The organism is Shewanella pealeana ATCC 700345 (genome assembly GCF_000018285.1).
Taxonomy (GTDB): Bacteria; Pseudomonadota; Gammaproteobacteria; order Enterobacterales; family Shewanellaceae; genus Shewanella; species Shewanella pealeana.
Map to the genome: position 1 here is coordinate 1,050,073 of NC_009901.1, position 230,686 is coordinate 1,280,758.

The window sequence follows — 230,686 nt, forward strand, 5'->3', positions numbered from 1 at the left end:
GCTTTATGATATCGCTCCAGTGACACCTGGTGTAGCGGTTGATCTAAGCCACATCCCTACAGCGGTTGAAGTTAAAGGTTTCGCAGGTGAAGATCCGACTGCAGCGCTAGAAGGTGCTGATGTTGTTCTTATCTCTGCTGGCGTTGCACGTAAACCTGGAATGGATCGCTCAGATCTATTTAACATCAATGCTGGTATCGTTCGTAACTTAGTTGAAAAGTGCGCCGCGACTTGCCCTAAAGCATTAATCGGTATTATCACTAACCCTGTCAATACAACTGTAGCGATTGCAGCCGAAGTATTGAAGAATGCAGGTGTTTACGACAAGAACCGCTTATTTGGGGTGACAACCCTTGATGTTATCCGCTCTGAAACTTTTGTTGCTGAAGCAAAAGGCTTGAATGTTGCTGATGTTAAGGTGCCAGTTATTGGCGGCCATAGTGGTGTGACTATTCTGCCGCTGCTTTCACAAGTTGAAGGCGTAAGCTTTACTGATGCCGAAGTTGCAGCACTTACTACCCGTATTCAGAACGCGGGTACTGAGGTTGTTGAGGCTAAAGCCGGTGGGGGTAGTGCGACACTTTCTATGGGGCAAGCGGCATGCCGTTTCGGTCTGTCATTAGTTCGCGGCCTTCAAGGTGAAGCTAATGTTGTTGAGTGCGCTTACGTCGACGGTGGCAGTGAACATGCTGAATTCTTCGCACAACCTGTTGTATTAGGTAAAAATGGCGTCGAAGAAGTGTTAGCTTACGGTGAAGTCAGTGCATTTGAAGCAAATGCACGTGATGCGATGCTAGATACACTTCAGGCTGATATCCAACTAGGTATTGATTTCGTCAAGTAATCAATTAGCTGCAATTAAAAAGGGAGCCACTAGGCTCCCTTTTTTGGTTTCTGATTTAGCCTTGTTGACTAATTGCTACGTTGAGTCGCAATTTTAGCTAAAGAGATGAGCGCTTTTTTATAATCAGAGTCAGGAATAATTGATAAGGCCGCAATTGCTTTTTCTGATTCTTCAATTGCACGCTGCTCTGTATACTCTAACGCGCCACAGTTTTTAAGTGCGGCGAGAATGACGTCGATATGTTCTGTACCGTCACCTTTCTCGATAGCATCACGGATAAGGGCTTTTTCAGTGTCATTACCGTTTGCCATTGCAAAAATAAGCGGCAATGTTGGCTTACCTTCGGCTAAGTCATCACCGATGTTTTTGCCAAGCTCTTCTGTGTCTGCGGTGTAATCGAGTAGGTCATCGGTTAACTGGAATGCAGTGCCCAAATACTTACCGTAGTCAGCTAGCGCCGTTTGCACTTCTATTGGGCTGTCAGCGAGTAATCCTGCAAGGCGAGTAGCCGCCTCAAACAGTTTTGCTGTCTTGCAATAGATAACACGCATATAGCTATCTTCAGTGGTGTCAGGGTCGTTACAGTTCATTAACTGTAGGACTTCACCCTCTGCTAGTACGTTGGTTGCGTCTGCAAGGATCTCTAGCACGTCTAAGCTACGAAGCTCTGTCATCATCTGGAATGAGCGTGTGTATAGGAAGTCACCGACTAATACACTTGCGCTATTTCCGAATAAGGCATTGGCGGTTTTTCTACCACGGCGCAACATCGACTCATCAACGACATCATCGTGTAACAGTGACGCAGTGTGAATGAATTCGATAATGGCGGCCAATTTAAGGTGAGAATCACCTTTATAGTCAATGGCACGAGCTGCTAGAATAGACAGCAGAGGTCGCAAGCGTTTACCGCCACCGTTAATAATGTAGAACCCAAGTTGATTAATTAGGGCAACATCTGACTCTAGTTGTTTATAGATCAGTTGATTGACAGCTTGCATATCGCTATCAGTCAATTGACGAATGGCGTTTAAATCCATAAGTAGGCTCTAGTTCTTGTTGGCTGCTGAGTAACATTGCAGCTCAATTAAGGCTTAAATGTTATAATAATTGGATTCTACCTAAATTTACGGTACAAGACAGTAGTTGTAGATGAATGTGAGAGTTATTTGGGTCTTTTTTTATTCTAAGTTAATTAAGGCTTGTCAGCAGCCTGTTCTTAGCGTAAACTCCGCGACCATTGTCATTAAAGCTTTTATAGCACCCCTGCATCAAACATATATGTTTTGAGCGGCGTGTTAGAATATCGGAGTAAAATAGCTATGTACGCTGTTTTTCAAAGTGGCGGCAAGCAACATCGCGTTGAAGCCGGCCATACAGTTCGTTTAGAGAAATTAGAAGTCGCTACAGGCGAAACTATCGAGTTTGACCAAGTTCTTTTGGTTGCTGATGGTGAAACTGTACACGTAGGTGCACCTTTAGTTGAAGGTGGTAAGGTTGTTGCTGAAGTAATCAGCCACGGCCGTGCAGACAAGGTAACTATTGTTAAGTTCCGTCGTCGTAAGCACCACGATAAGAAGATGGGCCATCGTCAATGGTTCACCGAAGTTAAAATTACAGCTATCAACGCTTAATTAGGAGAATAACTCATGGCACATAAAAAAGCTGGCGGTTCTACTCGTAACGGCCGCGATTCAGAAAGTAAACGTCTTGGTGTAAAGCGCTTCGGCGGTGAATCAGTTCTAGCTGGTAACATCATCGTTCGTCAACGTGGTACTAAATTCCACGCTGGTGTTAATGTTGGTATCGGTCGTGACCACACTTTATTCGCACTTACCGATGGTAAAGTGAAGTTTGAAGTTAAAGGTCCTCAGAACCGTAAGTTCATCAGCATCGAAGATTAATTTTTAGCTTAAGCTAATAATTAATATAAGCCCCGCCATTGGTGGGGCTTTGTTTTTTCAAAATTAAGTAAATTGTGTTTTGGCGACTAGAATCGTTAAGAGTATAATTCTTTCATTCTGTGGTGCCAGGAGTTGGTATGAAGTTTGTCGATGAAGCTATTATCCGTGTAGAAGCCGGAAATGGTGGCAGTGGTTGCGTTAGCTTTAGACGCGAAAAATATGTTCCTGATGGTGGTCCTGACGGTGGTGATGGTGGTGACGGCGGTAGTGTATATCTACAAGCCGATGAAAACTTGAACACATTGATCACTTATCAGTTTGAACGCTTCCATATTGCCGAGCGCGGTAAGAATGGTCGTGGGCGTGATTGTACTGGTCACGGCGGTGAAGACTTGATCCTTAAAGTGCCGGTTGGTACTCGCGCTATCGATAACGATACTGAAGAGTCACTTGGTGACTTAACCACTCACGGGCAAAAATTGCTTGTGGCTAAAGGTGGTTTCCATGGTCTAGGTAATACTCGTTTCAAGAGTAGTACTAACCGTGCGCCAAGACAGAAAACCTTAGGTACTGACGGTGAAGTGCGTAGCTTAAAGCTAGAGCTATTACTGTTAGCCGATGTAGGCCTACTTGGTATGCCGAATGCGGGTAAGTCAACCTTCATTCGCTCTGTATCGAAGGCTAAGCCAAAGGTTGCCGATTATCCATTTACCACTTTGGTCCCTAACCTAGGTGTTGTTAATCCTAGACCAGGTCAGAGCTTTGTAATTGCGGATATTCCAGGGCTTATCGAAGGCGCTGCTGATGGTGCAGGTCTTGGTGTACAGTTCCTAAAGCATTTAGAACGTTGCCGTGTGTTGTTACACATTTTGGACGTTGAGCCTATCGATGGTAGCGATCCAGTTGAAGCTGCTCGTGCAATCGTTGCTGAGCTTGAAAAGCACTCTCCTAAGCTTGCGGGTAAGCCACGTTGGTTAGTAATCAACAAAGCTGACTTGATGTTGCCAGAAGAGCTACAAGAACGTATTGACCGTATCGTTAAAGAGTTAGAGTGGGAAGGTGATATTTACACTATTTCTGCTTATAACCGTGAAGGTACTGCTGAGTTAGCCCTTAAGTTATTAGACTTTATCGATTCACTTCCTCCTGAAGAAGAAGTTGATGCTGATGCTGAAGTCGAATTTAAGTGGGATAACTATCATCAGAATGCAAATGATTCTATTAACGAAGATTTTAACGACGATTTCGATGATGATTTCGACGAAGATGATTACGATGTAGAGATTATCTACCAAAGATAATTATTTGCAGAAAGGGAAGTTGAGAAAAGGTGTACGCTACAACGCAAAATGACATTACTCGTCAAGTCGTTAGGGTTGCTCAACTTCTTTTAGCTTATGGCGCTGAATCTGATCTCGTTGAAGAGATCACTCAGCGCTTAGGCCACGCCTTAGGTTTAGAAAGTGTCGAGATATCCATCTCTTCAAACTCCCTAGTATTAACCAGTCTTTCAGTCGGTCGCTGTATCACAACGACACGACGTATTCGCGAGCACGGTATCAATATGACCGTGATTTGTGAATTACAACGCATCTGCTTACTGACCGAAAAAGGCATTTACGGCCTATCGGAAGTACGTAAACGTGTTGGTCGCATTCAACCAAGAACTTACCCTGCTAAATTTGTCGTGCCTATGATAGGCCTTTCTTGTGCGAGCTTTTGCCACCTATTTGGTGGTGACTTAGCTGCTTGCTTGATCACCTTTTTAGCTTCTGCGGTTGGTATGTTTGTGCGTTTATCTATTGCTAAGCGTCATTTTAACTTGTTGCTTAACTTCAGTATCACTGCCTTTGTGACGACCCTAGTCGCGCAAACGGGTTACCAGTTTGATTTAACTGATACGCCTAAACTGCCTATGGCTGCGAGTGTGTTGATGTTAGTACCCGGTTTTCCAATGATTAATGCCATCTCAGATATGGTAAAAGGCCATCTAAACGTGGGGATCTCTCGCTGGGGGCATGCCACTTTATTAACCGTAGCCTCAGTGATCGGTATAACCATTGCTATGCAGGTAGGTGGATTGTTCTAATGATGACGCTTATCTTAACCATGCTCAATGATGCGATTTTCTCTGCCATTCCGGCCATAGGCTTTGCCATGGTGTTTAATGTTCCACGCCGATTCTTGCCTTATTGTGCTATGGCAGCGGCAATGGGGCATGGTAGCCGTACCATGTGGTTAAGTTTTGGCTTGCCTATTGAGTGGGCAACTTTCTTAGCCGCGGCCCTAGTGGGTATCGTCACGATAGCCTTTGCCAAAAAACATTTAGCTCCGCCTTTGATGTATGCCGTTGCGGCGATCATTCCTATGATCCCAGGCACTTATGCTTTTAATACTGTTATAGGCTTAGTGCAATTGACTGCACAGGCAGATATGAGTCCTGAGCTGATTTATCAGGTGGTCAGTAATGGCCTTAAAACTGTATTTATTCTTGGTGCACTTTCGGTAGGACTAGCCATGCCGAGTCTACTCTATTTCCGCTCACGCCCAGTCATCAAATAATTTAACTTTATCAAGCCTACAGGGCAGTTGTGTTAAATTTGGCTTCACATTAGACCTATATAAAAGGGAAGTATCATGAAAATAGCTATGATTGCCGCGATGGCAAATAACCGCGTTATTGGTAAAGATAATCAAATGCCATGGCATCTCCCAGAAGATCTACGACACTTCAAAGCTATGACCTTAGGTAAGCCTGTAGTTATGGGAAGAAAGACCTATGAGTCGATTGGTCGTCCTTTACCTGGTCGTCATAATATCGTCATCAGTCGTCAAGATAGTTTGGTTATTGATGGGGTAACAAGGGTTAGCAGCTTTGAGGAGGCTAAGATAGCCGCTGGCGATTGTGATGAGTTAGTGGTGATGGGCGGTGGTCAGCTGTATGAGATGTTACTTTCTCAGGCTGATATCTTATATCTCACTGAAATTAATTTAACTGTCGAGGGTGATACCTATTTTCCTGAGTGGGATAATGGTAGCTGGCAAGAAGTCTCTCGGGATGTTGCTAAAAATGACAAAGATGTTGAATACAGCTTTATCAAGTTGGTAAAAAAGTGTTAAATTCATAGGGTTGTTTAGTACCCTACATAAAGATAAAGACAGCGACTAAACAGCGCTACTTTTCTATAAATAAAAACTAAAAATAAGGAGTGACCGATGCGCTTGTTGCCTTTGAGCATCGCTACACTAATTGTGGCATCTTCAATTTCTGTTTCATCGACTGCGCTAGCTAATCAAGACCAATTGGCTGCTAACATCTGTAACTATGTTCAGACCGATGATAAAAACCGTCTGCGTAAAAAGCTTAAAGAGAGCCGTGTAAAGCTTAGAAATATCTACAAAGGTGTTTCCTGTAGTGGCGATAGCCTGTTAAGAACGGCTTTAAAGAGTGGTTCTAATAAAGTGGGAACCTTTGTGGCTAAGCGTCTTCCGGCCTCGGAGCTAGGCAATGCAGAAGCTGATGGGCAAACTATTGTTTCATGGGCAGAGAGTAATGGTCACGGTGGCAGTGATATTACAGCGACCATTAAAGAGCGTCTGGCTGGCGGCTAAGCGCTTTAGTGAATATAGAAATACTGGGCTTGCCCCAGTATTTTTTTGTCTCTTGTATGGCCAGTGCTTTAAATATATAAAAAGGCGCTAGATATAGCGCCTTTTTTATTTGTTTTCTCTGCTCACTAAATGGCTAAACCTTAAACTCTTTGACCGAGGCTTGTAATTCTTCGGCTAGCTGGGCCACCTGATGGCTAGATTGCGCCGTTTGGTCTGCCCCTGCTGAGGTTTCTTCTGAGATAGCCGCGATATGCTCAAGCTTCTCTGACACCTGTTGGCTTACTTGGTTCTGTTCTTGGGCGGCGTGGACAATATGTGTTCCTGAGTCATGAGCACGATGTACAGCGTCGCTAATACTTTCCAGTGCGTTATTTGCTTGTTCAGTTTTTTCAACGCAAGAGCTAGCCTGAGAGCGTCCTAAGTCCATTGCCGATACCGCTTCTTGTGTACCTTGTTGCAGAACTTCGATCATCTGCTGGATCTCTTGGGTAGAGTCTTGGGTTCTAGAAGCAAGGCTACGTACTTCATCGGCGACTACTGCAAAGCCTCGCCCTTGCTCTCCAGCTCGCGCAGCTTCGATAGCAGCATTTAGAGCAAGCAGATTGGTCTGCTCAGCAATACCACGAATGACATCGAGTATGGAGCCAATGGAGGCGCTGTCGGCATGTACCTTGTTGATGACTACACTGGCTTTAGCGACTTCATCGGCTAGGGCAAGAATAGTACGCTTATTTTCGTTTGCAATTAGGCGCATATGCTGGCTTTCATCATCGGCCGCTTTTATTTGGCTAAGGGCTTCATCGGCACTCGCATTAACCTGCTGCGCGCTAGAGCTTAGTTGAGTCGTCGCGGTAGCAACTTGATCAACTTGGCTCTTCTGCTCTTGAATACCGACTGTGGTCTGCGCCGTAATTGCCGAGGTTTCCTCGGCTGCTGCTGCGAGTTGATCTGAGCGATCCAAAATCCCTTGAATAAGACTGCGTAAGCTATCTACCAGTTTATTGCAGTTTGCCGACAACTTAGCGAACTCATCATGGCCGGAGTCATCTAACTTGTGAGTTAAATCTCCTGATGCCAGCACATTTAAGGCGTGGTTAATTCTATCGAGTGAGCGAGTGAGTGGGCGCACTACCGCAATACTGACGACAATCGCAACAAGAATGGCCAGCAGCATCAACACGAGTGTGCGCATGCTGGCGCTATCTATGTTATTAATGGCCTCGCTACTGATTTCACGAGAGATAGTTTCTATGCTAGTGGTCAACGCCTTCATCTGTTCGTTGACATTACCAGCAGTTCGCTCGACGTCTGTAAGTAAAACAGCTGCGCGACTATGAAGTTCAAGCTCTTGGCGTTTTAATGCAATTAATGAGTTCTTGCTTTGAACCATGCTAAAGACATTCGTAGCTTCGGTATTGATCTCTGTAATGAGCTCCGCATCGACCACACCATCCCAGTGGCTGCTGACATAATTAAGCTTACTCTTTGTGTCACTAACGATATAGTCCAGTTCTTTTGAGATGGTGTCGAATTTAGCAAGATCTGTGCTGCCGATAAGGTCGAAACTAGTGCTGGCTATATTACTAAAGCTGAGTTCTAAGTTACTTGCGTTGGCAGCGACTTCTTGATCAACTACATCTTCACTCATCTCAAGATCAATCAAATCAAGCAGCAGAGAGGCGCTGTCATCGGCTGCAATTTCGATATCGTCATATTGACTCGCTATCTTCTTACTTATCACGAGCTCGGCTTCGCGGGTGACAATCATCTCATTGCTGGTTGCATTGAATTGAGTGTATTGCGTTTTGAGAGTCTGAATAATGTTATTTAGTTCAGAGTTGTTACTCACTAAATCGGTAAGTTTCGTCAGCTCTCTATTAAACGTCTGATTAGTAGTCGAATATTGCGAGTCTATCTCGGAGATCTCGCTGTTAGCTTGGCTGTGATAGGCCACTAAGATCAGTTTTTCCTGTTCGGAGAGTGTCTGGGAAAGTAAGTTACTTGATTCTAGCGCTGGTAGGCTTAAGTCTTGCAGAACTTGAGTACTTATCTTTAGTTGGCTATTAGTTAACCAAGAAACTGCACCTAGAACTAGCAGTAGTATGGTGACGACCGTAAATCCAGCTATTACCCTGGTGGCTACATTTAACTTCATAGGAGCTCCATTTTATTATTATTTTTATCTAAATCTCAGTACCGACCTGACAAGGGCCTCGAATAGTCTATCGGCCTAATGTTGCAATAGCTTAACTCTTTTTTAACTTCTTTTAACGTGTTTTAATTTCTCTTGAGTGATTTTCTGGTTCGACTCCAAATGCCACAGGGTCATGTGTTCTCCCCAACAGCAGCCCGTATCTAAAGCTAAGCGGTTAGGGTGATTGGTCTGTCCCATAATGGCGGCCCAATGACCAAAGACTAAGGTATAGTCGCTAGGTAATTTGGACTCAAGCTCAAACCAAGGTGTCAGTTCAGCATGGTTACAGTTTTGAATTGGAGACTTACAGTCGAAATCTAAGCGGCCATCTTGTTTAAGGTAACGCATGCGGGTAAGTGCATTAATGCAATAGATCTGCTTTTCTAACGGCGATAGAGACGAGCGATATTCGTCGACAGAGTTGGTGTACATTTCGCTGACTAAGTCGTGCAGATAGTTCTTAGACTTAAGGATTTCGCTGACTCGATTTGCTTCTGTGTGCAGGGTTGCCAGATCCCAATTTGGTGGTACGCCAGCATGGGTCATAATAAGCTGTTGTTCAGGGCACTCCTGATACAGAGGCTGCATTCTTAGCCAGTCGATAATATTGTTAATGTCTTCTGCTGCGAGCAATGCGGCTAAATGATCTTTAGGGTTGGCTCGCTTTAACTTGCCATGAATGGCGAGCAAGTGGAGATCGTGATTGCCTAATACGACTTTTGCAGAGTTAGCTAGCGACTTAAAGAAGCGCAGGGTTTCCAGAGAGCCAGGCCCCCTTGCAACGAGATCTCCTACTGCCCATAAGCAGTCTTTGGATGGATTAAAATCGACTTTATCGAGAAGTAGCATTAACTCATCGAAACAGCCTTGTATATCACCTACAAAATAATTTGCCATTTTTACCTAGATATTATTTTTCTATGTTAGTGGATCAAACTGGGAACAGGTAAACGGAAAGCCGTTATGTTAATGAAGCAAGCCTGGGATAGATAAGCGAAAGGCGGAGATAGGTGCTTCAAATTCGTTACCGTCACTATCTACCATGGTGTAACTGCCTTCCATCACACCAAGTGGTGTCTCAAGCACTGTGCCACTGGTATATTCGTAACTGCTATTTGGTTTAATCGTTGGAGTTTCACCCACGACCCCTGTGCCATGGACTTCGCTTTTTCGGCCATCAGCGTCAGTGATACACCAGTGACGACTCTTTAGGGTGATCGCTTCATTACTGAGGTTAGAGATAGTTATGGTGTAACTAAACAGGTACTTATCTTCGTCTGGCGAGGATTGGGTTTCAATATAGGCTGTTTGTACATCGACGCTGACAGACGCGGCTAATTGATTCATATAATCCCCTAAAAGGCGAAGTTGCCTTAATTACGACTAGAGGTTTCATATTAAATGGAGAACATCTGAATTAATAGGCAAAAAGCCATAAAAAAGGTATAAAAAAAGGGCAGTTAATGCCCTTTATTCATCAGTAGCTTATTTGATTAATAAGATTACTTTCTGTCGAATACGTGGTTAGCCATAGCCACATATTGCTCAACACTGATCTGCTCCGGTCTCAGTGTCGCGTCGATACCCAGCACTGCAAAGTCTTCGTCAGACAGTAACTGTTTAAGGTTGTTTCTCAGCGTTTTACGGCGCATGTTGAAAGCCGTCGTGGTTAAGTTTCTTAGTAAGTCCACATCTTTACATGGCCAAGGCTTAACTTTGTATGGCACTAAACGTACAACCGCCGAATCCACTTTTGGAGGTGGAGTGAAACATCCTGGTGGCACTTCTAGCACTGGCATCACTTGGCAATGGTACTGAGCCATGACCGTTAGACGACCATAAGCTTTAGTGCCAGGTGAAGCAGAGAGGCGTAGAACGACCTCTTTTTGCAGCATAAAGTGCATGTTTTCAATATGCTGAGCAAACTCAAATAGGTGGAACATTAGCGGTGTAGAGATGTTATATGGCAGGTTACCAAACACCTTCATCTGCTTGTCTTCACGCACTAACTGATTGAAGTCAAACTTAAGCGCATCACCTTGATGGATCTCAAGCTTGTCTTTAAGCACTGGGTGCTCTTTTAGACGCTCAACCAGATCTTTATCGAGCTCGACAACAATTAGCTTGTCGATCCCGCTGGCTACTGGCTCAGTTAGCGCGGCTAGACCCGGACCAATTTCGACCATTACATGATCGTTATCCGGTGAAATAGCTCCAACGATGCGGTTAATCACATTTTCGTCGGTTAAGAAGTTTTGTCCAAAACGTTTTCTGGCCGTGTGGCCTAAATGTACTTTATTGCTCATGAGGTAACTTTTATCACTAATTCTTTGCAGCCAAATCAATGGCTTTATTTAATGCGCAGACAAAGCTGCCGATATCTGCAGTGCCAGTGCCTGCAAGCTCTAAGGCCGTACCATGGTCGACCGAGGTTCTTATATAGGGTAATCCTAGAGTGATGTTGACTGAACTGCCAAATCCTCTAGATTTTAGTACTGGAAGCCCCTGATCGTGGTACATAGCGAGTACGACGTCAGCATCTTCTAAGTATTTAGGTTGGAACAGGGTATCAGCTGGCAGTGGGCCTACGATATCCATATTGAGTTCCCTAAGCTCATTTAGTGCAGGGATGATGATATCTATCTCTTCTCTGCCTAAATGACCGTCCTCGCCAGCATGAGGGTTTAAACCACACACATAGATGCGAGGTGACTCAATCGCGAATTTCTCGACTAAGTCTTTGTGTAAAATCTTGACGATTTGATGCAAACGGTCGCGAGTAATGGCTTTTGACACATACGCTAATGGTATGTGAGTTGTCACAAGCGCAACCTGCAAGCCTGGCGCCGCTAGCATCATTACCACATCTTGGCAGTTTGCCTGATTGGCAAAATATTCGGTGTGGCCGCTAAACGGAATACCAGCTTGGTTGATAATCCCCTTATGAACGGGTCCTGTTACTACTGCATCGAATTCGCCAACCATGTTTTTTTCGCCAGCGAATCTTAATGTATCGACGACATAGGCGCTATTAATTTCATTTAGCTGGCCACATACAGAATCAGTCTCTAGGGTAAAAGGCACGATTGTCAGTGTGCCAGCCTCTTGCGCCTTAGGGGGTTGATTCGGTTGATATGGACGCAACTGAATAGAAAGCCCAAGCTTCTTGGCGCGAGACAGTAATAATTCTGGATCAGCACAAACGACTAGCTCAGCAGGCCAAGCCTGCTGAGCTAGTTGTATCACTAAATCTGGGCCAACACCCGCCGGTTCACCCGGCGTGATGGCTATGCGTTTAGTCGACAATAGTATTAACCTCGATTCGTTTCTGGCTCAAATATATCGATAAATGCTTCAGCGCGCATTTCATCTAGCCAGTTTTGTAACTCTTCATTAAATTTACGACGATAGATCAGCTGATGAGCTCGATTCGTATTAAATTTATCGGTCGCGTCGGTTGTACGTTTTTCTTCTAATTGAACAATATGCCAGCCATGAGTCGAACGGAATGGCTCGCTGTACGCGCCAACTTCTAGGCTATTCAGCTCTTGCGAAAAAGCGGGTACATAGATGTTCGGGTCTGCCCAGCCTAATTCTCCGCCTTTAGCCGCAGAACCAGGATCTTCAGAGTATTGACGGGCTAAGTCTTCAAACTTGGCTTCGCCAGATTTAACTTGAGCGAGGAATCTATCCATCATGCTCTTAGCACGTTCTTCTGAAAGAATCGGCGATGGCTTAAGTAAAATATGGCGAGATTTAACCTCTTGTACTTCTTTAGTCTGTAGGCCGCGAGCGTCCATAACTTTGATGATATGGAAACCAGATGCACTCTTAATTGGTCCTATGATATCACCGGTTTTAGCATCTCCGACAACTTCAGCAAATAAAGTCGGCATTTCGTTGATATTCATGTAGTCCCAGATCCCGCCTTCAAGCGCCTTAGGACCTGAAGATGCTGCAATTGCGATACTTCTAAAGTCATCGCCATCTTTGAGGCGTTTCATGACTGTCGCGGATCTTTTGCTCGCGGCTTCAAGCTGTTGGCTATTGGCGTCGCTTGGTACGTCAATCAGGATATGACCAATCTGGAACTCAACCTCCTTCAGTCCTTGCTCGTTGATGAGCTTAACTAGGTTATTGATCTCTTGTGGTGATACTTGAATACGACGTTGAACCTGGATGCGCTGGATCTCACCAAGGGTGATCTCTTCACGTAGTTGTTCACGGTATTGAGCGAATGTTGTACCTTCACTCTCAATTTGCGCTTTCATTTGCGCGACCGTAATTTTTTGCTCTTTAGCAATATTTTCGATGGTTTGATCTAACTGTAAGTCACCAATGTGCAAACCAATTCTATCTGCCATCTGTAACTGCAAACGGGTCAAAATAAGACGCTCAATAACCTGAGTGCGCAGTGCGGTATCAGATGGTAACTTCTGACCAGCATTGGCAGCATTAGCCTTAATGGTCTTAACCATGCCAGCAACTTCACTCTCTAGAATGATCCCTTCATTTATCTGCACTGTGACTCGGTCAAGTGGTTCTGGCGCAGCTTGAATCGTCTGGCTCATCGCCAATGTTAAAAGTGCAAAAATCAATTGGTTACAGCGTTTCATCCACTAAAATCCTTGGCATTTATTGAGTGTCATTTACGGTATTTACATACCGGGTTAATGATTCTTTAGTCCTGCTTTGACTGCATGTCGTTAGCTAGGTTCAGCATTTTTTTAAGTTATTTATTTGCTAATTCTTCAAATAAAGTGGCTTACGGTAGTTAAATAGACCGTCATCCAACATATCTGACACACCTAATGGGCCAGAACCACCGAGTCCTTTTAAGACAAAGTTTAGGTAGATCCCGCTCTCAAATAGCTCACGAGTATCCTGTACCGGGTTATCTTCGTCAATATAATTGGTCTTAATGCGGTAATGATAACTCAAACGTACAGCCCAGCAACATGATTCATACTGAAAACCTGTGTAGGTTTCTACCGCTCGGCTTTCATTTAGATCGTAGTACCAGTTACCCACCAAATATAAACTGTCATTAATTGGCCAAGCTCCACGGAAGCCAATCTGCTTAATATCTACCGATTCGTTGGTGTTGGTATTTAGCAGATCCGGAACGTAACGATAGCTAGCTTGCAAAAGCTTATTGGTGCCTGGACGATAGTCTACCGTAACTTCACTCTTCTTGTTTTCGCTCTCTTTAGCATCATATTGAATCGATCCACTTAAGAACCAGTCAGAATAGAGTTGGGTCGTCAATTCCGCGGCAATCGCGGAGTTAGATGTGTTCTCTTGCACAAAGGTATCGTTGCTGCCTGTGATATCATTGATGCCAACACGGCTGTCTTCTAAATAGATAATCTGGCCCAAGCTGAACTTAAACACTTCACGGTTTTGTTCGTTAAACAGCTTAGTGGTTAAACCTAATGTAAATTGATTAGCATCGGCTATTCGGTCAAGGCCAGAGAAACGACGATCCCTAAATAGGCCGTTGTAATCTTCTTGCAGCAGGGCTGTATCGTAAATACCTATGTCCGATTGATCTTCGTAACCTACGTAAAGGTATTGAAACTGCGGTTCAAGAGTTTGACGATAGTTGGTGTCAAAATAGTCGGTAAAGCGTTCAAAATTGACCTGACCATGAATACGCACCTGTGGCAGAGTACGGTTCACATGTTCTGAAAGCTCAGAATTGGAAAGATTTGATTTATCATCTTGCCAGTAGTTGGTCTGTAGTAGTTTTACTTCACTGGTCAATGACCCTGCTGGTCCGTGGATCGGATAGGAGATGCTTGGCTCTAAGTGAACACGAGTCGCAGTCGAGTATTCGCTATCTTGATGCTCGAAGTTTGTGGCTTCACTATAAAGGTTAAAATCTAGGCCGTGCCAGTAGCTTGGGGCGCGGTAGTTAAAGGTAAACTGCGGCATCACCTGATAGGGTTTCTCCTCCTCGCCAAGCACTTTAATGTCTTGTACGCGGGCACTGAAATCCCAGTTTTGTTCAAAATAACTGATTTCACCGATGCGGGTGAGTTGGTTATCAGTCGCACGCTGAACGTCAGAACTTAGGTCATTAAAGTAGTTGTTATCCGAGACATCGGTATAGTTTGCCAAGACGCGCCAGTTCTTATTTATCGCGCCGCTGTGCTCCCAGTGATATAGGTATCTATCTGGGCTATTGACAAGCTTGTCGTCATCGGCAAGGTATTCAATGTTTAATTGACCTTGCTGTTTCTCTCCGGCTAAATATCTAAACTCGGTCTTAGTGAATAGACCTCGTGCTGACATATAGTTGGGGGTGAACGTTAAGTCATATTCTGGTGCGATATTCCAATAATAAGGTGTGGCTACCTCAACACCATTAGTGGTGCTGGTGCTAAATGATGGAAATAAGAAGCCAGATTTGCGTTTGTCCGATACCGGAATAGTCATGTAAGGAATATACATAACCGGCACGCCAGCAATTTTAATCTTAGCGTCCCAAATTTCTCCCCACTCCTCGGTACTGTCTATCTTGATGCGGTCGGCTTCAAGCAGCCAGTCAGGATCTTGGCCCGGGCAGGTAGTGAAGTTAGTGCCAGATAGCAGCAGGTTATTTTCTTTGGTGATCTCTAGCCTGTCAGCATCACCGTGGATCTGTTGTCCGGTGAGCCAATATTGCGCCCCACTTAGGACTGCACTGTTGCTACGCATCTTAGCTACTAAAGAGTCGGCGGTGACTGTAAATATCTCATCTTGGAAGACTAGGTTGCCATTGGCATGCAGCTCTTCAGACTCTTGGTCTAGAATCGCTTCATCCGCAGCGATATTTCGACCACCTTGACTGAAGTTTACATCACCATTGAAGGTCGCTTGTTTGCCCATCTGCGCCGCAGAGCGGTCGGAACTGATATAGATCCGCTCCAGATCAGCAGGAGTATTCATCTCGTAAAGTGGAACGTAAGGCTTTACTGGTGGTACAACGACGCACTGTGAGCTCGACGCTGCTACAGTTTCGGTTTCGTCTGCTAAGACTAATTGGGGAAGCAGGCTCAAGGCCAGAAAATAACGGATCTGCATCTTAGGTCAATTAATTATGATTTCTTAGTCGGACAGTGAAGAGGAGTAGGTTGCCGATAAGGGCAACACAGCCAAATAAATTTTTTCAATTGCTTAGCTGATTCCATTTTGTCGTTATAATAAAGCAATTTCTTCTTAAGAGCCATGAGGTGCCCTTGTCAGATCCTAGATTTCTTCAGTTAAATGCATGGCTAAACCAGTATTTTAATGCAAATGTATCGCCGCAGTTAATATCTGGCGACGCAAGTTTTAGACGCTACTTCAGAATCGTGGTGAATAATCTGTCTTATATTGTAGTCGACTCACCGCCTAACCTTATCGACATTAGCCCATTTATTCAATTAGCTGACAGTTATTCTAAGCAGGGAATAGCTGTACCTGAAGTGATTGCTAGTGATAATGAACAAGGCTTGATGCTATTGAGCGACCTTGGTGATGTGCAGCTGTTGTCTGTGCTCAATAACGATACTTTGCAGGACTATTACTCTCAGGCCTTAGTACTACTCAAAGACATCGCCAGAGTCACCCATACCCAAGTGGGCGCCTTAGCGCAATATGATGCTGAGTTTGTTATACGCGAATTAACCATTTTCAGCGAGTGGTTAGCCCTGCATCATCTGGGTTTAGATCCACAGCAAGTAAAAACTCATACAGAGGCTGCGTTTAAGTTATTGGTTGATAACGCTCTAGAACAGCCGCAGGTAGGTATGCATCGTGACTACCACAGCCGCAATATCATGCTGCAAAATGAGCAGCTTAAAGTTATCGATTTTCAAGATGCGGTTATTGGGCCTGTGACCTATGATGCGGTTTCTCTGTTGAGGGACTGCTACATTCGCTGGCCGGATAATGCTGTCGACGCCTTAATGCGCCAGCACTATGAGCAATGTATTGAAACACAGCAGATCGATTCTGAAGTAAGTTTTGCCCAATATCGACGCTGGTTTGATTTAATGGGAATACAGAGACACATTAAGGCGGCAGGTATTTTTGCAAGGCTAAATTACCGTGATAATAAACCCGCCTATATGGCAGATATTCCACTGACGCTCGAGTATATCCGTGATATTGCTGGGCGTTATGCCGAGCTGCAAGTATTGAGCAACTGGATAGCAGAGGTGATTATTCCAGCGGTGAATGCCAAGAGTGATGTTGAGAGTGGCATTAGCATTGGTGTAAAGAGTGAAGGGCAATAAATGAAAGCGATGATTTTAGCGGCGGGGCGAGGAGAACGTCTACGGCCATTAACTGACTCTCTACCTAAACCTTTGGTCGAGGTAGCAGGAAAACCTTTGATTGTTTATCACATCGAAAAACTTGCTGCTGCAGGTTTTACCGAAATAGTGATTAATCACGCTTGGCTTGGTCACAAGCTGGTCGAGCTATTAGGTGACGGGCGTAAATGGCAAGTCAGCATTCAATATAGTGAAGAAACATCGGCGCTAGAAACAGGCGGCGGTATTAAGCAAGCACTGACTCTATTGGGCGATGAAGCATTTCTGGTTATTAACGGAGATATCTTCATCGATGAACTGCCTGAGATTAAACCACTTGAGGCGGGCACTCTTGCACACCTATGGCTTGTCGATAATCCGCTGCAGCATCCCCATGGTGACTTTGCTTTGCAAGAGGGCAGGGTTTGTGAACAGGGGCTCGAGAAGCTAACATTTTCAGGTATAGGGGTTTATCACCCTCAATTATTCAGAGACACACCTGAAGGGGCCTTTGCATTAGCGCTCTTGTTACGCCAAGCCATGGCAAAGAGTCTGATTGGTGGTGCTCATTTTAAACAGTATTGGTGCGATGTGGGAACAGTGGAACGACTCGCACAAATAGAAGCTCGTGAAACAAGTAAGGTTAGATAATGCGTATTTGGGGTAAAGTTTTCGGCTTCATTATTGGATTTATGTTTGGCCGTATTGGTGGCGCTATTTTTGGGCTTTGGTTAGGGCATATGTATGATCGCAGGCAAAGCCAAAAAGCGGGGCTAGGGGGTGGCGGTAAGCGACAGGCTCTGTTTTTTAATACCACCTTTTCGGTCATGGGGCATGTTGCCAAGGCATCGGGGCAGGTGACTCAAAATGATATTCGTATGGCGACTTCGCTAATGGATCAGCTTAATTTAAGCGGACAAGCAAGAGCCGATGCTCAGGCCGCTTTTCGCGAGGGTAAAGAAGCTGATTTTGATATCTACGCCTGCCTAAAAACCTTCAGGTTGATTTCAATGGGGCGTAAAGAGCTGTTGCAGATGTTTTTGGAGATCCAAATTCAGACGGCGCTTGTCGATGCTCAGTTGGATCAAAAAGAGCTATCAATATTGTCTATCATTGCCAAGGAGCTAGGTTTTAGTCAGAAGCAACTCGATGACTTGCTTGCACGTTGGCAGGCTGAGTTTAACTTCCATCGAAGTGGTGGTGCTGGCAATCAAACCTCGATCAAAGATGCCTATAAGCTACTGGGTGTTTCTGAGTCGATGTCAGATCAGGACATTAAGCGAGCATATAGAAAGTTAATGAATGAACATCATCCGGATAAATTGGTTGCCAAGGGCTTACCCGCTGAAATGATGGAAATAGCCAAATCAAAAGCGCAAGATATTCAAGCCGCTTATGATAGAGTTAAGAGTGATAGAGGCATGCGCTAGTGATTTATAACTAGTTATAACTAGGTCAAAATAATAGCAATATAGGGATATATTATGAAAACCAGCTTAGCGATTTTATTAGGTTCGTTTTGTGCATTACCTGCGATGGCGGAAGTTTATGTCGCGCCGTTCGGCGGCTATAGCTTCGGTGCTAGCGAGTTCGATATATCGAGTACCGAGTCGGAAGATAAAGGCAAGGTTAAGGTCGCCGAATCACAAAACTATGGCGTGATGCTGGGTTTCACCACCAAGGATCCAGGCAATGTTTACCTGCTCTATAGCCATCAATCAACGGACTTAAAAACGGGCGATAACTTTAGTCCAAGCGTGATTACCTCGATGGATGTGGATTATTTCCATGTAGGCGGTAGTCTCTACTTTCCGATGCAGAGTGTGAAACCTTATATTACGACCAGCCTAGGTTTAACCAATATGCGACCCGGTGGCGATTATTCTAACGAGACACGCTTTTCTGTGGCGATTGGTGGTGGCGTCGAGTATCAAGCAACTGAAGCGTTTTCGCTATTTGCTGAGGTCAAAGGCTATGCGACCTTTATTAATGCCGATAATGCGCTATTTTGTGGTAATAACGGTTGTCTGTGGAACATTCAATCGGACATCATGTGGCAAGGACAGGCTAATATTGGCGCCAGTTTTAAGTTCTAAGCGCTAATTTTTAGGGACAAGGTTTAGAGCCAACTTTTAGAGCTAAGTTTACGTTTTGGAGTTAGTGATTTTTTAGCTAAGGTTATTTTGATGAAACTTGTTGTGCTCGACGGATATACGTTAAATCCAGGTGATCTCGATTGGCAAGCATTAGCAGCGTTTGGAGAGCTAAGCGTCTTCGAACGTAGCGCGCCTGAAAAGGTACTCATCCGTAGTCAGGATGCAGAGATTATCTTTACCAATAAGACAGTGCTCGATGCCGCAACATTAAGGCAACTGCCTAAGCTTAAGTATATCGGCGTCCTTGCTACAGGCACCAATGTGGTCGATCTCGAGACTGCAAAAGAGCTGGGAATAGTGGTCACCAATGTGCCCGGTTACGGTCCCGATGCGGTCGCACAGATGGTGTTTGCTCATATACTCCATGCCACGCAGCAGGTTGCTTTGCACTCTGACGCTGTAAAGCGCGGGATCTGGAGTGAGTCGAAAGATTTTTGCTTTACACTTACGCCGCTGCAATCGTTAAAGGGCAAACGTTTAGGTTTAATCGGTTTTGGTGATATAGGTAAAGTGGTTGCTCAAATTGGGCTGGCCTTTGGTATGGCGGTATTGGTCAATACCCGTAATCCTAAAATCAAATTGCCAGAGGGTTGCCGTTGGGCCGAGCGAGAGGTGTTATTTAGTCAGTCAGATATTATTTCTCTGCACTGTCCGTTCACCCCTGATACCGATAAATTGATCGATGCTAGCGTGCTTGAGAAGATGAAGTCTTCAGCAATCTTGATTAACACCGCTCGTGGTGGTCTTATCGATGAAGCTGCATTGTCGGCTGCATTAGAGCTAGGAGCGATAGCTTTTGCGGGTGTTGATGTATTGTCTACCGAGCCACCATGCCAAGATAACCCATTGCTGAGAGCCAAGAATATCAGTATCTCGCCCCATAACGCCTGGGCAACCATAGAAGCTAGGCAGAACTTGCTCAATATAGCAGTCGATAATCTTTCGAGTTTTAGTCAAGGCCAAGTGAAAAACCGAGTTAATTGATTTCCTGATATTCTGGTGAAATTTAGCTAGAAGGTATAAAACAAATAAGCCTCAAATTTAACGCTAAACCTTTAGCGAAAATTTGAGGCTTTTTAATTAGCAGGTGTTTATTTACAGGATGACATTAATCTTGCTGGCAGCGCTTAGGGCTTTGTCGACGGCCTTATCGATATTTATGTCTCTAGCAAGTGTCACACCTAAGCGGCGTTTGCCATCTATCTCAGGCTTGGCAAATAAACGTACTTGGGTATTTGGTTCGACTAATGCTTCGGCCACACCTGAGAATTGAATATTACTCGATGTGCCTTCGCTCAAGATCACCGCCGATGCACTCGGGCCATGCTGGGCAATATTGCTAATTGGCAGCCCCAAGATTGCACGAACATGTAGGGCAAACTCAGATAGATCTTGGCTAATTAGCGTCACCATACCGGTATCATGGGGGCGCGGCGAAACCTCAGAAAAGTAAACATCATCGCCTTTGATAAACAGCTCAACCCCAAACAGACCATAACCACCAAGCGCCTCAACGACTTTTTTACCGATAGCTTGTGACTTGGCAAGTACAACTTCAGACATCGCCTGTGGCTGCCAAGATTCACGGTAATCTCCGTCTTCCTGACGATGGCCAATAGCATCGCAGAAGTGAATACCATTTACCGCACTAATTGTGAGTAGGGTGATCTCGTAATCAAAGGGGATAAAGCCTTCTACAATCACTCGTCCCTTACCCGCACGGCCGCCTTCTTGAGCATATTGCCAGGCTGATTCAATTTGCTCTTGAGTGCGGATAACGCTCTGGCCTTTACCCGATGAGCTCATCACTGGTTTTACCACACAAGGCAAACCGATAGTGGCTACGGCATCGTTAAACTCGGCTTCAGTATCGCAGAAGAAGTATGGCGAGGTTGGTATGTCTAAAGTCTCAGCTGCAAGGCGGCGTATGCCCTCTCTGTCCATAGTGAGTTGGGTCGCTTTCGCTGTCGGCACGATATTGACGCCTTTAGCCTCCATTTCAACCAGAGTTTGCGTCGCAATCGCTTCAAGTTCTGGAATGACTAAGTCAGGTTTTTCGAGGTCAATGATCGCTTTTAACGACAGAGCATCGAGCATATTGATCACATGTGAGCGGTGAGAGACTTGCATTGCGGGGGCGTTAGGGTAGCGATCAACTCCTATGACTTCTATACCGTAGCGTTGAAGCTCGATCGCCACTTCTTTACCCAGTTCTCCACAGCCAAGCAACATGGCGCGCTTAGCATTTGCAGATAAAGCTGTACCTATCATTTTGATTACCTTTTTAGATTGTAGGGGTTGTTATCGATTGCTAAACCGATAAGGCGGTCAAGTTAGCAATGCAGTGAGGGGCACTTTTTGTACCCTCATTTTTATTTTTTCTAGTGTAACGTGCAGTCTATTTATCAAGGTCAATATTAGCGGCAAGTGTGGGCGAGATCACTCTTGCCGGCTAAATAGGTTGTTCCTAATATGCGGTTTTAAGTGAAAAAAAATAGAATTGTGTGCTCAATATTGCCAAGATGTTGTTAGAATGTGTTCAGGCTCGATCGCCGTAAATGACGGTTTAAAAAGGAGTGCACCGTGTTTTTAGATTACTTTGCGTTAGGAATTATATTTTTTGTTGCGATTTTCCTCTTCTATGGGGTGATAGCTATTCATGACATCCCTTACGAGATCGCTAAGAAGCGTAACCACCCACAGCAAGACGCCTTGCATATTGCAGGTTGGGTAAGCTTGTTTACTTTGCATGCCATTTGGCCATTTTTGTGGATCTGGGCAACCCTTTATCGTGAGGATCGCGGCTGGGGATTTCAAGAGGTGGTCGAAAAAGAGCAAATATTGGAAAGTGAGGTAAAAGGATTGACGGAAAGCGTGAGAAAGTTAGAGCAAAGATTAGCAGAAATGGAGGCGTCTCAGTGTGGAGCCAAGCCCGTAACCTCGTCAGCCAAGACACAAGCTCCTAATATGACTGATTCTCAATCTGACGGCGCAGAGGTGTAACATGGATTTACTACTCGTATTGACCTATACCGCTATCTGCATTGCGATTTTCAAGATATTTAAGATCCCACTGACCAAGTGGACGGTACCGACCGCCATACTCGGCGGCATATTTATCGTCGGTGCCTTGATCTTACTGATGAACTATAACCACCCTTATACGCCATTTGCGAAAGAGTATTTCGTTACCACCCCAATTAATCCCGCGGTTCGGGGCGTAGTTGTATCGGTAGAGGTTGAGCCTAATACTCCGATTAAGAAGGGAGACGTGTTATTTAGGATCGACCCAACCCCCTTTCAAGCGATTGTGAAGCAAAAGCGTGCAGCGTTAGTTGCGGCCGAGCTTGAAGTACCACAGCTAGAGGCCGCGTGGGAAACCGCAAGAGCATCGGTCACAAGGGCGACCGCTGATAGAGATAGAACTAAATCGGCATTCGATCGTTATGAAAAAGGACGTAAGCGCGGTGGGGTTAACTCACCCTTTACAGAGCTTGAGCTCGATAACAAACGTCAGCTTTATTTTGCATCTGAAGCACAATTAACCGCTGCTAACGCAGAGGAGTTAAGGGTTCGTTTAGCTTATGAGTCAAACGTCGATGGCGTTAATACCAAGGTCGCAGGCATTCAAGGTGAGCTTGAAAAAGCGCAGTTCGAACTTGAGCAGACTGTGGTCAAGGCTCCTGCCGATGGCATGGTGACCCAGATGGCACTCCGCCCGGGTATTGTGGCTGTGCCTATGCCATTAAGACCCTTACTAAGCTTTATTCCTGATGAAGAGCGGGCTTTTGTGGGGGCATTTTGGCAGAACTCATTACTCAGATTAAAAGAAGGGGATGAAGCTGAGGTAATTTTAGATGGTGCGCCGGGGCAAGTATTTAAAGGTAGAGTGGCTAAAGTCTTACCAGCCATGGCCGAAGGTGAGATCCAGTCATCAGGTTCTTTGATTTCATCGAATCGTTTAATGACACGAGGCAGAGCCTTAGTACTGATTAAACTTGAAGATCATGAAGTTCGAACGCGCTTCCCAGCGGGTGTTTCGGGTCATGCGGCTATCTACACCGAGCACTTTGCTCATGTATCAGTGATGCGACGAGTCTTATTAAGAATGCAGGGCTGGCTAAACTACCTATTCCACTAATAGATGCAATAAAACTGTGGTTGATACTGCTACAATGTTGAACTGCACTTGATATAAAGGGACCTTAGCGTCCCTTTTCTTTTGGGTAATATGCTAAAGCCATTAGCATCCGATATCTGTTCAAGGATTAACATGCAAGATATTCAAGACCTTAGTGCTGTACTGCGCTCCAACACGCCTATTATCGTCATAGAGACCTATGAGGAGTATCGGGTGATCGAATTACTTAGAAAAGTCTCTAATATCCTATATCAACCGCTGTTTAGTTGGAGTGTGACTCAGGGGTTGATGCGAGTCGATAGTGGCTTGGGGCGACAGAAGTTTAACTGTGAACCTGGTGATATTCTTGGGCAGATAAAATCGACCAAGGAGCAAGGCATTTATGTTTTATGCGATTTCCACCCATTTGTTGAGGACGCACCTAAAAATGTACGCTTACTGAAAGAGATAGCTCTTGAATACGAAGCGTTAAAACATACCATAGTGCTAGTGAGTCATGAGTTTACTATCCCTCCTGAAATCAAACATTATTGTGCACACTTTAGACTGTCACTCCCCAATACCGCTCAACTTTTAAACCTCATCTACGAACAAATCGACAAAGTCCGCAGCGAGGGCATGATGCTGAATGTCGATGATGAAGCCGTGGCAAAACTGGCTGAAAACTTAAGAGGGGTGACCTTTGACGATGCGAGGCGCTTAGCCCATAAGGCGATAGTCGATGATGGGGCGATTACTCACTCCGATATCGACAGTATTAACCGTGGTAAGTTTGAGCTGCTAGATATGCAGGGGGTATTGCAGTTTGAGTATGATACCAGTGACTTTTCTCAGGTGGCGGGTTTACATAATCTTAAGCAATGGCTGAGCCATAGAACGCCATCAGCGCATACACAAATACTCGAAGATAAACCTAAAGGGATCTTATTACTTGGCGTGCAAGGTAGCGGTAAGAGTCTAGCAGCAAAGGCGGTAGCTGGCATGTGGCAAAGACCACTGCTGAAGATGGATATGTCTGCGCTTTATAATAAATACATAGGTGAAACAGAAAAGAACCTGCGTAAGGCATTGGAACTTGCAGATTTGATGGCGCCATGTGTGCTCTGGATAGATGAAATAGAAAAAGGTCTGAGTAGTGGTAGTGGTAGTGGTGACGATGGCACCTCACAGCGAATTTTAGGTACCATTTTAACTTGGATGTCGGAGCGAAAATCAGATGTATTTCTGGTCGCTACTGCCAATGATATCAGTGCATTACCACCAGAACTGATGCGTAAGGGGCGTATGGATGAAATCTTCTTTGTCGACCTGCCCGATGCCAATATCCGCCAAGCTATTTTTCTTATTCATATTCAGCGACGTCAGCTTGAACCAACGCAGTTTGAGTTAGCTCAACTTGCTAAACTGAGTCAGGGTTTCTCTGGTGCCGAAATCGAGCAGGCGGTGATCTCTGCCATATATACGGCAAAGGCGTTAGAGCGAGAGGTGGATCAGAGCGCGCTGCTTGAGGAGCTGATGAAGACGCGGCCACTGTCAGTGGTCATGCGAGAGAAGTTGCAAGCCTTAAGGCAATGGGCTGAGGGGCGTACGGTTAATGCTCATCAATAGCATTTTATCAATGGGTTAAGCCTAGGAAAGTCGCTCGAGTTTCCATAATTCTCTGAGGTAATAGTGTGATGAACCGAACGAGCGAGGTTCGGTTTATCGTGATTGTTTACCTTTCTCGTTTAGGCGGGAATTGTGCCAAGATCTTAGCGACTGTCGCCTTGGTTTCTTCTGCCTTAGCTTCGCCACCATCGTCGAAATTGAACTTATCTGTACCGCGCCAGATCAGCTGATTAGTTTTTGGATCGATAATATCTATCTGTATGGTTTGGATTTTGGCAGTATCACTGCCAACAGGCACATCGACACTGGTGCCGATACTTGCTCCGCCAGAGCTGCCCCAAGAGCCTGTGCCTAAGCCAATAGTGAAACCTGAATCTTTGGGTTTATTTTCAACCTTAAAACCGTAGGCTACAGTAAAATCGCCATTCTCAGCTTGAGCTGCAAAGCCTTGGCGAGTGAGTGAATTGGCTATTGCCTGCTGAATTCTATTGGCGCTCAATGGGTCGCTGTTCTTGCTTGGTTCGAGCTGTGAAAAACTCTTTAAACTGGAAAAGTCATAATTGAGGTCGTAATCATTTTTAGGACTAGAGCTACAAGCGACAAGTAATACTAGCGGTATCAAAACTAGGCTGAATAAAAGGCCTCTTGGCTGTATCTTCATATTGTTGTTATCTCTATGTCTGAAGTGCGATGAAAGGGCTGTGTTTCGCTGCACTGAGTGAATATTAATAGTTATCACTGTATTTATTTTAGCCATTCATTGTCAAATTAGTATATGTTTAAGTAATGGAGCAGTTAGAGTTTTTTGAAATCCCCAGCCCCTGTATCGGCGTTTGCCAGAGTGATGCAAGAGGCTACTGTAAAGGGTGTTTGCGTAATCGAAACGAGCGCTTTAATTGGCTCGAGTTTTCCGATGCGCAAAAATATGATGTGATTCGCTTATGCAAGCAGCGTAAGCGAAGGCGTCAGCTTGCAATATTAAAAGCTAAGAAGGCGCAATTATTAGATGCAAGGGCGCAAGCCAATACCAGTCTTGAATTTGGCGATGAATTAACGGCAGAGACACATGACAATCTAGAGGAGTTTAAGCTAGATTAATCTTCCTTTGTCTTAGGCCAGAATAAGGTAAATTGAGTAAAGCCAGGCCGGCTTTGTAAACTGACCTCGGCATGGTGTCTGTCCATGATCCGCTTGATTATTGCTAAGCCTAAGCCGTGACCCTTATTACCATTTTTACTGCTGCTACTGCGATAAAATGGCTCAAATATCTTGCTCTGATCTTCCTCTAAAATCCCCTCACCGTGATCGGTAACTGACAGCCTTATCCCGTCTGTATCTTGAGATATTTTGACTTTAATATCGTCAGTCGAGAACCTTTGAGCGTTAGTGATGAGATTCTGTAGTGCACGCTCGACCAGCGATGGCTCGGCGATTAGGTAGATCGTTTCCTCTGGTTTATCGAGCACGATAGGAGTCGGATTGTGGCTTTGGAGTCGTCTTATCGTTTGTGCGACTAGGCTGTTTAAATCACAGCGCTCAAAGTTGAGTGACTCCCTCTGAGTCTCGAGACTGGCATATGTGAGTAACTCTTGTAGCAGGTTTTCCATCTCTTTGATATCGAGCTTCATCTCATCTAAAAAGCGCTGACGATTTGCCTCATCAGAATTTGGCTGACAGTACTGAGGTAATAGGGCTAAGGCGAATTTAAGCCGCGCTAATGGGGTGCGGATTTCGTGTGAAACGGCATTAGAGAGATGCTTCTGATTTTCGATAAGCGCACTGATATGAGCAGCCATATCGTTAAAGGTATTTGCTAACGGCAATACTTGCGAGCGTTTGGGTAACTTTATTCGAGTGTTCCAATTGGCTTGGCCAAACTCCTTGGTGGCCTTACGTAAGGTTTTAAGATCTTTAGATAATGGCCAGACCCAAATGAGTGCAATAAACGCTAGCAACAGATAGAAAAAGATATTGTAGATATTTCTTAAACTGGCTGCAGGGTCAATCGCTATAGGGCCAGCCATTAAAACTTGCTCACCCACAGCCACAAATTGCAGCTCGTGGTTGATATCATAGGGGGTCGCAATCACTTTATTGGCTTGAACGAGTTGTTCGCTTGAAAATGCCACCTGATCAGAATCGAGTAGGGTAAGAGCAAAGTCCGGGTCGGCTTCGATGGAATCTAGCATCGCCTGACGTTCGGCTGGAGGGAGGGCCGCTAATACTTGCGCTAAAGCGACTAAAGGTGCATCGAGTGCACCTTTTTCGTCAACATTGTTTTGCCACAAATTATCCAGAGTCCAGCCGATGCCTAAAAAGCCAAGGCTGAGCAGAAGATAGAGGCTAATAAAAAGACGTTTCATCTCTATGAATGCGCTGGTTTAGTTATTCCATGCTTCTGGTGCGAATAGGTAACCTTGGCCCCATACCGTCTTAATTCTAAATGGCGTTTCAATATTATCGCCAAGTTTCTTTCTTAGACGAGAGATACGCACATCAATCTTTCTATCCTTACCATCAAAATCGATATTGAGCAGGTATTGATAGATATACTGACGACTCATTACTTGTCCTGCCTGTGATGCAAGCAGCCATAGTAGTTCAAATTCGTGACTAGTTAGATCGACCTCTGTTTCACCCAAACGAATGGCTTGAGTGTGCGGATCTATGCTCAATTTACCAAAGCTGAGGCAGTGGGACTCTACTTGTGCGGGCTTTGCTTGTCGGCGTAATAAATTATTGATACGCGCAACTAATAAAGCGGGATCGACAGGCTTAACGACATAATCATCTGCGCCTAACTCTAAGCCCTTAATCTGGTCTTCATTTGAACCTAGGGCGCTCATTAACAGGATAGGGCCGGCAAAGTAGTCTGGTAGCTTTTCACATAGGGTTAAACCGTCCATGCCTGGCAACATGATATCAAGCAAAATAATGTCAGGCTTATAGTTTATTAGGCGGGTTAAAACTGTGTCGCCTCTACGCTCTACTTCGACGTGCATGCCATGTGATTTTAGGAAATCGACAATCAAATTGGCCAAACGAATATCATCTTCAACTAACAAAACTCTATGCGTAGATTGAGAGTTGGTCATTAGAATAAGCTCCATGGGTTGCGATATCGTCGCCTAACTTGAGGCGAAGAAGCGGGTGTAACTTTTAATTTTACACCTGCAAGTGTCTCGTGGGTATCTTTGTCTATCATCACAAACTGAATATCACGATCTGCTCTGATATTAATGGTTAAAGAGTGAATATCTGGTGAGGGACTACACCATTTTTTTAATTCATTGTAATCGGAAATGATGCAAACTGTTTGATTTGTTAACAATTGCCATTCTAAAGTGACTTCAATATCACAGGACTGGCCATCTTCCGATGTGATACAGATCTCAGGGGACAGTTTGAGGCTCGGCTCTAAAGCCTCTGCGTTATCTATTGCAGCAGCAGATGCACTCACAATTGAGCCTAGAAGCATCCAACAAAGTATCAGTTTTAATTTTGAAAACACTCGCTTAGAACCTATACGCTGCGCCAACAAAATAGGTGCTTGTGTAATCTTTATCTACAAGTGGGCTATCGACTATTGCGTCAGCGATATCTGTGTAACGCGCAACTAAGAGCAAATTCCAGTTTTCGGTTAATACATACTGGCCCGTAAATTCGATGCTCTTATTCAATGCCGACTCCGCTTGATATGCTTGGTTCCAGTAGAGGCTTTCACTTGGTCTTACGCCGTAGTAGTAATCAACAACCTCATCACTCTTCCAGTCTAACACTGCAGCAAATTCGAAATTCCATTTATCTAAAGGAATGTTATAGAACCACTTCAATTTAGACTCTAGGCCACCATGAACATCTAAAATATCATGAGCGACGCTTGCGTGCACTATACCAAATCGGGTGTAAATAAAAGCCTCGTCTCCGCCAAGATATGTAAAGTTTCGATTTTCCAGTTCGCCAATAACGGGCTCGACTATCGATTTGGTTGACATGGTGGCTCCAATCGAGGATGTCGCACTTTGGTTGCCGCTACCACTGAGCAGGAAAATATTTGAAGGGTCCCAACGGTGGAAGAAGGCGCTGTCATGGCTAAAAGTCGTCACCATATTGACCGTGTAATTCTCACCTTCGGCCAAGGTGTAACCGATATTACCATTATCAAAAAACCAGCTATTGCCATAATAGGCAAGGGTTGGCACTACATAAATAGGGATATCTTTATAGTCTTTAAGCGGGTTAGATTTATTGCCATAGCCTAAGCTAAAGCCCAGATCCCAACGACCGACTTCGATGCAGTCTGTATTGTTATCACAGCTTGCTGGAGCATTTGCGAACACGGCTGTGGAATATAAGCTGATAGTAAGCAGAAGCGCTAAAAAGTATGGCATCTAAAACATTGACTCTTGATTACAAAATTAACAAATGAAGCTATAGAGTATCATCTATTCCAATATGCAGCATGTTTGATAGGAAAGTTGTTGCAAACTGATACAGTTCGAAAAATAGTCTATTTTGATGTTTGTTGATGAGGCAGGAAAGTTATAATTAATTGTTAAAGTGCGCTTATTTATTGACATATAAGCTATTTTAGCGAAAGTTGACACTATAGTAACGCCATGCTGAAAAAGGAGAGTGTAATGACTGGAGAGCGGATCCCTCTAGAGATGGGCAAAACAATTTTGGTAGATATAGATATTCGTCACAGCTTAGATGGCGATATTGATGGTATTTGCCAACTGTATAGTCAGCCGAGTTGCTATAGCGCAACCTTGCAGCACCCTTTTCCGTCTTTACAGCTTTGGCAGAAACGTTTGATGAACCTGCCTGAGAACTTCTACAGCTTAGTTGCCGTCAGGGAGGGTGAGGTTGTCGGCCAGATTGGGATGGAAGTATTTACTAACCCAAGGCGTAAGCATGTTGCTAATATCGGTATGGCCGTGCATGAGTCATACAGAGGCATAGGCATCGCTTCGGCTCTGCTCGAAGCCATGGTGTCATTGGCACAAAACTGGCTTGCGGTGCGGCGGATAGAACTCGAAGTGTATACCGACAATCACTTAGCCGTTAGCCTGTATAAAAAGCATGGTTTTGTGATTGAGGGAGAAATGCGTGAATATGCTTTTCGTGATGGCGAATATATTGACGCATTTCTGATGGCTAATGTTAGAGATTAGTCATTTGTCTCTGACATCTTGCTTGAAACAAACTCAGTGGCTTGCTTATCCAGGCTGCGCTTAGACAGATAACTGGTTCCCTTGGCGTGCTTGATTAAGAAACCTTGCTCTGTGGAGGTGATGCTGTTGATGTCTTGCCACAATATAGTACCTTGAACATAGAATGAGTCATTAGTTATGCCTGACTCATCTATGGTTAAGGTCACTTCGTTATTTGCGGCTTTGCTCATCATCTGGCGCATCAGCCACCATGGTTTTCTAAAGTAGACACTTAGGGCTTCGAGAGCACCTAGGGCTATGATGAACCACGAGGCATAGCCATTGATATTGGTTAGCAGTAAGGCGATACCTACGATGCTAAAGATAATGGCCTTGCGGTAAGCGCGTATGGTTTTGTCGACCACAACAGATTCATCGTAGCACTCGCTAAAATGGCTCTTGTCTAATGTGTATTGTGTGGTGTAGCTGTATTGTTGGTTCATTGTTTCTCATTATTACTCGCAAGGGCTTGCGAGTGAATATTGGTGTTAGTGCGGCTGATTATAGTGTTTAGTTTGCTGATAGTCGCTTAACTTGAGCTTAAATCGGATTAATTACTCTTTAATAAACGAGGCTAAACTATGGCTAAGATCCCGACAGATTACGTTAATTATAAATCCACACCGGTATTTGAGGAACATACAGTACCCAAGATGTTTCTTCATCTGCATAACACTAAAGCGGGCGTGTACGGCCAAATTCATGTATTAAATGGCGAACTTAAGTTTTATGGATTTAAAGATAGGCGTGGAGATGTGGAACAAGAAGTGGTCATTAAAACCGGTGAAACTGGCATCTCACCACCTCAATATTGGCATAAAGTAGAGCTTCTCACCCATGATACTCAGTTTAGGGTCGATTTTTGGGCACAAAAGGACTCAGAAATAGTCGCTAAAAACCTATCAGAACGAGATTGAGGTCTTCCCTATTGCGGCTTGGTTGGCGGCATTAGTGGGGCATTCCTAGGACATTAGTGTAGCTGTGGCTTGATGGCTAAAATATCACATTTGAGCTCATCGACTATCGCACAAGAGGTGTGGCCTTTTAAGTCGCTGATTACCCCATGATGCTCACCGGCACCAATGATTAAGAGATTTGCGTCACATTGGTTTGCAACTGAAGGGATGACATGATCCGGTAACCCTTGTTCAAGATGCAGATGGTCATCGGCTAAATGATAGCTTTTTGCACTATTGAGTAATCGTGCCCAGTGTTGCTTTTTTTGCTCTTCATCTGTGATTAAATCTTTCCTCCTTTCTACTGACATACTCCAGTTTTCGGTTTGGTAACAGTTAACTAAGTGAATATCGTTATCTAACAAAGAAGCCAGCTGCTGGCTATCATCGAGTAAACACTGATTTAATTTACTGTGTTCAATCTGGGAGTTAGAGGTTTCTAGTGCGGTGAGGATATGTCCGTGTCTTTGCCAACTTTTGTTGCCCACTATCATGATGGGAAGCTCACAATCTCGCAGTAAGTGCGCTTCACAACTAGGAATAAATTCGTTCAGGATTGCACTGCGATGTTGATTGTTAATCATGATTAAATCGTAATTACCTGCCTTTGTTTCCTTGATAAGCGCAACATGGTCTTTGGTTTTCTCAATATTTTTGATCTCAACCTCAACACCTTGACGTTGGTATTTTGCTAAAAGCTTTTTTACAAACAGCATAGGGTCAAGGGCATTATTTGGGATGAGCCCAAGCCTAGTTAATAAGTTACCGTTGGGATGATCGATTTTTAAGGCGGTGACTTTAGAATGAGTCTTCTTAGCGAGTTGTAATGCCTTATGCAGTGCAAATTGTGCCGGTGAATCATTATCGATAACCGTCAGTGTGTGATGGTACGCAATCATGGGGAGTGCTCCGTTAGCCTTGCACTCCCTTGCCATTAACGCTTGTCCCTAATCCTGTAAACTTAGCCTATAACCCGATAAACACACAGGTTTGCTAATACTAATTCACGCTTAAAGCAAGGTTTGTAAGTGCATTCAGATCTACAGAATTATAAGTTATTGATTCAGCGCTGCCCCTCGAAGATCTCATCCAAATTATTTCAACGAAATTTATTAATCGAAAATTCCTCTCATTGTTATTAACAATCATTAACCTGACATTAACTTCGGTCATGGGTATGGTTTTACGCTATAGGGAAAGGGCGCTATAGGGAGGTGCAAGATGCAAGCATGCAAGAATAAGCCACAAAGTAAGACTGTGAACTCAAGTCTCCAGTGTGAGCATGACGAGAATAGCAGTTGGGAGCTATTCGATCTAATCGAGATGCAAACTGAGTTTGCCTTATGCCAATCCATGGCAGGTTCAAAGACATTGGCCATCATGTTCTGTCTCAGAGTGATGGGATATGGCGGGTTTATTCTATTTCTACTAAAAATGGCGTCGTGAGTAAGGGTTAACTGCTAAGGAGAGCGTGATGTTTGCATTGGCTGCTGAATTACTTTTTTGGATTATCTGGGACTTTGTGCTCTCTTTTATATTCTATTTCACCGGAGCGCTACTGCTGTATTTATTTAGCTTTGGAAGAATTAACTATTCCCTGTCTCCAACAAGGTTTCTATCAAGGCCAAGAGTGCGAGGCCGATCAGAAACGGACAAGCCTTTTCTGCTTGGGTTTGTTTTCTATATTGGTTTATTCGTACTCGCTATCTACTTGAGCTGACTCGTTTCAAAAGTGACTTTTCAACAATGGTATTCACAAGTCATATTTGAAGAGTCACCTCAGTATTGTCTAAGCCCTCTAGGTTTACATTCTCACCTCTGAGCAGTAGGTTAGATATTGGCTAGGGATGGTAACAGTGTTAAGGGGAGATGATGACAAACCGTCAAAGGATATTAATCACTGGCGCAAGTTCAGGCCTAGGTAAAGGCATGGCCATCGAGTTTGCCAAGAAGGGGCGAGACCTAGCGCTATGTGCACGGCGAGTCGAACGTTTAGAAGTTCTCAAGCAAGAGTTACTGCAGTTAAATCCCAATATTAAGGTTTCGGTCAAAGCACTCGATGTGAATCAGCATCAAGCTGTTTTTGCGGTGTTTAATGAGTTTAAGTCTGAGTTTGGACAGCTAGATAGAATTATTCTCAATGCGGGAATGGGGAAGGGCGCATCTATTGGCACTGGACATTTTGAGGCTAACAAGCAAACTGCTGAAACCAATTTTGTCGCTCTATTGGCACAAGCTGAAGCGGCAATGGCCATTTTTCGTGAACAGAATTCTGGTCACTTAGTCACAATATCTTCAGTGAGTGCGGTGAGGGGCTTTAGACGAGCGATGACGGTTTATGCGGCCTCGAAGGCGGCGGTAACCTCGTTAACGGAAGGCATTCGTATCGATGTGATGCATACGCCGATTAAGGTCAGTTGTATTCATCCTGGGTTTATTCGTAGTGAAATTAATGAGCATGTGGCAAAGGTTCCCTTTATCGTCGATACGCAAACGGGTTGTAGGGCCATGATAGCCGCTATAGAAGCCGAAAGGGCAAGCAGTTTCGTGCCACGTTGGCCTTGGTCACTATTGCGCTGGTTAATACCGCTTGTGCCGAACCGCTGGATAAGACGAATGAGTTGATCAGGCTCATGTTCAGCGATATATCTTTGTTTTTAAACTAAGTCAGCATACTTTTAATCGTAGCGATTACGAAGTGTTGGGATATCAGTCAGGTATTCGACAAACTCGACCTCATAACCATCGGGGTCAATAAAGTACACGTTGCGTCTAAAAGGATCTTCGGCGCCAGGTTTATCTATGTCTCGACCGATTTGTGCCAAACGAGCGATGACACCATCTAGGTCATCGGTGACAAAAGCAAAATGTGCCATGCCGACTTGATGGCCAGTCAAGTCGCGATTGTCAGCATCGCCATCATCGTTGAATGTTAGGTACTGGTAGTCATCACCAAAGTGGACCCAGTTACGCTCCACACCATGCCAAGTCGATTTTCCGCCACCTCTAACCTGCCAATGGGGAAAGATAGCTCGATAAAACTCGAGTGCTTTAGGGATATCTCTGACAACCAAATTTAAGTGTTCTAAACGCATCATGACAAACTCCTTGTAATTGAAATAACGATTGGATTGATTGGTATTACATGCCGTAGCTATATTCTTGCTGTTTTGGAAAAGGTTGGTTTTGGTGCCGATAACGGATCGCTTTTAAGGCTTCACTATATTGCTCTAGCATATGCAAACTGTAGTCTATACGCTGGCGTAAATGTAATTCTCGCTCATCATCGGGATCGTTATGGTTAAGCACCTCTTCCACATTGCGAATGATCAAGTGATCGGGTGTTGCCACAAGCTTATTGTTCTTCAAGGCATTCATTCTCAATTCGGCGATAGGGTAGGCGCCACTGATCCCGCTAACAACCGCCACCAGAAGTGCTGGCTTATGGGCGGTATCTTGGTTGTCACACATCAATAAAAAGTTCTTCATTAATGGCGAAGCCATGCCTCCCCATTCAGGAGTAATTAATACCAGTGCGTCGGCGTTTCTAAGCTGCTGAGCAATCAAGGGCCAGCGGCTGTCATCTGCCGACTTAGAATCGGCAGACCCGTCCCAAAAAGGTAAGTTGTACTGGCAGAGCTCGATGTGATTGACCTTGCTAAAACCCTCAACTCGTTCACTAAGATAACGCGCAACCTTTGCACTTTGTGACGGGCTTCTCTGGCTAGCACTTACGATGATTAATTCCATTTAAGTAAACCTTTTTGTTTATTTAAGTCTTAAGTAAAGTAATCGCTTTACCAAACAAAGTAAAGCTAAAGTAAAGAAAAAAGTTTACTTAAGTTTTGATTTAGCAATAATGGTTCGGTGACCAATAGGTATCAGCTGTAGGAAATTAGATGAAAACCAGCGATAAGATTTTGCAGATGTTAAAAACTCAAGGGGGGTTGACCGCTAAGTCGATTGCCACAGAGCTGGGGCTTACCACTATGGGGGTGCGCCAGCATTTACAAGGCCTAGAAGAGTGCCGTGATGTGGTTTTTGAGGATAGAAAGGCGACTCGTGGTAGACCCACACGTTACTGGGCACTCACTGCGCAAAGTAATAGTCATTTCTCTGATCGACATGAAGAACTAACGGTGCAGTTAATCGACTCTGTTAAGACGGTCTTTGGTGATGGTGGCTTAGAGCAGCTTATTGCTCATCGTGAACAGGCGTCGTTAACACTTTATCGTGATGCGTTAATCGGCGCTGATACCTTGGTGGCTAAATTACAGATCTTGGCTCAGTTACGTACAGAGGAGGGTTATATGGCGACGGTAGAGCAAACTGATAGATACTATTGGCTACTAGAGAATCATTGCCCAATCTGCGCCGCGGCATCGGCATGCCTTAACTTTTGCCGCTCTGAATTGCAGCTATTTCAAAACCTGCTGCAAGAGGACGCCACGGTAAGTCGTGAAGAGCATATTATCGAAGGTGCGCGGCGTTGCGCCTATAAAGTGCTGCCTAGCAATAAAGCGAGCGGTCAATAAGTCATGGAATCAAAACGTGCGCGCTTAGATAGGTTTATCAGTGCAAAAACCGGCATCAATAAAAAACATGTCAGATTGCTACTCGCCAAAGGCCAAGTGTTGGTGGATGGTGAAGTGGCCCGAGATATAGACCAGATCATCGATGAGTTCTCCCATGTTTGCTTAGACGGCAAGGTCTTACAAGCCAATGCGCCAAGTTATGTAATGCTCTATAAACCAGTCGGTGTGGTCAGTGCCACAGTGGACGACAAGCATAGGACGGTTATCGACCTACTTGAGCGGGACGATAAACACAGTCTGCATATAGTCGGACGATTAGATTTGAATACCTCGGGATTACTGTTACTCACCAACGATGGTCGCTGGTCGAAGAAGTTGATGTCGCCGGATCATAAGGTGGGCAAGGTGTATAGGGTGACATTGAAAAACCCTATCGATGAATCCTATATTGCTGCATTTGCTGGTGGAATGTACTTTGCGTTCGAGGATATCACCACTCAACCGGCCAAACTTGAAATTGTCGATGAACATACGGCCTTGGTGACCTTAGTCGAAGGGCGCTATCACCAAATTAAGCGGATGTTTGGTCGTTTTCGAAACCCGGTTATAGGCCTACACAGACTATCGGTTGGTGCTATCGAGCTGGATCCACAATTGGCTGTGGGGCAGAGCCGAGACTTATCGATGACAGAGATCCAAATAGCCTAACGAGTGGCGCTAGCCTTAGCTGAACGCAGTGACTGAATAGCGAGTTGTAACTGAGCTATGTATGAGGAATTTCGTTTCTCAAAACGACGTTTTACAGTGTTTTGTGTTATTAAACTTTCAGTTCTCATGGTTGAAAACGGAAAGATTGGCTCGATTGAGACGAAATTTGATAAAAAAGAACCAATTTATTAGTTTGTGAGCTGGTGCAATTTTTCGACACTTTTACAGAGCCAATTTCATCAGCTGCTAATGTGCCAAATCTAACGAAGCGTGTTGCATGTATCAAATCTGTCAATTGGCGTGACGTGTGTCACTCTTTGTTTGGTTGTGAGTCATAATAAGGTTTACCCGTAGATAACATATTGATTATTTTCGAATATGTTGTTTTTTCTCCCCGTCTAAAAATTTTTCCTGTGTCAGTTACCTGATTTGCTCGGCTGCAATGCTTCCACTAGAATGCGCGCGCTCAAATTAACTTAATTTAATAATGCGCTTTGTAATAGGGTGCATTTGTTAGTGAATACTTCCTGTAGGGGAACTCAATGTCTACACAACTAGCTAATCCTGCTCCATTAGGTCTAATGGGATTCGGTATGACAACTGTCTTACTAAACATCCATAACGCAGGTTTTTTCCCAATTGACTCTATGATTTTGGCAATGGGAATTTTCTACGGCGGTATCGCTCAGGTTATCGTTGGTATCATGTGCTTTAAGCGTGGTGATACTTTCGGTACAACTGCATTTACTTCTTACGGTTTATTCTGGCTAACCCTAGTAGGCCTGTTGGTTATGCCTAAGATGGGCTTTGCTGCAAGCCCAGCCACTTTCATGGGTTGGTACTTGCTACTATGGGGCATGTTTACTGCTGCTCTTTTTGTTGGTTCACTACGTTACCCACGTGCTAAGCAAGTTGTGTTTGCATCGTTAACGATTCTATTCTTCCTACTTGCTGCGCGTGATTTCACAGGTAGTGAGTTGATCGGCACTATCGCTGGCTACGAAGGTATTTTCTGTGGTTTAAGCGCGATTTACTTTGCTATGGCACAAGTATTGAACGCTGAGTTTGGTCGCGTTATTTTACCAGTTGGTCCTGTTGCAGTTGCAGCATACGAGCCAGCAGCAGAAAAACAAGCCGCTTAAGTTACCCACCAATTATCACTATTTATCTCCGATAATGTGTAAATGAAGCGAAAAAAAAGCTGACCTACTAAGGTCAGCTTTTTTGTATCTGTAATTGTGAGCGTCTAATTAATTTAGCGCTGTTGTAGCTTAAATAACCACTTGCCGTATAGATAAATACCTACGGCCGATATGGTGCCGATAGCCGCAATGATGTACCAAGCCATGCCGATGTTATGGCTATTGTACAGTAAGGTCGTTAGCTCTTGAGCTGGTTCACCGGTATAAGCGACTAGGGTGGTAAAAGCTTCGCCTTGTGGAATGGCACTGATCTCAGTTGAGCTCATGCCTCGCTGGGCTAATAGCTCAAGAGAAAAAATCTCTTTAGAGGCGTACATCTCATACAATTTAGGGCCGAAGTAACCTTCGAGTGTCCAGCCTATCCCCTGTGGCAACATCACGAAGCCTAAGTACATTGCCTTCTTACCTTCTGGAGCAATGTTACCCATAAACTCGTTTTTCTTTGGGCTGATCATCATCTCGCCGAAAGAGAACATGGCAATCGCTAACACCATCATCCATGCGGTATTTGTTGCGCCAATTAATACGAAAGCGAAAATACTAAGTAAGCAACCACCTAGCATAGCCGTAGTAATACGGTACTTTGCAGTTAATGCGGCCACCAAGAAGCAGCTCGTCATGATCATACCAGCGTTAAGGTTAAGCATGCCTTCAGGCATGACCTTGGTTCCGGTATTATCGAGGCCTAGCCAGAACTGGAACATACCATTTGAGGTACCCTCAGGACCAAATAACGAGGTAACAATCACGCTGGTATCGACCCACTCGGCAATATGAATAGGTAATACGTCAAATAACGAGTTAAACAGGAACCAGAATCCGGCAAAAACTAGCATGTAGTAGATAACAACTGGCTTTTTCAGCTCGTTTAACGCATCACGCCACAATGCTTCTTGGTGGATCTCTCCAGCCTTAATCTTACGGTTGCGCTCCATACGCTCTTCTTTACCAGGCTCTTTATAGGCAAGCAAAAATAGGAAGTTAAGCGAAATAATCGCCGCACAAGCATAGAAGACATTATCCCAAGAAAGCTGACGCATATGCACGGCCACGAGCGGACCTAGGAAACCACCAATATTGACCACTTGGTAGAATATGCCCCATGCCATCGAGGTGTTTTGTCTGCCTGTGGAGAGGACTAAGGTGCCTTGGATCCCCGGTTTAAATACCCCGGTACCACCTGCAAGCAGTATGGCGCCGAACAGGAAGCCGTAAAAGCTAGGGAAGAAAGCCATCACTAGATAGCCGGCAATCTTGATTATGGTGGAGACGAAGATGGTTTCTTTATACCCAACACGGTCGGAGATCCCGCCGGTAAAGACAGGGATAAAGGTCTGCATGAATGCCCAGAGAGCGATGATGATACCGTAATCGCTAAGGCTAATTCCTAAACCACCTTCAGATGTTGGGGCTTTTGCATAGAGGCCGGCACTGGCTTTCACACCGTAGTAGGCAATGCGCTCAACCAGCTCCATGCCACCGACAATCCAGAATATATAACTTAAGCTGGCGATAGAGGCCCACATCCCCAGCTGTTTAACTTCCCTTAGGTCGTTATCTGCGTAAGCATCGTTCGAATCGCTCATAACTTTCCTTCAAATGTTCTAATTATTTATAGTTATTTTGTATGTTTTAATCTTGTGTTGGTTTTAGGTGTATTGACAGTGTCATTGTTTGCTAAAACGCTGCAAGCTTGTGACTGCAGCAGATACTTTACCTAATTTGGCTGTAAACACCAAAGCGTTAATTAGATCTATTGCGGCAGCATGTTTTAAACAGAGATGAAAATGAGGTGAGGCGAGTTAAAAATCAACGAAGATGAAGCATAGAGTTAAGGCTTACTCGCATCAGTGGCCAAAGGTTTACCGATAATTTGCAGTAACACTCATTAATCTGTTTTGCTCCTGAGTGTACGACTATTAGTGGAGCAATATAGTGATATGAAAAATGTTTAAGTTGCTTAGGGTTAGGTTAAGGGTTTGCCTTTGGCTTGTTCATTTCGCTTATAGCTGCCAGTCATTGTTAATCTGGCAGCTAGATAAATCGGACTATTTGATTAGTGCTGCGAGATTTGATTAGTGCAGCGAGATAAATAGAGCTATTTGATTAGTGGTGCGAGATTTGACTAGTGCAGCGAGATAAGTAGGGCTATCTGATTAGTGCTGCGAACAGTGGCGCAGTTAACACCATAGCGATACCGGTAAATATCATGGTCAGACTGGCGATAACCCCTTCTTGTCTGCCTATTTCACTGGCCTTAGCCGCGCCAGCGCCATGAGCCGATGCTCCTAATGCCACGCCTTTGGCCACAGAGCTGCGAATATTAGCCACTTTAAATAGTGGTTCACAAATTACCATCCCCATAATGCCTGTGAGCAGCACTAGCATGGCGGTAAGTTCAGGGACGCCACCAAAGGCACCTGTGGCTTCGATGGCAAAGGGGGTCGAGACCGAGCGCACCATCAAGCTGTGGGAGATCTGTGACGGCATATTAGTACACAGGGTTAATAACCAAGATGAGCCGATACCTAATAACAAGCCGGTGATCACCCCAAAGCTTAGGGTGATAGGGTACTGCTTTATCAATTGTCTTTCACGATAAATAGGCACAGCAAAGGCGATGGTTGCCGGGGCTAACATAGCGGCTAACCAGTGGGTGTAGCTGAAGTAATCGCTTACCGTAATATTTAGGCTGACGACCACGCTTAGTATTATCACTGGGGCAATAATAATTGGCGCAAACCAGACTTTTCGTTGACGACGATATAGAGCCTTGCTGGCGTAATAGCCGACCAAGGTTAAGGCTAAACAGAATAGCCCTATCACTGAGTGGCTCATGCTGCCTTCCTCTGTTCACTCGCTAAATCGGCGCGCTGTAGCGGAATAACTTGCGCCTGAGAAGAGGCTAAGCGCTTTCTCAAATTCTTTTTACGTTCAAACTTAAACAGTCTATCAACGGTAAAGGCAGTGCCTAATAGTACACAGCTGCTGGCGGCCAGCATGGAGCCAATAAGCACGGCGCCATAGTGTTCAAGCAAGTCTTGGTATTTAATCACGGCAACCACTGGTGGAATGAAAAAAAGCAATAGATCGCCAATCAGCCAACTGGAGCCTAAGTTAACACTGGTCTCGGGGAGCAATTTGCAGGCCAATAGCAGAAGCAAGATGCCAAGGCCGATAACGCTGCCCGGAATGGGGGAGTTGAGCTGCTTGGCTAAGAGCTGGCAACCCCAAGCCAATAGGCATAGCAGAGTTATCTGTCCGGCAGTCAGAGCCGTTTGCTTGAGATTAATTCGAGATGGGGTGGCAAGGCTTGCCATGATGAGTTCCAATCTAGCGTCATTGCTGAATGACAGTCATTTTACGCTTGCCTAATTGATAAAAAAAATGAATATTAAGAATGGAATCTATAAGTAATGGTTATCTAAATGGATCTGAAGACGCTGCACTATTTTACTCAAGTGGTCGATGCCGGCGGTTTTGCTAAGGCCAGTCGCAATGTATTTCTAACTCAGCCAGCGCTTTCTAAGGCGATTAAAGCCTTAGAGGAAGAGCTAGGTATGGTGCTGCTGGAGCGGGGAAAGCGAGGCACTCAAATTAGGCTTACTGCAGCAGGGGAGCTGGTGTATCGCCATGCACAGCAGTTGATGACTCAGCGACAATCCATGCTATCTGAACTTGAGGCGCTAAAAAACCTCACTGGCGGCACATTAAAGCTGGGTTTGGCGCCATTAGGCAGCGCCGAGTTATTTGCCCCTGTTATCGCTAAATTTAGGCAGCAATATCCTAAAGTGGATATGCAGCTGTTAGTGCGGGGCGGGGTTGAGCAGACCCTAGCGCTACAGAAAAATGAGATTGAATTAGCGACAGGGATCATCGCATTTGACGGCGAGTTCGATGGGCTTAGGATCCGCAATGATCCTATGGTTGTGGTCGTACCTAAAACTCATAGGCTAGCTGAACATAAGGAGTTGCAGCTTAAGGACTTACAATCTCTGGCGCAGGTGATGTTCGAGCCTGAATATGCCCTCTATGAGCTGATTTTAACTGCTTGTGATAAAGCTGGTTTTGTTCCCGCAGAAATTACCCGAGTAAGCCATGCTGATTTTGGTATCGCGCTGGTTGCTGCAGGCACAGGGATCATGGTGTTGCCGCAGATTATCGCCGAACGTTATCGCGTCGATGCGGTGGTGAACGTGCCCCTTGCGGCGAGTGATTTAAGATGGGAGTTGTCGCTATTTTGGCGTAAGCAGCAAAGCCTCTCTTTTGCGGCCAAGGCGATGATAGAGTTAGTTAAACAGCAACTAGAGCAGGCGAGGCACTAAAATAATTTGCACCCGACTCTGAATGAGTCTTTGCTCAGGTAAAATGCTATGTGTAGCCAGATCCTAGGCAAGGCAGATAAAAATACAAAAGCCTAGTTCTTCTGAGGCTAGGCTTTTCTTTAGCTAGGTCCTATTTCGTCACGACCCATAACGCGTGTAATAAACCTGGGATGAAGAAGAGCAGACAGAGAATAACATTGATCAATAAGTCTTTGCCGACACCGCTTTTTAAAAACACAGCCACGGGGGGTAATAGAATCGCGATAATAATCAGTAATAGCTTGTTGGTATCCATGACGTCATTCCCTTAATTAGATTATCTATTCTTTACTTTCGGTATCATTACAGAGTGGTTTTCAGAGTCTCACTGGTAATGATGTTGAGTTAAATTTAATATAATTTTAAGTTTATGTAAACTTAAGGCCTTGGTGCTACAGCTTTTCTTCACTAAATTGAGTCACGCTAAAAACCTCGACTTGCATATTAGGAGGCCATTCGTTTCTCCCCCAACCTCCTTTAGCTTTGAGCGCCTCGATAAAGTCTTTTGCTTCAGGTAGTTGTTGCCAAACTTGAGGTAAAAAAACAGCCTTTCTATCTCCCTCCTTCAACACTAGGCCGAGGGATGAGCCTTGCAGATAGGTTTGTAATTGCATTTGATCTTTTACTTCTATGGGACTCATTTGTGAAAGCAGTGAGATCTCGATGCAAAGGGGTTTAAGTTGTGATTCAACTAGGGGGAGAAAACGTCTATCGCTAAATGCACTACTGCTCGCCAATGCGGGGATCAATTCTGTGAGAGTGCGCTCTCCCTCTATACAGCCCATGCAGCCTTTTAGCTCCCCTTCTAGGGTAAGAGTTACGAAACAACCCAATTTAAGTCGATTAAGTGTGTCATCGAGCGGGGCTTGGCTTACTTCCAAGTTCTGCTGGGGCACAAGTGCCTTAGTTAGTGTAATGCGGGCCAAACTCAGCAGTTGGCGCTTTTCGGCAATAGTCAGTTTAACGGCTGGCAAAGCTGGCAAAGCTGGCATAGCCCACCACTCGATTTTTGTCTCCAGCAGTATCGCCTGAGTTCTGGTAGCTCAACTGAGTGAGGCGTAGTTGATGGCGCTTAAGAAGTGGAAGTAGCGCGTTGAGGCTTGAACAGCCACAGGCTTGCTCGGAGAGAATAGTACCTTGCCCAGCTAAAATTTTTTGACAGGTGACTCTATCGAGTCGAAGTGCTTCATCATATTGATGAAAATGGCTTAAGTCTGTACTCACCACAATTAAGGTCTCATTACCTCCCCATACCTGCTCTAACAGTAGAGCCATCTCTTTCGGCTCACTCTCGCCGATTAGCAATGGGAGCAACTCAAACTCCTTGAGAAAATGTTGCAGAAAGGGCAGTTGTACTTCGAGGCTGTGTTCTTGCTGGTGGGCTAGTTCTGAGATGCAAATGCATTGCTGACAGCCTAATATCTCAACGCTGTCGGGAGCAATAGGTATCTGACCTAGAGGCGTTTCAAAATATCGGCTTAGAGGCAGTGCGCCTCCCTGCAGGTAAACCCGATGGGCGGGGCCAATTAGTAGCACCTTCTTGATTGTATCGGCCAGCGGCTGAATTAGGGCGTAAGCATAAGCGGCGACTTGGCCTGAATAGAGATAGCCCGCGTGGGGCACGATAAGCACCTTAGGTGAGGGGTAGCTTTCATCTTGGCTATTTTGGCAGTCTGTTTTTCTAGCTAGGATAGAGCTGGCCTGCGTCAGATAGCCATCAAGTGCCGCCTTTAACTCATCGGCTGAGGCGGGATAGAAGAGGCCGGCAACGGCTGCAGGCCGAACTGAAGCAAACATAGACTGATTAGCCCAAGATTTTAAACTAGGCTTTAAGTATAGAACACTGAGGTAATGTCCATAAGGCCTAGTCATGACAGCAGCTCACGGAGTCGAATCAAGCAGTCAAGCCGATACATTTACGGTACAAACGCAGTATTGGCATAGACTCGATGATGGTCGAGTACAGTGCGACCTTTGCCCTAGGCATTGCCAGCTCAGAGAAGGAAAGCGTGGAGTCTGTTTTATCCGGCAAAATATCGATAATCAGATAAAGCTTACCAGTTATGGGCGCTCCAGCGGCTTCTGTATTGATCCTATAGAGAAAAAGCCCCTAAACCACTTTTATCCCGGCAGCTCGGTGCTCTCATTTGGCACCGCTGGTTGCAACCTTAGCTGTAAGTTTTGCCAAAATTGGGATATCAGTAAGTCCAGAGAATTCGATATCTTAGGCGCACAAGCAATGCCCGAAGATTTGGCATCTGCCGCTAAACGCATGGGTTGCAAGAGCGTTGCCTTTACCTATAACGACCCGGTTATCTTTCATGAATATGCCATCGATGTCGCAAAGGCCTGCCATAAACTCGGGATCAAGGCGGTCGCAGTAACTGCAGGTTATATCTGCCCAAAGCCGAGAGTCGAGTTCTTTAAGTTTATGGACGCAGCCAATGTCGATCTTAAAGGCTTCACTGAGGGGTTTTATCATAAGATCTGCGGTGGCCACTTAAGTGATGTACTCGATACCTTGCTCTATCTGCGCCATGAAACTCAGGTCTGGTTTGAGCTAACGACCTTACTGATCCCCGGAGAAAATGATTCCAGCAAAGAGCTAGAGCGCCAGTGTCGCTGGATAAGTGATAACTTAGGCTCAGATGTACCTCTGCATTTCAGCGCTTTTCACCCAGATTTTCATATGATGGATAAACCTGTCACCCCGTCCTCAACCTTGATACGGGCAAGAGAGATAGCCATCAATCAAGGATTAAATTTTGTCTATACCGGCAATATTCATGATCCCAGTGGCGGCAGCAGTTACTGCGCTAACTGTAAAAAATTGCTGGTAGGTAGGGATTGGTATGAATTGGGTGAGTATCACTTAGATAATCGTGGTCGATGTGACTATTGTGGCAGTCAAGTGCCCGGCCGCTTCGATGGTCCGCCGCAGCATTTTGGTCGACGCCGGATCCCTATTTCAATTACGTGAATAGATGACTTAAATAGAATGCTTTTAATCGTTCAGGGCTGAAAACTGCTACCAGTAAAAGGCGATAAATTAATAAGCCACCTAATATCATGGATTGGTATTAGGTGGCTTTTCTTGTCGTGATTATTGCGACTTATCCAATAGCTGGTGGATTAGCGATGTTTATAGCGGCCATGCTTGCTGACCGTCTACGGCAACTGCCTGCAGATCTAAGCTTAAGCAATAATCCCCCGGATTGTAGACGTAGACTTTTCTGTCGATAACTGTGAAGTTAAAGCTAGCAAGCTGCTCTTTTGCCAATGGCGTCGTAGTTAAGCCCCACATTTGATACAGCTCGCGATAATCCAGTTTAGTGGCGTAGCTCATAGCTACCATCAAGAAGTCATTATTGGAGATGTTCTTGGCGGCATCGAGAGAGAATAGACTGAAACCTAGCTGCTCACGTTTCTGAAGCCAGAGTTCTTCCGAGCCTTTAGCGCGCTCAAACTCGCGTAGTAATATGTGCAGCCTAGCGAGAAGATGCCAACCGTTTTCGAGCGCGCTATGTTTCTGCGCGGCAACCATCATCTGTAGCATGGTGGCCATACCGTTCGACCAGCTGGTTAGTTTCGCGGCTTGCATGTAAGCGAACGGATCGGCTTGATTCATACTTGCTTGCAGTACGGCGAACTCATCGTTGATATCTAACCCTTGGCAAGAGGGTAACTTGCCAAGCTCTGTATAGGCACGCGACTTGGTGTAGTAAGAATATGGGTTAGTTGAAGAGTGACCGTCATGGCCATCGAAGCGCAAACGTCCTTTTTCAAGGCCATGGCCGAGCTCATGAATGTCACCATGGCTTGTTGGGCTAAATGACCAGTATGCATCGTAAGGGTTGCCTGAGCAGCCATAACCACAGGTGGCTTGGTCGGCATTCATATGCTTAACAGTATCTATGCTATCGACTTGCCAGCCTTGACTGGCTGCAAACTCGGTGATCTCTGCAACCTCATCGATAAACGGCCCCTTAAATCCTGCTAACAGATGTGGGTAGTTATGTACCTGAGTCATGATCGCGGCTGCCATTTTCTCGGGGGTATTCCAAAGTGGCTCATGCTCCATGGTGGCCTGCATCTTATCGATCTTAGAGTGCACCTCAAAATGTTCGCTTGCAAGTTCAGCCCAGTCATACTGATTGGCCGCTAAGTCTTGCATAAACTGATTGCCGTCCATGCCTTTACGCCAGTACGGATGCTGCCCAACCTGCTGAAAGCTAAATTGTGTCGCCAGATCAGTTTGGTCAAAGCGGACTTGCATCGGGCCGCCATAGGGACTGGTAAACTTAATGGTTTCACCAGCTTTGACTTCGATATGAGTCGATTGCAAAAGTTTAGGGCGGTTATAGCCTCCGCTTGCAAACTCATGGGTTGAGCCAGAGCGTAGCGTGTTGATAAACACCCAAGTGCGTAACTCGCTATTGTCCTTTCTCGTCACACTCACGGTTTGGCCTGGGAGGGCGTACACGCCTGCTGAGCGAAAGCCTTTTTTACTCACCAAACTCACATCTTGGTCGACGGCGGTAATATGGCTAAAGTCAGTGCGACTAAAGTTGCCTAAGTCTTTTGGTACGGCGTTAATATCACGGAAGTTATACACGCTATGGTCGGCGAAATAGGCTTTGAGGTAGCTTAAGCTGTCGGTTGTCGCCACATCCATAGGGTACTGGATCTGCTGGCGGTAGTTATCACCGAGAATAATTAGCAACTTATACAAAGAGTAATCGGCTTGATTAAAGATATCGAGCTTATTGGTTTCTAGAGCTTGAATGTTACTACGGATAGTCGCAAGAGCTGGACGATAGACATCGTTAAATTTGGCATCACAACTGCTGGCGCAGTTAGCAAGGTTAAAGTCGACTCGCTCGCTATCAAAAAGTGTTAACCATAGCTGTTCTTTATCTAGCGCACTGTAGCTATCAAGCATCGCCGTCACAGAGGACCAGTCGGCCTTGTCTTGAGCGAAGTAGTTCCCAGGACCGCCAGGACCTTGCATGCTAAAGCCCATAGGGTTAAGCACGGTTTGCGTTAATGGTACGCTATTCCAGCTGTGGAGATGCAGATATAAAATAGGCTGTTTGTCAGCTTGTATTTGGGCGATAAGTGGTGCAACAGTCTCGATTGTAAATAGCTCTGATGATCCGGTGAGCACTAATTGCGCCTCGGCCAAACAGCTTGAGAGTGTTGCTTCATCGCTGCAGGTTTCGACCTGCCAATTGGGATAATGCAGCTCAATCCAGCTATTGATGCGATTAACGGTATTACCACTCATCAAAAACAGTCTTATCTGCTTAGGCTCTGCAAGGGCTGTTTGATCTTGCGCTAACATCCAGCCGAGTAGTCGCTTGAAACTAGGCTCGAAACTGGCATTATGACCCTGTTGCATACTAGAGATAATATCGGTACCAAAGGCGGCATTACGTTGGCCTGCTTTATCGTTGGTGGCAGCAAAAGTTAGGCCTTTATTACCTGTGACTATAGCGTAGGCTTTATTCTGCGGGTAAGCGTGTTCGGCCCCAGCAAGTTGGATCATCTGTGAATGACGCCCTTGATCATATTCAACGGTATCGTTTTTGTAGATACTTTCTAGCAGTGTCTTGCCATCTAGGCGGTATTGCTCGATATGATTTAGGGCTCGCTTGGCAATTTGTGGCGAGAGGTCGGTTGCAATACTGGCGTCGCCGTTTGCCATTGCCGTGCTAATTCTGTCATTGAGCTGGATGCTTATTTGATCGCTAGCAGTTTGATTGCTGCTATCTTTGACCATTAGACTGAGGGTAATGCTAGCGTCATGTTCGAGTGCGCTAGCATCGATAGTCACGCCGTCAAGGCTGACGTTTGATAATGATACCTCTGGTCCCGACACTTGGTGCCATTCAAATGTTGAGTTGCCGGATGCGTACACCTTAACCTCGGCAGTTAAAGTTATTAGCTTATCGTTCCATGTCGTAATCCCATCGCCAAGTTCTACACTTGGTGCTTGAACCGTGGGTGGGGTGACGCCACCATTATCGTCGGCTCCTGAATCCCCAGACCCTCCGCAGGCCGATAAACCCAGTAACACGCAACTTGACAGTAACCAACTCTTCATTTTGTTAACACTCCATGCAGTTTGGACACATCTTGAGTGCTTTTGATATCAAAATCAACAAGCCAAGAAAATAAACCTTAAAAAACAATGGTTAAGGCGGTTTGTTGACGTTGTCACTAAATTGACATTTGCTAAGTCTGCCCATGCTAGATAGACGCTGCTTTTGCTCGGGCTAGTTTCTTAAGGGATTGAATATTAAAGCGACTCTAGATGAACACTGGCGTGAGAACCTTGCTCGCCTGTGACCGATATCAATAATTTAAATACAGGTTTTATATTTGTGTATCAAATTTGAGCCATTTCTCTATGCTGCTCAAGCAGCGGTTTGGCTGTGGTAAGACGAGTGCACTAGATTTCGTTTTATTTTCATGATTCCATCAGTATTGGTGGGGAACAGGAATTAGTATGTCTGTATTAACTGAACAGTTAGGACGTGATGAGGTTCGACAACCTCACCAATCACAGTCTGGCTTTACCTCGCTTTTCAAATCGGTACGATTTCAACTTAAACTTATTGTATTTCTGACCGTTATCTCATTCTTATTCTTAGGCTATAAAGGCATATCCGGTATGCAAGATGCCGGAGAGTCGATAGGCAAGCTGCATGCCCAGGGCATGCAGCATAGTATTCGTGCGGGTAAGGTGCTTAACGAATTAGCGAGCGCACGCAGTGAATTGTTACTCGCGTTTCAACACGACCCAAGCAGTCAATTTGCTGAAATGCATAATCACCCGCTGACACAGCACATTACTCAAGCTCAAGCGGCAATCGCTCAGCTACATAATATTATTGATAATCAGATCTTAGGGGCAAAACTAGATAACGAAGAGCGCCTGCAAGTTAACCGCTTAAAGGCCCAGCTCGATAATGTGGTGGCTCAAGGGTTTAACCCAACTATAGATGCGCTTCAACGAGGCGAGTATGAGGCGGCAAATAGGGTGTTACTGACTCAGATCAACCCGCTTTTTAAGAATATTAGCGCCGAGGCACAATCATTCTTAGAGATGCAGGTTGTTGAAGGTGAGCAGAGCTTTAGCCAATTTAATCAAGATATGCAGGTTTACATAGGGCTAGTTGCGGTCTTCTCTATCGTCAGTATGCTGGTTATTACAGTTAGCTCGACACTGATTGTTCGCCGTATGGGTAAGGCGATGACGGAGCTAGAGGAAACGGCAAATGATATTGCCAATGGTGATCTGACTAAACGTATCGTGATCGGCGGTGATGATGAGTTTACCCATATTGCCGACTATGTTAACCGGATAGCTGCGAGATTCCAGCATGCGGTGCAAAATACCCACGAGTCGACTTCGCGTTTAGCCAGTGCGGCGGAAGAGAACTCGGTGGTATCGACGCAGACTCAACGCAATGTGGTTGAGCAGCAGCAACAGACGCAGCAAATTGCTGCTGCGATTCATCAATTTACCGCGACAGTGAGAGAAGTGGCGCAAAGCGCAGAAGCCGCTGCCAGTTCGTCGTTAGAGGCTAACAGCGCGGCTCATCATGGTCAGGCTGTTGTCGATGAGAGTATCGCGGTAATTGAGACCTTATCATCTGAGATGGACGGCGCGACTGAAGCGATGAAGTTACTGTCAAAGTCGTCTGATGAGATTGGTTCGGTCGTCGATGTCATTCAAGGGATCTCAGAGCAGACTAATTTGCTCGCACTAAACGCGGCTATTGAGGCTGCCCGTGCGGGTGAGCAGGGCCGAGGCTTTGCCGTTGTAGCCGATGAGGTGCGCTCGCTTGCTAAGCGAACCCAGGACTCGACTGAAGAAATTCAGCAGATGATCCAGCGTTTGCAGCAAGGTGCTCGTGACTCGATGCTGATGATGGATCGCGGTACCGAGCAGGCAAAACTGAGTGTTGACAAGTCACAGCAAGCTGGCGCTGCTTTACTGCAAATTATGGCCAGCATTGAGCAGATCAATGCCTTGAATACACAGATTGCCACCGCGTCAGAAGAGCAGAGCCTAGTTACTGAAGAGATTAATCGTAATATTATCAATATCAGCGATATCTCGGACCAAACTGCAGCAGGCGCTGAGCAAACTCAGGCTGCTACCCATGAGCTCGCTCAGCTTGCGGAATCTATGCAGCAAGAAATCGCCTATTATCGAGTGTGACTCTAGTTTTTGTGTAGATTTCAGATAACAAAAAGGGCTGTCAGTGACAGCCCTTTATTATGAGCTAACTCCCGAGGAGGAAGTTAGCTTTTCGACTAAGGTTTTGTAATTAGCCTTCTAACTTAGCAAGCTCAGCTTTCTGCTCAGTCAGCTTGTCCATATCGCGCTGGTATTCAGCTTGCTTAGCACGCTCTTTTTCAATCACGGCAGCAGGGGCTTTAGCAACGAAGCCTTGGTTAGATAGCTTGCCTTCGATACGCTTGTACTCGCCAGCAGCTTTCTCAAGTAACTTGTCGATACGCGCGACTTCTTTAGCCACATCGATTAGACCCGCCATTGGGATCAATAGCTCCATGTTGCCTACAAGCTGTGTAGTCGACATAGGGGCTGTTTCACCGTCCGCTAGAATCGTCATAGATTCAAGCTTAGCTAGGGTCTTGAAGAAAGTTTGGTTAGCTTCAAGGCGTGCCTTGTCTTGCTCGCTCACACCACGTAGTAGGGCATTTAGCGGCTTAGAAGGCGCGATGTTTAGTTCTGCACGGATGTTACGTACCGCAACAATCACTTGCTTAACCCACTCAAGATCTTCCATCGCTTCGCTATCAACTTTGTCAGCTTGATACTCAGGGAATGGAGCTAGCATCAGGCTATCGCCTTCAACTGCAGCAAGCGGCTTAATGCGTTGCCAGATAGTCTCAGTTAGGTATGGCATGATTGGGTGCATTAGACGTTGCATCTGCTCAAGTACAGTAACCAAAGTATGGCGAGTACCACGAAGCTGGGCATCAGTGCCACTTTGCATTACAGGCTTAGTCAGCTCTAAGTACCAGTCACAGAACTGGTTCCAAGTGAACTCGTAAATCGTGTTAGCCGCTAGGTCGAAACGGTAGTTCGCCATGTGCTCGTCAAAAGATTTAACGGTTTCATTGAACAGACCGATAATCCAGCGATCGGCAATCGATAACTCCATTGCGCCCGGCTTGCCATCAACAAGTAGTTGACCACAATCTAGTGCTTCACCGATCGCATCGTCGCTAGCACCTTCTGCTTGCACTTCAGTGTTCATTAACACGTAACGAGATGCGTTCCAGATCTTGTTACAGAAGCTGCGGTAACCGTCTAGACGCTTCATATCCCAGTTGATGTCACGGCCAGTTGATGCCATAGACGCTAGGGTAAAGCGCAGCGCGTCAGTACCGTGCGGCTCAATGCCATCGGCAAATTCTTTACGGGTGCTCTTTTCAATCTTAGCCGCAAGCTGTGGCTGCATCATGTTGCCAGTACGCTTTTCTACAAGCGACTCAAGATCGATACCGTCAATCATGTCTAGTGGGTCAAGTACGTTACCCTTAGACTTAGACATCTTGTTACCAGCTTCATCACGGATAAGACCCGTTACATAAACCGTCTTAAACGGAACTTGTGGCTTGCCGTTTTCATCTTTGATGAAGTGCATGGTCATCATGATCATACGGGCAACCCAGAAGAAGATGATGTCAAAACCGGTTACCAACACATCTGTTGGGTGGAAGGCTTTAAGCTCGGCAGTATCTTCTGGCCAGCCTAGTGTAGAGAATGTCCAAAGAGCAGAACTGAACCAAGTATCGAGTACGTCGGCGTCTTGGCGAAGTACTACTGAGTCATCAAGCTTGTGCTTAGCACGTACTTCAGCTTCATCGCGGCCAACATAGACTTTACCGGCTTCGTCGTACCAAGCTGGGATACGGTGACCCCACCAAAGCTGACGTGAAATACACCAGTCTTGAATGTCGCGCATCCAAGAGTTGTACATGTTTTCATACTGTTGTGGTACAAACTTGATGTCACCGTTTTCAACGGCTTCCATCGCAGTCTTAGCCATAGGCGCAACGGCAACATACCACTGGTCTGTTAGTAGTGGCTCAATCACAACGCCAGAGCGGTCACCGTAAGGTACCTTCAATGCGTGTGGCGCGATTTTGCCTAGTAGACCTAGTGTTTCGAACTCTTCAACGATAGCTGTACGTGCTTTGAAGCGATCAAGGCCGGCATAACGCTCAGGTAGGCTGTTATCTAGGTCGTTGTTTGCAGTACCATCGGTATTAACCACTTCGGCGCTTGAACGAATCGATGCGTCGATAGTTAAGATGTTGTACATAGGCAGTGCGTGACGCTTACCGACTTCATAGTCGTTAAAGTCGTGAGCTGGAGTGATCTTCACACAACCTGTACCGAACTCGATATCCACATAATCGTCAGCAACAATTGGGATAAGACGGTTTACGATTGGCAGCAGAATAAACTTACCAATTAGTGATTGATAACGCTCATCGTCTGGGTGAACGGCTACGGCGCTGTCACCAAGCATAGTTTCAGGACGTGTGGTCGCCACTTCTAGGTAGTCTTTACCGTCAGCAGTCAAAGCGCCATCGGCTAGCGGGTAGCGGAAGTGCCACATGCTGCCTTGCTTTTCTTTGTTCTCAACTTCTAAGTCAGAGATAGCCGTGTGCAGGGTTGGATCCCAATTCACAAGGCGCTTACCACGGTAGATCAGGTCATCTTCGTAAAGGCGTACAAATACTTCTTGTACGGCATCAGACATGCCTTCGTCCATGGTGAAACGTTCACGATCCCAATCTACAGAGGCGCCAAGGCGACGTAGCTGCTTAGTGATAGTGCCGCCAGATTGCTCTTTCCAGTCCCAGATACGGTCGATGAAGTTTTCACGGCCAAGATCGTGGCGGCTTAAACCTTCTTCTGCAGCGACTTTACGCTCAACCAACATCTGTGTTGCGATACCTGCGTGGTCAGTACCGACCTGCCAAAGGGTGTTCTTGCCCTTCATACGCTGGTAACGGGTTAAGGTATCCATGATGGTATCTTGGAAGGCGTGGCCCATGTGTAAGCTACCCGTCACGTTTGGTGGCGGGATCATGATGCAATAGTTGCCTTGAGACTCATCGCCGTGTGGCTTGAAGTAACCTTTCTCTTCCCAGTTTTGGTAGAGAGACTGTTCTATAGACTGCGGGTTATATGTTTTTTCCATGGGGCGTGTTTATCTCAAACTAAAAATTAATAGGTTGTGTTGCTATATCTTGGGTCGTTAGAGCTATCCCAAGTGCGCGATACTGTCTGTAGCGATCGCGAGCAATCGCTTTATGGCTATCGTCGTTAGCAACGAAATCGATAATCTGTCCAAAGTTTACCGCAAATTGCGGCACTTGGTCTGCAAGATTAATCAGAAGATGACGTTTTTTGTTGGCTCCAAGTCTGTCAAAGCCAATTTCTACCGGCGCGCCGCCTAATGTACCTTCACCTTTAAGGTTGTGGGGCACAAAAGATTGTGGCTCAAATTGCCATAAGAGTTCATCAATCGCATAAGCTTGCTGTTGATCTTGGCAATGAACGTAGACCAGTTGCTGAGTGGCAAAGGCTCGCTGCGCCAATTGGCAGGCAAGCAAATACACTTGCTCAAGTGCCGATTTGGGCGCGTTAGATGCTTGCAGTGCATCCTTTGGCATCAGATAAAACTGAGCTTGAGACTGACTTGGCGACATGCTTAAAAACCTGCTTGAAGACCAGCTCGAAGAGATAGTTTGCTATTGCTTCGGCTTTTGGCTGACGAAAGAGAGGATTTTACACTAAAAGTCGCTCAGAGATCAGCCTCTAATCTGGATTTCTTTATCGACAAATTAAGCCTTCGTGTATCACTTATTATGATGCTGACTTTGAGTATCCTCTAGCCCCAACGTAAACAGTTCATTTTACTAATAGCGCCGCTATCGCTACACTCCATGCAATTGCCGTTATTAGCCCACATTATGAAATTTTCCGACCTTAATCTTTGTGCCGAAATCCTATCTAAACTACCCAGTAAGCTGATTGTCGCCACCGACATCCAACGACTTGCTATCCCTCAAATTTTAGCGGGCAAAGATCTGCTAGCGCTAGCACAAACCGGCAGTGGTAAAACTTATGCCTTTGGTTTGCCACTGCTACAAAGCAATATCAATGGTAATAGTGACTCGGGAGAGGTTAAGGCGCTGGTGTTAGTGCCCACTCGCGAACTGGCACTGCAAGTCGGTGAGGCGCTAGAGTCTGTGTCTGATAGCACTGGGATAATCGTATTGTGCGGTGGTGTAGATAAGGAAGAGCAGGTTAAAACGCTGCAGCAGGCAAGATTACAGTTAAAGCCACAACTTGTGGTGGCAACGCCTGGCAGGTTATTAGATCTGTTACGTGAGCAACAACTCTCACTTGAGTCGGTAAAACAGCTAGTACTCGATGAAGCGGATAGGTTGATGGAGATGGGCTTTTGGCCTGATCTTGAGCGCATACTCGAGTTTATCCCAAGCAAACGACAGACCATGTTATTTTCGGCGACGCTGGCACCAGAGCTAAACGAAAAGGCGCTTGGCTTGTTACGCGCGCCAGTTAAGGTTGAGGCGCACGCGGCTAATAGCGTGGTGACTGATATTAGCGAATCGCTTTACTTGGTCAATAAAGGCGATAAAGCCCGGGCGTTAATCGCACTTATTCAAAAGAATCAATGGTCACAGGTACTGGTGTTTATCAATGCAAAAGATGACGCCGATAAACTTGCTAAGCGGTTAGTAAAGGCGGGCATCAATGCCGCCGCTTTGCACGGCGATAAAGAGCAACTTGATAGGCAGCAAACATTAGCCGACTTTAAAGCGCTTAAATTACCGGTTTTGGTCACCACAGATCTATTGTCTCGCGGTATTCATGTCGACGCCCTGCCAGTTGTAATCAATCTGGATTTACCTAATAGCGCCCCGGTATATGTACACCGTATTGGCCGTACAGCTCGAGCCGGTGATAAGGGGTTAGCGATCTCACTGGTGTGTCATGGCGAAGCCGATAGCTTAAAGGCGATTCAACAGCTAACCGAGCGAGAGCTAAAGCTTGAGGCTCTCGAGGGGTTCGAAGTAACCGATAAGCCGTCATCGGGCGACAGTAAACGTGCTCCCCGTGATAAGAAAGCCAATCGACGCAGCCAGAGTAAGCGCAGCGCTAAAGATTTTGCCCCTAAACAGGCTGCTAAAAAGCCAAGACGAACATAATAATTGTGATCAACGAGTGTGATGGTGTTCTGGGCCTAATTGCGTTAACTGGCATGGATAACGGAGAGATTAGATGGATCAGATAGGTGCGATGAAAGCGTTTGTGCGCGTGGTGCAAACTGGCAGCTTTTCTGCAGCGGCTCGTGAGCAAAGTAGTACTCAGGCGACAATAAGCAAGAAAGTCGCTGCGCTTGAGAGTCTATTAGGTGCCAAGCTACTGACTCGTAGTAGTCGTGAGCTATCGCTGACCGAAGTTGGCGCTGTTTATTTTGAAAATTGCGTGGCGATTATCGCCGAGCTCGATGAAGCGCAGGCTCAGGTGCGCTCGCAGCAAGCATCGCCAAAAGGAATTCTACGCGTTGCTGCTCCTGTGGTTTTTGGTTGCCAGTTTATCGCGCCGATTTTGGGTGAGTTCTTGATCCGCTACCCTGAGATTAAAGTGGATTTGATGCTAAGCGATAAGCATGTAGATCTGGTGGCTGAAGGGGTGGATCTTGCTATTCGTGCTAAGCAACTTGAGGATTCCTCCTTGGTTGCGAGGCATCTATTTGATAATCCACTGATCACGGTCGCATCACCTGAATACCTAAAACGTTTTACTCAACCCAAAGAACCTCAGGAACTGAGAGCCCATAACTGTATCGTCTATTCGATGTTAAAGTCAGTCAATATTTGGCACTTTGAACAGGCTAAGGGAGGCGGGGATAAAATTTCAGTGCCTGTGGGCGGAAATTGCCGTTGTGATAACGGCGAGGCGATATTGCAGCTAGCCCTCGATGGTGTCGGCATCGCCCAGTTGCCCACTTGGATGGTGGATAAGCATATTAACCAAGGTAAGCTGCAAAGGATGATGCCGAACTATCTATCTCACCCTTTGCCCTTCAATGCTATCTATCCCCAAAGCCGCTATGTGCCGTTAAAGGTACGTTGTTTTATTGACTACCTAAAGCAATGTTTAGCGGAAGAGCCCTGCTACTATTAAGAGTAGGTACCACGGATCGGGTAGTTATTTTCTGGATCACGGATAAAAGATAAGCCCGATAGCAAAGTCGACAGTTCTGGGCGCGCGAAGGGGCCATTAGAGATATCTACAAGTTGAACCCTTCCTTTATCATTGATGACGAACAGCCCCGGCTCGGCAAAGGGGTGATCGGTTTCTTTTGCAGAGCGCGGATTTGAGATATAAAGCCCAAGCTGCTGCATGTTCTCGATAGTGAGGCGGTAAGCAATTGGGAAGCTGGCAGTTAAGTTGCTCTTATGCTCCTGCGCCTGCTCAAGAGAGTCTGCCGAGGCTGCGACTACGTCTATGCCTAATTTAAGAAAATCAGCCACTAGTTTTTCCACTTCGTTGAGATAGCGCGTGCACAGTGGGCAGTGCTTACCTCGATAAATAATCACTAATCGCCAATCACTTCCCTCAGCCGGAGTTCCTAAGGAGATCGGCTCTCCATCTAGGCCGGGCAGTTGAATATTGGGAAAGGGCGCGCCTGCAGTAAACTTCATTGATGACATATCATTATCCTTCTTAGGCTAGATAGCCGTTAATCTGTCGCTTATTGAGATGGAGGCCAAGGCCTCCATAAGCTGTAATCGCAAATAATAGTTAGATTGAAATGTAATTGTAGCTGTCGTCTTGGCGATTGCGTTTACCGCGGTATTTATCGCTGAAGTTATCGGCCCAAATCGCAGTGGCATCTTGGTTTTGATTCCAGTCAAACACGGTGGAGCGGTGTTTAATTTTCCAAATGCCGTCTCGACGCTCGAAGCGGAAATGATGTCGTCCGCCTAAAATGCCCTCTTTATCGACACAGTCTTCCTCGTGTACATGATAGGCCCAGACATAAGCCTCTGCGGTAGCGGTATCGCCGTCGATCTCGATAAGTGGATTGCTAATTCTGTGCTGAGTGGCTTTTAAGGCTCTAAAGCCTTCCATAGCGGGTTCAACAAATTGGTGTGCATTGTCATTGTAAAAGAATAGCTCTGGGAAGATAGGATCTTGATGTTCTTCTATGGCATCTTCCCAGTAGGTTGATTTCATCAGTTCACCATCGACTCTGTCTAATGCACGAGCGAACTTATACATAAGCTCTGTCATCTCTTGTTTATCTAATAACTGTTGAAGTTTTTGTTGCATATCCATGATGTTAATCCTCTCGTCATTTTTTATTTGGTTAAATCAGCCGCTACTCCCTTATTGGTTGGGCGGTTGAATTAGCTGTAAAGCGATGAGGGGATATTAGTCATTCGATTTTAGTTTGATAAGAGACATAAAATGCATAACAAGTATTCCACTATGGAATAGGCTGTGTTGCTTTAAAAATAGAAGTGGATTTATATAGTGAGAGTAGAGTTTTGGCTATTTTCTATACAAACAAGAGCTTGGGTTTAGCGCATAATTTCCGTCAGAGCGATAAAGAAATAACCGCTCACATTGTCTAATTTATTCTCTGGTGACTTGTCAGTATTGCGGATATACTCCGCGATCGCGCCAATAGGGGTTGGTCATTATACAGGGTTCTGCTTGGGGGAAATGAGTACCAATAAGTAGAAATAATGATATGCAGTAAAGGGATAAGTGTGTTTTTAGTTTTGAGAAAGGTGCTAAATGAGCTTCTTTGATAATGCTGTGATTATATTACTCCTGATTGGAGTGAGTTGTTTCTTTTCAATGTCAGAAATTGCCCTTGCGGCTGGGCGTAAAATTCGCTTGCGTCAGCTAGCGGCTGAAGGCGATGTTCGAGCCGACAAAGTGCTGCTACTGCAAGCGCAGCCAGGTAACTTTTTTACTGTGGTACAGATAGGTTTAAATGCCGTGGCTATCATGGGCGGTATCGTCGGTGAGTCAGCTTTTACTCCTCATATTCACGCATTTTTGTCGTCTTGGTTGACCGGACCCTGGCTAGACAAAATGAGCTTCCTGTTGTCATTTGTGATTGTGACCAGCTTATTCATCTTGATTGCCGACCTAATTCCAAAGCGTTTAGCGATGGCCTTTCCTGAAAAGGTGGCGATGACCTTTGTTGGTCCTATGATGGTCTGCATCGTGCTGCTCAAGCCTCTAGTGTGGTTCTTTAACGGTGCTGCGAATCTTGTTTTTCGTGTGTTTCAAGTTCAGACCGCACGTAATGATGCAGTGACCTCGGATGACATCTATGCCGTGATGGATGCGGGCGCCGAAGCTGGTGTGCTTGATAAAGGCGATCAGTTGATGATGGAAAAAGTGTTTGAGATGCAAACAATTCCTGTCACCGCAGCGATGACGGCGCGTGAAAGCCTGGTCTACTTTTTACTGCAAGACAGTGAAGAAGAGATAATGAGCAAGATTTCCCAGCAGCCCCATTCTAACTTCTTAGTTTGTGATGAGCAGTTAGATACAGTCGTTGGCTTCGTCAATGCCAAGAAGTTACTTATTTGTCTGATTAATGGCGAGAAAATTAGCCTTAAAGACAAGAGCCTAGTTAGCACTTGCTTTATTGTGCCAGACACTTTGAGCCTATCTGAGTCGATGGATTATTTCAAAAATAGCCGTGCCGATTTTGCTGTGGTGATGAATGAGTATTCTTTGGTGGTGGGTATTGTGACGGCTAAAGATTTGCAAGATGCGGTGATGGGAGCCTGGTCTTTGCCTGAGTGTGAAGAGCAGATTATAGCCCGCGATGAACGCTCTTGGTTGATGGATGGCGTAACGCCGATCACAGATGTGATGCGCGCGCTCGATATCGAGGAGTTTCCACAGAATCATAACTACGAAACTATCGCAGGTTTTATGATGTTTATGCTGCGTAAGATCCCGAAGTGCACCGATTCTGTCAATCATGCCGGCTTTAAGTTTGAAGTGGTGGATGTAGATAGCTACAAAGTGGATCAGCTGTTGGTTACCCGTATCGATGATTCCAGCAAGGTTGAAGATTTAGAGCTTAAGCTATAACGACAAGCTGTGTTTTGCGAAGGTGGGTCAAGCTTGACTCACCTTTATGTTTTTCACTTGTTACTAGCAATCACTCCCAATCACTCCCTTGTGGCTCAGTCTAAAGCTGGAGTGGAACGCTTGAGTGCTTTCTAGTTAGTGAACCTGAGATTTAATGTAATTGTTATCCCTTCCACTAGCATATTTCTGTCGCTAGCTGATGTTTGCTAACCTTTACTTGCCAGCTTTCGTGCCAATCCTTTAGACGTTCAACTGGCATAGGCGCAGCAATGTAATAGCCTTGTGCTAAGGTGCAGCCTAATGACTGCAGTTGCTGCCACAGTACTTGGGTTTCTACGCCTTCGGCTACCGACTTAAGCTCGAGTCGACTACTCAACAATAGGCAAGCTTCAACAATCGCGGCTGCCGTTTTGCTGCTTTCCATGGCTCTAATAAAGCTCATGTCTACCTTAAGTGAATCGAAAGGTAAGGTGTCTAACAGGGTTAGAGATGAGTAGCCTGTCCCGAAATCATCAATGGATAGGTTAAAGCCGTGCAACGCTAAGCGTGAAGCCGACTCCAGTGCTCTGCCGGTATTTATCAAAGCATCTGATTCGGTGATCTCGAAATAGACTTGCTTGCATAGGCTTGGTTGCTGTTTAGCAATATCGAGCAATCTATCGACGAAGTGATTATGCATTAAAGTCGTGGGGTTGATGTTGACGGCCACGGGGCGGCCTGCAAGTTCCGCTTGGTGCTGCAGGATGTAATTGATACTCAATAGTGCTAATTCGGCATCTTTATGCATCTTGCTCAACTGAGGCAGAAAACTGGTTGGCGGCAACACTCCCAAGATTGGGTGAACAAAGCGAATTAGTGCTTCACAAGATTTCCACTCACCGCCATCGAATGCCACTAAAGGTTGGAAGTAGGGTTTTATCCAGCCTTGTACAAGGGCGTGTTCTAGCTCTTTCTCGGTGAAGGTTTTACTCTTGACTGAGCTTGGGGGGACGAACGTTGAGTTCATCAAGCTCTCGACATAGGCCAAGTGTAATAGCTCTTTTAGGGTATTAATCTTTACTGGTTTGCTAATCGCACCAATCACTTTTAAGTGATAGCTCATACACATTTTTTGTACAGTATCGAGTACGATTTGGTTGCTGGCACTGGTGATAATGATAGAGCCGGTAAACATCAATTCACTGATGTGACTCAAGAAGGTGATGCCATCCATCTCTGGCATTTTTAGATCGCACAGCAGTATGTCAGGTTTGAAGTCAGCCATTATCTGTAGCGCCTCAACACCAGAGGCTGCGGTTCTAATCAGCGAAATCTTAGGTGAGGTGATCAGCTCAAGTTGCATTTGCATCGCTTCTCGCTGAAATAAGTGATCTTCAATCAGTAAAATTTTCATGTTAACTGGTTTACCTGATTAGAGATCTGCTCTATTAATTGTTCTATCTGTACAAGATATTCCTTTAATACTTTAATATCTTGAGTCGAAGCCGCCGTTTCTATGTTGGAGCAAGTCGCAACGAGCCGTTCACACTCAATTACCCCAGCGGCGCCTTTGAACTTATGAGCAATATGGGCTGTCATTTCAAAGTTTTGTTCGGTAATTGCTTGGCTTAGTAGCTGAATGTCATCCTTGCTGGTGATGATAAATTTACTCAGTAAATTGATGCAAAGCTGTCGGTCGCCGAAATTGGCTTCTAGTGCATCGATATCGATAACATTGGACATGCTCGCATCTATTCGATCTATTGCTAAGTTAGTCAGAGTGGCTGGTAAAGGCGGCTCACGCAGCATCCCATCAGTGCGCATCTCATTACTGTTTGAGGAAGACTGAGTCATCACTAAGTGTTCACTAAGCACTCGTTGCAGTTGCTCTAGGGTTACCGGTTTTATTAAGTAGTCATCGAAGCCAAATTGATGGCAACGGGCTTTCTCACTCGAAATCGCATTGGCCGTGAGGGCGATAACTGCGAGGCGGGTTAGTTTTTCTTGTTGTTCATGCTCTCTAATGGCACTCACTAGACCATAGCCATCGAGTTCAGGCATGTGGCAGTCGGTCAAAACGAGGTTGTATTTATTCTGTTTATAGGCCGTCAACGCTTGCTGGCCGTCGTCAAAAATATCGCTAAAGTAGCCTAATTTATTCAGCTGCATCTGAATAACATCCTGATTAATAGGGTGATCTTCCGCAACGAGAATAAGCTTATTTTGGCTGATAGCCTGCTCGCGAGTGAGTTGCTGTTCGACTTTAGGCTCTGTCACTGCATACTTGGTCTCAAAAACCTCTGGATTAGTGATGAGATGCAGCAAGTGCTCAGGGATGATTGGGTTGACCGATAGTACCCAGCCAAGTTCTGTTGGAGTTGCTGAGAGCATACTCTGGCTTCTAAATTGAATAATCTGCACATTAGCAAGGTTGCGTTTAGCCCAACTTGGCGTTAGTGCTTGTTGTTCACACCAACTTTCTGGCAACAGTATGACCTGCAATTGCGCCTTGGCAGCGTATGCTGCGAGGGCGGCTTTATTGTCGATACAATGCAAGTTATAAGGAGTCGATTGCCAGGCTCTAAGGTATTCACAGACCACATCATAGTCGCTGTCATCAAGCATCATTACGCCACAGCGCTTATTGACAATAGCGGGCACTTCAACTGCTGCAATAGGGAAGCTCAGGCTAAAGCGAAAAGTACTGCCTTGGCCTTGGGTACTGGTGACAGAGATCTCTCCTCCCATCAATTTGACTAACTGCTCACAGATAGATAGGCCTAGACCTGTACCGCTGAAACGGCGCTCGCTACTGAGATCGACTTGTTCAAAGGGAATAAAGAGTTTAGTGATATCTTTTTCACTAATTCCTATGCCTGTATCGGTAACGGCAAAACCAATAGTTTGCTCTGTGTCTGTTGAAGATATGAGATCGACCGATAACCAGATCTCTCCCTCGGTTGTAAACTTCGAAGCGTTATTGAGTAGGTTGTTTAGCACCTGTTTTAGGCGCAAATGATCTAGGGTTAGTGAATACGCTAGCTTAGGGTCGAGCCAGAGCTTAAATTTAATACCTTTACGCTCGACATGGACAATGTGAGGCTGGGCTAATTCACAAATAAAACTGCTAAGTTGGCATACAGCGGGGCTTAATCCGAGCTTGCCCGCTTCGATTTTTGAGAAATCGAGAACATCATTAACGATGTTGAGCAAGTTATTACCAGAATGAGTCAGATTTTTATGTATGCCACTGATCTCATGTGTGTTGATGTGTGGAACCATTAATTCCAGTAGGCTCAGGATCCCGCTAATAGGCGTACGGATCTCATGGCTCATCATGGCAAGAAAGCGAGACTTGGCCTCGGTTGCTGATTCTGCTATTAATCTCGCCTCATCTAGCTCAGCTTGCTTTTGCTTAAGCAAAGTAATATCGACTAGGGTGAAGGTCCAATGCCGATTCTTATCGATTTTTGTGCAGACTCCCGTGAGTTGGAACCAAGAGAGCTTACCGTCAATGTTAAGCTTGAGGGTTGTGTAGAGAGAATCAGAAAGGTGAGACTGCTGTATATCATTTAAAAACTCATGATCATCAGCGTGTGTCTGTAAAAACTCTAAAAGCAGTTGTGGTGTTTGATAGAGTTGTTCCGGTGTCAAACCCAAGTATTTCTCAATATTGCCGCTAACATAGCTCCAAGAAATGTCATTAACATCATCGCCATAGCGTACTAACTGTGCAACTATGCCACCAAAGTTGCTATTAACCAACCTTAGCTCTTTTTCGATGCTGTGCCGCTGCGCTATTTCATTTTTTAGTTTTCTATTGGAGTAAGCTATGGCCAAAAAAGTACTGAAAACTCCCCCTAGCACTAACAGCAGCCAGTTTGGTACTTTAGCAAAGGTAAAGTCACTGTTGATATTGATATCATGCCATTTATTGATGATGGTACGTAACTCATCTTCTTGAATGGAGTTTTTTGCTTTATTCAAGATTGACAGCAGAATAGGGTTATTCTTATTAACACCAAAACTCACCGGGTGAGTTTGTTTACCCAAAGGGTTTGGGATAATATTTATTCGACCTAAATACTTTGAACTGACTAAAGAATTAGCCTTTGATAAAGGGATGATGCCAACTTGTATCTGACCTTTAATGACAGCGTTTATCAGCAGTTTTGTTGAAGCAAAATAAGTGATATCTGCATCAGGAAAATCCTTAGACGTATTCATTTGTTGTTTGTGACGTCTTAGTAAGCCTAATTTGGTACTGTTCTCCAGTTGTGCGCTGGTTAAGTTACTTGCTGCAACCCCAATCAAGCGATCTTGTATGTAAGGCGAAGTGCAGTGTATAAGCTGTAAAATGTTATGGTCGCAAGTATAGGATGGGATGATCTCGAAGCTATTCGAGGCAAGATGTCCCTCAATATCATTTCCATTAAACGGCGTGGCTTCAATCGTTATATTTAACTTTTGGGCTGCTATTTTTAAGAGCTCTGGACCCATACCATCCATTGCACCTTTACCATTGATAAAGGAATAAGGATAATTATCTGTAGAGTAAAGTACCTTAATGATTTTCTTCTCACTAATGGTTACGATTTCCTCTTCAGTTAAGTTCAGACTATGTTGCTGGTAAATATATTTAACTTGAGAGGTTGTCAGCCAGGCGTCATAGAGTTTCTTAAAAGTCTCACTTGGGATCTGTTTTAGCCCCTCATTTAGCTGATTAACGAGCTCGGTGTCTTTTAGTTGGCTCGCAAGGTGCAATCTCTCAAAGGGCACATCAGCCAGCAGGCGTATAGACAGTTCATTAGGTGCATCCTGGTGGGTATGCAGGTAATCAAGGGTAATCGCATTACCTATGTATGCATCTGAGCTTCCTGTTAAAACAGATTTATAAGCTGCGAGGCTGTCGGGAGCGCTGTGAACTTCGACTTGGCTGGCTGAACTTCTAAGCTGTTCATTTATCGCGAAACCTTTTTCTGCAGCGATGCGCTGACCTTTTAGCTCTAATAGATTGTTAATATTTTTCTGATTAGTGATACCTGCAATAGGTACCAGCATGAGTGGTGAGCTAAAGCTTAGCCAAGTCAAGCGGCTGGGAGTTTTTGATACTCCCATGATGATGTCAATTTCACCTTGGCGTAGAGCCTGAGTAACTTCTTCATAGTTCGGATAGATTACATTCTCTGTGCGGTAGCCGGTATTTATGGTGATCTCTTGCAGAATGGATGGTAGTAAGCCGATGACTTTTCCATCTTTACTGACATAAGTAAAAGGCTGCCAATCCGCGGCTGGGTAGCCGACCCTAACCACTCGACCTTCAGTGGCCGCGGCGGTGTCATTTTTTGCTTGACCTGCTATCGCAGAAAAAGACAGAGAAAATAGAATTAGTATCAGTAGCGCTTGACGCATTTTGCAGCCTATATCGAGTTTCGACAGTAATTAATTAGCATGAGATGCTTTTTGCACAGGCTGCAGGCACTCGCGGTTATTGCAGTAAAGAATGCTTTAATCGTGTGCGGTGATGCGCCGCAGGGTCAGTATTTGGCTCTAGAAAAGGGGGCTTAAAACTGAAGCTGTGAAATTTTCGCGTATTGTAAACGTAAATTATTTTCTGTCGATATTTTTGCCAGCGATATAATGTCAGTTAGATCTCATTTTTGAAGTTATTTTTAGCAAGGGTTTTTGGCATGCTCAAGGATGGAAAACGGTGCTTTTTTCTAGAAGATGGGCATCTTTGATTCGCAGGAAATAAAAAAGGCTAAACCACGCTATATAATCAGTGGTTTAGCCTTTATGCGCCAGCTAGCTAATATTAACTCTCTAATATTAGCTTTCTAGCATTAACTTTAGCAAGGGTATCTAGCAGGGCTATTCGCCTTGTTCGACGCCAGCTTTGTTAATTAGGAACTGAGTTAACAAAGGTACTGGACGACCCGTCGAGCCTTTGTTTGCACCGCTATTCCAAGCCGTACCAGCTACATCAAGATGCGCCCAGTTATACTTCTTAGTAAAGCGAGATAGGAAGCAAGCTGCGGTAATCGACCCTGCTGCACGACCGCCTAGGTTGGTCATATCGGCAAATGGGCTTTCTAAGTGCTCTTGATACTCATCCCATAGCGGCATGCGCCATGCGCGGTCACCACTTTGTTCACCGGCATTTAATAGCTCGTGTGCAAGTGGGTTATGGCCTGAGAACAAGCCCGATGCATGCTTACCTAATGCGATAACACAAGCACCAGTTAGGGTTGCTGTATCGACAACCAGTTCAGGATCGAAGCGTTCTACATAAGTTAGAACGTCACACAACACCAGGCGACCTTCAGCATCTGTGTTTAACACTTCTACAGTTTGGCCTGACATGGTCGTTAGAATATCACCTGGGCGATACGCATTGCTTGATGGCATGTTTTCACAGCCAGCCAAGATACCGATAACATTGAGCGGCAGTTGCATCTGACATAAGGCTTTCATGGTGCCAATAACGCCAGCTGCGCCGCCCATGTCGTACTTCATCTCATCCATGGCTTCGCCAGGCTTGAGTGAAATACCACCCGAGTCGAATGTAAGGCCTTTACCCACTAGAACAATAGGCTTTTCAGTATTATCGACTGCGCCCTTGTATTCCATGATGGTCATGACTGACTCATTATGGCTACCACGACCTACAGCTAGGTATGAGTTCATGCCTAAGGCTTCCATCTGCTCTTCACCGAGAGTGGTCACCGTTAGGTTTTCTGTGTTTTCGGCTATTTGGCGCGCTTGGGACGCCAGGTAAGCAGGATTACAGATATTTGGTGGCATGTTTGCCACGTCGCGGCAAAGGTGCATACCAGCAGAAACCGCCATACCGTGCTCGATGGCGCGCTCGCCAACCGTGAGCTCACGGCGAGTCGGTACATTAAATACTAATTTGCGTAGTGGGCGACGAGTTTCACCTTTACGTGTTTTCAGTGCGTCGAAGCAGTAAAGGCTATTCTGTGTGGTTTCTACGGCTTCACGTACTTTCCAGTAGGTGTCGCGCCCTTTGACATGCAGCTCAGTAAGGAAACAAACCGCTTCCATTGAACCTGTTTCATTCAAGGTGTTGATGGTTTTAGTGATGATCTGCTTATATTGGCGTTCATCAAGCTCGCGCTCTTTACCACAGCCAACGAGTAAAACACGCTCGCTAAGCACGTTGGGTACATGATGAAGCAACAACATCTGTCCAGGCTTACCTTCCAAGTCGCCACGACGAAGTAAGTTGCTAATATAGCCTTCACTGATTTTATCTAACTGTTCGGCAATACCGGACAAGCGTCTAGGTTCGTATACACCTACGACGATACAAGCTGAGCGTTGTTTCTCTGGACTACCGCTCTTTACGCTAAACTCCATGAGCTCTCCTAGATTCTTAAAGACAAATTTTATTATTTATTAGATAATGTCTGCTTGTGCCCAAAAAGGGCAAAGATATGGCTCACTCAAGAACTTTCTTTTCGAGTGTTTTCCCTGGCCATGTTATGTAATTGTTGGTGACAAAACTACTAAAAGTAGACAGTCTACATGAAAGTTGTATTGATACCAGTATAAATGAAACTTTGGAGACCGGATCCTCACTGTGATTGTATTTAGATACCTGATTCGAGAAGTTTTTAAAGCACAAATAGCGGTACTTTTAGTGCTGTTAGCTATTTTTATTAGCCAACATTTTGTGCGTGTGCTTGCTGATGCCTCCGATGGCGACTTTCCTGCATCTCTTGTTATGACTCTACTCGGTCTTAACATGCCATTTCTCACCGTTTTAGTCTTACCGCTAAGTCTATTTTTGGGCATTTTATTAGCCCATGGGCGTATGTACGCCGAAAATGAGATGGTTATTTTTCATGGCGTCGGCATCAGCGAGTGGTATATCACTCGGATCACTCTGTTGCTTGCCGTGATTAACATGGTGTTTACTGCGTTCCTGTCTATTTATGTCGCGCCATGGGCGGAAGAGAGGCAGAATCAAGTACTGGAGCATGCTCAGTCCGAAGCTGGACTTGCTGCCTTAACACAGGGCCGCTTCCAGACTAGCCCTAACGGCCGTGCCGTGCTGTTTGTCGAGCGTATTGGTCGCGATAATCAATTAGATAAGGTGTTTGTTGCCCAATTGCCAGATCCCGATGACGAAACCGGTGTGGCAAACGTAGTGGTGGCACGTACCGGTAAAGTGGTCGAAGATGAAATTGGCGGCCAGCGTCTACAGTTAGAAGATGGGGTGCAGTATCAGGGCAACCCTAAGCGTGTCGACTATCAAGTTGTTGAATTTGGTGGTTATCAGATGCAGATTAAAGAGCAAGCAGTAGATGAGCGTCGCCGTAAACTGTCTGCCATGCCTATTGGTCAGCTAATGGATATCGATAGCCCTGAAGCCACGGCTGAGTTCCATTGGCGATTGGCGATACCACTGGCAATTCCACTGATGACCTTGATTGCTGTGCCTATGGCGCGAGTGAATAACCGCCAGGGTAAGTTTGCTAAGATGTTCCCGGCTATTTTGCTGTACTTGGGTTATTTTGGCTTGATGGTAGCGGGGCGTAAATCACTAGAAGATGGAGTTATTCCTCAGTACTTAGGTATGTGGTGGATCCATGCTTCCGCACTTGCCATAGGTATATTGCTTTTAGGTAAAGAGCGTCCTTTAGGAGCTAAAGTTTCAGGCCTATTTAAGCGCAATAAGGCGAGCAAAGCATGAAAATATTAGATCTCTATATCGCCAGAATACTGATTAGTACTTCATCTTTAGCTCTACTAGTCCTAACAGGGCTGTCAGGCATAATTAAGTGGGTCGATCAATTACGTGTCGTTGGACGCGGCAGTTACACCATGATGGATGCCGGTGTATATGTATTGTTTTTGATCCCAAGGGATATTGAGCTATTTTTCCCTATGGCGGTGTTGCTAGGCGCCTTAATCGGTATGGGAATGCTGGCGTCAAATTCTGAGTTGGTGGTGATGCAGTCATCGGGGCTTTCTCGTTTGCAGATCACCATGTCGGCGATGAAAACGGCTATTCCGCTGATGATCCTTGTGATGATGCTCACCGAGTGGGTTGCGCCAGTTGCAGAACTGCGCGCGAAAGAGATTAAGCGAACTAAAGTTTCAGGCGGCAGTTTAATTGAGTCTAATCGCGGGATCTGGGCTAAAGACGGGCCGCTATTTGTCAGTATTGGTGGTGTCGTCGATAGCAATCATCTACGAGATATTACCCTCTACGAGTTTAGTGATACTACGGACTTAACCAGTACGGTTCATGCAGACTCTGCTGAATATAGAGATAAATATTGGCAGCTATTTGATGTGAGAAGAACCACACTTAAAGATGAACAGGTAGTGTTAGTTAATCTTGAACAAGATAAGTGGATCTCCTCCTTGACTCCAGAGAAACTCAGTGTGGTATCGGTTAAGCCAGAGGCGTTATCGATAGAAGGGTTGCTCGATTACCTCGATTATTTAGAGAGTAATAATCAGGCGTCGGAGCGATACGAATTAGCACTGTGGCGCAAATTAATGCAGCCCGTAACCGTTGCGGTAATGATGCTGGTGGCGCTCTCTTTCGTGTTCGGACCGCTGAGAACCGTCACTATGGGCGCGCGAGTGTTACTCGGTGTCGTGGCTGGTTTTAGCTTCTATATTTGCAGTGAGATCTTCGGGCCGCTAAGTATTGTCTATGGTTTGCCCGCCTTTATTAGTGCCGGTATGCCCGCGCTGATCTTCAGTGTTGGAGCACTCTACTATATTAGGAAGTAGCGTTGTTTTAAGCGCTATACCGCAGCCATAAAAAAGCCAATCAACAGAGGAATCTGTGATTGGCTTTTTTGTTGCGCTTATACTAAGTGTATTAAATCGCTTCGCGATTAAACACCGTGCCAGTTACGCATCTGGTTAGCATCTTTTGATAGCACAACCACTTCTGAGCGAGTCATCATATCCTGCAAAGCCAGCTTATCGCCGTTAATCAAGATCCATAAATTACCTATCCCAAGCAGAGACCAAATAAGCCTAGCTGCAGCTGTCACCATACTCAGGTTTTGTCCATTTGGGTGTTGGATCTTAAGGCGCCAAGCACGCATACCTAATGTTTGACCGCCCTTGCTCCAGAAACTGATGTAGAACAAGCCAACACAGGCCAAAATCCAAGACTGGTAGATCCCTTTATACAGTGGCGTGCCATTGAGCAGGTCAGACACATGCTCAAACCCCGCCATATCGATTAAGCCGCTGCTGGTAAAGCCGATAAAAATACCAAAACCTATGGCACCGGCCACCATATAAACGGCTACGGCGAGCAATAGGTCGTAAACGATGGCACCGCAGCGCTTTAAAAAGCCAGCACGTGGAAAATTAGCGTGTTCGTTATTGGGCATGTAAGTAGTCGTCATTGATATCACTTATTATTAGGTTTATTGGATGCTGATGGCGATTATAGGCTCAAATATTATGACTTTTTTGGTTCATCTTTATGATAGTAGATGTCGCTAAAGCCAAATCGAGCAAACTCTTTAGCACGAAAATCCCTTACCGCTGATGACCCCTTTGAGGTCATGGCGACCTGCTGCTCCATCATCAGGTATTGGGTTAAGTCTATGCCTTCTGCTGCGGCAACTGCCTCATACATGTCATGAAACTTGTCGTAAGCAAAGTTAATCTCTTTCGCTTGGTTCTTAAACTTATAGGTAATTCTGGTTGCCATGGTTAGCTTCTCTAATGAAATTGCCCCTATGATAGCAAATCTCGGCTATAAGGTATAAACCATATAGCAGGCATCGTCGGTATAGCCGCTGAGATCTTTGTCTATCTTTTTTATTTCAAAGCCTTGCTTGGCCCAGTAATGATGAGCACCTTGTACGGCTACTAAGGAGATACTTGGGTAACCCTTTGAAAGAGCTAAATTCATCAGCGCGGTTAATACTTGGCGGCCAGCTCCTTTACCCTGAGATAAAGAGGAGAGCGCGATATCGTGTAGGTAAAGGGTGTCAGGACTGTCGATGTTAGCTAATACCTGTTCGAGTGATGGCGGGCTATCTTTGAGCCAAGGGTGAGCGAGGCAATAACCTATCACCACAGATTGTGATTCGATGACAAAGCAAGTATCGGGCGAGGCTTGCCACTTACTCTGTAGCACACTGAGTGATTCAGGTTCTATTTGTGGATAGCACTCAAGTTGGATCTCGAGTATATGGGGCCAGTCAGAGGCTTGAATAGGGCGGATCTTCATATAGTGTCCTACTTAGGTGGTAATATTTTTTACGAGTACTTAAATCTAGTGCTTAAATCTAGTGCTTAAATCTAGTGCTTAAAGATAGCGCCCGATAAGATGCTTTTTAAAGTGTTCAGGGTTGAGCGTCTCACCGGTTGATTGACGCATCAACTCATCGATGCTCAGTAGGCTACCTTGAGACCAAATTTTATCGTTTAACCAGCCCATGACACTGGAAAGCTTCCCAGAGTTTATGAGGCTTTCCATGCAGCCGAGTTCGCATTCCATCGCATTTCTAAATTGCGCTGCATACATGGCCCCTAAGGTATAACTTGGGAAGTAACCCAACTCACCCACCGCCCAATGGATATCTTGCATGCAGCCATTCTTATAATCGCCATCGGTATTAATGCCTAACAGTGACTGCATCTGCGATGACCAGAATTCGGGAAGATCGGCCACGGCAAGCTCGCCGCTAACTAAGGCTTTCTCTGCCTCGAAGCGCAGTAGAATATGGCAAGGGTAGGTGACCTCGTCGGCATCGACACGGATCAAGCCAGGAGTGACTCGGGTGTAGATATTGGTTAATTGATCGTGAGTTAACTGGCTACCCAGTAGAGAGCTTAGGTAGGGCTCTATTAGCTTGAGAAAAGCGGGACCACGGCCAACTTGCATCTCACAGAACAGACTTTGACTCTCGTGCAGAGCCATGGAACGTGCAAGGCCCGCTGGTTGACCGCGCCAAGCTAAGGGTAAGCCTTGCTCATATTTAGCGTGGCCAGTTTCATGGACAATCCCCATTAAGCCACTGGTAAAATCGCCTTCATCGTAACGGGTCGTCAAACGTACGTCACTGGCAACACCACCACAAAACGGGTGGCTACTGATATCGAGTCGGCCGTGGTTAAAATCGAAGTCCAAGATATTCATGATCTCACGACCCAGCCTAGCCTGGCTTTCTGCGCTGGCCGTTGGAATGGTGAAACTTGCTTCTGACTTTTGCTTATCTTGTACCTGCTGGATTAACTGGGGTAACCAACTCTTTAAGTTGCCAAAAATCTGCTCCAGACTCGCCGTAGTCATGCCTGGTTCGAACTTATCTAGCAGGGCATCATAAGGGCTAACGTTTTGCGCCTCGGCGCGAATATTGGCTTCCTCTTTGGCTAGGCTCATCAGGTTTTCAAGATTGGGCTTAAAGCCTTGCCAGTCGTTATTGCTACGTTGCTCACGCCATGCATGTTCGCAGTGATAGGCTGCCTTCGTTTTGGCTACAACCAATTCACTAGGGACCACGTTTGCTTGCAAGTACTGATAGCGCATCTCTGTAAGATTGGCTTTTTGTTGCTCTGTCAGCGGTAACTCATCAGCTTCACTAATTGTCTGCGCCAACATTGGAGCTGTCTTCAATGAGTGGATGTGTTTTGCAAGTTCTGCCATTGCGGCGCCACGCGCTTCACCGCCTCCCATTGGCATCATAGTCGCCTGATCCCAATCACCCAATGCGCTCAGGTGTTCGAAGTGACTAATACTTTGAAAGTGATTAACTAAAGTTTGATAGTGCGGGTTGCTTTTGGCGTTCATGTTGTCTGATTTTAATCCGGTTATTTGCCGTTATGCTAGCACATAAACCGGCTTAAAATGCTAATTTGCCCGAGGTTATAAGCGGTGACTCAAACACAGTATGAAGTGTTTTTCTGTGAAAGTAGTGCTCGCATCCATCGAGTCGCGGTTGACGAATATGAGCATGGCAAAAATATTTTACTTAGCATTAGTATTCATTTTTTTTGCGTTTAAATTCGAGCAAGGCAAGACCTTCCAGTTTCATTAACGCTGTTAAATAGATGAATTTGTTTTATCTCGCTCCCGCTGAACTAGGGACTAATACCTTTGAACTAATATTCAGTTGTAAGCGTAGTTACATCTAATTACGATTGTTAATGATTTGTTATCATCAAGGTGCTGTGCTAGTTTGATTTTGTATTCCGGTTTTTTTGACCAATAAACCACTAAAAAAAAGTTTAAAAAGCTAATAATAACTAGGCTTAGATTTACGGCCTAATACCATGATTTTGGAGCGAATAAATATGAGATTAACAAAAGTAGCTACGGCCCTTGTCGCCTTGTCTTTGGGGGTTTCTGCAGGTGCAACTGCAAGCGAAAGATATGTTATTCAAGTAGATAATGATAAAAAAGGGATTATAAAAGCCCTAGCTAAAAAAGTGGGCGGTGAGCTCAACCTAGACGGTAATGGATTTATTGCGGCTACTTTTTCTGGCAAAGACCTATCTCAAGTTAAAGGTTTACTCAACAATCCGCATGTTAAGTTAGTTGAGGTGGATCAGCCACGTTTTCTTATGTCGTTTAGTGATGATGCGGGTAACCCAATGACCCAGCAAGTCACGCCTTATGCTGTTTATCAATCAAAGGTCAATGATATTGGTTTCAATGCTAGTGCAGGCATGAAGGTCTGCGTTATCGATTCAGGTTTAGATAGAAGTAATCAAGATTTCGTTTGGAATAATATCAGTGGTGATAACGATAGCGGTACCGGCGACTGGGATCAAAATGGTGGCCCACACGGTACACACGTTGCGGGTACGATTGGCGCGGCAGATAATAATGTCGGCGTTGTAGGTATGGCGCCTGGCGTCGATATGCATATCATCAAAGTATTTAATGCCGATGGCTGGGGTTACTCATCGGATCTAGCCCATGCGGCAGACCTATGTAGCAACGCAGGGGCTAACATCATTAGCATGAGTTTGGGGGGCGGAGGTTCAAACTCTACCGAGTCTAATGCCTTTCAGTCTTTCAGTGATGCTGGCGGACTAGTGCTTGCAGCTGCGGGTAACGATGGCAATAGTGTACGTTCATACCCTGCTGGTTACCCTTCGGTTATGATGATCGGAGCGAATGATGCGACCGATGCGATTGCTGACTTTTCTCAATTCCCAAGCTGTACAACTGGCCGAGGCAAGAAGCAGCGCACGGATCTCAGTATCTGTGTTGAGATTGCAGCCGGCGGTGTGGATACGTTATCGACATATCCAGCAGGTATGGCAACAGCATCTAATATGAGTGTTGATGGAAATCCTCTAGCGAGCTCGTCGATGGAAAATGCGGGCTCTGTATCGGGTAGCACATACTTTATGGGCACGGCTGAAGCGACGGATTTTGGTGCAAATGGTAAGGTTTGTGTTATCGACCGCGGCGCAATCTCATTCCATGACAAGGTACTTAACTGTGAAAACTCTGGTGGCGTCGGTGCCGTTATCATTAACAATGAGTCGGGTATGTTGTATGGCACTCTAGGTGATGCAAATGCGACAACGATTCCAGCTGTCGGGGCTAGGCTTGAAGATAGAGCCGCTATCGTCGCTGCAAGCAATGCTGATATCTCAATCGGTACATCTGATTACGGTTTTATGAGCGGTACTTCTATGGCAACTCCAGCGGTATCGGGTATTGCAGCACGTGTTTGGTCTAACCATAACCAATGTACCGGTGAGGAGATCCGCGCGGCATTAAATGCCAGTGCAAGAGACTCTGGTGCAAGTGGTCACGATGTTTACTTCGGACACGGTATTGTTGATGCGGCAGCTGCGGATGCATACCTAACGGCCAATGGTTGCTCTGGTGGTGACGGTGGAGGAGAGACTGGCGCGGGTGATGGCCTGACGGTAACTGCGGACAGCTATAAGCAGCGTGGAGTTAAGAAAGTGGATCTTAACTTTAGTGGCGCAGCGGGTAGCAGTGTTGATGTTTACCGCAACGGTTCTGAAATCGGGACCGTCTCTAGTTCAGCAACGTATACCGACAGCATTAGCACTAATGGTGGCGGAACCTATACCTATAAGGCGTGTGATGCTGGAACATCTACTTGTAGCGAAGAGATCAGCGTAACGTTTTAATTTTTAAGCTCAGTTAAACTAGAGCAAAAAGGCCTGCATCAGCAGGCCTTTTTATGTTTGATTGACACTTAAATCCTGTTCTGCTTAGAGTGCTTGCAGTATCGTTAGTGCAGGTTGTAGGTTCTTGGGCCAGACTTGATAGGCTTTGTGATGTTTAATCAAAGAACTCTTCTTATTACCAGGGCTTAGCAGCAAATCGTGGCGATAAGCAATTTGAGCGAACTCAGTTTCATCGGCACGAACATAAAGGGTGATAGGTTTAATAATCTCATCCCCTTCAATGCGCTGACTGTATTGCTCATCAGAAATAACTAGGCTATTACAGCCATCGCTATCGAGTTTTAGCTTTTTAGTCACCTCTTGGTCGGTGATAACTATCCACTCTTGGCCTTCAAGCTCAGTTAGCATGGCGTTAAGGGATTGACCTAAGCCTGCTTGCTTGTCGCTAATGTAGCTATATTGCGCCTTAATCTTCTCTAAAAGCATTTTTAGTTCGGCGCCGGCACCCATGCTACGCCCCTGACGGATCCACAGGGTCAAGTCATCGGCAACTAACTTTGAAAAGGTGCGTTGCTTTAATGCGGTGACCATCCAGCTGCAAAGAAAATGACTCTCAGCTGCCGGTGTTCTTACGCTACTACTCTTAGCGCTAGCTTCTGAAAGTGCTTCGAGTCCCGCAATGGCGAACTCTAAAACAGCTTGGTTATAGGTGATATCTGACATGAATTCTCCGCCGTGTGAAGTGATAAAAGAGACGGCAAGGGATTATACCTAATGGGGGGATAAGTATAAAACTAACTTGTGTTTCCAATATCAAACGCTATCCGCTCGATCTATGAAGAACGAAGTATTTGTATAAAGGTTTATCATTGTGATTAAAAAAGGCACCAAATGGTGCCTTTTTTGTTTATAAAATAATTCGGTGTCCGTACAGCGATTATTTTATCTTCTTAATTTTTGCCTGTGATGAGTTTTTCACTTTGACGCGGCGGCCTTGCATGTTTTTCTCTGCAATCATCTGAGCGCCAGCATTATCGACACGCTGTTGTTTCTTGGCAAAGCTACGACGACTCTGTAGTTGCTTGATAAGCAGATCGCGGCTACCCACTTCATAACCAGGAATGCTGATACGGCGAAGCTGCTGACCGATTAACTTCTCGATGTCAGCTAAGGTACGCTCTTCTTCTCGGCTAACAAAAGAGATGGCTACGCCAGACTTACCTGCACGACCAGTACGGCCAATGCGGTGCACATAGTCTTCAGCTAGGAAAGGTAAGTCGTAGTTCACTACGTACTCTAAGCCTTGAATATCTAGACCACGCGCAGCAACTTCGGTTGCCACTAATACGCGCATCTTACCTTCTTTAAACTCACGTAGTGCACGGCGACGGCTACCTTGTGCCTTCTCACCATGAACAACGGCAGTTGGAATACCATCTAGATTTAGCTCTTTTTCAAGCTTGTCTGCAGCATCACGGGTGGCAGTAAATACTAGCACTTGTTGCCAGTTCTTCTTGCCGATTAGTTCAGATAATAGTTCGCGCTTACGGCGCTGTTCTACAGGGTAAACAACTTGGCTTACTGTAATCGCAGTGGTGTTTTGCTTGTCAGCAGCAATCACGTTTGGTTTAACCATCATCTCGTTAGCAAGCTGTTTAACCGCTGTAGAGAAGGTTGCCGAGAATAATAGATTCTGACGTTTCTTATTAACGGCTTGCAGAATTTTTTGGATATCGGCGCTAAAACCCATATCTAGCATACGGTCGGCTTCGTCTAGGACTAAGAAGTCAACGTTAGACAGGCTTAAGTTACAGGCAATAATATGCTCAAGCAGGCGGCCAGGTGTCGCGATAATGATATCGGCGCCGCGTTTTAATTTAGTCGCCTGACTATCCATCTTCACGCCGCCATATACAGTGACGACCTTCAAGTCTAGGTACTTAGCATAATCATTGATGTTATCGGCAATTTGAGCTGCCAGTTCGCGAGTCGGGGTTAAGATCAAAGCGCGTGCATTTGAACGGCCCGTCGTGCTTGGGTTATCTAACATCTTTTGTAAGATAGGCAATGCAAAAGCGGCCGTTTTACCCGTGCCTGTTTGAGCACTAGCAAGTACATCTTGACCGCGACGAACGGCAGGGATCGCTTGCTGCTGAATTGGCGTCATTTTTTCATAACCACATTCAGAGATTGCGCGCAAAATCTCAGGAGCAAAACTAAAAGATTCAAATCTCATGATTGAGGAGTCCTATGTTCAACAATTCAATTACTAACAGGTAAAGCTAGCATCTATCTATACCATTAAAATGGCGGTGGCGGAGTATAGCAAACTTTTATACTGACTGGTATTAGATTAAAACCTGCACTTTTGCAATTTAGGGACTGCTTACGGCAATAAAAACAGCGCCGAAGCGCTAATACCATTCACTTAAGGACGTTACTTAGAGAAAACTGATGACTTTTAAAGATATGAATGGACCACAGAGGACACGAAGTGAGCGCTTCGTGGTTTATCGCTTTTAAAGCAAAGAACCCAGTTGGTGCTGGGTTCTTATTTTTTTTGTTGATTAACCAGATTAACCAGATTAACCAGATTAACCAGATTAACCAGATTAACAGTTAGGCTAAATTGCTGCGGTGACCTTGTTTAACCAATCTAAATCATCACCTTGCATAAAGGGCGTTAGCTTGTCTTTAACCTGCTGATGATATTGATTAAACCAGGTAAGTTCAGCATCCGTTAAGTAGCTCTTGTCGATTAAGCGAAAGTCCATCGGGATAAAAGTCAACGCTTCAAACTCCAGCATTTCACGCTCGATATTGGCAAGAGCTTCACAAGGTCGAACTACGATTAAGTTTTCTAAACGAATACCAAACTCGTCTGCGCGGTAGTACCCCGGCTCATTAGATAACACCATGCCTTCGAGCAGCGCCACGTTGGAGCGAGCTTTAGCTATGCCTTGTGGGCCTTCATGCACACTCAGGTAGTGGCCAACACCGTGACCGGTTCCGTGGTCAAAATCAAAGCCGTGTTGCCATAGGTATTGGCGAGCAAACGAGTCAAGCTGCATGCCGCTAGTGCCCTTAGGGAACTTAGCTTGATCAATTGCGATATGCCCCTTGAGCACTAGAGTCACCATCTTTCTTTGCTCGTCGGTGACATCACCAATAGCAATGGTACGAGTGACATCTGTGGTGCCATCTAAATACTGAGCACCAGAGTCAACAAGGTAGATGCTGTTCATCTGCATCTGTGCTGGTGTGCCGTTGTTATGATTGTAATGGCACATGGCGGCATTGGCGCCTGTAGCAGAAATGGTATCGAAGCTTGGCTCTTGGTACTGAGGGTCGCTTAAGCGGAAGCTTTCTAGTTTATCGGCCAGTAGCGCTTCATCATAAAGTCGATTGGCAGCAACTTCACGGTCTAACCAAGCAAGGAAGCGGCTCACTGATACACCATCGCGAATGTGACAGGCCTTCATGCCTGCAAGTTCAGCGGCATTTTTTTGCGCTTTAGGCAGGGCGACGGGATCGTTGCCCGCAATTAATTGCGCCCCAGCCGCTTGTGCTGTCAGTTGCAGCCAGGCGTTGCAGCTCTCAGGGCTTGCCAATACCTTAGTGCCAGCGAGTGTTGCCAACTCTGCCGCTAATTCAGCTTCATGCTTAAAGCTTACGCCTTCACCAACGTGAGCATGGATGTTATCCGGCAGCTTGTTGATATCGGTAAATAGCAGCATATCGCCATTGGCACGTAACAGCGCCGTGCCTAAAACTACAGGTAAGCATGGAATATCTTTACCGCGAATATTGAGCAGCCAGCAAAAAGAATCGAGTGCCGAGATGATAGCGACATCGGCGCCCTGTTTCTTGATCTCTAAGCCAATGCTTGTACGCTTATCAAGGCTGCTTCGCCCCGCGCTTTGTTCGCTAAATAGCATAACTGGCTCAGACGCAGGAGATGGTCGGTCGCTCCAATTTAGGTCAATGGGGTTTTGCTCAACTTGCGTTAGCTGGATTTGCGCCTTAGCGAGTTCGCTATGGGTTTGGTTAAACCAAGCCAATGTATGCAAACGGGCGTCAAAGCCCACTTGCGCATTTTCGCCAAGTTGTTCTATTAACCACTGGGCCTGGGGGGTGTCGTGTAAGCTTAGGAACTCAAATAAGTTTGCATCTAGCTGCTGGCGAACCTGCACGGTATAACGGCCATCGATAAAGATAGCGGCGCGAGTCTTAAGGACGATAATCACCCCGGCAGAACCGGTAAATCCACTGGCCCATAACATACGTTCATTATGCTGGGGTACGTATTCGCCCAAGTACTCATCGGCACGGGGAATGATAAAGGCATCGAGGTTGGATTTGGCCATTTCTGTGCGGATGGCATCAAGGCGTGCTGCAATTGTATTTGACATTCAAACTCCATTATCAGCGCTAAAGCGAGTCTTTTACTGGGCTAGAGGCTGTTTATTTTTGTACGAATTTAGCGCGGAGAGTACCACAAAGGACCATTGCTTGGGAGGGGAAGGGCTGGATATTTGTAGCTGCAAAGGTGTGAAGCAAATTGGACGAATGATTTATAAAGCGCCCCGAACCTGCCACACTGGCTCTAGATAATATAGGGTTAACTAAGATAAAAACTGCAATAAGGAAGCGCGAATCGTATGCCATTTAATGTTTGGCTATTAACACTAGCACAGGCGTTTGCCATGAGTGCCACTCCTATGATGATGTTACTCGGAGGATTGATTGGCGCCCAAATTGCGCCGTCGCCTGAGTTAGCGACTCTGCCGATAGCCTCTATGGTGGTAGGACTTGCCTTGTCGGTGCTGCCTGTATCTAGGTTGATGCAGCGCTTTGGTCGCAAGCCTGTGTTTGTTGGCGGGGCGTTGCTGGCAGCCAGTTCTGGGCTTGTTGCAGCGCTGGCGACGTCGGAGCAAAACTTTATCTTATTTTGTTTGAGTGGCGTGATGCTAGGTTCGGCGGGGGCTGTAGTGCAACAATATCGTTTTGCGGCAATGGAGTCGGTAAGTGAGGAACTGGTGGCAAAGGCCGCCTCTAGAGTCTTGCTTGGGGGGCTTGCTGCTGCCGTTATCGGGCCTGAATTAGCCGTTTGGGGTAGCCTGCTTTGGCAACAAACATATGTGGGAGCATTTTTGTTGCTGACGTTAGTGAGCCTAGTTGCGGCGGTGATTTTGAGCTTCTATCGTGAGCCGAAATGCGAAACAAGCAGTGACTCTCAGCGAGTGGAAAATAATGCCCGTTCGCTAACGGAGATTTTAGCGCAGCCACAACTTTGGGTGGCAATTGCGGGAGCGACTCTAGGTTATGCCATGATGAGCTTTGTGATGACGGCGACACCACTGCATATGCATCATGTCGAGCAGCACTCGCTTGCGGATACCAAGTGGGTGATCCAAAGCCATATTATTGCCATGTACTTGCCTTCATTATTTAGCGGAGCCTTGGTGGCTCGCTTGGGTGTCTCCAAGATGATGCTACTGGGGTTGCTTGCTTACCTTGTTACCATTATCACGGCGGTCATTGGTCGAGATCTACTTAACTATTGGGCCGCCTTGGTATTACTTGGGATCGGTTGGAACTTCCTCTTTGTGGCGGGGACAGCCTTGCTACCTCGTTGTTATGCGAAGACTGAACGTTACAAGGTGCAGTCTTTTAATGACACCTTTATATTCGGCGCTCAAGCTATGGCATCGCTGAGTGCGGGCTGGGTGATCCACCTGTTAGGTTGGAATGTTTTGTTGCTAAGCTGCTTACCTCTAATTGTGGCTCAGGTACTGCTTATTACATGGTGGAAATGGAGTAGAACCAAAGCGCTATCAAATCATTAAGCGCTAATTGTTAGCCACTTTTGTCGTATTTTTATCAGTAGTTATTTGCATTTTTACTGATTGTTACTGACGCTTTGTATATTTTATGCTAGAAAGTGAGGCATATTTAAGAGTGCCATTGTTTTTAGAACAATAGATAGAGCCTTGTTTGATACTCGCAAGTATCAGGCTTTGCTAGGTTCAAAATTATTAAAAGTGAAGGGTAAGCATATGACCATAGGTGTTGGCGGTTCTACCGCAGAGCAGGAATTAGCAAAGTTAACCGATATGACTCAAGGCGTTGAGGCCATTAGTCGTGAAGAGTATCAAGCTCGTATCGCTAAGGCGCAAGCCATCATGAGCGAGCAGGGAATTGCCGCTATTTACCTGAATGCAGGCACTAACCTTTACTATTACACCGGCACGCGTTGGTATGCTAGCGAGCGCATGGTGGGGGCAATTCTTCCTGCAAAGGGCGATGTTGAATATATCGCTCCGGCATTTGAGGTTGATACGTTAAATGGCTACATGGTCATTGGCGGCAAAGTTAACACTTGGCAAGAAGATGAAAGCCCATTTGCACTGTTTGGCAATGTATTAGCTAAGATGGGAATTGCATCGGGTGATATCGGTATCGATGAATCTGCGGCTTTCTTTATCTTCGACGGTGTACGTCAAGAGCACCCACAGTATAACTATGTCAACGCTAAGCCTGTTACAGCGGGTTGTCGTATGATCAAGTCGGCTGTAGAGCTAAGTCTTCTGCAACGTGCTAAAGATATGACAATGGAAGTGCATAAAGCGGTAGCACGTATTTTACATGAAGGCATTACCACTAGCGAAGTGGAAGCCTTTATCAATGCGGCGCACATTAAGGTTGGTATTCCTGCTGGTTCATACTTCTGTATCGTTCTTTTTGGTGAAGACAGTGCCTACCCGCACGGCGTTAAGTCACCTAAAGCATTGGATCTTAATGATACCGTATTGATCGATACTGGTTGTCAGCTTCATGGCTATAACTCTGATATTACTCGTACTTACGTTTTTGGTGAGCCTAGCCCACGTCAACGTGAGTTGTGGCAGTTTGAGCAAGACTCACAAATTGCTGGCTTTGAAGCGGCTCAGATTGGCGCAACTTGTGCCAGTGTTGATCGCGCTGCCCGTGATGTGCTTGAAGCGGCTGGTTTTGGCCCAGGTTACGATGTGCCAGGTCTGCCACACCGTACAGGTCACGGCGTGGGTCTAGATATCCATGAATGGCCATATTTAGTACTAAACGATCATACTCCGCTAGAAGCGGGCATGTGTTTTAGTAATGAGCCAATGTTGTGTGTACCGGGTGAATTCGGCGTGCGCCATGAAGATCACTTCTATATGACAGAGCAAGGCCCAGTGTGGTTCACTAAACCTGCACACTCAATCGATGATCCATTTGGTTACGAAGCGTAATACTCCAGTAACTATAGTGAGACGCCTTGTTATAAGTAACGAGGCATCAATTGTTGTGTGTACCGGGTGAATTCGGCGTACGTCATGAAGACCGTTCTCTAAACAAGAGTATATGACAGAGCAAGGACTTGTGTGGTTTACAAAACCTGCACACTCAATCGATGAGCCATTTGGTTACGAAGCGTAATACTTTAAATTAATGCCAAACAAAAAGCCCGAATGCTTAACCATTCGGGCTTTCTTTTTAATCAGGTAAAGTAAGTTATTAATCGATACTGATTAGCTCAACATCAAAAATCAGGGTTGATCCGCCGGAAATTTTGCCTGCACTGCGATTACCATAAGCCAGCTCACTTGGAATGAAGAAGCGCGCTTTCTCACCCACAACCATCAACTGTACACCTTCGGTCCACCCTTTAATTACACGATTAAGTGGGAATGCAATTGGCTCACCACGTTCAACAGAGCTATCGAAAACAGTGCCATCGATTAAGGTGCCGTGATAGTGCACGGTAACTGTGTCGCTCGCCTTTGGATGTACAGTGCCAGTACCGGGTTCAAGAACTTGATACTGCAGTCCTGAAGCTGTGGTTGTTACGCCATCTTTTAGCTTATTCTCGGCAAGGAATGCATTGCCTAAGGCGATATTTTCTTTGGCCGCTTTCTGGTTGTTCATTGACGAAAAAAAGTAAAACACAACACAAGCAATTACCACAACAGCTAAAACCATCTTCATTTTTCGAGTCACCTTGTTTTAATTTGACCGCTTATGATAGCGAATCCCCCCCTAGAGGTAAATCTCGGTACTTCTCTTTGAAGATTGCCGTTTTATAGACCTTAGAATCTTGATAGCAAGAGCCTTGGTTTGTGAGGAAATAAGTTATTAATCAAGTTATTGAATAAATGATTGATAAGTAGTGCTAATACGGATTATTGTTGCGACTAATAGGGTGTTGTGGCGTGCTTGGGTTATTGTGTTTGGTTATGCACCCAGTTTGTAAAGCGTTGTTATCAAGGAGTAGGGCATGTTTAAACTGAGTTTGAAGGCTAATGTCTCCATTGTTTTTTTTACTCTGCTATATCAGTCTCTAGGCTCAGTTTATGCGGCAGAAGCTGATAGTTCTGAACCTGCAAATGAATTCGCCCCTTATTTTTACCTCGGGGCAAAGGCCGGTCAGATGCATTATCAAAATGCTTGTGAAAGTTGGAGCGTAAGTTGTGACGGTAATTATGTTGGTTTTGGTGGTTTTGCTGGTTACCAAGCGTGGCAGTATCTGGGTTTTGAGACAGCTTACCTCGATTTAGGCGAAGCAGTCTCTGGCTACTCAGAAAGTGCCGTCAACAATACTTATGTTGGCAGCATGAAAGGTTGGGAGCTATCGGCGGTAACTCGGTTTGGTTTAAGTGAAGATTTTGAGCTATTTGCAAAGGCGGGAAGTTTTTATTGGGATGGTGATAATCAAGGTCCTTATAGCCGTAATTCAGACTCAGGTTGGGCCCCAATGCTAGGAGCTGGATTAGCGTATCAGATATCGCCTTCATGGGTAGCACGACTCGAATATCAGTATATCGATAAGCTAGGTAGTGACCTAATAGGTGGTAGCAATGGTCACTTAACGACGTTAGGTATTAGCTATCGCTTCGGTCAAAAAAAGCCTGCAAGTGTATCGCAGGTAAAGGAAAAGCCGATTACATTGCCTGAGAAAGTTATTCCTGTAACAGCTAAGCCGGTTGTGTTCCCAGCATTAACGGTAACCAGCTTATTTGATTTTGATAGCAGCGAGTTAACCAATTCAGACTCTTTAACAGCGGTGATTGAACGACTAAATCAAGTACCAACAGCTATAGCGAACATTAAAGGGTATACCGACTCCACAGGTGCCGCAGCTTATAATCAAGCCCTATCGGAGCGTAGGGCTCAAGCTGTCGCCGACGATTTAATTGCGGCGGGCATAAAACCCGAGCAGATAGAGGTGCATGGGTTTGGTGAGCAATTCCCGGTAATGAAAAACGATACTTCTGAGCATCGCCATGAAAACCGCCGAGTGTTAATACACATCCAATCAACGACATCAGAAATGAAGCCGGAGATCTAAATATGTTGATATTTAAACAGCTACAACGTCTGTTGATGTTATTCACATTGCTCGTTATCGCTGGTTGTGGCGGCGATGACGATGGTTTTCCTACGGGAGCCTGTGGTGGCCCCGATAATCCATGCCCTGCCTATGCAATGGCTCTAGATATAACACCTGAGCTAAATACGCTGGCACTCAATACAAGCGATAATTATTCGGCAATAGTGACCTACAGTGACGGAACGAGCAAGGATGTGACGCAAGCAGTTACCTGGTCGACGGCTGAACAACAGATAGCCACAGTATCGCAAGGTGGTATCGCATCCGCCTTGGGCGGCGGGCAGACTCAAGTTATGGCCACCTTTGCATCAGAGCTGCAAGGTGGAGAGCCCCTAACCGATATCGCGACTCTAATTGTAACTGATGCGCCATTAACGCATTTGAGTGTTCGGCCCGGGCAAGCTGAAATATTGGTTGGATTGACGCAAGCATATAGTGCATTAGCATCGTTTTCTGATGGACATCAGCAAGATGTCACTAATGATGTTAAATGGGGGGTGATGCATAGTGCCATAGCAGGTATATCCAATGAAGTTAACTCGAAAGGGGTTGCGACAGGGCTCAACCAAGGTGTAACACAAGTGAGCGCGAGTTTTAAACAACAGAGCGCACTGGCAAGCTTGGTTGTTTTAGATGCACAGCCTGCAGCATTAATTATCTTTCCGCTAGATCAAGCTTTACCTCGAGGAACGAGTCTGCAGTATCAAGCCTATCTGCAACTTGATGACGGTAATAGTATCGATGTCACAGCTCAGTCGACTTGGCAGACAGCCACACCTGAAATAGCTTCTATCGACAGTAAGGCGTTTCTTACAGGCAATGAACTTGGCATCACAAATGTTAACGCAACGCTTAATTACGCAGATGTGAGCCTTAATGACAGCACAAGCGTTAATGTTATTGCTGCACAACTTGAAGACTTAGTCGTGACGCCTACAGAAGGTGTGTATCCCAAAGGCACTATGGGAACATATCAAGCCAGCGCATACTTTTCCGATGGTCAAGTTATCGATGTAACTCGCAATGCAACTTGGTCAACATCAAATCAAGCTGTGATCATAATAACGCAAACGGGGGCGAGTGCGGGTAATGCTTTAGCCGCCGAAGTTGGCGAAGCCCGTGTTACTGCTAGCTACGACTCATTAACTGCATCTGCGGACGCAAAAGTGACCGATGCTGTTGTTATCGAACTTAATATTTCCCCCATGATAAAACTATTCCAGCGGGTCTCAAGCAACCCTATCAAGCCTTCGCAAGCTTCTCTGATCATACAAGTAAAAATGTCACCCTTGAAGCTCGTTGGACAAGCTCAAAGCTTGATATTGCCGCTGTTGATGAGCAGGGAATTGCTTATACGATAAAACCGGGGCAGACCCAAATTCAAGCAGCGTTTTTAGGTGAAATAGCTGCGACATCTCTGTTTGTGAAGCAGGTTGAGCTGTTAGAGATACAGGTGACTCCGGCGGACGCTAGGGTCAATATTAATGAAAAGCAGCAATATAAAGCCCAAGCATTCTATAGTGATGGACACAGCGAAGATGTAACAAAAATTGCGACCTGGAACATAGATAACGACTCTGTTGCCAATGTGGTGCTCAGTGGCGAAAAGGCTGGCTTAGTAAGTGGCATTAGTCATGGCGAAGGGAATGTTATGGCAACCTTTGAATCCCATACCGGGAAAGCCAAGGTTAACGTTACAGATGTTGAATATTTAGGGATTAACATCGAGCCTGCTAACTCTTTAGTCGAGGTCGGGGCTTTTCAGCCGTTAACAGCGCTAGCAGTTTACCGTGATGCGGTTGGTGGTGTGAGATATAAAGATGTCACTTTACTGAGTGCCTGGCGTACTGAAAATCCCGAGATTGCGACAGTATCAGCAATAGGGGTCATTAAAGGTGAAGCGCAAGGCATGACGAATGTAGAAGCCTATTATCACGATCTCTACGGTGAAGCCCTGGTGAGTGTCGTTAACTCTCTGGTGACCAAACTCACGGTCACGCCCGATAACTTATCGGCCCCTGTTGGCACTAAAGGGCGTTATCAGGCGATTGCTGCCTATATCGATAGGCCCGATGAAGATGTAACTGAACTTGCAACTTGGTCTTCTAGTGATATTGATGTGGTGCATATCGTCACCTCGGGTATTGATGGTGGAACAGCGAGTGCGAACAAAGTGGGCAGCAGTGAGATCAGTGCGCAATTTGAGGATATTGTTGATAGCGTAAATGTTCAGGTTACTGCGGCTGTGATAGAGCGAATAGAGATAACTCCACGAGTCGATACTGTTTACTTGGAGAATATAACCCAGTTTTATGCCCACGCTTACTTCTCTGATGGAACCGTGCTAGATGTCACCTTAGACGCTAACTGGAAGAGTGATAGTCCCCAGATCGTCACGATCCAAACGGGGAGTTCGAGAGCAGGGCAGGCCATGGGAGTGAGCCAAGATGGAGCGGCCAGCATTTCGGCAGATTACGCTGGATTTAGTGATAGTTTATCGCTTAAAGCTGTACCGAACATGCCTGAAAGTATCGAAATTATTCCAAATGAATTGACACTTAAAAACGGTGGCTATGCAGAGGTACAGGTGATGGTGACCTATAGTAATGGTGATGTGTATGACTACGCTAAATATGTCGATTGGAGCTCAAGTGATGATAGCATCGCCTATGGCCATCAAGATGTGATTCGCGCCGAAGGTGTGGGTCACGCCACGGTGACAGCTACTATGGAAACGGTATCTGGTTCGGCAGAGGTAACCGTGACACCTTAAGCTTTTTTAAGCACAATTGACTCAGTTTAAACGAAAAAAGCAGCCGCTAATTTGGGCTGCTTTTTTTATTTGCTTTAGCTTAACACTGTGTTCAACTCTGGCCGATGGATAAGATAAATAAGTGCTAGATTTATGCTTATCGTTAACCACAGGATAAACTTAAATCTGCTCTTAGCCGACTTGTGTCTGAGCCACTGTTGGGCAAGCAGTGCACCGGGCCAGCCACCAGCCACACTTAATAGGTGCAGCTTTAATTCACTGACACGCCAACCTTGCTTCTTGGCTGCTCGTTTATCCCAACCATAGGCGATAAAGGTCACTAGGCTCGCCGAGATAAAGTAGAGCAGAAGCCAAAGAGGGGTGTGTTGTAGTGAGTAGCTAATGCTCAAGGTGGCAAAAAAGCCGAGAGCCACAGTTATGCTTAATCGATTTGGTTTGCTGCTAATTTTTCGGCTCGACTTTACGCTGCCGCCACTGAGCAGTTGCGCTTTTTCAGCGCGCCACTTACCTTGCTTGTCTTTAGCTAAGGTAAATTGGACTTGCTTACCGCTTTGCGGCCTAGGACTCTGACTAGCAAAGGCTGAAATATGAAGAAAAACCTGCTGTTTTTGCTCTGGGATTTGAATAAAACCAAATCCCTTATCGTCATTCCAACTGTCTATCACACCCGTTGATACTTGAGCTTTTGTCATCGAGATCTATCTACTTCTATTCACTAGGATCTAACCACGCGTTGTTAACAAGACTCTCCAGTGCAGCACTCATCTTGCAAGAACTGAATAAGACCTTCCAGACAATCAAATTGCGGGATGCAGTGTAGTACTCGGCCTTCTCTGTGCTGCTTCACCAGTCCGGCAGACATTAAACTCGATAGATGATGGGATAAGGTCGAATTTGGGATCTGCAGGATCTCCTGTAAATGGCCTACAGGTAGACCCTTTCGTCCCGCTTTAACTAGCGCCCTAAATAGGGTTAATCGAGTAGGGTGACCTAACTCTTTCAGCGCTTTTGCTGCAATTTCTGTGTCCATATACATAACTCGCAAAGAAAAATATGTTTCGGTAGTTTTGGAAATAATAGCAGGAAAACACTGACCGACAAACGATAATTTTGTCGGCCATTATTGTGCTCGTTTCTAAGATGGTTTCTTGGCGGGTTTTTCTGAAATCCACAGTTTAATCGTGCCTCGTACAACCACTACTCCATCGGTGTCATAGGCGGTAACGGGCACTAGCATGTCACCGGGCACCCACTGTTCAGGCTCAACTTCGGCAATACAGGTTATATCACTGCCAGCTTTGGCGGTGTAGTCTACGCTCATCCCTTTAGGGATCCACCTTAAGTGATGAGGAATAGATGCTTCAGCCATTACGCCCATCGCCATCTCTAGTCCGTTACAGATAGCAATCACATGTACCGTCTGAATATGATTGTGCACCGCCTTGCGTTTCTTTATCTGGCAGACACAGCGATTCACATTTAATTCACTTATGATGGGTTTTACTGTACCGAAGTAAGGCGCCATGCGGCTCACCATAAGTGAGAAAATCTTGTGACCAAATGGCAATCGAGTGACACGGTTATAGAGTGACATGACTTTGGTGGGCTTATTATTAGTATTTAGATCGCTCATCATTGCTTGTCCATTTTAATATGCTTTACTGGTCGGATGAGATTAACATCGAATTAACATAAAATGCTAGCCGAAGGTTAATTTAGCTTTATAAAAGTAAACTTCATTTCCTTTTTGATTGTAATGGAACGTATAATTTTGGCCGACGAACAGTCTTGACCGAATTAAGGATTAAAGTGAATTATTTACAGACCTACCTTAAAGGTATGGCAATGGGCGCAGCGGATGTGGTGCCTGGTGTTTCCGGTGGTACTATCGCCTTTATTACGGGTATCTTGGACCCACTACTGGAAAGCATTAAAAAAATTAGACCCTCTTTACTGGGCGTGATTAAAGAGAACGGAGTTAAAGCGGCCTTTATGCATATTAATGGTCCGTTTTTAGTCTGTGTGTTTGGTGGTATTTTGACCAGTATTTTAACTTTGGCTAAGTTGATTACTTATCTGTTGGAGAATCACCCTATTCCAGTATGGTCGTTCTTTTTTGGTCTTATCTTGATCTCGGTCATTCATATGCTCAAGCAAGTTAAGGGCTTTACACTTGGGCGTATAGCCTTATTTGCCTTGGGAGTCGTGTTTGCTTGGGGCATTACCATGTTAAACCCGATTGCGGTTGAGATGACCTATCTGAATGTGTTCTTGGGCGGCTGTATTGCCATTACCGCGATGATCTTACCTGGCATTTCGGGTAGCTTTATCTTGCTGTTACTTGGCTTATATACCCCAGTGATTGGCGCGGTTAAGAATTTTGACCTCGCAATTATGGCTACCTTTGCCGCTGGTGCCGCTATCGGCATACTCTGCTTTAGCCACGTATTGTCAGCACTGCTAAGAAAGTATCACGATGCGACATTGATGTTTTTAATTGGCTTGATGCTTGGAACATTAGGCAAGATCTGGCCTTGGAAAGAGGTGCTAACTTTTCGTGAAAACTCAAAAGGCGAAATGGTACCACTCGATGAGCGCGTGTTATCGCCCCTGCAGTATGAGCATATAACCGGTCAGCCTTCATTGCTAATGTATGCGGTTACCGCCATGTTTGCCGGTATTTTATTAGTATGGGGCTTAGAGCGATTTGCTAATAAAACACGTTAATTGATACCTTAAAAACAGATCTATCGAAAGCCAGCTTATTAGCTGGCTTTTTTTGGGTTGTAGCGGGAAGTAAGCAGGGCTATTGAGCATAGACCTGCAAAGCGTTGCTAGTGGTGGAGCGACTACGATGTCTTGCGGCTGTTATCGACCTGCTTCTTGTCGTAATACTCAAACGGAAACAGGTTTCTAATGCGCTGGGTGATGGTATCACTGACGTTAGCAGATACATGCAGGCGAACATCCCCTTGTTTCTCTGCTCTTACGGTGCAGGTGAGCTTGTTTGATTTAGCAATGGCGCGGCACTCTTTGGCAAACTTATCCGGTATTTTCCCCTTATGCGAGGTCATTCTCCCGTCCTTAAAGTGCATCTCGAACAGCGTTAAGCCTCTCTTACCACTGAAAATTAGCTTATAGATAATAAACACGGCGATGGCGATAAAAATAATTTTAAGCAGGGTTGGGGTCATGCGCTTTCCTTTTCTTTCGATTTTAGCCCTTAAGTTAAGATACTCTTGCTCAAGCTAATTTAAAAGTGCGCCACAGCACACAATCGCGAGATTTATAATTTGTGCTAAAGTGAATATGGAGTGGCTGCTAGCCAAGGGATTTATTGGCTTCTAAAACAAGTTAAGGACGACACCATGCAAATATCAAATTCTGAACGCTGGCTTGAGCTTTGTCAGAAGCAGGCGCAACTTATCGAAGAACTATCGGAAATTTTCCCAGAACGTCGCGAGCAGCATAAACAATTAAGTGACCGCTGGCGTCAGGTGGCAGATCACCTGAGCCATGAAGAGTTTGAGCATATGGCTAAATTAAAGTAGATATCGAGAGTTAGTTGAGAGCAAAACCTAAAAGAAAAACCGCCTTTCGGCGGTTTTTTATTGGGGGAAACTGTTTAGACTCGCTTTAACTTCTTAGCATTAATTGCATAGCTGCAAATTTGTAGCTTAAAAAGCATAACTTACGGTCGCAAGCACAGTGCCATCATTTCTCCATGGCTCTTTGGAATCGATGATGTTGTCATCACTTAAGTTAGTATCTAACCAAGCAAGAGATAGGCCTACACCACCAAGCTCAGTTGAGACTCCAATAGAGTAGTCGACATAGTCTTCACCCCAGTCACCCATATCAGGGTCATTCACACCTTCACCATAGCTGTAACCTACATGGGCATCGATGCTCCAGTTCTCGAAGATCTCATAGGAGTAGTTTAGCTCGGTGTAGTTTAGTGATAGATCTGCATTAGCGTAGTCATTGGTGTACCACTGCGCCAGATGGAAGCCGCCATAGTAGATGCCAGCATTAAGTTCTAGATATTGGCTACTATCATCCTGACCTGGGTATGTGTAATAGGTGAGTGTAACGTCATATTCCCACTCTTCATCGGCACCAAAGGCTCCCCAATAACCGGCATAAATATCTATCTCTACATCGGCATCATAGCTATCTTTATCAACATTACTCGCCCAAGCACCAAAGAAGAGACCATTTTCTAGGCTGTAGTCTAAGCTGCCTTGAACAGCAAAGTCGCCGGCAGTTTGAGATACACCGCGGAAGCGGTAATCGTTAGTGGCACTGATCTCGCCAGAGAACTCCGCTTGAGCTAGAGGGGCAAATAGCGCGGTAGAAAGTGATAGACCGACAATCTGGGCAATCCGTTTTTTATTGAGTTTCTTATACACGGTAATTTCTCCATTTTACTATGTTGACTGAGATGCTTTATTTTTAAGTGTTATACCAATCCCTTGTAGGAAGTTGGCGTTAAGCATCCTTTGGTTTTGCCAAACAGCAGCACAATGCTACGACCTCATGGCTCTAGGTGATTTCCTAAACGTCTACTGTTGGGCGTTAGCTTCGAAAATCACATATACCTTACGGCAGTTATCTAGCACCTCCCAGGTGCCTTCAAACCCTGCTGGAATGACAAACCTGTCACCCGTTTTCACCGTTATGCTGTGACCATTGTTATCGGTGACCTTGCTGGAACCCGATAAAATCTCACAATATTCATGTTCGCTATAGCTAACTTTCCAGCTGCCTACATCGCCTTGCCAAACGCCTGCGTGGAACTGTTCGCAATCGCTGGAGTAGTGGTTTTGTAACTCTTGCCCTGGATTACCTGCCAGCACTTTTTCGGCATCGAGTTTATAGCGCTCGATAGCGGTATTGAGCTTGGCAAAGTTAAGGATTGAATCTATGTTTTGCATCATGAGTGCTTCCATTTCACTGCTTAGTTAGCGCGGGTAAAGCTAAACCAAAAAAGCGCGGCCTAAGCCACGCCTCGTTATTGTTACTTCATTGTCGGCATCACAAACTCGGCCTTGGTGCCAGCGGCACTCTTGTTAGTCGATTGCGGCCAACGAGCGGTAATGGCTTTGCGCTTGGTATAGAAACGCACACCATCTGGGCCATGCATATGCAGAGGACCAAACAGAGAACGCTTCCAGCCACCAAAGCTATGGAATGCCATCGGCACAGGAATTGGCACGTTTACGCCTACCATGCCCACTTGTACGTTGTGGCAGAAGTGGCGCGCAGCCTCACCACTTTGAGTGAAGATGGCGGTGCCATTACCAAATTCATGATCGTTTATTAGTTGCAGCGCTTCGCTGTAATCTTTTACGCGCACGATGGCGAGAACAGGACCGAAGATCTCTTCCTTATAAATGGTCATCTCTGGGGTCACATGGTCAAACAAGCAGCCACCTAAGAAGTAGCCTTGCTGGTGATCGGTAACAGATAGCTCTCGCCCATCGGCAAGTAGCTGAGCACCCTCATTGACGCCAGTTTCGACATAATTGCTGACCTTTTCCAGATGCTGAGCCGAGATAAGTGGGCCCATGTCCATCTCTGGGGTGACGCCATTGCCGACTTTAAGCGCCTTGATCTGTGGCAGCAGTTTTTCGACTAATGCATCGCCCGATTCACCTACAGCCAATACCACAGAAATCGCCATGCATCGCTCGCCTGCACTACCATACGCCGCGCCCATCAAGGCGCCAACCGCTTGGTCAAGATCGGCATCGGGCATCAATAGCATATGATTCTTCGCGCCGCCTAGGGCTTGGACGCGCTTGCCGTGAGCCGATGCTGTTGAGTAGATATACTCGGCAATTGGGGTTGAACCGACAAAGCTAACCGCTTGCACATCTTTGTGTGTCAGTAGGGTATCAACGGCTTCTTTGTCGCCGTTAACCACGTTAAATACGCCATTTGGCAAGCCTGCTTCGGTGAGGAGTTCGGCCATGCGCATTACAGAGCTTGGGTCTTTTTCCGATGGCTTCATGATGAAGCTGTTACCGCAAGCAATTGCGATAGGGAACATCCACATAGGCACCATTACTGGAAAGTTAAACGGGGCAATACCCGCAACGACGCCGAGTGACTGGTTAAGGGTCCAAGCATCGACGCCACCACCGACCTGCTCGGTATGCTCGCCTTTCAACAGGTGTGGAATGCCACAGGCAAACTCGACGACTTCAAGGCCACGAATGATTTCACCTTTTGCATCGTCAAGTACCTTGCCGTGTTCACGGGTGATAAGCTCTGCAAGCTCATCCATATTGGCTTCGACTAAGGCTTTAAACTTAAACAGTACGCGAGAGCGATTAAGCGGCGTGACTTTAGACCATGACTCATGGGCTTTTTTTGCAATTTCGATGACGCCAGCGACTTCAACGGCGCTAGCAAGAGAGACTGTGCCACGTTGCTCACCTGTTGCAGGCTCGAAGAAAGCTTGAGTACGTTGGCTTGGCGCAGAGTGACCGCCGTTAATGTAATGGTTAATGGTGTGCATAACGCAAAATCCTAATGATCACTCCCCAAAGGGAGCAAATTGTGTTTATAAGTAATGGTTTTGCCCATTGCATTAACGCTGCTATCTCGGGTGGAAATGCAATGGGTACAGAGATTAACCGACAGCTTTAATCGCATCGCTAAGGGTATTAACGATCTGATCTATTTGCTGTTTGTCGACAATTAACGGTGGTGAAATCGCGATAATGTCACCGGTAGCACGCACTAAGGTGCCAGCTTCGAAACAGTGCTCGAATATCCCGAAGCCGCGCTTACCCACGCCCTTTTCGCTAGGAGCAAATTGAATGCCGCCAACAAGGCCTGTGTTGCGAATATCAATCACGTTCGGTAAGCCTTTTAGGCTGTGTACTGCATCTTCGAAGTAGCCTTCAAGCTCTTTAGTACGATCGAACAGCTTTTCATTTTCATAGATATTGAGAGTGGCAAGTGCTGCCGCTGCGGCTACTGGGTGGCCGGAATAGGTGTAGCCATGAAACAGCTCGATAGCGTTTTCAGGCCCCTGCATACAGGTATCATAGATATTATCGTCAACCAGTACTGCGCCCATTGGGATTGCGCCATTATTGAGTGCTTTTGCCGTGGTGATCATATCGGGTACTACGCCCCAACGCTGACTGGCAAAGGCGTCGCCAACACGACCAAATGCTGTAATCACTTCATCAAAAATAAGTAGGATGCCGTGCTTTTTGGTGATCTCGCGAAGCTTTTGCAGGTAGCCTTCTGGCGGCAAGATAACCCCTGCCGAGCCAGACATCGGCTCGACTATTACGGCGGCGATGTTTTCTGCGCCGTGCAGGGCAACCAGTTGCTCGAGTACTTCGGCTTTCTCGGCGCCTGTTTTTGGCATGCCGCGACAAAAGGCATTGCCTTTCATGTCTAATGTATGGGGGAGGTGGTCAACACCTTGTAGCAACTGCTGGTTAAAGGTCTTACGGTTATTACCGATACCACCAACAGAAATGCCGCCAAAGCCAACACCGTGATAACCCAGTTCGCGACCAATAAAACGGGTGCGAGTCGCTTCACCATTAGCGCGGTGATAGGTAAGGGCGATTTTTAGTGCGCTGTCGACAGATTCTGAACCTGAATTAGTGAAGAAGGCTTTATTTAGCCCTTTAGGACTGATTTGGGCTAAACGCTCGGCTAGCTCAAAGGCTAAAGGATGACCCATCTGAAAAGAGGGCGCGTAGTCCATTTCGTGGATCTGTTTGCTGACCGCTTCAGAGATCTCTTTACGTCCGTGTCCGGCGTTACAGCACCACAAACCTGCTGTACCGTCTAATATGGGGCGACCTGCGACATCTTTATAGTACATACCTTCGGCATGGGCGAGCATTCTCGGGCTCGACTTAAACTGCCTATTTGCCGTAAACGGCATCCAGTAATGTTCTAATGATTGCGCATCGCTTTGATTGTGCATCTGTGGATCTGCCATATCATCTACCTTGATTCAGTTTAATTATTGTTTTTATCTGTTGCTTTTTTAGGCAAGCGGTCGATATATTCCATGCTATGTCAGAAATAATGAACATGAAAGCTTTTTGTGCATTTATTTGTAGCAAAAATGAAGTTTTTGTAAAATATATTGAAATTAAGATGCTAATAAGCGTAATCTTTAGCCACACCTTTTTGTGGTAATCCGCCTGTAGATGGCGCTTTAACCGCATTAACCCTTATTCTAATTATTATATTCAGCGTTAAGAGGTCATCATGAGCACACCAGAAAGCCGCACTCAGTGGCAAGCATTAGCAGATTCTATGTCGATAAATGGCTCCGCCTTTATTGCCGGCGAGTATATTGACGCACAATCAAAGCAAACCTTTGACTGTATTAGCCCGATTGATGGCAAGGTCTTAGCTAAGGTGGCCAGTTGTGATGAAGCTGACGCCAATATTGCGGTACAAAATGCCAGAGAGACATTTGAAAGCGGTGTGTGGGCGAACCTTGCGCCAGTTAAGCGCAAGCAAGTGATGATACGTTTCGCAGACTTGCTAGAGCAAAATGCGGACGAATTAGCGCTATTAGAAACCTTAGATATGGGTAAGCCTATTCAATACTCTAAGGCGGTGGATGTGGCGGGGGCTGCCCGTGCAATTCGCTGGTCTGGTGAGGCGATTGATAAAATTTACGATGAGATCGCGCCGACGGCCCATAATGAAATTGGCATGATCACTCGGGAAGCCGTAGGCGTGGTTGCAGCAATTGTGCCGTGGAACTTCCCTATGCTAATGGCGTGCTGGAAACTCGGTCCAGCGCTTGCAACGGGTAACAGCGTGGTGTTAAAACCCTCTGAGAAGTCGCCGTTAACCGCGATTCGTATGGCGCAAATTGCCGTTGAAGCGGGCATTCCAAGCGGCGTATTAAACGTGCTGCCAGGTTTTGGACATACGGTAGGTAAGGCGTTGGCGCTGCATATGGATGTCGATACCTTGGTATTTACCGGCTCAACTAAGATTGCTAAGCAGTTGATGATTTACGCGGGTGAGTCAAACATGAAGCGCGTCTGGTTAGAAGCGGGCGGCAAGAGCCCGAATATTATCTTCAATGATGCGCCAGATCTGAAAAAAGCAGCCGAGGCAGCAGCCTGTGCGATTGCCTTTAACCAAGGTGAGGTCTGCACCGCAGGTTCACGCTTGCTGGTGGAGTCAGGTGTCAAAGATGAACTTATCGCCTTGATAGCGCAGGAGCTTAAGGGCTGGACGCCGGGACATCCGCTCGATCCAAATACCACCTCTGGCGCTGTTGTCGATAAGCAGCAGCTAGATAATGTGCTTGGCTTTATTCAGTCAGGGATCGATGACGGCGCCACCTTAAATCACGGAGGCTCTCAGGTGATGCAAGAATCGGGTGGTGTGTATATCGAGCCGACAATTTTCTCCAATGTAGACAACAAGATGACCATTGCCAAAGAGGAGATCTTTGGCCCCGTTTTATCTGTCATTACTTTCGATGGCATGCAGCAGGCGATTGAGATTGCTAATGATACTATCTATGGCCTAGCAGCTGGTGTTTGGACGTCTGATATCAATAAAGCTCACAAGACCGCGAAGGCACTTCGCAGCGGCATGGTGTGGATTAATCATTATGATGGTGGCGATATGACGGCACCATTTGGCGGCTATAAGCAGTCGGGGAATGGCCGAGATAAGTCGCTACATGCGTTTGACAAATACACTGAAATTAAGGCCACTTGGTTGGTGTTAGAGTAGTTAAAACTTGAGTATATCCTGATGGCACGCTGGCCCCAATAGGGTGGTGTTATTACGGTACTTTAAGCCCCTGAGTGCAAACTTGGGGGCTTTTTTATTGGGCCGTTCTCGCCGATTACTGTTAACTTCATTCGTGCGAATATTATCTTGACCTGTCTATAGCTTCATAGTTTATCGTATGCGTTAACTGGAGGAAATCCTATGTACCGAATTACTGAATTAGCCCAAAAAGTCGGCTTAAGCCGTTCGACGCTTTTGTACTACGAAAAGTTGGGATTGATTTCGGCACAGCGTCAAGCCAATGGCTACCGAAGTTACTCCGAGCAAGACGTTCAACGCTTAAAGTTATTGCAGCAGCTGCAGGCGGGGGGATTAACCCTTAAAGAGTGTCAGAGCTGCTTAGAAACCAGAATCGATAGAGAGTTGTTATTAGAGCGCCTTAAGGTGCTGGATGAAGAAATAGCCCAGAAACACAAGGCGAGAGAACTGCTCGGTGCAATGCTGGGTTTGAGTTCGATGAGAGAGTGGCACCAAACCACTGAAAAACAGGCTCCCAATGCACATCTAGATTGGTTGATGAAGCAGGGCTTCGATGAAAAACAAGCGCTAAGACTTAAGTGGCTATCAAAAGATATGAATGAACATGAGCAGTATATGGCTGACTTTGAGCTGATTTTTACTGGGTTAACAAGATTAGGCCCTGGTACCGAAACAGACTCACGAAGAGCGCTCAATGCTGTTCAACGCCATAGGGTTAAGGCTGAGCCGCTAAACTTTGCCGGTGAGTTATTAGAGATAGCCTGCGGTAAAGGGATCGCGAGTCGTGTGTTGGCTCAGCATTCTGAATTTGCTATCACTGCGCTGGATAATGATCAGTCTAGTTTGGACGCCTTGCAACAGAGTTTGCAGCCATTAACACTAACTCAAAAAGTGACAACCGTGTGTGCGAGTATGACTGAGTTGCCGTTTGAGCAGCATCAATTCGACGTCATCTGGTGTGAAGGTGGCGCTTATATCATGGGAGTTGAGCAAGCTTTTAACGACTGGAAGTCTCTTCTCAAGCCTGAAGGCTACTTAGTCATTAGTGATTTAGTCTGGGCTACAGATAAACCTAGTGGTGAGTCGCACGAATTCTGGCAACAAGAGTATCCAGATATGGTCACTGTAAAGCAGCGCATTGAGCAGGCTAAGTTGGCAGGCTATGAGTTGATTGATAGCTTTCCACTCAGTGAGCAAGCTTGGAGTGATTATTATCAGCCGCTTCAGACTCGTATCGATGAGTTAGCGCCTTTGATGCCGAACTCAAAGGCGCTGTTAGACGTTAACAAAGAGCTAGAAATAGCAGCTAAACGGCAAGGTCAGTTCGACTATCAAATGTTGATCTTACAAAAGATTTAATCACTCCAGATTATAAGATTATTAGGAAAATAGAGATGAAGTTTTTACAGTGCAACACAGATAACGCCAAAGCGATCTCGCATCTTTTCAATGAAACCTTTACCGCCTCAGAAGGCGTGGATGAAGGTAAGGTCATTGGTGAGTTAACCACAGAGCTAATGTGCACCACAGCGAGTGAAGACCTGTTTATCTTTGTAGCTATCGAGGCCGATACACTCGCTGGCTGCATTATGTTTTCAAAGTTAACTTTTGCAACTGGCATTAATGCTTTTATCTTGTCACCTGTTGCGGTTCAACCTAGCTTTCAACGACAAGGCGTGGGCCAGAAACTGATTCAGTTTGGCCTGGATAGCTTGCAAAGCAAAGGTGTAGAGCTTGCCTTTACCTATGGCGATCCAAACTATTACTCGAAAGTGGGTTTTAAGCAGATAAGTGAAGAGGTCGTAAAGGCGCCTCAAGCATTAACTTATCCTGAAGGTTGGCTGTCACTGTCACTTACTGGTGACGAGTTACAGCCAGTGATAGGCCGCTGCAGTTGTGTAGCTGCATTAAATAAAGCCGAGTACTGGTAATACTTTCCTAGCTTATTAGCATAATAAATCCAGAAACTTTAACTCAGTCGCTAACGATATAATCTTAAACGGCTATCATTGCTGTGAAGTGAAATGTCAGTAAAGCCTAGTGAGAACCTAACCCTATGAGTCATGAACATTTTAAAGGTCGATTTGAGGTCGAACTGAAGTATCGTTTGGCCGATAAGCAAGCTTTTTTAGCGGTACTGAATTCGCTAAAGCATGAGGTGATGTTTGAAGATAATATCGAGTCAGACTGGTATTTCGATACCCCAAACCAGCAGCTTTTAGCGCAAAATAAGAGTGTCAGCATACGTGAGTGTAAGCCGTCGGGGATCAAGCTTTGGATAGTTAAAGGGCCTGAGGCCGATCGCTGTCAGGCCACCAATATCACAGATGTCGATAATGCCAAGAGCATGCTTAATACCATGGGTTATGAGCTCAAATTAGAGATGGTAAAGCAGCGCAGTATCTACTTTGTCGGCAAGTTCCATATTACGGTGGATCACTTAGCTGGGATAGGTGATTTTGCCGAGTTTGCCATCATGACCGATAACGAAGCCATGTTAGAAGTCTATCGTGCTGAGCTGGTGGATTTAGCGGCTCAATTTGGACTGACGGAAACACAACTTGAGCACAAATCATATCGTAGCCTTCAGGCAAGCAAAGCTGATAATAGATAGTTACTCTTGAGTTAAATACAGATTGAAAATTCCTAGAAATGACTAATAAATATAGGGCTGCAAAAAATGAAAACAATAGGTATGTTAGGCGGCATGAGCTGGGAGTCTACTGCAAGTTACTATAAGGCTGTCAATGAAGGAGTAAAGGCAAGGCTCGGTGGTCTGCACTCTGCAAAAGTGTGTCTCTATAGTGTCGATTTTGAACAAATAGAAAGACTGCAGCATGCTGGAAAGTGGCAAGAGACGGCGGAGATATTGTCTGATGCGGCTAAAAATGTTGCAGCTGGCGGCGCTGATTTTTTACTCATTTGTACGAATACAATGCATAAGGTGGCGGATGAGATCCAGGCTCAGCTCTCAATTCCTATTTTACATATAGCCGATGCAACTGCAGCAAAGCTGGTGGCTAATGGGGTGACTAGAGTGGGCCTGTTGGGGACGCGATTCACCATGGAGCAAGATTTCTATAAAAGTCGGCTGATAAACCAATTCGGTATAGAAGTGATAGTTCCAAATGAAGCGGAGCGCAATCTTGTGCATCAGGTTATTTATGAGGAGTTATGCCAAGGGGTGGTTAACTCCACTTCAAAGCAGCAATATCTGGATATCGTTAATGCCTTACATGCACAAGGAGCCCAAGCGGTCATTCTGGGGTGTACCGAGATTGCATTATTGGTTGGGCAACAAGATACCCAAGTGCCTCTCTATGATACGACAGCGATCCACTGTGAATATGCGGTCGAGATGGCATTAAGTTAAGAAGTTACCCAGAGATAATGCGATGACTTCGAAAGGTAAGAAGAGGCCATGAAAGACCTGAAGAATACGAAGAAAAGCTAACCTGATATTTTCTTTTCTTCGTGTCCTCAGTGTAGTGAACAGAGTGAACGCTTCGTGGTTGATCGCTTTTAAAACACGGTTAAAAAATATCTTTGAATCTATGGTACAGCATGCCCATTGCTAATAGTGGCGAGCGCAGGTGCGGGCCGCCGGGAAAGGTCATATGGGGGATTTTGGCAAACACATCGAAACGTTCGGCTTGAGTGGTAATTGCCTCGGCGATTAGCTTTGCTGCCATATGGGTGGCATTAACGCCGTGACCCGCATACGCTTGGGCATAAAAGATATTCTTGGCATCGGGTAGACGACCGATTTGCGGTAATCGGTTAGCGCCGATGCCCATCATGCCGCCCCATTCATAGTCGATACGCACGCCTTTTAGCTGCGGGAATACTTTTTCAAGATTGGGTCTTAGAGCGGCTTCGATATCTTTTGGATCTTTACCAGAATAGGTACACAGACCGCCAAATAGCAGGCGGTTATCTTCAGATAGATGGTAGTAATCAAGATCAACCCTTAAGTCGGCAAAGGCCATATTTTTAGGAATGATGGCATCACATTGCTCCTGCGTTAGCGGCTCGGTGGCCAAGATGTAGGTGCCAGCAGGTAATACTTTGCTGCCAATGTTCTGTTCTAAATCGACGCCTAAGTAGGCATTGCCAGCAAGGACTAAGTATTGGCAATTGACTTCGCCATGCTCAGTAATCACCTTAGGCTTATCGCCCTTAATGATTTTTGTTGCGGCGCTGTATTCAAACATCTTAACCCCTAAGCTGCGGGCAACTCGGGCTTCGCCTAGGGCTAAGTTAAGCGGATGCAGGTGACCACTGGCCATATCCACTAAGGCGCCTTGATAAAAATCGGAGCCTATAACCTCACCGATGCGAGACTTGTCGAGTAAGGTCATGTTGTGGCCGTAGCCTATCTTGCTCAAGTGTTCAAAATCTTCTTCAAGCTCCGTCATATGGCGGGGTCGAATCGCTAAGTCGCAGTAACCCATCTGCAAGTTACAATCGATATTGTGCTCGGCTACGCGTTGCCTAACGATATCTACTGCCTCGAAGCCCATCTGCTCGATGGCCTTAACGCCTTCGCTGCCAATGATATTGCTAAACTGGCTAACGTCATGACCAATTCCACGGATAAGTTCTCCACCGTTACGCCCAGAAGCGCCCCAGCCGATCCGCTTAGCCTCAAGTAACGCCACACTGAAGCCTTTTTGTGCTAATTCGATAGCGGTATTAATACCGCTAAATCCACCGCCCACCACACACACATCTACATCAAGCACCTCTTCTAAGCGTGGTGATTGATGTAATTCTTTCGCTGTTGCAAAGTAATATGATGCGGGATATTGGTCGCTATGCACCGGGCTTCTAGTTGACATCTTCTCTCCAAGTATATGTTTTTATTGTAAGTTGGAATGCTGACGGTATATTCTATGTTATATAAATAAATTATTTACATATGTTCGTTATTTTTAACACGCTTTCCTGTAGAATACAAACTCGCTTACTAGAATTCATTACGCTGTTAATCAAAATCGGCTCTAGTCGTGCCGAGGACTCCTTGTATGACTCTGCATGTTGTTGGAGGCAAAGAACGGTTACTTCAATTAGGGGAATATTTTGGATATCGGAGAAAACCTTAAACGGGTGAGAAAAGAAAAGGGCTTATCCCAACGAGAGTTGGCTAAGCGTGCAGGAGTGACCAACAGCACTATCTCAATGATTGAGAAAAATAGTGTGAGCCCTTCGGTCAGTTCACTTAAAAAAGTACTTTCAGGTTTGCCTATGTCTTTAGTGGATTTCTTTTCTATCGAAGACTCCACATTGGTAGAGCAGAAGGTGGTATATCGTAGCGATGAGCTATTAGATATCGGCGACGGCATGCTGGACTTTAAGTTGATTGGTCGAGACTTTCCCAATCGCGCTATGTCTGTGATGAGCGAAACCTACCCACCTGGGTCGGATACTGGCATTGAGATGCTTAAGCATGAAGGTCAAGAAGCTGCCATGGTCATTGAGGGACGTCTTGAGCTGACTGTTGGTGAGGAAGTCTTTGAGTTAGAAGAAGGCGATAGTTATTACTTTAATAGTGAGTTACCCCATCGTTTTCGTAATCCGTTTGATGAGCCTTGCCGCATCATTAGCGCCACAACACCTGCTAATTTTTAGTTTATTTCCTCTGTTTTCTGTAAAGCTAGCTTACCGGAGAGTGTTTCACTTTCTTAACGGTAACTAGCTTGTTATCTATATCAATATTCTGCAGTTTTCCCTTTATATAACATTACCCGCTAGGCAGTTCTACTCGATGCTGTTTTTATGCTTTTATGTAAATAATTTTAAGCATCAGCTGTGCTTGAATGTGACCTGTATCATACTCGATGTTTATGCTTTTAATGCATAAAAAACTTATTATTATGCATTTTAACATAAAGCGATACAAACCTTGTTCCGCGTAACTCGTTGATATTCAACTTGTAATCTTGTTTGTTTGTTTTATTTAACAATCCTTTCACCTTCGCTATTGCCTAGTTAATTGATTCCGTGTAGTGTGTGAAAAAATGAACGATTGAGTGGTAACTGTTCATTATTCAAAATTTCGTAAATCAAGATAAAAACTATACAAAAATAATTCTAAAAATTACGAAGCAAAGGATTGAAGGTGTTTTATGTCAGAAGTTGGGCTCGCAGTTGTTGGCGTGACAGCATGTAATATGCAGTTGGGCTTACACCCCTTTAATATAGTGGGTGAAAAGTATCTTCTAGCAATCGCAGATGCGACACAATCTTGGCCATTGGTTATTCCAGCTTTAGGGCATTGCCCTGCCGAGGTTGTACTTTCTCGTTTGGACGGAATTTTATTCACCGGCTCCCCCTCAAATATCGAACCGCATCATTTTGACGGCCCCGCAAGTGATGAGGGAACACATCATGATCCTAAGCGCGATGCGACAACCTTACCTCTGTTAAAAGCGGCAATTGATGCTGGCGTGCCAGTGCTTGCGATCTGCCGTGGCTTTCAAGAGATGAATGTTGTGTTTGGTGGCAGTTTGCATCAAAAGTTGCATGAGCTGGGCGGGTTTATTGAGCATAGAGAAGACAAAACGAAATCCGTAGAAGTGCAATATGGTATTTCCCACGAGGTTCAAATAGAACCTGGGGGACTGCTTCACGATGCATGGGGCCGCAGCTCTGCAGAGGTGAACTCTGTCCATACCCAAGGCGTAGACCGCCTTGGGGTTGGGTTGCGGCCAGAAGCATATGCAACCGATGGTCTGATAGAAGCCTTTTCTGTCAGAAACGCAAAGAATTTTGCACTAGGTGTGCAGTGGCATCCGGAGTGGAAGGCACTTGATAGTCCTTTTTATACCGCGATCTTTGAAGCTTTTAATAAAGCATGCCAGCGCCGTGCAGCAAGCAGAGTGAAATAAATATGAAAAAGTTAGTCAGTTATTTAAAAGAACACAAAATTACCGAAGTTGAATGTGTCGTCTGCGATATGACAGGCATTGCACGTGGCAAGATTGCGCCTGTTGGCAAGTTTATTGACGAGAAAGGCATGCGTTTGCCAGAAAGTGTGTTGTTGCAGACGGTAACAGGCGACTATGTCGATGACGAATCTTATGATGCGCTACTCGATGAAGCGGATATCGATTTTGTCTGTGTCCCTGATGAAAACGCCGTGTTTAAGCTGCCATGGACCATAGAAGCAACCGCTCAGGTGATCCACGATACCTATGACAAGATGGGTAACCCTATCGAGTTGTCTCCTCGTAACCTGCTAAAAAAAGTGCTTAAACTTTATGACGATAAAGGTTGGAAGCCAGTGGTTGCACCTGAGATGGAGTTTTATTTAACGCGCATTAATGAAGATCCTGATCAACCACTTATTCCGCCAGTTGGTCGCTCGGGCCGCCAGGAGTCGGGTCGCCAGTCTTTTTCTATCGACGCAGCGAATGAGTACGACCCGCTATTTGAAGACATGTATGACTGGTGTGAAGAGCAGGGCTTAGATATCGACACCTTAATCCATGAAGAGGGCACCGCGCAGATGGAGATTAACTTCTCCCATGGTGATGCACTGTCTCTTGCTGACCAAGTCTTTGTATTCAAGCGTACCCTACGCGAAGCCGCGCTTAAGCATAATGTTTGCGCCACCTTTATGGCGAAACCTGTAACTAATGAGCCCGGCAGTGCGATGCATCTGCATCAGAGTATTGTCGACACTAAATCGGGCAATAACATCTTCTCCAATGAGGATGGCACTAAGAGCCCGCTGTTTTATAGCTATATTGGCGGTCTGCAAAAATTCATTCCTGAGTTATTGCCACTATTTGCGCCAAACGTGAACTCCTTCCGCCGCTTCCTACCGGGCGCTTCGGCTCCGGTTAACCTTGAGTGGGGCGAAGAAAACCGCACTTGTGGTCTGCGAATTCCAGAGTCTTCACCGCAAAACTTGCGTATTGAAAACCGTATCGCAGGCGCCGATGCCAACAGCTACTTGTCGATAGCGGCGAGTCTGTTATGTGGTTACATGGGCATGGTCGATGATGTTAAGCCATCGACGCCAGTGCAAGGCCGTGCAAATGAGACCCGCGGCGGCGCGGCACTGCCATTAACCCTTGAAGAGGCGTTAGCCATCATGGCCGAAAGCTCGGCTTGTCGAGAATACTTGGGCGATATCTTCACCAATGGTTATATCGCGGTGAAACAGGCCGATCTTGAGAACTACCGCCGCGTGATCAGCTCATGGGAGCGTGAATTCCTGCTGCTGACGGTGTAGGTATGAGTTGCAGCGAAGCGTTTTGGGGACGTGTCGCTGCAGTTGAAACTGATTGCAATATGTAAAGTAAGTTATTCATACAGATAGCATTTTAATGAGTGTTATCTATATGAAAGCTGTAAAGCAGTACCACACTGCCGATGCGGTTTTTCAGGTGTAGCATTGGTGAACAATAAGAACTAAAGCCGACAATACGGCAACACAATGTATGGACAGCAGAGGTCGATTTACTGCTGCTACGCTACCAAGGAGATAGCATGAAACTTTTTAAAAAGGCGACCACACTTGCCCTCGTCACCGCAAGTGTAATGGCTTCGACTACCGCATACGCTGAGGAAGTTGTTCGAGTTTATAACTGGTCAGATTATATTGCCGAAGATACCTTAGAGAACTTCCACAAAGAGACTGGCATCCGTGTTGTTTATGATGTGTTTGACAGTAATGAAGTGGTTGAAGCTAAGCTACTTTCAGGTCGCTCTGGTTACGATATCGTTGTTCCATCTAATAGTTTTCTCGCTAAGCAAATTAAAGCGGGTGCCTTCCAGAAGTTAGATTCTAATCAACTACCAAATCATAAGAATTTAAGCCCAGAGCTAATGACTCAGTTAGAGTCAGCCGATCCGGGTAATCAATACTCTGTACCATACCTTTGGGGAACCAATGGTATCGGTTATAACGTCGAAAAAGTTAAAGCTGTACTGGGGGAAGATGCGCCTGTTGATTCTTTAGAGCTTATCTTCAACCCTAAGTATGCCGAGAAGGTGTCTCAGTGTGGATTGTCTTTGCTTGATAGTGCCGATGAGATGATCCCGATGGCGCTTATCTATCTTGGGCTGGATCCAAACAGCACTAAAGCGGATGACTTTAAGAAGGCCGGTGAAGTGCTTGCTAAGGTGCGCCCTTATATCACTTACTTCCACTCATCACGTTATATCACTGACTTAGCGAATGGCGATATCTGTGTGGCATTTGGTTATTCTGGCGATATTTTCCAGGCTGCGGATCGCGCCGATGAAGCTGAAAATGGTAATACCATCGAATATTCAATCCCTAAAGAGGGCTCAAACCTTTGGTTTGATATGTTAGCCATTCCTGCTGATGCGGCTAACGTTAAAAACGCTCACACCTTTATCAATTATCTGCTGCGCCCAGAGGTGATTGCGCCTATCACTAACTATGTGGCTTATGCGAACCCGAACGTGCCAGCGTTGCCGTTAGTGGATGAAGATGTGCGTACTAACACTTCTATCTACCCAACTAAAGAGGTGTTAGATCGTTTATATGTTGGCGATGTGCGTCCAATGAAATCACAGCGTTCATTAACGCGAGTTTGGACCAAAGTGAAATCAGGCTACTAAGTAGAATAGGGCAAGGTATCGTCTTGCCCTTTTTGATCGGAAAGAAACAGATAAATAGATACAAAGGGCGGAGGTTATCGCCCTTAGTTGGAGAAGTAATATGGCTAGTACCTTAGACGTCACCAATAACTCGATTAAAAAGACGCAGGGCGAAGTGCTACTTCAGATAGACAGAGTCAGTAAGCTATTTGATGAAGTGCGTGCAGTAGATGATGTCACGCTCAATATCAAAAAAGGGGAGATTTTTGCTTTGCTAGGTGGGTCAGGATCGGGTAAGTCGACTCTGCTCCGTATCCTGGCAGGATTTGAAAAGCCGTCTGAGGGACGTATTTTTTTAGATGGTGAAGATATCACCGACATGCCGCCACATGAACGACCTATCAATATGATGTTTCAGTCTTATGCACTGTTTCCTCATATGACGGTGGCGCAAAATATTGCCTTCGGTCTGAAGCAAGATAAGTTGCCTAAAGCAGAGATAGAGTCTCGTGTGCAGGAGATGCTTAAGCTGGTGCACATGGAAAGTTACGCAAAGCGTAAACCTAACCAGCTATCAGGCGGTCAACGTCAACGTGTCGCCTTAGCCCGCTCGCTGGCGAAACGTCCTAAGTTATTGTTGCTCGATGAGCCTATGGGAGCGCTAGATAAAAAGCTACGCACTCAGATGCAACTTGAGGTTGTGGATATTCTTGAGGCCGTAGGCGTGACCTGTGTGATGGTAACTCATGACCAAGAGGAAGCCATGACCATGGCGGCGCGGATCTCGATTATGAACGAGGGCTGGATTGCCCAAACAGGCTCTCCTACCGATATTTATGAGAGTCCAAATAGCCGTATGGTGGCCGAGTTTATTGGCAGTGTTAACCTATTTGAAGGTGAGATAGTTGTCGATAAAGCGGATCATGTACTTATCGAATGCCAAGGTTTATCGCAAAAACTGTTTATCGATCATGGTGTATCAACCAGTGTTGAGGACAAAACGGTATGGGTCGCAGTTCGCCCCGAGAAGACGCGTATTACCCGTGAGCAACCCCAAGGAGAGCACAACTGGTCTAGCGGTGTGGTTGAAGATATTGCTTATCTAGGTGGTATTTCGGTGTACTACATCCGTCTACCTAATAACTTGCTAATTCAAACTATCATGACTAACCGAGAACGTCGCTCCGATCCACCAACGTGGGAAGAGGCGGTTTTCATTAGCTGGGAGGCCACCAGCGGAGTGGTCCTTAGAGCATAAGGATTCAATCATGAAAAAGCCGTTAAAATTTCGATTACCCAAAGGCCAATGTTGGACCATAGGTGTCCCATACTTTTGGCTACTGATGTTCTTCGCACTACCTTTCGCTATTGTACTTAAGATCAGTTTCTCAACCCCTATCATCTCGATACCGCCTTACGAGCCATTGTTTCAGTATGCAGAAGAATCGCTGCAGATCATGCTCAACTTGGGCAATTACTTGCTCATTCTCGATGATTCCTTGTACTACAACGCTTATCTAAGTTCACTTAAGATGGCGACTATCTCAACCATAGGCTGTTTACTCATAGGCTATCCGATGGCCTATGCCATTGCTCGTGCGCCTAAGCGTAACCAAACCATGTTAATCCTGTTGGTGATGTTACCTTCTTGGACCTCTTTCCTTATCCGGGTTTACGCCTGGATGGGCATATTGAGCAACAATGGTGTGATCAATAACTTGTTGATGTGGACCGGCATTATCTCCGAGCCTTTGCAGATCTTAAATACCAATACCGCGGTCTATATAGGCATTATCTACAGCTATTTGCCGTTTATGATCTTGCCGCTGTACGCCAACCTGTCTCAACTCGATGGTAGCTTGCTAGAGGCGGCTGCAGATCTCGGTTCTCGCAGTCTCAATACTTTCTGGAAGGTGACGCTACCGTTATCGAAAGGCGGGGTGATTGCTGGCTCTATGTTGGTGTTTATTCCTGTGGTAGGTGAGTTTGTGATCCCAGAGTTACTCGGTGGCCCAGACTCATTGATGATAGGTAAGATTCTTTGGCAAGAGTTCTTCAATAATCGTGACTGGCCGGTGGCCTCCGCGCTTGCGATTGTGATGTTAGGGCTACTGATTATCCCGATAACCCTGTTCCACCGCTATCAGGCTAAAGAGATGGAGAAGACAGCATGAAGAAGTTAAATTTCTCTACCGTTATGCTTTGGGCTGGGATGTTTTTCCTGTATGCGCCAATGTTTATCTTGGTTATTTACTCATTTAACGAATCTAAGCTGGTTACCGTTTGGGCTGGATTTTCGACTAAATGGTATGGCGAACTGTTTCGCGATCAGCAGATCCTCGATGCGGTTTGGACCAGTTTACAGGTGGCGTTTTACGCTTCGACCATGGCGGTGATCTTGGGTACCATGGCCGCTTTTGTAATGACTAGATTTGCCCGGGGCTGGGGTAAGTTAACCCTATCGAATATGATCACCGCGCCTCTGGTTATGCCTGAGGTGATCACAGGTCTGTCTTTGCTACTGCTATTTGTACATATGGCTGACTTCTTTGGCTGGCCTGCTGAGCGTGGTATGTTGACTGTATGGATAGCCCATTCAACCTTCTGCGCGGCCTATGTGGCGGTAGTCGTATCTTCGCGCTTACGTGAGATTGACCGCTCGGTCGAAGAAGCGGCTCAGGATCTTGGCGCGACGCCATTTAAAACCTTCTTCGCCATTACGGTACCTATGATCTCGCCGGCCTTGGTGGCTGGTTGGTTATTGTCATTTAGTCTATCTCTTGACGACTTAGTGATCGCCAGCTTTGCATCGGGCCCAGGTGCGACAACTTTACCTATGGTGGTGTTCTCGTCTGTGCGCATGGGGGTCTCTCCTAAAATTAATGCACTGGCTACTTTGATCATTCTTATCGTGTCACTCATCGCATTTATCTCTTGGTACTTCGCACGTCGTGCGGATATTAAGCAGCGCTCTAGTTCAGCTTAACCTCATCAGTGTCATTCGGGTATGAAAGGGCTATTGCGCGCTTTCATACCCGTTAGCTCTATCGTTATCCTTATTTGCTGAAGAGGCGGACCCTGCAACAGGTTATCTCATCGAGAACTAACGATCCGCAGCTTAAGCGTAAAGCACAAAAGGACAGAAGTTATGTCAATAATAATCAATGAAAGACAGGCGGAAACCATGATTACTACACCCCATGCAGATTCATACTATGCGGCGTCGGCTAACGACAAGACCGAGCGTCCGATGCTACAAGATAATATCGACACCGATATCTGTATTATTGGTGCCGGTTACACTGGATTGTCGACCGCACTGCACCTACTCGAGATGGGCTACAAGGTGACAGTGCTTGAGGCGGCGCGCATCGGCTGGGGCGCATCGGGGCGTAATGGCGGCCAGATAGTTAACAGCTTTAGCCGTGATATTGACTCCATTGAGAAAACCGTTGGCACCGAGGCGGGTAAGCTGTTTGGCGAGATGGCCTTCGAAGGTGCGCGCATTATTAAAGAGCGAATTAAAAAATATAATATTGACTGCGATCTGCAAGATGGCGGGGTGTTTGCCGCACTAAATGATAAGCAGATGGGCCACCTGCAAGCGCAAAAATCGCTGTGGGAAAAACATGGTCATATGAACCACCTTGAGTTGCTGGATAAAAACGACATCCGTAAAGTAGTGAATACTGAGTCCTATGTTGGCGGGTTACTCGACAAGAGTGGCGGCCATATTCACCCGCTCAACTTGGCGCTAGGTGAGGCCCAAGCGGTCGAATCACTAGGTGGTCAAATATTTGAAGGCTCGGCGGTGATTAAGGTCGAAGAGGGCGAAAGTCCAGTGGTTCATACCAGCCATGGCAGTGTTAAGTCTAAGTTTGTTGTGGTTGCGGGTAATGCCTACCTTGGCGGCTTGATACCTAAGCTACAAGCGAAATCTATGCCTTGCGGCACGCAAGTGATCACCACTGAACCTTTAGGTGAAGAGCTGGCTAAAAGCCTATTGCCACAAAACTACTGCGTCGAAGATTGTAATTACCTGCTCGATTACTTCCGTCTATCTGGTGATAACCGCCTGATTTATGGCGGCGGCGTGGTATATGGCGCTAGGGATCCAGCTGACATTAAGTCGATCATCGGGCCCAAGATGCTCAAGACCTTTCCGCAACTTAAAGATGTGAAGATTGATTACACTTGGACGGGTAATTTCCTGCTGACTCTGTCTCGACTTCCACAAGTAGGGCGCATTAGTAGCAATATTTACTATTCACAAGGCTGTAGTGGCCATGGCGTTACTTACACTCATTTGGCGGGTAAGATCTTAGCCGAGGCGATAAACGGTCAGGCGACTAGATTCGATGCCTTTGCGGGCTTGCCACACTACCCATTCCCTGGCGGGCATATGTTCAAGGTGCCTTTTAGTGCCATTGGCGCTTGGTATTACACCATGCGTGACAAGTTAGGTGTGTAACCTTATCGAGAGTATAGGGAAACCAATCACGTTTACAGCAGTCGAAAGGCGATAAGCGTTTAAGCAAATTAAGGAGTCACCCGTGCAGTTAAATGATATGAGTTTACTACGCCAGCAATGTTATATAGATGGTCAGTGGCTTGAAGCCATCAGTGGTGAAAAGGTTGAGATAGCCGATCCCGCCACCCATAGAGTGATTGGCAGTGTGCCTGTGATGGGCACCACTGAAACTAAAGCCGCCATCAGCGCAGCCGAGAAGGCATTACCCGCTTGGCGGGCGTTAACCGCAAAAGAGCGTGGTGCCAAGCTAAATCGTTGGTTTGAGCTATTGCTTGAGCATCAAGACGACTTAGCACTGATGATGACAACAGAGCAGGGCAAACCATTAGCGGAAGCCAAAGGCGAAGTCGCCTATGCGGCGTCGTTTATCGAGTGGTTTGCCGAAGAAGCCAAGCGTGTCTATGGCGATACCATCCCTGGCCATCAAGGTGATAAACGTTTGATGGTGATTAAGCAAAGCGTTGGTGTTACCGCAGCTATTACGCCTTGGAACTTCCCTGCAGCGATGATCACTCGTAAAGCCGCACCTGCGTTAGCCGCAGGTTGCACCATGGTGGTAAAACCTGCACCGCAAACTCCCTTCACTGCATTAGCTCTGGCAGAGCTTGCCGAGCGCGCAGGCATTCCTAAAGGCGTCTTTAGTGTTGTCACAGGTGATGCCATTGGCATTGGTAACGAGCTTTGTAGCAATCCAGTGGTTCGTAAGCTCTCTTTCACCGGATCGACACCTGTTGGCATTAAGCTGATGCAGCAGTGCGCGCCGACCCTTAAGAAGATGTCACTGGAGCTGGGCGGTAATGCCCCCTTTATCGTGTTTAATGATGCCGATATCGACGCCGCCGTTGAAGGTGCAATGATTGCTAAATACCGCAATGCTGGACAGACCTGTGTCTGCGCCAACCGCATCTATGTTCAGGATGCAGTTTACGATGAGTTTGCCGAAAAACTGGCTGCTGCGGTTGCTAAGCTCAAGGTGGGTGTAGGTACTGAGGAGGGCGTTACCACTGGGCCACTCATAAATGCCGACGCCGTTGCCAAAGTACAGCGTCACCTGGATGATGCCTTATCGAAAGGCGCGACGCTGCTTGCGGGCGGTAAGCTGGCAAGTGCTGGTGGTAACTTCTTCGAGCCAACGATTTTAACTAGTGTCGATAAAAGCATGTTAGTGGCTAAAGAGGAAACCTTTGGGCCGCTGGCACCGCTATTTAAGTTCTCTGATGTAGATGATGTGATTGCGCAGGCCAATGACACTGAGTTCGGTTTAGCTGCTTACTTCTATGGCCGCGATATCTCGTTGGTGTGGAAGGTATCAGAAGCGCTGGAATACGGCATGGTCGGCGTTAATACCGGCCTTATCTCTACAGAGGTCGCGCCATTTGGCGGCATAAAAGCCTCGGGGCTAGGCCGTGAAGGCTCAAAGTTTGGCATCGAAGAGTACTTAGAGATGAAGTACATCTGCATGTCAGTTTAATAGGATTAAGTTCATAAGTAGTTAGTTAAAAGGAATTCATTATGACAACCAATGAGTCACTTATGGTGCGACGCCAAGCCGCTGTAGCCAATGGCGTAGGGCAAATTCACCCTATCTATACTCAGCGTGCCGATAACGCCACCGTGTGGGATGTAGAAGGGCGCGAGTTTATTGACTTTGCTGGTGGTATTGCGGTGCTCAATACTGGCCACTTGCACGATAATGTTAAGGCGGCGGTAGCAGAGCAACTGGAGCTGTTTTCCCATACCTGCTTTATGGTGCTGGGCTATGAGAATTATATCCAGGTGTGCGAGAAGCTTAATCATCTTGTGCCCGGCGATTTTGCTAAGAAAACAGCGTTGTTCACCAGTGGTTCAGAGGCGGTTGAAAACGCGGTGAAGGTGGCGCGGGCTTATACTAAACGCAGCGGTGTTATTGCTTTTACCTCGGGTTACCATGGGCGCACCATGGCGGCGTTAGCGCTAACGGGCAAGGTCGCACCTTACAGTAAAGGTATGGGGCTGATGTCGGCCAATGTGTTTAGAGCCGAGTTTCCTTGTGAGCTGCATGGGGTGAGCGATGAGGATGCCATCTCATCCATAGAGCGAATCTTTAAAAATGATGCCGAGCCCGATGATATTGCAGCAATTATTATCGAGCCAGTGCAAGGTGAGGGCGGTTTTTACCATACCTCAGTCGAGTTTATGCAGCGTTTACGTCAGTTATGCGATAAGCACGGCATCATGCTGATCGCCGATGAAGTACAAACAGGCGCGGGGCGAACGGGTACCTTTTTTGCTATGGAGCAGATGAAGGTGAGCGCGGATATTACTACTTTTGCTAAGTCTATCGCCGGAGGTTTCCCGCTGTCAGGGATCACCGGCCGAGCCGAAGTGATGGACTCTATTGGTGCGGGTGGCTTAGGCGGTACCTATGGTGGCAGTCCGTTAGCCTGCGCTGCAGCGCTTGCCGTAATTGAGGTATTTGAAGAGGAACAACTACTGCAAAGAGCCAATGCGCTTGGTGCTAAGCTCAAAGAGTCGCTTAACGCGATGGCGAGTAAGCATGAGCCAATTGTCGATGTACGCGGTCTTGGTGCCATGATAGCGGTTGAGTTGATGCAAGAAGGTAAGCCTGCGCCAGAACTGTGCGCGCAAATACTCAAAGAGGCACGTGATAGAGGACTTATCCTGCTATCTTGCGGCACTTACGGTAATGTACTGCGCATTCTTGTACCGCTAACAGCTCCCGATGAGCAAATCGATAAAGGACTGGAGATCATTCAGTCTTGCTTTGAAGTGGTCTTGAAGCCCGCTTAATACTGGTTAGTTTAAGCAGTAAAGGCCTGTTGAGTATAGGTAATACAGAAATCCGAGAGCTGTTTTTGTCTCGGATTTTTTACTTTCCAATTGTACTGCTTTTATAGTGCTATTTAACGATAAGAACTGGGCACTTAGCTTTGTTAGCCACCTCTTCAGCGGTGTTGGCGTTCAAGAAGTGTTCGAGTCCTGTTCGTCCATGACTTGCCATTACAATCATTCCAGCATTGATGTTTTTTTCGGTAGCCAAAATCTTTTCGACTGGATGGCCATGACAAATTTTACTTTCAAAAGGAAAGTAAATATCAAACGAGTCGATAAATTGCTGCATTTTATCTGCGGCCTCTCTTTCCATTCTCTCGATAAGTTCATCGGGCGTCACCGCGAGTACTCGGGTATATTTATCGCCAAAAGGCTTATCGACAACGTGTAATAGACAGATCCCAACGTTATAAAAATTAGCCATCTCAATGGCATAACTTATAGCGTGTGATGCTGTTTCTGAAAAGTCGGTCGGACAAAGGATCTGTTGGGTTCGCATAACATCCTCCTGTTACCTCTCGCGCTATACCCAAAAATCACAATTGTGGTAAATGGATTAGGGCTAAATTCTCACTCCTTACTTCTTTAAATATAGGCGTTGTGTTCCGGTGAGTAAATTCGTTAGATAAAAATCGCCACAACTTTGTTGTGGCGGCTTCTGTGGTCAGTATTAGGAGTTGGGTGAGGTAAAGATTAGTGGAATAGGTGAGTGACAGTAAAATAATAGAGCTAAGTGATAAAGCTGCCTGTATACCAAACCTTTTCATGACTTAGCTCTAACTGCTTAGGCTAGTCCCTACGAAATAGCTTTATCAGTTGTTTAGTGCATAACCCCAATACAACAATACAGCACTCTATAATTGCAATCCCCATTACTAATGAAAATAGTGCGGGTACATGTCTAATAAAATCCATCTATGGCCTCTCAACAATACTCGATACAAGCAGATATGTTTCAATTAATATCCCACGGTTCATCAGTTATGTTTTTGACTAAGTTCACAAAATAATGAGCCTTAATGATTGTTAATTTTCACTTCAATTCATGAGTTCAGGAAATCTTTACAATGGGCAAATAGCTTTTACCTTTGATTCGCGCAGTTGAACTTAGCTTATGTTGCGAAAATTTAAATAGAATCATTAAAAAACCTAGTGATATTTCGGTGGATAATTGCACAAATTGTGGCAAATAAATCAATACCGACTAGTTTCAATAAGGTGCATAAGAAGATAAGGGAATGCTTATGAATCGATTACCTCTATTGATAATCCTGATTTTTGGGTCAGCAAGCGCATCGGCAGATTACGACCCCAGCTTTAAAATCGGCAAAGAGAAAGCCAAAGTTTGCATGACCTGTCATGGAGAGGATGGGATCTCAACAATCGACCCTTATCCCAATTTACGCGGTCAAAAAGTGGGGTATTTAATATCGGCGCTTAAAGATTACCAGTCAAGGCAGCGTACTAGTGGCTTGGCCATTTTGATGCAGCAACAAGCAGATACGCTTAGCGAACAGGATATGAAAGACATTTCCTACTATTACTCTGTGTTAGGCACAAAACAAGAAGAGGAGTAGGGCATGCAGGTAAGCACTGAGCAATATGACGTAAAGGTTGTTCGTTATTTTATTGTGGCTGCCGTTATTTGGTCTATTGCGGGTATGTTTATTGGGGTTGTGCTTGCTGCCCAGCTCTATTGGCCTGCACTTAATTTTGATTCTGAATATATCCAATTTGGACGGTTACGCCCTGTACATACCTCTGGCGTGATCTATGGTTTTGTCGTCAATATTCTAATGGGAACCTCCCTCTATATTGTGCAACGAACAGGGCAAACGCGGTTGTTTAACCGTAGTTTATCTTGGATGGTGTTTTGGGGCTGGCAGCTCATTTTACTGCTTGCGTTGATAACCTTGCCTCTAGGTTACACCACGAGTAAAGAATATGCGGAGCTTGAATGGCCCGTTGATATTCTGATTGTGATTGTTTGGGTGCTTTATGCCGTATTGTTTTTTGGCACTATCGCCAAACGAAAAGTGAAGCATATCTTTGTCGCCAACTGGTTCTTTGGCGCTTTTATTATTGTAATTGCACTAATTTTTATTCTGAATAATTTAGCCTTACCAGCCTATTTCATGAAGTCTTACTCAGTATTTGCAGGCGCTCAAGATGCCATAGTTCAGTGGTGGTGGGGGCACAACGCTGTCGGCTTTTTACTCACAGCCGGTATTATCGGCATGAACTACTACTTCATTCCTAAACTGGCTGAACGTCCAATCTATTCTTACCGACTGTCTATTATCCACTTCTGGGGATTAGTGGGCTTTTATACTTGGGCTGGAACTCACCACCTTCTCTATTCGTCAGTGCCAGTTTGGCTACAAAATATCGGTATCGTGATGTCGCTGATATTGTGGCTACCCTCTTGGGCTGGTGCATTTAATAGTGGTATGACACTACTGCAAAATAAACAAAAGCTAAAGACCGATTACATTATGTGGTTCTTTATGTCGGCAATTTTGTATTACTGCCTAGCGACATTTGAAGGGCCTCTGCTGGCGATACGCTGGTTCAATATGCTTGCCCATAATACAGAGTGGGTGGTCGGCCATGTACATTCCGGTGCACTTGGTTGGGTGGCTATGTCTGGGATTGCCGTTTTTTATTATTTCATTCCGCGGCTTTGGGGTAAGAGCGGTTTATGGTCTAACCGCTTACTTAAAGTGCACTTTTGGTTGGCACATCTGGGTGTAGCCTTATATGCAATTGCACTTTGGGTCGCAGGTATTGGAGAAGGCTACATGTGGCTTACTCAGCGGGAGAATGGCTCTTTAGCATACAGTTTTGTTGAGGCTATGGACTTTAAAGCGCCGTGGTTATTTGTGCGTTTCTTTGGTGGGGCCTGCTTTGTATTGGGTTTATTGTTGATGGCGTTTAACTTGTATAAGACGGTATCGATGACTGCGGAGGCTAGTGAAGATGCTTAGTAAAGACTTTACACAATCCTTAGTGATCCTCATTGTGGCTACTGTGTTAGTCGCTAGCTTTTCAATCGTGGTGCTCATTGTGCCTAGCTTGGTACGCACCGATGCGATAAGAGTTAACTCATTAGCCAAACCACTCACGGCAGTGCAAGTCGCAGGGCGTGATGTTTACATTAGTGAGGGCTGCCATGTATGTCACACGCAGATGGTGCGTAATATCGAACCTGAAGTGAAACGTGATGGGCGAGCCAATAAAGAGTCCGATGATATTTATGAGTTTCCCAATCTTTGGGGCTCGAAACGCACCGGGCCTGATTTAACCAACCTAGGCCGAAAGTACTCTGAGCAATGGCAGCGAATTCATCTAATTAACCCTCGGCAGGTGGTGCCGACGTCATTGATGCCCGCTTACCCTTGGCTGTTTAGACAGGTATTAAGTGGTGATGAGATAGAAGCTAAAATGCGTGTACTACAGACCTTAGGGGTGCCTTACACTGACGATGAGATCGAAAGGGCGCGTCTACAGGTTAAAGGACTGACCAAAGGGGAGGCTTTGATTCAATATTTGCAAAGCTTAGGGCAAGATACCGCCGATGATCAGGAGCGATAATATGACTGTTTTCTGGAATATTTGGGTCGTTGGGTTTATTGCTATCTTTCTAATTTTTATGGCGTTAGTCATTGTTAAATATTGGCGCGATAACCATAGTGCCGATAAAAATAAAACCATCGATACCTTCGACGGTATTGATGAGAATGATGCGCCGCCACCTCGCTTACTGTTTATCTCCTATTTAGTCGCTTTTGCCATTTCTGCAGTTTTTCTCGTGCTTTACCCTGGTCTTGGTAATTGGAAAGGCTTAATGGGCTGGCAGCAAAGTGATGATGCCTTAAGCTCACCAGTTACCGACTTAACGATGGAAATGGCAACACTAAATGATAAAAGCTTGCTAGCACTTGCGAATAACAAAACGGTGACGGCAAGCGGAGCATCGCTATTTGAAAACCATTGCGCAGCATGCCATAGACGTAATGCTCAGGGGCAAAAGCACTTTCCAAATCTAATTGATAATGAGTGGCTCTACGGTGGTACGCAGAGTGATATTTTAGACTCGATAAAGAAAGGCAGACACGGGGCAATGCCCGGTTGGAAAGGGGTTTTGTCAGAAGACCAGATCACTAAAATGGCGTATTACATCGCGTCACTGCAACCTAAGCGTCGTAACCTAAATGCGCCGCAGGTTAAAATCGATCTAGGTAAAGACATTTTTGCCGAGTATTGCGCCAGTTGTCATGGTGATGGCACTGTGGCAAATACTCAAATTGGTGCCCCTTTACTTAACGATGCTATCTGGCTTCATGGCGGTAGCATCGAAGAGATTAAGCACACTATAGATTTTGGTTTGAATAACTTGATGCCTGCATTTGAAGAGCAGCTGACAGCTGATGAGATCTTGGCTATTGGTGCTTACATTACTGAACAACGCCTTGAATACGATGCCAAACTCGCAGCACTTGATCCTGAGTCAGTAAAGCGTGGTGAATACCTAGTTAATGCAGGCGATTGTGTTGCCTGCCATAGCTCAGAAGGCGGTGAGCGATTCGCGGGTGGCTTGCCATTCAAAACACCTTTTGGCACGGTATATTCAACCAATATTACCCCCCATGTGAGTGAAGGCATTGGTAGCGACAATTATGCCGACTTCAAAGCGGCGTTATTTGATGGTAAAGGCCGCCATGGTTATCTCTACCCTGCAATGCCTTACACCTCTTATCAATATTTAAAAGAGCAGGACACCCAAGATCTGTGGAGCTATTTGCAGTCGATTACAGCAGTCGCAAGGCAAAACGATAAGAATGAGATGATCTTCCCGTCGAATATCCGTACCGGATTATTAGCTTGGAATTTGGTGTTTATGGATACCAATCCACTTTCTTATGAGGCGCCCAAGCATGCTCAACTCACTGAGCAAGAGTTAAAGGAGTGGCAACGAGGTAAATACTGGGTGATGGGGCTCGGGCATTGTAGCGAATGTCATACTCCACGAAATTTAGCTCAGGCATTAATACCTGAACAAATATTCCAAGGTAACTTGATTGATGGTTGGAACGCCCCAGATATCAGCGCCAAAGAGCTCTATCAAGATAGATGGGATATCGAGTCGTTAACTGACTTTTTGCACACAGGGCACTCGTCTAAAGGCTCTGCATTTGCTGGTATGGCAGATGTAGTGAAAAACAGTACTAGTTTAATGACACGCAAGGATATTAGGACTATCTCTCGTTACCTGCTAGTGGGGGATAAGAACAACACCATTCCAGCTAATACTAAGCAACTTAACCCAGCAGGCTTTACCCAAGAGGCGTATGCCGATAAGCAGTTTAATGCTTATTCATTGTATGCAGAGACTTGTGGAGCCTGTCATGGTGAAGATGGTAAAGGTCGTGACCCCATAGCGCCAACCTTATTGAATAACGGCATTATCATGCACAGTGACCCGTTCAATACGATAGCGGTGACGATACGTGGACTTTCGCCAACGTATTTAGATGAAGAGCGTAACTTCATGCCGATGACTAGTTTTCAAAATGTATTGACCGACACTGAGCTGGCTAATCTTATTAGTTTTGTACGCTACTATTTAGGCGATAGAAAAGAGCCCGTTACCGCAGAGCAAGTTAAGGCTGTGCGTCAACAACTCGAAAAGGCAGGTTTTGCAGGTAATCTACACACCACGCCTGATATGTATGACCACAAAGATGGTGATATTGATATCGACTAGCTAAGGTTAATAAGGGCTTGGACAATATGAGTTGATGACGGTTATGGTTTTAATTCTGGCAGTCAAATTACAGACATGAAAAAGCCGCTTAAATTTCTTTAAGCGGCTTATCAAAATTGGTGGCCCCTCACGGACTTGAACCGTGGACCTGACGATTATGAGTCGTATGCTCTAACCAACTGAGCTAAGGGGCCGACTTAAGATAGTCGTCACTATCGAAAGCGAAAAGAAGTATACGAGGTTTATAAGCGCTTGTCACCTGCGTTTTAGCTAGAAATGTCGTTATAAATGCACGACTGCTTATCTGTTAATCAATCTAGCTTAGTGCTTGTTTCATTTGAGCAAAAAAAAGCTGCCCTTAGGCAGCTTTCTGTTTGATATCGAGTATTTCTTTAACGATTACTCGGCTATTTCCTATTCGTCTAGGAACGACTTTAAGATCTCAGAGCGAGAAGGGTGACGCAACTTACGTAGCGCTTTAGCTTCAATCTGACGAATACGCTCACGTGTTACGTCAAACTGCTTACCCACTTCTTCTAGAGTGTGGTCAGTATTCATGTCGATACCGAAACGCATACGCAGTACTTTAGCTTCACGAGCTGTTAGGCCCGCTAGTACTTCGTGAGTTGCGTTCTTCAAGCTTTCGCCTGTCGCAGAGTCCAATGGTAGCTCGAGGGTAGTATCCTCGATGAAATCACCTAAGTGCGAATCTTCATCGTCACCAATTGGTGTTTCCATTGAGATCGGCTCTTTAGCGATCTTAAGTACCTTACGGATCTTATCTTCAGGCATTAACATGCGCTCTGCCAACTCTTCAGGAGAAGGTTCACGACCCATCTCTTGCAACATTTGGCGAGAGATACGGTTAAGCTTGTTGATAGTCTCAATCATATGCACTGGAATACGGATCGTTCTTGCTTGGTCAGCAATAGAACGAGTGATCGCCTGACGGATCCACCAAGTTGCATAAGTAGAGAACTTATAACCACGACGGTATTCGAACTTATCTACCGCTTTCATCAGACCGATGTTACCTTCTTGAATTAGATCCAAGAACTGTAGACCACGGTTGGTGTACTTTTTAGCGATAGAGATTACTAGACGTAAGTTCGCTTCAACCATCTCTTTCTTCGCACGACGAGCTTTCGCTTCACCGATTGACATACGACGGTTAATATCTTTGATTGCACCGATAGCTAGACCAGTTTCAACTTCAATTGCATCAAGCTTTGCACGACAACGTTGTACATCGAACTCAACCATTTGTAGACCTTCTACATATGGCTTGCCTGATGCAAGTTCATCGTTGAACCATTCGATGCTGCTTTCATTGCTAGTGTAAACTTTGACGAAGTTCTTCTTCGGCATTTTGGCTTGTTCAACACAAAGCTTCATGATCAAACGTTCTTGAACACGGACTTTGTCCATCATAGAGCGCATGTTCTTAACTAAGCGGTCAAACTGCTTAGGCATCAAACGGAACTCTTTGAAGATCTCGCCAATTTCGAATAGTGCTACGGTCGACTCTGGGTGACCACGGCCTTTGTCTGCAATAATTCTTAATGCATTTTCATGGGCTAGACGAAGTGTTGTAAACTTCTCTTTAGCTTCTTCAGGATCAGGACCTTTTGGACCTTCCTCTTCTTCGTCATCGTCATCGTCATCATCGTCATCGTCATCTTCATCATCCAATTCATCATCAGATAACTCAGAACCAACATGAGTAGCTGTTGGCGCGACATCTTCTGCATTTGGATCAACAAATCCAGAGATGATGTCAGAAAGTCTAACTTCTTCAGCTTCGTAGCGATCGTATTGTTCAAGGATCATCGCAATCGCTTGCGGATATTCCGCAACAGATGCTTGAACCGTGTTAATACCTTCTTCGATACGCTTAGCGATAACAATCTCGCCTTCACGTGTTAGAAGTTCAACTGTACCCATTTCACGCATGTACATGCGCACTGGGTCAGTAGTACGACCTAATTCTGCTTCAACTGTTGCAAGCGCAGCAGCGGCTTCTTCTGCAGCATCGTCATCGGTGCTGTCTTCAGACATCATGATTTCATCAGCATCCGGAGCCTGTTCATAGACTCGAATACCCATGTCATTGATCATCTGGATAATATCTTCAATCTGGTCAGAATCGACCATGTCTGCAGGTAAGTGATCGTTCACTTCTGCATAGGTTAAGTAACCTTGCTCTTTACCTTTGGCGAGCAACAATTTAAGTTGCGACTGCGGAGTATGATCCATAGATATCATCCAAGTTGGGAAACTGTTAAAACGACGGGGCAAAAAACAGCCACGCAAGTCGTCAATTATAGCCTTCGGCGCTTCTCTGTGCTAGTCCAAGTGTTTACTTTTGAGGCTGAAATTTAACTAAGCCTTGTTTTTAATCACTGAAATTAGCTTACTAAGCTGTAACCGCTCTTCTTTCGTGAGGTTCTGCTTCATACTCAGCTCTTGGTATCGTTGCTCAAGATACTGGTTGTTTAACCACACGAGTGTTTCTTTTAACTTTTGAAGCAAGTTTTCATCCGCCACTTGATGATCCCATTGGGTCAGTTTTTTTAGGGTGCTGAATTGGTTATCGCCCCTGAACTGTTCAAGTAGTTGTGCGCTGCTTATCACTTGTCCGCGAGTTAAATCTAATACAAGGGTCAGCAAGTCAATGCCGGCCATCTGTATATGTTTTAGCGCTGGTTGCTCAGGTAGTTTTTCACCTAAGCGTGGGTGCTGTACTAACAATGCAATGGCTAATCGCAATGGGGTACCGCGCCCTTTCAACGCTTTGTGCTGACTAGGCTTTTCAGCCGCTTTAGCTGAAAAATTAAATTTTCGCTTAAGTTCGTCTGCACCATTCATTCTTAGCTTATGTGCTAAATCTTCGAGTAACAGGCTCTGTAATACAGTGTCCTGCACTTTCTCTATAAGTTTAATGGCATTTTTTGCCAAAACACTCTTATCTTCGTTGGCGTAGGTTTTTGCCAGATTTTCGAACAAAAACTCGGGTAGTGCCATTGCCTGGTCAATTTGGGCTTCAAACTGCTCTTTGCCAATCTGTCTTACCAGCGTATCGGGATCTTCTCCCTCAGGCAGGAACATGAATCGAACTTGATTACCAGGCTTTAATAACGGCAGGGCCGTTTCTAGTGCTCGCCATGCGGCTTCTTTACCGGCTTTATCGCCGTCGTAGCAGCAGATGACTTCTTTTGCACTGCGAAGTAATAACTGAAATTGATCCGCTGTTGTAGAGGTGCCTAAGGAGGCGACCGCATAATCAACATCAAATTGTGCCAAAGCTACAACGTCCATATAGCCTTCAACAATCAAGACTCTTTGTGGATCACGGTGCCGCTGCTTTAATTCATAGAGGCCGTAGAGCTCATTACCCTTATGAAATATGGGCGTTTCTGGAGAATTCAAGTACTTTGGGGTACCGTCTCCTAAAACTCGGCCGCCGAAGCCGATGACTCGCCCGCGCCTATCTCTAATAGGGAACATCAATCGGTCACGGAATCGGTCGTAACGCTTACCGCTGTCATTCTCGATGACCATACCTGCGGTTAATAGCTTGTCTTGCGAATCTTGATTTTGGCGGTAACGGCTGAGTAAGCCATCCCAACCATCGGGAGCAAAACCGATATTGAAGTGTTCAACCACTTCTTTTGTAAGGCCTCGATGATCAAGGTAATCAAGGACTTTTTGTTTGTCTGTGTTTTGTCTTAGCTGATTTTGAAAGAAGTTACTGGCTTCTTCCATTAACTGATATAAATCACGGCTTAGTTCTTGGTCGCGTGGTTTACCTGTGCCTTGTTCCCTAGGGACTTCTAATCCGAGTTGTCCGGCGAGTTCTTCAATGGCATCAACAAAGTCGAGTCGGTCATATTCCATGACAAAATCGATGACGTTGCCGTGCGCGCCGCAGCCAAAACAATGATAGAACTGTTTATCTCTGCTAACGGTGAAAGAGGGAGATTTTTCGCTATGAAAAGGACAACAGGCAGAGTGGTTTTTACCCGCCTTTTTAAGGGGCACTTTGGGGTCGATTAAATCGACAATATCAGTGCGAGCTACTAGCTCATTAATAAAATCACGAGGTATCGCCATTAGAGTTGTAAAATGCCGCCTTATTACGTGAGATCAAAAGTTACGTGAAATCAAACGTTTCGTGAAGTCAAATTTGGGAACTTCGAAAACAAACAAGCCGCGCAGAAGCACGGCTCATTCATGCAATAAAACTAAAGTTACTTGAGTTTTGCACGGATCATAGCGCCAATTGCCGCCATGTCAGCTCTACCCATTACCTTTGGTTTTAATGCTCCCATTACTTTACCCATATCCGCCATGGTGGATGCGCCCATCTCAACGATGCTTGCATCAACTAACGCGGTGATTTCCTCTTGTGAAAGAGGCTGAGGCAAAAACTTTTCTAAAACTAGAATTTCTTCTGCTTCTATCTGCGCTAGTTCGTCACGGCCTGCTGCTTCATATTGAGCAATAGAATCGCGACGCTGTTTTACCATTTTGGTTAAGACCGCTATAGCTTGGTCGTTAGTCAGAGTTTCGCGGGTATCCACTTCAATCTGTTTAACGGCGGCTAGTGCCATACGAATCGTCCCCAAGCGCAGCTTTTCTTTCGCGCGCATGGCTTCTTTCATTTGGTCTTTTAGCTGATCAACTAGGCTCATAATGAGATTAGTATAAACGTACGCGACGTGCGTTTTCGCGAGAAAGCTTCTTAGCTAGACGCTTAACTGCAGCGGCTTTAGCACGCTTACGTGCAGTAGTTGGCTTCTCGTAGAATTCACGAGCGCGAACGTCAGCTAAGATACCAGCTTTTTCACAAGAGCGCTTGAAACGACGTAGAGCTACGTCGAATGGTTCGTTTTCACGTACTTTAATAATTGGCATACGCCATCACCCCTTAGGTGTCGGTTGTATTGAGACAATTACTTGACTCAGATTATTTAAAAATGGTGCGGAATTCTATACCGACTCGTACCCTCTTGTAAACCCCTTATAGCGATCAGAATGAGGCATATTAGGCGATATTATCCGCAGACCGTGATAGGACTATGGAGTAATTAAAGCACAGCAGGTAGAATTAGCGGTAATTATGTCAACCGAAGACGAGAAATAATGCGGGTTTTAGGTATAGAAACATCCTGTGATGAAACAGGGATTGCGGTTTATGATGATAAAAAGGGCTTGCTGTCGCATGCGCTTTACAGTCAGGTTAAATTGCATGCCGACTATGGTGGGGTTGTGCCGGAGTTGGCCTCTCGCGACCATGTTCGCAAAATTGTACCTTTAATACGCCAAGCGTTAGCGGATGCTGGCATGACTATCGAGGATATCGATGGTATCGCTTATACCAAAGGTCCTGGACTGATAGGAGCACTGTTGGTGGGGGCTTGTGTGGGGCGTGCCTTGGCATTTTCATGGGATAAGCCTGCAATTGGTGTACATCATATGGAAGGTCACTTGCTAGCTCCTATGCTGGAAGATGACGTACCTGAGTTTCCATTTTTAGCGTTATTAGTTTCAGGCGGTCACTCCATGATTGTTGGCGTGGAAGGCATTGGGCGCTATACGGTACTGGGTGAGTCAGTTGATGACGCCGCGGGTGAAGCATTCGATAAAACCGCTAAGCTGATGGGGCTCGATTACCCTGGTGGCCCAAGGCTTTCTAAGCTTGCCGCTAAGGGAGTGCCAAACAGCTATCGTTTCCCACGTCCAATGACTGACAAACCTGGCCTTAATATGAGCTTCTCAGGCCTTAAAACCTTTGCGGCTAATACTATTGCGGCCGAGCCAAAAGATGAGCAGACGCGTGCCAACATCGCCTGTGCCTTTGAAGAGGCGGTTGTCGATACGTTAGCAATTAAGTGTAAGCGTGCTTTAAAGCAAACGGGTTATAAGAACCTAGTGATAGCGGGCGGCGTAAGTGCTAATACTCGACTTCGTTCATCTTTGGCTGAAATGATGCAGGGCCTTGGCGGTAAGGTATACTACCCGCGTGGTGAGTTCTGTACCGATAACGGCGCAATGATCGCTTATGCGGGCCTGCAGCGTCTTAAAGCGGGACAAGTTGAAGGCTTGGAAGTAAAAGGGCAGCCAAGATGGCCACTCGATACGCTAGAGCCTGTAGATTAAGCTTGTAAATTCGATACGAAAACGGCGCTCATTGAGCGCCGTTTTTTATTTCTCAACAGTATATGCTGAAGGTATTAGAAGCCGTGGTTAGCGTTACTTACGCGAAACCAGCCTGCGATGCTATATCTGTTCACTTCGGTGCGTAGGACTTCGTGGGGGAAGCGCTCGCTTAAGAACACCACCCATTTACCAAATTCTGGCGCAATGGTTTCAATCTTGTTGTCATTTTCATCATAAACGACCAACTCACCAGCATGCTCAGGCTGCCAGCCCTGATTAAGAAAGAGTACGGATGTTAGGATTCGATTTCTGGAACCTTGTAAAACGTCAGAGTGCTTTTGATAGAAAGCTCCGGGCTCATAGATGGCGTAATGGCTTTCAAAATCAAATAGCCCCATAAACAGGCGCTTGTTCATGCCTTCACGCAGTTGTGTCATCAGCTCTAAATAGAGCTTATCTGCAGGACGCTGCTCAGACAGCCAACGGATTTGGTCGCTGCGAATGGTATCGACGAGTTGTTGCTCGCCGCCACGACCAATTGCAGCAGGGCGGAAATCATCCCAAGTTGCATTCTTAGAACTCTGTAATAACTGCTCACATACAGATGACGGTAGTGTGTCGGACAGAACGATATAGCCGGTTTCAACCAATGCATCGGCAATGGTATCCATCACGGCTTCACTTAATTGTGGAACCATAAAAAAGGTACTCAAAAAAAGAGAACACGATAGCTTTACTGGCAGGCTCATAAGAAAAGAGCACTGTATTCGAGGTAGTGTTAGAACGGGTAGTTTACTTGGAAAAACGGGCTACCCAGTCAAAAATCGGCGCAATTATAAGTTGCGTTTGTTAAAAAGCAATCGGAGAAAGTATAGATAGATTTAGTTAAAACGCCATTGTGCAAAAATTAATTCTTGCTAAGAATTAATTTTATAAAAGAGGTAAGTAGTTAAAGCTTAACGAAAGTCGTTTTGATGTGCTTGTAACTAGTTGATTTTAACTGTGAAGATTTGTTAAGTCTTCTTGCGGGAGACCTTAGATTCCTCACCTTTGAGCAGTCGCTTAATATTATCTTTATGGCGGATAACGATTAGCGTCGACAGCATGGCAACAGGAATCGTAAACCTGTCATCAAGCCACCAAGTGTAAACTGGAGCCAGCAGCGCAGTGCAGATGGCGGCAAAGGAGGAATAACGAGTGACTAAAACCAGCACAATCCATGAGGCCATGAGGCAAAGCGCTAAGTCATGGCCGATGGGGGCCATGGCACCAAAAGCGGTAGCGACGCCTTTGCCGCCTTTAAAGCCAAAAAAGATTGGGAATATATGCCCAAGACAAGCTGCTATGGCAATAACGCCAAGTGCGATGGGATCGACGCCGAGCCTAAAGGCTAGATAAGCTGGGGCTGCACCTTTTAGCATATCGAAAAAGAGCACTAATGCCGCGGAACTGACACCGCCGATACGCAGTACATTGGTAGCCCCAGGGTTGCCTGAACCTTGGCTGCGGGGGTCGGGAAGCCCGCGCATTTTACATACCAAAACAGCACTCGATATCGAGCCTGCCAGATAGGCGGCCAATATCATCACAATGGTCAGTACTGTTGCGGTCAAATTGGTTTCCTTAATCGTCTTAGGGTATCATCGCGCCACATAAATAATGCGCTGCTATTTTTTATAACTGAGTAACGCCTTAAGCGGATAACAAACGCGTGAAGTATCGTCTGTAATGCTTTGTTAGCAAGCTTACTATTAAAGCGGCAGTCTTTTAGTAATTCTTTATATAGCGAGACTTATCCTACTTTGGTTTGGTCTCGTTAGAAAGAGCGTTAGACTAATATTTCAGCTTTGTGGCGGATTATATCTCTTTTGTCCGTTTTAGCTTATCTGACCTCAGTGTTATGGATTAAAGTTTTGGAGATATCATGGATAAAGTACTGATTAGAGAACTTAGAATTGAAACCGTTATTGGGATCTATGAGTGGGAAAAACAGATCCACCAAAGCTTACTTATCGATTTAGATATGGCTTGGAATAATCGCCCAGCAGCCGATAGCGATGATTATCAATTTGCACTGTGTTATGAAACGGTATCGAATCGATTAACGGCATTGATCACTGAAAAGCCGATCGAGCTGATTGAAACCGTGGCTGAGATGGTGGCCAATTGTGTGATGACTGAATTCAACGTGCCTTGGGTTAAGGTCAAGGTGATGAAGCCCGGTGCCATACCGTCAGCCGCTGCCGTGGGTGTTGAGATTGAAAGAGGTTATGCGTAGATGGCAACAATCTTTATAAGCTTGGGTAGCAATATCGACCCTGAGCGCCATCTTAAGGCTGCTTTAACGGACCTTCAGGACCATTTTGGGCCGCTTGAATTGTCATCTGTGTTTGAAAGTGAAGCGGTGGGCTTTGAAGGGACTAACTTTCTTAATATGGTGGTTGCGGCACAAACCCAGTTATCGATAGCTGATGTTGTGAGTCGATTTAAACAGATTGAGCAGCGTCATGGCCGAGTTAAAGGTGCTAAGAAATTTGCCCCAAGAACCTTAGATTTAGATCTATTGCTGTATGACGATACCATTAGTGAGCAGCCTATTGAGTTGCCGAGAGCCGAGATCTTGTATAATGCCTTCGTTTTATGGCCATTAGCGGAAATTGCCCCCACTTTGAACCACCCTGTTGTCAATCAATCGTATCAAGCCCTTTGGAATGATTACGATAAGAGTCAACAATCACTATGGCCTGTTGAGTTTAGCTGGTCAGCGTAAACCTCTTTTTTATTTAGGATAGTTATGGATACCTTTCAGGTGATTATATTGGCTCTGATTCAGGGCCTCACCGAATTTTTGCCGATCTCGAGTTCTGCACACCTTATTTTACCTGCTCAGCTTTTAGGTTGGGAAGATCAAGGTCTGTCATTCGATGTGGCGGTTAATACTGGCTCTTTACTCGCCGTCGTGATGTATTTCCGACGAGAGATATTGTCTATGTTTACTGCATGGACTGGCAGTGTTGTGAGCCGTAAACAGACTGATGAGAGCAAGCTAGCTTGGTGGATTATCTTAGCCACTATTCCTGCCGTCATTATTGGCTTTAGCGCTAAAGACTTTATCGAGACGCACTTTCGTAGCATCGAGGTGATTGCCGCTACGACCATTATATTTGGCCTACTGCTTTGGTGGGCTGATAAGATGCAACGTCAAGGATTGAATGAGTTCCAAGTGGGCTGGAAAAAAGCATTAGTGATAGGTATTGCACAGGCGATGGCGCTTATTCCTGGCACGTCTCGCTCAGGTGCGACTATCACTGCAGCGCTGATGCTAGGCTTAAGTCGTGAAGCGGCGGCGCGCTTCTCATTTTTGATGTCGGTTCCTGTGAGCTTAGGGGCGGCAATCTTAGTGACTAAAGATCTTCTTTCTAGCGGCCAAGTTATTGACTATCAAGCCTTGGGTCTTGGTATTTTAGTGTCGTTTATCGCCGCTTATATCTGTATCCACTACTTCTTAAAGATCATCAGCAAGATGGGCATGACGCCTTTTGTTATCTATCGCCTAGCGTTAGGTGCGGTGCTATGTTGGATAATCTTCCTGTAAACAGAGCTGATAACTCTATAATTTAAGTAATTGATTTAACAGATGAGCGTGTCATGAATAGTATTTATCTTTGCCCTGTATGTCAGTCACCCTTTATGGTGCATGAAGAGTCGAAAGGCTTACACTGTGAAAACAAGCATCACTTTGACATCAATGAGCAGGGCTACTGGGTGTTTAGCCAGCCCAAAAAGCCTAAGGCAGACTCGCGCGCGGTTATGCGTGCTAAGCGTTATGTGCTTGAGTCAGGGATCTATATTCCACTAGCCCAAGCGATTGCCAAGGTGATTGCAGAGTTGCCTCAAGTGACTTCTGCCGATGTGTTATCTCAGCTAGATTTTGATTGTGGTGACGGTTATTTCCTGCGCACGGTCAAGGGGATCTTAGCCGAGTTAAAGCCTGAGCTTGCATTAACACAAACAGGGATCTGTGAGGCTGAGAATGCCATATTTGCTGCGGCTAAAGCGGAGCCTAGCCCTACGTATATCGTTTCAACGCTGAAGCATTTACCTTTTGCCGATGAAAGTTTTGATTTGGTCACTCTGATCGATAAGCAATTAAAAGGCAAAGAGTTGACTCGTGTGTTGAAGCAAGATGGTGTATTGCTACAGGTGGCTGCTGGGCCAAGACATTTATGGCAAATTCGTGAATTTATCTACCCAGATTTATCTGAGAAACCCGTTAGCGAGAACCTACCGAAAGAGCTAGAGCTACTGCATAGCGAGCGCTTATCGCTGACGGTAAGCGTATCGGGTGAGCAGGCGATAGCTTTGCTTGAGATGACACCTTACGCATGGCGAGCGAATGATAAAGTACGACATGACATCCAACATGCGAAGTTCGATGCACTAGAAATTGACTTCGTAATTAACGTGATGACTAGAAAATAATCTGTGCTCAGGGTAACCTTTGCTTATTGAATTAAACGGAAACTGAAAACTGATGATGCGTACTTTGCTGTTGTTCATCTTGGCATGTTTGCCACTTACTTCGTTTGCTAATGTTTACTCAATTCCTCAGAACGGCAGTCGCCTTGTCGGGGAGTTGCAGCAACATGTTGTGCAGAAGGGGGATTATTTCCAAACGATCTCTAAGCAATACAATATCGGGATCTTGGAGTTAATGCAGTCTAACCCTGGCGTTGATCCATTTTTACCGACGCCAGGCACTCGCTTGTTGATCCCGACTCAGATGCTACTGCCTGATGTGCCACATAAAGGTGTGGTCATCAATTTAGCCGAACTACGCCTCTATTACTTCCCTAAGGGGGGTAAAGAGGTGCATGTGTTCCCTGTCGGTATCGGGCGTGTGGGGCGCGAAACGCCTGAGATGGTGACTCGAATTAAGTCGCGTATTCCAAATCCTAGTTGGACGCCACCGGCGAGCATTCGTAAAGAGCACTTAGAAGAACGTGGTGAGGTATTGCCACGAGTGGTGCCAGCTGGCCCTGAGAATCCTCTGGGGAAATTCGCGATTCAGCTGTCTTATGGTGACGGTAGCTATCTTATACATGGCACCAATAAAGATTTTGGTATCGGCATGCGCGTAAGCGCGGGCTGTATACGTTTGAACCCCGATGATATTGAGTGGCTGTTTGATCAGGTTAAATATGGCGATCAGGTCACCATCATTAATGAAACCGTTAAGACTTCTACAGAGCCTGATGGTCGCCAGTTGATAGAGGTGCATTCACCACTATCGACCGCAGATGGCGGCGACAACACAGTAAGAGAGATGAAACGCGGTGTGGTTGAGTTTATTGGCAAAGAGCAGGTGGATTACACCAAAGCTAACGACGCTCTGCTGACTCAAGCGGGGATCCCGGTCAACATTCAGAGTCGCTCAAACGGTTAAGTGAGTGTCTCGTTTTGATGACTAGTCATGAAATAGATTAAAGGCGTCCATTGGGCGCTTTTTTATTATCTATAGATTGACTTAATTAAAGGTAATTGGCAGTGGCGGAAAAATTAAAGGCTTGGTCAAGTGCAATACTTGAAACCAAGCCTTTGGAGTTAACCTATTGAATAATAGGTTGAAATCCTAAACGTAATTACTTCTTGTAAGAAGATGCTACGTTGTCGATACGGTCGTTAGCACGCTGAGCTTCAGCTTGAGCGTCCATAGCAGCTGCTTTTGCATCGTTGATGTCAGCAGACATTTTGCCGTGATCTGATTTTAGAGAGCTAACTTCAGCTGAAAGCTGGTCAACTTTGTTACCTAGGTTTGCAACGCTTTCTTCAAGAGCAGTAGTGTTTGCACAGCCACCTAGTAGGGCAGTCATTGCTACACCAGCAATCATAAGTACTTTTTTATTCATCGGGAATTCCCTTTAGATAGGTTGGTTTAAATAAGTACAGCTGCACATCACAACTGAACTGGTTAATTATGTCACAGAGAAAATATTTTGCTATGCATTTTAACGCTAAGGTCTGAATAACTTAGTGAAAATTTGAGCACTTTTAAGCTAAGTACAAATTAACCATGATTAGGGTATCTATAATGTTAGCTCAATATGTGAATTTTTTTTGGTTTTTTATTTTGCTTCTATTGGCTGCAGGCCTTTTACAGCCTGAACTTCAGCGATCCGTTTAACATTTAACTGTGTACGGATTTCGGCGCCTTTATATCCCTGCGCGATAATAGACTTAACCTCCACGGCGGAAGCCGCTGCAAAACATTGCTTAAGATAATCAGCTTGGGGATAGGCGGTTTGTTCCAGCCCCTTGCGACCTTTACTGTCGGCTTCACAGGCAATTAATAGCTGTTCGAGTCGTTGTGGCTTACGCCAAAAGTCAGCTTTATCAAACAGCTTAACTAAAGTATCGGCTCTAAGTTCGGTGATCTTGTGGATGTTTTGGTGCTGGTCGCAGACAAGTAGCGCGAGATCACGATATTCGTTGGGCACCCTAAAGCGTTCACACAGAGACTTGATTAAAGGCAAGCCCTTTTGACCGTGTCCATGATGTTTAGGCAGATGTTCTTTAGGGCTTAAAGCCTTACCTAGATCATGAACCAGTGCGGCAAAGCGTACCGAGTTATCGTCGCTTAGCTTAGCTGCTTGCTCAAGCACCATCATGGTATGAATGCCTGTATCTATCTCAGGATGCCAGTTTTCTGGCTGAGGTACACCAAACAAGGCCTCAATCTCAGGGAAAAGCACCGCAAGTGCGCCGCACTCTTTTAATACTTGAAAGAATACCTGTGGGTTATCTGTAGAAAGCGCCTTATCGAGTTCCAAATAGACGCGTTCGGCGGTTAATGCCTCTAGTTCACCACTTCGACTGAGAGTTGTCATTAGTGAAAGGGTTTCAGGTGCAATGGTAAACTTCAACCCATGGAAACGGGCTGCAAAGCGAGCCACTCTAAGGACGCGTAGAGGATCTTCAACAAAGGCATCAGAGACATGTCTTAGGATGCGCTTCTCAAGATCGGCAATGCCATTATAGGGATCGTAAAGATTACCCGCGTCATCTTGTGCGATGGCGTTAATGGTTAAATCTCTGCGGAGCAAATCTTGCTCTAGGGTGACAGTTGGCGCCGCATCGACACTAAAGCCACCATAGCCCGCCGCCGTTTTGCGTTCGGTGCGTGCAAGCGCATACTCTTGCCCTGTTTTAGGGTGTAAAAATACAGGGAAGTCTTTACCAACCTGGTTGTAGCCGAGGCTAAGCATCTGTTCAGGTGTTGCGCCAACGACCATGTAGTCATGGTCCTTAACCGGAAGCTTGAGTAATTTATCGCGGACTGCGCCGCCAACTAGGTAAATTTTCACAGGGATTCTCACTTAATAACTTAGAAGCGAGTGTAGCATGGAAGCATAGGGTTAGAAGCATAGTGCTATAAGGTGAATTCTTGTTCTCTCTTGCGGCAAACATGCAGATATAATTAGCAGTAGCATAGGCGCTATTTGATATTGAGCTTACTTTAGCTCAATAAGTTACTGCAAATTTTGACAAGCATTGCCCTTGGCTTTAACTTGAGTCTTAATTACAAATTTATGCTGTCGATTGGGCTTAAAAGGGCCGTTTGCCCTTAAAGAAAATTGCAAAGGTTTCGACTGGCACATCACGGTGATATTAACTTAAGCCTGTGTGTATCTATAATGCATAAAATAATGCATAAAAAGTCCAGCAAGTGACTCGCTGGTTCATCATGGTTTTAAAAGGATAAAAGCTCGCATGTATAAGGCTTTCTTTGGCTTAAATGACAATCCATTTTCTATCGCGCCAAACCCTCATTATCTGTTTCTGAGTGATCGGCATAGAGAAGCTTTGGCACATCTTACTTATGGACTGGGTGAGACCGGTGGTTTCGTACTGCTCACGGGTGAAGTGGGGACGGGTAAGACCACAGTATCTCGCTGTCTATTAAAGCAGCTTCCGGATAATACCGATACCGCGTTTATATTAAACCCCTCACTTACAGAGTCTGAATTGCTGGCCACACTGTGTGATGAGTTAGGAATTGTTTATGGCGATGAACCTAGCCTCAAACAGCTGACCGATTTAATCAGTAAGTTTTTGCTGGAAAATCACAGTAAAGATCGCAATACGGTATTGATTATCGATGAGGCTCAGCACTTAAGAGCGGAAGTGCTTGAGCAGTTAAGGTTGTTAACAAATTTAGAAACCGATACTAAGAAGCTGTTGCAGGTGATCTTAATTGGTCAGCCTGAGCTGCAACAGCTACTTAAGCGCCAAGAGCTGCGTCAGTTAGCGCAGCGCATCACCGCCCGTTATCACCTATTGCCGCTAACACTTGAAGAGGTAGCGCTTTACGTACAGCACCGTTTGCAGGTTGCTGGGCGCCATGAGCCACTGTTTCATAAGAGTGCGATTAAGGCGCTACATAAATACAGTGGCGGTATTCCAAGATTGATTAACTTGCTGTGTGAGCGGGCATTGATGGCGAGCTATGCGCAGTCTAAGGTGCCTATCGATAACAAGCTGGTACGCCTAGCCTCTGCTGAGGTGTTAGGTGAAGAGCCTGAGAAGAAGAGTTTGCTACTACCTGTGAGTATCGCAGCATCACTACTTGCTACTTTTGGTATTGCGTTTTATCTGTTTTCACCAGCAGGCAGCATTGCTTCAAGCCCCAGTTCAAATCTAAGTCCAAATACGAATCTGAGCGCAGGTCAAAGTCAAAGCTCGGCTAATACTGCCGATACAGTAACAAGTCAAGCTATGGCTCAGGTTCAAACGGCTAAGCAAGATATCAACACCCATAGCTTGAGCAGCAGTCAGCGAGTGCTAAATAGCGCTATAGCCCAAAGTCATGAGATAGATACGGCTTATGCCAGTATCTTAGGTCTTTGGGGCAAGGTGCCTTATATCGGTTTATCTGCATGTCAGTCGGCTAAGCAGCAAGGGCTTGATTGCTTTCAGCAGCAGGGCAATTGGCACTCACTTGTGCGACTCAATTACCCTGCGGTTGTCTATTTAGTCGATGATAACAACCAAGCTTTTTATGGCACTGTGGTATCTCGCCAAGGGGAGCAAATTTTGCTGCAGCTTAATGAGCAGCAGCTCTGGGTGAGTCGAGACTGGTTTACGCGACACTTCACTGGCACCTTCGAGATCCTCTGGCAAGCGCCTCAAAATCAGCCTAAAGAAATTGGCCAGTCTGCCAATCAGGCGCAGATCCAATGGTTAGAGAATAGTTTGGCGCGCATTAACGATAGGGCGCCGAGACTGGTCGATTATTTTGACTCTGAGTTAGAGCAGCAGTTAAAGGCGTTTCAGCGCCAACATGGATTGAGCGCCGATGGCATTGCCGGGACGCAAACCCTGATACAGCTTAACTTGTACTTAAGTGATGCCGGACCGCGTCTAGGTCAAAGCAAGAGGTTGTATTAATGTCGATTTTACTCGATGCGGTGACACGAAATAGTCAGCAAGCTCAAGCGGTAACCCATGATGTGGTGTTAACGCCTAGAGCGCAATATAAGGCAAAACAAGAGTCGGGAAGAGGTCTTAAATACGCCGCAGTTTTTGTCTGTTTAGCGCTGCTAATGGTCGTGGCAGCCTGGTTATTAACACGGTTTATCTACCCAACGCCTAGCCAAGCATCGACAACCAGCCCAGTTGAGAGTATCAGCCAAAATTCGGCGTTAAACAGGACTGAAAGCCAGAGTGGCAGTTTGAATAATGACGAGGGCAAGAGCTTAACCATTCAATCAAATGAAGACTTGTATGAACCAGAAGGCGAGCAAACTGAGATCCGTCTCGCCGGGAAGGTCGCGCTGCCACTGGCTCAACCTCTGACGGTTACTCAAGGTGTCATGGCGGCTAACTCTGTATCGCCAACAAATAACGTCGGCAACGAGCAGTCTGGTAATTTGATGGCCGCGTTGTTGAAGGCGCAGCAGAGTGTAGAGCAAGTTAGTCAGCCTGTTTCTAATCAAGCTGCTACCCAAGTAAGTAATCAAGCAAGTCACCAATCGAGCAGTCAAGCTGAGCTGGAGCCCATCATTCTCGGTGCAAATAGCAATCAGCGCGGTGACGAGCTGTTAGCGTCGTTAAAGCATCAAGTTGCAGATGCGGCGGCCGATGTCGGTCTTGAAAACACGCCTCCAGCTGATAACAATAACCTGCTAGCGGCATTTGAGGCGGCGCTTAAGGACGTTGAGCGTAATAATTCGGTGGCAACACCCGTGACTGAGCCTAAGCTAGATCCAATCCCAGCAACGCCAAAATCGGATGACATTCCCAAGTATGGTCAGTTACCGGCAGGGCTACAGTTACAAGTTCCAGAGTTCAGTATTAATGCTCATGTGTACTCGAGTGCGCCAGATAACCGCTGGCTCAATGTCGATGGTGCAGAGCTGCAAGAGGGGGATAGCATCCAAGGTAAGCTGACCATTGTTGAGATCCGCCCAAGAGATGTGGTGTTAGCGATTCAAGGTACCGAATTTAAAGTACCTGCAATTTAAGCTGAGCATATTTACAAATGAAAAAAGGAACACCTAGGTGTTCCTTTTTTGTCGATAGCGTTAACGCTTAGCGGCTTATACTGATTGGTATAAGATTAAGCCTTTGCAAGCTTAGCAAATACGCGATCAGCAGCAGCGAGTGTTGCTTCAAGCTCTTCTTCACCGTGAGCAAGTGATAGGAAACCTGCTTCATAGGCGCTAGGAGCAAGGTAAACACCTTCATCTAACATCATGTGGTAGAATTCAGCAAATAGTGCAGTGTCACACTTAGTCACTTGCGCGAAGTTAGTTACAGTCTCTTCGCTTGTGAAGAAGAAACCGAACATGCCGCCAACGTAGTTGATAGCCATTGGAATGCCGTGCTTGTTAGCAGCAGCTTTAAAGCCTTCAGCAATGTACTGAGTCTTAGCAGCTAGTTGCTCGTAAACACCTTCCTCACAAAGCGCTTCCATCTGTGCAAGACCAGCAGACATTGCAATTGGGTTACCCGATAGCGTACCCGCTTGGTAAACAGGGCCAGTTGGTGCAATAAACTGCATCACATCTTTACGACCACCGAAAGCGCCCACTGGCATGCCGCCACCGATAACTTTGCCTAGAGTAGTAAGATCAGGTGTTACGCCGTAGTGTCCCTGTGCGCCGCTCTTAGATACGCGGAAACCTGTCATGACTTCATCGATAATCATCAGTGCACCGTACTGATCACAGATAGCACGTAGACCTTGTAAGAAACCGTCGATTGGCGGGATACAGTTCATGTTGCCAGCAACTGGCTCTATGATGATACAAGAGATCTCTTCTGGGTACTGCTCGAAGATAGCCTTAACAGAGTCTAAATCGTTGTAGGTCGCTGTTAGGGTGTGCTTAGCGAAATCTTCAGGAATACCTGGAGAGCTTGGCTGGCCAAGTGTTAGTGCGCCAGAACCCGCTTTAACAAGCAAACAGTCAGCGTGGCCGTGGTAGCAACCTTCAAACTTAAGGATTTTGTCACGGTTAGTGAAGCCACGTGCTAAACGGATAGCACTCATGGTAGCTTCAGTACCTGAACTTACCATACGAACTTGTTCAATTGACGGAACCATCTCGATGACTTTTTCAGCCATAGTGATTTCAAGTTCTGTTGGTGCGCCAAAAGACAGGCCATTTTCAACTGCTTTTAATACCGCTTCACGAATTTTTGGGTGGTTGTGACCTAAGATCATCGGGCCCCAAGAACCTACATAGTCGATATACTTCTTGCCATCGGCATCGAAGATATAAGCGCCATCAGCTTTCTCGATAAAACGTGGTGAGCCACCTACACCAGAGAATGCACGTACTGGAGAGTTAACGCCACCTGGGATGGTCTTTTTAGCCTGTTCAAATAGTTCGTCAGAACGAGTCATTTTTAATCCTTAAAGTCTATAGCCGATTTACACATCAGCTTTTCGTGAATACCAATTAACTGGACGTTCGTATTGCTCAAGCTGAGAGTCAACACCTAACGTCAGTGCAAACAGCGCCATGCGGATCAACAGACCATTATCGGCTTGTCTAAAGATAGCCAGATTTGGATGGTCGTTAAGATCGTTATCCAATTCATTTGCTTGCTCACGTGAGTCTCGTGGCAATGGATGCATGATCACAGTGTTTGATTTGCAATGCTGTGTATAAATACTTTGGTTTAAACGGAACTTGCCGCGGTATTTGTTCGCTTCTTCTTGAGAAGGGAAGCGTTCTTCTTGAATACGCGTCAGGTAGAGTATATCTGCGCGATCTAAATTGCCTTCAAGTTGATCTGTTATTGTGATCTTATGGCCAGCATTTGCAATGTCATTGATCACAGAGTCAGGCATTGCTAGCTCTTTTGGTGATACGAGTGTGAAGCTGACATCTTTATACATGCATAGCAGACGCGAAAGCGAGTGTACGGTGCGGCCAAATTTCAAATCGCCGACCATGGCGATATTCATACCACTGATATCACGGCCGCCAGCCGCTAGCTCTTTTTGAATGGTAAATAAATCCAGTAGCGCTTGAGTAGGGTGCTCGTTTGAACCATCACCGCCGTTAATTACCGGTACGCGGCTGCCTTTAGCAAATTCACTCACAGAGAAAGAATCTGGGTGACGCATGGCAATCACATCTGAGTAACTAGATAAAACGCGAGCGGTATCGTATAGCGATTCGCCCTTAGACAATGACGAAGACGCCATACCCACGGTTTCGTTAACTCTACCGCCGAGTAGGTTAAAGGCGCTAGCAAAGCTGACACGTGTACGGGTACTTGGTTCGAAAAACAGATTGCCCAAAACGGCACCATCTAACACAGTGGTACGTTTTTGTCGTAAAGCATAGGGAGTCATGCGAGTAGCAACAGAAAAAACTTTTTCAACGGCTTCCAAGTCTAGTTGGTTTACCGAAAGGATGTGCGAACCTTGAAACTGAGTCATCAGCCTATATTTCCAATTTCTGAGGGGCGATATAGCATGGCTATAGCCCAAATTTATGTAGGGTGGCTGAGGCGGCACTATAGCAGAATCTAATTGGCAGATAAATATAACAAGTACAGAACATTGGATTAAATTTTGTGACGGCAGACTAATTCAAGGCGTTATAGCGGATGCTTACACTATTGTGCTTAAGCAAATTTCGCTTAAGCCTTGCCAAATGAGTTACTGACGGGTAAAACTGCGCATGAGTTATCATATTTTCGATGCAGAACAATATATTTGGAAGGCTTAGTTTGGACCATTTTATTTGGAATATTGACCCAGTAGCAATCAGCTTTATGGGACTTAAGGTACATTGGTACGGGATCTTGTTTGCGCTGGCAATAGCGTCAGGCTTTCAGGTGATGAAGCGTATCTATATTAAAGAAAGCTTACCGGTAGAATCGTTAGACAACCTGCTGATGTATTGCGTGGTGGGGATTATTGTCGGTGCGCGCTTGGCGCATTGCCTTTTCTACGACCCTGCGTATTACTTCAGTCATCCGCTGAAAATCTTGGCTATCTGGGAAGGTGGATTGGCTAGCCATGGTGGTGGTTTAGGCGCAATTTTAGCCCTGTACTATTATCAGCGTCAGGTGAAATTGCCTTTCCTATTCTTGCTAGATCGTTTAGCTATTGCGACGGCCATTTTCGGCTTCTTTGTACGTATGGCAAATTTTGTCAACTCAGAAATTCTGGGTCTACCAAGCACTGCGCCTTGGGCTATCGTGTTTGAGCGTGTCGACATGTTGCCGCGACACCCGGCTCAGTTGTATGAAGCGATTGCTTACTTGCTGACCTTCATACTGCTCTGGGCTATCTATAAGCTCACCGATATGAAGCAGAAGCACGGCGCCATCTTTGGCCTGTTCCTGGTGCTCGTATTTAGCTCACGCTTCTTGATTGAGATGGTAAAGGTCAAGCAAGCCGTTTACGCCGATAGCTGGACCTTCAGCGCCGGTCAGTTGTTAAGTATTCCGTTTTTAATCGTGGGTGTAGCGCTGCTACTTATGCCTTATTTGCGAAAAAACAAAGCTTAATACTAAGCTGCTTTAGGCAAAAAAAAGCCGTTAGCGTGTTACGCCAACGGCTTTTTTATTGGTTAGCTTTCTAGACTAACGCGATAGGTGTAAATACGATAAGCGCGATTAGAAAGGCAGACTAAAGCCTATCGTCGCGGTGCGGCCCATGCCTTTAAAGTAGCGAGTATCTTTACCAACTGTTTGTGAGTAGTAGGTGTAATAGTCTTCATTCAATAGATTTTGAATGCCGATACTCAGTGTGCCGTCGTAAACTGGGATAGCAATTGACGCGTCAACCGTGGTGTAGCCATCGAAGTTGGCGTAGACGTTATTATTCTCGTCTTTAAAGTCTTTATCCATGTAGAAGTTAGCCTGAATACGAGTTGAAATATCGTTGTCGAAATTATGATTCCAGAACAGGTTAATACGATTCGGCGAGATATTGGCGCCGTCGAGATCGGTATCCACCTTCTGGTCATCATTGGAGTCGTACTCACCATTTTGAATCGCAAGGTTAACGCCAACATCATCATTATCACCAATGTAGGCGGTAACACTGGCTTCTATGCCTTCGATTAGGCTCTTTTCACGCTTAATGACAAATGAACCACTACCGTCGCCTTTATCGACCATGCGCGCACCGTAATCACTCGATGAGCGGTAGTAGGCAATTTTTGAACTGAAGTATTCGCCTTGATAATCGGCACCGAATTCGATGTTATCTGTGACAATGGGGTCGAGGGCCAAGGTGTCTTCAATACTTGGGTTTGGTCCTTGAAAGTTGTCACCGTCGCGCAGTACGCGTCCTACATCAGGCATACCAAAGCCCTGACTAAAGCTAGTATAAACCCGTAGCGCTGGGGTTATTTTGTAAGAGGCGCCGATATTAAACAGGGTTTCATTGAAATCAGGGTTACCGCCTTCAACGTACTTATTGCCGTAGCCATACATGGTCTTGTAGTCATCGACGTTAAGCTTGGCGTACTCGTAACGCACGCCACCAGAAAGGGTTAGGTTTTCAATAAGATCGTAATCAATCTGCGCAAATGGCGCGATATTGTCGTAGGTACTCTCTGGAACCCAAGACACTCCACTCATCACCATATCTTGCTCGGTAGTGTCGCGGAAGATGTCTAAACCATAGGCGATACTCATGCCTGAGTCGGCAATATTACTCGCCATCATAGAGGCTTTCATGCCCCATTTGACAGACTTGTTACGTGACTGCTCATAGTAAAGTGATTCACCGTTTTCCCCTGTGCCACACACGGTAACTTGATCGCTGCCTTCCATGCTTGGGTCATAAAAGTCTGACCAACAACCACCACCATAGACGGCTTCGAAATTTTGATTGAAAAACTGCAGGCTAAGTTGCTGACCGGCGATATCTTCATGGGTATAAGTCAAGCTGGTGGTGGTAACTTGGTTGTTTGCGGCGTCCCAAGGTTGATCTTGCTTGATGGCACCGGTTGGGATGTCGTTTTCTTTATCGCCTTTAACGGCCATGTAGTCGCCGTTATTTTCCATATTGTAGTGGTTCACCATCAGTTCAAGGCGAGATTGGTCAAAGTCATGACCAAGTTTGATGAAAAAATCCATACTTTGGCTATCCATCGACTCGCCCTGAGTGGTATCGACACCGATCATTTCGTCGTTAGCATCGTAATAAACACCGTTATTGCGATAGCTTACAGCGCCTATCATATCCAAGTTTTCGGACTCACCGGAGAAGCTATAACTGGTACCGAAGCTAATGCCATCAGAGTCTAAGCTATTTGGCACTGTGACATCGAAGCTGACGTGGTGCTCGTTATCGCCACTGGGCTTTTTAGTGATGTAATTGATAATTCCGCCTTGGGCGCCGAGGCCATGCATGGCATTGGCTCCATGGATGATCTCAATGCGCTCAATCATGGCCGGATCTATAGTTTGGCCTGAGCGGCCACCGCTGCGCAGTGGGTTAGATTGCGGTACACCATCAATCATAATCAAAGGTGTACGGCCACGCAGTGTTTCTCCTGTATTACTCATCTTTTGACGGCTAGGGGAAAAACTCGGTGCCAGATTACCTATGATGGTCGAGAGATCTTGAGTGGTTCTAAGCTGCTCGTTTAGCTGCTCTTGGTCAATGATGGTCACCGTATTTGGAATCGCACTGACAGGCTTATCCATTCGACTCGCGGTGACTGTGATGACTTCGATATCGCTGTCTTGTGCGACGGCTGAGGTTGGAAAGATGGCGGCAGAAATTGATAGCGCAATGATGGAGTTCTTAAACTGCATGAGAGATCCCGTTTAAGTGGAAACACTGTTATGTTTATACTTCCGTCCAGTGGAAAAGCTTCCCTAATCGTGTCTAGCCACAAATCTAAATGATAATGATTAGTGTTTTAAGGGTAAATTCTTTGTATGAAGTGTGTCCATGCTAAGTTCAAATAAATTAATGCGAATGAGAAGGAATGTGATTTGGATCTCTGGGTTTGTTGCGCATTGGTTGGTTGTGAAGGGGAAGTGGATGGGGTGGTTGCATTTCCGTTACATTTGCAGCGTTTTGTATCGCAGCGAGGTGAATGGCGACTATCACACTGATATCATGACTAAAAGGCGCTTCTCTTATCGAGAATGCGCCTACTAGCTGTTTAGGTATTAGTCTGGTCTTGGGATTAAATGCAGTGGCGCAGCATCACTTAAATAGGCCTCATCGACTTGATCTAACTTGTTATAGCGGATCATTTCGCGAATACCATCGATATAGGCTTGGCCGCGCTCGGAATATTTATCTAAAGTGCCTGCAAGCTCTAAGCCTGTAATAGGCTTATTGACTGCGCGTAGACTTGCCCGCAATTTTCTGAGTTTTTTATAGGCGTTGTTGGTATTAAGGTTCAGCATATACCCCTCTACAGAAGCCTGCGGTGTATCGAAGCGGGCTAAGCCATAGTTGCCTAACTCTTTACGTTGCTGTTTGGGGATCATGCCCTTGCCGCTAAAGTCCCACTGGCCGAAAAACGCATTGCCTTCAACGGTAAAGCGAGAGGTTGCCCAGCCGCTCTCTTCAGCAGCTTGAGCAAGAACAAGCGATGGCGGCATGATATCAACCTCTTGTAGCAAGGTTTGCCTTTGAGCCTCAGTTAACAGGGTTTCGGCGTCTTGAGTGATTTTGTACTTTAGGGCGATTCTTTGTAACACCACATCATCTAACGGCGCAGTTTCAATCAGGCGGCGCTCTAAAAGAATATTTTCGTTTGCCACCAAGATTAATGGTGCTAACAGACGGAAAAACACCATCTTCTTCTGTTGCACGGGAATTTGATTCGAGGTTTTTTGCCAGCGCTCACTGACAGACTCAAAGGTCAGCCTCGGCACTTCGCGATTGCCTTGCTGCCAGCTTTGAGTGTTGTAATTGAGTGAGTTAAATAGTGCCATCAGCTCATCGAGAGAGTTGATTCGAATATCTTTAGGCGCCTTAGTTGGACGCTTATCAGATACTTTTATAAAGCTGGTTTGGGTGGCGTCGGAATCAACTGGAGTGGCAAGATCGGCGGCAACCGTTTTAGCTGTTGGCTTAACTGTGTCTTGAATAGTGTCTTGAACTGTTTGTTGAATAATCACCGGCTGGCTGCTATCTGGGTTGAACTGTGAGTTGGCCGCATAAAGAATTAATGCAATGGCTATCAAGGTTAGAGCGATGAGTGTTTGAGGCTTCTTAAGCATAAACAGTCCTTTATGTTGAATGACCTTGTGTATTTTTAATCGAGAGCATCTACATACTCCGTCATTGTTGCCAAATTGTAAACTCTGAAGGTGTGCTGTTTGAGGGGGGAAATCAATTGAGCGATTGAATCATCATAAGTGATGACTATAAAGCGGATAGGGATACAGCGAAAAGCTGGCTGATATTAAAATTGCAGGCAATAAAAAGCCCAAATAACTCGGTGTTACTTGGGCTTTGTTGCCTTTAAGACTGGCTGTCTTAATACAGCTCAGGGCTGTTTGTTAAGAGCCGCTCAAGGCTGTTAATTAACAGCAGCTCAAGGCTGTTAACTAAGAACAGCTCAAGGCTGTTTGTTAAGAGTCGCTTATGGCTACTTACTTAAATTCGACGCAGTTTGCGTTGAGTAGTAGTAAGCCACGTCTTTCATTTCGGTTTCAGACAGCATACTCGCTTGACCTTGCATCAAGGGGTCTGAGCGATCACCACGCTTAAAGTCAATAAGTTGCTTGAATAGGTAAGCGGCCTTCTGACCTTTAAGATCTGGGTAGGTCTTCATCATGCCAAGCATGGCATCACCATGACAAGCGATACAGCGTTGGTTGGCTAAGGTCTCGCCTTTGCTCGCGTCCGCTTTGTAATTCAGAACCTTGGCATCAAGTTTGAGCTCTGATACTGCTAGCGTGTCTTTAAACGAGGTATCGGTCACTTGAGCCGATACGCTTGCTGATAGCAATAATGACAAGCTGGCGGCTAACACAGACTTCGAATAATGATTCAACATGTTAATTTTCCTCATTCGAAGAAGGCATTGGCGGCATTTGATTTGCGTCCAAAGGCTTGCGTCTAAAGATCTTCATGTCGATACCTGTCTCATCATAATAAGTCGATAGGTAATCTAGAACAGGATCCCAAGTATCAGATAAGTCCCAAAGGCCCTGAGTATCAACCATCCACTGAATGGTATCGCGCCAAACTTCACGGTTACCCTTGTTCTGCGGGATAATTGACGTGGTATGGCAAGCGTTACATTGATAGTTAACCATCTCCCAACCCGGTGCCATAATAAGGCCTGACTCAGGGTCGACGGGATAGCTCTTGGCTGCATCGGCAGCCATCGCAGGAGAGAGGCAACTTAAGGCAAGCAGGCTTGCCGTAAACAGAGTCTTTCTCATTATACGACCCTTACTGCCACTCGGTGACAGCCGTTAAATAGGTAACCTTTAGGGTTCCACTGTGGTTGAACCATAGGCTGAGTATCACCTTTAGTGTCAGTCGCACGAGCCCAAATCTCAAAGTAGCCAGCCTGTGGTAACTTAAGGTCAATGTTCCATTGCTGCCATGCCGTTGGGTTCACTGGCTTAGTTAAAGCGGCTGTTTGCCACGTAGTACCGTAGTCGTAGCTGACTTCAACCTTAGCTACGTCACGCATACCTGCCCAAGCATGTCCGCTTACAGAAAGGGTTTTACCTAAAGCGAGCTCACTACCAGTTTGAGGTGCTGTGATTAGTGACTTAACAATCATCTCCTCGATGATCTTAAAGTCTTTGTTATCGACTTTCTCACCAGGGGCTACTGGATACTTTGGCACTTGATAAGCAGGTGCGCCCATCTTCTTACCGTCGTGTACGCGATCACGAACGCCCATACCTGTAGCACATTTCTGTGAAACTGAACCTGGACGGCCGCCGAATACGATACGTAGTGGGTAACCGTGCATGTATGGAATATCTTCGCCGTTCATGCCCCAGGCAATCATGCCGTTTTCATTCATGGCTGCGTCGATAGGTACACCGCGAGAGATGGCTGCGCCTTTACCGCTGATGTGCTTATCTGCACCGTAGTGAGCGGTATAAACTGCGTCGCTCTTCACACCACAATCGGCAAGTACGTCTTTAATCAATACGCCTGTCCACTCTGCGCAGAATACCGCAGTGTTACTCCACTGGTTACCCTTAGCATTTGGATAGAAGTTTTCGCGGCTGTTACCGCCACATTCTAGAACCAGTTGCTGAGTGTGAGTCTTGAACTTCTTTTTAAGCTCGGCGATGGTGTAGGTCTTTGGTGTTTCGATTGACTCACCGTCAACGGTAAATTCCCAAGTATCTGGATCAATCTTATCGAATTCTGGCATCTTGCCGTTCCAGCGGATAAAGGCAACATCGGCAGGAGTTTTTACTGGTGCAAGCAAGTGCTCAGGTGGGAAAGCGTTCAGTGGGCTTGAGTTAAGCACTTTAAAGTGGCTTGGTAAGTCATCAACACTCTTCCACTTAACTGCAGATACGTCCATTGGCTCAATACCAGCTGGGCGGTTTGATGCAAAGGCCCAGTTAAGTGGCAGCATGGCTGTTACTGAGGTCGCTGCAGCGCCCTTTAAAAAATTACGTCTATCGATAGCCATTAGTCTTGTTCCTTCCCGGTATTGAAATAATCCGCCATTGCCTGCATCTGCTCTTCTGTTAGCAGCTTGGCGACTTTACTCATTGTCTTGTCTTGGCGTTTGTCAGCTTTAAAATTCTTTAATTGTCCAACCATGTATGCCGCGTTCTGTCCCTTTAGATTTGGGATGGAATCGAATTTGTTACTACCGTCGACTCCGTGGCAAGCAATACACATGTTGAGCAGCTGCTTATAGTTCTCTGCAACGGCTTGACTGCTAAAGCCAAGTACTGATGCTGAGAGCACGACTAGCGCTGCTAATTTATTATTTAATACACTCATTGTGTGCCCTTTTCGGGATGATGTTGTTTACTCTTGGTTAAGCGAGTCCCTGAAAAACCGCCTGACCTTAAAGTTAGATCTTGTTGGTGCTAGCGCCTGATTACGACCTTGCAACGTTTTTTTATCAACGCTTACGAGTACTTGTTTTCGTTATTCGTAAATGAAAGCTGCTGAGGTCGTAAAACTACCTAAAAGTGTGATGATAATCCTGTGAAAAAATCTAAAAAGTTGTGAAAATGCCGATAAAGCGAACGATTTGTTGGTTTTTAAATCCATTTGCAGTGAGTCATACAAGTGAGGGGAGTTGTTTGGTGATTGTTGCTTTATTATTGTTCGCTGGTTTTGTATTTGCTGGTAATTGGTTTTATTTCGTTGGCAGCCTGTTCTTTGAACAATTGGCTAGCGCTAAGAGCTGAGTTGGTGTCAGTAATTACGAGGTAAAACGAGAAGTTTTGTTTATTAACTCGCCGATGTGACGGCCTAGCTTCGTTATCGATTCGCTAAGCCTGTGAGGTTAAATCGCATATGTTAAAGATGCTAAAGTTGGGTTGGTAAATGTTTCAAATGTACTTAAGCGGCTGTTAAATGGTTTGAGCCTCTTCTCTATAAGCAAATGAGTGTATGTAGATTTGAGAATAAATTTACACTTGCCCTGAACGGATCTCTTTACGCAGCGAGACCCAATTAATCACCCCAACAATCTGTTCATTTGTCTCTTGATAGATATAAACCTCCCCTCGTCGTTCCTTAGAAAGAATTGCGTATACTTCATTGAGGGTAGATGTATCGGGCAGCCCCTGAATCGGATGACGAGTCAAGGTGGTGTCTTGATCTCTGACTTGCAGTTCAAGCTGTAACATCTCTACAGCACCTTGAGCATTGCGTACCAATACAGAGCGACCCTCTGCACGCTTAAGTACCTCTAGTAATAGTTCTTGGTTGTCGTAAACGATGACGAAGCGTTTATCCATGAGATGGCGCACGCCGACCTTCTGCAATCCAAGATTTACTGGCGCAACTTTATAGCCCAGCCCCATTATCTCGAGCTGTTTGAAGAATATAGACTTGGTCTTAAAGCCTTGATGAGCAATTAAGAAGGCAGGGATCACCACAAACATAGAAGGTAAAATAATCGAGGCGTTATTTGTCAGCTCGATTAAGGCTACTAGTGCCGCGAGTGGGGCGCTTAAACACACGCCCATCATGCCTGTCATGCCGATAATAGTATATAAGCCAATATAGGGCGCGATACTTGGAAAAAACAAGGCGCTAATTAAGGCCAATATGGTGCCGAGTAAAGCACCTATTCCATAGAGTGGGCCGATGAGTCCACCAGGAATGCCTAAGCCTATAGCGGCGATGGTGGCGATGATCTTGCCAGCTAAAATCGCGCTTAAGAATAAAATGCTCGGGTGCTGATTAATGGTCTCTGCAATAGCCAGTTCACCACTACCAATCGCTTGCGGTAAAACTAGCCCCACTAGGGTAGTAACGGCACCTGCAAGTAACAGACGATTAATAAGCGGCCATTTTTGGCCGATGGCAGTAATTTTTAATAGGCTGGTATTAAAAAATGCTGCAATACAACCGAGTACCAAACCGAATATAGCTAACAGTGGGTACTGGCTGAGAGGGATCACTTCAACGCCGATCTGCTCGAATTCATGCACATTACCAAATACCAACTGACTACTGAGTGCACCGCAGATAGCTGAAAGCATGATCGGGAAGAAGTAGTGGATTTTGTATTCCCTAAGCACCACTTCAAATACAAAAATCACGGCAGCGAGTGGCGCGTTAAAAATCGCCGCTATTCCAGCGGCAATACCACTGGCACACATGACACGAACACTGTTATCGGGAAGCTTAAACTTTTCCGCTAATACACTGGCACTGACGGCACCTAAATGGATGGCCGGTCCTTCTCGTCCTACAGAGAAGTTGGTGGCAAGGGCAAATAAAGCTTGGAAAAATTGTCCGGGGGCAGACTGCAGCGGGATCTTGCCATAATGCAGTTTCATTCTGTGGATAACATAGGCGATGCCCATACGTTTATAGCGCTGAGATCCCATTTTTGCGACACCCCAGATTAAAAAGGAGCCGAAAAGCGGTAATAATACTCGCCAGTCATCGATGATGTCCGTAAAATTCAGCTCTTGGGTTTTGGTGAAGGTGTCGCACCAGACCAGTAATAACCTAAAAAGAACAATGACACCGGATGCAAACAGTGCAAAAAGCAACGCGAGCAAACATAACTGTACACTGACCTTAGACTGAGAAAGCGTGTCTTTAAGGTCGGTATGTAAGTACTTTTGAAATTGCTCTCGCTTCTTAACAATTGCTGGATGCACAGGAATTTCCAAAATTTATGTTTGTCACATTGATTTCAAAATGTGAGATTTTTTATTAAGGGGCTGTTACTTAATGCCAAATTATCATCGTTGGGCCGATCGCTTGCAAGTGATTGAACGACAAATTAGACCTTCGAGTGTCTATTTATTACTTTTACTCATAGTCGCCTTTGCGTTAGGCGCACTCATTTACGATGTGGCAAAGGCTCGTTACCTGCCAAAAGTGGAGGCAAAAGTCGATAACAGCGAGCGCTATGTACAAGAGTTGCACCAGCAAGCGCAGACTTTGGCGGCGCGTAATATTGAGTTGGCATTAGAACGCGAAGCCAATAGTGACATGCAGGCGATGTTTGTTGAGCAGAATGCAAAACAGAAAGAGTTAGAGCGTGAACTGGCATTTTATCGCAGCGTAATGGCTCCTGAAAATATCGCCGATGGCGTGGCAATTAATGGCTTAGAACTAGAGCCAAGCCTTGAGCCGCGCCAATATCGTATCAAGCTAGTATTGACACAGTTAGAGAAGCGTAAGCGCTCTTTAGCGGGTCGCAGTGAAATCACATTCGTTGGTTTGCAAGACGGCAAAACGGTTAGCCTTAAGCTATCAGATTTGACTGATGCCTCGTTTAAATTCAAATTTAGGTATTTTCAGGTATTAGAGGGCGAATTTACATTGCCTGAGGGCTTTAGCTTGTCTAGAGTGAAGGCCAAAGTGATAGTGCCTACGAGTCGTTGGACTAAAGGTTCGCAAACTGAACAGGAATATAGTGCACAAGATCTACTTGTGGATGAAAAAGAGCAGGGCATATTACTTGAACAAAACACTCAGGTATTAGATAATTCTGCACAGCAAACAGAAGTAAGAGGTAGTAATGACTGAACAAGCTGAAGATGCTTTGCCAATCCGTTTCACCGATGCGGCGGCTTCAAAAGTAAAAACCTTGCTCGAAGAGGAAGAAAATGACGCACTTAAGTTACGTGTTTATGTAACGGGTGGCGGATGCTCAGGTTTCCAGTATGGCTTTACTTTCGATGAGAAGGTCAACGAAGGTGACTTTACTGTAGAGAAGCAAGGTGTTCAGTTGGTTGTTGATCCAATGAGCCTACAGTACCTTGTTGGTGGCGAAGTGGATTACACTTCAGGCCTAGAAGGTTCACGCTTCTTCGTTAAGAATCCAAATGCAACGACCACATGTGGTTGTGGTGCAAGCTTCTCTGTTTAACCTTTGTTGAGTTAAATAGAGTAAAAAAGCCGTCGAATGACGGCTTTTTTGTGTCTGTTCATTCAAGATAAGAGTTTAACGCATGATGTTGAGGTTGAACTCGCGATTAAAGTACTGACCCACCTTGCGGTTAAAGGCGATCCAAATCTGTACCATCGCCAATAAAATCAGCATAGCAAATACTAGCCAATCAGGAAGCTGCGTCTTAAAGCTACCGATAGCAAAACTCGAAGGCCCCGAAGCGACCATATTGTCTGGATCGTAAAGAGCTAGCGGCAAAATGCTGACAACAACTAATTGTAAGCCCGTATAAACCCTCAGCATTATGAGGCCAGCTTTTTGTTTACCTATGATGGCAAGCACCATAAATAGCGTCAGAATACAAAATAGCACCCCTTGCTTAGCCATTAAGCCACTGATAGAGATCACCACTAAAAAGATAAGCAGGGCGATAAGGCGCTTGGGCATGGGGACTTTGTCTGCTGGAGCTGATGAACTATTCGGTGTTGATTGTGCGTCGAGATTAAGATTAGTCGTCACCTCGCTGCTGCTATTAGAAGATTGTGCACTAGCGGCCGGATCTGATTGAGTTGTCGGTTCTTTGCTATCCACTTTTACGTTCTCATTATTATTTAAGTTAGCAGATAAAAGCTAGAACATGGTAAGCCGTGAGGCTTACCATGGTAAATCATCTAAGCAATTAGTGACGCTTTTTAGGAGCTAGGCGCTCTTCAAGCTCATAAGGAGGAATAACCACTCCTAGATCTTCTTGCACAGGGAAAACAGCAACAAATAAGTCGTCATCTTGCATACCAGGCACCCAACGCTCTAGCCATTCATCAACAGGAATAGATAAAGTTTGGCAATCAGCCCAATCATCAACAGCCCAAGACGCAGCTGCTTCTTCAGTTGGCCACATAGGAATGCAATCTTCCTCTTCAGTTGTTAGCATTACACAACCATCTAAATCTTGTAATGACCAAAGTGTTTGGTGCTCTTTCACTTGTTCTACAAGGTAGTCGTAGCGAGCTTCTGGGGTCATTTCAGTAAGTTGCTTAAGGCTTTTGCTTTTGTTGCTCATGGTTTACATCTCTTAATATTAAATGAGGCGAGCCTTGAAACAAGGAAAGCGCGCCGATTTAGACGGATAATAGCACCTAGCAGGCCAATGAAAAAGAAAACAGAGCCGCTTTAGGCTCTGTTTATCTATATAGACGATTCACCTTTAGTGTCGAAGACTCTATAAATCAAGCCCGCGAGAATCGCACCAATAATTGGCGCAAGCCAAAATAGCCAAAGCTGAGAGATAGCCCAGTCGCCGACAAACAGTGCTGGCCCCGTGCTGCGAGCCGGATTGACCGAAGTATTGGTTACAGGAATGCTGATTAGGTGGATTAATGTAAGCCCTAAACCAATGGCGATAGGGGCAAAGCCTTTCGGAGTGCGTGAATCGGTAGCGCCAAGAATGATAAGCAAGAAGAACAGAGTCATCACGATTTCACAAATCAGTGCCGCCGTTAAGCTATAACTTCCGGGGGAGTGTTCTCCATAGCCGTTTGAGGCAAAGCCTGCCGAGAGGCTAAAACCATCTTGCCCCGAGGCGATAAGATATAAAATGCTGGCGCCAGCGATACCGCCTGCTACCTGAGCGATAATATAGGGCAGTAATTCAGAGGCAGGAAAACGTCCGCCCGCCCATAGACCAATTGAAACCGCGGGGTTTAAATGGCATCCGGAGATATGTCCTATGGCAAATGCCATGGTGAGGACGGTCAAACCGAACGCAAATGCCACCCCGAGAAAGCCTATGCCAAGCTCTGGAAAAGCCGCGGCTAAGACGGCGCTACCACAACCACCTAAGACAAGCCAAAGTGTACCGATAAACTCGGCGGTCATTTTTTGGTTCATATTCATAAAACAGTTCCTTGAGTTTGCATCATTCCATTGGCAGTAACTGTCGACTGTACTTTATGTTTTGCTAAATTACGAAGTAAACAGTTCCAAAATGAAATTTATTGTTGCTACAACCAAGTGTAATGAGGAGCAGTGTTACTGTACCTTGTAGCGATCGTCTTGCACCATCTGAATCAAGGTGGCGGCTATTTCGGTATTGTCTTTATGACCTCGAAAGTACACTGCACCTTTACCATAGGCGTAAACCGGAACATCGATAGCATCATGACCTCCAGTAGTCCATCCAGTATAGGTGAACCTATCAATTGCTTGCTTAAGAATGTCTGCCATCTCTCTTGTGGGTTCGTGTCGAGACAGGCGACTATTAAGCCGGCTGCGTAGGAAGTCGAGCTTCTTGGGCTCAATATCTATGCTGATATGGGGGCGAATAAAGTGAGTGAAGCTAGGTAAATCATTGAGGACCTCTGGTGTCTCAACAATTTGTTTTGCGATGGAACTCGGCAGCGAGTGAACTTGATGCAGTAACTGGCCTTGCCATTGGTAAGTGCCTTCTCGTCCTAAGGTTAAGCCACCCGTTGAGTGATCAGCCGTTGCAATGAGTAAGGTGTCTGGGTGGGTATCGACATAGTGCTTTACTAGGCTCAAAGTATTAGCAAAGTCGTGCATTTCATTCATGGCGCACACAATATCATTGCTGTGTCCACACCAGTCAATTTGACTGGCCTCTACCATCATCACAAAGGGGGCGTCTTGCTCTGATAATAAAGCCAAGGCTTTTCGGGTCATAGTGGTGAGGTGAAGAGGGTCTTGGCTCTCCAATGTGCTAGGTAAGCCTTTAGGGGCGAATAGGCCTAGGGCTGGCAGTTTTTCGATGCTGTTTAAATCGCTTAGGCTATCGACGTACTGGTAGCCATACTCTTGAAATTCTAAGGTCAGATCTCGGTCATCACGTGCGAAGTATTGGCTACCGCCGCCCAGCATCAAATCGGCAACGGGACGCTTGTTGATAAGGTTAGTTAAATAGCTATCGGCAATCTGGTCGTAGTTTCGGCGGCTTTCGTTATGGGCTAAAAAGCTGGCAGGGGTCGCGTGGTTAATCTGTGACGTTACCACCACCGCTGTCGTTTTTCCTTGCGCTTTCGCCATCTCCAGCAGTGTGGGGAAAGACCCGCCGTGATGGTCTACTGATATGGCGCCGTTATAGCTCTTATAGCTGGTCGCGAGCGCGGTAGCCGCCGCCGCAGAGTCGGTGACATAAGTATCGTCATCAGGGTAGGTGCTCGACATGCCGACTAACAATTTGTCGAAAATGGTCTTCTCGACTCTTTGAGTTTGCGGGTTATCGCTGTAGTAGCGGTAGGCGCTGGTATAAGCTGGCCCCATACCGTCACCAATCAGGTAGATGATATTTTTCGGTAGGTATTCGTTGGCAATAATTGGCGCAAAGGGATCGTCTGTGTCTGCTGCAGCCTCTTTACTTAACAGAACTGTGCTACATAAGGCTGTGCTGCATAGGCTTGCGATAATTAGACTTGAGCAGATTGCAGGGAAGCGATCCATCGAGGTTAAGTGAGTCATGTTCTAGTTATCCTTAATGGAATGTTACTTGTGTTTTGTCTGGCTGGCCAGGTTCAAAGTGAGCGCTGCCTCTGCTGAGTGTTGGATTTTTTAGGTACAGATCTAGCCAGCCTTCTTGCTCCCACAACATGTGCATAATCGACTCTTTGGCCTTATAGCTATGGCTCTCATAGGGGAAGGTGACTAGGCGAGCTTGCCCCCCCAACCCTCTTATCGCTTTAAATAGTCTTGCTGACTGCATTGGATAGGTGCCGGAGTTGGAGTCCATCTCGCCATGCATAAGCAGTAAAGGCTCATCAATTTTGTCGGCATGGGTGAAGGGCGACATCTGCTGATAGAGGCTTGGGGCTTCCCAGAAGTTACGTTTCTCATGCTGAAAGCCAAAAGGCGTTAAGGTGCGGTTATAGGCGCCGCTTCTAGCGATACCTGCGGCAAAAAGATCTGAATGAGCCAGTAGGTTTGCCACCATAAAGGCGCCGTAGGAGTGGCCTCCTATCGCCACCCGTTCCCTATCGGCCACCCCCATTTCTACTAAGGTGTCGATTGCAGCGTTAGCATTGGCGACTAACTGATGGCGGAAGCTATCGTTGGGTTTATCTTTACCTTCGCCAACAATGGGCATGGCAACCTTGTCAAAAATTGCATACCCCTTAGCGGCAAATGCCACCGGACCTTTGGCGCTAATTTGATTATATTGATTAGGCGAATAGTTAACCTGACTGGCAACTTCGGCATTTTTGTATTCGCGGGGATAGGCCCACATGAGTACAGGTAGCGGTCCATCCTCGGAACTGTAATTAGCGGGTAGGTAAAGTACACCCGATAATGGCAGTCCGTCATCGCGTGTGTAATTAACCAATTGCCGACTCATGCCTTGATAAGCTTCTAGCTTATGGGGATTTTTGTACAGGACTTGCTCGTTTCCAGACGGGACTTCTAGCATGACTAAATGCGACGGCGTATCAGCGCTCTGCCTGCTGATGATAAGCGTCAACGGCTCAAGCTTTACGATATATTTGACCCTTTCTAACTCCTGCATAGATGACTGCCAAAGGGTTACTGGCTTGTCTATGCTGTGGCTCTTTTGGCTAGTGGTGAGTGCCGATGACTTTAAGAAAGGCTGATAGCCCTTTGGCGATGCACCTAGGCCGTAATGTAGCAGGCTGTTGTTATCTAGCTTGTAGACTCGACCTAGGCTTTGTCCATCTAGTTTAGCGCTTTGGCGGTAGAGGTTACCGGGATCGTTATAAGTATCGCGGATCGCCTTTTGATACCAGAGAGACAAGCTTTTATCACTTTGCACTGAGGTATCTAACAGACTCACCCGCATCTGCTTCTTATCGGACTGTCGCTCTGTGATAAGCGCGGTCTGTTTCTCTCCCCATTGTACTTTGTTGATGCGCCAAGGCGTCTTGGTTAGTGGCGTTGGTTTTTGAGTAAAAGGTGCACTGAGTTGCAGCAGTTGATCTCGGTAGCGGATCTTAATCCGGCTATCCCCGTTATCGAGAGCCTTTACGAAGGCGAGAGTATCGGGTTTATCGCTACGCCAATGGATCATGCGCGGGCCTTTTCTCACCGAGTCACTTCCCGGCGGACGATATTCACTGCTCTCTAATTGAGCAAGGGTTTGCAGTTTTTCTCCCGTGCGGCTAAAGAGCTCTACCGATTGGGTAAAGTCATAATATTTCACCATATATGAGAAAGGTGCAGCGATACGTTTTACCACTAGGTACTTGTCGTTAGGTGATAGGCTATAGCTAATATTAATCGCGGGCTCACCAATTGGGGTGACATCGCCATTGAGTGCGATAAAACTGAGTTGGCTGGTGGTTAAACTTGAGAACTCGTGCTCATCCTGTGGATTTTTGAGCAGGTCTTGATAGGTTCTGCGAGGCGCTTTCTGGCCTGAGGTTTCACTTACGTTAGGGGCGATTGCCGTTTGAGTCAGAGTTTGCGACATGCTCTCGACAGCGAGGTTAGTGAACACTCCCTTGCTGTCGTTTTGCCAGATATATTTCAATCCTAATATGGCATTGAGGCGGTCTGTATTGAGTTTGCGGCTTTGCTGTTTTACTAGGTCATAAATAAACAGATCGGCGCCATGATTTGTTAGGCCGATATAACTTAAGTATTGGCTATCGGGTGAGAAGCTAATATTAGCAACTTGCATGTCGCGGGGGAGCGTTATGGTGACTGGTTTTACGGCTGATTTTAGCTGAGTTAGATCAATGAGAACTATGCTTAAGTAGGTGTACTTAACACGACTCGGGATCAACAAGTCTGGCAATACTCTAAGGCCTGCGAGTTTGCGCTCATCTTGTGCCAGAGTGTCGATTGATAGATGCTTCCTTGGGGTTAATACCGCTAACCACTGCTTATCTTGGGATAAGCGAGTGCTTACGTTTTTTGTTTGTTCGACGACATCTTGCAGTGCTTGGCTGGGGACTTGGTAGCTGTTACTCATGGCTGGATTGCTGAAAAATAGCGGGTAACAGATGGCTATCAGGGCATACATTAAGAGCGAGTTGCGAGACATTCTTATCTCCTGATCCAGAAGTGGTTATTTAAAAATAAGCGCCCATCAGATGGGCGCTTGAGAACTCGTTATTAAGGGAGGTTTATACGAGTTTAAAACTTCTGTGAATAACCAAGGAAGAAACTACGTCCAGTATTTGAATAGCTACTGTTGTCATCTTCATAGAAAGGCCAGTCATTGTGCTTGTCGTTACGCACATCGTACAAAGGTGGCATCTCATCGGTTAGGTTTTTAACACCCGCAGTGAACTTACCTTTCCAAGGTGCGTAGTAGTTCAAGGTAATGTTGACTGTTTGATAAGCATCTAAGGTATCTGTCTCCATAGACTCGACATCATCACCGTTCTCATCTAAGTACTCGAACAGATCCACACCTTTTGCTTCACCTGTGTAGTAGTAATAAACGGTTGCACTGAAGTCTTCATAGTTCCAGCTCAGACTTGCGTTACCTTTCCACTTAGGGAAATAATCGGTTTCAGTTTGCTCTTCAATTTCGCTATCGACACGCTCTTGGTACTCTTTCTTAATTAAGTAAGAGGCGGCGACTTTAAACTTGAACTCACCAATAGCTGTTTCTGGGAATTGATAGTTAAAGCTGGTATCAATACCTTCAGATGCTTCATAGGCGCTGTTGATAGGGCCTTTACGCATACAGGCGATGTTTTCGATGCCATCGTCATCAAATTCAGTCAGGTAACCGACAACGTCCATTTCTTCACAGCTGTTATAGTTTCCTGTTTGGTAATAAGACTTATCATCTAGCATTTCATCGGTAGAGATAGTTTTTACGGCACCTTCAAGCTCAATGTTCCACCAGTCAACCGTGATATCGGCATTATCAGTAATGTTAGCCACAAAGCCGACGTTCCAGAATTCACCCTTTTCCTCTTCGAGGTTTAAGTTACCTTGAGTAATTGAGCGATAATCATCTTCATAGATCTCATCTGGAATAGTAGGGTGCGGATAATCGGTGCCACCGAAGCCGATAGTACGGCCTGCATATAGACGGTGCATATCTGGCGCTCTAAAGCTTTTACCCCAGTTAGCACGAACCATGATTTCATTAATTGGGCGATAAGATAGGCCAACCTGTGGTGTGGTTGCGCCGCCTACATCGGAATCATCTAAGTATTGGTCGTAACGCAGTGCGGCAGAAAGGTCTAATGACTTAACCCCTGTGATATCGGCAAGTAGCGGTATTTGTAATTCACCAGCAACGGCGACGCGGTCACGATCGCCTTTACCACCAGTACCACCCATGCCAATTAAGCCACCATTTGATGTGACATCATCTAGGGTATCTTCATAACTTTCACGTGCCCATTCAGCAGTCGTTGCAAAGCCAGCGGTGCCTGCGGGTAACTCCATTAAATCGCCAGTAAATACTGCTTGGAACTGGTGCATGCTTGAATCTGAGTTCTTGGTTGAATCAGCAATTAGTAGGTTTGCTTGTTCGGTCGTTAGTTCGTTATGCGGATACCACTTTGATGGATCTGTATCATTAGGATCGAAAGTGACGATATCGAGCAGCGCATCGGCGCTCACCATGTGATGGTTTTGCTTTTCGTATTTGTTATAGCTGCTTGACCATGACAGATCTAGCTCGTACTCACCAATAGTACCGTCGGCGCCAAACGAGATCGCTGCCTTAGTGTTTTGCGTGTCATAGGTACGTGGTCCAGGATACTCTTCCATTCTGCGAGCTAGGTAGAAGCGGTTGTCATCTTCGAACTCATATTTGTCATAACTCAGTGCACCCGTCGCTTCATCTTGATAGATGTTGGTGCCGAAACCTTTCTCATCTTTGTACTTAGTGGCTTCTTTATAAGAAGCGTTGATCATGCCGTAAATTTGCCAATCATCGTTTAAGTCATAATTTGTGTTAAGCACTAAGTTAACGCGGTCATAAGCCGATTGTAGGCCTCGGTCGGCGTACTTGTCGTAGTAGCAATCATACTTGCCTACTGGGGTGTAAATGCCTTTGTCACCAAATAATTCGTTACATTGCTGCTCGTCGAGGTTGACGTATTTATCTTCGTGATAAACTTTACTGTAATCGGTAATTCGAGATGACCAGCTTGAAGCTGCTGCGTCGCCATAAGGACCTGCACCCCAACGAAGATCACCGTCTTCATCTTCATAATATGCCGGGCTATAAAGGTCGTCACGCTGATATGTTTGAATCGATTCGACTTTCTTATATTCGAGCATTAACAGGGTTTGGCTCTTTTCAGTATTAAAACCTTGTAGGTAAGATAGATCTAACTGCTCACCACCACCTTGAGTTGGCTCGGTATATTTAGCGGCGACTTTAGCGCCATCGTATTGCTGCTTTAAGATGATGTTCACCACACCACCTACCGCATCGGAGCCGTAGATTGCCGAAGCGCCACCGGTTAGGATTTCGATACGCTCAACCGCCGCAGAGGGAATATCTGAGACGTCGACAAAGTTTGAGGTGCCGCCTGCAGCGCTGGGGAAAGAGGCCTGGCGACGACTGTTGATCAGTACCAAGGTACGGTTTGCGCCCATACCACGTAAGTTAACCGAGCTTGCGCTATCAGTATAGCCATCGCTTTCACCGTTTAGCGAGCCACCAGTATTGGCAACAGAGGATTGCAGTACTTCTGCAATAGAGTTAAGGCCGCTATTGGCAATATCATCGGCGGTGATCACGGTTACTGGGGCAACACCTTCGAAGTCGGCACGTTTGATACGTGAACCTGTGACTTCCATTTTTTCCATTTCTTTTTTGGCTTCAGGTTTGTCAGCAGCTTCGGCTGCAAACGAGGTTGAGGGGGTGAGCGTTGCCATAGCTATGGCTAGGCTCAATGCTGAAATTTTCATCTTAGGTTTCATCTTAGATTTCATTGATTGCAGTCCTTATTTTTATAATGTCCCCAAACGCCTCTAATTCTATTTGCGCACAACATCATCTGATTAAGGCGAGTCATTCCTGGGGTGAATACTGTCGAGTTTCCAATTGATATGCTGCTGGTTGTCAACTGAGATTAGTTGTAATTAATTTGTAACGACGCGGCAATTGGCTGCGGGTCGTTTCTTTGTTGTTTATATGTCTATTTAGTATCTATTGTTCATATTTTCATTGGTTTAGTGTATCTTTTGTGTGCGGCGAGATTACTATATCTATGTTGAATAGATGTAAAGTCTCATTCGTGTTGGCGCTGTCGAGATAAAAAAGATAAGAAAAAAGTGGGGTTGGAATGATAGAGATAAGAAAGGAAGCGCTATTCAAGCTCGGTCAGTGCGAGGTTAATCCTAGCGATAATAGCCTTAATTTTTATGATGCGAACCCTGATAGTAGCATTCGAAAAGTCTCTATTCAGCCCAAATTTATAGAGGTATTAAGCTACCTTGCTCGGCAGTATCCGAAGGTTGTCACCCGTGAAGAGCTAATTGACAATATCTGGGAAGGCAACAGCTATGTGGGCAGTAAAGCGCTAACTAATGCCATCTGGCATCTACGAAAACAACTCAATCAAGGCGCTGGTGGCGAGCAAGTTATCGAGACAGTACGCAAGATGGGTTACCGCTTATTACTCGAGCCCCAATTTAATGATGCGGATCTAGTGGATGAGCCTGATCTGTTTCAACTGGCGCAGTTTAAAATTACCCGGCTGACTCTGGTTAATCGACGTTTGGCGCTTGCGGCGACTCTTTGTTTAACCCTTATGGCGGTAGCCTGGGCTTACCATCTTTATCAAGACAGTATTCGGTATGTGCCAACGGTTAAATTGAACTTAACAACGGCAGCTGGCTCAGAGCTTTACCCCGCAATTTCACCCGATGGCCGCTGGCTGGTTTATGGCAGCCGTGGTAGCAATAGGTACGCTAGCCTTTACCTTAAAGATCTGCAAAACCCAGCCGAAACCCCTAAGCGACTCACTTCGACTAAGTCAGCTGAGATCCGAGCCGTATGGAGTCCAGATGGTAGCGCCCTGTATTACGGCTCTGAGTATAGGAGTGAGGATAAGTGCTATCTGACTAAACTGAATTTAGATAGCAATGAAGCACTTAAGTTGGGAGAGTGCTACACCTATAGCTCTGCTATTGATATCGCGCCAGATGGCAGTCGTTTGGTTTATATTTGGGATGCCGACGAAGGCTTTGGTTCAGGCTTGTATGAGTTGACTTTAAATCGAGACGAGCAGCCACCTAAGCGTTTATCCTGCACAGAAGATTGTAGCTACCGCGATCGTGATGCGGCTTTTAGTCCCGATGGAAGTTGGCTCGCAGTTGCTAGGCGCTTTGGTAATATCTCGGAAGATATCTTTTTGCTACATACCGAAACCGGAGAAGAGCAGCGTTTAACTTTTGGATTAGAGGATATTCGCGGCCTTAGTTGGCATCAAGACAGTGAGCGTTTGATCTTTAGCACCGAAAACTCCGGCGTGAGAAATGGCTACATAGTGGGCATAGATGACAAGCAGATCCAGTCGTTGGACGTGGAGGGCATGAGTTACCCACGCTCTATTCCAGATAGTGATGATGTGGTCTATTCCAACTATATGCGTGACTATCAGGTCGCCTCATTTGCGCTAGAACAATCCATCCCCACAGCGACCTTTCCACTGCTACAGGTGGAATACAGCTACCGAAACCCTGATTACTCTTCTGTTACTCAGCGTATTGTCTATGTTTCTAATGAAACCGGCTTTAATGAAATCTGGTCGAGCGATGCCGATGGTAACCAAAGGCGACAGCATACCGATCTTAAGCGCAGGGTGGCCTATCCTAGCTGGTCTCATGATGGCACTAAGGTGGCTTTCTTGGCTCCAGATGACAAAAATGAGGGCAACAAAATTCATGTGCTGGATATGCAGACCTCTAATATCAGTATTCTTGCTACGCCCTATCTAGATCATAACCGCCCGAGCTGGGGCTGGAACGATGAGATGGTGTTGGCGAGCAGTAAAGATGGCATCACTGAGTTTTATCTAGATAACCGTTTACCTAAGGTGATAAGTCCTATCGATATGCGCCTAGGCAAGATGATCGCCGATGATAAGTTAGTCTTTACTCAGCTTGGAAAAAGCGGACTGTGGATGCTGTCGCTGACCAAGCCTAGTCAAGTGAGCGAGCTGATCGGTGGCAACCATTTCGGTGAAGGCTATAACTGGGTGGCGACAGATAAAGGCATTTACTTTAGAAACAGTCGTAGTGGTTTTCAGTTAATTAACTTTTGGCGTTTTAACACTGGGCTTATCACCCCAATCTTAAAGTTACCATCGGGCAGTATTCCTCGCTCAGGCGCCATGACTTATGTGGAAAATCGTAATAGCCTACTGATGACGCTATCGCAAAATTACAAACGCGACGTGATTAGGTTACAGCATAAGCTATTGTATTGAAATGGGTTATAGCTTTGGTGGCGCAGAGGGGGGGCACAAGATTAGCCTGTACTATCGAATATCGAATATCGTAATAGCCTACTGATGACGCTATCGCAAAATTACAAACGCGACGTGATTAGATTGCAGCATAAGTTGTTGTACTAGGATGAGGGATAGCTAGAGAGGAAGCTGGGATTAAGTCGCAAGATTAGCCAGTACTATCGATTATTACTGGCTAATGATGATTAATCCGCAGGGTAGAAAGAGCCTAGGATGGCTTCTCTTGAGGCGCCAGTCACGGCAGGTAGGTTACCTGGTAGACCTTGATGATAGCGCATTGCCAGCCAGGCAAAGGCGATTCCTTCTACCCATTGTGGATCCATGCCAAGCTCTGAGGTGGTCACCACCTTGTAGTTAGGCAGGAGCTTATGTAATCGGTGCATCAACTCACTGTTGTAGGCGCCGCCACCACAAACATACAGCTCACCATTTTCTGAAAGCTTAAGTGCATCGTTGGCTATGCTGTAGCAGGTCAAGTCAAGCAGGGTCGATTGAATATCAGCTTCACTTAAGTGGCCAAATTCAGATAACTGCTGCTCCGCCCAAGCCTGATTAAACAGCTCTCGGCCAGTGCTCTTTGGCGCGGCGAGTGCAAAATAGGGATGAGACAGCAGGTGCTGCAACATCTTCTGATCTGTGGTGCCCGATTTGGCCCAAGCGCCATCCTTGTCATAGGGCTGGCTAAGTTGATGTTGGATCCACGCATCGCTTAATCCATTTCCAGGCCCTGTATCAAAGCCGGTGACATCTTCATTGTTACCTGGCAGGTAGGTCACATTGGCGATACCACCAATATTAAGGATGATGCGTTTGTGATTAGGGCTGCCAAATACATGCTGATGAAAGGCAGGAACCAGTGGTGCGCCTTGGCCGCCGAGGGCGATATCTTTGCGTCTAAAGTCGGCAATCACATCGATACCCGTTTCAACGGCTATGGTGTTGGGATCGCCAATCTGCAGGGTAAAGCCCATCTCAAGGTTAGGCATATGGCGTACGGTTTGACCATGGCTGCCGATGGCGATGACCTGAGACTTGTCGATATTGGCTGTTTCCAGTAGGGCGTTAACTGCTTTGGCGAAGAGTTTACCCATGCTGCGGTCTAAGTGACCGAGACGGTTTATCTCATCATTTCCCGGCAGACAAAGCTTTTGCAAGCTGCTTAGTAGCGCCTTTGGAAGCTCTTCTGTGTGAGAGGCGATAAGGCTTGGTTGATCGCCATCAAAGCTAACTAGAACCGCATCGACACCGTCCATGCTAGTGCCGGACATCAAGCCTACATAATAATTATTATTCATGGCATTAAACCTATAAAGAGTCTATAAATCGCACCGAGTAAAACAGAGGTTTTGCAGCGCTACTGGGCTGCGATTTGCACCTGTTTGTTATGTTCAAGCTCAGCCATCATAGTTTCACTAAGCTTAGCAAACTGAGCTTTTTCTTTGCTCGCAATAGGCTCAGACTTTGGCAGTTTGATAGTGCGAGGATTACGGTGCACGCCATTGACGATGAATTCATAGTGTAGGTGTGGCCCGGTTACTCGACCTGTTGAGCCTAGGGTACCGATAATCTGTCCCTGTTTAACCGATTGTCCGGTCTTTACTTTGCGTTTAGTCAAGTGTAGGTACTTGGTGGTATAGGTATCGTTGTGCTTAATAAACACATAGTTACCATTATATTGGTTATAGCTCGACTTGATGACTCGGCCATTACCCGCTGCTTTAATTGGGGTACCTACGGCTGCTACATAGTCAACCCCACGATGGGCTCTTACTTGACCTGTAACAGGGTGGAGTCTACGAGGGTTAAAGCTTGAGCTGACATATTTAAAGTCGACCGGAGAGCGTAAGAAGGCTTTGCGCATGCTACGGCCCTCTTCAGAATAGTAGTTACCATCTTTATAGCGAACTGCCGTGTAGCGGTCCCCCTGATTGGTAAATTCAGCGGCTAAGATGTTGCCGTTCTTTAAGAATTCGCCATCGGCATACTCTTCTTCAAATATCATTGCAAATTGATCGCCTTTACGTAGATCTAAGGCAAAGTCGATATCCCAGCCGAAAATGGTAGCCAGCTGCATAATTTGATTTGGGGTAAGCCCGGCATTGACGCCGGCGTTCCAGAAGTTGTTTTCTATGGTGGCGCTAGCAAACTTACTGCGAGCCTCGACCTTTTTAGTGACGATATGCTCTGTATAACCACTGGAGTCGTTATCGACGATTAAGGTGGTGATTTTATCGAGATGGTATCTAAGCTGAACCAGTTTGCCATCTTCACTCTTGGCGATAACTAAGTTATCACCCGGCATGATTTTTAATAGATTCTTTTTCGCCTTAGGCAGCTGGGTCACATCATAAACATCTTTCGCGCTAAGACCGGCGCGTTCAAATAGCGCCGCTAAGGTGTCGCCACTTTTAACTTGGAAACGTTTTTCGTTGAGTTTTTGGGCTGCAACAGTCGGCTCAGGCTTTATTTCTTGTTGAGCCTGTTCAGCGGTTTTGCTTGATGCTGGTGCAAGTTGTGCAGGGCGTTTACGCAGCTCAGGATCCGTTTCGCTTAATGATGCAGCAGGCGCAGTGGGAGTTCTAAAAGCTAACGGTACGCTATAACGCGTGTTAACGTCATATTCACCGCTGGCAGACGGAGTTTGTTTGGATGCTTGCACGTCATCTGACGGTATTAAGATAATAATTAACGTGACAAAAACTAACCCGCACAAGAGCATTTGATGTAATTTTGGCAGTAATTTAAATAAAGTTATAACCTTTCCCATTGACCTTGATACCAAATTAGCCCTTTCTTAGTGATCCCTTTAGTGTACACACTTTCATTTGTGCTTGCTAACAAGTAACATGAGTGCCCATATTTTTTTGATTAGGCTCCCAGGAGTAACCGCCGATATGGCTGATTTAGAGCAAGCATTAGCAGAAATAAGACGTGGCACCGACGAGATTTTACTCGAAGCGGATCTACTGGAGAAGTTGAAAGAAGGTCGCCCGTTAAAAATTAAACTAGGCGCTGACCCAACCGCACCCGATATTCATCTTGGCCACACGGTTATTTTGAACAAGATGCGTACTTTCCAAGAGCTAGGCCATGAAGTGATCTTCTTGATTGGTGACTTCACGGGTATGGTCGGTGACCCTAGTGGTAAGAACAGCACTCGTCCACCTTTGACTCGTGAGCAAGTGCTTGCCAATGCTGAAACTTATAAGCAGCAGGTTTATAAGATTTTAGATCCTGCTAAGACCCGTATCGAGTTTAACTCTACTTGGTTAGAGCCACTTGGCGCAGCGGGTATGATCCGTCTTGCTTCGCAGCAAACCGTTGCTCGTATGATGGAACGTGATGACTTTAAGAAACGTTACGGTTCAGGCCAGTCAATTGCGATCCATGAATTCATGTATCCATTGCTACAAGGTTACGACTCAGTTGCACTTGAGGCCGATGTTGAGCTAGGTGGTACCGATCAGAAGTTCAACCTGCTAATGGGTCGTGAACTGCAAAAGTCTGCTGGCCAGAAGCCACAGACTGTGATCATGATGCCACTGCTTGAAGGCCTAGACGGCGTTAAGAAGATGTCTAAGTCTGCTCATAACTACATTGGTGTGAGTGAGCCTGCAGGTGAGATGTTCGGTAAGATCATGTCAATCTCTGATGATTTGATGTGGCGTTACTTCGAGCTACTGTCTTTCCGTCCTCTGACTGAAGTTGAGCAGTTTAAAGCTGACGTAGATGCGGGTGCTAACCCACGTGATGTGAAAATCGCACTAGCGAAAGAGATTATCGCACGCTTCCACGACGAAGCTGCTGCTGAAGCTGCACATCAAGAGTTCATCAATCGCTTCCAAAAAGGCGCGATTCCAAGCGATATCGAAGAGTTAGAGATTGCTGCTGGTGAAGGCATTGCGATTGCTAACCTGCTAAAAGAAGCGGGTCTAGTGAACTCAACATCTGATGCGATGCGTATGATTAAGCAAGGTGCGGCTAAGATTGATGGCGATAAGATTGAAGATACTCGCCTACAATTAACTGCTGGTACTACGGCTGTATTTCAAGTGGGTAAGCGTAAGTTCGCTAAGATCACGCTAGTTTAAGCTGATTGACACTGCCCAGCTTAACTCTGCGAGCTTTACTCAGTGAGCTTAAGCACTAGCGACTAAGCCTAAATCGGCTAGTGGTTATTCGAACAACGGTCTGTACCAAAGTGCAGGCCGTTTTTACATTGCCAAGTTAATCTTGCCGCATCCAACTTCCAACGATTTTTCTGCTTTTCCATCGAAAGGATCAATAGCATTTTAGGATGCTGCTCACTTGCGCCACTGACGTTATAAGTCACCACCTTGCCTTGATATTTCTTGACTTTGGCCAGCTGAAAACTGCTGCCCGCATAGTGGGCGGAAATAGACTCAGGCTGCTGACTCCAACTGCGATCTTGCTGCTGGGCTAGCTCGAGTTTTTGATTAAACTTATTAATCGGTTGATCGGCAAAAGAGACCACGATCGGTTGTTCGAGGGCAAAAGCCGTGCCACAAACGAGCGTTGAAAAGATAATCAGAGAGCGAAGCGCGTTATTAAAACCCATAACAACCTACGACAGATAAGGTACTTAATACTTTGACACGAAAGTAGCGAAAAGTTTCCTGAAACAGGGGGAATTTGTGAACTAGGTAGGATAGCCATCAGCATAAGCTTCTGATGGCTCGACGAGAGTTTAGTGCTTTGTTAGGAGGTTTTTGACTGCATCATCCTAGGTTAAATAACCTCACGAGCAAGCTGCTCATAGCTTGCGTTATTTTGGTATTACTGGACGGAGAGTTGATCTGACATGGTTTGGTAGTCCATCAGGTCTTGATGTTCTTTTATCCGCTCATGGGTCATGTCTAAGCGAAGTGTTGTCACGCCAGGAATAGCGATGTCGATGATGCGTCCAGGCTTACCAAAGAGTTCACCGGGCCCTTTGTAGCGGTAGTTACCTATAAGCACGACCAAGGAGCCAGAGTTAAACATATGCTCGATATTAAAGTCGTATTCGAGTACGCCGCGATGAGCGCGTTTCAAGAACTGTAGAATATGGCGTCTGCCGGTGTATTTACGCCCTGCGGTTCTGTCGTTAAACACACTATCACGATTATAAAAACCACTCAGGCTAGAATAGTCTTGATGAGTTAGCGCCTGAATATACTTAATCGCTAGCTGCTGCTCTTTAGGCATATCGCCGATATTAGCGAACGCCGGAAAACTGAAGAGTACAAGTAAAAAACTAATTAAAGCTAATCTCATTATTGTGGTGTCTTTAAATCAAAAGCGGGTAACGACAGGTGCCAACGAATAGCGGCTAATCTAATCACGAGTGCGGTACTCATTGCAAATAATAAGGCAAACATATCGGCCGCTCCCCAATGCAGGCTAATGGTGTAACATATCCCCCCCATTATTGATGCGGTGGCGTAGATCTCTGTGCGCAGTACCATAGGGACTTGCTGGCAGAGTAAGTCACGAATAATACCACCACCAACGCCTGTGATTAACCCCATCACTACGGCAGTCATGCCACTGAGTTCTAAATTTAGTGCTTTTTCTACGCCAATCACAGTAAATAATGCCAAACCAAGAGCGTCGGCAACAGGTAAGATATAGCGTGGGACTCGTTTAGGCTTGCGAACAAAAATAAAGGTTAAAAACACTGTGACTAAAATTACCGTGATGTAATTGTGGTCTTGGATCCAAAAAACTGGCGTGGTGCCTAACAGGGCGTCGCGAATACTGCCGCCGCCAATAGCGGTAACCGAAGCCAGCACCAGTACCCCAAAAGGGTCCATCTTGTGCCTGCCAGCAGCTAATGCGCCTGACAGGGCAAATACCGCGGTACCACACAAGTCGAAGAAATAGATCCAATCGATCATCTGTCCATCTCTTCAAGATGAATATTGAGGGCATCGACCGATATACGGATCTCAATAACCGAAAGTAACAGTGAATAAAGTAGTAAGAATAGGCTGCAACCAAAGATAAAAGCGCCCACCTTGTTAAAGCCAATGTAGATAAAGATCATACACAATACACACAAGGCGAAGCTTAAAGCACCTGACTCCTGCATACGCCTAATGATGCTGATCCTTTGACGAAGATTCTTTAACTGGCTGTTATGGATTGGCTTACCATCATTACTCAAGTTACGAATAAGCGCCGCTAAGGCAAAGAAACGATTGGTATAAGCCAGCAGTAGCAAAGAGATCGCCGGAAAGAGTAAGGCAGGCGTAGTTAACGAAACATGGATATTATCGAACAATGGATTCAGCCCTATAAACGAGTCAACACAAGAGTTTTAGGGATAATACCAATGCCAACAATTTATACAAGATGATTACAATCCTGTGGGTAAATAAGCAGCGTAAAAAGGCCATTGTTAAACAAAATTCAACACATCCGCAGCTCTTTGTCTAAGCTAGCCCTGCAACACCCGCAATAGACCCCAAATACTTGGCAAGATAACGATAGCGAGTGCCCAAAGGCTAAAGGCGACAGAATTGAGCTTAATCGCTTTGAGTAGAGACTGTTGGTCGGGTAGAGCACCATAAGAGAGTTTAGGCATATCGACCCTCGTCTGATTAAATTTAACCGGCCCACCAAGCTCGATACTTAATGCACAGGCGATGACTTCACAGGTTTGATATTCGTTTAGTGGGGTTGCGTGTATTTTTGGGAAAAACAGTGTCGCAAGACTTTTTGGCCCGCCTTGGATCGCGAGACTCAGGTTCCACAGCTTTGCCGGCAGGAAGTGAAATAGGGTACTTAGCGCATAGGCAGGCATGCCAAAAACACGAAACTCCGGATTATAGACTGGCCAGCAGGATTCGAGTTGTTTAATCATTCTTGCCACGATGAGCAGCGGGACGCCGCCGATAGCGTAAAACAAGATGGCTGAAACCGTGCCATAAATGGAGGTGGTAGACAGTCTTTCTATGGTTGCCTTACACAGGCCAACATTTGAAAGCGACGTCGTGCTGCGGGTCAACCAAGGCGCCAACAAGCTACGAGCTCGGATCTTATTATCACGCTTTATGGCAATAGAGACTTCGTTGGCGATATACCTGAAGTGATCATCTTGCAGACAAAGATAAATGATGATGGTTTCGAAGAACCAAGGGAATTCGGCTAATTCAACCAAGAAGCTAATCACCGCCCAGAAGGGGATGATTAGCAGCATCATGGCTAAGGTGCCTGCAATTAACTGCTGCGAGGGCGCGCGGTCAACATGATTAGCCTTAGCACTTAAGTTTTTAGCCAGTTGAGATAACCACTCAAGTGGCTGTAGGCTGCGCGGCAGTGGTGCTATTCGGGCCAATAATATCGACACCAATAACACTAAGGCTCCAGTGTAAAGCTGACTATCTTGAGAGAAGATTTTAGTAAACTCTGGAACCATATTGCCACGCTATCCTTGTGCTGCTTTACTCGTCTTTGAATTAGAAGCTGTTTGGATTAAAGCTGCTTAATATAAATCGATTAAGCTTAAAGTTGCTCAAGCAGTGCGATAACCATCAATGCTGAGTGATGACCCGCTTTTACTATGTACTCGTCAAAATCCACTGGCGAGTCGTTGTTAGCATTATCAGACAGAGAACGGATAACGACAAACGGTACATCAAACTGATGACAAACTTGAGCAATAGCCGCGCCTTCCATCTCACACGCTGCCATAGTTGGGAAGTTCTCAAGCATGGTCTTAGTGCGAACCGGGTCGCAAATAAAGCTATCGCCAGTACAGATTAAGCCTTCGATTGCTTTGACTTCGCCAAGGCTAGCAACGGCTTTTTGCGCTGCAGCCACAAGCTTAGCGTCAGGAATAAATGCCGCAGGCTGCTGCGCCATTTGGCCGATTTCATAACCAAAGGCCGTGACGTCTACATCGTGGTGACGAACTTCAGATGAAATCACTATATCACCAATGGCTAGATCGTCGGCGAAGCCGCCAGCTGAACCCGTATTAATAATCGCATCAGGTGCATACTTTTCGATAAGTAGCGTAGTCGCAATACTGGCAGTAACTTTACCAATACCAGAACGAGTAACGATAACCTCTTTGCCCGCTAGCTGACCTGCAACAAACTCGATACCGGCGATGGTTGTAGAGCTTGGTTTTTCCATCGACTCAACTAAATGTGCAACTTCCGGCTCCATAGCGCCAATAATACCGATTTTCATTTAATGACCTTTTTAACTACCTGAATGAATATGGGCGCTAATATACCACGGCGCTCAGCGTTAGTGAAAAAGCCTTGAAGATAAGATGAGAGATAGGGCAGGATGAGGAGTGTTTAGCTTATGCGTTTTTTTATTATATTCATTAGTTTATTGATTTTTACTACTGGCTTTGTGCAGGGTTTGTTCTAGTATCTAATAATTAAGCCAGTATAGAATCCGTTAGTGTCGGTCCTAGCTAGGCTTCAAAAACAGATGACATATATTGTGGTTAGAAGATGTTGGTCACCTTTTTGCTCTTGATAATGTAGGTGCTAAGTCGCTCCATTTTATGTGTAAGTCATCCATTATAATAATATAAGTCGTACATTTTAAGGGGATCTAATGAGCATTCGCTTCAAACTTGGACTGCTTTTGTCTTTACTGTTTTTTGCCGCAATTGGTAATACAGTATTCACATTTATACTCGAAAAATATGGTGAAGAAAAACTTGAGTGGGTGATGCATACCCATGAAGTACTAATCGAGTCGGAACGACTGATTAGTGCGGTTATCGACGCTGAAACGGGTCAGCGAGGCTATCTTTTAACTCAAGATTCAGCATATCTTGAGCCATACCATATTGGGGTGTCATTGGTGGATAGCCATCTTCAAGAACTCTTTAAGCTAACTTCAGATAATTTGGCGCAGCAGCAGCGCTTAGAAAATATAAGTGCCTTATTGAGCAAAAAGCTCGCCGAGCTAGATTTAACGATTAACTTGACCCAAGAAAATACCCCCTCCAGCATATCTGAAGCGTCTAACATTGTTAAAAATAACAGTGGTAAAAAGTATATGGATGCCATTAGGGGGGAGCTCGGTGCGTTTAACCATGAGGAACTCGTGCTGCTAGAGCAAAGGAAAGGTGAGTTTAAAGAGAGCCGTGCATATATAACGACATTGGTTGGTGTTGAGCTTCTGTTTTTTGTTTTTTTGTCGATAATTACCGCAATGTTTGTCAAAAATAAATTCTATCAACCATTAGGCATGATGATCGAAGGTACGGCTAAAATGGAGCGGGGTGAAAGACAAGAGATTTCAGATATCCTGCCTAAGGATGAGATGGGATATTTATTGTCGCGTTTCTATCAAATGAGTGAAACTGTATATACAAAAGCAATGGTACTCGATCACGAAGCTAACCATGATTACCTAACCGGATTAAAGAATCGTTCAGGCTTAGAGGCTGGAGTTGATTATTCGATACAAACACTGAATCACGGCCAAAAGTTAGCAATATTTTTTATAGACTTAAATAAGTTCAAAGCGTTGAACGATACCTTAGGCCATGATATTGGAGATGAAATTTTAAAGGAATCTGCTGTACGCATTAAAGACTCGGTGAGATCGAATGATGCTGTCTATCGCTTCGGCGGGGATGAATTTGTTGTTATTTTAAACGACATTAAAGAAGTGAAGCATGCACAAGTGATAGCCGAAAAAATGCTGACAAAATTCAGACCGCCATTTATCTGCAAGGGAAACTTGATAGACATATCACTGAGTATTGGCATCTCTATTTCGCCTGAAGACTCATCAGAAAGCCGTGAATTATTAAAGCAGGCTGATATGGCGATGTACGCAGCTAAAAGTGATATGAGTGTCAATTATAAATTCTATGATAGTTCAATGTTGAACCGAGAAAATAGCAATAGCCGTATTGCTTCAGTATCATGAGTTTAATGGCATTAATGTTTTCACTAGCGTGATATTAACCCCCATATAATGATGGTACTTCCAAAGAGATAAAAATGCAGATCCGAGTTGGACAACTACACAATGAACAGGTGCTGGCACTATTGAAAGAGCACCATGAGGATATGGCGTCTCACTCACCACCTGAAAGCGTACATGCACTGGATATATCGGGGCTTGAAGCGGGTGATGTTACTTTCTGGAGCCTATGGCGCGAAGATGATCTGGCGGGCTGCGGTGCACTCAAGCGGCTGGATATAGCTCATGCTGAAATCAAGTCGATGCGCACATCCACTGATTTTTTACGTCAGGGTGTCGCCCAACAACTATTGGCGCATATTATCAGTGAGGCAAGATCACAAGGTTATCGAAGACTCAGCCTTGAGACTGGCTCTATGGCTGCCTTCATTCCAGCCCGTAAACTCTATGAGCAGTTTGGCTTTGAAGAGTGCGAGCCATTTGCCGATTACAAGCAAGATCCCTACAGCGCTTTTATGACTAAAACGCTTTAAAAGATAAAACGTTTAATCCGCCTGAATTTGCCCAACTAAGAGCACGGGCGCGGCATCGAGTTCGTTAGCATCCATCATTGCGGCGATGCGCTCAACTGACGATAACAGTTGGCTCTGTTCCCACTGCTCAAGATTTTGATAGCGGGTAATAAAGTGCTCTTGCAGTGGTTTAGGCGAATTGCTTAACAGGGCTTGGCCTGTTTCACTCAATGACAGATGTACCTTGCGTTTATCGGTTTCGCTGCGCGTTCTAATCACTAGATTACGGCTCTCTAGCCTGTCGATAATCGTCGTCACTGTAGCAGGGCTTAAGGCTACCTCTTTGGCTATCTCTTTTGCCAATGGCGCATCGAGTTGGTCGATATTTTGCATCACCATCAACTGTGGTCCAGTCAAACCTGATTGTTTGTTGAGTTGACGTGAGTGGATATCAATCGCTCGGATCACTCGGCGCAGTGAAATCAATAATTGTTCGTACTTTTCCATCTGTTTTCCTTAGTCAACAGGCCTGTGCCGTAGAGTTGCTATTTATGAGCTATTAGCTGTGAGCTAATATCGCTGCAGTGATGAGCTGCGCTTACAAAAGCGCGGTACAACGCTTGATCGTTATACCGCACAATTTATATAAGGCGCAAGCTTGCACTCGCTACTTGGCGGGCTCGAAGCTTTAGAAGTACTTTAGAAGTTAAAGGTTCTTGCAACCGAGAGTACAGCGCGTGTGTCGGCGGTATCTATGTCCATGCTGGTATCTTCAACGGCTAGGTTAAAATCAAAGCCTTTCCAGCTAGTCATGTACTCGGCGCGATAATGGTTATAGGCTTTGTCGCCGTCCCAAGACCACTTGTTCTCGTCGGTAGAAGTCGAACGGTCAAAGCTGATACGAATGTCATGGCCTTCGGCTATGGTAAAGGTGTGCGCAGCCATCATGATGTAATGACCCGCGTCCACACCGAAGTAATCCCATGTGTACCAGAAGTTGAGCTCTGTTTGACCAACAGATGATCCATAGCCAAATTTAGTGTAAACCTCTGGGTACTGATACTCATCTGAGAACGAATCGCCGTGATAAGTGTAGTAAGCGATACCCGCATCAAGCGATACGCTTTCGCTTAGTTGATAGAACATACCGCCGTAAAAATCGAGCTCTAGCCAAGTGTCATCACCTGAGCCGTAATCCACATTCGATGCCCAAGTTCCCACATACCAGCCAGCATCGGCGGCGTAATCAAGGCTTGCCTGTAGTGCGGGACCATTATCTGTTTGGCTCACACCGTTAAAGGTGTAATCAGAAGTGGCATTAATCGTTGAGCTCACGTTAGCCATTGCCGTTGTTGGCAATGCGATTAGACCCAGTAGCGCAAGATTTTTAATTGTTGTTTTCATCATTTCCCTTTCTTTCTTATTAGTTAGCTAATTCAATTTTGCTAAAGTCGATTTTGTTTTCAGTTGGTGAACGCTCGATGGCAGCCACCTTGTTGTATTTAGTCGCTAAAATGTAACCAAAGCAGCCTAAGATAAGGCCGATAGCGAGCGCGCCAACCCACTGGATCTCAAGGAAGTTAAGTTGGAACAACAGGGTGAGACCGCTCATCAAGACGAGATTGCCTATGATGTATTTGGTCTTACCGAAACGCTCAACAGTCAGGTTAAGGTTGTCGGTGTACAGACGAATTAACGAGTCGAGCGAGTTGACCACGAAGGTAACGCCTACCATCACCATGGCAAGATTGTAGAAACCTGTGGTGGCGATCTCATTGGCGCTGTAGTAGTAGAGCACAGTAAACCACACGGCGATTGGCAACGATGGGAACACCATCATGGCAATCAGTACTTGGTAGGTCTTTAAGCCGCCGACAAAGCGGGATGTGAACTGACCAATCATGATGCTCCAAGCAAACCACCAGAATAGGTAGAACTCGTGGTAATCGTTCATCGGCAGCACGAAGTGGTGAATATTGCCAAAGTAGTCGCCAATCAAGGCGAAGGTGTTAACAAATTCGCCTACACCCGACTCTTTTGACATAAACGCGCCAGCCCACATGAGTACGATGAGCCCTAAGAACAACCAAGTGCTGGCTAAGCTGAGAATACGCACGTAGCGAATACTGGTACTGGAATAAACTGCGGCGGCGATAATCACAAATACAATTAGATAGAAGCTACTCACAATCGACTCGCCATCGCCCATCTCTGGCAGGTACCAAGGCAGGTTGGTCAAAAGCAGGTAAGCGGTAAAGGCACAGGTGCCAATAATCACTAAGTTATTAATGAACTTGATCACTGGGATCTCGAAGAACTTCACTCTCGGCTCGATCACACAGAAATAGAAACAGGTTAAGAAGTAAAAAGCCCAGATTAAAAATGCCCAGAAGCCAAACTCAATCGCTAAGGGATTAGTAAAGCCATACTCAGGGCTTGTGCTTAAGTCTGCATAACCTGCGAACTCGGTGAGCGGGAACATTATTAGGCCCACATCGAGTCCCGAGGTAAACAGGATGGCGATAAAGGTAAAGGTGCGTACCGGTGTGACACCGATACATTTGACGTTACCCCAGCGATAGATCACAAAGGCAATGGCGGCGAAAGTAAATAGTATCCCTATAGTTAGCCAAGTGGTCATTATTGAACTCCTGACTTTTGCTTATTTAACATGGTTTGATCCTTGTTTTTATTATCGTTATGCCCGCTTTTAGCCAAATTTTGGCCGCAAAAATCCCTCAAGCCTTAATTGCCGTTTTCACATCAGTTAAGGTTTGATAAATTAAACGTGGCGATTAGTGCCATTTAGCCGCAGTGGCTTAGGTTGGCAGAGCCTATACGTAAACAGTTTGAAGAGGCGGCAGAAGGATTGCCGAACATCTTCATCTCGTTTGTGGAGGGGCTAGGCTTAGCTCATGTACAGCACGAATGCGCTTGCACATGAACTAAGCAGCATTAGTTAAGCCAAAGCGATTATCTTGCTGGTGGTCTTTGCCTTTGCTGCTGTTGCCAATCCTGACTCACAACCACTTCGGCTGCACTTGGCGCCAGTGGCGTATTACCTAAGATTAAGTCGGCGGCACGCTCGGCTAACATGATGGTCGGCGAGTTAAGATTACCGTTTGGAATGGTCGGGAAAATGGAAGAATCCACCACCCTAAGACCCTGTATTCCATGTACTCGGGTGTCTGAATCCACTACTGCCATCGCATCTTCTCCCATCTTGCAGGTGCAAGAGGGATGGTAGGCACTTTCAACCGCGCTTCTTACGAAGCTATCTATCTGTTCATCGGTTTCTACGCTGCTCCCCGGTTGGATCTCTTCACCGCGAAATTCATCTAGCGCAGGCTGGTTGATGATCTCTCGTGTTAAGCGAACGCAAGCGCGGAAACCTTCGATATCATCTTGATGAGACAGGTAGTTAAATAGAATGCTAGGTGCCTGCTTAGGATCATCTGACACCACTTTGACGCTGCCGCGACTCTTAGGCTTATTGTGGCCAATGTGCACCTGAAAACCATGGCCAGCAAAGGCTTCCTTACCGTCATAACGCATCGCCGCTGGCAAGAAGTGGTATTGCAGATCTGGCCACTCTAGCCCTGCTTTTGAGCGAATAAAGCCACAAGATTCGAAATGATTGGTCGCACCTAGGCCTGATTTGTTTAAGATCCAGCGAGTACCGATGAATAGTTTATTCAGCGGGTCTAGTTTGCCATTTAACGAAATAGGCTTGAGGCACTTAAACTGGAAGTAGAATTCGAGGTGATCTTGCAGGTTCTCACCTACGCCTGGCAGCTCGTGTATTTGCTCAATGCCAGCCTTGCCTAAGGTATCTGCTGCGCCAATACCAGAGAGTTGCAAGATATGCGGCGAGCCAATCGAGCCTGCCGATAACACCACCTCTTTATTGGCGTTAACCTCTAACATCTTACCTTTACGCTCAAAGCGTACGCCTACGGCTTTGTTAGCTTCACCTTGCTTAGTTGAAAATAGGATCTTGTGTACCTGAGCATGGGTGATAACGGTTAGGTTTTCACGCTTCATGGCAGGTCTTAGGTAGGCGTTGGCCGTAGACCAACGTACGCCATTTTTAACCGTCATATGCATAGGGCCAAAGCCCTCTTGCTGCGCGCCATTGTAGTCGTTAGTCGCTAAGTAACCGGCATCGACGCCAGCGGCAACAAACGCCTTATACAGTGGGTTTTTCATCTGGTTGCCGTTGTTGACACCTAGAGGGCCGTCAACTGAGCGGTACTCATCTTCGCCAAATGCCCAACTTTCGGCTTTCTTGAAGTAGGGCAAGCAGTGGGCGTAATCCCAGTTCTTTGCACCGTGCTCTTGCCACTCGTCAAAATCACGAGCGTGGCCACGTACATACACCATGCCGTTAATCGATGAAGAGCCACCTAATACTTTGCCTCTTGGACAATGCATGCGGCGGTTATCTAGATAAGGCTCTGCATCTGTTTCAAATTGCCAAGCGTATTTCTTGGTATTCATGGGGATCGAGAGTGCGGTAGGCATCTGAATAAAGATGCTCTTATCGCTGCCACCCGTTTCAAGCAGTAACACCCGATTATTCGAGTCGGCCGATAGGCGGTTAGCTAACACGCAGCCAGCGCTACCTGCACCAACGATAATATAGTCGTATTGTGGATTCGTTGCGGTCATGTCAGCTCCTTAAAATGGACTTTCAAGGGGCTGCATACCAACGTATACGGCTTTGATTTGGGTGTAAGCTTTTAGGGTCTCGCTACCGTTTTCACGGCCAATCCCTGACATCTTGTAACCACCAACTGGCATTTCAGCAGGGGAGGCACCGTAGGCGTTGATCCAGCAAATGCCGGCTTGCATCTGGTGAATAACTCGGTGAGCGCGGGTGATGTCTTGAGTGAATACACCTGCGGCTAACCCTAGACGAGTGTCGTTGGCGCGGCGAACCACTTCCTGTTCATCACTGAAGGGCAATACCGACATCACGGGGCCAAAGATCTCCTCTTTGCTTAGTGTCATTTCGTCGGTGCAGTTGCCAAAAACGGTAGGCGCCACGAAGTAACCATTAGGACTATTCTCTGGCGTAAGGGCATGACCACCGATAAGTAGCTCGGCGCCTTCTTTTTTACCTATCTCGATATAGCTCAGAACCTTGTCTTGGTGAGCCTTAGAGATCAGCGCGCCAAAATTGGTTGCAGGATCCATAGGATCGCCGCAGACGATATTGTTTTGAGTGCGGTTAACTAGCTTCTCGATAAACTGTGGGTAGATATCTTGTTGCACAAAAACACGGGTCGCGTTAGTGCAGATCTCGCCTTGGGTATAGAAATTACCTAGCATGGCGGCAGATACGGCATTGTCGATATCGGCATCATTGAAGATGATAAGCGGTGACTTACCGCCTAGTTCCATGGTGACCTCTTTGAGCGAGCTTGCTGCTGCCGCCATTACTTTCTTGCCGGTACCGACTTCACCAGTGAATGAGACTTTGGCAATCTTGTCATTATTGGTTAGCCAAGCGCCGACACGGCCGTCTCCTTGAACCACGTTAAATACACCGTCAGGCACACCAGCCTGGGTAAAGATCTCAGCCAGTTTTAATGCACCTAGGGGCGTCTCTTCTGATGGCTTAAAGATCATCACGTTACCGCAAGCGAGAGCCGGAGCCGATTTCCAGCAAGCGATTTGCAGAGGGTAGTTCCATGCGCCTATTCCGGCACAAATGCCCAAAGGCTCGCGGCGAGTGTAATAAAAATCATCGCCTACGGTTTGTTGGTTGCCTTCTATGCTTGGTGCTAGGCCTGCGAAGAACTCGATTGAATCTGCGCCAGTGACGACATCAACTACCGAGGCTTCTTGCCAAGGCTTGCCTGTGTCTTGCACTTCAACGGCAGCGAGTTCATCGTTGCGTTCGCGCAGCAGAGCCACGGCTTTAAGTAGAATTCGGCTTCGCTCCATGGCGGTCATCTTCGACCAGGTATCAAAACCGGCTTTGGCACTTTCGATAGCGGCTTGTTGAATAGTTTGGTCGGCAACTTCGACTAAGTAGCTCACTTCTCCATTGGCTGGATTGATGACTTCAAAGGTTTCGCCTGTGGTATTTTTGAGGGCTTTGCCGTGGATATAGTTGGCATAAACGACTAGTGACATCGGTTTTCTCCGTACTGCATGATCACCGCCTCGATAAAGGCTTTAGATAGAATTTGGGCCTGCTCGAACTCTTTCTCAGGGGTCGGGCTTAAGGCGCTGCGGAGCCAGAAGCCGTCGATCATTGCTGCGGTTTGCTTGGCAGCGGTAACGGCTTGGGTTTTAGGAAGAAGTTTTTTGAAAGAGAACAAAAGATTGCTATATAAACGCTGGCTATTGATGTGCTGTAGTCTGGCAAGCCCTTGCTCATGCATGGCTTGTGACCAGAAGCATAACCAAGTCTTAGTGGCAGGCCTTGAGCGTTGCAACTCAGTAAAATTGGCCTCCACTATCGCATGTAGCCTTTCTAGCGGCAGCATTGTCTTGCCTGAGGTGCGGCTAAGTAATGCTTGTTTAAGTTGTTCTAATAGATATTTTTGGGTTGCTTCAATCAGGCCTTGCTTGCCACCGAAGTAGTGACTGATGAGCCCTGATGATAAACCGGCCAAACCGCTAATGGTATTGATGGTGGTGTTGTGTAAACCGTGGCGCTCAACTGAGACTAGAGTGGCTTCGATGAGTTGTTGCTGTCGAACGGTTTTCATTGGCGGGCGCGGCATAAAAAGCAAATTCCTGAGTACAGTGATTGAATGTTATTTCTGTTGTTATTTTTATTGTTATTTTGTGATTTTTATTGTTGATTGAACGTTCAATTAATAACAACTCTAATGGTTAGGGTTATAACGATCAAGCTTTATTGAAAAGCGTGACTCACCTCACGCATTTATTTTGGCGAATTATGGCAGAAGATAAATGTTTGCAAGGTATTGTTTGTTATAAAGTAAATGAGCTGCTGCAATTTTGCTCACAGAGGTCTGATGAGTCGTAAATAAAATTTGGATAAAAATTAGTTTTAGCTGTAATTATTGGAGGCTAGCCTTCAAGAAGCCAGATCTGGATATGCTGATTAAAGGGGTTTTAGGTGTAACAAAAATAGCAATTGAGTTTTCGTTTAAACGAACTATTTTGTTCTATTTTGGGTGCAAGTTTGAAGGCTTATCACAATCACTGGCGAGTTCATCTTGTATATTGAGTTAAAAAAGGATGATAAACCAATGATAAAAAAGATTATATTAGATACAGATCCAGGAATCGATGACGTTATGGCTATCATGTTTGCTGAGGCTCATCCAGAAGTAGAACTGAGGGCAATTACGACGATTTTTGGTAATGTTACAATAGATACCGCCACTCACAATGCTCTTTACCTGAAAGAGAAATATCAATTAAAAGCAGATGTCGTTAAAGGTGCCGATAAGCCATTAGTAAGGCCACCTGTTGGGCCTTCAGTTGTGGTTCATGGTGAGAGCGGTTTTGGTGATGTCGAAGTGCCAAACGAAGTTGAGGCTGTGGCTGATCCACGTAGTGCGCATCAATATATTATTGATGCGGTAAAAGCTGAACCAAATGAGATAACCTTAGTTGCTATTGGTCCTTTAACAAACCTAGCATTGGCGCTACAAGCCGAACCTGAAATAGTCAACCTTGTCAAAGAAGTGGTGATTATGGGCGGCGCGTTTGGAGTCAACGATCATCGCGGAAATGTAACACCTTATGCAGAGGCTAATATCCATGATGACCCCCATGCAGCAGACATAGTGTTTAGTGCATCATGGCCTGTGGTCATTATAGGTTTAGATGTTACCGAGCAGAGTTTTTTTACAGGTGACTATTTAGAGCAACTTAGAGATGACGCTGGAGAACTCGGACAGTTTATTTGGGATGTTAGTCGATTTTACCTCAAGTTTTACAGAGACAAAGTGGGCTTAGATGCCTGCCATGTTCATGACCCTTCAGCCATCGCTTATGTGATAAAACCTGATTTATTTACCTTAAGGGAAGGACCTGTGCGTGTTGTCACTGAAGGACCTGCTGAGGGAATGACTGTTCAGAAGTTTGATGGTAGAAAGTATTTACACGATGACTGGGAAAACCACACTCCTCAGCGAGTGGGAGTAGCGGTTAAAGACGCTGAATTATTGAAGCTCTATAGACAATGTATTGTTGATTACGCTCATAAGGTTGGGTGAGTTTCTTAAACTAACATGGGTAGGTTGCCTCATTATAATGAGGCTTTTACTAAGCCGGTAGGAACTCCCTACTGGCCTATTACGTTTTGTGTTTTATTTTGTGTCAAAGAGCTTAAACCTGAAATAGCTATATTAAGCCGTTGCAAACAATACGGGTATTGCACATGGAGCTAGTAATGAGCTTAAGTATCGCCATACTTTTGCTGAGTTGCGTGCTTTAATAGCAATTGAAATTACTACTGCGCATCAGATTTATAGTCGTGCCGCAATTAGATTTGCGTCCGGCATATTTGCTGCGCCTTCACGCTCTACGGCGAGAGAGGCATATGCATTGGCATACCTTGCGGCATCTAGCAATGTTTCACCTTTAGCTATTTGAGCCACTAGAGCGCCATTAAATGCATCTCCTGCACCAGTTGTGTCGGTGACAGCACATTTAATCGCTTCAACCTCTTTGAAGTTTCCATTTTCATAAAGTAGGGCACCTTTAGCGCCGCGAGTGATAACCACAGTATTGACCCCCATTAGCTTGATTTTTTCAGCTGCTCGTTTAGCACTGTCGAGGTCTGTTACTTCGATTCCGGTCATTAACGAGGCTTCGGTTTCATTAGGGGTGATGAGATCTACAAACTCTAATAAGTCAGGTGTATTCTCATGGTAAGGTGCTGGATTGAGTACCACTTTCACTTTATGTTTATGGGCAGTCATCATTGCTTGTTTGATCGCCTCGATATTATTTTCAAGTTGAGTCAAAAACAAGCTAGAACTAATGATATGTTGCTCTGCTTGTTGAATCTCTTCTTGAGTGATCTCAATATTAGCGCCGGAATAAACGGCAATCATATTTTCACCTGATTGCTCACAAACATAGATGAGCGCATTTCCGGTTGGGCTTGTATCAGACTCGACTATAATAGTGCTGTCTATTTCAGTACTTGCTAGGTGGGCTTTAGCAAAATGGCTAAATTGATCTTTGCCTATCTTAGTCATAAAAGTCACTCTTGCGCCAACTTTTGCTGCAGCATAGGCTTGATTTGCGCCTTTACCTCCTGCGCCTATTTTGTAGTTCTGAGAGTGAAGAGTCTCACCTACTTGCGGAAAACGCTCTAGTTTTGCGACTATGTCCACGTTAAAGGAGCCAAGTACAAAAATTTTGTTCTTCAAGATATTACCGCCTTGATTTACGAGATCAAGCTCTGCTCTACAGGAGGTTAACCGAGAAAGTAAGCTATCTAAGCTGTAGGCATTGACATCCAAGTCTTCAGAGCGTTTTACGCCTCCGTGTATCCTTATCACTTGCTTTTCTTGTTCCAGATATACTAAGTCGCAACGGATAGTCTTTGGAGTTACTTGAAGTAACTTAGCTAATTGTGTATTGGATAAGGTTTTATGTTTACTGAGCAGCCTTAAGATAACTGTCAGCCTTTCATTTCGGCTTAATAAGTTCATATGGGGCAATATACGCGTTCAGCATGTCTTAGGCTGTGATTGATGAGAAAGCTTTGCATGCTAAACGAACTGCTAGGTTTGTTTTTTGACTATTGTCTATTTTTTTAACCTTATACTAATCTGTATCGAAAAGTGAACTACTCAGAGTATTTTTTGCAAACTAATTCAATGTGAAATGAAGGTGGTTATCATCAGTTAGTTTTTAGCTAAGAATAACTCAGTAGTAAGCTATGTCTAATGGGCTTTGCAATAAGTGCAGTGCTAGCTTCTAAATCAAGGGGAATTTAGCAGAGCAAATAGGAATATATTCACCGAGTCTTGCTAACGCATAGGTGTTTGGAAATAACAGACAAAAAAAGGCGCCCCATTGGGGCGCGCAAACACAAGCAACTTTGTCGTAGACTTATTAGATTAAATTAGTCCTCTAAGTAATTTAAAATGCCCATGGCGGCATCACGTCCTTCGGCAATGGCTGTGACGACTAGGTCCGAGCCGCGCACCATATCGCCGCCAGCAAACACCTTAGGGTTACTGGTTTGAAATGGATTATCGGCAAGCTTTGGCGCTTTGACTAAGCCCCACTCATTGAGCTCAATATTGTGATCCGTTAACCAAGTTGCAGGACTTGGCTGAAAGCCGAAGGCGATGATAAGCGCATCGGTATCTAAAACCTGCTCACTACCCGCTATTGGCTCAGGGCGGCGACGACCACTTTCATCGGCCTCTCCCAATTGAGTTTCGATACATTCGATACCAACCACTTTGCCATCGACAGTTTTGATTGCCGTCGGCTGGCGGTTAAATAAGAACTCGACTCCCTCTTCACGGGCATTCTGCACTTCACGGCGTGAACCCGGCATGTTCTGTTCATCTCGGCGATAGGCACAAATGACTTGAGTGGCACCTTGACGTACCGCGGTGCGAACACAGTCCATAGCGGTATCCCCTCCACCTAACACCACTACACGCTTGCCTTTAAGACTGAGGTAAGGATTTTCAAGGCACTCGGTGCCCATAACGTTATGGGTGTTACCGATAAGGTAGGGTAGTGCCTGATGTACGCCATCAGCATCTTCTCCCATAAGGTTCGCCTTCATGGCGGTGTAGGTACCCATCCCGAGGAATACCGCATCGTACTCTTCAATCAATTGCTTAAAGTCGATATCCTTGCCGACGGTGACGCCGAGCTTAAACTCGATGCCCATGCCTTCAAGCACGTTACGGCGAATTTGCATCACCTCTTTATCGAGTTTAAATGACGGAATACCGTAGGTGAGCAGGCCACCTATCTGTGGGTTCTTGTCATAGACCACGGCTTTGATGCCGTTGCGGGCCAAGATATCGGCGCAGCCAAGTCCCGCAGGGCCCGCGCCAATGATGGCCACCCGTTCTTTACGCTGTGTCACCTTAGACATATCAGGGCGCCAGCCCTGTGAGATCGCCGTATCGGTAATGTATTTTTCCACATTACCTATGGTAACGGCTCCGAACTCTTCATTTAGGGTACAAGCGCCTTCGCACAGTCTATCTTGCGGGCATACCCTGCCGCAGATCTCTGGCAAAGTATTGGTTTCGTGGACCAACTCTGCCGCTTCCATGATGCGCCCTTGCTTAGCTAATAGCAGCCAATTGGGAATGTAATTATGCAGCGGGCATTTCCATTCACAATAAGGATTACCACAGTCTAGGCAGCGATCGGCTTGCTCTTTTACCTGAGGTTGGGCAAAAGGCTGATAAATCTCAATAAATTGTGTGGCACGCTGTCTGGCGGCGTGTTTAGTTGGGTCTTTACGACCCACTTCAAGAAACTGAAAATCATTGCTCATTTTGTGTTACCCCGCTATTACTGCTAGTGCAGGTTCAGATTGTTCTAACTTCAATAGATCGCTTAGTTCAACATTTTTAGGTTTGACCAAAATGAAGCAATCTAGCCAGTTCTCAAAATCACTTAAGATCATCTTGGCATGTTCACTGTTAGTCTCTTTAACATGCTGTTCAATCAAGCCGCGCAGATGTTGCTGCTGAATTGGCGACTGGACTTTATGGGTGTCGACCATCTCTGTGTTAACGCGGCGGTTGAAGCGCCCATACTGGTCAAAGACGTAGGCGAAACCGCCCGTCATACCTGCACCAAAATTAACTCCTGTCTTACCCAGCACGACTACGATACCGCCAGTCATGTATTCGCAGCCGTTATCACCTAAGCCTTCGACAACGGCAATAGCCCCTGAGTTACGTACGGCAAAACGCTCACCAGCCTTACCCGATGCGAATAACTTGCCACCAGAGGCACCATATAAACAGGTGTTACCCAAAATAGCAGAACGTTCGCTTCTAAATGGACTACCTAGAGGCGGGTAGACACAGATCTTACCGCCTGACATACCTTTACCTACATAGTCGTTGGCATCACCGCAGAGCATTAGCTCAAGGCCGGGAGCATTCCACACACCAAAACTTTGGCCTGCGCTGCCGTTAAACTTCAAGGTGATAGGGGCTTTAGCGCCATCGCGGCCAGCGTGGGTGGCAATATACCCAGAAAGACTTGCGCCTACAGAGCGGTCAGTATTGTTAATACTGAACATTTCACAAATCGATATACCCGCTTGTACCGCCTCTTTGCAATCGGCCACGAGACGCTGGTTTAGTTGCCCCTTGTCTGCTGGCTGATTGATTTCACGCCAGGTTACTGCAGAGCTTTCTGGTACCTGTGGGCGATATAGGATTGGCGCTAAATCTAGGCTTTGCTGCTTGGCAGTTTCACCTTCTATAGTCGTCAACCAGTCGCTTCGACCGACAAGCTGTTCAAATTCAGTGACACCAAGAGCGGCCATATACTCACGGATCTCTTGTGCGACAAACTCAAAATATGTCATTACTCGCTCAGGAAGACCATGATAATGCTCATTACGAAGCTTTGGGTTTTGGGTTGCGACACCTGTGGCACAATTGTTTAAGTGACAGATACGAAGGTACTTACAACCAAGGGCAATCATAGGCACTGTTCCGAAACCAAAACTTTCGGCGCCAAGAAGCGCGGCTTTGATAACGTCTTTACCAGTTTTTAAGCCACCATCCACCTGCAGGCGGATCTTATGCCGTAAACCATTTGTAACCAGTGATTGATGAACTTCTGCAAGTCCAAGCTCCCAAGGACTACCCGCATATTTAACCGAGGTGATAGGGCTAGCACCCGTTCCACCATCGTATCCGGATATGGTGATCATATCGGCATAAGCTTTGGCTACGCCCGTTGCAATGGTACCGACACCGGGTTCTGATACCAGCTTGACCGACACTAGCGCTTTAGGATTAATCTGTTTCAAATCGAAAATTAGCTGGGCCAAATCTTCGATAGAGTAAATATCGTGATGCGGCGGTGGCGAAATCAGAGTGACACCCGGACGTGCATTACGCAGCGCGGCAATTTCTACACTGACCTTGTCACCAGGAAGTTGGCCACCTTCACCAGGTTTAGCGCCTTGAGCGACCTTGATCTGCAGCACTTCGGCATTAACAAGGTAGTGGGCGGTAACGCCGAAACGTCCCGATGCGATCTGCTTGATGGCAGAGTTCCCTTCGGTGCCAAAGCGGCGTGGATCTTCACCGCCTTCGCCTGAATTTGAGCGACCGCCTAAGCGGTTCATGGCGACGGCCAAGGCTTCATGAGCCTCGGGGCTTAGTGCACCGATACTCATAGCGGCACTGTCAAAACGTGGGTAGAGGGTTTTAGGCGCTTCAACCTGCTCAAGTGCTACAGGAGCAAGTTCACCTTTGACCTCAATTAAGTCACGTAAGGTGGCAATCGGACGATCATCCACAAGCTCGGCAAAACGCTTGTAAGTCTGGTAATTCTGCTCTTTTAGGCTCGATTGTAAGGTATTGACCACATCTGGGTTAAAGCAGTGGTATTCGCCGCCTTCAACATACTTGAGTAGGCCACCCTGTGATAGTGGCTGATGGGCTCTAAATGCATGCTTATGTAAGAGCTGTTGATCTTGTTCAATTAGCTCGAAGCTTGCGCCCTTAATACGGCTGATTACGCCGTTAAAGCAAAGCTCTACCACTTCATCAGCAAGTCCTACGGCTTCAAATTGTTGGCTACAGCGATAAGATGCCACGGTACTAATGCCCATCTTAGACATGATCTTACGTAGGCCTTTGTCTATGCCGTAACGGAAGTTGAGCATCAAGTCACGAGTATTGTTAACACCGTTACGCTCGGCGAGATCTGAGATGCACTCATAAACAAGGTATGGGTAAATAGCCGTTGCACCGAAGCCGAGTAGTACGGCGAAGTGGTGCGGATCCCTTGCCGATGCGGTTTCCACTATGATGTTGGTATCGCAGCGCAGGCTATTATCGACCAATACTTGCTGCACGGCACCGACAGCCATAGCAGCCGGGATTACTTGCTTTGACTTAGCGGTAGCGCGATCTGATAACACCAACAGTGTGGTGCCGGAGCGAGCTAAGCGCTCGGCTTCGTCACAGATGCGTTTCACGGCAGCTTCTAGTCCTTCGCTGAGGTCATAATTCAGGTCAATCCTATTAGCGCGATAATAGGTGCTATCGAGTGCCATCAGCTGGTTGAAATCACTAAATAGCAACACAGGCGAGTTAAACATCACGCGATAAGCATGGCCTGTGGTTTCGTTAAATAGATTCTGCTCACGACCAGCGCAGGTAGTAAGCGACATCACATGCTTTTCACGCAGCGGATCGATAGGTGGATTGGTCACCTGAGCAAACTTTTGACGGAAATAATCATAGATTGTGCGAGACTTTTTCGATAGCACAGCCATAGGGGTGTCATCACCCATAGAGCCTGTCGCTTCTTCGCCCTTTTGGGCGAGCACCCAGATAATCTGTTCAAGCTCTTCGCGTGAGTAGCCAAACTGCTTTTGGTACTGCAACAGCAGGGCATCGTCAAACTCGCGCTTGCCTTGCTCATTTGGACCAAACTCCTCGGCAGGCTTTAGCACTTTACTATTTTTGGCCATCCACTCTTTATAAGGGTGGCGACGCTTAAGGTCGTTATCGATCTCAAACGAGGAATAAAGCTGCCCATTTAAGGTATCGAGAACCAGTAGTTCTCCTGGGCCTACACGGCCTTTTTCAATCACCTCATCTGGACCGTAGTCCCAAATTCCAACTTCTGAGCCTAAGGTTAAAATCCGGTCTTTGGTGATCACATAGCGTGACGGGCGTAGACCATTACGGTCGACGGCACAGGCCGCATGACGGCCATTGGTCATTACGATCCCCGCCGGGCCATCCCAAGGCTCCATGTGCATTGAGTTAAAGTCATAGAAGGCTTTTAGCTCTTCATCCATCTCTGGATTACTCTGCCATGCTGGTGGAATAAGCAGACGCATGGCTCGGTACAAGTCCATTCCGCCAGCAAGCAGCATATCAAGCATATTATCGAGTGATGAAGAATCAGAGCCTGTCTCATTTACGAATGGGGCAGCTTGCTGTAAGTCGGCAAGCAGTGGCGCGGTAAATTTGTAAGCACGGGCTCTTGCCCATTGACGATTACAGGTAATGGTGTTGATCTCACCATTATGGGCCAGATATCTTAGTGGCTGAGCCAGCGGCCACTTAGGTGAGGTATTGGTAGAGAAGCGCTGGTGGAATAAACAAATTGCACTCTGTAAGCGTATGTCTGCCAGGTCGCTATAAAAATCGGGCAGATCCGCAGGCATCATCAGGCCTTTATAGACGATGACTTGGCCTGAAAGGCTGGCAACATAGAAGTCTTTATCGTGGGTGAGTTGCTGTTCTACCCTGCGTCTTGCCATATATAGGCGACGTTCTAAGTCTTTTTCTCGCCAGCCGATAGGGGCATTAATCAAGACCTGTACTATTTGGGGCTGACTCGCTTTACCTATAGGCCCCAGAACCTCAGTGTTGACCGGCACATGTCGCCAACCCGCAACACTTAAAGTCTCTTTCTGCAGCTCTTGTTCTATTAGTTGCTTGGCTTGCGAAGCTAAAATCGCATCTTGGCTGAGAAATAGCATTCCCACTGCAAAACGGCGGCTAAGGTGCCATTCATTTTCTTCGGCAATCGCTTTGAAGAAATTAAGCGGTAACTGCATCAATAGACCGCAGCCGTCGCCAGTGCGACCATCTGCTGCGATACCACCACGATGCTTCATTCGGTCTAGGCCGTGGATAGCGGTACGTACAATTCGGTGACTCGGTTCACCGTCCATTTGGGCGATTAAGCCAAATCCACAATTATCCCGCTCAAAACTTGGATGATATAAGCTCATTACTACACTCCCTAACCTCGACTGATACAACTCGGGAAATAAAGCAAAAATATCTATAGATATGCACCCGAATCAATCAAATTAACTCCATGAGTGCTAAAGGTCAAACCAATTTATTGCATAAGAAACAACTAGAGAGTGACGTTTAATACGCTTGTATTAGTTAGCTTACCTTAACGTAAACTGTAAATTGACCTGTATAACCTTATGAATAAAAAGAATTTTAAATATAACTGTTTCGAATGGATATGAGTTTGTAACAAAATTGTTGATTGCACTTGATTTCAGTAAAGTGATTTTTTTTGCAGATACAGTGAAATGATAATCACTTTTGCTTGTGACTATTTATGCATTGATGCCCTTTTAAAGTCGTTAACTAAAACCAGGCTGTATAACTGCTCGGTATTACGGTTATTTGAGCTAGCGCTAATTAATGATTTTTAGAACTGGTTAAAATAGCGCAAATTCTTTGGCTAGGTGATATAGCAGTTGGGACTGGATAGTTACGTAAATACCTTCGGCGGTGTGTGTAAGCAAAAATATGGCGAGCGGATCCGTAAGCTGACAATCGATGCAAAATTTACCTGCCCTAATCGTGATGGCACTTTGGGTAAGGGGGGGTGCACCTATTGCAATGTGGCATCCTTTAGTCATGAGCATAAGACCGAGCTATCTATTCAAGAGCAACTGGCTCAAGGCAGAGAGCGATTACCCTCTAAATCGTCTAAGTACATCGCTTATTTTCAGGCTTATACCAGTACATATGATGAGTACCTAGTATTAAAGCAAAAGTACGATGAGGCAATTCAGGACAGCGATATTGTGGGCCTTTGTGTCGGTACTCGCCCTGATTGTGTTCCCAATGAGGTGCTAGAGTTATTAGTCGGCTATCAAAATGATGGTGTCGATGTCTGGTTAGAGCTTGGCTTGCAATCGGCTAATGATGCTACGCTGAAGAAGATCAATCGCGGCCATGATTTTGCCGCTTATGAAGATACGGTTATCCGTGCCCGTAAGCTTGGCATAAAAGTATGTACCCACTTGATCTTGGGATTACCGGGTGAAGCTCATGAGGATTATCTGCAAACACTTGATAAGGTATTGAGGGTTGGTGTTGATGGAATGAAGATACATCCACTGCACATTGTTGAAGGCAGCACCATGGCTAAAGCATGGCGCAATAATAAGATGAGTCTGCTTGAGCTAGAGGATTATGCTTATAGCGTTGGTGAGTTGATCCGCCGAACTCCTAAAGAGGTAATTTTCCATCGAGTGACAGCTTATGCGAAAAAGCCAATGCTGTTAGGGCCTGATTGGTGTGCTTATCGATGGAATGGGCTCGTCGCTATCGTTGATGATCTAGAAGCGAAAGGCGGTCAAGGGGCTTATCTTGAGATAGGGCAAGAGCCCGCGGCGTAACAAATTGAGCGGAAAACGTTCATTATTGGCTAATTAATCATGAGGCTTATAGTGACTTTGTTTAATCCGATGTTGTTAAATCGTTAAATTCGAGGGAATTTTAGACTCATATGACACTAGTTGTTGCGCCTAAGATTTTAGCGGGTATTATGTGGTAAAATCGAGTTTTTGTATACACGACAATATTTTGAGAGGTGCCTAAATGGCAGCAGCTGAATTAGAATCAATCTTAGATCTTAATACACTGGAGCAATACTGCAGTGCAATTGGTGCAGGTACGCTACTTAAAAGCGTCGTTTTGTTTGAACAACTTATGCCTGAGTACGTTGGCAACTTAGTGAGTGCACAGCAGGCAAATGATAAAGATACACTTTGCAGCGAAGCGCACAAATTTAAGGGCGCAGCGGGTTCAGTAGGTCTTAAGCGCATTCAGCAATACGCTCAGTTACTACAGCACGGCGAGGATGCGACTTGGGAACAAGAACACGCCGTATGGTTAAATGAAATTGTTGAATATGCATCGAAAGATCTACAGCAATTAAAAGAATATTTAGAGTCTAAGGTTTAACTAAACCGACTCTGGTATTTAATAGCGCAGTTTGGGAACTACACTGCGCTATTTTTTTATCCAAAATTTGGATTTGATAGTCGATTATCTTGTACATTTTTGATTCAGTTCACAAACTAATCAAGTCAGCCCAAGGTTCGCTTGGAGATTTATGGTAGAGTTAGATTGAACGATTAGATAAATAATGTCATTGGTAATCTATTTTATGAAACATCTCCCCAGTTTAAAAAACCTGTTCTATTTGGTGAATCTGCATCAAGAGCAGAATTTCAATAGAGCCGCCAAAATCTGCCATGTTAGTCAGTCGACCTTGTCTAGCGGTATTCAAAACCTTGAAGAGCAGTTGGGGCACCAACTTATTGAACGTGATCATAAATCTTTTATCTTTACCGCTATCGGTGAAGAGGTCGTGATGCGCTCGCGCAAATTATTGACCGATGTAGATGATCTTGTCGAGCTGGTTAAACACCAGGGCGAGCCTATGACGGGGGAGATTCGTTTAGGTTGTATTCCAACGATTGCGCCTTTCTTATTGAGTAATGTGGTTCAGCATTGCAAACAGACTTATCCAGACTTAACGCTGTTTTTAAAAGAAGACACTACAGATAGATTGATAGATGCACTGAGCAAAGGTGAATTAGATCTGTTGTTGTTAGCCCTTCCTGTAGACACCAGTGGCTTTCATAGCATGAAGGTCGGTATTGATCCGTTCAAGATGGTGGTGCATAAAGATTTAACCGATGAGATCCACGAGCCGATTGACTATCAAGACCTGCCCGATGAAAGCATCTTCCTACTGCAGGCTGAGCACTGTATTACTGGACATGCGATTACAGCTTGCCAGTTAGGGGAGAGCGTTAAGATTAATCCATTTGCGGCGACGAGTCTGCATACCTTAGTGCAGATGGTTAACTGTAAGCTCGGTACCACCTTCTTGCCACAGATGGCAATTGATGCGGGTATTTTAAATAATACCGACCTGACGACTATGGCGCCACCGGGGGAAACTCCTTATCGAGATATCGGCCTAGTTTGGCGTCAAACGTCTAGCAGAATTTTGACCTTTAGAACCTTGGGGTTAGAGATCCAAAAGCTGTTGGGTCAAGAAGACGCGATATAATACCAATCAGTATAAATATTTGGTCGCTCAGCGAGAGTTTAGCGGTTCTGAGGCGAGGTCATTAAATGCTCCTCGGTAACTGCTCCTGCGTTACTCTACCTCCTATATCCATATAGTCGTGCATTAATGACATTCGCCGCATCCATGCAGCTTGCAACGAGTGAAGAGCATAGTTGAACTAGGGTTAAGCTCACTCTTGTTCCTTAAGAGTCAAAGCGTCAGAGTCGCTAAAACTCGCCATTCTGGAGCGTTTTTGGCTGCCTACTTCAGCGTTGAACAGCTTTACAAGGGAATAGCCATTCTTACAGCTATTCGCCTTGAATTAGTTTGCCAAAAACCGCTCTGAGTAGATCAACTTCTTATACTGATTGGTATAATGTCTAGTCCTAAAATAGGTTGACGGTTTTTATTAAGCCAGTTGGAACTCCCGACTGGCTTTTTTATGTACTTCATTAGGGGTTTTCATCCCTAAACTAAGATGCGGCCTTAAATGGTTATAAGTCTCTATCGACTCTTTGATTAACATATCGAGCTCCTTCATCGTACGGCAGCGATAAAGCAAAAACTCGTGCTTCAAAATCCCATTAACCCGCTCTGCAAGTGCATTTTGGTAGCAGTCATATCCATCTGTCATGGACGGAGTAATACCATTTGCCGCTAACGTCTCCTGGTACTCAGCTGAGCAGTACTGCATCCCTCTATCTGAGTGGTGAATGGCATCGCCTGTTGTCTGACGATTCTTTATCGTCATATTCAATGCTTTGACCACGTCACAAGCTTTCATTTCATGGCTTAACTCATATCCCATTATCTTTCTTGAGTACGCATCTGTTACCAGAGACAAATAGTGCGTCCCCTCATCTGATTTCACGTAGGTGATATCGCTAACGAGCACCTCTTCAACACGCTTGACCGCTCTGTCTTTTAGTAAGTTGGGATACTTTCTTAGCCAGTGATGGCTATTGGTCGTTTTAGTGTAATTTTTTCTGGGTTTTACCAGCATATTTTGTTGCTTCAAATACTGAAATAACCCATCTCTACCGAGCTTTATCCCTTGTTCTATCAGTTGTGGCTTGATGAGCTGGTAGAGCTTGCGCGTCCCCACTCTAGGCATAAACTGGCGCCAATACATGACCATCTTCATCACAGGTTTAAGCGTTTCAGCTTTTGCCGTTCTGCGTTGTTTCCATTGATAAATTGCTTGTCTAGATAAGTTGAACTGCCGACTCGCTGTGGCTAACTTTATGGTGCCTTTTACTTTGGCGAACCAGAGCGTTCGGCTAAGTACTTTTTTTCTAAATCGATGCCGTATTCGTTTTTAAGCAACTCGACCATATCGCCATAAATCATGTTTTTCATTTCTAGATTAGAGACTTGCTTCTCCAATCGCTTAATTTTCTGGGCTGGCGTTTCTTTAGATTTAGACATAGGAGAGTGCTCAATAGGCTGGGACCAGTCTAATCTACCATGCTTTCGTAACCATGTAAGGACGGTACTTCTTCCTTGGATACCATAGTGGTCTTGAGCTTGCTTATAGGTCAGCTCGCCTTTTTCTACTTGGCTGACGACGGCTAATTTAAAGCCTAATGTGTAATCACGCTGAGTACGTTTATTGCTGATAGAACCTGAAGGTTTCATAGATAAGTCTCCAATGTGTCAACTTATCTCAGGACGGGACATAAAATAAAACAAAAAAGCCGATATGATTATCGGCTTTTTGTTTATATGTTTTAGGTATTTTTAGGCGAAACACCAAAGACTTCGATGGAGTGCTGCTTACCCTTTAGCTTAATGGGGCCTAGACTGTTTAGATTATATTGTGAGTCGCTATATTCGAGTCGTGATTGTAATGAGCCTGAAATAAGCATGCGTTGCCCCAGAGGGTTACACTGATCTTGTAGTCGCGCTAACGTATTAAGTACGTCGCTAAAGAAGCTAATCTCTTGCTTCTGTACGCCCACAACCGCAGCCACGACTTGTCCACAGTGAGCCGCAGCCTTAAATTTTGGTACGAAGCCGTACTGCTCTTCAAAATATTGTCTCTGCCAGCTGAGTTGCTGACTGAACTCATGATAAATATTGAAGCATCGGTCTTCTTTAATGCCGTCTTTTAGTGGCCAGTGGATCAATACTGCATCGCCCATATAGCGATATATTTCAGCTTCATTGTTAGTGACAGTATCGGCTAACAGACTAAAGCTATCTTGGATTAAGCGGCTGAAACGATAATCGCCAAGAGACTCGGCATGAGTAGTTGAGGCCACCATATCTAAATAAAGAAATAAGCGCTGTTCATATCTAGGTTTATGATATTTACCTAAGCCGATATTCAATAACACTCTTGGGCCAACAAGTAGCGCCATCTGTTCAATAAAAGCGAGGCCAACACGAACCACAACCAAGTAGACGATCAGTGCTTGGAATGAAGGACTATAGAGAATGTGCGCTGTTAACATTTGGCGCAAGGTTGTCATGTGATTCTCAATGGCCCACATGTTGAGGTACTGGGTAATATAAGCCAGAGTCGTCGCGCCAAGCAGTAAGAAAAGCCCTTTGAACACGACAGAGAAAACGTAAGGTAAGCGGTTGATAGCACTAAAATCAGCGATCAAGTTCGACATCCAGTGAAGGCTGCCGAAAATAATACCCATATAAATAGAAAGCGTGGCTAAGTCAGCGGAACCGATGGCCCACTGTGGAAGTTCAGGAGTTTGCGCGTATCTAAAGAATACGAAAGCCGCCATGGCTGCAGTCCAAGCGAACATAGCAAAGGCTAATTTCTTCGCTTGTATATGTGCTTTCACTATTAAGGGGGTATCCAAATACTACATAATTTTAGGAGGCGCCATTTTATAGAATATCCCCCTACTTTTACCAGTAGTATTTGTGATCTAAGTCAAATGAGTGTGAGTTTTGGAACAAAAACAGCTTAAAATAACTGTGAAAGTATTTTTTGGGTAAATTGGGTTTTTAAATAAAAACCTCTGGGGTTAGTTCGGGTAAGCTCTCCATCTCGTCCAATGCTATCTGTTAGTACTTGACTATTTGCAGCCTTCGGCCTTAGTTGCAACACTTCACCATGGCGAGCGGTGACCCTATCGACCTGTCCCATCGAGATAAACTCCATTATCTCTTCCCAATCCTGCTTAAGCAGTTCGCTTTCTTCAACTGATGGCTGCCATAGGATAGGTGAACCAATTTGGCGCTCGCTTAAGGGGAGCTCCCGATCGCCTTGTACAGGGATCCACAGAACCTGTTGTAGCTTATGGCAAACAACACTCTCTTCCCAGGTCAACCCTTGAATATTGGTAAGCGGAGCGACGGTCACGTAGGTCGTTTCCAATACTTTACCTAGGCGGTTGATTGGAATCGTCTTCAGCTCTACACCCAAATGTGCAAAATCTTGTTCTGGCTTTGAACCTGCCAAGGCGCCGAGTTCCAGCTCTATTAGTTGACCAACCCAGCCTTTATGACGTTTTAAATCTTTTGGCATCTCAATGCCATGATAATGCGCAAGTTGGCCTAAGGTTAAACCTGCCATGGATTCAGCGCGTTGCATCAACTCTTCGATGCTATTTGGAGAGTGGAGTGATTTCTTCATGTGGGTAATTTTACCTGAGTGGCGGAGTTAATCAAACAGGATGAAAAATGAACAGGTATTCACTTTGTTGAGGATAAGTAGAAAAGCATCGCCTAAGTTTATGAATTGTTGGGTGATCTTCTTTTTGTATCAATGCTTTTACTTACTTGCGGTAGAGTTACACCACTGCTTTCCCACTTTTTCCAACATAGTTATCCACAGATTTGTTGGATAACTCCAATCTTGAGAGTTACTACTGAAATAAATGTGATCTGTCAATGCAATTATTTGGCACTTTTTGGCTTTTTTATAGCGCAAAACTATTGCACTTGTGAATAACACCTTTTGCTCATTTATCAGTTTATGGAATTTAAATTAACTGGTTAAAAAGTGAGCTTGGATGGGTGGCTTAATACTTTTTACTTTTGACTCCCTGGTTAAAGCATTGTTTTTATTGCTACTATTGCTTAGTTGTTAATTGTTGTGAAATTAATAAATTTGGACTAAAAGCGTAAGTTATTGGACTTTAATCGAGTTTCCAACAGAGATATCCACAGTTTCTGTGGATATCATCAGTTATTAATCGGCTGCTCTGTTGATAAGGTTGGCATTAATGAGGATTTATCCAAAGATTTGTGGTTAACAGATATTTGCCGCCGGACACGCTTTGTGAAACAATCAAAAGATTAATAGTTAATAGTTCGGAGTCCATGTGATTGATAGTGACGGCTTTCGCGCGAATGTGGGCATCATTATCTGTAATCGCTTTGGGCAGGTTATGTGGGCAAGACGATTTGGCCAACATTCCTGGCAATTTCCTCAGGGTGGCGTTGACGATGGAGAGTCAGCAGAAGAGGCCATGTATCGTGAGTTATACGAAGAAGTAGGATTAAAGCCAGAACATGTGCAAATTCTAACATCGACGCGATCATGGTTACGCTATAGGCTACCTAAGCGGTTAATCAGACAAGATAGTAAACCCGTGTGTATAGGGCAAAAACAGAAGTGGTTTTTGCTACAATTGAAAAGTGCCGAAACTGCCATAGATCTTAACGCAAGTGGTCATCCTGAGTTTGATGATTGGCGTTGGGTGAGTTATTGGTATCCAGTAAGACAAGTCGTTTCTTTTAAAAGAGATGTTTACCGAAAAGTCATGAAAGAGTTCGCGGTGACCACTTTACCTCTACAGGTTAAAGAGTCGAATAACAGAAGACGAGGTATGCGTAGAAGCTAAATAGGGAGGTTTGCGTTAGTGCTCAAAACACTTAGAGATATCACACAAGCAGTAGCTTCAGCTCGCGACCTTCAAAACGCGTTAGAATTGCTGGTTACGCAAACCAAACAAGCTATGATGACCGAATGTTGCTCTATCTACATTATAGAAGAGCAACACCTTGTTCTCTCAGCGACAGATGGCCTAGATCCTTCAGCAGTTAATCGCGTCAAACTCCCCATTACTCAAGGCTTAGTTGGACTTGTTGCCCAGCGTGAAGAAGCCATTAACTTAGCCGATGCGGCTTCACATCCTAGATTTAAATTACTCCCTGAAGTCGCCGAAGAAGCCTATAGCGCCTTTCTTGCTGTGCCTATCGTTTATCAAAAATTGGTGATTGGCGTAATTGTTGTTCAGCAAGTTCAAGCGCGGCAATTTAGTGAAGGAGAAGAAGCATTTTTAATGACGCTCGCAGCGCAACTCGCCGTGGCTATCAAAGGACTGACACATAGGGAAAAGTCTGGCGACAGCCTACAGCAGCGTTATTACACAGGTACCCAAGCGTCAAAAGGAATCGCGATAGCTAAGGCGCTGGTGCTGGGCGGGCAGATCTCCTTTGATCTTGTAGAGCACAAAGCCCTGTCAATCGCAGCGGAGTTGCTGCGTCTTCAAGAGGCCATGAATCGCTGTAAAGACTTATTGGTTGGATTATCGCAGCGCTTTGACAGAGAGAAAGATGAAGAAGCCGCATCTATATTTAATGCCTTGCTACTTTTACTTGAAAAACAAAGCCTAGGCGGCGAGTACATTAAAGATGTTAGATCCGGTTGGTGCGCTGAAACGGCAGTTTGTCGGGTATCAAAACGCTATATAGAACACTTTGAGTCGATGAGTGATCTGTATTTAAGGGAGCGGGCTAGTGATATAAGGGATCTGGGACAAAGAGTGCTTAGGCAGTTGATTGAGCCTAATAAGATTTTTTTAGAGCCTGAAACCCCAGTGATTTTAATTGCTCGTGAAGCAAGTACCACGCTGTTAGCTGAATTTCCAAGACAAAAACTTGCGGGCATAGTGACTGAATTTGGCGGGGCTAACTCCCATGCCTCCATTCTCGCTCGTGCTATGGGAGTCCCTGCGATAATTGGTGTCGATGGCATCTTAAGCGCCAATGTTGAACAGTCACAGATCATCATTAACGCCAATCGTGGCCAGGTGATTATTGAGCCGACGGCGTTTGTACTGTCTGAATATCAGAGCTTAATCGCTGCACAAGTCGAGCAGCAGCGCCAGTATGCTCAAGAGTTACCATTTAAAACGGTCACTTCAGATGGTAAGCGAATTTATCTCTATATTAATAGCGGCTTACTCTCCAGTGTAGACTCAGAAACTGGCTGCGACTCAGATGGCATCGGGCTCTACCGTACCGAGATTTTATTTATGCTCAAGCAGTGCTTCCCTGGCGAGATTGAGCAACTTGAGATCTATAGAAAAGTTCTGAAAGCAGCAGGCGACAAGCCTGTAGTAATGCGCACACTTGATGTGGGTGGAGATAAACCCCTCGACTATTTCCCTATCGTGGAAGACAACCCGTTTCTAGGTTGGCGCGGTATTCGGTTGTCACTGGACCACCCTGAGTTATTTCTCATTCAGCTTAGAGCCATGTTGCAAGCTGCGATAGGCTCACAGCAGTTACACATACTTCTACCTATGGTCAGTAACCTTGAAGAGGTGGATTTAGCACTGATTTATTTGGAGCAAGCTTGTCAGGAGTTAACTGCTGAATTAGGTAAACAAATCACTATGCCAAAAGTGGGCATCATGCTGGAAGTGCCCGTGCTCTTGTATCAGCTCGATGAAGTCTCTAAACGTGTGGATTTTGTCTCTGTGGGCTCGAATGATTTAACTCAATACTTGTTGGCGGTCGATCGTAACAATCCGAGCGTGAGCCCCTTGTTTGATAGCTATCATCCTGGGGTACTGAGAGCGCTTAAGTTTGCTGTTGAGCGCTGTAACGAGCATAAGCTGCCAATTAGTGTTTGCGGAGAACTGGCAGGCGAACCTCTAGGCGCGATGTTGTTAATTGCCATGGGGTACGAGCAACTGAGTATGAACCAAGCTAGCTTGGCGCGTATTAATTACCTTTTAAGACGGGTTGCCCAAGCTGAGCTGAATCAGTTACTGCATGAGGTATTAAGGCTTAATAGTGGTGAAGAGGTGAGGAACCTAGTGAGCCAATATTGTGAGCAAAAGGGTCTGGCATCGGTATTAAGTTAAAAGAGCTAATACTCTATGAACTCCGACTTGATTGCTTTAAGCTTGATAAATCATAACGACTAAAGGTAGTGCTTGTGGAAAGCTGGCTATATATATTGTGTATCTGCCTAGTTTTAGGTGCAGGGATCGGTTTTATGGCCGGGCTGCTAGGGATCGGAGGCGGTCTGATTGCGGTTCCTGCATTGCTGCATATCCTCCCACAAATAGGCATTGCGTCAGAAAGCTTACCCCATGTTGCGATAGCGACCTCTTTAGCCGCAATTATTCTAACTTCGCTCTCCTCTGCTCGTGCACACCATAAGCGGCAAAACATTCCTTGGCCCTTATTTAAATCCATGCTGCCCGGCTTTGTGTTAGGGGCAATGTGTTCAGGTTTTATTTCTGAAATGATCCCAGCTAAATCATTGCAGCAAATTTTTGCAATCTTCGTTATCTTGATGGCCGTGCAGATGGCATTCCCGTTTAAAGCTGAATCTAACCGAGCCATGCCTGGCCCGATAAGCTTATTTTTCGCCGCAACAGGTATTGCGATTATTGCTGCGCTGATGGGGATTGGCGGTGGAGTACTCTTAGTGCCATTTTTAACTTGGTGCGGGCTGCAGATGCGTTATGCTGTCGGTTTTTCGGCGGCAACAGGATTGTTGATAGCTTCGTTCGGCAGTATTGGTTATACGCTAGCAGGCTGGAATACGTCGAGCTTACCGGAATGGACGCTTGGGTACATCTATTTGCCAGCCTTAATTGGTATCGTTTCAACCTCTATGTTAATGGCTCCTGTTGGCGCTCGGGCCGCAACTAACTTGCCAACGGCAAAATTGAAGCGTTTTTTTGCGGTTTTCCTTGCCCTTGTTGGCCTTAAACTTGTTTTAGCATAATGTTCTACTGAGCTATTATTGGTAGCATTTCTTCGTTTGACGCTGGGAGTGAGCTCAGCAACTCTTTTTATAGGTAGATAATCATGAAACAGTATTTAGATCTTTGTCAGCGACTAATTGATGAAGGAACTTGGGTTGAGAATAGCCGAACAGGTAAACGTTGCCTCACCGTGATTAATGCTGATTTGGTTTATCATGTGGATAAAAATGAGTTTCCACTCATCACCACCCGTAAGAGTTTTTACAAGGCAGCAATTGCAGAGTTACTTGGCTACATTCGTGGTTACGACAATGCAGCTGATTTTCGGGCGATAGGTTGCAACACCTGGAACGCCAATGCTAACGACAATCAAGCATGGCTCGATAACCCACATCGTAAAGGCATCGATGATATGGGGCGTGTTTATGGTGTGCAAGGCCGCGCTTGGAGTAAGCCCGATGGTGGATGTATCGATCAGCTACGCAAAATTGTTGATGACTTATCAAAGGGGATTGACGATAGAGGCGAGATTTTAAGCTTCTATAACCCTGGTGAATTCCACATGGGCTGTTTAAGACCTTGTATGCATACCCATAACTTCTCTTTAGTAGGTGATACGCTACACCTAACCAGTTTTCAGCGTTCGTGCGATGTACCCCTAGGGCTGAACTTCAATCAAGTTCAAGTCTTTACGCTACTGGCCTTAATGGCGCAAATTACTGGGCATAAGCCTGGAACGGCATTTCATAAAATCGTTAATGCCCATATCTATGAAGATCAGTTAGAGTTAATGCAGGAGGTTCAGCTTAAGCGTGAGCCTTTTACTTCACCTAAACTTGTCATTAACCCTAATATTAAGTCACTCGAAGATCTTGAGACTTGGGTGTCTATAGATGATTTTGAGGTGACAGGTTACGAGCACCACGAAGCGATTAGCTATCCATTCTCAGTGTAGCTTTCTTGGCTCTAAAATAAGCTTTAAAAAACTCGCCTAATGGCGAGTTTTTTATCAATTTAGTTAAATCCTTTCAAGTCACCTCTCATACATTCCTGCTTTACAATTTCTTTAATCGGTAAAAACTCCTGTTATCTTGATAGATTAAACCTGTTTTCAGCTTATCTTCAGTTAGCGGCTGCTGGTAAATTGAACAAATGCTCGTTATTTTCGATGCCTTGGTAGTTTGTTATTTAGGCTCTCATTTTTAGAGAAAACTAGACTTACAATATAGAACACCATTCTAAGTGCTAAAAAAGTGTGATCCTCAGCACTTTATTGTTACTGTTAGTTTTTAAAACGTGATTATTCTGTTGATGTTTGATATTTATTCTTACTAGGACTAGACTCAATACTTCGGATATTCCGACGTTTATGGCTGATGCAAACGATTATTCAGGTTAATCGTATTCAGCTAAACTGGAAGTATTGAGATTTTATGGAGCGTAAAAATGGAACGGGCAATTAGAAATTTTCTAAGCCAGGAATCGGCAGGCGGCATTCTCTTGATGGTTTCCGTCGTGCTAGCGATGATTTTAGCAAACTCACCTTTATCGGGTATGTACCATGGCTTTCTGGAAACAGAAATGCAAGTTCGTGTTGGTAACCTAGATATCGATAAGACACTTATTCATTGGATCAACGATGGTTTGATGGCTATCTTCTTCATGCTTATCGGCTTAGAAGTGAAAAGAGAGCTACTCGAAGGAGCGTTATCTAGTCGAGCACAGGCATCTTTACCTACGTTTGCAGCGATTGGCGGTATGGTTTTCCCAGCGGCTGTTTATCTTATTTTCAATTATTCTGATCCGATAACTCAAGTGGGTTGGGCTATTCCGGCTGCGACAGATATTGCATTTGCATTAGGTATTATGGCGCTATTAGGTAGCCGTGTGCCTGTGGCGTTAAAGGTGTTCTTGTTAGCACTTGCGATTATCGACGATCTGGGTGTAGTGGTAATCATTGCGCTTTTCTACAGTACAGACTTATCGACCATCAGCTTAATCATTGCTGCTGCTGCGATTCTTGGCTTAATAGGCCTAAACCGTAAAGGAGTAACCTCATTAGCACCTTATGGCGTAGTGGGTCTTATTCTGTGGATTGCAGTATTAAAGTCTGGTGTACATGCCACATTAGCTGGCGTAATTATCGCCTTCTGTATTCCGCTTAGAGCGAAAGACGGCTCGTCGCCATCAGAAAGCTTAGAGCACAGTTTGCACCCATGGAGTACCTTCATCATCTTACCAATATTTGCCTTCGCGAATGCTGGCGTAGACTTGAGTGGCATGAGCCTAAGCTCACTCTTATCTCCTGTACCATTAGGTATTGCTTTAGGACTACTGGTTGGTAAGCCGCTTGGTATTATGTTGTTTAGCTATATTGCAGTGAAGCTAAAGCTAGCGGTATTACCAGAAGGTATGGGCTGGAGACACATTACACCTGTTGCTGTGATGTGTGGTATTGGTTTCACTATGTCTATGTTTATCTCATCGCTTGCCTTTGTTGGTGAAGGGCAGATGTACGGAGATTATGCAAGATTAGGGATTTTATTGGGGTCAATAGCATCGGCAACCATAGGATATTTCTGGCTGTCTAAGGTGCTACCTGAAAAAGGAGCAAAAGCATGAGAATCACATTATTAGCATTAGTTGTAGGACTGGGCTTTAGCTCAGTGGCATCGGCCAAGCAGATTGAGGTTTGTAATCAGGATATCAATAGCGTGGTATGCCAAAACTATCTTGAAGGCGTGGTTGATGGTGCTTTGATGTATAAAGGCGCTGCAGTAGGCCAACGATTAGAGTCCGATGGCTATGAGTCTCGAGCGCTTAAATACCGTGGTGGTAAGCGTTTCCAGGAAGCAAACCGGACTTTTTGTCAGGATAACCTTCCTGACCGTGACGTACTTGTTGCTGGTCTAGCTGAATCATTTTCTGCCAACGAAATTAAAAATGTAGAAGATTTAGCCACCGCAATGTCAGGTTTATTGGACTGTCAGCGTCTTAAGTAAGTTAAACTAAATTAACGAGGCAACTGAATAAGTTGCCTCTTTTTTATTTATATAACAGTAGTATTTATCATGGCTAATCTAAACTACAACCATCTCTATTACTTCTGGATGATCCAAAAGAAAGGAACTGTTGCAAAGGCTGCAGAGGCGTTATGTTTAACCCCTCAAACGGTTACTGGACAAATCCGAGTATTGGAGGCCAGTCTTAAGGGAAGCTTATTTAAGCGAGTAGGTCGTTCATTGGAGCCTACTGAACTGGGGGAATTGGTATTTCGTTATGCCGACAAGATGTTTAGCCTCAGTTATGAAATGTTAGATCTGCTGAACTATCAAAAAGATGAGAATATTTTATTTGAGGTAGGAATAGCTGCGGCGCTATCTAAAGCATTAACGAGTCGAGTGTTATTGTCTGTCGTACCGAGTGATGGCTCAATGCACCTAGCTTGTTATGAGGCAACACATGAAGACTTAATGACAAGACTGCGTGAGCATAAGTTGGATATGATTCTATCCGATTGTGCAGGGGAGAGTTTGAAGTATCCTGAGATCTTATCTAAACAATTAGGTGAGTCGGGGGTCGCTTTTTTCTCTGCTGATACTTACTCAAAGCCTTTCCCGCAGTGTTTAGAGCAGGGAAAATTACTTATTCCAGGAAGACGAACTTCACTTGGACAGCAGTTGGTTCGATGGTTCGATGAAAAAGCCTTAAATGTCAGTATTCTTGGTGAATTTGACGATGCGGCAATGATGAAATCGTTTGGATTCTTTAAGCAGGGGATCTTTGTGGCCCCATCGATTTACAAGCAGGACATTCTTGCTCATGGTATGACTCTACTGGGTGAAACATCAGAAGTTAAAGAGGTCTACCATGTGATGTTTGCTGAACGTATGATCCAGCACCCAGCAGTTAAGCGCTTGTTAGAAACTGATTTTACAGAGTTGTTTGCGGGAAAGGATTTAACCGTTCAACAGCTCTAGCGCACCATTTACCCATCTGAACAAATAGGCGGCGAAGAGTAATCGGTTACCCTGTGTTATCAATATCGACACAAAGACTCGGCAACTGATACACTAGCGATACTACTAAAAACGATAAAAAATTGGAGTGTTAACTTTGTCTGAGTCAAGCCAAGAACCAATGAAATTACCTAGAGTTAAATGGGCTTGCCGCAGAGGCATGCTGGAGCTAGATGTACTATTTCAGCCTTTTGTTGAGCAGCAATATGAAGCGATGTCGATAAAAGATAAAGACACTTTTGTGAGATTACTCGAATGCGAAGATCCAGAATTGTTTGCTTGGTTTATGGGACATGAGCAGTGCCCAAATCCTGCGTTTGCCGAAATGATAATCAAGGTTCGTGGACGTCCAGCAGCATAGCTTCGATCTGATTTCTTCCAACGGTCAGCGACTCTCTCTGACCGTTATTGCCCTTATCTGTTTAAGCTCTTTCCTTATTTGGCCTTACGCTGAAAATACCGTTTATATCTTGCTCAAATTTCTATTATTCAGTGCCTGCTGTACCTTTTTTATTTGGCAGATTTATCGATTAAAGCACTGGCGATGCCAGTTTGTACTTAAGGCAGATGGAGGAGGCCGATTTAAATATGGGACCGACTTTGTTTTACAGGGGAAGCCTGTCATTACACCATTTGCGGTGATGTTTGATGTCACTTTTGCGGGAGGAAAGAAAAGACTCGTACTATGGGCGGATATGTTAGACGACACAAACTATCGACATCTGTGTCGTCTATTGCAGTTAGCTAGTCAGAGGTGAAAGACTAACTATTCTCGTTAAAAACAGTTGTTAACCAAAGGGCTAATCTGGCTGTAGCTAATCAGGTTGTAATATGGTTGGCTTTGGTGATTCATCCTTGTTTGGATGATCGATGTTGTAATGCAGTCCTCGGCTCTCTTTACGCTCCATGGCGCAGCGAATGATTAGCTCGGCAACTTGCACTAGGTTACGTAGCTCCAATAGATTATTACTGACTCTAAAGTTACTGTAATACTCTTGGATCTCTTGCTGTAACATCACGCAGCGTCGCAGCGCGCGCTCGAGGCGTTTATCGGAGCGTACAATACCGACGTAATCCCACATAAATAGACGCAGTTCATGCCAGTTATGGGCAATCACCACTTCTTCATCTGAGTTAGAGACTTGGCTCTCATCCCATGCGGGCAGAGAGCTTGGCATTGGGATCTTGCCTAGCTGACTCTCGATGTCTTCGGCGGCAGCTCGAGCAAAGACTAAACATTCAAGCAGCGAATTACTGGCTAAGCGATTAGCACCGTGCAGACCCGTATAAGCCACTTCACCTATGGCGTATAAGCCGTTGAGATCGGTTTGGCCGTGTAAATCTGTCATGACCCCACCACAGGTATAGTGCGCCGCAGGTACGACTGGTATAGGGTCAGTTGTTATATCTATGCCGAGCTCTAAACAGCGCTTATGGATAGTTGGAAAGTGCTTGATGATAAAGTCTGCTGGCTTATGGGTAATATCTAGATAGACACAATCCGAGCCTAGGCGCTTCATTTCATAATCGATTGCGCGGGCGACGATGTCGCGCGGTGCAAGTTCGGCTCGCTCATCAAACTCTGGCATAAAACGGGTGCCATCTGGACGACGTAAAAACGCGCCTTCACCGCGAAGGGCTTCGGTAAGCAAAAAGTTTTTGGCATCGGCGTGATAAAGACAGGTTGGATGGAATTGGTTGAACTCCATATTGGCAATACGACAACCTGAGCGCCACGCCATTGCAATACCATCACCAGATGCGATGTCAGGATTAGAGGTATATTGATAAACCTTTGAACTACCACCTGTTGCTAAGGCAACGAAACGTGCCCTAACGGTTTCAACGTGCTCTTCATCTCTATTCCAAATATAGGCACCTTGAACGCGGTTACCCGGACGATTTAATTTACGAGTGGTAATTAAGTCGATGGCGTTATAACGCTCTAACACTTGAATGTTGGGATGATTGCGGGCTTGGTCTTGCAAGGTGACCTGCACCTCTTTGCCTGTTGCATCGGCGGCATGTAGAATGCGTCGGTGACTATGACCGCCTTCACGGGTTAAGTGATAAGGGGCTTCGGCAGTACTACCGGCTGGTACATCTTCTTTATCGAAGGCTACGCCACAATTGATTAACCATTGCATGGCAGCCTTGGCATTTTCGGCAGTAAATTTGACAACAGGCTCGTCGCAAAGGCCTGCTCCGGCAACTAATGTGTCGGCAACGTGGGACTCAATGGTGTCATCTTCATCGAAGACAGAGGCAATACCGCCCTGAGCATAATAGGTCGAGCCTTCACTTAGTGGTCCTTTGGAAAGCAAAATAACTTTTGATTTTTCAGCAAGATGCAAAGCTAAAGTGAGACCGGCAGCACCACTGCCGATAACCAAAACGTCAGATTGGTGTTCAACTACTTGTTTCATCAGGTATCATAGAGTTATCTGGGAGTCCGACTATGTTAAACCATGACGCCGAATATGGATACTTTCATAGGTCGCATATAAAAAATCATTGCTTCCATAAAAGAAAATCACATCTTTGCAAATTTTTTTAGAACTTTTTTGAAACTCGCTAGTCTACATAAGTGAATATGATTCGAGCGGCTGAGAAATCAGTATTAGATTTAGGAGTAGTCGGCTCGGATGAGTGGACAAATAAGTGATCAACAGTTAGTTGAGCGCGTACAGCGTGGAGACAAAAACGCTTTTAACCTTTTGGTACAGAAATATCAAAACAAGGTCGCGAATCTGATATCTCGTTACGTACGAAATCAGGCCGACGTTGCCGATGTTTCGCAGGAAGCTTTTATTAAAGCTTACCGAGCACTACCAAACTTTCGTGGTGAAAGTGCGTTTTATACTTGGTTGTACCGCATTGCAGTGAATACTGCTAAGAATCATCTGGTCGCTCAGGGACGTCGTGCCCCAGCGAATGATGTCGATGCTGAAGAAGCCGAATACTATGATGGCAGTGACGCGCTAAAGGAGTTTGCCTCCCCGGAGCGTCTGGTTTTGTCAGAAGAGATTCAAAAGGTTGTCTTCGACACTTTAGACACTTTGCCAGAAGAATTGAAGATGGCTATCTCACTTCGAGAGCTCGATGGTATGAGTTATGAAGAGATTGCCAATGTCATGGATTGCCCTGTAGGCACTGTAAGATCACGGATCTTCAGAGCGCGAGAGGCAATCGATAAAAAGCTTAAGCCGTTGCTAGAACGTTAGCATCTTAAATAGATAGGTGAATAATGGATAAGTTAGGTCAGGAATGGGTATCTGCTGCTGTCGATGGTGAAATTGATGAGCACACGTTAGCTGAATTAGTCGCTGACGCAGATTCACATGAACAGTGGCGTGATTATCATTTAATTGGTGATGCGATGCGTGGTGAGTTACCAAAGACGATGTCTTTGGATCTTAGCGCAAGCATTATGGCGGCCATTGATGAAGAACCTGCGATTGTGGCCCCTAAGCCTACAGCTGCAACGACAGCGTCAAAGAGTGCGTCAGGTGGTAAGGTTATTCCACTATTCAAGCAGTTCGGCCAGTACGCTATTGCTGCGACAGTCGCTATGGTTGCCGTTGTTGGTGTGCAGAACTACAACCAAGATACGTTAATGGACAACTCTCCATTACCTGTGCTTAATACGCGTCCATTAATAGGTAGTGCTTCACCTGTAAGCCTACAAACCGGCGCGATACAGCAGAATCAAAGCTATACCAATGATCAGGTTGCTGACCAGCGTCGCCGTATCAATGCCTATATTCAAGATCATATGTTGCAACAAAGATTGAATAATGGAGTGAATATCGACGACAATAGCGAGGTCGATACTACACCTGTTGCTCAATAATGAGGAGTTAGCTTGCGTCTAATCCTATTGGCTATTATAGCCATGAGTTTTCCCGCGATGGCGCGGGAAGACATGCCCGCCAAAGCTTGGCTAGAAAATATGAGCCAAGCCCTGCGTGAACAAGAATTTAAAATTTCCCTTATCCAACTTCAGGCAGACCATATCCGCCCTCTGGTTTATATACACGGTAAAGTTGAAGATGAAGAAGTGGCCTTTTTAGAACATCTAAATGGACCACCTAAAAATGCTGTGCGTGTGGGTAATACCGTGACCTTCATTGAGCATGACCAACCCGCTTATAGTGTTCACTCTAATCGCATTCAGGGCGTTATCCCTGGAGCATTAGCCGACGATGTCTCCAAGCTGGAAGAGGGCTATCAGTTCGTGTTGGGTGGTCGTAGCCGAATTGCAGGTCGACCAGGTCAGCTTGTACGTATCATTCCGACCGACAATAACCGTTATGGTTATCAAGTTTGGATGGATATGGATACATACTTGCCGCTGCGTTTCGACATGATAAGTGGTGACAAACAACTATTAGAGCAGCTGTTAGTGGTTGAACTATTAGTGCTTGATGAAGTACCTGCTATTCTAAAAGAAGCCTACAAGCAGGAGTGGCCTCCTGTCTTGTCTCAATCAGACAGAGACGGCGGCGAAGACTGGCAGTTTAGCTGGTTACCAGCAGGCTTTAAGGTGCTGATTAAAGATCAACACAGGCTAATAGGCAGTAAGGAAGCGGTTGAGTACATAGCCATAAGTGATGGTCTAGCTCATATTTCTGTTTACGTTGCCAAGGCGGGGGAGGCACCACTGCCAGAGGAGTTAGTGACCCGCAATGGATTATCACTTGCAACAGAGCGAGTTGGTAATGCCGAGGTGGTTGCAGTGGGTAAGGTTCCTGCTGAGACCTTGAGTCGCATTGCTAAAAGCATCATGTTGCAGTGATGAAGGTTCTATCATGATGGAAGAAATCGCTAGAGTTGTCGCTAATGGCAACTCTGGTTGGGTCGTTGTTGAAGTTGAGATGAAGAGTGCCTGTAATCATTGTGAAAGCGGTGATTCTTGTGGCACATCTGCCGTTTCAAAAGCCTTTTCGCCTAAAGTACAACGTTTTTCAATTCAGAGTGATCGGCAGTTTGTTAAAGGCGAGCGCTTAAAACTGGGTTTACCGGAAAGCGTAATCTTAAAAGCAGCAACCTTAGTCTATATTTTACCGCTTATTGGGTTGTTTATTGGCGCTTTCAGCGCTAATCAAATCGGCTCTTTAATAGGAAGCGCTTCTGAACTGTTATCTATTTCGGGAGCATTAGTCGGTAGTTTCTGTTTCTGGGCTGTCGGAAAAAAAGCGGCCAAGAGATTAGAAGCGCAGGCGCAGCCTGTCATTATCAAGTCTCTGGGCAAGCCTATCGAGATAGCTAATTAGGCACAACACTGGCCATTAGTTATTATTCCTCAGTTATCAGACTATAAAAATTGGTATTAAAGCTGCGATCGGGTACAATTCTGCACTTTAAAATTTTTATCAACTTCGAGTTAAGTCATCCCAGCATAATGAAGCATATTAGAAACTTTTCAATTATTGCCCATATTGACCACGGCAAATCAACACTATCAGATCGCCTTATTCAAGAATGCGGTGGCTTAACCGATCGTGAAATGGCTGCGCAAGTTCTTGACTCAATGGATATTGAGCGTGAGCGCGGTATTACCATCAAAGCCCAAAGTGTAACTTTGGATTACTTAGCTAATGATGGTGAAACCTACCAGCTAAACTTCATTGATACCCCTGGCCACGTTGACTTCTCTTATGAAGTATCACGTTCGCTTGCAGCATGTGAAGGGGCATTATTGGTTGTTGACGCTGGTCAAGGCGTTGAGGCACAAACCCTAGCAAACTGTTATACCGCACTTGAGATGGATATGGACGTTGTTCCTGTTCTGAACAAGATCGATCTGCCGCAGGCTGATCCAGACCGTGTAGCTGAAGAAATTGAAGACATCGTGGGCATTGAAGCTACTGATGCAGTTCGATGTTCAGCTAAAACGGGTATCGGTATTAAAGATGTTCTTGAAGTTATCGTCGAGCAAATTCCACCGCCAGAAGGCGATCCAGAAGGTCCACTTCAAGCGCTGATTATCGACTCTTGGTTCGATAGCTACTTAGGCGTCGTGTCTCTAGTTCGTATCAAGAACGGCATTTTGAAAAAAGGCGACAAGTTTAAGGTTATGTCTACAGGGCAGAACTACAACGCTGATCGTGTTGGTATTTTCACGCCTAAGCAAACCGATACTACCGAGCTAAAAACCGGTGAAGTAGGCTTCGTTATTGCGGGTATTAAAGAGATTCACGGTGCACCTGTAGGTGATACCTTGACTCACTCTAAGCACGGTGCTGAAACACCTTTAGCAGGTTTTAAAAAGGTTAAACCACAAGTTTATGCTGGTTTATTCCCAATCTCTACTGACGATTACGAAAACTTCCGTGACGCGCTGAACAAGCTAAGCTTGAACGATGCATCACTATTTTTCGAACCAGAAACTTCATCTGCACTAGGTTTTGGTTTCCGTATTGGCTTCTTGGGTCTGCTCCACATGGAGATTATTCAAGAGCGTCTAGAGCGTGAATACAACTTAGAGCTAATCACTACAGCGCCAACGGTAGTGTATGAAATCGTTCAGACTAATGGTGAGACGATCTACGTTGATAACCCATCTGATCTGCCAGCGGTTAACAATATCGCTGAGATGCGTGAGCCGATTGTTGAAACCAATATTTTGGTTCCAAAAGAATACTTAGGTAACGTAATTACCCTATGTATCGAAAAGCGTGGTGTACAAACCAATTTGGTTTACCACGGTAACCAAGTGGCGTTGACCTACGAATTACCAATGGCTGAAGTGGTCATGGATTTCTTCGACCGTCTTAAATCAACCAGTCGCGGTTATGCTTCTCTTGAGTATAACTTTATCCGCTTTGAGCCTGCTGACATGGTACGTTTAGATATCTTGATCAACGGTGACAGAGTCGATGCATTGGCCATGATTATCCACAAAGGATTGATCCGCTCTAAAGGTCTAGCGCTTGTGAATAAGATGAAAGAGCTTATTCCTCGTCAAATGTTTGATATTGCGGTACAAGCGGCGGTTGGTAGTCAGATTATTGCGCGTTCATCGATTAAAGCTATGCGTAAAGACGTAACTGCTAAATGTTACGGTGGTGACGTATCTCGTAAGAAGAAACTACTGAACAAGCAGAAAGAAGGTAAGAAACGTATGAAGCAGGTTGGTAACGTTGAGGTGCCTCAAGAAGCATTCTTAGCGGTACTAAAGCTTAACGATTAAGCTTACTCGTTAAGAATTGTTAATATATCGCTAGACTGAGCGCCGCAATTTGCGGCGCTTTCATTACTGGCGTATAACCATTAATGACAATGGCGCTATCGCCATGAAACCGATTATGTTTGGCAGGAGTTTATTTAATAATGGCAGCCTATTTTTCTCTAATATTGGTGTTGGTTACCTTAACTAGCGGTTTAGTGTGGATGGCAGACGCTCTGTTTTTTGCACCTAAGCGCCGTGAGAAGTTAGCAATGGCTCAAGCTGCACAAGCAGATTTGAGTGAAGAAAGCGTCGATAAGATTATGCGTGAATCAGCACTGGTTGAAACATCTAAGTCTATCTTCCCTGTTATCGCTTTTGTATTGATCCTACGTTCTTTTATTTATGAGCCGTTTCAGATCCCGTCAGGCTCTATGATGCCTACTTTGCTTGTGGGAGATTTCATCTTAGTAGAGAAGTTTAGCTACGGTATTAAAGATCCTGTCTGGCGTACTACGCTTAAAGAGACGGGTAAGCCAGAGCGTGGCGATGTGGCAGTGTTTAAATATCCAGTTAATCCACAAGTCGATTACATCAAACGCATTATAGGCTTACCGGGTGACCGAATTATTTATCGCAACAAAGATCTTTATATCCAGCCAGCGTGTGCAGAGGGGCAAAGCCCTTGCCCAGAGCTAAAGATGGTTGATAGAGCCTTGGTTAACCGTGGAGAGTTCTCTCAAAATGGTACGGCTTTGGTCCGTTATAAAGAGCAGGTCGGTGACGTGAGTCATGACATCTTAATCAATCCGTCTCGTCCAGATATGATTAGTCATTTTTACCGACAAGAAAATGTCCCTCTGACAGAGTTTGTTGTACCAGAAGGGCAATACTTTGCTATGGGTGACAACCGTGACAACAGTCAAGACAGTCGCTACTGGGGCTTCGTTCCAGAACAGAATTTAGTGGGTAAAGCTGTAGCCATTTGGATTAGCTTCGAGTTTGACAGAAAGCCTGCGGACTTTTTACCGACTTGGATCCCAACTGGGGTTCGCTTTAACCGTGTAGGCGGAATTGAGTAATATGGAACCGATTAAGAACATTCCACGTTTGTGCCGTACTTTAGGGTACGAGTTCAATGAAAAAGCATTTTTAGACCAAGCATTGACTCATAGAAGTGCCTCTAATAAGCATAATGAGAGATTAGAGTTTCTTGGAGATTCTATTCTGTCTATCGTGATCTCTGATGCCCTTTATCATCAGTTCCCAGCGGCCACCGAAGGTGACCTAAGCCGTATGCGCGCAACACTCGTTTGCGGCAAGATGCTGGCAGAAATCGCTATCGAATTTAAGCTTGGCGATTACCTAAAGCTAGGTCCTGGAGAGTTAAAAAGTGGCGGCTTTAGACGAGAGTCAATTCTAGCCGATGCGGTAGAAGCGATTATCGGTGCAATTTATCTCGATTCTGATATTGAGAATTGTCGTCAGTTAGTGCTTAACTGGTACGAGTCGCGCCTAAAGGTTATTGAGCCTATAAATCAAAAAGATCCAAAAACATTACTGCAAGAGTATTTGCAGAAATATAGAAAACCACTGCCAGTTTATAGAGTGGCCCATACTGAAGGCGATGCTCACGAGCAGACTTTCACCGTTGAATGTATTGTTGAAGACTTGAGCCAAGCCGTTGTCGGAGTAGCCAGTTCGCGCAGAAAAGCGGAACAGAGTGCTGCGGCTCAAGTGTTGGAGTTAATTAAGAAATGAGTGACAACAAAGATTTACCTGAAAGCCAAGAGCCAAGTTTAGACGAACTACTGGCTAATATGAACAATCCGTCGTCAGCGGTTAAGTACGCGGTGACCTATTGCGGCATGGTGGCGATCGTTGGTCGCCCAAACGTGGGTAAGTCAACGCTTCTTAATAAGCTCTTAGGTCAGAAGATTAGTATTACCTCTAAGAAGCCGCAAACTACCCGTCATCGCATCATGGGTATTCATACTGATGGTCCACGTCAGGTAGTGTTTATCGACACTCCTGGTCTTCATATGGAAGAGAAGCGTGCGATTAACCGTTTGATGAACCGCGCTGCGGCAAGTTCGTTAGCAGAAGTGGCATTAGTGGTATTTGTTGTTGACGGTATGAACTGGACGCCAGATGATGAGATGGTTCTGCGTAAACTGCAGAGTCGTGATGATGGTCGTAAGACGATTCTAGCAATCAACAAAGTCGATAACATTAAAGACAAAGAAGCGCTGTTCCCACACCTTGAAGAGTTATCGAAGAAGTTTCCTTTCGATGAGATTTTACCGATTTCAGCAACTCAAGGCACCAACGTTCAACGCATCCTAGATATGTCAGTCGCCTCTGTACCTGAGTCGCCACATTACTTCCCTGAAGATTACGTGACAGACCGTTCGCAGAAGTTTATGGCTTCTGAAATTGTTCGTGAAAAGCTGATGCGTTTCTTGGGTGACGAATTGCCATACGATTGTACGGTAGAGATCGAACAGTTTAAGATGATGGAAAACGGCGTTTACCAGATCAACGCTTTGGTGCTTGTTGAGCGCGAAACTCAAAAGCGTATGGTGATTGGTAATAAAGGCGAGCGCATCAAAAAAATCAGTTCTGCTGCACGCGTCGATATGGAAGTCTTGTTTGATAACAAGGTTTTCTTGGAGATGTGGGTTAAAGTTAAGTCAGGCTGGGCTGATGACGAACGCGCACTGCGAAGCTTAGGTTATGGTGACGATTAGTCGCCACTAGCTTGATAGCGAAACATGCCTCTTTTTAGTGATAAGAAGGGGCATTTTTATAGCCAGCATATTAATGAATCATCCCGTTTTCTTTTTACAAACGGCTTATTGGTTTTATGATGGTATTTGGTACTATTTAGTAATCGGAATGAGATAACCATGGAACGTGGCTACGTTCTTCATAGCAGGCATTTTCGTGATGGTAGCGTCATCGTTAACTTACTGGTAGATGGTAAGGGGCGGGTCGATGCTGTTGCACGCCTAGGCGGCGCTAAAAACTCCATTCGTAGCATTATTCAACCTTTCCAACCGATTATCTTTCAGTTGCATGGCAAAACAGATCTTAAAAACCTCAAGCAGGTTGAAGCTGCTAGTCCCGCAGTACCGTTAACAGGCGACTGCTTGTATTCGGGCCTCTATCTTAATGAGTTGTTGATCCGTTGTTTATCGGTGCAGCACAGCGCCGAGAACCTCTTTTTTGATTATCATCGCACGTTAATCGCCATGGCGACTGAGTTTAATCAAAGTCAATTAAGATACTTTGAGCATGCATTGCTGCTGGAGTTGGGAACCATGCCATCTCTGGATTTTGACCCGAGTGATGCGCCAATAACGGCGAGTGGATTTTATCGCTTAGAGCAAGACCACGGCTTTACCCCTGTTATCGCGACAGCCTTTAATCAGCATAAATTTTTTACTGGCGAGATGTTGGTCGCTTTGAACCAGCGTACGCTGACGACAGAGCACTTTTTAGAAGCTAAAAAGCTGATGCGTCAGTTACTCGCTCCTGTACTGGGAGATAAGCCACTGCATTCAAGAACCTTGTTCGCTAAGAAACCTAAACCTTAGGCCGCAACAGGTTAAAGTCACTCACAATAAATTCACCACAGTTTAGTCGGCGATACTGGCTAAACCGCAACCCTATCAGTACAATATCGTCTTTTATATCTGCTTACTTTTTAAGGAACAATCATGAGCCGGATCTTATTGGGCGTTAACATCGATCATATTGCGACTCTACGTCAGGCACGCGGGACCAATTATCCAGATCCAGTTCATGCTGCAGCCGTAGCAGAGCATGCTGGCGCAGAAGGTATTACTATTCATTTACGTGAAGATCGCCGTCATATCATCGACCGCGATGTATATACATTGGCAAAAACCTTAAAGACTCGTATGAACTTTGAGATGGCTGTGACCGAAGAGATGCTTAATATTGCCTGTGAGATTAAGCCTGCTTACGTGTGTTTAGTGCCTGAAAAACGTGAAGAGTTGACCACCGAAGGTGGCCTTGATGTGGCAGGACAACAAGATAAGATTGCAGCAGCTGTGGCGCGTTTGACTAAAGAAGGCATTAAAGTGTCTCTGTTTATCGATGCCGATAGTACTCAAATTGATGCCGCCGTTGCCGTTGGAGCACCTGTGATTGAGATCCATACAGGCTGTTACGCTGATGCTGAAACGGATAGTGAACAAGCTGCTGAGCTTAAACGTATTACCGAAATGGCGACTTACGCTCATGGCAAAGGCCTAGTGGTTAACGCTGGTCACGGCTTGCACTACCATAACGTAAAAGCCATTGCGGCTATTCCAGAGCTTTATGAGCTCAATATCGGCCATGCGATTATAGCTCGCGCGGCTATCGATGGATTAGCGACTGCGGTACGTGATATGAAGCAGTTGATGCTAGAAGGTCGTCGCGGCGAATAAACTTAGCATAGCGTTGTTATTGAAGCCGAGACTGATGCTCTCGGCTTTTATTTATCCCTTATGGGGCTAAGTTTAAGCGGTATGAGGTAGAGAGTCGTTATGATTGTGGGTTTAGGCACTGACATTGTGGAAATAGCTCGAATTGAGTCGCGTATTCCAGCAGCTGGCGATGAGGCGTTATTAACTTGCCGTTTAGCTAAGCGTGTATTAACCGAAACAGAGTTTGCACTCTTTGTTGGTTCAACTCAACCTGCTCGCTACCTGGCTAAGCGCTTTGCCGCTAAAGAGGCAGCAGCGAAAGCACTGGGTACAGGCATAGGCCGCGGGGTATCTTTTCAGCATATTGAGATCAGTAATAATGACAATGGTGCACCACAGGTTGTCTTTACTGATGGCGCATCTGAGCGGCTATCTCAGCTTGGGGGAGTGAAAGCGCATCTCTCTATTGCCGATGAGCAGCACTATGCGACAGCGACGGTTATATTGGAGTCTTAATTTATCAAGACATTTAAAAAGAGGCTTTAGTGTTAAACACATCGAGGCTACAGTTCATGACATGTTCGCCTTCGCAAACTCGCTCGTCGGTGAATTTGAAACCTAACTGCTGATACAGCGCGATAGCAGAAAGGTTATTAGGGTAAACGCTTAAGAATATTTGCTGACATTGAAAATGCTTAAATAGAAACGCTAACAGTAACTGTGCAAAGGCCTTACCGAGTCCTCGACCTTGATAGTCTTGAGCGATAAGAAAGCGGTCAAACCATACTCGATCTTGTTGAGACTCATTAAATAGACCGTACATAGCAAAACCGACCACTTGCTCACCTATGCAGAGTGCTACAGGTGTATAACGAGAGTCTTCTTTAGCCTCTTGCAAACACTCAGGAATAGATTCGATAAAGCCACGTTGTTCGGCATTGAGTTGTAGCGCGAGTAACGCCTCTATGTTTGTTTCATTGACAGCTTGAATCATGAGGGTAGGGGCTGCGTTTGTCATTTGCTATTGAATCTTATTAATAAACACTGATGTTATACCAATCAGTATAAGAAGTTGATCTACTCAGAGCGTTTTTGGCAAACTAATTCAAGGCAAATAGCTGAAAGAATGGTTATTCCCTTGTGAAGCTATTTAACGCAGAAGTAGGCAGCCAAAAACGTTCCAGAATGGCGAGTTTTAGCGGTTCTGATGCTGTGTTAACGAGCTTAACCGTAGAATAACTATGCTCTTCACTCGTTGCCTTGCCTCATAACCGCTAAACTCTCGCTGAGCGACCAAATCTTTATACTGATTGGTATTAATTAGGGGCGCATATTAGCCCTTAGTCGCACCAATCCTCAAGTTATATGATTCAATATTTGTTTGATTTGCGAACAGCGCACTTATCATGTTAACTATGAATACATACGCTGCTCTCAAGTGATGTGCCTACTCGTCATCAAACTGTTCAAGAAAGGCTTTTGACGGCATAAAGAATAAACAGCCAGTCTTAGCTTCAACAAAATCGAGTAAGCGATCGTAGTGGCCGTTTTCGTCGGCATTGATCATCTGACTTAGCGAGGTTTCAATAATAGAGGGGGTGGCAGCAAAGCCGACAAACATGGTGCCATGCTCCATTGCATTACCGTACGGGCGATTTTGCCTAAGCATCTTTATCTCTTCACCATTTATCTCTACTTTACTCTTAGCGTTGTGCGCCCAAGCGGGTTTAACATCATCACTGAGCTCGACGTTATCCATTTTGGTCCGTCCAATGACTTGCTCCTGATACTCAGTACTTTGTTTGTCCCAATGGCCTTGTTTATCAACATATCGCTGTACATGCAGGTAGCTACCACCTTTATGTAGTTCAGCATCATCAACAACTAACACAGCTTCAACTCTTTCATCACCGGTAGGATTTTCGGTGCCATCGACAAAATCGATCATGTCGCGGTTATCTAAGTATTTATAAGCTTGTATGTCTTCAATTAAGCAGGCAATGGGACTAAAACTGTTGCGGATATACTTAGCGGCCTGAAAATTTAGATCGATTCGCTCGGATTTTATCATCACAAAGATATCGCCAACCGTTGATGGGAAGTGGCGTTCACCATTACGCATATCAGGAAAAGCATGTAACTCTGCGGGCATAGGTTGATCTGGAAACAGCTTCGGCCAAGCATTAGCCGAAAAACCGATTGAGATGGTTAAGCCAGCGGTTAGATCTTTTTGATTGATTGATTTCTCTATACCAGAAAGATTGGTAATGCTATCGCCGATGGTATCTTTAAGCTCTGCTTGAGACAGCAGTGAAAAGGTGAGGTATTCGACATGTGAGCTAGGGTTGGAGAGAACGCCGGGTTGCGCGAGTGAATATACTTGTGTCATTAACTGTGTCTCCATTCGGTAAAATGAGGAGTGATGTTTACTTTACAAAGTTATACCAATCAGTATAAGAAGTTGATCTACTCAGAACGTTTTTTGGCAAACTAATTCAAGGCAAATAACTGAAAGAATGGTTGCTCCCTTGTGAAGTTGTTCAACGCAGAAGTAGGCAGCCAAAAACGTTCCAGAATGGCGAGTTTTAGCGGCTCTGATACTGCGACTCTTAAGGAACAAAAGGGAACTTAAACCTAGTTTCACTATGCTCTTCACTCGTTGCCTTGTCTCAGTGCCGCTAAACTCTCGCTGAGCGACCAAATCTTTATACTGATTGGTATTAGTTACAGTCTCAAGTGTAGTGGATTTATTGGGCTTAAAAAACTATACGCCTTTAGTCTGTAATGTGAAATGAACTCTAGTTAATCTAGATTTTAGTGATACGGATTAAAAAATTACCGATTAAATTAAGTCATAAGTTTATGTAGTTTGTGAACCACTCTTGCTCTGTGTATTCTGCAGCTGTTTTATCTAAGTTTATGTTTTACCTGATGCTAGTAAACCTAGGATCTAGACTATTAAAATTTAATTACAAGAGTAACCCTGATGTCGTTTATCACTAGAACAAAGCGTTATATCTCTCTAATGGGGATAATTATCAGTGCTGTAGCTGTAGCTCTAGCGGGGTGCAGCGGCGATATACAGCTTCCTATTAGTGAGGACGACCTAAATCAAACTAAGTGTAACGCGCAATATCAAAGTGATTGCCCTGAGTCTTATCGTGGCAAGTTTTTTACTGGCATTACGACCAATTATGCTTATGGCAAGGCGTTTTATAGAGCGACTCAGTATAAAGATGGACTCGAGCATGGCTATAGCTTCTCGACGCTCAACAATCAACTCAATGAAACCGCTTGGTATAAGGCGGGTAAGTTAGATGGCAAACAGATCAGTTACCACTTTTCGACCACAGGAAAGCCGCAATGGGTGAGGCTTTATCAAGCTGGCGTAAAAACGGAGCATTGGCTTTATGATGAGCAGGGCGTAATCCTCAGCTATAAGCGTTTTGAAGGCGGTAAAGAGGTCGAGAGCATCAGTTATGAGAAGGGCCGTGAATGGCGCCTGTATTATTTTGTTGAGGGTGAAAAGCGCCAGCGTCACAAGGACTATTATGCGAGTGGTCAGCTTGAGAGTAATAGTGAATTCATTTATGCCGATTATAAAAAACTTAATGAGAAAACTTACTATCGTAGTGGTCGTTTAAGAAGTAAATTTAACTTCGACAGGGCAACCAATACTGGCATATTCGAAACCTACGGTTCAGATGGTAAGCGCCGCTCAGAGCAGCATTATGGCTATAACCCACTAAATACTCGCCATGGAGTGCAGTTAACTTTTTGTGGTGAAAATGGTCAAGTTGACTCTATCGAGCATTACAATATGGGCGTAGAAGATGGTGAATTTGCTAAATATCACTGTAATGGTCAGCTGCAAAATAAGCGCACTTATGCCAACGGCGTGGTGATTGATAAACAGATTAAAACCTATGATGAGAATGGTCTGGTGGTGTTTATTGATAAGCTCGATGGTAAAGGCAAGGTCACACAAAAAAGCTACTATGATGATGAATCTGCTAAGTGGGTGACCTATTCGACGACGGACTAGTAGTAAGGTTAATTTTTATGAGAAACATACCTACTCAGCATTAGCTGCTTTATTGTCGGCCTATGCAACCTAAAAGGCTATTTTGAACTTTTACTCTATTAAAATGCGACAAGATCTATTAAGTTAATATTTAGTTAAATTAGACGGGCTGTACAGGTTGCAGTGTTTCCAAACCGGCCACCGCGCCCTTAGCTGCATGCTAAGGCGGATAGCTCGTCAAATTACGAACAGAAAGTTAACTAAGTGACTTAACTAAGTGACTTAACTAAGTGACTTAACTAAGTGTATATAGTGAGCGCTTGTGCAGGCCACTTATAATGGAGAAGAGCAGATGAAATCCGCCGAAGAGCAGCTATCAACCTACAAGAGCGTGCATTTAAACCCGAAAAACATTAAGACTCATTTCGTGGGGATCCCGCTGATTATCTGGTCGCTATTTTTATTACTCAATCTAATCCCATTAAATTTTGCGCTATCTAACGATCCTGTTATCACCTTTAATGTGGCGACGGTTTTCACTGTTGGCGTGCTTATCTATTATTTTGTACTACACGCAAGATTGGCGATAGGCTTAACACTGTTTATTATTCCGGTGCTTTATACATCAGGCCTAGTGGCCCAAGTGCCTCATGCGATTTGGATTGCATTAGTGGTGTTTTTTGTGGGCTGGGTGATTCAATTTATTGGTCATCATTATGAAAAAGCCAAGCCCGCTTTTGTTGATGACTTGAATCAGTTACTAATTGGGCCGTTCTTTTTGATGGCTGAGGTGTACTTTATGTTAGGCATGGAAAAGCAGTTATTAGCTGACATAACCCCGATGGCAAGAGATAAGCGTCGAGCGATAGAAGCTGTAAAGAAGTAGCCTAAGCATAAATTAAACATCAAAAAAGCGCTAATTAGCGCTTTTTTGATGTTTAAAAAAGTTTTTAATTGATCGCATTCTTAATCATTAACAGTCTTAATCGTTAGTAACTTTAGGCGGCAAATAATGCTGTGGCATGACTCTAACGGTTTTAATCATATTATCCGCTACATCAATAACCTCTAGCGGGTAACCGTATAAACGCATTGAAGTATTAGGCTCTGGGATATCTTCAAGATACTCGAGAACTAGGCCATTGATAGTCTTGGGGCCATCGATGGGGAAGTGCCAACTCATCTCTTTATTAAGGTCACGAATGTTGATACTCGCTTCAATCAGGTAGCTACCATCTTGCTGCAAGGTAATATCTTCGCTCGGAGGGGCAACCATCGAGGTGGTAAAGTCACCAACAATCTCTTCTAGAATATCCTCTAAGGTCACTAAGCCTTGAATATCGCCGTATTCGTCCACAACAAGGCCGATACGCTCTTTATTATGTTGAAAGTTAGAAAGTTGCACGTTTAGCGGTGTAGCTTCTGGAATGAAGTACAACTCTTTTACGGCGCGCAGCAAGGATGATTTACTAAATTGCCCTTTAGATTGAAGCCGCAGCGCATCACGTAAGTGTACAAAACCAACCGCGTCATCGATGGTATCTCGATAAAGCAAAACACGGGTGTGCGGGCTTTGGATTACCTGCTTATTAATGCTTTTAAAATCATCATTGATATTAATTGCGTACAGCTCGTTACGCGGGATCATGATGTCATCTACGGTGACTTTTTCAAGGTCCATGATTGATAACAGCATTTCTTGGTGGCGCTGCGGGATCAAGGCGCCAGCTTCATTTACAACAGTACGCAACTCTTCTTGGCTAAGTGCATCATCGTTTTTGACGGAATGAATACCGAGTAAATGCAAAAAGCCTGAAGTGATGAAGTTGACGACTTTAACGAAAGGGGAGAGAACCACTAATAAAACACGCAAGATAACACTGGAGGGGAAAGCAATGCGTTCTGGGTGAAGCGCGGCAACTGTCTTGGGGGTGACTTCAGCAAACACAAGGACGACGAGCGTTAACACACCGGTCGAGATGGCGACCCCCACATCACCAAATAGTCGAATTCCAATAATGGTTGCAATAGCGGAGGCTAAAATATTAACTAGGTTATTGCCTATAAGGATAAGCCCTATCAGACGGTCTGGACGTTCTAGCATCTTTATGGCTCGCTTAGCGCCTTTATGCCCGCTATTAGCTAAGTGACGCAAACGATAACGGTTGAGTGACATCATGGCTGTTTCTGAGCCAGAGAAGTAAGCAGATAGTAAGATTAAGACGAACAGAATAGATAACAGTACGCCAGTGGATATATCGTCCAAAATGTTGGAGCTCCGCTGTGGTTTAAAGAAAGGGGCGAATAATAAAGCTGAAAAAGCACTATGAAATTAGTAATTACAGAACTTTAAAGAGGGTGTCAAGTTTGACCCACCACACAGAGGCGGGTCAACAGACTGAATTTGAGGCTTAGCTGAGGATCAGCTCTTTAACGACACGGGCGCCAAAGTAGGCTAATGATAGCAGGACACCACCAGTTAATGTGTAGGCTACAGCAGCTCTAATACGGCAACCCACCCAGTACTGCTGAGCTAACATTGCGATATAGACACACCAAGCCATAATCGACAGCACAGCTTTGTGTCCTTTACCTTCTTCGAACATGTCATCGAGGAAGATAAAACCTGTTGCTAAAGATAAACTCAGTAGAATAACGCCTACAATCACTAGATGATAAAGCTGCTTTTCAACCGTCATTAGCGGTGGCATCGCAGAGGTCATCACCAGTTTCTTACTCTTTAGACGGTTCTGAATAATCGCCAATTGGATAGCATATAGCGCTGCAATCATCAGCGCACTGTAAGCCATTAGTGACAATACAACGTGCACTAAGACGTCTGGGTGGATCTCGAAATGAATGATGTATTCTGGAGGCACAAGCCAAAGCAGCGCGACGGAGATCACCGAGCAGGCATACACGACAGGAAGAACAACAATGACTTTTAGCCTGAATAACAAGATGGTGAAGCTAAAGGTGATAATCCAGTTAACCATAGAGATCACGTTGGTTAAGCTGAAGTTTTGCCCATCGGTGGTCATAATGGCTTGAGAGAGTGCTGCTGCGTGCAGCACGACACCTATCGCAGCCACGCCAGCGACTAATTTTCTGTTTGGCCCGTCAACATGAAAGAGTCGGCTTGCGACGAGGACCAAAGCAATACTGTAAAATAACATGGCTGAAGCTGAGAAAATGACCATTGAGTATTAACCTATTTGTTTTATAAACCTGATGCGCTAACACATACTTTTACTGTTTGAGTAAACCAGCGCAATTGACTTGCATACTAGCCTGATTCAAACAGGAGTTAAATTACTGAGTAAACAAAATATCGTGTCGTGTCTAGCTTCAAAAGTCGTTTTGACTTTAACCGCTAAGTTAGCACGTAACATTATGGTGTAGAATAACATGAGCCAAGGTCATTTGGGCAGTGACCTTGATTGCAAAAATCGGCTGATTCTTTGTCCTAACATCGATTTTTGTTAAATATTTATCGATTGTAAGGCTCAGTTATAAAAGTTACTTGCGTCATTCTGTAGCATAATATCTGGGCATCGCTATAATACAGCCCCATCAATGTAAATTTTAAACGGTAAAGAACTGGATAATGTTTGAGAACTTAACTGACAGATTGTCACGGACTCTGAAAAATATCAGTGGCCGTGGTCGCTTAACGGAAGAAAACGTTAAGGAAACCTTACGCGAAGTCCGCATGGCTCTTCTTGAGGCCGACGTTGCCTTGCCTGTGGTTCGTGAATTCGTAAATAGCGTTAAAGAACGCGCTGTTGGACAAGAGGTTTCTAAAAGTCTAAGTCCAGGCCAAGCCTTTATTAAGATCGTTCAAAGCGAACTTGAAAACGCCATGGGTGAAGCGAACGAAGCTTTGGACCTATCGGCGCAGCCACCAGCTGTTATTATGATGGCGGGTTTGCAAGGTGCCGGTAAAACTACCAGTGTTGCAAAACTGTCTAAATTCTTGCGTGAGCGCGAAAAGAAATCAGTCCTAGTTGTATCGGCTGACGTATACCGTCCAGCGGCAATCAAGCAGCTAGAAACCTTAGCCGCAGAAGTTGACGTTCAATTCTTCCCATCTGACGTTAGCCAAAAGCCAGTCGATATCGCCAATGCTGCGATTGCTCATGCAAAGCTTAAGTTCATTGATGTGGTCATTGTCGATACTGCAGGTCGTTTGCACGTCGATGAAGCCATGATGGATGAGATTAAAGAGCTTCATGCTGCAGTTAAACCGGTTGAGACACTGTTTGTGGTTGATGCCATGACAGGTCAAGATGCGGCCAATACAGCTAAGGCCTTTAATGAAGCGCTACCGCTAACCGGTGTGGTACTGACAAAAGTCGATGGTGATGCACGTGGTGGTGCGGCGCTGTCGATTCGTCATATTACCGGGAAACCAATTAAATTCTTAGGTGTCGGTGAAAAAACTGACGCACTAGAAGCGTTCCACCCAGATCGTGTTGCTTCACGTATTCTTGGTATGGGCGATGTGCTTTCTCTTATTGAAGAGGTTGAGCGCGGCGTAGACCAAGAAAAAGCCATGAAGCTTGCGGCTAAAGTAAAGCAAGGCGGAAATTTTGATTTAGAAGATTTCCGTGAGCAGCTGCAGCAAATGAAAAACATGGGCGGCATGATGAACATGATTGAAAAGCTGCCAGGTGTGGGGCAATTACCACCTGAGGCTTTAGCTCAAGTTCAAGATGGCAAGATGACAGGGCAGATGGAAGCGATTATCAACTCTATGACCCCAGGTGAGCGCCAACGTCCAGATATCATCAAAGGTTCGCGCAAGCGCAGAATCGCGATGGGCAGCGGCACACAAATTCAAGATGTGAACCGTTTATTGAAACAGTTTACGCAAATGCAGAAGATGATGAAAAAAATGTCATCAAAAGGCGGCATGAAAAAAATGATGCGTGGCATGAGCGGTATGCTCCCACCAGGCATGAAAATGCCCGGCCGCTAGGCATTCTTAATATTCTGCAAAGCTAAATTTACAGACCAGAGTGAATCTCACTCTGGTCTGTTGATCGTTTTAGGTGTAAAAAACGCCGATTACGGTTGCATTCGTCGGTCAGTCAGGTAAAATCTGCCGGCTTTCTATCTGGGGCTCTCCGCGAACACGGAGTTTCAGTTTTTATTTTTGCTTGATAAAAAGCAAATCATTAGAGGATACCAAACGCATGGTTACCATTCGTTTAGCTCGTGGCGGCGCAAAAAAGCGTCCATTTTATAACATCGTTGTAGCTGACAGCCGTAACGCCCGTGACGGTCGTTTCATCGAGCGCGTTGGCTTTTTTAACCCAGTAGCACGTGGCCAAGAAGAAGCTCTACGCTTAGATCTTGACCGTGTTGAGCATTGGGTTGCTAACGGTGCTGCTACTACTGATCGTGTAGCAAAGTTGATCAAAGACGCTCGTAAAGCTGCTGCTTAATAGCGTTAAGGTATAGATTGATGAGTAGTAAACAAGAACCCGTCATCCTTGGCAAAATCGGTTCAAGTTATGGCATTAAAGGTTGGTTGAAGATCACTACCTATACCGACTCTGTTGAAGGTATCTTTGACTATTCACCTTGGCTTATTAAAGAACAAGGCGAATGGCGCGAGGTTAAGGTCGCCCAGTGGCGTTTCCAAGGTAAAGCAGTTGTTGCTTGTCTTGAAGGCGTATCAACACGGGATGAGGCGCAAGCGCTTACAAATTGTGAGATTGCGGTGCCTGCTGATCAGATGCAAGATTTACCAGAAGATGAATTCTACTGGCGAGATCTTATCGGCTGTGAAGTGATTAATACCAAAGGCTACAACATGGGTACAGTTCAGGAGATCGTGGAAACAGGATCGAATGACGTACTTCTAGTTAAAGCAAACGCAAAAGATGGCTTTGGCAAAGCGGAACGTATGATTCCCTTTGTTACTGACCAGTTCATCCAAAAGGTGGACTTGGCAGCAAAACAGATTTTAGTGGATTGGGATCCGGACTTTTAAGTCGAGGTACAACATATGTGGTTAGGGGTAGTAACCCTGTTTCCCGAGATGTTTCGTGCCGTAACAGACTTTGGTGTAACGGGTCGTGCAGTTAGTAAAGGGTTACTAGAGTTGCAAACGTGGAATCCTCGCGATTTCACCCATGATAAACATAAAACAGTGGATGACCGCCCTTATGGTGGTGGCCCTGGAATGTTGATGATGGTGCAGCCTCTACGTGATGCCATCCATGCAGCTAAAGCTGCAGCTGGAAAAGAGGCAAAGGTGATTTATCTTTCTCCTCAGGGCCGTAAGCTGACACAGCAAGGCGTTGAAGAGTTAGCAAAATCATCCAGTTTGGTTCTAGTGTGTGGTCGATACGAAGGTGTTGATGAACGCATTATTCAAACTGAAGTGGACGAAGAGTGGTCAATAGGGGATTACGTGCTTTCGGGCGGTGAACTCCCTGCGATGACTCTGATTGATTCAGTTTCAAGATTGGTTCCTGGCGTGCTAGGAAAACAAGCTTCTGCAGAGCAGGATTCCTTCTCTGATGGATTACTGGATTGCCCCCACTATACGCGTCCTGAAAGTTTGGATGGACTGGATGTTCCAGCCGTATTGCTAAGTGGCAACCACGAACATATTAGACGCTGGCGTCTACAGCAAAGCCTAGGTAGGACTTTGTTGAGACGACCAGAATTACTTGAAAATCTAGCTCTGACTGGCGAACAAGAGAAGCTTCTAGCTGAATTTGTTGACAGCATCAAACAAGATGATTAGTCGAAGCGCAGTTATTACTAGTATGGAGTTTATTTAATGAATAACATCATCAAAATGCTCAACGAAGAGCAAATGAAAACCGACGTACCACAATTTGGTGCCGGTGATACAGTAGTTGTTAAAGTACGTGTTGTAGAAGGCGGTAAAGAGCGTCTACAGGCGTTTGAAGGTATTGTAATCGCTAAGCGTAACCGCGGCGTTCACTCTGCATTCACAGTACGTAAAATCTCTAATGGTGAAGGTGTTGAGCGTGCGTTCCAGACTCACAGCCCAATCATCTCTAGCATCGAAGTTAAGCGTCGCGGCCGTGTTCGTCGTGCTAAGCTTTACTATCTACGTGAGCGTTCAGGTAAGTCTGCACGTATCCGTGAGAAGCTTGCTACTAAGTAATTTAGTACTCGCAAAAAAAAGATGCAGTGTTCGCACGAGAAACCGCCTATATGGCGGTTTTTTGTTGGCTAAAATAGAACAAAATTAATCCCCCTGCTAGAAACCATCCCCAATCCTCCTTATCAGAAATCCAGCCTTCTTTGTGCTGATGAGACTCCTTTAGCATTCGAGCTTACTTACAATTAGATTAGAATTTTTCATTTATTGAAATTGCACTTGATCTTGTATCGCCTAATAGGCATAGTGTTCATAAGGTGTAATGGTGTACCGTTACAGTGTTACTTCGGTAATTTGATTTAATAATGAGTTGAGACGTTCTTCAGTGTAGAAAAGGTCGTTGACGCGAGAAGCGGATTAGAGATAGGCAGGTGGTAATTATGCAACAAGATACAATTAACAATGTTCATATCAGTTCAGAGCAAGTACTAGTCACTCCAGAGGAGTTAAAGCGTGAGCTTCCTCTTTCCACCCATGCTTACCAGTACGTTCTCAATGCTCGCAAGACAGTATCTGACATTGTGCATAAACGTGATAATCGCGTATTGGTGATTTCAGGTCCTTGCTCTATCCATGATATTGATGCTGCCAAAGAGTACGCGCTAAAGCTTAAGAAGTTACATGATGAACTTGGTGATCAGTTTTTTGTGTTGATGCGAGTTTACTTCGAAAAGCCGCGTACTACTGTTGGCTGGAAAGGAATGATTAACGACCCTGATATGGATGAATCCTTCGATGTGGATAAAGGCTTGAGAAAAGCTCGCGAACTGATGATCTGGCTTGCTGAACTTGAACTGCCTGTTGCCACTGAGGCGCTCGATCCTATTAGTCCGCAATACATGTCGGAGTTGGTAACTTGGTCAGCCATTGGCGCACGCACCACTGAGTCACAGACTCACCGTGAAATGGCGTCGGGTCTTTCTATGCCGGTAGGCTTTAAAAATGGTACCGATGGCAAGCTTGGTGTGGCCATCAATGCATTAGAGTCGGCTGCGAGTAGTCACCGCTTCATGGGTATTAACCAGCAAGGTCAGGTCGCACTGCTACAGACCGCAGGTAACCCTGATGGACATGTGATTTTACGTGGCGGCAAAACACCTAACTATGATGCTGCGAGTGTGGCGGAGTGTGAACAGCAGTTACATGCAGCCAAACTCAGTGCACGATTGATTGTCGATTGCAGTCATGGTAACTCGTCAAAAGATCATAATAAGCAAAAGCCTGTGTGCGAAGATGTTTTTAACCAGATTGTGGCGGGCAATAAGTCTATTATCGGTGTGATGCTAGAAAGCCATTTAAATGCGGGTAAGCAGAGCAGTGACTTGCCGATGGATGAGCTTGCTTACGGCGTTTCGGTTACAGATGCTTGTATCGACTGGAAAACCACAGAAGCGTTATTACGAACGGGAGCCGATGAGTTAGCCTCGGTATTACCGACAAGATTTGATATGCTAAAAGTTGCAAACGGCTGATGGAAGAAACACAGATGAATGAGAAGACTACCGCAGAGCTTGAAAATCTAAGAGGTTTGATTGACGGTGTCGATCAGCAGTTACTGCACCTGTTACGCAAACGATTAGACTTGGTGGCCCAAGTTGGCGCGGTGAAGCATGGTGCTGGTCTACCGATTTATGCGCCGCAGCGTGAAGCCAATATGCTAGCAAAAAGACGCGAAGAAGCTAAGGCGATGAATGTGGCGCCACAGTTGATTGAAGATATCCTGCGTCGCCTTATGCGAGAGTCCTACCTTAATGAAAAAGATGTTGGCTTTAAGCAAATTAAAGCTGATCTTGGACATGTGGTGATTGTTGGTGGAGAGGGCAAACTTGGCGGCTTGTTTTCGCAAATGCTAACGTTATCGGGTTATGAGGTTAAATCTCTCGATAAAGATGATTGGGCCAATAGCCAGGCTATTTTCGATGGTGCAGGTCTTGTGATTGTAACTGTGCCTATCAACATCACCTGTGATCTCATTGCAGACAAGCTGACGAACTTACCTGAAAATTGCATCTTGGCAGATCTCACATCCATTAAAGGCGCGCCAGTTGACGCAATGCTCGCGGCGCATTCAGGCCCAGTGCTTGGGTTACATCCTATGTTTGGCCCTGATGTAGGTAGTTTAGCTAAACAAGTTGTGGTGGTGTGTCATGGGCGTAATCCTGAGGCTTATCAATGGTTGATTGAACAGATTGAAATCTGGGGTGCACGCATTGTTGAAGCCGAGCCGAGTAAACATGATAAAGCGATGCAGCTGGTACAGGCGATGCGACATTTCTCTTCCTTTGTTTACGGGTTAAACCTTTATAAAGAAGAAGCGGATATCGAGTCTTTACTGCAGTTTAGCTCACCGATTTACCGCTTAGAGCTGGCGATGGTGGGACGCTTGTTTGCCCAAAGCCCAGAGCTTTACGCCGATATTATTTTTGCTCAAGAAGAAAGCTTAGTAGCGATTGGTGATTACTTAGATAACTACTCTCAGGCGCTATCTATTTTAAAATCGGGTAATCGCGATGCCTTTGTGGCTCAATTTGCAGAGGTATCTAGCTGGTTTGGTGATTTTGCGCCGCAATTCCAAAGAGAGAGTAGGGCGATGCTGCAATCAGTCAACGATATGAAAACGGGCTAATTGAAAGCCAATTTTAAGACTGTACCTAACAGCTGACTCTCATGAGTTAACTGATCTGACAAAAGGCGCTTAGGCGCCTTTTTTGTGTTTGGCCTATTTAACGAAAGCAACTTAACTTACTTTTTTGATAATGCTTATCAATACCTGATTATCCCAACTTTGGCAGAGACTCTTTAGCTACCGCTAGCTTTAATGTTTTGAATTGTTAACTTTACTCGTTGAAAATCAATGCTTTTACTTGTTTTACCCTCAGAGTTTAAAGTATTCATTAGTGATCTCTAAAAGTGATCTCTTTCATAGTTTTCGCCTTTAGTCCTAGAAAGTCCTTTTGCAAATTTTCAAGAAGCGTAGACTAACCTTAAACATGTAAATAATATGCATGATTAAAGTATAGGAGTTAGTGTCGTGTTTTGTATTCAATGTGAGCAAACAATTAGAACACCTGCGGGTAATGGCTGTAGCTACACTCAAGGTATGTGCGGTAAGTCTTCTGATACCTCAGACTTACAAGATCTTCTCATCTATATTCTTCAAGGTGTTTCGTCATACGCGGCACTTGCTCGTGAAGTCGGTATTATTGATCATGAGATTGATACCTTCGTACCAAAAGCATTCTTCGCGACACTCACTAACGTCAACTTCGATGATGAGCGTATCATCGCTTACACCACTCAAGCTGAAACTTTCCGCAATCGCTTAAAAGCAGCTTATGAAGCTAAATGTAGCGAGCTAAACATCGATGCTAAACCAATGAATGCACCTATGCAGTTGGTACTGGGTGCTAGCAAGCCTGAAATGCTATCCCAAGCGCTTCAAGCTGTGCCTAACCGTGGTAAAGATGAAGTTCATGAAGATATCATGGGTCTACGATTACTTTGCTTATACGGCCTTAAAGGCGCTGCGGCCTATATGGAGCATGCTCGTGTACTCGATCAGACGAGTGATGAAGTAGCCGGTGAATTCCATGAGATCATGGCCTTCCTTGGTGAAGATTCTGTCGATGCCGATAAGTTATTTAATACCGCGATGCAGATTGGCCAGCTTAACTATCGCGTAATGGCGATGTTAGATGAAGGTGAAACTCACGCATTTGGCCACCCAGAGCCAACACAGGTTAATACTAAGTCAGTAAAAGGTAAGGCTATCTTAGTGTCTGGTCATGACATGAAAGATCTTGAGCTTATTCTTGAGCAAACCCAAGGTAAGGGCATTAACGTTTACACCCACGGTGAGATGTTGCCTGCACTGGCTTACCCTGAACTTAAGAAATATCCACACCTGGTGGGTAACTACGGCAGCGCATGGCAGAATCAGCAAAAAGAATTTGCGACATTCCCTGGCGCAGTTGTGATGACATCTAACTGTATCATCGACCCAAATGTTGGTGACTACTCAAACCGTATTTTCACTCGTAGCATTGTTGGCTGGCCTGGTGTGACTCACATCATCGGCGACGATTTCAGTGAAGTGATTGCTAAAGCTGAGTCTTTAGAAGGCTTTATCTATGATGAGATCCCCCATCTAATCACCATAGGTTTCGCTCGTAATGCGCTAATGGCAGCTGCACCGACTGTAATTGAGAATGTTAAGAGTGGTGCTATCAAGCATTTCTTCTTGGTCGGTGGTTGTGACGGTGATAAGCAGGAACGTGGTTACTTTACAGATATCGCGACTCAGGCGCCGGCAGACTCAGTCATTCTGACGTTAGGTTGTGGTAAGTATAAGTTCAACAAACTTGAGTTTGGTGACATCAATGGTATTCCACGCCTATTAGATATCGGCCAGTGTAATGATGCCTACTCAGCAATTCAGCTTGCGATTGCGCTTTCTGAAGCATTCGAGTGTGACATCAATGAATTGCCGCTAACCCTAGTGCTTTCTTGGTTCGAGCAAAAAGCGATTGTGGTGCTGCTGACATTATTGTCTCTAGGTGTGAAGAACATCATGACTGGTCCTACAGCGCCAGCATTCTTAACTCCAAATCTAGCCAAAGTGCTAGAAGAGAAGTTCGGCCTTCGTAACACCACCACAGTTGAGGCTGATCTCAATCGTGTACTTAACGTTGCGTAACGGCAAAGTTATTGGTGATAACTAAATCATAAATGGCCACCAATTAGTGGCCATTTTTTAGTTTTAAAATTTACTCGCTTTAGGTGGGAAGGTAGGTATCGCGTGAATGTTGCAGTCAATCATCAAGTTTCACAGCTTGCGCCATTTTCAGCTCAACAGTGGCAATCGGGTGAGCATCAATTGGTTTGTGTTGAAAAGTGGAACGAAACTCACGATGTGATGAGCTTTCGTTTTCAGGGCTCTCAACCGGTAAAATTTCATTTTAAGCCGGGGCAGTTTCTTACCCTGCTACTTGAGATTAATGGCGAGAAAATCGCACGAAGCTATACCATTAGTTCATCGCCTTCACGCCCTTATTCCATTGTACTGACTATCAAGCGTATTGAAGGTGGCAAGGTTTCAAACTACTTAGCCGACAACCTCGAAGTGGGGCACATTGTTCGCGCTTTGGGGCCTGACGGGGTATTTAACCTGGTTGATATTTCTGCTCAAAAATATCTATTTCTGAGTGCAGGCTGTGGTATTACGCCTATGTTCTCTATGTCTCGCTGGTTAACGGATACCGAAATCGGCCCAGATATCAGCTTTTTACACAGTGCAAAGTCCAATAAAGATCTTATTTTTGAATCCGCTATTGCACAGATAGCTGAGCGTAGCGGTGATTTTAAGCTGAACTATATTTTGGAAGAGCTTGGTATATTCTCTAATATTGGGATCAGCGCTAAGTTTACCGACAAACAAGCTGGGCGCTTAAATGCCGAAAACCTTGCGCGCCTCGTGCCTGACTTTAAAACGCGTACTGTATTTGTCTGCGGCCCAGCGCCCTATATGAATGCGGTAAAGGCATTACTTGAGTCACTAGACTTTGATATGAGTCAGTTTCACCAAGAAAGCTTTGGCAGTTTCAAAGGTGGCAGCGCAGAACTTGACGCTGCTAAAGAGCAAGCTACAAACAGTTCAACTGATCCAAGTGGCTTTATGCTGAGTATTGGTGAAAGAAGCCGCGCTTTGTCCGCTGAACATACACTGCTCGATGGGATTGAGGCGGAAGGCTTACCCATTATTGCTGCTTGTCGCTCTGGTGTTTGTGGTGCATGTAAGTGCAAGGTTGTCAACGGCGAAGTGGAGTCATCAAGTCAAATGGCACTGACGCCCGACGAGATCGCTCAAGGCTACGTGCTTGCTTGCTCCAGCAAATTAAAGTCAGACGTAACACTAGAGCTCTAGTCTCTAGAGGCTCATGCTTTAAGTCTAACGCATGAAAATCTGAAATAAATCAGCTATGAAAGTTGCGTAACGCACAATGAGAACGTAAGGTTAAAGACAGGCCGCGATGGAAATGCGCCTGTCTTTTTATACCAAGTTATACCAAGTCTCTATCCTCAGGTATTTTTTCTCTATGGAGTGCGCATGGCATCAACA

The 230,686-nt window shown here is 45.4% G+C and carries 208 protein-coding genes, 1 tRNA gene and 1 pseudogene (2 of these 210 running past the window's edge); 110 read left to right on the forward strand and 100 right to left on the reverse strand.

Annotated elements, in window-relative coordinates:
- Positions 1 to 844, forward strand: the 3' portion of a protein-coding gene (gene mdh, locus SPEA_RS04455) for a malate dehydrogenase (protein WP_012154111.1). Its footprint begins 92 nt before the window's first position; the window shows 844 of its 936 coding nt (coding positions 93-936); its start codon lies beyond the left edge, outside the window; its stop codon occupies positions 842 to 844.
- Positions 845 to 912: 68 nt separating this feature from the next.
- Here mdh and ispB read toward each other — a convergent pair whose 3' ends face one another.
- Complete coding sequence (gene ispB / locus SPEA_RS04460; protein ID WP_012154112.1) at positions 913 to 1,884, reverse strand: octaprenyl diphosphate synthase; 972 nt, start codon at positions 1,882 to 1,884, stop codon at positions 913 to 915.
- 282 nt (positions 1,885 to 2,166) lie between these two features.
- Here ispB and rplU point away from each other — a divergent pair, with 282 nt between their 5' ends.
- The 7 genes from rplU to SPEA_RS04495 all read left to right on the forward strand — a co-directional run bounded on the left by rplU (position 2,167) and on the right by SPEA_RS04495 (position 6,360).
- Entirely contained in the window at positions 2,167 to 2,478 is a 312-nt protein-coding gene (gene rplU, locus SPEA_RS04465) for a 50S ribosomal protein L21 (RefSeq protein ID WP_012154113.1), read from the forward strand.
- A 15-nt stretch (positions 2,479 to 2,493) separates the two neighbouring features.
- A complete protein-coding gene (gene rpmA, locus SPEA_RS04470) occupies positions 2,494 to 2,748 on the forward strand; it encodes a 50S ribosomal protein L27 (protein WP_012154114.1) in 255 nt (84 codons plus the stop codon).
- Between the two features lie 137 nt (positions 2,749 to 2,885).
- The gene (cgtA, locus tag SPEA_RS04475; protein ID WP_012154115.1) at positions 2,886 to 4,049 is read left to right on the forward strand and encodes an Obg family GTPase CgtA; all 1,164 of its coding nucleotides are present in this window, start codon (positions 2,886 to 2,888) and stop codon (positions 4,047 to 4,049) included.
- A gap of 29 nt (positions 4,050 to 4,078) precedes the next feature.
- Positions 4,079 to 4,837, forward strand: coding sequence for a threonine/serine exporter family protein (locus SPEA_RS04480; protein ID WP_012154116.1), 759 nt, complete (start codon positions 4,079 to 4,081; stop codon positions 4,835 to 4,837).
- Positions 4,837 to 5,310, forward strand: coding sequence for a threonine/serine exporter family protein (locus SPEA_RS04485; RefSeq protein ID WP_012154117.1), 474 nt, complete (start codon positions 4,837 to 4,839; stop codon positions 5,308 to 5,310). Before SPEA_RS04480 ends, SPEA_RS04485 begins: the two co-directional genes overlap by 1 nt.
- Positions 5,311 to 5,385: 75 nt before the next feature.
- Positions 5,386 to 5,868, forward strand: coding sequence for a type 3 dihydrofolate reductase (gene folA / locus SPEA_RS04490; RefSeq protein WP_012154118.1), 483 nt, complete (start codon positions 5,386 to 5,388; stop codon positions 5,866 to 5,868).
- Between the two features lie 96 nt (positions 5,869 to 5,964).
- Entirely contained in the window at positions 5,965 to 6,360 is a 396-nt protein-coding gene (locus SPEA_RS04495) for a DUF3718 domain-containing protein (RefSeq protein WP_012154119.1), read from the forward strand.
- A gap of 133 nt (positions 6,361 to 6,493) precedes the next feature.
- Here the strand turns inward: SPEA_RS04495 and SPEA_RS04500 are convergent, their stop codons facing one another.
- From SPEA_RS04500 to lptD, 7 genes are all read right to left on the reverse strand, one after another.
- Positions 6,494 to 8,515: a methyl-accepting chemotaxis protein gene (locus SPEA_RS04500; protein ID WP_012154120.1), complete on the reverse strand. Its 2,022-nt coding sequence runs from the start codon at positions 8,513 to 8,515 to the stop codon at positions 6,494 to 6,496.
- Positions 8,516 to 8,617: 102 nt separating this feature from the next.
- The gene (locus SPEA_RS04505; protein ID WP_012154121.1) at positions 8,618 to 9,451 is read right to left on the reverse strand and encodes a symmetrical bis(5'-nucleosyl)-tetraphosphatase; all 834 of its coding nucleotides are present in this window, start codon (positions 9,449 to 9,451) and stop codon (positions 8,618 to 8,620) included.
- 69 nt (positions 9,452 to 9,520) lie between these two features.
- Positions 9,521 to 9,901, reverse strand: coding sequence for a Co2+/Mg2+ efflux facilitator ApaG/CorD (gene apaG, locus SPEA_RS04510; protein ID WP_012154122.1), 381 nt, complete (start codon positions 9,899 to 9,901; stop codon positions 9,521 to 9,523).
- Between the two features lie 155 nt (positions 9,902 to 10,056).
- The gene (rsmA, locus tag SPEA_RS04515; protein ID WP_012154123.1) at positions 10,057 to 10,860 is read right to left on the reverse strand and encodes a 16S rRNA (adenine(1518)-N(6)/adenine(1519)-N(6))-dimethyltransferase RsmA; all 804 of its coding nucleotides are present in this window, start codon (positions 10,858 to 10,860) and stop codon (positions 10,057 to 10,059) included.
- Positions 10,861 to 10,876: 16 nt separating this feature from the next.
- Complete coding sequence (gene pdxA / locus SPEA_RS04520; RefSeq protein WP_012154124.1) at positions 10,877 to 11,860, reverse strand: 4-hydroxythreonine-4-phosphate dehydrogenase PdxA; 984 nt, start codon at positions 11,858 to 11,860, stop codon at positions 10,877 to 10,879.
- 5 nt (positions 11,861 to 11,865) lie between these two features.
- Positions 11,866 to 13,170 (reverse strand): peptidylprolyl isomerase SurA, encoded by a 1,305-nt coding sequence (gene surA, locus SPEA_RS04525; protein WP_012154125.1) that lies wholly within the window; start codon positions 13,168 to 13,170, stop codon positions 11,866 to 11,868.
- A gap of 127 nt (positions 13,171 to 13,297) precedes the next feature.
- Positions 13,298 to 15,622, reverse strand: a complete 2,325-nt coding sequence (gene lptD, locus SPEA_RS04530; RefSeq protein WP_012154126.1) for an LPS assembly protein LptD — start codon at positions 15,620 to 15,622, stop codon at positions 13,298 to 13,300.
- 149 nt (positions 15,623 to 15,771) lie between these two features.
- Here lptD and SPEA_RS04535 point away from each other — a divergent pair, with 149 nt between their 5' ends.
- From SPEA_RS04535 to SPEA_RS04555, 5 genes are all read left to right on the forward strand, one after another.
- Positions 15,772 to 16,818 (forward strand): aminoglycoside phosphotransferase family protein, encoded by a 1,047-nt coding sequence (locus tag SPEA_RS04535; protein WP_012154127.1) that lies wholly within the window; start codon positions 15,772 to 15,774, stop codon positions 16,816 to 16,818.
- A complete protein-coding gene (murU, locus tag SPEA_RS04540; RefSeq protein ID WP_012154128.1) occupies positions 16,819 to 17,487 on the forward strand; it encodes an N-acetylmuramate alpha-1-phosphate uridylyltransferase MurU in 669 nt (222 codons plus the stop codon).
- On the forward strand, positions 17,487 to 18,266 hold the full coding sequence (gene djlA / locus SPEA_RS04545; RefSeq protein ID WP_012154129.1) for a co-chaperone DjlA: 780 nt from the start codon (positions 17,487 to 17,489) through the stop codon (positions 18,264 to 18,266). The genes murU and djlA overlap by 1 nt, the downstream gene beginning before the upstream one ends.
- Positions 18,267 to 18,320: 54 nt before the next feature.
- Positions 18,321 to 18,932: an outer membrane beta-barrel protein gene (locus SPEA_RS04550; RefSeq protein WP_012154130.1), complete on the forward strand. Its 612-nt coding sequence runs from the start codon at positions 18,321 to 18,323 to the stop codon at positions 18,930 to 18,932.
- Between the two features lie 90 nt (positions 18,933 to 19,022).
- Positions 19,023 to 19,976: a D-2-hydroxyacid dehydrogenase gene (locus SPEA_RS04555; protein WP_012154131.1), complete on the forward strand. Its 954-nt coding sequence runs from the start codon at positions 19,023 to 19,025 to the stop codon at positions 19,974 to 19,976.
- A gap of 111 nt (positions 19,977 to 20,087) precedes the next feature.
- Here SPEA_RS04555 and purT read toward each other — a convergent pair whose 3' ends face one another.
- Positions 20,088 to 21,263: a formate-dependent phosphoribosylglycinamide formyltransferase gene (gene purT, locus SPEA_RS04560; RefSeq protein WP_012154132.1), complete on the reverse strand. Its 1,176-nt coding sequence runs from the start codon at positions 21,261 to 21,263 to the stop codon at positions 20,088 to 20,090.
- A 312-nt stretch (positions 21,264 to 21,575) separates the two neighbouring features.
- Here purT and SPEA_RS04565 point away from each other — a divergent pair, with 312 nt between their 5' ends.
- The 3 genes from SPEA_RS04565 (at position 21,576) to SPEA_RS04575 (ending at position 24,741) form a co-directional block, all read left to right on the forward strand.
- Positions 21,576 to 21,995 (forward strand): DUF3302 domain-containing protein, encoded by a 420-nt coding sequence (locus SPEA_RS04565; RefSeq protein ID WP_012154133.1) that lies wholly within the window; start codon positions 21,576 to 21,578, stop codon positions 21,993 to 21,995.
- Between the two features lies 1 nt (position 21,996).
- On the forward strand, positions 21,997 to 23,133 hold the full coding sequence (locus SPEA_RS04570; RefSeq protein ID WP_012154134.1) for an HlyD family secretion protein: 1,137 nt from the start codon (positions 21,997 to 21,999) through the stop codon (positions 23,131 to 23,133).
- Between the two features lie 132 nt (positions 23,134 to 23,265).
- Positions 23,266 to 24,741, forward strand: a complete 1,476-nt coding sequence (locus tag SPEA_RS04575) for an AAA family ATPase (RefSeq protein ID WP_012154135.1) — start codon at positions 23,266 to 23,268, stop codon at positions 24,739 to 24,741.
- A 106-nt stretch (positions 24,742 to 24,847) separates the two neighbouring features.
- Here SPEA_RS04575 and SPEA_RS04580 read toward each other — a convergent pair whose 3' ends face one another.
- Positions 24,848 to 25,402: a DUF4136 domain-containing protein gene (locus SPEA_RS04580; protein WP_012154136.1), complete on the reverse strand. Its 555-nt coding sequence runs from the start codon at positions 25,400 to 25,402 to the stop codon at positions 24,848 to 24,850.
- Positions 25,403 to 25,527: 125 nt separating this feature from the next.
- On the opposite strand from SPEA_RS04580, the gene SPEA_RS04585 reads away from it, so the two are divergent.
- On the forward strand, positions 25,528 to 25,839 hold the full coding sequence (locus SPEA_RS04585; RefSeq protein ID WP_012154137.1) for a DUF1289 domain-containing protein: 312 nt from the start codon (positions 25,528 to 25,530) through the stop codon (positions 25,837 to 25,839).
- On the opposite strand, the gene SPEA_RS04590 is transcribed toward SPEA_RS04585, so the two are convergent.
- Genes SPEA_RS04590 through SPEA_RS04605 form a run of 4 tightly spaced genes read right to left on the reverse strand, consistent with a single transcriptional unit; the run spans position 25,836 to position 29,132 of the window.
- Positions 25,836 to 27,104, reverse strand: a complete 1,269-nt coding sequence (locus SPEA_RS04590; RefSeq protein ID WP_012154138.1) for an ATP-binding protein — start codon at positions 27,102 to 27,104, stop codon at positions 25,836 to 25,838. The genes SPEA_RS04585 and SPEA_RS04590 overlap by 4 nt on opposite strands.
- Before the next feature lie 18 nt (positions 27,105 to 27,122).
- A complete protein-coding gene (locus tag SPEA_RS04595) occupies positions 27,123 to 27,836 on the reverse strand; it encodes a response regulator (RefSeq protein ID WP_012154139.1) in 714 nt (237 codons plus the stop codon).
- Positions 27,836 to 28,219 carry a DUF3019 domain-containing protein gene (locus SPEA_RS04600; protein ID WP_012154140.1) on the reverse strand — a complete coding sequence of 128 codons (384 nt, stop codon included), beginning with the start codon at positions 28,217 to 28,219 and terminating at the stop codon, positions 27,836 to 27,838. The genes SPEA_RS04595 and SPEA_RS04600 overlap by 1 nt, the downstream gene beginning before the upstream one ends.
- A 37-nt stretch (positions 28,220 to 28,256) precedes the next feature.
- Positions 28,257 to 29,132: a MipA/OmpV family protein gene (locus tag SPEA_RS04605; protein WP_012154141.1), complete on the reverse strand. Its 876-nt coding sequence runs from the start codon at positions 29,130 to 29,132 to the stop codon at positions 28,257 to 28,259.
- A 249-nt stretch (positions 29,133 to 29,381) separates the two neighbouring features.
- Between SPEA_RS04605 and SPEA_RS04610 the strand changes: the two genes are divergently transcribed.
- Positions 29,382 to 29,918 (forward strand): GNAT family N-acetyltransferase, encoded by a 537-nt coding sequence (locus SPEA_RS04610; protein WP_012154142.1) that lies wholly within the window; start codon positions 29,382 to 29,384, stop codon positions 29,916 to 29,918.
- On the opposite strand, the gene SPEA_RS04615 is transcribed toward SPEA_RS04610, so the two are convergent.
- On the reverse strand, positions 29,915 to 30,400 hold the full coding sequence (locus SPEA_RS04615; protein ID WP_012154143.1) for a YcxB family protein: 486 nt from the start codon (positions 30,398 to 30,400) through the stop codon (positions 29,915 to 29,917). The two genes, SPEA_RS04610 and SPEA_RS04615, sit on opposite strands and share 4 nt — an antisense overlap.
- A gap of 138 nt (positions 30,401 to 30,538) precedes the next feature.
- Between SPEA_RS04615 and SPEA_RS04620 the strand changes: the two genes are divergently transcribed.
- Entirely contained in the window at positions 30,539 to 30,874 is a 336-nt protein-coding gene (locus tag SPEA_RS04620; protein WP_012154144.1) for a TehB family protein, read from the forward strand.
- Between the two features lie 53 nt (positions 30,875 to 30,927).
- On the opposite strand, the gene SPEA_RS04625 is transcribed toward SPEA_RS04620, so the two are convergent.
- Positions 30,928 to 31,812, reverse strand: coding sequence for a universal stress protein (locus tag SPEA_RS04625; protein WP_012154145.1), 885 nt, complete (start codon positions 31,810 to 31,812; stop codon positions 30,928 to 30,930).
- 322 nt (positions 31,813 to 32,134) lie between these two features.
- Between SPEA_RS04625 and SPEA_RS04630 the strand changes: the two genes are divergently transcribed.
- Positions 32,135 to 32,359, forward strand: a complete 225-nt coding sequence (locus SPEA_RS04630; RefSeq protein ID WP_041410845.1) for a hypothetical protein — start codon at positions 32,135 to 32,137, stop codon at positions 32,357 to 32,359.
- A gap of 426 nt (positions 32,360 to 32,785) precedes the next feature.
- Entirely contained in the window at positions 32,786 to 33,538 is a 753-nt protein-coding gene (locus SPEA_RS04640; RefSeq protein WP_012154146.1) for an SDR family oxidoreductase, read from the forward strand.
- Between the two features lie 53 nt (positions 33,539 to 33,591).
- Here the strand turns inward: SPEA_RS04640 and SPEA_RS04645 are convergent, their stop codons facing one another.
- Positions 33,592 to 34,011: a VOC family protein gene (locus tag SPEA_RS04645; RefSeq protein ID WP_012154147.1), complete on the reverse strand. Its 420-nt coding sequence runs from the start codon at positions 34,009 to 34,011 to the stop codon at positions 33,592 to 33,594.
- 43 nt (positions 34,012 to 34,054) lie between these two features.
- On the reverse strand, positions 34,055 to 34,663 hold the full coding sequence (locus SPEA_RS04650; RefSeq protein WP_012154148.1) for an NAD(P)H-dependent oxidoreductase: 609 nt from the start codon (positions 34,661 to 34,663) through the stop codon (positions 34,055 to 34,057).
- Between the two features lie 149 nt (positions 34,664 to 34,812).
- Between SPEA_RS04650 and SPEA_RS04655 the strand changes: the two genes are divergently transcribed.
- The 3 genes from SPEA_RS04655 to SPEA_RS04665 all read left to right on the forward strand — a co-directional run bounded on the left by SPEA_RS04655 (position 34,813) and on the right by SPEA_RS04665 (position 37,298).
- On the forward strand, positions 34,813 to 35,448 hold the full coding sequence (locus SPEA_RS04655) for a helix-turn-helix transcriptional regulator (RefSeq protein WP_012154149.1): 636 nt from the start codon (positions 34,813 to 34,815) through the stop codon (positions 35,446 to 35,448).
- Positions 35,449 to 35,451: 3 nt separating this feature from the next.
- Complete coding sequence (locus SPEA_RS04660; protein WP_012154150.1) at positions 35,452 to 36,156, forward strand: pseudouridine synthase; 705 nt, start codon at positions 35,452 to 35,454, stop codon at positions 36,154 to 36,156.
- 542 nt (positions 36,157 to 36,698) lie between these two features.
- The gene (locus tag SPEA_RS04665; protein ID WP_012154151.1) at positions 36,699 to 37,298 is read left to right on the forward strand and encodes an acetate uptake transporter; all 600 of its coding nucleotides are present in this window, start codon (positions 36,699 to 36,701) and stop codon (positions 37,296 to 37,298) included.
- Between the two features lie 113 nt (positions 37,299 to 37,411).
- Here the strand turns inward: SPEA_RS04665 and SPEA_RS04670 are convergent, their stop codons facing one another.
- From SPEA_RS04670 to SPEA_RS04680, 3 genes are all read right to left on the reverse strand, one after another.
- On the reverse strand, positions 37,412 to 38,944 hold the full coding sequence (locus tag SPEA_RS04670) for an MFS transporter (RefSeq protein ID WP_012154152.1): 1,533 nt from the start codon (positions 38,942 to 38,944) through the stop codon (positions 37,412 to 37,414).
- A gap of 562 nt (positions 38,945 to 39,506) precedes the next feature.
- Positions 39,507 to 40,196, reverse strand: coding sequence for an LrgB family protein (locus tag SPEA_RS04675; RefSeq protein WP_012154153.1), 690 nt, complete (start codon positions 40,194 to 40,196; stop codon positions 39,507 to 39,509).
- Positions 40,193 to 40,678, reverse strand: coding sequence for a CidA/LrgA family protein (locus SPEA_RS04680; protein WP_012154154.1), 486 nt, complete (start codon positions 40,676 to 40,678; stop codon positions 40,193 to 40,195). The genes SPEA_RS04675 and SPEA_RS04680 overlap by 4 nt, the downstream gene beginning before the upstream one ends.
- Positions 40,679 to 40,786: 108 nt before the next feature.
- Between SPEA_RS04680 and SPEA_RS04685 the strand changes: the two genes are divergently transcribed.
- The gene (locus SPEA_RS04685) at positions 40,787 to 41,683 is read left to right on the forward strand and encodes a LysR family transcriptional regulator (protein ID WP_012154155.1); all 897 of its coding nucleotides are present in this window, start codon (positions 40,787 to 40,789) and stop codon (positions 41,681 to 41,683) included.
- A gap of 130 nt (positions 41,684 to 41,813) precedes the next feature.
- On the opposite strand, the gene SPEA_RS22635 is transcribed toward SPEA_RS04685, so the two are convergent.
- From SPEA_RS22635 to amrB, 3 genes are all read right to left on the reverse strand, one after another.
- Positions 41,814 to 41,978: a YqaE/Pmp3 family membrane protein gene (locus SPEA_RS22635; RefSeq protein WP_012154156.1), complete on the reverse strand. Its 165-nt coding sequence runs from the start codon at positions 41,976 to 41,978 to the stop codon at positions 41,814 to 41,816.
- 136 nt (positions 41,979 to 42,114) lie between these two features.
- On the reverse strand, positions 42,115 to 42,714 hold the full coding sequence (gene amrA, locus SPEA_RS04695; protein WP_012154157.1) for an AmmeMemoRadiSam system protein A: 600 nt from the start codon (positions 42,712 to 42,714) through the stop codon (positions 42,115 to 42,117).
- Positions 42,683 to 43,519 (reverse strand): AmmeMemoRadiSam system protein B, encoded by an 837-nt coding sequence (amrB, locus tag SPEA_RS04700; RefSeq protein WP_012154158.1) that lies wholly within the window; start codon positions 43,517 to 43,519, stop codon positions 42,683 to 42,685. Before amrB ends, amrA begins: the two co-directional genes overlap by 32 nt.
- 73 nt (positions 43,520 to 43,592) lie before the next feature.
- Between amrB and amrS the strand changes: the two genes are divergently transcribed.
- Entirely contained in the window at positions 43,593 to 44,702 is a 1,110-nt protein-coding gene (gene amrS / locus SPEA_RS04705; RefSeq protein ID WP_012154159.1) for an AmmeMemoRadiSam system radical SAM enzyme, read from the forward strand.
- 162 nt (positions 44,703 to 44,864) lie between these two features.
- Here the strand turns inward: amrS and SPEA_RS04710 are convergent, their stop codons facing one another.
- Positions 44,865 to 47,828 carry an ImpA family metalloprotease gene (locus SPEA_RS04710; RefSeq protein WP_012154160.1) on the reverse strand — a complete coding sequence of 988 codons (2,964 nt, stop codon included), beginning with the start codon at positions 47,826 to 47,828 and terminating at the stop codon, positions 44,865 to 44,867.
- Between the two features lie 405 nt (positions 47,829 to 48,233).
- Between SPEA_RS04710 and SPEA_RS04715 the strand changes: the two genes are divergently transcribed.
- Positions 48,234 to 49,955 (forward strand): methyl-accepting chemotaxis protein, encoded by a 1,722-nt coding sequence (locus SPEA_RS04715; protein ID WP_012154161.1) that lies wholly within the window; start codon positions 48,234 to 48,236, stop codon positions 49,953 to 49,955.
- Positions 49,956 to 50,064: 109 nt separating this feature from the next.
- On the opposite strand, the gene SPEA_RS04720 is transcribed toward SPEA_RS04715, so the two are convergent.
- Together SPEA_RS04720 and SPEA_RS04725 are read right to left on the reverse strand one after the other, a co-directional pair.
- Positions 50,065 to 52,980: a valine--tRNA ligase gene (locus SPEA_RS04720; RefSeq protein WP_012154162.1), complete on the reverse strand. Its 2,916-nt coding sequence runs from the start codon at positions 52,978 to 52,980 to the stop codon at positions 50,065 to 50,067.
- A gap of 19 nt (positions 52,981 to 52,999) precedes the next feature.
- Positions 53,000 to 53,491, reverse strand: a complete 492-nt coding sequence (locus tag SPEA_RS04725) for a DNA polymerase III subunit chi (RefSeq protein WP_012154163.1) — start codon at positions 53,489 to 53,491, stop codon at positions 53,000 to 53,002.
- A 264-nt stretch (positions 53,492 to 53,755) separates the two neighbouring features.
- Between SPEA_RS04725 and SPEA_RS04730 the strand changes: the two genes are divergently transcribed.
- Together SPEA_RS04730 and SPEA_RS04735 are read left to right on the forward strand one after the other, a co-directional pair.
- Complete coding sequence (locus SPEA_RS04730) at positions 53,756 to 55,018, forward strand: DEAD/DEAH box helicase (RefSeq protein ID WP_041411291.1); 1,263 nt, start codon at positions 53,756 to 53,758, stop codon at positions 55,016 to 55,018.
- Between the two features lie 73 nt (positions 55,019 to 55,091).
- Positions 55,092 to 56,000, forward strand: coding sequence for a LysR family transcriptional regulator (locus tag SPEA_RS04735; protein WP_012154165.1), 909 nt, complete (start codon positions 55,092 to 55,094; stop codon positions 55,998 to 56,000).
- On the opposite strand, the gene SPEA_RS04740 is transcribed toward SPEA_RS04735, so the two are convergent.
- Entirely contained in the window at positions 55,997 to 56,530 is a 534-nt protein-coding gene (locus SPEA_RS04740; RefSeq protein WP_012154166.1) for a peroxiredoxin-like family protein, read from the reverse strand. The two genes, SPEA_RS04735 and SPEA_RS04740, sit on opposite strands and share 4 nt — an antisense overlap.
- Positions 56,531 to 56,621: 91 nt before the next feature.
- Positions 56,622 to 57,158, reverse strand: coding sequence for a nuclear transport factor 2 family protein (locus tag SPEA_RS04745; protein WP_012154167.1), 537 nt, complete (start codon positions 57,156 to 57,158; stop codon positions 56,622 to 56,624).
- A gap of 465 nt (positions 57,159 to 57,623) precedes the next feature.
- Here SPEA_RS04745 and paeA point away from each other — a divergent pair, with 465 nt between their 5' ends.
- Complete coding sequence (gene paeA / locus SPEA_RS04750) at positions 57,624 to 58,946, forward strand: polyamine export protein PaeA (protein ID WP_012154168.1); 1,323 nt, start codon at positions 57,624 to 57,626, stop codon at positions 58,944 to 58,946.
- Positions 58,947 to 59,121: 175 nt separating this feature from the next.
- On the opposite strand, the gene SPEA_RS04755 is transcribed toward paeA, so the two are convergent.
- The 3 genes from SPEA_RS04755 to pepA all read right to left on the reverse strand — a co-directional run bounded on the left by SPEA_RS04755 (position 59,122) and on the right by pepA (position 66,305).
- A complete protein-coding gene (locus SPEA_RS04755) occupies positions 59,122 to 60,339 on the reverse strand; it encodes an EAL domain-containing response regulator (protein WP_012154169.1) in 1,218 nt (405 codons plus the stop codon).
- Positions 60,336 to 64,337 (reverse strand): transporter substrate-binding domain-containing protein, encoded by a 4,002-nt coding sequence (locus SPEA_RS04760; protein ID WP_012154170.1) that lies wholly within the window; start codon positions 64,335 to 64,337, stop codon positions 60,336 to 60,338. The genes SPEA_RS04755 and SPEA_RS04760 overlap by 4 nt, the downstream gene beginning before the upstream one ends.
- 459 nt (positions 64,338 to 64,796) lie before the next feature.
- Positions 64,797 to 66,305, reverse strand: a complete 1,509-nt coding sequence (gene pepA / locus SPEA_RS04765; protein WP_012154171.1) for a leucyl aminopeptidase — start codon at positions 66,303 to 66,305, stop codon at positions 64,797 to 64,799.
- A gap of 223 nt (positions 66,306 to 66,528) precedes the next feature.
- Here pepA and lptF point away from each other — a divergent pair, with 223 nt between their 5' ends.
- Positions 66,529 to 67,644: an LPS export ABC transporter permease LptF gene (gene lptF / locus SPEA_RS04770; RefSeq protein ID WP_012154172.1), complete on the forward strand. Its 1,116-nt coding sequence runs from the start codon at positions 66,529 to 66,531 to the stop codon at positions 67,642 to 67,644.
- Positions 67,641 to 68,699, forward strand: coding sequence for an LPS export ABC transporter permease LptG (gene lptG / locus SPEA_RS04775; protein ID WP_012154173.1), 1,059 nt, complete (start codon positions 67,641 to 67,643; stop codon positions 68,697 to 68,699). The genes lptF and lptG overlap by 4 nt, the downstream gene beginning before the upstream one ends.
- A gap of 107 nt (positions 68,700 to 68,806) precedes the next feature.
- Here lptG and SPEA_RS04780 read toward each other — a convergent pair whose 3' ends face one another.
- The 4 genes from SPEA_RS04780 to SPEA_RS04795 form a co-directional block, all read right to left on the reverse strand.
- Entirely contained in the window at positions 68,807 to 69,316 is a 510-nt protein-coding gene (locus tag SPEA_RS04780; RefSeq protein WP_086024349.1) for an RDD family protein, read from the reverse strand.
- 71 nt (positions 69,317 to 69,387) lie between these two features.
- Entirely contained in the window at positions 69,388 to 69,642 is a 255-nt protein-coding gene (locus SPEA_RS04785) for a DUF2960 domain-containing protein (RefSeq protein WP_012154175.1), read from the reverse strand.
- 45 nt (positions 69,643 to 69,687) lie between these two features.
- Positions 69,688 to 70,167, reverse strand: coding sequence for a GNAT family N-acetyltransferase (locus tag SPEA_RS04790; RefSeq protein ID WP_012154176.1), 480 nt, complete (start codon positions 70,165 to 70,167; stop codon positions 69,688 to 69,690).
- 78 nt (positions 70,168 to 70,245) lie between these two features.
- The gene (locus SPEA_RS04795; RefSeq protein ID WP_012154177.1) at positions 70,246 to 71,730 is read right to left on the reverse strand and encodes a carboxypeptidase M32; all 1,485 of its coding nucleotides are present in this window, start codon (positions 71,728 to 71,730) and stop codon (positions 70,246 to 70,248) included.
- Positions 71,731 to 72,233: 503 nt separating this feature from the next.
- On the opposite strand from SPEA_RS04795, the gene SPEA_RS04800 reads away from it, so the two are divergent.
- The gene (locus tag SPEA_RS04800) at positions 72,234 to 74,060 is read left to right on the forward strand and encodes a S8 family serine peptidase (RefSeq protein WP_012154178.1); all 1,827 of its coding nucleotides are present in this window, start codon (positions 72,234 to 72,236) and stop codon (positions 74,058 to 74,060) included.
- A gap of 84 nt (positions 74,061 to 74,144) precedes the next feature.
- Here the strand turns inward: SPEA_RS04800 and SPEA_RS04805 are convergent, their stop codons facing one another.
- From SPEA_RS04805 to SPEA_RS04815, 3 genes are all read right to left on the reverse strand, one after another.
- The gene (locus SPEA_RS04805; protein ID WP_012154179.1) at positions 74,145 to 74,783 is read right to left on the reverse strand and encodes a DUF2913 family protein; all 639 of its coding nucleotides are present in this window, start codon (positions 74,781 to 74,783) and stop codon (positions 74,145 to 74,147) included.
- Positions 74,784 to 74,997: 214 nt separating this feature from the next.
- Complete coding sequence (locus SPEA_RS04810) at positions 74,998 to 76,296, reverse strand: DEAD/DEAH box helicase (protein ID WP_012154180.1); 1,299 nt, start codon at positions 76,294 to 76,296, stop codon at positions 74,998 to 75,000.
- Positions 76,297 to 76,684: 388 nt separating this feature from the next.
- Positions 76,685 to 78,472, reverse strand: coding sequence for an aminopeptidase P family protein (locus SPEA_RS04815; RefSeq protein ID WP_012154181.1), 1,788 nt, complete (start codon positions 78,470 to 78,472; stop codon positions 76,685 to 76,687).
- 249 nt (positions 78,473 to 78,721) lie between these two features.
- Here SPEA_RS04815 and SPEA_RS04820 point away from each other — a divergent pair, with 249 nt between their 5' ends.
- Positions 78,722 to 79,909, forward strand: coding sequence for an MFS transporter (locus SPEA_RS04820; RefSeq protein ID WP_012154182.1), 1,188 nt, complete (start codon positions 78,722 to 78,724; stop codon positions 79,907 to 79,909).
- A 210-nt stretch (positions 79,910 to 80,119) separates the two neighbouring features.
- The gene (locus SPEA_RS04825; protein ID WP_012154183.1) at positions 80,120 to 81,337 is read left to right on the forward strand and encodes a M24 family metallopeptidase; all 1,218 of its coding nucleotides are present in this window, start codon (positions 80,120 to 80,122) and stop codon (positions 81,335 to 81,337) included.
- A gap of 265 nt (positions 81,338 to 81,602) precedes the next feature.
- On the opposite strand, the gene bamJ is transcribed toward SPEA_RS04825, so the two are convergent.
- On the reverse strand, positions 81,603 to 82,073 hold the full coding sequence (gene bamJ, locus SPEA_RS04830; protein ID WP_012154184.1) for a BamJ family beta-barrel-assembly machinery protein: 471 nt from the start codon (positions 82,071 to 82,073) through the stop codon (positions 81,603 to 81,605).
- Positions 82,074 to 82,362: 289 nt separating this feature from the next.
- Between bamJ and SPEA_RS04835 the strand changes: the two genes are divergently transcribed.
- The 3 genes from SPEA_RS04835 (at position 82,363) to SPEA_RS04845 (ending at position 86,248) form a co-directional block, all read left to right on the forward strand.
- The gene (locus SPEA_RS04835; protein WP_012154185.1) at positions 82,363 to 83,433 is read left to right on the forward strand and encodes an OmpA family protein; all 1,071 of its coding nucleotides are present in this window, start codon (positions 82,363 to 82,365) and stop codon (positions 83,431 to 83,433) included.
- Positions 83,434 to 83,435: 2 nt separating this feature from the next.
- Positions 83,436 to 84,836: an Ig-like domain-containing protein gene (locus tag SPEA_RS04840; RefSeq protein ID WP_012154186.1), complete on the forward strand. Its 1,401-nt coding sequence runs from the start codon at positions 83,436 to 83,438 to the stop codon at positions 84,834 to 84,836.
- Between the two features lie 92 nt (positions 84,837 to 84,928).
- Entirely contained in the window at positions 84,929 to 86,248 is a 1,320-nt protein-coding gene (locus SPEA_RS04845; RefSeq protein WP_150102205.1) for an Ig-like domain-containing protein, read from the forward strand.
- 74 nt (positions 86,249 to 86,322) lie between these two features.
- On the opposite strand, the gene SPEA_RS04850 is transcribed toward SPEA_RS04845, so the two are convergent.
- The 3 genes from SPEA_RS04850 to SPEA_RS04855 all read right to left on the reverse strand — a co-directional run bounded on the left by SPEA_RS04850 (position 86,323) and on the right by SPEA_RS04855 (position 87,884).
- Positions 86,323 to 86,940, reverse strand: coding sequence for a DUF1294 domain-containing protein (locus tag SPEA_RS04850; protein WP_012154188.1), 618 nt, complete (start codon positions 86,938 to 86,940; stop codon positions 86,323 to 86,325).
- A gap of 44 nt (positions 86,941 to 86,984) precedes the next feature.
- Positions 86,985 to 87,278 (reverse strand): ArsR/SmtB family transcription factor, encoded by a 294-nt coding sequence (locus SPEA_RS22640; RefSeq protein WP_083766705.1) that lies wholly within the window; start codon positions 87,276 to 87,278, stop codon positions 86,985 to 86,987.
- 105 nt (positions 87,279 to 87,383) lie between these two features.
- Positions 87,384 to 87,884 carry a hotdog fold domain-containing protein gene (locus SPEA_RS04855; RefSeq protein ID WP_012154190.1) on the reverse strand — a complete coding sequence of 167 codons (501 nt, stop codon included), beginning with the start codon at positions 87,882 to 87,884 and terminating at the stop codon, positions 87,384 to 87,386.
- A 173-nt stretch (positions 87,885 to 88,057) separates the two neighbouring features.
- Here SPEA_RS04855 and SPEA_RS04860 point away from each other — a divergent pair, with 173 nt between their 5' ends.
- Positions 88,058 to 88,975 (forward strand): polyprenyl-phosphate transporter, encoded by a 918-nt coding sequence (locus SPEA_RS04860; protein ID WP_012154191.1) that lies wholly within the window; start codon positions 88,058 to 88,060, stop codon positions 88,973 to 88,975.
- Between the two features lie 122 nt (positions 88,976 to 89,097).
- On the opposite strand, the gene SPEA_RS04865 is transcribed toward SPEA_RS04860, so the two are convergent.
- Positions 89,098 to 89,442 carry a DUF3634 family protein gene (locus SPEA_RS04865; protein ID WP_012154192.1) on the reverse strand — a complete coding sequence of 115 codons (345 nt, stop codon included), beginning with the start codon at positions 89,440 to 89,442 and terminating at the stop codon, positions 89,098 to 89,100.
- Between the two features lie 174 nt (positions 89,443 to 89,616).
- Here SPEA_RS04865 and SPEA_RS04870 point away from each other — a divergent pair, with 174 nt between their 5' ends.
- Positions 89,617 to 89,799 (forward strand): hypothetical protein, encoded by a 183-nt coding sequence (locus SPEA_RS04870; RefSeq protein ID WP_012154193.1) that lies wholly within the window; start codon positions 89,617 to 89,619, stop codon positions 89,797 to 89,799.
- Between the two features lie 126 nt (positions 89,800 to 89,925).
- On the opposite strand, the gene SPEA_RS04875 is transcribed toward SPEA_RS04870, so the two are convergent.
- From SPEA_RS04875 to aptA, 4 genes are all read right to left on the reverse strand, one after another.
- Positions 89,926 to 90,660 (reverse strand): TorF family putative porin, encoded by a 735-nt coding sequence (locus SPEA_RS04875; RefSeq protein ID WP_012154194.1) that lies wholly within the window; start codon positions 90,658 to 90,660, stop codon positions 89,926 to 89,928.
- A 153-nt stretch (positions 90,661 to 90,813) separates the two neighbouring features.
- Positions 90,814 to 91,188: a cupin domain-containing protein gene (locus SPEA_RS04880; RefSeq protein ID WP_041411293.1), complete on the reverse strand. Its 375-nt coding sequence runs from the start codon at positions 91,186 to 91,188 to the stop codon at positions 90,814 to 90,816.
- A gap of 80 nt (positions 91,189 to 91,268) precedes the next feature.
- Positions 91,269 to 92,774, reverse strand: a complete 1,506-nt coding sequence (locus tag SPEA_RS04885; RefSeq protein WP_012154196.1) for a CoA-acylating methylmalonate-semialdehyde dehydrogenase — start codon at positions 92,772 to 92,774, stop codon at positions 91,269 to 91,271.
- A 114-nt stretch (positions 92,775 to 92,888) separates the two neighbouring features.
- Positions 92,889 to 94,229, reverse strand: a complete 1,341-nt coding sequence (gene aptA / locus SPEA_RS04890; protein WP_012154197.1) for an omega-aminotransferase AptA — start codon at positions 94,227 to 94,229, stop codon at positions 92,889 to 92,891.
- 275 nt (positions 94,230 to 94,504) lie between these two features.
- Here aptA and SPEA_RS04900 point away from each other — a divergent pair, with 275 nt between their 5' ends.
- The 5 genes from SPEA_RS04900 to SPEA_RS04920 all read left to right on the forward strand — a co-directional run bounded on the left by SPEA_RS04900 (position 94,505) and on the right by SPEA_RS04920 (position 99,416).
- Positions 94,505 to 96,004, forward strand: a complete 1,500-nt coding sequence (locus SPEA_RS04900; RefSeq protein WP_012154198.1) for an aldehyde dehydrogenase — start codon at positions 94,505 to 94,507, stop codon at positions 96,002 to 96,004.
- A gap of 201 nt (positions 96,005 to 96,205) precedes the next feature.
- Complete coding sequence (locus tag SPEA_RS04905; protein WP_012154199.1) at positions 96,206 to 97,402, forward strand: MerR family transcriptional regulator; 1,197 nt, start codon at positions 96,206 to 96,208, stop codon at positions 97,400 to 97,402.
- 35 nt (positions 97,403 to 97,437) lie between these two features.
- Positions 97,438 to 97,974, forward strand: coding sequence for a GNAT family N-acetyltransferase (locus SPEA_RS04910; RefSeq protein ID WP_012154200.1), 537 nt, complete (start codon positions 97,438 to 97,440; stop codon positions 97,972 to 97,974).
- Between the two features lie 125 nt (positions 97,975 to 98,099).
- A complete protein-coding gene (gene cyaB, locus SPEA_RS04915; RefSeq protein WP_012154201.1) occupies positions 98,100 to 98,657 on the forward strand; it encodes a class IV adenylate cyclase in 558 nt (185 codons plus the stop codon).
- A 66-nt stretch (positions 98,658 to 98,723) separates the two neighbouring features.
- A complete protein-coding gene (locus SPEA_RS04920; protein ID WP_012154202.1) occupies positions 98,724 to 99,416 on the forward strand; it encodes an aspartate/glutamate racemase family protein in 693 nt (230 codons plus the stop codon).
- Between the two features lie 160 nt (positions 99,417 to 99,576).
- On the opposite strand, the gene SPEA_RS04925 is transcribed toward SPEA_RS04920, so the two are convergent.
- Positions 99,577 to 100,884, reverse strand: a complete 1,308-nt coding sequence (locus SPEA_RS04925) for an NAD(P)/FAD-dependent oxidoreductase (protein ID WP_012154203.1) — start codon at positions 100,882 to 100,884, stop codon at positions 99,577 to 99,579.
- 241 nt (positions 100,885 to 101,125) lie between these two features.
- On the opposite strand from SPEA_RS04925, the gene SPEA_RS04930 reads away from it, so the two are divergent.
- The 10 genes from SPEA_RS04930 to gabT all read left to right on the forward strand — a co-directional run bounded on the left by SPEA_RS04930 (position 101,126) and on the right by gabT (position 112,943).
- On the forward strand, positions 101,126 to 101,674 hold the full coding sequence (locus SPEA_RS04930) for a cupin domain-containing protein (protein WP_012154204.1): 549 nt from the start codon (positions 101,126 to 101,128) through the stop codon (positions 101,672 to 101,674).
- 497 nt (positions 101,675 to 102,171) lie between these two features.
- Positions 102,172 to 102,933: a gamma-glutamyl-gamma-aminobutyrate hydrolase family protein gene (locus tag SPEA_RS04935; protein WP_012154205.1), complete on the forward strand. Its 762-nt coding sequence runs from the start codon at positions 102,172 to 102,174 to the stop codon at positions 102,931 to 102,933.
- A gap of 2 nt (positions 102,934 to 102,935) precedes the next feature.
- Positions 102,936 to 104,285 (forward strand): glutamine synthetase family protein, encoded by a 1,350-nt coding sequence (locus SPEA_RS04940; RefSeq protein WP_012154206.1) that lies wholly within the window; start codon positions 102,936 to 102,938, stop codon positions 104,283 to 104,285.
- 257 nt (positions 104,286 to 104,542) lie between these two features.
- Positions 104,543 to 105,643, forward strand: a complete 1,101-nt coding sequence (locus SPEA_RS04945; protein ID WP_012154207.1) for a polyamine ABC transporter substrate-binding protein — start codon at positions 104,543 to 104,545, stop codon at positions 105,641 to 105,643.
- A 100-nt stretch (positions 105,644 to 105,743) separates the two neighbouring features.
- The gene (gene potA / locus SPEA_RS04950) at positions 105,744 to 106,880 is read left to right on the forward strand and encodes a polyamine ABC transporter ATP-binding protein (protein WP_012154208.1); all 1,137 of its coding nucleotides are present in this window, start codon (positions 105,744 to 105,746) and stop codon (positions 106,878 to 106,880) included.
- 10 nt (positions 106,881 to 106,890) lie between these two features.
- A complete protein-coding gene (locus tag SPEA_RS04955; protein ID WP_012154209.1) occupies positions 106,891 to 107,796 on the forward strand; it encodes an ABC transporter permease subunit in 906 nt (301 codons plus the stop codon).
- Positions 107,793 to 108,608, forward strand: coding sequence for an ABC transporter permease subunit (locus SPEA_RS04960; protein WP_012154210.1), 816 nt, complete (start codon positions 107,793 to 107,795; stop codon positions 108,606 to 108,608). Before SPEA_RS04955 ends, SPEA_RS04960 begins: the two co-directional genes overlap by 4 nt.
- Before the next feature lie 198 nt (positions 108,609 to 108,806).
- On the forward strand, positions 108,807 to 110,093 hold the full coding sequence (locus SPEA_RS04965; protein WP_041410849.1) for an NAD(P)/FAD-dependent oxidoreductase: 1,287 nt from the start codon (positions 108,807 to 108,809) through the stop codon (positions 110,091 to 110,093).
- A gap of 82 nt (positions 110,094 to 110,175) precedes the next feature.
- The gene (gene gabD / locus SPEA_RS04970) at positions 110,176 to 111,624 is read left to right on the forward strand and encodes an NADP-dependent succinate-semialdehyde dehydrogenase (protein ID WP_012154212.1); all 1,449 of its coding nucleotides are present in this window, start codon (positions 110,176 to 110,178) and stop codon (positions 111,622 to 111,624) included.
- A 38-nt stretch (positions 111,625 to 111,662) separates the two neighbouring features.
- Complete coding sequence (gabT, locus tag SPEA_RS04975) at positions 111,663 to 112,943, forward strand: 4-aminobutyrate--2-oxoglutarate transaminase (protein ID WP_041410850.1); 1,281 nt, start codon at positions 111,663 to 111,665, stop codon at positions 112,941 to 112,943.
- Between the two features lie 109 nt (positions 112,944 to 113,052).
- Here gabT and SPEA_RS04980 read toward each other — a convergent pair whose 3' ends face one another.
- Positions 113,053 to 113,484: a universal stress protein gene (locus SPEA_RS04980; RefSeq protein WP_012154214.1), complete on the reverse strand. Its 432-nt coding sequence runs from the start codon at positions 113,482 to 113,484 to the stop codon at positions 113,053 to 113,055.
- A gap of 745 nt (positions 113,485 to 114,229) precedes the next feature.
- Here SPEA_RS04980 and SPEA_RS04985 point away from each other — a divergent pair.
- Genes SPEA_RS04985 through SPEA_RS05000 form a run of 4 tightly spaced genes read left to right on the forward strand, consistent with a single transcriptional unit; the run spans position 114,230 to position 118,752 of the window.
- Positions 114,230 to 114,562: a c-type cytochrome gene (locus SPEA_RS04985; protein ID WP_012154215.1), complete on the forward strand. Its 333-nt coding sequence runs from the start codon at positions 114,230 to 114,232 to the stop codon at positions 114,560 to 114,562.
- A gap of 3 nt (positions 114,563 to 114,565) precedes the next feature.
- Positions 114,566 to 115,972, forward strand: coding sequence for a cytochrome-c oxidase, cbb3-type subunit I (ccoN, locus tag SPEA_RS04990; RefSeq protein WP_012154216.1), 1,407 nt, complete (start codon positions 114,566 to 114,568; stop codon positions 115,970 to 115,972).
- A complete protein-coding gene (locus SPEA_RS04995) occupies positions 115,965 to 116,579 on the forward strand; it encodes a cbb3-type cytochrome c oxidase subunit II (protein WP_012154217.1) in 615 nt (204 codons plus the stop codon). Before ccoN ends, SPEA_RS04995 begins: the two co-directional genes overlap by 8 nt.
- Position 116,580: 1 nt before the next feature.
- On the forward strand, positions 116,581 to 118,752 hold the full coding sequence (locus SPEA_RS05000; RefSeq protein WP_012154218.1) for a c-type cytochrome: 2,172 nt from the start codon (positions 116,581 to 116,583) through the stop codon (positions 118,750 to 118,752).
- A gap of 117 nt (positions 118,753 to 118,869) precedes the next feature.
- Here SPEA_RS05000 and SPEA_RS05005 read toward each other — a convergent pair.
- The 5 genes from SPEA_RS05005 to rpsU all read right to left on the reverse strand — a co-directional run bounded on the left by SPEA_RS05005 (position 118,870) and on the right by rpsU (position 123,669).
- Positions 118,870 to 118,946, reverse strand: a tRNA-Ile gene (locus SPEA_RS05005).
- A gap of 220 nt (positions 118,947 to 119,166) precedes the next feature.
- The gene (gene rpoD / locus SPEA_RS05010; RefSeq protein ID WP_223296569.1) at positions 119,167 to 121,008 is read right to left on the reverse strand and encodes an RNA polymerase sigma factor RpoD; all 1,842 of its coding nucleotides are present in this window, start codon (positions 121,006 to 121,008) and stop codon (positions 119,167 to 119,169) included.
- Positions 121,009 to 121,134: 126 nt separating this feature from the next.
- Complete coding sequence (gene dnaG, locus SPEA_RS05015) at positions 121,135 to 122,865, reverse strand: DNA primase (protein WP_012154220.1); 1,731 nt, start codon at positions 122,863 to 122,865, stop codon at positions 121,135 to 121,137.
- A 137-nt stretch (positions 122,866 to 123,002) separates the two neighbouring features.
- Complete coding sequence (locus SPEA_RS05020; protein WP_012154221.1) at positions 123,003 to 123,446, reverse strand: GatB/YqeY domain-containing protein; 444 nt, start codon at positions 123,444 to 123,446, stop codon at positions 123,003 to 123,005.
- A gap of 7 nt (positions 123,447 to 123,453) precedes the next feature.
- Complete coding sequence (rpsU, locus tag SPEA_RS05025) at positions 123,454 to 123,669, reverse strand: 30S ribosomal protein S21 (protein ID WP_006080725.1); 216 nt, start codon at positions 123,667 to 123,669, stop codon at positions 123,454 to 123,456.
- Between the two features lie 228 nt (positions 123,670 to 123,897).
- Between rpsU and tsaD the strand changes: the two genes are divergently transcribed.
- Positions 123,898 to 124,914 (forward strand): tRNA (adenosine(37)-N6)-threonylcarbamoyltransferase complex transferase subunit TsaD, encoded by a 1,017-nt coding sequence (gene tsaD, locus SPEA_RS05030; protein ID WP_012154222.1) that lies wholly within the window; start codon positions 123,898 to 123,900, stop codon positions 124,912 to 124,914.
- A 74-nt stretch (positions 124,915 to 124,988) separates the two neighbouring features.
- Here the strand turns inward: tsaD and SPEA_RS05035 are convergent, their stop codons facing one another.
- Together SPEA_RS05035 and plsY are read right to left on the reverse strand one after the other, a co-directional pair.
- The gene (locus SPEA_RS05035; protein WP_041410851.1) at positions 124,989 to 125,612 is read right to left on the reverse strand and encodes a 2OG-Fe(II) oxygenase; all 624 of its coding nucleotides are present in this window, start codon (positions 125,610 to 125,612) and stop codon (positions 124,989 to 124,991) included.
- 315 nt (positions 125,613 to 125,927) lie between these two features.
- Positions 125,928 to 126,527, reverse strand: coding sequence for a glycerol-3-phosphate 1-O-acyltransferase PlsY (gene plsY / locus SPEA_RS05040; RefSeq protein ID WP_083766673.1), 600 nt, complete (start codon positions 126,525 to 126,527; stop codon positions 125,928 to 125,930).
- A 311-nt stretch (positions 126,528 to 126,838) separates the two neighbouring features.
- Between plsY and folB the strand changes: the two genes are divergently transcribed.
- The 5 genes from folB to SPEA_RS05065 are packed head-to-tail and all read left to right on the forward strand — an operon-like array spanning position 126,839 to position 130,360.
- Positions 126,839 to 127,192, forward strand: coding sequence for a dihydroneopterin aldolase (gene folB, locus SPEA_RS05045; protein ID WP_012154225.1), 354 nt, complete (start codon positions 126,839 to 126,841; stop codon positions 127,190 to 127,192).
- A complete protein-coding gene (folK, locus tag SPEA_RS05050) occupies positions 127,193 to 127,684 on the forward strand; it encodes a 2-amino-4-hydroxy-6-hydroxymethyldihydropteridine diphosphokinase (RefSeq protein WP_012154226.1) in 492 nt (163 codons plus the stop codon).
- A 24-nt stretch (positions 127,685 to 127,708) separates the two neighbouring features.
- Positions 127,709 to 128,509, forward strand: a complete 801-nt coding sequence (locus SPEA_RS05055; protein ID WP_012154227.1) for an undecaprenyl-diphosphate phosphatase — start codon at positions 127,709 to 127,711, stop codon at positions 128,507 to 128,509.
- A 53-nt stretch (positions 128,510 to 128,562) separates the two neighbouring features.
- Positions 128,563 to 129,396, forward strand: a complete 834-nt coding sequence (locus SPEA_RS05060; RefSeq protein ID WP_012154228.1) for a putative RNA methyltransferase — start codon at positions 128,563 to 128,565, stop codon at positions 129,394 to 129,396.
- A 52-nt stretch (positions 129,397 to 129,448) separates the two neighbouring features.
- Entirely contained in the window at positions 129,449 to 130,360 is a 912-nt protein-coding gene (locus SPEA_RS05065) for a L,D-transpeptidase family protein (protein ID WP_012154229.1), read from the forward strand.
- Between the two features lie 196 nt (positions 130,361 to 130,556).
- Here the strand turns inward: SPEA_RS05065 and SPEA_RS05070 are convergent, their stop codons facing one another.
- Positions 130,557 to 130,823: an Lpp/OprI family alanine-zipper lipoprotein gene (locus tag SPEA_RS05070; protein ID WP_012154230.1), complete on the reverse strand. Its 267-nt coding sequence runs from the start codon at positions 130,821 to 130,823 to the stop codon at positions 130,557 to 130,559.
- Positions 130,824 to 131,039: 216 nt separating this feature from the next.
- A complete protein-coding gene (locus SPEA_RS05075) occupies positions 131,040 to 132,278 on the reverse strand; it encodes a multifunctional CCA addition/repair protein (RefSeq protein ID WP_012154231.1) in 1,239 nt (412 codons plus the stop codon).
- Positions 132,279 to 132,684: 406 nt separating this feature from the next.
- Here SPEA_RS05075 and SPEA_RS05080 point away from each other — a divergent pair, with 406 nt between their 5' ends.
- The gene (locus SPEA_RS05080) at positions 132,685 to 134,361 is read left to right on the forward strand and encodes an ExeA family protein (protein ID WP_012154232.1); all 1,677 of its coding nucleotides are present in this window, start codon (positions 132,685 to 132,687) and stop codon (positions 134,359 to 134,361) included.
- Positions 134,361 to 135,437 (forward strand): general secretion pathway protein GspB, encoded by a 1,077-nt coding sequence (locus SPEA_RS05085; protein ID WP_012154233.1) that lies wholly within the window; start codon positions 134,361 to 134,363, stop codon positions 135,435 to 135,437. Before SPEA_RS05080 ends, SPEA_RS05085 begins: the two co-directional genes overlap by 1 nt.
- 95 nt (positions 135,438 to 135,532) lie before the next feature.
- On the opposite strand, the gene hemL is transcribed toward SPEA_RS05085, so the two are convergent.
- Positions 135,533 to 136,822 carry a glutamate-1-semialdehyde 2,1-aminomutase gene (gene hemL, locus SPEA_RS05090; protein WP_012154234.1) on the reverse strand — a complete coding sequence of 430 codons (1,290 nt, stop codon included), beginning with the start codon at positions 136,820 to 136,822 and terminating at the stop codon, positions 135,533 to 135,535.
- A gap of 27 nt (positions 136,823 to 136,849) precedes the next feature.
- Complete coding sequence (locus SPEA_RS05095) at positions 136,850 to 137,869, reverse strand: aspartate carbamoyltransferase (protein ID WP_012154235.1); 1,020 nt, start codon at positions 137,867 to 137,869, stop codon at positions 136,850 to 136,852.
- Between the two features lie 263 nt (positions 137,870 to 138,132).
- On the opposite strand from SPEA_RS05095, the gene lgt reads away from it, so the two are divergent.
- Entirely contained in the window at positions 138,133 to 138,948 is an 816-nt protein-coding gene (gene lgt / locus SPEA_RS05100) for a prolipoprotein diacylglyceryl transferase (protein ID WP_012154236.1), read from the forward strand.
- Positions 138,949 to 139,056: 108 nt separating this feature from the next.
- On the opposite strand, the gene SPEA_RS05105 is transcribed toward lgt, so the two are convergent.
- The 7 genes from SPEA_RS05105 to SPEA_RS05140 form a co-directional block, all read right to left on the reverse strand.
- Positions 139,057 to 141,213: a TonB-dependent receptor gene (locus tag SPEA_RS05105; RefSeq protein WP_012154237.1), complete on the reverse strand. Its 2,157-nt coding sequence runs from the start codon at positions 141,211 to 141,213 to the stop codon at positions 139,057 to 139,059.
- 363 nt (positions 141,214 to 141,576) lie between these two features.
- Complete coding sequence (locus SPEA_RS05110; protein ID WP_012154238.1) at positions 141,577 to 142,641, reverse strand: glucosaminidase domain-containing protein; 1,065 nt, start codon at positions 142,639 to 142,641, stop codon at positions 141,577 to 141,579.
- Between the two features lie 371 nt (positions 142,642 to 143,012).
- Positions 143,013 to 143,423 (reverse strand): c-type cytochrome, encoded by a 411-nt coding sequence (locus SPEA_RS05115; RefSeq protein WP_012154239.1) that lies wholly within the window; start codon positions 143,421 to 143,423, stop codon positions 143,013 to 143,015.
- Position 143,424: 1 nt separating this feature from the next.
- Entirely contained in the window at positions 143,425 to 143,814 is a 390-nt protein-coding gene (locus SPEA_RS05120; protein WP_012154240.1) for a hypothetical protein, read from the reverse strand.
- Complete coding sequence (locus tag SPEA_RS05125) at positions 143,814 to 145,040, reverse strand: molybdopterin-dependent oxidoreductase (RefSeq protein WP_012154241.1); 1,227 nt, start codon at positions 145,038 to 145,040, stop codon at positions 143,814 to 143,816. The genes SPEA_RS05120 and SPEA_RS05125 overlap by 1 nt, the downstream gene beginning before the upstream one ends.
- On the reverse strand, positions 145,040 to 145,360 hold the full coding sequence (locus tag SPEA_RS05130; protein WP_012154242.1) for a c-type cytochrome: 321 nt from the start codon (positions 145,358 to 145,360) through the stop codon (positions 145,040 to 145,042). Before SPEA_RS05130 ends, SPEA_RS05125 begins: the two co-directional genes overlap by 1 nt.
- A 641-nt stretch (positions 145,361 to 146,001) precedes the next feature.
- Positions 146,002 to 147,723, reverse strand: a complete 1,722-nt coding sequence (locus SPEA_RS05140; RefSeq protein WP_012154243.1) for a chloride channel protein — start codon at positions 147,721 to 147,723, stop codon at positions 146,002 to 146,004.
- 61 nt (positions 147,724 to 147,784) lie between these two features.
- Between SPEA_RS05140 and SPEA_RS05145 the strand changes: the two genes are divergently transcribed.
- Positions 147,785 to 148,588, forward strand: a complete 804-nt coding sequence (locus tag SPEA_RS05145) for a DUF6776 family protein (RefSeq protein ID WP_012154244.1) — start codon at positions 147,785 to 147,787, stop codon at positions 148,586 to 148,588.
- Positions 148,581 to 148,931 (forward strand): iron-sulfur cluster insertion protein ErpA, encoded by a 351-nt coding sequence (gene erpA / locus SPEA_RS05150; protein WP_012154245.1) that lies wholly within the window; start codon positions 148,581 to 148,583, stop codon positions 148,929 to 148,931. The genes SPEA_RS05145 and erpA overlap by 8 nt, the downstream gene beginning before the upstream one ends.
- Positions 148,932 to 149,006: 75 nt before the next feature.
- On the opposite strand, the gene SPEA_RS05155 is transcribed toward erpA, so the two are convergent.
- The 6 genes from SPEA_RS05155 to SPEA_RS05180 all read right to left on the reverse strand — a co-directional run bounded on the left by SPEA_RS05155 (position 149,007) and on the right by SPEA_RS05180 (position 157,829).
- Positions 149,007 to 149,543 carry a hypothetical protein gene (locus SPEA_RS05155; protein ID WP_223296570.1) on the reverse strand — a complete coding sequence of 179 codons (537 nt, stop codon included), beginning with the start codon at positions 149,541 to 149,543 and terminating at the stop codon, positions 149,007 to 149,009.
- Between the two features lie 88 nt (positions 149,544 to 149,631).
- Positions 149,632 to 150,012 (reverse strand): DUF2750 domain-containing protein, encoded by a 381-nt coding sequence (locus SPEA_RS05160; protein ID WP_012154247.1) that lies wholly within the window; start codon positions 150,010 to 150,012, stop codon positions 149,632 to 149,634.
- 125 nt (positions 150,013 to 150,137) lie between these two features.
- Complete coding sequence (gene aqpZ / locus SPEA_RS05165; protein ID WP_012154248.1) at positions 150,138 to 150,845, reverse strand: aquaporin Z; 708 nt, start codon at positions 150,843 to 150,845, stop codon at positions 150,138 to 150,140.
- Between the two features lie 135 nt (positions 150,846 to 150,980).
- Complete coding sequence (locus SPEA_RS05170) at positions 150,981 to 152,423, reverse strand: alkaline phosphatase (RefSeq protein ID WP_012154249.1); 1,443 nt, start codon at positions 152,421 to 152,423, stop codon at positions 150,981 to 150,983.
- Positions 152,424 to 152,436: 13 nt separating this feature from the next.
- A complete protein-coding gene (locus tag SPEA_RS05175) occupies positions 152,437 to 154,959 on the reverse strand; it encodes an alpha/beta hydrolase family protein (RefSeq protein WP_012154250.1) in 2,523 nt (840 codons plus the stop codon).
- A 92-nt stretch (positions 154,960 to 155,051) separates the two neighbouring features.
- Positions 155,052 to 157,829: a TonB-dependent receptor domain-containing protein gene (locus SPEA_RS05180; protein ID WP_012154251.1), complete on the reverse strand. Its 2,778-nt coding sequence runs from the start codon at positions 157,827 to 157,829 to the stop codon at positions 155,052 to 155,054.
- 353 nt (positions 157,830 to 158,182) lie between these two features.
- Here SPEA_RS05180 and SPEA_RS05185 point away from each other — a divergent pair, with 353 nt between their 5' ends.
- The gene (locus SPEA_RS05185; protein WP_012154252.1) at positions 158,183 to 160,330 is read left to right on the forward strand and encodes a winged helix-turn-helix domain-containing protein; all 2,148 of its coding nucleotides are present in this window, start codon (positions 158,183 to 158,185) and stop codon (positions 160,328 to 160,330) included.
- Between the two features lie 227 nt (positions 160,331 to 160,557).
- Here SPEA_RS05185 and SPEA_RS05190 read toward each other — a convergent pair whose 3' ends face one another.
- Both SPEA_RS05190 and SPEA_RS05195 read right to left on the reverse strand, forming a co-directional pair.
- Positions 160,558 to 161,667 carry an anhydro-N-acetylmuramic acid kinase gene (locus SPEA_RS05190; RefSeq protein ID WP_012154253.1) on the reverse strand — a complete coding sequence of 370 codons (1,110 nt, stop codon included), beginning with the start codon at positions 161,665 to 161,667 and terminating at the stop codon, positions 160,558 to 160,560.
- Positions 161,668 to 161,726: 59 nt separating this feature from the next.
- Positions 161,727 to 163,139 (reverse strand): peptidoglycan DD-metalloendopeptidase family protein, encoded by a 1,413-nt coding sequence (locus SPEA_RS05195; protein WP_012154254.1) that lies wholly within the window; start codon positions 163,137 to 163,139, stop codon positions 161,727 to 161,729.
- Between the two features lie 127 nt (positions 163,140 to 163,266).
- Here SPEA_RS05195 and tyrS point away from each other — a divergent pair, with 127 nt between their 5' ends.
- Complete coding sequence (tyrS, locus tag SPEA_RS05200) at positions 163,267 to 164,463, forward strand: tyrosine--tRNA ligase (protein ID WP_012154255.1); 1,197 nt, start codon at positions 163,267 to 163,269, stop codon at positions 164,461 to 164,463.
- Positions 164,464 to 164,540: 77 nt separating this feature from the next.
- Here tyrS and SPEA_RS05205 read toward each other — a convergent pair whose 3' ends face one another.
- The 6 genes from SPEA_RS05205 to mtnN all read right to left on the reverse strand — a co-directional run bounded on the left by SPEA_RS05205 (position 164,541) and on the right by mtnN (position 168,574).
- Positions 164,541 to 164,951, reverse strand: coding sequence for a hypothetical protein (locus SPEA_RS05205; RefSeq protein WP_012154256.1), 411 nt, complete (start codon positions 164,949 to 164,951; stop codon positions 164,541 to 164,543).
- 218 nt (positions 164,952 to 165,169) lie between these two features.
- Entirely contained in the window at positions 165,170 to 165,649 is a 480-nt protein-coding gene (locus SPEA_RS05210; protein WP_012154257.1) for a nuclear transport factor 2 family protein, read from the reverse strand.
- Positions 165,649 to 166,272: a trimeric intracellular cation channel family protein gene (locus SPEA_RS05215; protein ID WP_012154258.1), complete on the reverse strand. Its 624-nt coding sequence runs from the start codon at positions 166,270 to 166,272 to the stop codon at positions 165,649 to 165,651. Before SPEA_RS05215 ends, SPEA_RS05210 begins: the two co-directional genes overlap by 1 nt.
- Positions 166,269 to 166,646, reverse strand: coding sequence for a DUF2721 domain-containing protein (locus tag SPEA_RS05220; RefSeq protein WP_041411299.1), 378 nt, complete (start codon positions 166,644 to 166,646; stop codon positions 166,269 to 166,271). Before SPEA_RS05220 ends, SPEA_RS05215 begins: the two co-directional genes overlap by 4 nt.
- A 168-nt stretch (positions 166,647 to 166,814) precedes the next feature.
- A complete protein-coding gene (locus tag SPEA_RS05225) occupies positions 166,815 to 167,795 on the reverse strand; it encodes a cobalamin biosynthesis protein CobD/CbiB (RefSeq protein WP_012154260.1) in 981 nt (326 codons plus the stop codon).
- An 86-nt stretch (positions 167,796 to 167,881) separates the two neighbouring features.
- Positions 167,882 to 168,574, reverse strand: a complete 693-nt coding sequence (gene mtnN / locus SPEA_RS05230; protein ID WP_012154261.1) for a 5'-methylthioadenosine/S-adenosylhomocysteine nucleosidase — start codon at positions 168,572 to 168,574, stop codon at positions 167,882 to 167,884.
- A 381-nt stretch (positions 168,575 to 168,955) separates the two neighbouring features.
- Between mtnN and SPEA_RS05235 the strand changes: the two genes are divergently transcribed.
- Both SPEA_RS05235 and SPEA_RS05240 read left to right on the forward strand, forming a co-directional pair.
- Positions 168,956 to 170,287 carry a diguanylate cyclase domain-containing protein gene (locus SPEA_RS05235; protein WP_012154262.1) on the forward strand — a complete coding sequence of 444 codons (1,332 nt, stop codon included), beginning with the start codon at positions 168,956 to 168,958 and terminating at the stop codon, positions 170,285 to 170,287.
- A 74-nt stretch (positions 170,288 to 170,361) separates the two neighbouring features.
- A complete protein-coding gene (locus tag SPEA_RS05240) occupies positions 170,362 to 170,817 on the forward strand; it encodes a GNAT family N-acetyltransferase (RefSeq protein ID WP_012154263.1) in 456 nt (151 codons plus the stop codon).
- A gap of 12 nt (positions 170,818 to 170,829) precedes the next feature.
- Here SPEA_RS05240 and SPEA_RS05245 read toward each other — a convergent pair whose 3' ends face one another.
- From SPEA_RS05245 to betI, 6 genes are all read right to left on the reverse strand, one after another.
- Entirely contained in the window at positions 170,830 to 171,303 is a 474-nt protein-coding gene (locus tag SPEA_RS05245) for a MarR family winged helix-turn-helix transcriptional regulator (RefSeq protein ID WP_012154264.1), read from the reverse strand.
- A gap of 192 nt (positions 171,304 to 171,495) precedes the next feature.
- Positions 171,496 to 172,200 (reverse strand): TorF family putative porin, encoded by a 705-nt coding sequence (locus SPEA_RS05250; RefSeq protein WP_012154265.1) that lies wholly within the window; start codon positions 172,198 to 172,200, stop codon positions 171,496 to 171,498.
- Positions 172,201 to 172,219: 19 nt separating this feature from the next.
- Complete coding sequence (locus SPEA_RS05255; protein ID WP_012154266.1) at positions 172,220 to 173,437, reverse strand: choline transporter; 1,218 nt, start codon at positions 173,435 to 173,437, stop codon at positions 172,220 to 172,222.
- A gap of 332 nt (positions 173,438 to 173,769) precedes the next feature.
- Positions 173,770 to 175,467 carry a choline dehydrogenase gene (gene betA, locus SPEA_RS05260; RefSeq protein ID WP_012154267.1) on the reverse strand — a complete coding sequence of 566 codons (1,698 nt, stop codon included), beginning with the start codon at positions 175,465 to 175,467 and terminating at the stop codon, positions 173,770 to 173,772.
- Between the two features lie 9 nt (positions 175,468 to 175,476).
- Positions 175,477 to 176,940, reverse strand: a complete 1,464-nt coding sequence (gene betB / locus SPEA_RS05265) for a betaine-aldehyde dehydrogenase (RefSeq protein ID WP_012154268.1) — start codon at positions 176,938 to 176,940, stop codon at positions 175,477 to 175,479.
- Positions 176,931 to 177,536 (reverse strand): transcriptional regulator BetI, encoded by a 606-nt coding sequence (betI, locus tag SPEA_RS05270; RefSeq protein ID WP_012154269.1) that lies wholly within the window; start codon positions 177,534 to 177,536, stop codon positions 176,931 to 176,933. The genes betB and betI overlap by 10 nt, the downstream gene beginning before the upstream one ends.
- Positions 177,537 to 178,031: 495 nt before the next feature.
- Between betI and SPEA_RS05275 the strand changes: the two genes are divergently transcribed.
- Positions 178,032 to 179,006, forward strand: coding sequence for a nucleoside hydrolase (locus SPEA_RS05275; protein ID WP_012154270.1), 975 nt, complete (start codon positions 178,032 to 178,034; stop codon positions 179,004 to 179,006).
- Between the two features lie 252 nt (positions 179,007 to 179,258).
- Here SPEA_RS05275 and rbsK read toward each other — a convergent pair whose 3' ends face one another.
- The 4 genes and pseudogenes from rbsK to gltB form a co-directional block, all read right to left on the reverse strand.
- Positions 179,259 to 180,170 (reverse strand): ribokinase, encoded by a 912-nt coding sequence (gene rbsK, locus SPEA_RS05280; protein ID WP_223296603.1) that lies wholly within the window; start codon positions 180,168 to 180,170, stop codon positions 179,259 to 179,261.
- Positions 180,171 to 180,332: 162 nt separating this feature from the next.
- Positions 180,333 to 180,455, reverse strand: a pseudogene (locus SPEA_RS23360) (DeoR family transcriptional regulator); the annotation flags it as partial.
- A gap of 416 nt (positions 180,456 to 180,871) precedes the next feature.
- Positions 180,872 to 182,281 carry a glutamate synthase small subunit GltD family protein gene (locus tag SPEA_RS05285; protein WP_012154272.1) on the reverse strand — a complete coding sequence of 470 codons (1,410 nt, stop codon included), beginning with the start codon at positions 182,279 to 182,281 and terminating at the stop codon, positions 180,872 to 180,874.
- A gap of 6 nt (positions 182,282 to 182,287) precedes the next feature.
- On the reverse strand, positions 182,288 to 186,736 hold the full coding sequence (gltB, locus tag SPEA_RS05290; RefSeq protein ID WP_012154273.1) for a glutamate synthase large subunit: 4,449 nt from the start codon (positions 186,734 to 186,736) through the stop codon (positions 182,288 to 182,290).
- Positions 186,737 to 187,225: 489 nt separating this feature from the next.
- Here gltB and mnmL point away from each other — a divergent pair, with 489 nt between their 5' ends.
- The 3 genes from mnmL to oxyR all read left to right on the forward strand — a co-directional run bounded on the left by mnmL (position 187,226) and on the right by oxyR (position 189,843).
- On the forward strand, positions 187,226 to 188,155 hold the full coding sequence (gene mnmL / locus SPEA_RS05295) for a tRNA modification radical SAM protein MnmL/YtqA (RefSeq protein ID WP_012154274.1): 930 nt from the start codon (positions 187,226 to 187,228) through the stop codon (positions 188,153 to 188,155).
- 202 nt (positions 188,156 to 188,357) lie between these two features.
- Entirely contained in the window at positions 188,358 to 188,723 is a 366-nt protein-coding gene (locus tag SPEA_RS05300; RefSeq protein ID WP_012154275.1) for an Hpt domain-containing protein, read from the forward strand.
- Positions 188,724 to 188,928: 205 nt separating this feature from the next.
- Positions 188,929 to 189,843 carry a hydrogen peroxide-inducible genes transcriptional activator OxyR gene (gene oxyR, locus SPEA_RS05305; protein ID WP_041411300.1) on the forward strand — a complete coding sequence of 305 codons (915 nt, stop codon included), beginning with the start codon at positions 188,929 to 188,931 and terminating at the stop codon, positions 189,841 to 189,843.
- A 409-nt stretch (positions 189,844 to 190,252) separates the two neighbouring features.
- Here the strand turns inward: oxyR and SPEA_RS05310 are convergent.
- The 3 genes from SPEA_RS05310 to mutH form a co-directional block, all read right to left on the reverse strand.
- Positions 190,253 to 191,481, reverse strand: a protein-coding gene (locus SPEA_RS05310) for an IS3-like element ISSpe3 family transposase (RefSeq protein ID WP_086024290.1) whose coding sequence is annotated in 2 segments (ribosomal slippage) — positions 190,253 to 191,130 and positions 191,130 to 191,481 — 1,230 coding nt in all. Because the reading frame shifts where the segments join, the coding sequence is not laid out codon by codon here.
- 92 nt (positions 191,482 to 191,573) lie between these two features.
- Positions 191,574 to 192,647: an adenylate/guanylate cyclase domain-containing protein gene (locus SPEA_RS05320; protein WP_012154277.1), complete on the reverse strand. Its 1,074-nt coding sequence runs from the start codon at positions 192,645 to 192,647 to the stop codon at positions 191,574 to 191,576.
- 125 nt (positions 192,648 to 192,772) lie between these two features.
- Positions 192,773 to 193,444 (reverse strand): DNA mismatch repair endonuclease MutH, encoded by a 672-nt coding sequence (gene mutH / locus SPEA_RS05325; protein WP_012154278.1) that lies wholly within the window; start codon positions 193,442 to 193,444, stop codon positions 192,773 to 192,775.
- Between the two features lie 691 nt (positions 193,445 to 194,135).
- On the opposite strand from mutH, the gene rppH reads away from it, so the two are divergent.
- From rppH to SPEA_RS05370, 9 genes are all read left to right on the forward strand, one after another.
- Complete coding sequence (gene rppH / locus SPEA_RS05330) at positions 194,136 to 194,657, forward strand: RNA pyrophosphohydrolase (RefSeq protein ID WP_012154279.1); 522 nt, start codon at positions 194,136 to 194,138, stop codon at positions 194,655 to 194,657.
- A gap of 18 nt (positions 194,658 to 194,675) precedes the next feature.
- Positions 194,676 to 196,910, forward strand: a complete 2,235-nt coding sequence (gene ptsP, locus SPEA_RS05335) for a phosphoenolpyruvate--protein phosphotransferase (RefSeq protein WP_012154280.1) — start codon at positions 194,676 to 194,678, stop codon at positions 196,908 to 196,910.
- Between the two features lie 74 nt (positions 196,911 to 196,984).
- On the forward strand, positions 196,985 to 197,785 hold the full coding sequence (locus SPEA_RS05340; protein WP_012154281.1) for a sulfite exporter TauE/SafE family protein: 801 nt from the start codon (positions 196,985 to 196,987) through the stop codon (positions 197,783 to 197,785).
- 83 nt (positions 197,786 to 197,868) lie between these two features.
- Positions 197,869 to 198,720, forward strand: coding sequence for a thymidylate synthase (locus SPEA_RS05345; RefSeq protein ID WP_012154282.1), 852 nt, complete (start codon positions 197,869 to 197,871; stop codon positions 198,718 to 198,720).
- Positions 198,721 to 199,211: 491 nt separating this feature from the next.
- Positions 199,212 to 200,387, forward strand: coding sequence for a Na+/H+ antiporter NhaA (gene nhaA / locus SPEA_RS05350; protein WP_012154283.1), 1,176 nt, complete (start codon positions 199,212 to 199,214; stop codon positions 200,385 to 200,387).
- Complete coding sequence (locus tag SPEA_RS05355) at positions 200,384 to 200,767, forward strand: hypothetical protein (protein WP_012154284.1); 384 nt, start codon at positions 200,384 to 200,386, stop codon at positions 200,765 to 200,767. Before nhaA ends, SPEA_RS05355 begins: the two co-directional genes overlap by 4 nt.
- A 69-nt stretch (positions 200,768 to 200,836) precedes the next feature.
- On the forward strand, positions 200,837 to 201,745 hold the full coding sequence (gene nhaR, locus SPEA_RS05360; protein ID WP_012154285.1) for a transcriptional activator NhaR: 909 nt from the start codon (positions 200,837 to 200,839) through the stop codon (positions 201,743 to 201,745).
- Between the two features lie 160 nt (positions 201,746 to 201,905).
- A complete protein-coding gene (locus SPEA_RS05365; RefSeq protein WP_012154286.1) occupies positions 201,906 to 202,145 on the forward strand; it encodes an FAD assembly factor SdhE in 240 nt (79 codons plus the stop codon).
- Positions 202,126 to 202,542 (forward strand): protein YgfX, encoded by a 417-nt coding sequence (locus tag SPEA_RS05370; RefSeq protein WP_012154287.1) that lies wholly within the window; start codon positions 202,126 to 202,128, stop codon positions 202,540 to 202,542. Before SPEA_RS05365 ends, SPEA_RS05370 begins: the two co-directional genes overlap by 20 nt.
- Before the next feature lie 57 nt (positions 202,543 to 202,599).
- Here SPEA_RS05370 and nadB read toward each other — a convergent pair whose 3' ends face one another.
- Positions 202,600 to 204,210: an L-aspartate oxidase gene (gene nadB / locus SPEA_RS05375; protein ID WP_012154288.1), complete on the reverse strand. Its 1,611-nt coding sequence runs from the start codon at positions 204,208 to 204,210 to the stop codon at positions 202,600 to 202,602.
- A 219-nt stretch (positions 204,211 to 204,429) separates the two neighbouring features.
- Between nadB and rpoE the strand changes: the two genes are divergently transcribed.
- The 11 genes from rpoE to acpS all read left to right on the forward strand — a co-directional run bounded on the left by rpoE (position 204,430) and on the right by acpS (position 213,910).
- On the forward strand, positions 204,430 to 205,008 hold the full coding sequence (gene rpoE / locus SPEA_RS05380) for an RNA polymerase sigma factor RpoE (protein WP_012154289.1): 579 nt from the start codon (positions 204,430 to 204,432) through the stop codon (positions 205,006 to 205,008).
- 23 nt (positions 205,009 to 205,031) lie between these two features.
- Positions 205,032 to 205,637, forward strand: a complete 606-nt coding sequence (locus SPEA_RS05385) for a sigma-E factor negative regulatory protein (RefSeq protein WP_012154290.1) — start codon at positions 205,032 to 205,034, stop codon at positions 205,635 to 205,637.
- Between the two features lie 12 nt (positions 205,638 to 205,649).
- Entirely contained in the window at positions 205,650 to 206,582 is a 933-nt protein-coding gene (locus SPEA_RS05390) for a MucB/RseB C-terminal domain-containing protein (RefSeq protein WP_012154291.1), read from the forward strand.
- Positions 206,583 to 206,595: 13 nt separating this feature from the next.
- Positions 206,596 to 207,060, forward strand: coding sequence for a SoxR reducing system RseC family protein (locus tag SPEA_RS05395; protein WP_012154292.1), 465 nt, complete (start codon positions 206,596 to 206,598; stop codon positions 207,058 to 207,060).
- A 128-nt stretch (positions 207,061 to 207,188) separates the two neighbouring features.
- A complete protein-coding gene (lepA, locus tag SPEA_RS05400; RefSeq protein WP_012154293.1) occupies positions 207,189 to 208,979 on the forward strand; it encodes a translation elongation factor 4 in 1,791 nt (596 codons plus the stop codon).
- Between the two features lie 140 nt (positions 208,980 to 209,119).
- Complete coding sequence (gene lepB / locus SPEA_RS05405; protein WP_012154294.1) at positions 209,120 to 210,037, forward strand: signal peptidase I; 918 nt, start codon at positions 209,120 to 209,122, stop codon at positions 210,035 to 210,037.
- Between the two features lies 1 nt (position 210,038).
- Entirely contained in the window at positions 210,039 to 210,716 is a 678-nt protein-coding gene (gene rnc, locus SPEA_RS05410) for a ribonuclease III (RefSeq protein ID WP_012154295.1), read from the forward strand.
- A complete protein-coding gene (era, locus tag SPEA_RS05415) occupies positions 210,713 to 211,705 on the forward strand; it encodes a GTPase Era (RefSeq protein WP_012154296.1) in 993 nt (330 codons plus the stop codon). The genes rnc and era overlap by 4 nt, the downstream gene beginning before the upstream one ends.
- 159 nt (positions 211,706 to 211,864) lie before the next feature.
- Complete coding sequence (recO, locus tag SPEA_RS05420) at positions 211,865 to 212,554, forward strand: DNA repair protein RecO (RefSeq protein ID WP_012154297.1); 690 nt, start codon at positions 211,865 to 211,867, stop codon at positions 212,552 to 212,554.
- 123 nt (positions 212,555 to 212,677) lie between these two features.
- Entirely contained in the window at positions 212,678 to 213,415 is a 738-nt protein-coding gene (gene pdxJ / locus SPEA_RS05425; RefSeq protein WP_012154298.1) for a pyridoxine 5'-phosphate synthase, read from the forward strand.
- Positions 213,416 to 213,514: 99 nt separating this feature from the next.
- Positions 213,515 to 213,910, forward strand: coding sequence for a holo-ACP synthase (acpS, locus tag SPEA_RS05430; RefSeq protein WP_012154299.1), 396 nt, complete (start codon positions 213,515 to 213,517; stop codon positions 213,908 to 213,910).
- Between the two features lie 13 nt (positions 213,911 to 213,923).
- Here acpS and SPEA_RS05435 read toward each other — a convergent pair whose 3' ends face one another.
- Entirely contained in the window at positions 213,924 to 214,412 is a 489-nt protein-coding gene (locus tag SPEA_RS05435; protein ID WP_012154300.1) for a GNAT family N-acetyltransferase, read from the reverse strand.
- A gap of 429 nt (positions 214,413 to 214,841) precedes the next feature.
- Positions 214,842 to 215,783 (reverse strand): Dyp-type peroxidase, encoded by a 942-nt coding sequence (locus SPEA_RS05440; RefSeq protein ID WP_012154301.1) that lies wholly within the window; start codon positions 215,781 to 215,783, stop codon positions 214,842 to 214,844.
- Positions 215,784 to 216,380: 597 nt separating this feature from the next.
- Here SPEA_RS05440 and SPEA_RS05445 point away from each other — a divergent pair.
- Complete coding sequence (locus SPEA_RS05445; RefSeq protein WP_012154302.1) at positions 216,381 to 217,439, forward strand: toxin-antitoxin system YwqK family antitoxin; 1,059 nt, start codon at positions 216,381 to 216,383, stop codon at positions 217,437 to 217,439.
- A 331-nt stretch (positions 217,440 to 217,770) separates the two neighbouring features.
- Positions 217,771 to 218,304 (forward strand): Mpo1 family 2-hydroxy fatty acid dioxygenase, encoded by a 534-nt coding sequence (locus tag SPEA_RS05450; RefSeq protein ID WP_012154303.1) that lies wholly within the window; start codon positions 217,771 to 217,773, stop codon positions 218,302 to 218,304.
- Between the two features lie 96 nt (positions 218,305 to 218,400).
- Here SPEA_RS05450 and SPEA_RS05455 read toward each other — a convergent pair whose 3' ends face one another.
- Both SPEA_RS05455 and SPEA_RS05460 read right to left on the reverse strand, forming a co-directional pair.
- Entirely contained in the window at positions 218,401 to 219,684 is a 1,284-nt protein-coding gene (locus tag SPEA_RS05455) for an HlyC/CorC family transporter (protein ID WP_012154304.1), read from the reverse strand.
- A 145-nt stretch (positions 219,685 to 219,829) separates the two neighbouring features.
- On the reverse strand, positions 219,830 to 220,618 hold the full coding sequence (locus tag SPEA_RS05460) for a cytochrome C assembly family protein (RefSeq protein WP_012154305.1): 789 nt from the start codon (positions 220,616 to 220,618) through the stop codon (positions 219,830 to 219,832).
- 407 nt (positions 220,619 to 221,025) lie between these two features.
- On the opposite strand from SPEA_RS05460, the gene ffh reads away from it, so the two are divergent.
- From ffh to SPEA_RS05510, 10 genes are all read left to right on the forward strand, one after another.
- Positions 221,026 to 222,399, forward strand: a complete 1,374-nt coding sequence (gene ffh, locus SPEA_RS05465) for a signal recognition particle protein (protein WP_012154306.1) — start codon at positions 221,026 to 221,028, stop codon at positions 222,397 to 222,399.
- Positions 222,400 to 222,616: 217 nt separating this feature from the next.
- Complete coding sequence (gene rpsP / locus SPEA_RS05470; RefSeq protein ID WP_012154307.1) at positions 222,617 to 222,868, forward strand: 30S ribosomal protein S16; 252 nt, start codon at positions 222,617 to 222,619, stop codon at positions 222,866 to 222,868.
- Between the two features lie 20 nt (positions 222,869 to 222,888).
- Positions 222,889 to 223,419 (forward strand): ribosome maturation factor RimM, encoded by a 531-nt coding sequence (gene rimM, locus SPEA_RS05475; RefSeq protein ID WP_012154308.1) that lies wholly within the window; start codon positions 222,889 to 222,891, stop codon positions 223,417 to 223,419.
- Between the two features lie 15 nt (positions 223,420 to 223,434).
- On the forward strand, positions 223,435 to 224,181 hold the full coding sequence (gene trmD / locus SPEA_RS05480; protein WP_012154309.1) for a tRNA (guanosine(37)-N1)-methyltransferase TrmD: 747 nt from the start codon (positions 223,435 to 223,437) through the stop codon (positions 224,179 to 224,181).
- Positions 224,182 to 224,217: 36 nt separating this feature from the next.
- On the forward strand, positions 224,218 to 224,571 hold the full coding sequence (rplS, locus tag SPEA_RS05485; RefSeq protein WP_012154310.1) for a 50S ribosomal protein L19: 354 nt from the start codon (positions 224,218 to 224,220) through the stop codon (positions 224,569 to 224,571).
- 377 nt (positions 224,572 to 224,948) lie between these two features.
- A complete protein-coding gene (locus SPEA_RS05490) occupies positions 224,949 to 226,040 on the forward strand; it encodes a 3-deoxy-7-phosphoheptulonate synthase (protein WP_012154311.1) in 1,092 nt (363 codons plus the stop codon).
- A gap of 14 nt (positions 226,041 to 226,054) precedes the next feature.
- Positions 226,055 to 227,194, forward strand: a complete 1,140-nt coding sequence (tyrA, locus tag SPEA_RS05495) for a bifunctional chorismate mutase/prephenate dehydrogenase (RefSeq protein ID WP_041411302.1) — start codon at positions 226,055 to 226,057, stop codon at positions 227,192 to 227,194.
- A 405-nt stretch (positions 227,195 to 227,599) separates the two neighbouring features.
- Complete coding sequence (gene hcp / locus SPEA_RS05500) at positions 227,600 to 229,264, forward strand: hydroxylamine reductase (RefSeq protein WP_012154313.1); 1,665 nt, start codon at positions 227,600 to 227,602, stop codon at positions 229,262 to 229,264.
- Positions 229,265 to 229,366: 102 nt separating this feature from the next.
- On the forward strand, positions 229,367 to 230,491 hold the full coding sequence (locus tag SPEA_RS05505) for an FAD-binding oxidoreductase (RefSeq protein WP_012154314.1): 1,125 nt from the start codon (positions 229,367 to 229,369) through the stop codon (positions 230,489 to 230,491).
- A gap of 183 nt (positions 230,492 to 230,674) precedes the next feature.
- Positions 230,675 to 230,686 carry the start of a hypothetical protein gene (locus tag SPEA_RS05510; protein WP_012154315.1) on the forward strand. The gene runs 327 nt beyond the window's last position, so the window shows 12 of its 339 coding nt (coding positions 1-12); its start codon is at positions 230,675 to 230,677; the stop codon falls past the right edge of the window.

Coding starts and splice junctions, on each gene's coding strand:
- ispB (WP_012154112.1), bottom strand. CDS start 1,884: ATGGATTTAAACGCCATTCGTCAATTGACTGATAGCGATATGCAAGCT.
- rplU (WP_012154113.1), top strand. CDS start 2,167: ATGTACGCTGTTTTTCAAAGTGGCGGCAAGCAACATCGCGTTGAAGCC.
- rpmA (WP_012154114.1), top strand. CDS start 2,494: ATGGCACATAAAAAAGCTGGCGGTTCTACTCGTAACGGCCGCGATTCA.
- cgtA (WP_012154115.1), top strand. CDS start 2,886: ATGAAGTTTGTCGATGAAGCTATTATCCGTGTAGAAGCCGGAAATGGT.
- SPEA_RS04485 (WP_012154117.1), top strand. CDS start 4,837: ATGATGACGCTTATCTTAACCATGCTCAATGATGCGATTTTCTCTGCC.
- folA (WP_012154118.1), top strand. CDS start 5,386: ATGAAAATAGCTATGATTGCCGCGATGGCAAATAACCGCGTTATTGGT.
- SPEA_RS04495 (WP_012154119.1), top strand. CDS start 5,965: ATGCGCTTGTTGCCTTTGAGCATCGCTACACTAATTGTGGCATCTTCA.
- SPEA_RS04500 (WP_012154120.1), bottom strand. CDS start 8,515: ATGAAGTTAAATGTAGCCACCAGGGTAATAGCTGGATTTACGGTCGTC.
- SPEA_RS04505 (WP_012154121.1), bottom strand. CDS start 9,451: ATGGCAAATTATTTTGTAGGTGATATACAAGGCTGTTTCGATGAGTTA.
- apaG (WP_012154122.1), bottom strand. CDS start 9,901: ATGAATCAATTAGCCGCGTCTGTCAGCGTCGATGTACAAACAGCCTAT.
- rsmA (WP_012154123.1), bottom strand. CDS start 10,860: ATGAGCAATAAAGTACATTTAGGCCACACGGCCAGAAAACGTTTTGGA.
- surA (WP_012154125.1), bottom strand. CDS start 13,170: ATGAAACGCTGTAACCAATTGATTTTTGCACTTTTAACATTGGCGATG.
- lptD (WP_012154126.1), bottom strand. CDS start 15,622: ATGCAGATCCGTTATTTTCTGGCCTTGAGCCTGCTTCCCCAATTAGTC.
- murU (WP_012154128.1), top strand. CDS start 16,819: ATGAAAGCGATGATTTTAGCGGCGGGGCGAGGAGAACGTCTACGGCCA.
- djlA (WP_012154129.1), top strand. CDS start 17,487: ATGCGTATTTGGGGTAAAGTTTTCGGCTTCATTATTGGATTTATGTTT.
- SPEA_RS04550 (WP_012154130.1), top strand. CDS start 18,321: ATGAAAACCAGCTTAGCGATTTTATTAGGTTCGTTTTGTGCATTACCT.
- SPEA_RS04555 (WP_012154131.1), top strand. CDS start 19,023: ATGAAACTTGTTGTGCTCGACGGATATACGTTAAATCCAGGTGATCTC.
- purT (WP_012154132.1), bottom strand. CDS start 21,263: ATGATAGGTACAGCTTTATCTGCAAATGCTAAGCGCGCCATGTTGCTT.
- SPEA_RS04570 (WP_012154134.1), top strand. CDS start 21,997: ATGGATTTACTACTCGTATTGACCTATACCGCTATCTGCATTGCGATT.
- SPEA_RS04575 (WP_012154135.1), top strand. CDS start 23,266: ATGCAAGATATTCAAGACCTTAGTGCTGTACTGCGCTCCAACACGCCT.
- SPEA_RS04580 (WP_012154136.1), bottom strand. CDS start 25,402: ATGAAGATACAGCCAAGAGGCCTTTTATTCAGCCTAGTTTTGATACCG.
- SPEA_RS04585 (WP_012154137.1), top strand. CDS start 25,528: ATGGAGCAGTTAGAGTTTTTTGAAATCCCCAGCCCCTGTATCGGCGTT.
- SPEA_RS04590 (WP_012154138.1), bottom strand. CDS start 27,104: ATGAAACGTCTTTTTATTAGCCTCTATCTTCTGCTCAGCCTTGGCTTT.
- SPEA_RS04595 (WP_012154139.1), bottom strand. CDS start 27,836: ATGACCAACTCTCAATCTACGCATAGAGTTTTGTTAGTTGAAGATGAT.
- SPEA_RS04600 (WP_012154140.1), bottom strand. CDS start 28,219: ATGCTTCTAGGCTCAATTGTGAGTGCATCTGCTGCTGCAATAGATAAC.
- SPEA_RS04605 (WP_012154141.1), bottom strand. CDS start 29,132: ATGCCATACTTTTTAGCGCTTCTGCTTACTATCAGCTTATATTCCACA.
- SPEA_RS04610 (WP_012154142.1), top strand. CDS start 29,382: ATGACTGGAGAGCGGATCCCTCTAGAGATGGGCAAAACAATTTTGGTA.
- SPEA_RS04615 (WP_012154143.1), bottom strand. CDS start 30,400: ATGAACCAACAATACAGCTACACCACACAATACACATTAGACAAGAGC.
- SPEA_RS04620 (WP_012154144.1), top strand. CDS start 30,539: ATGGCTAAGATCCCGACAGATTACGTTAATTATAAATCCACACCGGTA.
- SPEA_RS04625 (WP_012154145.1), bottom strand. CDS start 31,812: ATGATTGCGTACCATCACACACTGACGGTTATCGATAATGATTCACCG.
- SPEA_RS04630 (WP_041410845.1), top strand. CDS start 32,135: ATGCAAGCATGCAAGAATAAGCCACAAAGTAAGACTGTGAACTCAAGT.
- SPEA_RS04640 (WP_012154146.1), top strand. CDS start 32,786: ATGACAAACCGTCAAAGGATATTAATCACTGGCGCAAGTTCAGGCCTA.
- SPEA_RS04645 (WP_012154147.1), bottom strand. CDS start 34,011: ATGATGCGTTTAGAACACTTAAATTTGGTTGTCAGAGATATCCCTAAA.
- SPEA_RS04650 (WP_012154148.1), bottom strand. CDS start 34,663: ATGGAATTAATCATCGTAAGTGCTAGCCAGAGAAGCCCGTCACAAAGT.
- SPEA_RS04655 (WP_012154149.1), top strand. CDS start 34,813: ATGAAAACCAGCGATAAGATTTTGCAGATGTTAAAAACTCAAGGGGGG.
- SPEA_RS04660 (WP_012154150.1), top strand. CDS start 35,452: ATGGAATCAAAACGTGCGCGCTTAGATAGGTTTATCAGTGCAAAAACC.
- SPEA_RS04665 (WP_012154151.1), top strand. CDS start 36,699: ATGTCTACACAACTAGCTAATCCTGCTCCATTAGGTCTAATGGGATTC.
- SPEA_RS04670 (WP_012154152.1), bottom strand. CDS start 38,944: ATGAGCGATTCGAACGATGCTTACGCAGATAACGACCTAAGGGAAGTT.
- SPEA_RS04675 (WP_012154153.1), bottom strand. CDS start 40,196: ATGAGCCACTCAGTGATAGGGCTATTCTGTTTAGCCTTAACCTTGGTC.
- SPEA_RS04680 (WP_012154154.1), bottom strand. CDS start 40,678: ATGGCAAGCCTTGCCACCCCATCTCGAATTAATCTCAAGCAAACGGCT.
- SPEA_RS04685 (WP_012154155.1), top strand. CDS start 40,787: ATGGATCTGAAGACGCTGCACTATTTTACTCAAGTGGTCGATGCCGGC.
- SPEA_RS22635 (WP_012154156.1), bottom strand. CDS start 41,978: ATGGATACCAACAAGCTATTACTGATTATTATCGCGATTCTATTACCC.
- amrA (WP_012154157.1), bottom strand. CDS start 42,714: ATGCCAGCTTTGCCAGCTTTGCCAGCCGTTAAACTGACTATTGCCGAA.
- amrB (WP_012154158.1), bottom strand. CDS start 43,519: ATGTTTGCTTCAGTTCGGCCTGCAGCCGTTGCCGGCCTCTTCTATCCC.
- amrS (WP_012154159.1), top strand. CDS start 43,593: ATGACAGCAGCTCACGGAGTCGAATCAAGCAGTCAAGCCGATACATTT.
- SPEA_RS04710 (WP_012154160.1), bottom strand. CDS start 47,828: ATGAAGAGTTGGTTACTGTCAAGTTGCGTGTTACTGGGTTTATCGGCC.
- SPEA_RS04715 (WP_012154161.1), top strand. CDS start 48,234: ATGTCTGTATTAACTGAACAGTTAGGACGTGATGAGGTTCGACAACCT.
- SPEA_RS04720 (WP_012154162.1), bottom strand. CDS start 52,980: ATGGAAAAAACATATAACCCGCAGTCTATAGAACAGTCTCTCTACCAA.
- SPEA_RS04725 (WP_012154163.1), bottom strand. CDS start 53,491: ATGTCGCCAAGTCAGTCTCAAGCTCAGTTTTATCTGATGCCAAAGGAT.
- SPEA_RS04730 (WP_041411291.1), top strand. CDS start 53,756: ATGAAATTTTCCGACCTTAATCTTTGTGCCGAAATCCTATCTAAACTA.
- SPEA_RS04735 (WP_012154165.1), top strand. CDS start 55,092: ATGGATCAGATAGGTGCGATGAAAGCGTTTGTGCGCGTGGTGCAAACT.
- SPEA_RS04740 (WP_012154166.1), bottom strand. CDS start 56,530: ATGTCATCAATGAAGTTTACTGCAGGCGCGCCCTTTCCCAATATTCAA.
- SPEA_RS04745 (WP_012154167.1), bottom strand. CDS start 57,158: ATGGATATGCAACAAAAACTTCAACAGTTATTAGATAAACAAGAGATG.
- paeA (WP_012154168.1), top strand. CDS start 57,624: ATGAGCTTCTTTGATAATGCTGTGATTATATTACTCCTGATTGGAGTG.
- SPEA_RS04755 (WP_012154169.1), bottom strand. CDS start 60,339: ATGAAAATTTTACTGATTGAAGATCACTTATTTCAGCGAGAAGCGATG.
- SPEA_RS04760 (WP_012154170.1), bottom strand. CDS start 64,337: ATGCGTCAAGCGCTACTGATACTAATTCTATTTTCTCTGTCTTTTTCT.
- pepA (WP_012154171.1), bottom strand. CDS start 66,305: ATGGAGTTTAGCGTAAAGAGCGGTAGTCCAGAGAAACAACGCTCAGCT.
- lptG (WP_012154173.1), top strand. CDS start 67,641: ATGAAAATATTAGATCTCTATATCGCCAGAATACTGATTAGTACTTCA.
- SPEA_RS04780 (WP_086024349.1), bottom strand. CDS start 69,316: ATGCCCAATAACGAACACGCTAATTTTCCACGTGCTGGCTTTTTAAAG.
- SPEA_RS04785 (WP_012154175.1), bottom strand. CDS start 69,642: ATGGCAACCAGAATTACCTATAAGTTTAAGAACCAAGCGAAAGAGATT.
- SPEA_RS04790 (WP_012154176.1), bottom strand. CDS start 70,167: ATGAAGATCCGCCCTATTCAAGCCTCTGACTGGCCCCATATACTCGAG.
- SPEA_RS04795 (WP_012154177.1), bottom strand. CDS start 71,730: ATGAACGCCAAAAGCAACCCGCACTATCAAACTTTAGTTAATCACTTT.
- SPEA_RS04800 (WP_012154178.1), top strand. CDS start 72,234: ATGAGATTAACAAAAGTAGCTACGGCCCTTGTCGCCTTGTCTTTGGGG.
- SPEA_RS04805 (WP_012154179.1), bottom strand. CDS start 74,783: ATGTCAGATATCACCTATAACCAAGCTGTTTTAGAGTTCGCCATTGCG.
- SPEA_RS04810 (WP_012154180.1), bottom strand. CDS start 76,296: ATGAGATTTGAATCTTTTAGTTTTGCTCCTGAGATTTTGCGCGCAATC.
- SPEA_RS04815 (WP_012154181.1), bottom strand. CDS start 78,472: ATGTCAAATACAATTGCAGCACGCCTTGATGCCATCCGCACAGAAATG.
- SPEA_RS04820 (WP_012154182.1), top strand. CDS start 78,722: ATGCCATTTAATGTTTGGCTATTAACACTAGCACAGGCGTTTGCCATG.
- SPEA_RS04825 (WP_012154183.1), top strand. CDS start 80,120: ATGACCATAGGTGTTGGCGGTTCTACCGCAGAGCAGGAATTAGCAAAG.
- bamJ (WP_012154184.1), bottom strand. CDS start 82,073: ATGAAGATGGTTTTAGCTGTTGTGGTAATTGCTTGTGTTGTGTTTTAC.
- SPEA_RS04835 (WP_012154185.1), top strand. CDS start 82,363: ATGTTTAAACTGAGTTTGAAGGCTAATGTCTCCATTGTTTTTTTTACT.
- SPEA_RS04840 (WP_012154186.1), top strand. CDS start 83,436: ATGTTGATATTTAAACAGCTACAACGTCTGTTGATGTTATTCACATTG.
- SPEA_RS04850 (WP_012154188.1), bottom strand. CDS start 86,940: ATGACAAAAGCTCAAGTATCAACGGGTGTGATAGACAGTTGGAATGAC.
- SPEA_RS22640 (WP_083766705.1), bottom strand. CDS start 87,278: ATGGACACAGAAATTGCAGCAAAAGCGCTGAAAGAGTTAGGTCACCCT.
- SPEA_RS04855 (WP_012154190.1), bottom strand. CDS start 87,884: ATGATGAGCGATCTAAATACTAATAATAAGCCCACCAAAGTCATGTCA.
- SPEA_RS04865 (WP_012154192.1), bottom strand. CDS start 89,442: ATGACCCCAACCCTGCTTAAAATTATTTTTATCGCCATCGCCGTGTTT.
- SPEA_RS04870 (WP_012154193.1), top strand. CDS start 89,617: ATGCAAATATCAAATTCTGAACGCTGGCTTGAGCTTTGTCAGAAGCAG.
- SPEA_RS04880 (WP_041411293.1), bottom strand. CDS start 91,188: ATGATGCAAAACATAGATTCAATCCTTAACTTTGCCAAGCTCAATACC.
- SPEA_RS04885 (WP_012154196.1), bottom strand. CDS start 92,774: ATGCACACCATTAACCATTACATTAACGGCGGTCACTCTGCGCCAAGC.
- aptA (WP_012154197.1), bottom strand. CDS start 94,229: ATGGCAGATCCACAGATGCACAATCAAAGCGATGCGCAATCATTAGAA.
- SPEA_RS04900 (WP_012154198.1), top strand. CDS start 94,505: ATGAGCACACCAGAAAGCCGCACTCAGTGGCAAGCATTAGCAGATTCT.
- SPEA_RS04905 (WP_012154199.1), top strand. CDS start 96,206: ATGTACCGAATTACTGAATTAGCCCAAAAAGTCGGCTTAAGCCGTTCG.
- SPEA_RS04910 (WP_012154200.1), top strand. CDS start 97,438: ATGAAGTTTTTACAGTGCAACACAGATAACGCCAAAGCGATCTCGCAT.
- cyaB (WP_012154201.1), top strand. CDS start 98,100: ATGAGTCATGAACATTTTAAAGGTCGATTTGAGGTCGAACTGAAGTAT.
- SPEA_RS04920 (WP_012154202.1), top strand. CDS start 98,724: ATGAAAACAATAGGTATGTTAGGCGGCATGAGCTGGGAGTCTACTGCA.
- SPEA_RS04925 (WP_012154203.1), bottom strand. CDS start 100,884: ATGTCAACTAGAAGCCCGGTGCATAGCGACCAATATCCCGCATCATAT.
- SPEA_RS04935 (WP_012154205.1), top strand. CDS start 102,172: ATGTCAGAAGTTGGGCTCGCAGTTGTTGGCGTGACAGCATGTAATATG.
- SPEA_RS04940 (WP_012154206.1), top strand. CDS start 102,936: ATGAAAAAGTTAGTCAGTTATTTAAAAGAACACAAAATTACCGAAGTT.
- SPEA_RS04945 (WP_012154207.1), top strand. CDS start 104,543: ATGAAACTTTTTAAAAAGGCGACCACACTTGCCCTCGTCACCGCAAGT.
- potA (WP_012154208.1), top strand. CDS start 105,744: ATGGCTAGTACCTTAGACGTCACCAATAACTCGATTAAAAAGACGCAG.
- SPEA_RS04955 (WP_012154209.1), top strand. CDS start 106,891: ATGAAAAAGCCGTTAAAATTTCGATTACCCAAAGGCCAATGTTGGACC.
- SPEA_RS04960 (WP_012154210.1), top strand. CDS start 107,793: ATGAAGAAGTTAAATTTCTCTACCGTTATGCTTTGGGCTGGGATGTTT.
- SPEA_RS04965 (WP_041410849.1), top strand. CDS start 108,807: ATGATTACTACACCCCATGCAGATTCATACTATGCGGCGTCGGCTAAC.
- SPEA_RS04980 (WP_012154214.1), bottom strand. CDS start 113,484: ATGCGAACCCAACAGATCCTTTGTCCGACCGACTTTTCAGAAACAGCA.
- SPEA_RS04985 (WP_012154215.1), top strand. CDS start 114,230: ATGAATCGATTACCTCTATTGATAATCCTGATTTTTGGGTCAGCAAGC.
- ccoN (WP_012154216.1), top strand. CDS start 114,566: ATGCAGGTAAGCACTGAGCAATATGACGTAAAGGTTGTTCGTTATTTT.
- SPEA_RS04995 (WP_012154217.1), top strand. CDS start 115,965: ATGCTTAGTAAAGACTTTACACAATCCTTAGTGATCCTCATTGTGGCT.
- SPEA_RS05000 (WP_012154218.1), top strand. CDS start 116,581: ATGACTGTTTTCTGGAATATTTGGGTCGTTGGGTTTATTGCTATCTTT.
- rpoD (WP_223296569.1), bottom strand. CDS start 121,008: ATGGATCATACTCCGCAGTCGCAACTTAAATTGTTGCTCGCCAAAGGT.
- dnaG (WP_012154220.1), bottom strand. CDS start 122,865: ATGGCGATACCTCGTGATTTTATTAATGAGCTAGTAGCTCGCACTGAT.
- SPEA_RS05020 (WP_012154221.1), bottom strand. CDS start 123,446: ATGAGCCTAGTTGATCAGCTAAAAGACCAAATGAAAGAAGCCATGCGC.
- rpsU (WP_006080725.1), bottom strand. CDS start 123,669: ATGCCAATTATTAAAGTACGTGAAAACGAACCATTCGACGTAGCTCTA.
- tsaD (WP_012154222.1), top strand. CDS start 123,898: ATGCGGGTTTTAGGTATAGAAACATCCTGTGATGAAACAGGGATTGCG.
- SPEA_RS05035 (WP_041410851.1), bottom strand. CDS start 125,612: ATGGTTCCACAATTAAGTGAAGCCGTGATGGATACCATTGCCGATGCA.
- folB (WP_012154225.1), top strand. CDS start 126,839: ATGGATAAAGTACTGATTAGAGAACTTAGAATTGAAACCGTTATTGGG.
- folK (WP_012154226.1), top strand. CDS start 127,193: ATGGCAACAATCTTTATAAGCTTGGGTAGCAATATCGACCCTGAGCGC.
- SPEA_RS05055 (WP_012154227.1), top strand. CDS start 127,709: ATGGATACCTTTCAGGTGATTATATTGGCTCTGATTCAGGGCCTCACC.
- SPEA_RS05060 (WP_012154228.1), top strand. CDS start 128,563: ATGAATAGTATTTATCTTTGCCCTGTATGTCAGTCACCCTTTATGGTG.
- SPEA_RS05065 (WP_012154229.1), top strand. CDS start 129,449: ATGATGCGTACTTTGCTGTTGTTCATCTTGGCATGTTTGCCACTTACT.
- SPEA_RS05070 (WP_012154230.1), bottom strand. CDS start 130,823: ATGAATAAAAAAGTACTTATGATTGCTGGTGTAGCAATGACTGCCCTA.
- SPEA_RS05080 (WP_012154232.1), top strand. CDS start 132,685: ATGTATAAGGCTTTCTTTGGCTTAAATGACAATCCATTTTCTATCGCG.
- SPEA_RS05085 (WP_012154233.1), top strand. CDS start 134,361: ATGTCGATTTTACTCGATGCGGTGACACGAAATAGTCAGCAAGCTCAA.
- hemL (WP_012154234.1), bottom strand. CDS start 136,822: ATGACTCGTTCTGACGAACTATTTGAACAGGCTAAAAAGACCATCCCA.
- SPEA_RS05095 (WP_012154235.1), bottom strand. CDS start 137,869: ATGACTCAGTTTCAAGGTTCGCACATCCTTTCGGTAAACCAACTAGAC.
- lgt (WP_012154236.1), top strand. CDS start 138,133: ATGCAGAACAATATATTTGGAAGGCTTAGTTTGGACCATTTTATTTGG.
- SPEA_RS05105 (WP_012154237.1), bottom strand. CDS start 141,213: ATGCAGTTTAAGAACTCCATCATTGCGCTATCAATTTCTGCCGCCATC.
- SPEA_RS05110 (WP_012154238.1), bottom strand. CDS start 142,641: ATGCTTAAGAAGCCTCAAACACTCATCGCTCTAACCTTGATAGCCATT.
- SPEA_RS05115 (WP_012154239.1), bottom strand. CDS start 143,423: ATGTTGAATCATTATTCGAAGTCTGTGTTAGCCGCCAGCTTGTCATTA.
- SPEA_RS05120 (WP_012154240.1), bottom strand. CDS start 143,814: ATGAGAAAGACTCTGTTTACGGCAAGCCTGCTTGCCTTAAGTTGCCTC.
- SPEA_RS05125 (WP_012154241.1), bottom strand. CDS start 145,040: ATGGCTATCGATAGACGTAATTTTTTAAAGGGCGCTGCAGCGACCTCA.
- SPEA_RS05130 (WP_012154242.1), bottom strand. CDS start 145,360: ATGAGTGTATTAAATAATAAATTAGCAGCGCTAGTCGTGCTCTCAGCA.
- SPEA_RS05145 (WP_012154244.1), top strand. CDS start 147,785: ATGCCAAATTATCATCGTTGGGCCGATCGCTTGCAAGTGATTGAACGA.
- erpA (WP_012154245.1), top strand. CDS start 148,581: ATGACTGAACAAGCTGAAGATGCTTTGCCAATCCGTTTCACCGATGCG.
- SPEA_RS05160 (WP_012154247.1), bottom strand. CDS start 150,012: ATGAGCAACAAAAGCAAAAGCCTTAAGCAACTTACTGAAATGACCCCA.
- aqpZ (WP_012154248.1), bottom strand. CDS start 150,845: ATGAATATGAACCAAAAAATGACCGCCGAGTTTATCGGTACACTTTGG.
- SPEA_RS05170 (WP_012154249.1), bottom strand. CDS start 152,423: ATGACTCACTTAACCTCGATGGATCGCTTCCCTGCAATCTGCTCAAGT.
- SPEA_RS05175 (WP_012154250.1), bottom strand. CDS start 154,959: ATGTCTCGCAACTCGCTCTTAATGTATGCCCTGATAGCCATCTGTTAC.
- SPEA_RS05180 (WP_012154251.1), bottom strand. CDS start 157,829: ATGAAATCTAAGATGAAACCTAAGATGAAAATTTCAGCATTGAGCCTA.
- SPEA_RS05185 (WP_012154252.1), top strand. CDS start 158,183: ATGATAGAGATAAGAAAGGAAGCGCTATTCAAGCTCGGTCAGTGCGAG.
- SPEA_RS05190 (WP_012154253.1), bottom strand. CDS start 161,667: ATGAATAATAATTATTATGTAGGCTTGATGTCCGGCACTAGCATGGAC.
- SPEA_RS05195 (WP_012154254.1), bottom strand. CDS start 163,139: ATGGGAAAGGTTATAACTTTATTTAAATTACTGCCAAAATTACATCAA.
- tyrS (WP_012154255.1), top strand. CDS start 163,267: ATGGCTGATTTAGAGCAAGCATTAGCAGAAATAAGACGTGGCACCGAC.
- SPEA_RS05205 (WP_012154256.1), bottom strand. CDS start 164,951: ATGGGTTTTAATAACGCGCTTCGCTCTCTGATTATCTTTTCAACGCTC.
- SPEA_RS05210 (WP_012154257.1), bottom strand. CDS start 165,649: ATGAGATTAGCTTTAATTAGTTTTTTACTTGTACTCTTCAGTTTTCCG.
- SPEA_RS05215 (WP_012154258.1), bottom strand. CDS start 166,272: ATGATCGATTGGATCTATTTCTTCGACTTGTGTGGTACCGCGGTATTT.
- SPEA_RS05225 (WP_012154260.1), bottom strand. CDS start 167,795: ATGGTTCCAGAGTTTACTAAAATCTTCTCTCAAGATAGTCAGCTTTAC.
- mtnN (WP_012154261.1), bottom strand. CDS start 168,574: ATGAAAATCGGTATTATTGGCGCTATGGAGCCGGAAGTTGCACATTTA.
- SPEA_RS05235 (WP_012154262.1), top strand. CDS start 168,956: ATGAGCATTCGCTTCAAACTTGGACTGCTTTTGTCTTTACTGTTTTTT.
- SPEA_RS05240 (WP_012154263.1), top strand. CDS start 170,362: ATGCAGATCCGAGTTGGACAACTACACAATGAACAGGTGCTGGCACTA.
- SPEA_RS05245 (WP_012154264.1), bottom strand. CDS start 171,303: ATGGAAAAGTACGAACAATTATTGATTTCACTGCGCCGAGTGATCCGA.
- SPEA_RS05250 (WP_012154265.1), bottom strand. CDS start 172,200: ATGAAAACAACAATTAAAAATCTTGCGCTACTGGGTCTAATCGCATTG.
- SPEA_RS05255 (WP_012154266.1), bottom strand. CDS start 173,437: ATGACCACTTGGCTAACTATAGGGATACTATTTACTTTCGCCGCCATT.
- betA (WP_012154267.1), bottom strand. CDS start 175,467: ATGACCGCAACGAATCCACAATACGACTATATTATCGTTGGTGCAGGT.
- betB (WP_012154268.1), bottom strand. CDS start 176,940: ATGTCACTAGTCGTTTATGCCAACTATATCCACGGCAAAGCCCTCAAA.
- betI (WP_012154269.1), bottom strand. CDS start 177,536: ATGCCGCGCCCGCCAATGAAAACCGTTCGACAGCAACAACTCATCGAA.
- SPEA_RS05275 (WP_012154270.1), top strand. CDS start 178,032: ATGATAAAAAAGATTATATTAGATACAGATCCAGGAATCGATGACGTT.
- SPEA_RS05285 (WP_012154272.1), bottom strand. CDS start 182,281: ATGAGCAATGATTTTCAGTTTCTTGAAGTGGGTCGTAAAGACCCAACT.
- gltB (WP_012154273.1), bottom strand. CDS start 186,736: ATGAGCTTATATCATCCAAGTTTTGAGCGGGATAATTGTGGATTTGGC.
- SPEA_RS05300 (WP_012154275.1), top strand. CDS start 188,358: ATGGCAGCAGCTGAATTAGAATCAATCTTAGATCTTAATACACTGGAG.
- oxyR (WP_041411300.1), top strand. CDS start 188,929: ATGAAACATCTCCCCAGTTTAAAAAACCTGTTCTATTTGGTGAATCTG.
- mutH (WP_012154278.1), bottom strand. CDS start 193,444: ATGAAGAAATCACTCCACTCTCCAAATAGCATCGAAGAGTTGATGCAA.
- SPEA_RS05345 (WP_012154282.1), top strand. CDS start 197,869: ATGAAACAGTATTTAGATCTTTGTCAGCGACTAATTGATGAAGGAACT.
- nhaA (WP_012154283.1), top strand. CDS start 199,212: ATGGAACGGGCAATTAGAAATTTTCTAAGCCAGGAATCGGCAGGCGGC.
- SPEA_RS05355 (WP_012154284.1), top strand. CDS start 200,384: ATGAGAATCACATTATTAGCATTAGTTGTAGGACTGGGCTTTAGCTCA.
- nhaR (WP_012154285.1), top strand. CDS start 200,837: ATGGCTAATCTAAACTACAACCATCTCTATTACTTCTGGATGATCCAA.
- SPEA_RS05365 (WP_012154286.1), top strand. CDS start 201,906: ATGAAATTACCTAGAGTTAAATGGGCTTGCCGCAGAGGCATGCTGGAG.
- nadB (WP_012154288.1), bottom strand. CDS start 204,210: ATGAAACAAGTAGTTGAACACCAATCTGACGTTTTGGTTATCGGCAGT.
- rpoE (WP_012154289.1), top strand. CDS start 204,430: ATGAGTGGACAAATAAGTGATCAACAGTTAGTTGAGCGCGTACAGCGT.
- SPEA_RS05385 (WP_012154290.1), top strand. CDS start 205,032: ATGGATAAGTTAGGTCAGGAATGGGTATCTGCTGCTGTCGATGGTGAA.
- SPEA_RS05395 (WP_012154292.1), top strand. CDS start 206,596: ATGATGGAAGAAATCGCTAGAGTTGTCGCTAATGGCAACTCTGGTTGG.
- lepA (WP_012154293.1), top strand. CDS start 207,189: ATGAAGCATATTAGAAACTTTTCAATTATTGCCCATATTGACCACGGC.
- lepB (WP_012154294.1), top strand. CDS start 209,120: ATGGCAGCCTATTTTTCTCTAATATTGGTGTTGGTTACCTTAACTAGC.
- rnc (WP_012154295.1), top strand. CDS start 210,039: ATGGAACCGATTAAGAACATTCCACGTTTGTGCCGTACTTTAGGGTAC.
- era (WP_012154296.1), top strand. CDS start 210,713: ATGAGTGACAACAAAGATTTACCTGAAAGCCAAGAGCCAAGTTTAGAC.
- recO (WP_012154297.1), top strand. CDS start 211,865: ATGGAACGTGGCTACGTTCTTCATAGCAGGCATTTTCGTGATGGTAGC.
- pdxJ (WP_012154298.1), top strand. CDS start 212,678: ATGAGCCGGATCTTATTGGGCGTTAACATCGATCATATTGCGACTCTA.
- acpS (WP_012154299.1), top strand. CDS start 213,515: ATGATTGTGGGTTTAGGCACTGACATTGTGGAAATAGCTCGAATTGAG.
- SPEA_RS05435 (WP_012154300.1), bottom strand. CDS start 214,412: ATGACAAACGCAGCCCCTACCCTCATGATTCAAGCTGTCAATGAAACA.
- SPEA_RS05440 (WP_012154301.1), bottom strand. CDS start 215,783: ATGACACAAGTATATTCACTCGCGCAACCCGGCGTTCTCTCCAACCCT.
- SPEA_RS05445 (WP_012154302.1), top strand. CDS start 216,381: ATGTCGTTTATCACTAGAACAAAGCGTTATATCTCTCTAATGGGGATA.
- SPEA_RS05450 (WP_012154303.1), top strand. CDS start 217,771: ATGAAATCCGCCGAAGAGCAGCTATCAACCTACAAGAGCGTGCATTTA.
- SPEA_RS05460 (WP_012154305.1), bottom strand. CDS start 220,618: ATGGTCATTTTCTCAGCTTCAGCCATGTTATTTTACAGTATTGCTTTG.
- ffh (WP_012154306.1), top strand. CDS start 221,026: ATGTTTGAGAACTTAACTGACAGATTGTCACGGACTCTGAAAAATATC.
- rpsP (WP_012154307.1), top strand. CDS start 222,617: ATGGTTACCATTCGTTTAGCTCGTGGCGGCGCAAAAAAGCGTCCATTT.
- rimM (WP_012154308.1), top strand. CDS start 222,889: ATGAGTAGTAAACAAGAACCCGTCATCCTTGGCAAAATCGGTTCAAGT.
- trmD (WP_012154309.1), top strand. CDS start 223,435: ATGTGGTTAGGGGTAGTAACCCTGTTTCCCGAGATGTTTCGTGCCGTA.
- rplS (WP_012154310.1), top strand. CDS start 224,218: ATGAATAACATCATCAAAATGCTCAACGAAGAGCAAATGAAAACCGAC.
- SPEA_RS05490 (WP_012154311.1), top strand. CDS start 224,949: ATGCAACAAGATACAATTAACAATGTTCATATCAGTTCAGAGCAAGTA.
- tyrA (WP_041411302.1), top strand. CDS start 226,055: ATGAATGAGAAGACTACCGCAGAGCTTGAAAATCTAAGAGGTTTGATT.